This is a genomic window from Bacillus sp. FSL M8-0071, assembly GCF_037975455.1.
In the GTDB taxonomy this organism is placed as follows: domain Bacteria; phylum Bacillota; class Bacilli; order Bacillales; family Bacillaceae; genus Bacillus; species Bacillus subtilis.
The window spans coordinates 3922642-4118798 of record NZ_CP150256.1 but is presented as its reverse complement, the minus strand read 5'-3'; the positions used below and the strand labels follow the sequence as shown (position 1 = coordinate 4118798).

At 43.7% G+C, this 196157-nt stretch carries 191 protein-coding genes, 4 tRNA genes and 10 pseudogenes (1 of these 205 running past the window's edge); 140 read left to right on the top strand and 65 right to left on the bottom strand.

Going from position 1 to position 196157, the window contains the following annotated elements:
• Window positions 1-626: 626 nt before the first annotated feature.
• The 8 genes from rpmH to noc all read left to right on the top strand — a co-directional run bounded on the left by rpmH (window position 627) and on the right by noc (window position 8151).
• Window positions 627-761, top strand: a complete 135-nt coding sequence (gene rpmH, locus MKX71_RS21235) for a 50S ribosomal protein L34 (protein ID WP_003178075.1) — start codon at window positions 627-629, stop codon at window positions 759-761.
• 183 nt (window positions 762-944) lie between these two features.
• On the top strand, window positions 945-1295 hold the full coding sequence (gene rnpA / locus MKX71_RS21230) for a ribonuclease P protein component (protein WP_003242628.1): 351 nt from the start codon (window positions 945-947) through the stop codon (window positions 1293-1295).
• Window positions 1296-1439: 144 nt separating this feature from the next.
• Window positions 1440-2225 (top strand): YidC family membrane integrase SpoIIIJ, encoded by a 786-nt coding sequence (gene spoIIIJ / locus MKX71_RS21225; RefSeq protein WP_010886648.1) that lies wholly within the window; start codon window positions 1440-1442, stop codon window positions 2223-2225.
• The gene (jag, locus tag MKX71_RS21220; protein ID WP_003243764.1) at window positions 2222-2848 is read left to right on the top strand and encodes an RNA-binding cell elongation regulator Jag/EloR; all 627 of its coding nucleotides are present in this window, start codon (window positions 2222-2224) and stop codon (window positions 2846-2848) included. Before spoIIIJ ends, jag begins: the two co-directional genes overlap by 4 nt.
• A gap of 310 nt (window positions 2849-3158) precedes the next feature.
• Window positions 3159-4538 (top strand): tRNA uridine-5-carboxymethylaminomethyl(34) synthesis GTPase MnmE, encoded by a 1380-nt coding sequence (mnmE, locus tag MKX71_RS21215; protein ID WP_327847076.1) that lies wholly within the window; start codon window positions 3159-3161, stop codon window positions 4536-4538.
• Between the two features lie 20 nt (window positions 4539-4558).
• Window positions 4559-6445, top strand: coding sequence for a tRNA uridine-5-carboxymethylaminomethyl(34) synthesis enzyme MnmG (gene mnmG, locus MKX71_RS21210; RefSeq protein ID WP_003226825.1), 1887 nt, complete (start codon window positions 4559-4561; stop codon window positions 6443-6445).
• Between the two features lie 13 nt (window positions 6446-6458).
• Entirely contained in the window at window positions 6459-7178 is a 720-nt protein-coding gene (gene rsmG / locus MKX71_RS21205; protein ID WP_014481512.1) for a 16S rRNA (guanine(527)-N(7))-methyltransferase RsmG, read from the top strand.
• Window positions 7179-7299: 121 nt separating this feature from the next.
• Window positions 7300-8151, top strand: a complete 852-nt coding sequence (gene noc, locus MKX71_RS21200; protein ID WP_003226829.1) for a nucleoid occlusion protein — start codon at window positions 7300-7302, stop codon at window positions 8149-8151.
• Window positions 8152-8201: 50 nt separating this feature from the next.
• Here the strand turns inward: noc and MKX71_RS21195 are convergent, their stop codons facing one another.
• Entirely contained in the window at window positions 8202-8642 is a 441-nt protein-coding gene (locus tag MKX71_RS21195) for a PH domain-containing protein (protein ID WP_015250779.1), read from the bottom strand.
• Window positions 8643-8889: 247 nt separating this feature from the next.
• Here MKX71_RS21195 and soj point away from each other — a divergent pair, with 247 nt between their 5' ends.
• Together soj and spo0J are read left to right on the top strand one after the other, a co-directional pair.
• Complete coding sequence (gene soj, locus MKX71_RS21190) at window positions 8890-9651, top strand: sporulation initiation inhibitor protein Soj (RefSeq protein WP_003219244.1); 762 nt, start codon at window positions 8890-8892, stop codon at window positions 9649-9651.
• Window positions 9644-10492, top strand: a complete 849-nt coding sequence (gene spo0J / locus MKX71_RS21185; protein ID WP_003226832.1) for a stage 0 sporulation protein Spo0J — start codon at window positions 9644-9646, stop codon at window positions 10490-10492. The genes soj and spo0J overlap by 8 nt, the downstream gene beginning before the upstream one ends.
• Window positions 10493-10530: 38 nt before the next feature.
• Here spo0J and yyaC read toward each other — a convergent pair whose 3' ends face one another.
• Entirely contained in the window at window positions 10531-11148 is a 618-nt protein-coding gene (yyaC, locus tag MKX71_RS21180; RefSeq protein WP_003243890.1) for a spore protease YyaC, read from the bottom strand.
• A gap of 460 nt (window positions 11149-11608) precedes the next feature.
• Here yyaC and MKX71_RS21175 point away from each other — a divergent pair, with 460 nt between their 5' ends.
• The 11 genes from MKX71_RS21175 (at window position 11609) to MKX71_RS21125 (ending at window position 20270) form a co-directional block, all read left to right on the top strand.
• On the top strand, window positions 11609-12625 hold the full coding sequence (locus MKX71_RS21175) for a membrane protein (protein ID WP_010886647.1): 1017 nt from the start codon (window positions 11609-11611) through the stop codon (window positions 12623-12625).
• A 93-nt stretch (window positions 12626-12718) separates the two neighbouring features.
• On the top strand, window positions 12719-12925 hold the full coding sequence (locus MKX71_RS21170) for a DUF951 family protein (protein WP_003226838.1): 207 nt from the start codon (window positions 12719-12721) through the stop codon (window positions 12923-12925).
• A 50-nt stretch (window positions 12926-12975) separates the two neighbouring features.
• Entirely contained in the window at window positions 12976-14979 is a 2004-nt protein-coding gene (locus tag MKX71_RS21165; RefSeq protein WP_339231612.1) for a molybdopterin-dependent oxidoreductase, read from the top strand.
• Between the two features lie 126 nt (window positions 14980-15105).
• Window positions 15106-16206: a redox-regulated ATPase YchF gene (ychF, locus tag MKX71_RS21160; protein ID WP_003242727.1), complete on the top strand. Its 1101-nt coding sequence runs from the start codon at window positions 15106-15108 to the stop codon at window positions 16204-16206.
• Between the two features lie 110 nt (window positions 16207-16316).
• Window positions 16317-16604 (top strand): 30S ribosomal protein S6, encoded by a 288-nt coding sequence (gene rpsF, locus MKX71_RS21155; protein WP_003244064.1) that lies wholly within the window; start codon window positions 16317-16319, stop codon window positions 16602-16604.
• A 40-nt stretch (window positions 16605-16644) separates the two neighbouring features.
• Complete coding sequence (gene ssbA, locus MKX71_RS21150; protein ID WP_003219228.1) at window positions 16645-17163, top strand: single-stranded DNA-binding protein SsbA; 519 nt, start codon at window positions 16645-16647, stop codon at window positions 17161-17163.
• Window positions 17164-17206: 43 nt separating this feature from the next.
• Window positions 17207-17446, top strand: coding sequence for a 30S ribosomal protein S18 (rpsR, locus tag MKX71_RS21145; RefSeq protein ID WP_003219224.1), 240 nt, complete (start codon window positions 17207-17209; stop codon window positions 17444-17446).
• Between the two features lie 65 nt (window positions 17447-17511).
• Window positions 17512-18270, top strand: coding sequence for an exodeoxyribonuclease III (gene xth, locus MKX71_RS21140; RefSeq protein ID WP_015250782.1), 759 nt, complete (start codon window positions 17512-17514; stop codon window positions 18268-18270).
• Window positions 18271-18328: 58 nt separating this feature from the next.
• Window positions 18329-19264, top strand: coding sequence for a transcriptional regulator CcpB (ccpB, locus tag MKX71_RS21135; RefSeq protein ID WP_015250783.1), 936 nt, complete (start codon window positions 18329-18331; stop codon window positions 19262-19264).
• Window positions 19265-19319: 55 nt separating this feature from the next.
• Window positions 19320-19700: a VOC family protein gene (locus MKX71_RS21130; protein WP_339231611.1), complete on the top strand. Its 381-nt coding sequence runs from the start codon at window positions 19320-19322 to the stop codon at window positions 19698-19700.
• 15 nt (window positions 19701-19715) lie between these two features.
• Window positions 19716-20270 (top strand): sugar O-acetyltransferase, encoded by a 555-nt coding sequence (locus MKX71_RS21125; protein WP_116315634.1) that lies wholly within the window; start codon window positions 19716-19718, stop codon window positions 20268-20270.
• Between the two features lie 33 nt (window positions 20271-20303).
• Here the strand turns inward: MKX71_RS21125 and MKX71_RS21120 are convergent, their stop codons facing one another.
• The gene (locus tag MKX71_RS21120; protein WP_041337895.1) at window positions 20304-21659 is read right to left on the bottom strand and encodes an MFS transporter; all 1356 of its coding nucleotides are present in this window, start codon (window positions 21657-21659) and stop codon (window positions 20304-20306) included.
• A gap of 226 nt (window positions 21660-21885) precedes the next feature.
• On the opposite strand from MKX71_RS21120, the gene MKX71_RS21115 reads away from it, so the two are divergent.
• Window positions 21886-22785 (top strand): type II CAAX endopeptidase family protein, encoded by a 900-nt coding sequence (locus MKX71_RS21115; protein ID WP_262118700.1) that lies wholly within the window; start codon window positions 21886-21888, stop codon window positions 22783-22785.
• On the opposite strand, the gene MKX71_RS21110 is transcribed toward MKX71_RS21115, so the two are convergent.
• The 4 genes and pseudogenes from MKX71_RS21110 to MKX71_RS21095 form a co-directional block, all read right to left on the bottom strand.
• Window positions 22782-24851: a thioredoxin domain-containing protein gene (locus tag MKX71_RS21110; RefSeq protein ID WP_339231609.1), complete on the bottom strand. Its 2070-nt coding sequence runs from the start codon at window positions 24849-24851 to the stop codon at window positions 22782-22784. The two genes, MKX71_RS21115 and MKX71_RS21110, sit on opposite strands and share 4 nt — an antisense overlap.
• Window positions 24852-24922: 71 nt before the next feature.
• Window positions 24923-25840: an EamA family transporter gene (locus tag MKX71_RS21105; protein ID WP_029726092.1), complete on the bottom strand. Its 918-nt coding sequence runs from the start codon at window positions 25838-25840 to the stop codon at window positions 24923-24925.
• Window positions 25837-26253 carry a MerR family transcriptional regulator gene (locus MKX71_RS21100; RefSeq protein WP_010886646.1) on the bottom strand — a complete coding sequence of 139 codons (417 nt, stop codon included), beginning with the start codon at window positions 26251-26253 and terminating at the stop codon, window positions 25837-25839. The genes MKX71_RS21105 and MKX71_RS21100 overlap by 4 nt, the downstream gene beginning before the upstream one ends.
• Window positions 26254-26522: 269 nt before the next feature.
• Window positions 26523-27530, bottom strand: a pseudogene (locus MKX71_RS21095) (amidase domain-containing protein).
• A 122-nt stretch (window positions 27531-27652) separates the two neighbouring features.
• On the opposite strand from MKX71_RS21095, the gene MKX71_RS21090 reads away from it, so the two are divergent.
• Window positions 27653-28129, top strand: coding sequence for a DUF4944 domain-containing protein (locus MKX71_RS21090; RefSeq protein ID WP_050496387.1), 477 nt, complete (start codon window positions 27653-27655; stop codon window positions 28127-28129).
• A gap of 67 nt (window positions 28130-28196) precedes the next feature.
• On the opposite strand, the pseudogene MKX71_RS21085 reads toward MKX71_RS21090, so the two are convergent.
• Window positions 28197-28367 (bottom strand): annotated as a pseudogene (locus MKX71_RS21085) (DUF255 domain-containing protein); the annotation flags it as partial.
• A gap of 349 nt (window positions 28368-28716) precedes the next feature.
• Here MKX71_RS21085 and tet(L) point away from each other — a divergent pair.
• Window positions 28717-30093, top strand: a complete 1377-nt coding sequence (tet(L), locus tag MKX71_RS21080) for a tetracycline efflux MFS transporter Tet(L) (protein WP_339231608.1) — start codon at window positions 28717-28719, stop codon at window positions 30091-30093.
• Between the two features lie 102 nt (window positions 30094-30195).
• On the opposite strand, the pseudogene MKX71_RS21075 reads toward tet(L), so the two are convergent.
• The 3 genes and pseudogenes from MKX71_RS21075 to MKX71_RS21065 form a co-directional block, all read right to left on the bottom strand.
• Window positions 30196-30346 (bottom strand): annotated as a pseudogene (locus MKX71_RS21075) (DUF255 domain-containing protein).
• A 258-nt stretch (window positions 30347-30604) separates the two neighbouring features.
• Complete coding sequence (locus MKX71_RS21070; RefSeq protein WP_086344548.1) at window positions 30605-31171, bottom strand: dihydrofolate reductase family protein; 567 nt, start codon at window positions 31169-31171, stop codon at window positions 30605-30607.
• Between the two features lie 158 nt (window positions 31172-31329).
• Window positions 31330-31686: an MmcQ/YjbR family DNA-binding protein gene (locus MKX71_RS21065; protein WP_086344547.1), complete on the bottom strand. Its 357-nt coding sequence runs from the start codon at window positions 31684-31686 to the stop codon at window positions 31330-31332.
• A gap of 397 nt (window positions 31687-32083) precedes the next feature.
• Here MKX71_RS21065 and satA point away from each other — a divergent pair, with 397 nt between their 5' ends.
• Window positions 32084-32605 carry a streptothricin N-acetyltransferase SatA gene (satA, locus tag MKX71_RS21060; protein ID WP_339231607.1) on the top strand — a complete coding sequence of 174 codons (522 nt, stop codon included), beginning with the start codon at window positions 32084-32086 and terminating at the stop codon, window positions 32603-32605.
• Window positions 32606-32656: 51 nt separating this feature from the next.
• On the opposite strand, the gene MKX71_RS21055 is transcribed toward satA, so the two are convergent.
• Entirely contained in the window at window positions 32657-33274 is a 618-nt protein-coding gene (locus MKX71_RS21055) for a YitT family protein (protein ID WP_326131555.1), read from the bottom strand.
• Between the two features lies 1 nt (window position 33275).
• Entirely contained in the window at window positions 33276-33716 is a 441-nt protein-coding gene (locus tag MKX71_RS21050) for a GNAT family N-acetyltransferase (RefSeq protein ID WP_326131557.1), read from the bottom strand.
• Window positions 33717-33835: 119 nt separating this feature from the next.
• Between MKX71_RS21050 and MKX71_RS21045 the strand changes: the two genes are divergently transcribed.
• The 3 genes and pseudogenes from MKX71_RS21045 to MKX71_RS21035 form a co-directional block, all read left to right on the top strand.
• The gene (locus MKX71_RS21045; RefSeq protein ID WP_003226875.1) at window positions 33836-34288 is read left to right on the top strand and encodes a MarR family transcriptional regulator; all 453 of its coding nucleotides are present in this window, start codon (window positions 33836-33838) and stop codon (window positions 34286-34288) included.
• 169 nt (window positions 34289-34457) lie between these two features.
• A complete protein-coding gene (locus MKX71_RS21040) occupies window positions 34458-35120 on the top strand; it encodes an MBL fold metallo-hydrolase (protein WP_339188243.1) in 663 nt (220 codons plus the stop codon).
• 16 nt (window positions 35121-35136) lie between these two features.
• Window positions 35137-35277 (top strand): annotated as a pseudogene (locus MKX71_RS21035) (LysR family transcriptional regulator); the annotation flags it as partial.
• Between the two features lie 24 nt (window positions 35278-35301).
• Here the strand turns inward: MKX71_RS21035 and MKX71_RS21030 are convergent.
• From MKX71_RS21030 to MKX71_RS21020, 3 genes are all read right to left on the bottom strand, one after another.
• Complete coding sequence (locus tag MKX71_RS21030) at window positions 35302-35781, bottom strand: DUF2798 domain-containing protein (RefSeq protein WP_212128738.1); 480 nt, start codon at window positions 35779-35781, stop codon at window positions 35302-35304.
• An 82-nt stretch (window positions 35782-35863) separates the two neighbouring features.
• Window positions 35864-36307, bottom strand: coding sequence for a GNAT family N-acetyltransferase (locus MKX71_RS21025; protein ID WP_003226881.1), 444 nt, complete (start codon window positions 36305-36307; stop codon window positions 35864-35866).
• Window positions 36308-36320: 13 nt separating this feature from the next.
• Window positions 36321-37199, bottom strand: coding sequence for a LysR family transcriptional regulator (locus MKX71_RS21020; protein ID WP_038429957.1), 879 nt, complete (start codon window positions 37197-37199; stop codon window positions 36321-36323).
• 187 nt (window positions 37200-37386) lie between these two features.
• Between MKX71_RS21020 and MKX71_RS21015 the strand changes: the two genes are divergently transcribed.
• Window positions 37387-38601 carry an MFS transporter gene (locus MKX71_RS21015; protein WP_339231606.1) on the top strand — a complete coding sequence of 405 codons (1215 nt, stop codon included), beginning with the start codon at window positions 37387-37389 and terminating at the stop codon, window positions 38599-38601.
• 32 nt (window positions 38602-38633) lie between these two features.
• On the opposite strand, the gene MKX71_RS21010 is transcribed toward MKX71_RS21015, so the two are convergent.
• On the bottom strand, window positions 38634-39473 hold the full coding sequence (locus MKX71_RS21010) for a pentapeptide repeat-containing protein (RefSeq protein ID WP_015250796.1): 840 nt from the start codon (window positions 39471-39473) through the stop codon (window positions 38634-38636).
• 145 nt (window positions 39474-39618) lie between these two features.
• Between MKX71_RS21010 and MKX71_RS21005 the strand changes: the two genes are divergently transcribed.
• Both MKX71_RS21005 and MKX71_RS21000 read left to right on the top strand, forming a co-directional pair.
• Window positions 39619-40008 (top strand): nuclear transport factor 2 family protein, encoded by a 390-nt coding sequence (locus MKX71_RS21005; protein ID WP_131228302.1) that lies wholly within the window; start codon window positions 39619-39621, stop codon window positions 40006-40008.
• A gap of 67 nt (window positions 40009-40075) precedes the next feature.
• Window positions 40076-40864, top strand: coding sequence for a hypothetical protein (locus MKX71_RS21000; protein WP_339231605.1), 789 nt, complete (start codon window positions 40076-40078; stop codon window positions 40862-40864).
• 37 nt (window positions 40865-40901) lie between these two features.
• On the opposite strand, the gene MKX71_RS20995 is transcribed toward MKX71_RS21000, so the two are convergent.
• A complete protein-coding gene (locus MKX71_RS20995) occupies window positions 40902-41639 on the bottom strand; it encodes a MerR family transcriptional regulator (RefSeq protein ID WP_326209170.1) in 738 nt (245 codons plus the stop codon).
• Window positions 41640-41798: 159 nt separating this feature from the next.
• Window positions 41799-43109: an MFS transporter gene (locus MKX71_RS20990; protein ID WP_014478548.1), complete on the bottom strand. Its 1311-nt coding sequence runs from the start codon at window positions 43107-43109 to the stop codon at window positions 41799-41801.
• A gap of 100 nt (window positions 43110-43209) precedes the next feature.
• Between MKX71_RS20990 and MKX71_RS20985 the strand changes: the two genes are divergently transcribed.
• Together MKX71_RS20985 and MKX71_RS20980 are read left to right on the top strand one after the other, a co-directional pair.
• Complete coding sequence (locus MKX71_RS20985) at window positions 43210-43530, top strand: hypothetical protein (protein WP_339231603.1); 321 nt, start codon at window positions 43210-43212, stop codon at window positions 43528-43530.
• Between the two features lie 11 nt (window positions 43531-43541).
• Window positions 43542-43988 (top strand): DUF6376 family protein, encoded by a 447-nt coding sequence (locus tag MKX71_RS20980; protein WP_076457341.1) that lies wholly within the window; start codon window positions 43542-43544, stop codon window positions 43986-43988.
• Window positions 43989-44020: 32 nt separating this feature from the next.
• Here the strand turns inward: MKX71_RS20980 and MKX71_RS20975 are convergent, their stop codons facing one another.
• A complete protein-coding gene (locus MKX71_RS20975; RefSeq protein WP_003226902.1) occupies window positions 44021-44950 on the bottom strand; it encodes a manganese-dependent inorganic pyrophosphatase in 930 nt (309 codons plus the stop codon).
• A 205-nt stretch (window positions 44951-45155) separates the two neighbouring features.
• On the opposite strand from MKX71_RS20975, the gene hypR reads away from it, so the two are divergent.
• A complete protein-coding gene (hypR, locus tag MKX71_RS20970) occupies window positions 45156-45533 on the top strand; it encodes a transcriptional regulator HypR (protein WP_014478546.1) in 378 nt (125 codons plus the stop codon).
• A gap of 29 nt (window positions 45534-45562) precedes the next feature.
• Here hypR and cotF read toward each other — a convergent pair whose 3' ends face one another.
• Window positions 45563-46045 (bottom strand): spore coat protein CotF, encoded by a 483-nt coding sequence (gene cotF / locus MKX71_RS20965; RefSeq protein ID WP_003243364.1) that lies wholly within the window; start codon window positions 46043-46045, stop codon window positions 45563-45565.
• Between the two features lie 145 nt (window positions 46046-46190).
• Here cotF and MKX71_RS20960 point away from each other — a divergent pair, with 145 nt between their 5' ends.
• The 4 genes from MKX71_RS20960 to rplI all read left to right on the top strand — a co-directional run bounded on the left by MKX71_RS20960 (window position 46191) and on the right by rplI (window position 49956).
• Window positions 46191-46340: a hypothetical protein gene (locus MKX71_RS20960; RefSeq protein ID WP_003226909.1), complete on the top strand. Its 150-nt coding sequence runs from the start codon at window positions 46191-46193 to the stop codon at window positions 46338-46340.
• A gap of 224 nt (window positions 46341-46564) precedes the next feature.
• The gene (locus MKX71_RS20955) at window positions 46565-47494 is read left to right on the top strand and encodes a YybS family protein (RefSeq protein WP_003226911.1); all 930 of its coding nucleotides are present in this window, start codon (window positions 46565-46567) and stop codon (window positions 47492-47494) included.
• Between the two features lie 36 nt (window positions 47495-47530).
• Window positions 47531-49510 carry a cyclic-di-AMP phosphodiesterase GdpP gene (gdpP, locus tag MKX71_RS20950; protein ID WP_003242517.1) on the top strand — a complete coding sequence of 660 codons (1980 nt, stop codon included), beginning with the start codon at window positions 47531-47533 and terminating at the stop codon, window positions 49508-49510.
• Entirely contained in the window at window positions 49507-49956 is a 450-nt protein-coding gene (gene rplI, locus MKX71_RS20945; RefSeq protein WP_003226915.1) for a 50S ribosomal protein L9, read from the top strand. The genes gdpP and rplI overlap by 4 nt, the downstream gene beginning before the upstream one ends.
• 36 nt (window positions 49957-49992) lie before the next feature.
• On the opposite strand, the gene MKX71_RS20940 is transcribed toward rplI, so the two are convergent.
• The 3 genes from MKX71_RS20940 to MKX71_RS20930 all read right to left on the bottom strand — a co-directional run bounded on the left by MKX71_RS20940 (window position 49993) and on the right by MKX71_RS20930 (window position 53571).
• Complete coding sequence (locus MKX71_RS20940; protein ID WP_339231601.1) at window positions 49993-52044, bottom strand: glycosyltransferase family 39 protein; 2052 nt, start codon at window positions 52042-52044, stop codon at window positions 49993-49995.
• Window positions 52045-52149: 105 nt separating this feature from the next.
• Window positions 52150-53358, bottom strand: coding sequence for a CynX/NimT family MFS transporter (locus MKX71_RS20935; RefSeq protein WP_024572082.1), 1209 nt, complete (start codon window positions 53356-53358; stop codon window positions 52150-52152).
• Window positions 53359-53430: 72 nt separating this feature from the next.
• Window positions 53431-53571 (bottom strand): YycC family protein, encoded by a 141-nt coding sequence (locus tag MKX71_RS20930; protein ID WP_003242786.1) that lies wholly within the window; start codon window positions 53569-53571, stop codon window positions 53431-53433.
• Between the two features lie 120 nt (window positions 53572-53691).
• Between MKX71_RS20930 and MKX71_RS20925 the strand changes: the two genes are divergently transcribed.
• Window positions 53692-53895, top strand: coding sequence for a hypothetical protein (locus MKX71_RS20925; protein WP_015250806.1), 204 nt, complete (start codon window positions 53692-53694; stop codon window positions 53893-53895).
• Window positions 53896-53942: 47 nt separating this feature from the next.
• On the opposite strand, the gene MKX71_RS20920 is transcribed toward MKX71_RS20925, so the two are convergent.
• A complete protein-coding gene (locus MKX71_RS20920) occupies window positions 53943-54143 on the bottom strand; it encodes a DUF2188 domain-containing protein (RefSeq protein WP_003226922.1) in 201 nt (66 codons plus the stop codon).
• Between the two features lie 169 nt (window positions 54144-54312).
• Here MKX71_RS20920 and dnaB point away from each other — a divergent pair, with 169 nt between their 5' ends.
• The 14 genes and pseudogenes from dnaB to MKX71_RS20850 all read left to right on the top strand — a co-directional run bounded on the left by dnaB (window position 54313) and on the right by MKX71_RS20850 (window position 65733).
• The gene (dnaB, locus tag MKX71_RS20915; protein WP_003226923.1) at window positions 54313-55677 is read left to right on the top strand and encodes a replicative DNA helicase; all 1365 of its coding nucleotides are present in this window, start codon (window positions 54313-54315) and stop codon (window positions 55675-55677) included.
• 122 nt (window positions 55678-55799) lie between these two features.
• The gene (locus tag MKX71_RS20910; RefSeq protein WP_029726112.1) at window positions 55800-56219 is read left to right on the top strand and encodes a VOC family protein; all 420 of its coding nucleotides are present in this window, start codon (window positions 55800-55802) and stop codon (window positions 56217-56219) included.
• 205 nt (window positions 56220-56424) lie between these two features.
• Window positions 56425-57717, top strand: coding sequence for an adenylosuccinate synthase (gene purA, locus MKX71_RS20905; protein ID WP_003226929.1), 1293 nt, complete (start codon window positions 56425-56427; stop codon window positions 57715-57717).
• Window positions 57718-57940: 223 nt separating this feature from the next.
• Window positions 57941-58016 (top strand) — tRNA-Lys (locus MKX71_RS20900).
• A gap of 9 nt (window positions 58017-58025) precedes the next feature.
• Window positions 58026-58097 (top strand) — tRNA-Glu (locus MKX71_RS20895).
• Window positions 58098-58178: 81 nt separating this feature from the next.
• A tRNA-Asp gene (locus MKX71_RS20890) sits at window positions 58179-58255 on the top strand.
• A 35-nt stretch (window positions 58256-58290) separates the two neighbouring features.
• Window positions 58291-58363, top strand: a tRNA-Phe gene (locus MKX71_RS20885).
• A gap of 383 nt (window positions 58364-58746) precedes the next feature.
• Entirely contained in the window at window positions 58747-59454 is a 708-nt protein-coding gene (gene walR, locus MKX71_RS20880) for a cell wall metabolism DNA-binding response regulator WalR (RefSeq protein ID WP_003244363.1), read from the top strand.
• A gap of 7 nt (window positions 59455-59461) precedes the next feature.
• On the top strand, window positions 59462-61297 hold the full coding sequence (gene walK / locus MKX71_RS20875; protein WP_024572714.1) for a cell wall metabolism sensor histidine kinase WalK: 1836 nt from the start codon (window positions 59462-59464) through the stop codon (window positions 61295-61297).
• A complete protein-coding gene (walH, locus tag MKX71_RS20870; RefSeq protein ID WP_069323080.1) occupies window positions 61287-62654 on the top strand; it encodes a WalRK two-component regulatory system regulator WalH in 1368 nt (455 codons plus the stop codon). Before walK ends, walH begins: the two co-directional genes overlap by 11 nt.
• Window positions 62641-63483, top strand: a complete 843-nt coding sequence (walI, locus tag MKX71_RS20865; RefSeq protein WP_003244037.1) for a WalRK two-component regulatory system regulator WalI — start codon at window positions 62641-62643, stop codon at window positions 63481-63483. The genes walH and walI overlap by 14 nt, the downstream gene beginning before the upstream one ends.
• A 21-nt stretch (window positions 63484-63504) precedes the next feature.
• A complete protein-coding gene (locus MKX71_RS20860; RefSeq protein ID WP_003226939.1) occupies window positions 63505-64299 on the top strand; it encodes an MBL fold metallo-hydrolase in 795 nt (264 codons plus the stop codon).
• A gap of 81 nt (window positions 64300-64380) precedes the next feature.
• Window positions 64381-65583, top strand: coding sequence for a serine protease HtrC (htrC, locus tag MKX71_RS20855; RefSeq protein WP_015250812.1), 1203 nt, complete (start codon window positions 64381-64383; stop codon window positions 65581-65583).
• 20 nt (window positions 65584-65603) lie between these two features.
• Window positions 65604-65733 (top strand): annotated as a pseudogene (locus MKX71_RS20850) (hypothetical protein).
• Here the strand turns inward: MKX71_RS20850 and MKX71_RS20845 are convergent.
• Both MKX71_RS20845 and MKX71_RS20840 read right to left on the bottom strand, forming a co-directional pair.
• Window positions 65730-66230 (bottom strand): PepSY domain-containing protein, encoded by a 501-nt coding sequence (locus MKX71_RS20845; RefSeq protein WP_327847084.1) that lies wholly within the window; start codon window positions 66228-66230, stop codon window positions 65730-65732. The pseudogene MKX71_RS20850 and the gene MKX71_RS20845 sit on opposite strands and share 4 nt — an antisense overlap.
• A gap of 160 nt (window positions 66231-66390) precedes the next feature.
• Window positions 66391-67290 carry a PepSY domain-containing protein gene (locus MKX71_RS20840; protein ID WP_029318544.1) on the bottom strand — a complete coding sequence of 300 codons (900 nt, stop codon included), beginning with the start codon at window positions 67288-67290 and terminating at the stop codon, window positions 66391-66393.
• A gap of 211 nt (window positions 67291-67501) precedes the next feature.
• On the opposite strand from MKX71_RS20840, the gene MKX71_RS20835 reads away from it, so the two are divergent.
• Both MKX71_RS20835 and MKX71_RS20830 read left to right on the top strand, forming a co-directional pair.
• On the top strand, window positions 67502-68185 hold the full coding sequence (locus tag MKX71_RS20835) for a response regulator transcription factor (protein ID WP_038428106.1): 684 nt from the start codon (window positions 67502-67504) through the stop codon (window positions 68183-68185).
• Window positions 68182-69648, top strand: a complete 1467-nt coding sequence (locus tag MKX71_RS20830; RefSeq protein WP_029318545.1) for a HAMP domain-containing sensor histidine kinase — start codon at window positions 68182-68184, stop codon at window positions 69646-69648. The genes MKX71_RS20835 and MKX71_RS20830 overlap by 4 nt, the downstream gene beginning before the upstream one ends.
• On the opposite strand, the gene rocR is transcribed toward MKX71_RS20830, so the two are convergent.
• On the bottom strand, window positions 69630-71015 hold the full coding sequence (gene rocR, locus MKX71_RS20825) for an arginine utilization regulatory protein RocR (RefSeq protein ID WP_029318546.1): 1386 nt from the start codon (window positions 71013-71015) through the stop codon (window positions 69630-69632). The two genes, MKX71_RS20830 and rocR, sit on opposite strands and share 19 nt — an antisense overlap.
• Window positions 71016-71252: 237 nt before the next feature.
• Between rocR and rocD the strand changes: the two genes are divergently transcribed.
• The 3 genes from rocD (at window position 71253) to rocF (ending at window position 75048) form a co-directional block, all read left to right on the top strand.
• Window positions 71253-72458 (top strand): ornithine aminotransferase, encoded by a 1206-nt coding sequence (gene rocD, locus MKX71_RS20820; protein ID WP_024571526.1) that lies wholly within the window; start codon window positions 71253-71255, stop codon window positions 72456-72458.
• Between the two features lie 222 nt (window positions 72459-72680).
• Window positions 72681-74084: an amino acid permease gene (locus MKX71_RS20815; protein ID WP_014481465.1), complete on the top strand. Its 1404-nt coding sequence runs from the start codon at window positions 72681-72683 to the stop codon at window positions 74082-74084.
• Window positions 74085-74157: 73 nt separating this feature from the next.
• Window positions 74158-75048: an arginase gene (gene rocF, locus MKX71_RS20810; protein WP_003226959.1), complete on the top strand. Its 891-nt coding sequence runs from the start codon at window positions 74158-74160 to the stop codon at window positions 75046-75048.
• A gap of 237 nt (window positions 75049-75285) precedes the next feature.
• Here the strand turns inward: rocF and MKX71_RS20805 are convergent, their stop codons facing one another.
• Together MKX71_RS20805 and rapG are read right to left on the bottom strand one after the other, a co-directional pair.
• A complete protein-coding gene (locus tag MKX71_RS20805) occupies window positions 75286-75402 on the bottom strand; it encodes a Phr family secreted Rap phosphatase inhibitor (RefSeq protein ID WP_003226961.1) in 117 nt (38 codons plus the stop codon).
• Entirely contained in the window at window positions 75403-76500 is a 1098-nt protein-coding gene (gene rapG / locus MKX71_RS20800) for a response regulator aspartate phosphatase RapG (protein ID WP_319620341.1), read from the bottom strand.
• A gap of 110 nt (window positions 76501-76610) precedes the next feature.
• Here rapG and MKX71_RS20795 point away from each other — a divergent pair, with 110 nt between their 5' ends.
• From MKX71_RS20795 to fdhA, 6 genes are all read left to right on the top strand, one after another.
• Window positions 76611-77081, top strand: a complete 471-nt coding sequence (locus tag MKX71_RS20795) for a GNAT family N-acetyltransferase (RefSeq protein ID WP_339231599.1) — start codon at window positions 76611-76613, stop codon at window positions 77079-77081.
• 141 nt (window positions 77082-77222) lie between these two features.
• Window positions 77223-77960, top strand: coding sequence for a YiiX/YebB-like N1pC/P60 family cysteine hydrolase (locus MKX71_RS20790; protein WP_110109544.1), 738 nt, complete (start codon window positions 77223-77225; stop codon window positions 77958-77960).
• Window positions 77961-77970: 10 nt separating this feature from the next.
• Entirely contained in the window at window positions 77971-79128 is a 1158-nt protein-coding gene (locus MKX71_RS20785; RefSeq protein ID WP_192858138.1) for a hypothetical protein, read from the top strand.
• A gap of 15 nt (window positions 79129-79143) precedes the next feature.
• Window positions 79144-79392 carry a DUF2651 family protein gene (locus MKX71_RS20780; protein WP_017695774.1) on the top strand — a complete coding sequence of 83 codons (249 nt, stop codon included), beginning with the start codon at window positions 79144-79146 and terminating at the stop codon, window positions 79390-79392.
• Between the two features lie 104 nt (window positions 79393-79496).
• Window positions 79497-79667, top strand: coding sequence for a hypothetical protein (locus MKX71_RS20775; RefSeq protein WP_021481067.1), 171 nt, complete (start codon window positions 79497-79499; stop codon window positions 79665-79667).
• A gap of 62 nt (window positions 79668-79729) precedes the next feature.
• Window positions 79730-80956, top strand: coding sequence for a formaldehyde dehydrogenase, glutathione-independent (fdhA, locus tag MKX71_RS20770; RefSeq protein WP_003226972.1), 1227 nt, complete (start codon window positions 79730-79732; stop codon window positions 80954-80956).
• A 33-nt stretch (window positions 80957-80989) separates the two neighbouring features.
• Here the strand turns inward: fdhA and MKX71_RS20765 are convergent, their stop codons facing one another.
• Window positions 80990-81403, bottom strand: coding sequence for a hypothetical protein (locus MKX71_RS20765; RefSeq protein WP_317680503.1), 414 nt, complete (start codon window positions 81401-81403; stop codon window positions 80990-80992).
• A 184-nt stretch (window positions 81404-81587) separates the two neighbouring features.
• On the opposite strand from MKX71_RS20765, the gene MKX71_RS20760 reads away from it, so the two are divergent.
• The 4 genes from MKX71_RS20760 (at window position 81588) to MKX71_RS20745 (ending at window position 86357) form a co-directional block, all read left to right on the top strand.
• Entirely contained in the window at window positions 81588-81758 is a 171-nt protein-coding gene (locus tag MKX71_RS20760) for a CxxH/CxxC protein (RefSeq protein WP_003219122.1), read from the top strand.
• 80 nt (window positions 81759-81838) lie between these two features.
• Window positions 81839-82318 (top strand): 23S rRNA (pseudouridine(1915)-N(3))-methyltransferase RlmH, encoded by a 480-nt coding sequence (gene rlmH / locus MKX71_RS20755; protein WP_003226975.1) that lies wholly within the window; start codon window positions 81839-81841, stop codon window positions 82316-82318.
• 94 nt (window positions 82319-82412) lie between these two features.
• Entirely contained in the window at window positions 82413-84590 is a 2178-nt protein-coding gene (locus tag MKX71_RS20750) for an AIPR family protein (protein ID WP_339231597.1), read from the top strand.
• 894 nt (window positions 84591-85484) lie between these two features.
• On the top strand, window positions 85485-86357 hold the full coding sequence (locus tag MKX71_RS20745) for a DUF4238 domain-containing protein (RefSeq protein WP_339231596.1): 873 nt from the start codon (window positions 85485-85487) through the stop codon (window positions 86355-86357).
• Between the two features lie 1324 nt (window positions 86358-87681).
• Here MKX71_RS20745 and fbp read toward each other — a convergent pair.
• From fbp to MKX71_RS20730, 3 genes are all read right to left on the bottom strand, one after another.
• On the bottom strand, window positions 87682-89607 hold the full coding sequence (fbp, locus tag MKX71_RS20740; protein WP_339231594.1) for a fructose-1,6-bisphosphatase: 1926 nt from the start codon (window positions 89605-89607) through the stop codon (window positions 87682-87684).
• Window positions 89608-89813: 206 nt separating this feature from the next.
• A complete protein-coding gene (locus tag MKX71_RS20735; protein ID WP_041334195.1) occupies window positions 89814-89972 on the bottom strand; it encodes a hypothetical protein in 159 nt (52 codons plus the stop codon).
• 28 nt (window positions 89973-90000) lie between these two features.
• Window positions 90001-90711: a GntR family transcriptional regulator gene (locus MKX71_RS20730; protein ID WP_046161066.1), complete on the bottom strand. Its 711-nt coding sequence runs from the start codon at window positions 90709-90711 to the stop codon at window positions 90001-90003.
• A 157-nt stretch (window positions 90712-90868) separates the two neighbouring features.
• Here MKX71_RS20730 and MKX71_RS20725 point away from each other — a divergent pair.
• The 4 genes and pseudogenes from MKX71_RS20725 to MKX71_RS20710 form a co-directional block, all read left to right on the top strand.
• A pseudogene (locus MKX71_RS20725) lies at window positions 90869-90949 on the top strand (PTS beta-glucoside transporter subunit IIBCA); the annotation flags it as partial.
• Between the two features lie 97 nt (window positions 90950-91046).
• A pseudogene (locus MKX71_RS20720) lies at window positions 91047-91286 on the top strand (PTS glucose transporter subunit IIA); the annotation flags it as partial.
• Between the two features lie 13 nt (window positions 91287-91299).
• Window positions 91300-92739 (top strand): 6-phospho-beta-glucosidase BglA, encoded by a 1440-nt coding sequence (gene bglA, locus MKX71_RS20715; RefSeq protein ID WP_327847091.1) that lies wholly within the window; start codon window positions 91300-91302, stop codon window positions 92737-92739.
• Window positions 92740-93025: 286 nt separating this feature from the next.
• Window positions 93026-94378, top strand: a complete 1353-nt coding sequence (locus MKX71_RS20710) for a polysaccharide pyruvyl transferase family protein (protein WP_327847092.1) — start codon at window positions 93026-93028, stop codon at window positions 94376-94378.
• Window positions 94379-94487: 109 nt separating this feature from the next.
• On the opposite strand, the gene ahpF is transcribed toward MKX71_RS20710, so the two are convergent.
• From ahpF to gntR, 6 genes are all read right to left on the bottom strand, one after another.
• The gene (ahpF, locus tag MKX71_RS20705; protein ID WP_003226996.1) at window positions 94488-96017 is read right to left on the bottom strand and encodes an alkyl hydroperoxide reductase subunit F; all 1530 of its coding nucleotides are present in this window, start codon (window positions 96015-96017) and stop codon (window positions 94488-94490) included.
• A 13-nt stretch (window positions 96018-96030) separates the two neighbouring features.
• A complete protein-coding gene (ahpC, locus tag MKX71_RS20700; protein ID WP_003243686.1) occupies window positions 96031-96594 on the bottom strand; it encodes an alkyl hydroperoxide reductase subunit C in 564 nt (187 codons plus the stop codon).
• A gap of 465 nt (window positions 96595-97059) precedes the next feature.
• Window positions 97060-98466, bottom strand: a complete 1407-nt coding sequence (gene gnd / locus MKX71_RS20695) for a decarboxylating NADP(+)-dependent phosphogluconate dehydrogenase (RefSeq protein ID WP_101169704.1) — start codon at window positions 98464-98466, stop codon at window positions 97060-97062.
• A gap of 22 nt (window positions 98467-98488) precedes the next feature.
• Window positions 98489-99835, bottom strand: coding sequence for a gluconate permease GntP (gene gntP, locus MKX71_RS20690; protein WP_024571486.1), 1347 nt, complete (start codon window positions 99833-99835; stop codon window positions 98489-98491).
• A gap of 28 nt (window positions 99836-99863) precedes the next feature.
• On the bottom strand, window positions 99864-101405 hold the full coding sequence (gene gntK, locus MKX71_RS20685; RefSeq protein WP_015483939.1) for a gluconokinase: 1542 nt from the start codon (window positions 101403-101405) through the stop codon (window positions 99864-99866).
• Window positions 101398-102129 carry a gluconate operon transcriptional repressor GntR gene (gntR, locus tag MKX71_RS20680; protein WP_003243132.1) on the bottom strand — a complete coding sequence of 244 codons (732 nt, stop codon included), beginning with the start codon at window positions 102127-102129 and terminating at the stop codon, window positions 101398-101400. Before gntR ends, gntK begins: the two co-directional genes overlap by 8 nt.
• Window positions 102130-102324: 195 nt before the next feature.
• Here gntR and MKX71_RS20675 point away from each other — a divergent pair, with 195 nt between their 5' ends.
• Complete coding sequence (locus MKX71_RS20675) at window positions 102325-103473, top strand: glycerate kinase (RefSeq protein WP_076457355.1); 1149 nt, start codon at window positions 102325-102327, stop codon at window positions 103471-103473.
• Between the two features lie 92 nt (window positions 103474-103565).
• Entirely contained in the window at window positions 103566-104597 is a 1032-nt protein-coding gene (locus tag MKX71_RS20670; protein WP_192858132.1) for a polysaccharide pyruvyl transferase family protein, read from the top strand.
• A gap of 39 nt (window positions 104598-104636) precedes the next feature.
• Here MKX71_RS20670 and MKX71_RS20665 read toward each other — a convergent pair whose 3' ends face one another.
• Both MKX71_RS20665 and MKX71_RS20660 read right to left on the bottom strand, forming a co-directional pair.
• Window positions 104637-105329: an LrgB family protein gene (locus tag MKX71_RS20665; RefSeq protein ID WP_339231592.1), complete on the bottom strand. Its 693-nt coding sequence runs from the start codon at window positions 105327-105329 to the stop codon at window positions 104637-104639.
• Window positions 105299-105703 (bottom strand): CidA/LrgA family holin-like protein, encoded by a 405-nt coding sequence (locus MKX71_RS20660; protein WP_029726136.1) that lies wholly within the window; start codon window positions 105701-105703, stop codon window positions 105299-105301. The genes MKX71_RS20665 and MKX71_RS20660 overlap by 31 nt, the downstream gene beginning before the upstream one ends.
• Before the next feature lie 226 nt (window positions 105704-105929).
• Between MKX71_RS20660 and MKX71_RS20655 the strand changes: the two genes are divergently transcribed.
• Entirely contained in the window at window positions 105930-106361 is a 432-nt protein-coding gene (locus tag MKX71_RS20655) for a MarR family transcriptional regulator (RefSeq protein WP_003243994.1), read from the top strand.
• A gap of 56 nt (window positions 106362-106417) precedes the next feature.
• On the opposite strand, the gene MKX71_RS20650 is transcribed toward MKX71_RS20655, so the two are convergent.
• On the bottom strand, window positions 106418-107488 hold the full coding sequence (locus MKX71_RS20650; RefSeq protein WP_144484439.1) for an SDR family oxidoreductase: 1071 nt from the start codon (window positions 107486-107488) through the stop codon (window positions 106418-106420).
• A gap of 130 nt (window positions 107489-107618) precedes the next feature.
• Here MKX71_RS20650 and yxaF point away from each other — a divergent pair, with 130 nt between their 5' ends.
• From yxaF to MKX71_RS20635, 3 genes are all read left to right on the top strand, one after another.
• Window positions 107619-108194, top strand: coding sequence for a transcriptional regulator YxaF (yxaF, locus tag MKX71_RS20645; protein WP_339231591.1), 576 nt, complete (start codon window positions 107619-107621; stop codon window positions 108192-108194).
• A gap of 93 nt (window positions 108195-108287) precedes the next feature.
• Window positions 108288-109301: a quercetin 2,3-dioxygenase gene (qdoI, locus tag MKX71_RS20640; RefSeq protein WP_029318569.1), complete on the top strand. Its 1014-nt coding sequence runs from the start codon at window positions 108288-108290 to the stop codon at window positions 109299-109301.
• A 107-nt stretch (window positions 109302-109408) separates the two neighbouring features.
• The gene (locus tag MKX71_RS20635) at window positions 109409-110617 is read left to right on the top strand and encodes a DUF418 domain-containing protein (protein ID WP_339231589.1); all 1209 of its coding nucleotides are present in this window, start codon (window positions 109409-109411) and stop codon (window positions 110615-110617) included.
• Between the two features lie 29 nt (window positions 110618-110646).
• Here MKX71_RS20635 and MKX71_RS20630 read toward each other — a convergent pair whose 3' ends face one another.
• On the bottom strand, window positions 110647-111102 hold the full coding sequence (locus MKX71_RS20630; protein ID WP_015250840.1) for an RDD family protein: 456 nt from the start codon (window positions 111100-111102) through the stop codon (window positions 110647-110649).
• Between the two features lie 255 nt (window positions 111103-111357).
• On the opposite strand from MKX71_RS20630, the gene MKX71_RS20625 reads away from it, so the two are divergent.
• Complete coding sequence (locus MKX71_RS20625; RefSeq protein ID WP_024572867.1) at window positions 111358-111783, top strand: DUF5391 family protein; 426 nt, start codon at window positions 111358-111360, stop codon at window positions 111781-111783.
• A gap of 100 nt (window positions 111784-111883) precedes the next feature.
• Entirely contained in the window at window positions 111884-113116 is a 1233-nt protein-coding gene (locus MKX71_RS20620) for a PQQ-binding-like beta-propeller repeat protein (protein WP_029726140.1), read from the top strand.
• Between the two features lie 63 nt (window positions 113117-113179).
• On the opposite strand, the gene MKX71_RS20615 is transcribed toward MKX71_RS20620, so the two are convergent.
• The 5 genes from MKX71_RS20615 to MKX71_RS20595 are packed head-to-tail and all read right to left on the bottom strand — an operon-like array spanning window position 113180 to window position 118129.
• Window positions 113180-114379: an MFS transporter gene (locus MKX71_RS20615; protein ID WP_153255536.1), complete on the bottom strand. Its 1200-nt coding sequence runs from the start codon at window positions 114377-114379 to the stop codon at window positions 113180-113182.
• Window positions 114376-116619 (bottom strand): asparagine synthase (glutamine-hydrolyzing), encoded by a 2244-nt coding sequence (gene asnB, locus MKX71_RS20610; protein WP_339231587.1) that lies wholly within the window; start codon window positions 116617-116619, stop codon window positions 114376-114378. Before asnB ends, MKX71_RS20615 begins: the two co-directional genes overlap by 4 nt.
• Window positions 116620-116639: 20 nt before the next feature.
• Window positions 116640-117122 (bottom strand): hypothetical protein, encoded by a 483-nt coding sequence (locus MKX71_RS20605; protein ID WP_003243073.1) that lies wholly within the window; start codon window positions 117120-117122, stop codon window positions 116640-116642.
• Between the two features lie 3 nt (window positions 117123-117125).
• Window positions 117126-117395, bottom strand: coding sequence for a PqqD family protein (locus MKX71_RS20600; protein ID WP_003242779.1), 270 nt, complete (start codon window positions 117393-117395; stop codon window positions 117126-117128).
• Window positions 117395-118129, bottom strand: a complete 735-nt coding sequence (locus tag MKX71_RS20595; RefSeq protein WP_029318574.1) for a class I SAM-dependent methyltransferase — start codon at window positions 118127-118129, stop codon at window positions 117395-117397. The genes MKX71_RS20600 and MKX71_RS20595 overlap by 1 nt, the downstream gene beginning before the upstream one ends.
• A 508-nt stretch (window positions 118130-118637) precedes the next feature.
• Between MKX71_RS20595 and MKX71_RS20590 the strand changes: the two genes are divergently transcribed.
• Together MKX71_RS20590 and MKX71_RS20585 are read left to right on the top strand one after the other, a co-directional pair.
• Entirely contained in the window at window positions 118638-119630 is a 993-nt protein-coding gene (locus MKX71_RS20590; RefSeq protein WP_003243554.1) for a cupin domain-containing protein, read from the top strand.
• A 79-nt stretch (window positions 119631-119709) separates the two neighbouring features.
• The gene (locus tag MKX71_RS20585; protein ID WP_003244176.1) at window positions 119710-120189 is read left to right on the top strand and encodes a GNAT family N-acetyltransferase; all 480 of its coding nucleotides are present in this window, start codon (window positions 119710-119712) and stop codon (window positions 120187-120189) included.
• A 38-nt stretch (window positions 120190-120227) separates the two neighbouring features.
• On the opposite strand, the gene MKX71_RS20580 is transcribed toward MKX71_RS20585, so the two are convergent.
• A complete protein-coding gene (locus MKX71_RS20580; protein WP_029318575.1) occupies window positions 120228-121565 on the bottom strand; it encodes an aldehyde dehydrogenase family protein in 1338 nt (445 codons plus the stop codon).
• Window positions 121566-121707: 142 nt separating this feature from the next.
• Between MKX71_RS20580 and MKX71_RS20575 the strand changes: the two genes are divergently transcribed.
• Window positions 121708-122850, top strand: coding sequence for a TetR/AcrR family transcriptional regulator (locus MKX71_RS20575; RefSeq protein WP_220396572.1), 1143 nt, complete (start codon window positions 121708-121710; stop codon window positions 122848-122850).
• A 29-nt stretch (window positions 122851-122879) separates the two neighbouring features.
• Here MKX71_RS20575 and MKX71_RS20570 read toward each other — a convergent pair whose 3' ends face one another.
• Window positions 122880-123701 (bottom strand): SDR family oxidoreductase, encoded by an 822-nt coding sequence (locus tag MKX71_RS20570; RefSeq protein ID WP_015385126.1) that lies wholly within the window; start codon window positions 123699-123701, stop codon window positions 122880-122882.
• Window positions 123702-123817: 116 nt separating this feature from the next.
• On the opposite strand from MKX71_RS20570, the gene MKX71_RS20565 reads away from it, so the two are divergent.
• A complete protein-coding gene (locus tag MKX71_RS20565) occupies window positions 123818-124069 on the top strand; it encodes a hypothetical protein (RefSeq protein ID WP_014481429.1) in 252 nt (83 codons plus the stop codon).
• A 167-nt stretch (window positions 124070-124236) separates the two neighbouring features.
• On the top strand, window positions 124237-126117 hold the full coding sequence (htpG, locus tag MKX71_RS20560; RefSeq protein ID WP_003243561.1) for a molecular chaperone HtpG: 1881 nt from the start codon (window positions 124237-124239) through the stop codon (window positions 126115-126117).
• A 41-nt stretch (window positions 126118-126158) separates the two neighbouring features.
• Here htpG and MKX71_RS20555 read toward each other — a convergent pair whose 3' ends face one another.
• The 5 genes from MKX71_RS20555 to iolR all read right to left on the bottom strand — a co-directional run bounded on the left by MKX71_RS20555 (window position 126159) and on the right by iolR (window position 130750).
• Complete coding sequence (locus MKX71_RS20555; protein ID WP_033882801.1) at window positions 126159-127544, bottom strand: sugar porter family MFS transporter; 1386 nt, start codon at window positions 127542-127544, stop codon at window positions 126159-126161.
• Window positions 127545-127785: 241 nt separating this feature from the next.
• Entirely contained in the window at window positions 127786-128094 is a 309-nt protein-coding gene (locus tag MKX71_RS20550; RefSeq protein WP_003227046.1) for a YxcD family protein, read from the bottom strand.
• A gap of 3 nt (window positions 128095-128097) precedes the next feature.
• Window positions 128098-128748: a hypothetical protein gene (locus tag MKX71_RS20545; RefSeq protein ID WP_069323023.1), complete on the bottom strand. Its 651-nt coding sequence runs from the start codon at window positions 128746-128748 to the stop codon at window positions 128098-128100.
• A gap of 260 nt (window positions 128749-129008) precedes the next feature.
• Window positions 129009-129941: an aldo/keto reductase gene (locus MKX71_RS20540; protein WP_003243075.1), complete on the bottom strand. Its 933-nt coding sequence runs from the start codon at window positions 129939-129941 to the stop codon at window positions 129009-129011.
• A 53-nt stretch (window positions 129942-129994) separates the two neighbouring features.
• A complete protein-coding gene (iolR, locus tag MKX71_RS20535; protein ID WP_003227050.1) occupies window positions 129995-130750 on the bottom strand; it encodes a myo-inositol utilization transcriptional regulator IolR in 756 nt (251 codons plus the stop codon).
• A 415-nt stretch (window positions 130751-131165) separates the two neighbouring features.
• Between iolR and iolA the strand changes: the two genes are divergently transcribed.
• The 15 genes from iolA to MKX71_RS20460 all read left to right on the top strand — a co-directional run bounded on the left by iolA (window position 131166) and on the right by MKX71_RS20460 (window position 147360).
• Window positions 131166-132629, top strand: coding sequence for a methylmalonate-semialdehyde dehydrogenase (gene iolA, locus MKX71_RS20530; protein ID WP_339231585.1), 1464 nt, complete (start codon window positions 131166-131168; stop codon window positions 132627-132629).
• Window positions 132630-132703: 74 nt separating this feature from the next.
• Window positions 132704-133519, top strand: a complete 816-nt coding sequence (gene iolB, locus MKX71_RS20525; protein WP_327836212.1) for a 5-deoxy-glucuronate isomerase — start codon at window positions 132704-132706, stop codon at window positions 133517-133519.
• 23 nt (window positions 133520-133542) lie between these two features.
• Window positions 133543-134520: a 5-dehydro-2-deoxygluconokinase gene (gene iolC / locus MKX71_RS20520; RefSeq protein WP_049140860.1), complete on the top strand. Its 978-nt coding sequence runs from the start codon at window positions 133543-133545 to the stop codon at window positions 134518-134520.
• Window positions 134521-134552: 32 nt separating this feature from the next.
• Complete coding sequence (gene iolD / locus MKX71_RS20515; protein ID WP_339231584.1) at window positions 134553-136466, top strand: 3D-(3,5/4)-trihydroxycyclohexane-1,2-dione acylhydrolase (decyclizing); 1914 nt, start codon at window positions 134553-134555, stop codon at window positions 136464-136466.
• Between the two features lie 16 nt (window positions 136467-136482).
• The gene (gene iolE / locus MKX71_RS20510) at window positions 136483-137376 is read left to right on the top strand and encodes a myo-inosose-2 dehydratase (RefSeq protein WP_003227062.1); all 894 of its coding nucleotides are present in this window, start codon (window positions 136483-136485) and stop codon (window positions 137374-137376) included.
• Window positions 137377-137390: 14 nt separating this feature from the next.
• Window positions 137391-138707, top strand: a complete 1317-nt coding sequence (gene iolF, locus MKX71_RS20505) for a myo-inositol transporter IolF (RefSeq protein ID WP_032725035.1) — start codon at window positions 137391-137393, stop codon at window positions 138705-138707.
• Window positions 138708-138729: 22 nt separating this feature from the next.
• Complete coding sequence (gene iolG, locus MKX71_RS20500) at window positions 138730-139764, top strand: bifunctional inositol 2-dehydrogenase/D-chiro-inositol 1-dehydrogenase (RefSeq protein WP_014481414.1); 1035 nt, start codon at window positions 138730-138732, stop codon at window positions 139762-139764.
• 19 nt (window positions 139765-139783) lie between these two features.
• Window positions 139784-140653, top strand: a complete 870-nt coding sequence (locus MKX71_RS20495) for a sugar phosphate isomerase/epimerase (protein WP_015250852.1) — start codon at window positions 139784-139786, stop codon at window positions 140651-140653.
• 85 nt (window positions 140654-140738) lie between these two features.
• Window positions 140739-141575, top strand: coding sequence for a 2-keto-myo-inositol isomerase (iolI, locus tag MKX71_RS20490; RefSeq protein WP_339231583.1), 837 nt, complete (start codon window positions 140739-140741; stop codon window positions 141573-141575).
• A 20-nt stretch (window positions 141576-141595) separates the two neighbouring features.
• Window positions 141596-142468, top strand: a complete 873-nt coding sequence (iolJ, locus tag MKX71_RS20485; protein ID WP_339231581.1) for a 6-phospho-5-dehydro-2-deoxy-D-gluconate aldolase — start codon at window positions 141596-141598, stop codon at window positions 142466-142468.
• Window positions 142469-142575: 107 nt separating this feature from the next.
• On the top strand, window positions 142576-143265 hold the full coding sequence (yxdJ, locus tag MKX71_RS20480; protein WP_003243527.1) for a two-component system response regulator YxdJ: 690 nt from the start codon (window positions 142576-142578) through the stop codon (window positions 143263-143265).
• Window positions 143262-144239, top strand: a complete 978-nt coding sequence (gene yxdK / locus MKX71_RS20475; protein ID WP_003227076.1) for a two-component system sensor histidine kinase YxdK — start codon at window positions 143262-143264, stop codon at window positions 144237-144239. The genes yxdJ and yxdK overlap by 4 nt, the downstream gene beginning before the upstream one ends.
• Window positions 144240-144382: 143 nt before the next feature.
• Window positions 144383-145156 carry an ABC transporter ATP-binding protein YxdL gene (yxdL, locus tag MKX71_RS20470; RefSeq protein WP_032676945.1) on the top strand — a complete coding sequence of 258 codons (774 nt, stop codon included), beginning with the start codon at window positions 144383-144385 and terminating at the stop codon, window positions 145154-145156.
• On the top strand, window positions 145131-146999 hold the full coding sequence (gene yxdM / locus MKX71_RS20465) for an ABC transporter permease YxdM (RefSeq protein ID WP_017696088.1): 1869 nt from the start codon (window positions 145131-145133) through the stop codon (window positions 146997-146999). The genes yxdL and yxdM overlap by 26 nt, the downstream gene beginning before the upstream one ends.
• Before the next feature lie 13 nt (window positions 147000-147012).
• A complete protein-coding gene (locus MKX71_RS20460; protein WP_024572303.1) occupies window positions 147013-147360 on the top strand; it encodes a YxeA family protein in 348 nt (115 codons plus the stop codon).
• A 40-nt stretch (window positions 147361-147400) separates the two neighbouring features.
• On the opposite strand, the gene MKX71_RS20455 is transcribed toward MKX71_RS20460, so the two are convergent.
• Window positions 147401-148366 carry an iron-hydroxamate ABC transporter substrate-binding protein gene (locus MKX71_RS20455; RefSeq protein WP_032722763.1) on the bottom strand — a complete coding sequence of 322 codons (966 nt, stop codon included), beginning with the start codon at window positions 148364-148366 and terminating at the stop codon, window positions 147401-147403.
• Window positions 148367-148543: 177 nt separating this feature from the next.
• Between MKX71_RS20455 and MKX71_RS20450 the strand changes: the two genes are divergently transcribed.
• The gene (locus MKX71_RS20450) at window positions 148544-148942 is read left to right on the top strand and encodes a hypothetical protein (protein WP_003243293.1); all 399 of its coding nucleotides are present in this window, start codon (window positions 148544-148546) and stop codon (window positions 148940-148942) included.
• A gap of 42 nt (window positions 148943-148984) precedes the next feature.
• On the opposite strand, the gene MKX71_RS20445 is transcribed toward MKX71_RS20450, so the two are convergent.
• Window positions 148985-149338, bottom strand: a complete 354-nt coding sequence (locus MKX71_RS20445; protein WP_003236356.1) for a hypothetical protein — start codon at window positions 149336-149338, stop codon at window positions 148985-148987.
• Window positions 149339-149584: 246 nt separating this feature from the next.
• The gene (gene cotNE / locus MKX71_RS20440) at window positions 149585-149950 is read right to left on the bottom strand and encodes an inner spore coat protein CotNE (RefSeq protein WP_003227093.1); all 366 of its coding nucleotides are present in this window, start codon (window positions 149948-149950) and stop codon (window positions 149585-149587) included.
• Between the two features lie 90 nt (window positions 149951-150040).
• Between cotNE and MKX71_RS20435 the strand changes: the two genes are divergently transcribed.
• From MKX71_RS20435 to MKX71_RS20355, 17 genes are all read left to right on the top strand, one after another.
• Complete coding sequence (locus tag MKX71_RS20435; protein WP_015715009.1) at window positions 150041-150475, top strand: DUF3255 family protein; 435 nt, start codon at window positions 150041-150043, stop codon at window positions 150473-150475.
• The gene (locus tag MKX71_RS20430) at window positions 150456-151013 is read left to right on the top strand and encodes a hypothetical protein (RefSeq protein WP_339231579.1); all 558 of its coding nucleotides are present in this window, start codon (window positions 150456-150458) and stop codon (window positions 151011-151013) included. Before MKX71_RS20435 ends, MKX71_RS20430 begins: the two co-directional genes overlap by 20 nt.
• Window positions 151014-151052: 39 nt before the next feature.
• A complete protein-coding gene (gene yidA, locus MKX71_RS20425; RefSeq protein ID WP_128740860.1) occupies window positions 151053-151865 on the top strand; it encodes a sugar-phosphatase in 813 nt (270 codons plus the stop codon).
• 154 nt (window positions 151866-152019) lie between these two features.
• Entirely contained in the window at window positions 152020-153006 is a 987-nt protein-coding gene (gene yxeI / locus MKX71_RS20420; protein WP_339231578.1) for a penicillin V amidase, read from the top strand.
• A 431-nt stretch (window positions 153007-153437) separates the two neighbouring features.
• Window positions 153438-154763: an LLM class flavin-dependent oxidoreductase gene (locus MKX71_RS20415; RefSeq protein WP_339231576.1), complete on the top strand. Its 1326-nt coding sequence runs from the start codon at window positions 153438-153440 to the stop codon at window positions 154761-154763.
• 13 nt (window positions 154764-154776) lie between these two features.
• The gene (gene snaB / locus MKX71_RS20410; protein WP_339231575.1) at window positions 154777-155274 is read left to right on the top strand and encodes a sulfur-containing aminoacid acetyltransferase SnaB; all 498 of its coding nucleotides are present in this window, start codon (window positions 154777-154779) and stop codon (window positions 155272-155274) included.
• Between the two features lie 24 nt (window positions 155275-155298).
• Entirely contained in the window at window positions 155299-156093 is a 795-nt protein-coding gene (locus MKX71_RS20405) for an amino acid ABC transporter substrate-binding protein (protein WP_003227109.1), read from the top strand.
• A gap of 22 nt (window positions 156094-156115) precedes the next feature.
• Window positions 156116-156790: an amino acid ABC transporter permease gene (locus MKX71_RS20400; RefSeq protein WP_003227111.1), complete on the top strand. Its 675-nt coding sequence runs from the start codon at window positions 156116-156118 to the stop codon at window positions 156788-156790.
• Between the two features lie 12 nt (window positions 156791-156802).
• Window positions 156803-157552 carry an amino acid ABC transporter ATP-binding protein gene (locus MKX71_RS20395; protein WP_021481017.1) on the top strand — a complete coding sequence of 250 codons (750 nt, stop codon included), beginning with the start codon at window positions 156803-156805 and terminating at the stop codon, window positions 157550-157552.
• 16 nt (window positions 157553-157568) lie between these two features.
• Window positions 157569-158711, top strand: coding sequence for an N-acetyl-sulfur-metabolite deacetylase SndB (sndB, locus tag MKX71_RS20390; protein WP_339231574.1), 1143 nt, complete (start codon window positions 157569-157571; stop codon window positions 158709-158711).
• Entirely contained in the window at window positions 158708-160045 is a 1338-nt protein-coding gene (locus MKX71_RS20385; protein WP_339231572.1) for an MmgE/PrpD family protein, read from the top strand. Before sndB ends, MKX71_RS20385 begins: the two co-directional genes overlap by 4 nt.
• A gap of 69 nt (window positions 160046-160114) precedes the next feature.
• Window positions 160115-161227, top strand: a complete 1113-nt coding sequence (gene eutH, locus MKX71_RS20380) for an ethanolamine utilization protein EutH (protein ID WP_339231571.1) — start codon at window positions 160115-160117, stop codon at window positions 161225-161227.
• 72 nt (window positions 161228-161299) lie between these two features.
• Window positions 161300-162127 (top strand): DUF1206 domain-containing protein, encoded by an 828-nt coding sequence (locus tag MKX71_RS20375; protein ID WP_015385093.1) that lies wholly within the window; start codon window positions 161300-161302, stop codon window positions 162125-162127.
• A gap of 133 nt (window positions 162128-162260) precedes the next feature.
• The gene (gene deoR / locus MKX71_RS20370) at window positions 162261-163202 is read left to right on the top strand and encodes a sugar-binding transcriptional regulator (protein WP_213376910.1); all 942 of its coding nucleotides are present in this window, start codon (window positions 162261-162263) and stop codon (window positions 163200-163202) included.
• A gap of 105 nt (window positions 163203-163307) precedes the next feature.
• Window positions 163308-163979 carry a deoxyribose-phosphate aldolase gene (deoC, locus tag MKX71_RS20365; RefSeq protein ID WP_014481389.1) on the top strand — a complete coding sequence of 224 codons (672 nt, stop codon included), beginning with the start codon at window positions 163308-163310 and terminating at the stop codon, window positions 163977-163979.
• A gap of 80 nt (window positions 163980-164059) precedes the next feature.
• The gene (nupC, locus tag MKX71_RS20360; protein WP_003244143.1) at window positions 164060-165241 is read left to right on the top strand and encodes a nucleoside permease NupC; all 1182 of its coding nucleotides are present in this window, start codon (window positions 164060-164062) and stop codon (window positions 165239-165241) included.
• 29 nt (window positions 165242-165270) lie between these two features.
• Window positions 165271-166572, top strand: coding sequence for a pyrimidine-nucleoside phosphorylase (locus MKX71_RS20355; RefSeq protein WP_003227132.1), 1302 nt, complete (start codon window positions 165271-165273; stop codon window positions 166570-166572).
• A gap of 42 nt (window positions 166573-166614) precedes the next feature.
• Here MKX71_RS20355 and MKX71_RS20350 read toward each other — a convergent pair whose 3' ends face one another.
• The 6 genes from MKX71_RS20350 to hutP all read right to left on the bottom strand — a co-directional run bounded on the left by MKX71_RS20350 (window position 166615) and on the right by hutP (window position 174088).
• Window positions 166615-168042: an amino acid permease gene (locus MKX71_RS20350; RefSeq protein ID WP_015385089.1), complete on the bottom strand. Its 1428-nt coding sequence runs from the start codon at window positions 168040-168042 to the stop codon at window positions 166615-166617.
• Between the two features lie 75 nt (window positions 168043-168117).
• Entirely contained in the window at window positions 168118-169077 is a 960-nt protein-coding gene (gene hutG / locus MKX71_RS20345; protein ID WP_339231568.1) for a formimidoylglutamase, read from the bottom strand.
• Complete coding sequence (gene hutI, locus MKX71_RS20340; protein WP_339231567.1) at window positions 169070-170335, bottom strand: imidazolonepropionase; 1266 nt, start codon at window positions 170333-170335, stop codon at window positions 169070-169072. Before hutI ends, hutG begins: the two co-directional genes overlap by 8 nt.
• Before the next feature lie 12 nt (window positions 170336-170347).
• Entirely contained in the window at window positions 170348-172006 is a 1659-nt protein-coding gene (gene hutU, locus MKX71_RS20335) for a urocanate hydratase (RefSeq protein ID WP_032730294.1), read from the bottom strand.
• Window positions 172003-173529 carry a histidine ammonia-lyase gene (hutH, locus tag MKX71_RS20330; protein WP_339231565.1) on the bottom strand — a complete coding sequence of 509 codons (1527 nt, stop codon included), beginning with the start codon at window positions 173527-173529 and terminating at the stop codon, window positions 172003-172005. The genes hutU and hutH overlap by 4 nt, the downstream gene beginning before the upstream one ends.
• A 112-nt stretch (window positions 173530-173641) precedes the next feature.
• Complete coding sequence (gene hutP, locus MKX71_RS20325) at window positions 173642-174088, bottom strand: hut operon transcriptional regulator HutP (RefSeq protein WP_003243875.1); 447 nt, start codon at window positions 174086-174088, stop codon at window positions 173642-173644.
• 316 nt (window positions 174089-174404) lie between these two features.
• Between hutP and MKX71_RS20320 the strand changes: the two are divergent.
• From MKX71_RS20320 to MKX71_RS20215, 22 genes and pseudogenes are all read left to right on the top strand, one after another.
• A pseudogene (locus tag MKX71_RS20320) lies at window positions 174405-174569 on the top strand (hypothetical protein).
• A gap of 133 nt (window positions 174570-174702) precedes the next feature.
• Window positions 174703-176112, top strand: a complete 1410-nt coding sequence (gene abnB / locus MKX71_RS20315) for an arabinan endo-1,5-alpha-L-arabinosidase AbnB (RefSeq protein WP_069323011.1) — start codon at window positions 174703-174705, stop codon at window positions 176110-176112.
• A gap of 306 nt (window positions 176113-176418) precedes the next feature.
• On the top strand, window positions 176419-176784 hold the full coding sequence (locus tag MKX71_RS20310; RefSeq protein ID WP_014478447.1) for a DUF5082 family protein: 366 nt from the start codon (window positions 176419-176421) through the stop codon (window positions 176782-176784).
• 11 nt (window positions 176785-176795) lie between these two features.
• Window positions 176796-177065 (top strand): YwqI/YxiC family protein, encoded by a 270-nt coding sequence (locus MKX71_RS20305; RefSeq protein WP_339231564.1) that lies wholly within the window; start codon window positions 176796-176798, stop codon window positions 177063-177065.
• A gap of 19 nt (window positions 177066-177084) precedes the next feature.
• The gene (locus MKX71_RS20300; RefSeq protein ID WP_339231563.1) at window positions 177085-178701 is read left to right on the top strand and encodes a T7SS effector LXG polymorphic toxin; all 1617 of its coding nucleotides are present in this window, start codon (window positions 177085-177087) and stop codon (window positions 178699-178701) included.
• Between the two features lie 16 nt (window positions 178702-178717).
• Window positions 178718-179056, top strand: a complete 339-nt coding sequence (locus tag MKX71_RS20295; RefSeq protein WP_015250873.1) for a hypothetical protein — start codon at window positions 178718-178720, stop codon at window positions 179054-179056.
• A 421-nt stretch (window positions 179057-179477) separates the two neighbouring features.
• A complete protein-coding gene (bglP, locus tag MKX71_RS20290) occupies window positions 179478-181295 on the top strand; it encodes a PTS beta-glucoside transporter subunit IIABC (protein ID WP_339231562.1) in 1818 nt (605 codons plus the stop codon).
• A 22-nt stretch (window positions 181296-181317) separates the two neighbouring features.
• Complete coding sequence (gene bglH, locus MKX71_RS20285) at window positions 181318-182727, top strand: aryl-phospho-beta-d-glucosidase (protein ID WP_119900136.1); 1410 nt, start codon at window positions 181318-181320, stop codon at window positions 182725-182727.
• 102 nt (window positions 182728-182829) lie between these two features.
• Window positions 182830-183276: a universal stress protein gene (locus MKX71_RS20280; RefSeq protein WP_015714985.1), complete on the top strand. Its 447-nt coding sequence runs from the start codon at window positions 182830-182832 to the stop codon at window positions 183274-183276.
• A gap of 151 nt (window positions 183277-183427) precedes the next feature.
• Complete coding sequence (locus tag MKX71_RS20275) at window positions 183428-184363, top strand: DMT family transporter (protein WP_339232058.1); 936 nt, start codon at window positions 183428-183430, stop codon at window positions 184361-184363.
• A 164-nt stretch (window positions 184364-184527) separates the two neighbouring features.
• A complete protein-coding gene (wapA, locus tag MKX71_RS20270) occupies window positions 184528-191532 on the top strand; it encodes a tRNA nuclease WapA (protein WP_339231560.1) in 7005 nt (2334 codons plus the stop codon).
• 61 nt (window positions 191533-191593) lie between these two features.
• Window positions 191594-192022, top strand: a complete 429-nt coding sequence (gene wapI, locus MKX71_RS20265) for an immunity protein WapI (protein ID WP_339231559.1) — start codon at window positions 191594-191596, stop codon at window positions 192020-192022.
• A gap of 325 nt (window positions 192023-192347) precedes the next feature.
• Entirely contained in the window at window positions 192348-192818 is a 471-nt protein-coding gene (locus MKX71_RS20260) for a hypothetical protein (RefSeq protein ID WP_003243092.1), read from the top strand.
• Window positions 192812-193180: a hypothetical protein gene (locus MKX71_RS20255; RefSeq protein ID WP_009968394.1), complete on the top strand. Its 369-nt coding sequence runs from the start codon at window positions 192812-192814 to the stop codon at window positions 193178-193180. Before MKX71_RS20260 ends, MKX71_RS20255 begins: the two co-directional genes overlap by 7 nt.
• A 50-nt stretch (window positions 193181-193230) precedes the next feature.
• A complete protein-coding gene (locus MKX71_RS20250) occupies window positions 193231-193647 on the top strand; it encodes a hypothetical protein (RefSeq protein ID WP_339231558.1) in 417 nt (138 codons plus the stop codon).
• A gap of 119 nt (window positions 193648-193766) precedes the next feature.
• Window positions 193767-194093, top strand: a pseudogene (locus MKX71_RS20245) (DNA-binding protein); the annotation flags it as partial.
• Between the two features lie 72 nt (window positions 194094-194165).
• Window positions 194166-194618 carry a hypothetical protein gene (locus MKX71_RS20240; RefSeq protein ID WP_080478367.1) on the top strand — a complete coding sequence of 151 codons (453 nt, stop codon included), beginning with the start codon at window positions 194166-194168 and terminating at the stop codon, window positions 194616-194618.
• Between the two features lie 17 nt (window positions 194619-194635).
• A pseudogene (locus tag MKX71_RS20235) lies at window positions 194636-195124 on the top strand (DUF2716 domain-containing protein).
• A 26-nt stretch (window positions 195125-195150) separates the two neighbouring features.
• Window positions 195151-195447, top strand: a complete 297-nt coding sequence (locus MKX71_RS20230) for a YxiJ family protein (protein WP_339231556.1) — start codon at window positions 195151-195153, stop codon at window positions 195445-195447.
• Window positions 195448-195462: 15 nt separating this feature from the next.
• Window positions 195463-195918 carry a hypothetical protein gene (locus MKX71_RS20225; protein ID WP_130573033.1) on the top strand — a complete coding sequence of 152 codons (456 nt, stop codon included), beginning with the start codon at window positions 195463-195465 and terminating at the stop codon, window positions 195916-195918.
• Between the two features lie 17 nt (window positions 195919-195935).
• Window positions 195936-196067 (top strand): hypothetical protein, encoded by a 132-nt coding sequence (locus MKX71_RS20220; protein ID WP_015714975.1) that lies wholly within the window; start codon window positions 195936-195938, stop codon window positions 196065-196067.
• Between the two features lie 30 nt (window positions 196068-196097).
• Window positions 196098-196157: the beginning of a hypothetical protein gene (locus MKX71_RS20215; protein WP_044052424.1), read on the top strand. The gene runs 129 nt beyond the window's last position; 60 of the gene's 189 nt are visible here — the first part of the coding sequence; it begins with the start codon at window positions 196098-196100; the stop codon falls past the right edge of the window.

Below are 196157 nucleotides of genomic sequence, written 5' to 3'. Positions count from 1 at the left end.
CTTCCGGCACGTCCCTCCTTTTCTTAGAAAATGGCGTCTTTTTCTGTTATAGAACACAAAAAAAGAGCAAATGGCGCTTACCATTCGTACACATTAAATGTTGAAAACATATAATATAGTAGATAAATAGCTTTTCGACAAATTTCACAACTTGTGGACAACCTTCTACACAAGCTGTGTGAAATCAATCCACAACTTATCCACACTTTGTGGATAAAGAGGGGAGGTAGGATTAGTAATCAAGAGTTAAAACACAAATATAATACCAAAATAAACGAGAGCTTGCAATGGTTGTCACAATCTTATCCACAAAGCGGACAACCTGTTGAAAAAACCTTGTCCACAGGGGTTGGTAATGTGAAAATGTTGTCGATAACCTCTGTGGATACTAAAAAAAGCCGAAAAAGATATCCACACGCGTGATTTTAGGGGCAAATTGTTTAGATTTGTCTTTTTTCCGTAAAATTAAGGAATCTAAAAAATAAGGTTTCGAAAGTTGAAAAGGTATGGTATCCTATTATGGTTGCAAGAAATAAAAGCACTAGTGAAGTTGACAATGAATAGGTAACGCAAATATAATAAGTAAGACTGTCTTTAACAGCTATTCCTCGAGGGAGGTGTCATAAATGAAAAGAACATTCCAACCGAATAACCGTAAACGCAGCAAAGTTCATGGCTTCAGAAGCCGTATGAGTTCAAAAAACGGTCGTCTAGTTTTAGCACGCCGTCGCCGCAAAGGCAGAAAAGTATTATCAGCTTAGGCCACTGAATAATGTCAGTGGTCTTTTTTCACGTTATGGGAAAAGATAGATGTGATGCGTAATGAACCGGGGCATGCTTCCTGGTTCAGATGCATCTCATGTTCATAATAAACTGGTTCAGATGCATCTCATGTTCATAATAAATTTTAAAAGTTTCTGCCAGCCAGTATCGGAGTGAGTCATTTGAAGAAGCGAAATCGTTTAAAGAAAAATGAAGATTTTCAAAAAGTGTTTAAACATGGGACATCAGTTGCAAACCGCCAGTTTGTCTTATATACGCTTGATCAGCCTGAAAATGATGAACTGCGTGTCGGGCTTTCCGTCAGCAAAAAAATTGGCAATGCTGTGATGCGAAATCGGATCAAACGTTTGATTCGGCAGGCCTTTCTTGAAGAGAAAGAGAGACTGAAGGAAAAGGATTACATCATTATTGCCAGAAAACCGGCGAGCCAGCTGACATATGAGGAAACGAAAAAAAGTCTGCAGCATCTATTCAGAAAGTCTTCATTATATAAGAAATCTTCGTCAAAGTAGGCATCACCACTGCTTTCTTACAACTTTTAAAAGCGCTTCCTTTCTGGTTGATCAGAAAAAGACACCATTTAAAACTGAAAGATGCTAAAATACATACAAGTATGCTTTGCAATAAAAGAGTGTAAAGATTAATTATAGGAGGAAATGTTGTTGAAAAGGAGAATAGGGTTGCTATTAAGTATGGTTGGCGTATTCATGCTTTTGGCTGGATGCTCGAGTGTGAAAGAGCCGATCACTGCAGATAGTCCGCATTTCTGGGACAAGTACGTAGTATATCCATTGTCTGAGCTCATTACGTATGTAGCGAAATTGACGGGAGATAACTACGGGCTTTCAATTATTCTAGTTACCATTTTAATTCGTTTATTAATTTTACCGCTGATGATTAAGCAGCTGAGAAGTTCGAAAGCGATGCAGGCTTTACAGCCGGAAATGCAAAAGCTTAAAGAAAAATACAGCTCAAAGGATCAAAAAACGCAGCAAAAGCTTCAGCAGGAAACAATGGCTTTATTCCAAAAGCATGGTGTCAATCCATTGGCGGGATGTTTCCCGATTTTGATCCAGATGCCGATTTTAATTGGATTCTATCATGCGATCATGAGAACCCAGGCGATTTCAGAGCATAGCTTCTTATGGTTTGACTTAGGAGAAAAAGATCCTTACTATATTCTTCCTATCGTTGCCGGTGTCGCTACATTTGTTCAGCAAAAACTGATGATGGCGGGCAATGCGCAGCAAAATCCGCAAATGGCGATGATGCTTTGGATTATGCCAATTATGATTATCGTATTTGCGATCAACTTCCCGGCGGCTCTTTCTCTTTATTGGGTAGTCGGTAACTTGTTTATGATTGCGCAAACTTTCCTCATTAAAGGACCTGATATTAAAAAAAATCCTGAGCCGCAAAAAGCCGGAGGAAAGAAAAAGTGAGGAATGTGACTGCTGCAGGGCGAAATGTCGATGAAGCAGTACAGTCCGGATTGCAAGAGCTGGGATTAACGAAGGATAAGGTAGAAATTACTGTTATTGAAGAGGGAAACAAAGGGTTTCTCGGTATTTTCGGTAAAAAGCCTGCGATCGTAAAGCTGGTTGAAAAGATTGATCCGATTCAGCAAGCGAAGTTATATCTTCAAACGATTGCCGAAGCCATTGCCGGGAAGTCTGATGTGACTGTTCAAGAAAGCAAAAAGACAGTGAGATATCATATAACAGGTGAAAAGGCAGCATTGTTGATTGGGAAAAGAGGACAAACCTTAAACGCCCTTGAAACTTTGACACAGCTTGCCCTTAACCGTTATCCAGGCCAATATAAAAATGTGACGGTGGATGCAGAAAACTATCGTTTGAAAAGAAAAGAAACACTGAGCCAGCTGGCCATCAAGCTTGCTGACCAGGTTTTGAAAACGAAAAAATCCATCCAGCTTGAGCCCATGCCGTCCAGCGAAAGAAAAATTATTCACGATACTCTTTCTGGATATGCAAACCACCAGATCAAAACATATTCAATGGGTGAAGGCGAAAATCGTCATCTCGTTATTTCCCATAAAAGATAGCATAAAACCGAAGTCCGATAAAAATTGGATTTCGGTTTTTTTGTATCCGAAAAATCTACTTTTCCTAGTAATATCAAGGTTTTGCCGTTTAAGTTTTTTCTTTTTAGGTGTATCCTGTTGATAAAAAGGAAGTTCAGGAAATAAAATTAATTGTTATTCACATGTGGATAAGTTAAAGTAATAAGGGACGAATTTCTATTTCTGTGGATAACAAATCTTCCACTTCGAACCAAACTATGTTATCTTTTAGTTTTGGCATAATAAAAATTTTTTTATATAGATGAAGTATAAGTAAAGAGAGGTGAACAACATGGATACAATTGCGGCAATTTCCACACCGATGGGAGAAGGCGCGATTGCGATTGTACGGTTGAGCGGACCAGAAGCCATTCAAATCGCAGATAAAATTTATAAGGGACCGAAGGGGAAAACACTCAGCTCGGTCGAATCACATACGATTCATTATGGTCATATCGTAGACAGACCTTCGGATCGTGTCGTTGAGGAAGTAATGGTATCAGTGTTAAAAGCGCCGAGAACTTTTACACGGGAAGATGTTATCGAGATAAACTGTCACGGGGGAATTGTGACTGTGAACCAAGTGCTTCAGCTCGCATTGAGAGAGGGAGCGAGACTGGCAGAGCCTGGCGAATTTACGAAACGTGCGTTTTTAAACGGGCGTATCGATCTTTCACAGGCGGAAGCGGTTATGGACTTAATCAGAGCGAAAACGGACCGGGCAATGAACGTTGCTATGAATCAAATGGAAGGGCGTCTTTCTGCTTTGGTGCGCCGTTTGCGCAGTGAGATTTTAGAAACACTGGCCCATGTTGAGGTGAATATCGATTATCCGGAGTATGATGATGTAGAGGAAATGACGCATCAGATTTTAGTCGAAAAGGCAACCGCCGTGAAAAAGGAAATTGAGGCGTTGCTGAGGACTTCTGAGCAAGGAAAAATCTTGCGTGAAGGTCTTTCTACCGTCATTATCGGCCGGCCAAACGTAGGAAAATCATCTCTTCTGAACAGCCTCGTTCATGAGGCAAAAGCCATTGTAACCGATATTCCCGGAACGACACGGGATGTGATTGAGGAATACGTGAATGTAAGGGGCGTCCCGCTTCGTCTGGTTGATACAGCAGGTATTCGTGAAACAGAGGATATTGTTGAGCGAATCGGTGTTGAACGTTCTCGCCAGGTTCTAAAGGAAGCGGACCTGATTTTACTTGTGCTTAATTATAGTGAAGAGCTTTCTGAAGAAGACGTGAAGCTTTTTGAAGCCGTTGAGGGCATGGATGTTATCGTGATTTTGAATAAGACTGACCTTGAGGCGAAGATTGACACTGAACGTGTCCGTGAGCTTGCCAATGGACGTCCAGTTGTTACGACTTCTCTTTTAAAAGAGGAAGGCATCAATGATCTGGAAGAAGCGATTCAATCACTGTTCTACACGGGTGTCATTGAAAGTGGTGATCTGACTTATGTCAGCAACACACGTCACATCTCTATTTTACAGCAAGCAAAACGCGCCATTGAAGATGCGCTTAGCGGCATCGAACAGGATGTCCCGATCGACATGGTGCAAATTGACCTTACAAGATGCTGGGAGCTTTTAGGGGAAATCATTGGAGATTCTGTCCACGAAAGCTTAATTGATCAGCTCTTTTCTCAATTCTGTTTAGGAAAATAATAAAAGGAGGAACTAGAATCATGGGGTATGAAGCAGGCCAATACGATGTGATTGTGATTGGCGCCGGGCATGCCGGTGTTGAGGCTGCCCTCGCATCTGCACGCCAAGGCGCCAAAACGCTTGTCTTGACCATCAACCTAGATATGGTTGCATTTATGCCATGTAATCCGTCTGTCGGCGGCCCCGCAAAAGGGATTGTCGTCCGCGAAATTGACGCGCTCGGCGGAGAAATGGGAAGAAACATCGATAAAACGCATATTCAAATGAGAATGCTGAATACAGGAAAAGGTCCAGCGGTTCGTGCATTGCGTGCGCAAGCAGACAAATTCCAATATCAGCACGAAATGAAAAATACGCTTGAAAAAGAACCAAACTTAACATTGCTGCAAGGAATTGTGGAGCGGCTGATCGTTGAAGACGGCGAATGCCGAGGCGTTATTACACAAACCGGCGCACATTATCGTGCGAAAGCAGTTGTCATGACGACAGGGACATATTTAAGAGGACGTATTATTCTTGGCGATCTGTCTTACTCAAGCGGCCCAAATAACCAGCAGCCTTCTATTAAGCTTTCTGAGCATTTGGAGGAACTTGGTTTTGACCTTGTTCGTTTTAAAACAGGTACGCCGCCTCGCGTTAAAAGCGATACGATTGATTACAGCAAAACGGAAATTCAGCCTGGCGACGATGTGCCTCGCGCTTTCTCATATGAAACAGTGGAATATATCACAGATCAGCTCCCTTGCTGGCTGACATATACAAGCCCTGAGACACATGAGATTATTGACAGCAACCTGCACCGTTCACCGATGTATTCCGGTATGATCAAAGGTACAGGCCCAAGATACTGCCCATCCATTGAAGATAAAGTTGTCCGTTTTAATGATAAACCGCGTCACCAAATCTTCCTTGAGCCGGAAGGCAGAAATACACAAGAAGTCTATGTCCAAGGTTTATCTACAAGTCTTCCAGAAGACGTACAGCAAAGAATGCTTGCAACGATTCCTGGACTTGAAAACGTGCAAATGATGAGAGCCGGCTATGCGATCGAGTATGATGCAATCGTACCGACACAGCTCTGGCCGACACTTGAAACAAAAAAAATCACAAACCTTTACACTGCAGGCCAAATTAATGGAACATCCGGTTATGAAGAAGCTGCGGGACAAGGGATTATGGCGGGAATCAATGCAGGACGAAAAGCGCTTGGAAAAGAAGAAGTAATTCTAAGCCGTTCTGACGCCTATATTGGTGTTCTGATTGATGACCTTGTGACAAAAGGTACCAATGAGCCATATCGTCTTTTGACATCACGTGCTGAATACAGATTGCTGCTTCGCCATGACAATGCTGATTTGCGTCTGACAGAAATCGGACACCGCATTGGATTGATTTCTGATGAGCGCTATGCGGCTTTTGAGAAGAAAAAAGCGGCGATCGAGGCGGAGAAAAAACGTCTTCATTCTGTAATTATCAAGCCGTCTCCGGAAAATCAAGAATATATCCGTTCTCTTGGCGGAAGCGAATTGAAAGATGGAGTTCGCGGCACAGACTTGATGAAACGTCCTGAAATGAACTATGAAACAGTCACAAAACTGGCGCCGCCAGAAGTGCCGGTTCCTCAAGACGTGGCAGAACAAGTAGAAATCCAAGTGAAATATGAAGGATATATTGAAAAATCTCTTCAGCAAGTGGAAAAACTGAAGAAGATGGAAAATAAAAAAATTCCAGACCGAATTGATTATGACGCAATTAAGGGGATTGCGACCGAGGCGCGTCAAAAACTGAAAAATGTACGGCCTTTGTCTGTTGCCCAAGCTTCCCGCATTTCCGGTGTAAACCCGGCGGACATTTCAATTCTATTGGTGTATTTAGAGCAGGGACGCATTGCGAAGATAGCCGAATAGAAAGGATGACGGCATGAATATTGAAGAATTTACTTCTGGTTTGGCGGAAAAAGGGATCTCCCTTTCTCCCCGTCAGCTAGAGCAATTTGAGCTGTATTACGACATGCTGGTTGAATGGAACGAAAAAATCAATCTGACTTCAATAACAGAGAAAAAAGAAGTGTATTTAAAGCATTTTTATGATTCCATTACAGCTGCTTTTTATGTCGACTTCAATCAGGTGAACACGATTTGTGATGTCGGAGCGGGAGCGGGTTTTCCAAGTCTGCCGATAAAAATATGCTTTCCGCACCTCAATGTCACAATCGTAGATTCACTGAATAAACGGATCACGTTTTTAGAAAAGCTATCTGAGGCTTTGCAATTGGAGAATACAACATACTGCCATGACAGAGCTGAAACGTTCGGGCAACGGAAAGACGTGCGTGAAAGCTATGATATTGTGACAGCGCGAGCAGTTGCGAGATTATCTGTTTTGAGTGAGCTTTGCTTGCCTCTGGTGAAGAAAAACGGTTTATTTGTTGCTTTAAAAGCCGCATCAGCTGAAGAAGAACTGAATGCAGGCAAAAAAGCAATCACGACGCTTGGAGGAGAACTTGAGAATATCCATTCTTTTAAGCTGCCTATTGAAGAAAGCGATCGTAATATTATGGTGATACGCAAAATAAAAAATACACCTAAGAAGTATCCAAGAAAACCGGGAACTCCTAATAAATCGCCAATTGAAGGGTAATTTAGACAGCCTGATATGACAATACCATCATATTTTCATCAAAATTGATGGATGTACAGCAGGAAAAACCATGAGAAAATAGAATTATAAAAATGGCAGTTTTTAAAGGTGGTGTAGGTACATGAAGCATTCATTCTCTCGTTTCTTCGGGCTTGGTGAGAAGGAACAGGAGCCGGAGATTGCTGAACATGATACAAACAAAGAAGAGATTCTGGAAATACCGGTAAATGCTATCGTTCCCAACCGTTTTCAGCCACGCACCATTTTCTCAGATGAAAAAATCAAAGAGTTAGCAATGACCATTCATACACACGGCATTATTCAGCCGATTGTTGTTAGGCATACAGAAGAAGAAGGCCAATACGAACTCATTGCAGGTGAAAGACGCTGGAGAGCGGTGCAATCGCTTGAGTGGGAAAAGATTCCGGCAATTATTAAGGATTTTTCCGACACGGAAACCGCTTCTGTGGCGTTAATCGAAAACTTGCAGCGGGAAGAACTGTCTTCTATTGAGGAAGCGCATGCTTATGCTAGGCTGCTTGAGCTGCATGATTTAACACAGGAGGCACTCGCACAGCGCTTAGGAAAAGGGCAGTCTACAATCGCGAATAAGCTTCGGTTATTAAAGCTGCCTCAGCCGGTCCAAGAGGCGATTATGGAGAAGAAAATCACCGAGCGCCATGCCAGAGCGCTGATTCCGCTGAAACAGCCTGAGCTCCAAGTCACACTGCTCACAGAGATTATTGAGAAAAGTTTAAATGTAAAGCAGACGGAAGACCGCGTGGTGAAAATGCTGGAGCAAGGCCAGAGAAAACCAAAGCCGAGACGCAAAGCATTCAGCAGAGATACAAGAATTGCGATGAACACGATTCGCCAGTCACTATCAATGGTGGAAGACAGCGGTGTAAAATTGAATACAGAAGAAGAAGAATTTGAAGAATATATTCAATTAACGATTCGCATACCAAAATAGAAGCTCTCCTGAAAAGCAGGAGAGCTTTTTATATTTTCAATAAAAGGTAATCACTTACTTTTAGTGAAAATTATTATATTAGAATTCTTTTCTTTGAGTTTGTGGATAAACTCTTCAGATTTTTGCGGTGAAATTACTGCATGTCCCCATCCCCCCTGATAATATATTGTGATGGCATGGCGAGAGCCGATCAGACGAAAACCGGACCATAGTTTCTTTTTTTGAACGACTTTATCGATTTTTTCATAAGGAATTTGATGTTTGATCAATCCGGCTTTAATGATCAGATGGTGTTCCTTCAATACATATTTTAGGTCAATAAAGCTCCAAATGATGAGTCCATTTAAAAGAGTCAGCAGAATAAAAATGATCCAGCCGGAAACTCTCATATTTCCCAGCACAAAAGGAACAATGGCATCTGCTTGTATCAGTAATATGAGAAACACAATCATCAGCGTAACGGGTACATCTCTCTTCGTTTGATAAACCATTTTCTCACCATCCTGTTTCCACGTTCTGTACTGTGACTTCTTCTTTTTTTCTTTAAGAAATTCCTTTTTTAAGTCAAAAAAACATAGAAATTGCAGAATTTATAAGAGAAAGCATAAAGCGTGCTTGAATTTTCAATTATTTCCCTTCTGATTCGGAACAAAATGATGAAAAAAATGAAACGCTTTAATCTTTTTTTGATAGAATAGAAGCAAGATAGTACATGTTCATGTGAAAGTAGGTGACATCGTGGGAAAAATCATAGCAATTACGAACCAAAAAGGCGGGGTCGGCAAAACAACGACGTCTGTCAACCTTGGGGCATGTTTGGCTTACATAGGGAAAAGGGTTCTGCTGGTAGATATTGATCCGCAGGGAAATGCGACAAGCGGATTAGGGATTGAAAAAGCCGATGTAGAGCAGTGTGTGTACGATATTTTAGTAGATGATGCAGATGTAATAGATATTATTAAAGCAACGACAGTAGAGAACTTGGATGTGATTCCTGCGACGATTCAGCTTGCAGGGGCTGAAATCGAGCTGGTTCCTACAATATCAAGAGAAGTGAGATTGAAGAGAGCGCTTGAAGCAGTAAAGCAAAATTATGATTATATTATCATTGATTGTCCGCCGTCATTGGGCCTGCTGACGATTAACGCCCTTACTGCCTCGGATTCCGTTGTGATTCCTGTACAGTGCGAATATTATGCCTTGGAGGGTCTCAGCCAGTTATTAAATACAGTACGTCTTGTGCAAAAGCATTTGAATACTGATTTAATGATTGAAGGTGTATTGCTGACAATGCTTGATGCCCGGACAAACCTTGGCATTCAAGTGATTGAAGAGGTTAAAAAGTATTTTAGGGATAAAGTATATAAGACAGTTATTCCGCGTAATGTCCGTCTGAGTGAGGCACCGAGTCACGGAAAACCCATCATTTTATACGATCCGCGGTCAAGAGGTGCGGAAGTATATTTAGATTTAGCAAAGGAAGTGGCTGCGAATGGCTAAAGGCCTTGGAAAAGGGATTAATGCGTTATTTAATCAGGTAGATTTGTCTGAAGAGACAGTTGAAGAAATTAAAATTGCCGATTTACGCCCTAATCCTTATCAGCCAAGAAAACACTTTGATGACGAGGCATTAGCTGAACTAAAAGAATCTGTGCTGCAGCATGGCATTCTTCAGCCGCTTATCGTCAGAAAATCTTTAAAAGGCTATGATATTGTTGCGGGTGAACGGCGTTTTCGAGCGGCAAAGCTGGCAGGTTTAGATACAGTTCCGGCCATTGTCCGTGAATTATCAGAGGCGTTAATGAGGGAAATTGCTTTATTAGAAAACCTTCAGCGTGAAGATTTATCTCCGCTTGAAGAGGCTCAGGCATATGACTCCTTGTTGAAACACTTAGACCTCACGCAAGAGCAGCTTGCCAAACGTCTTGGGAAAAGCAGACCGCATATTGCGAATCATTTAAGACTGCTGACACTGCCAGAAAATATTCAGCAGCTTATTGCCGAAGGTACGCTTTCTATGGGACATGGACGCACGCTTCTTGGCTTGAAAAACAAAAATAAGCTTGAACCGCTGGTACAAAAAGTGATTGCGGAGCAGCTCAATGTTCGCCAGCTTGAGCAGCTGATTCAGCAGTTGAATCAGAATGTTCCACGTGAAACAAAGAAAAAAGAACCTGTGAAAGATGCGGTTCTAAAAGAACGGGAATCCTATCTCCAAAATTATTTTGGAACAACAGTTAATATTAAAAGACAGAAGAAAAAAGGCAAAATCGAAATTGAATTTTTCTCTAATGAAGACCTTGACCGGATTTTAGAGCTTTTGTCTGAACGAGAATCGTAAATGAAGAAACCATCTTTCAAGCGAAGATGGTTTTTGTTTTATATGCGCCCAGTGAGCCTTTGCAACGGGTTAAGGCGTTCTTGCCTCCACTCTGTCCGATCTGTTAAACTCAATCCTTCCGCGAGAACATTGGCCATATTCATGACCAAGTTGAGTCTTGTATTTTGCAATACAAAATATTCCATGAAACCGCTAACATTCACGATTCCGTTAATATGAAGATCTCCCACTTCAGGAAGGTCTTTTTGTACACCGGCTCCGGGCTTTAATGGCCCGTCCCCGATTTGAAATGAACCCACACTCTTAACGCGGCCTAAGCATGCATCGACTGCTATAACAAATGGGTTTTTATGTAATTTATGAATGTCATTGATTTTATCCTTCATGTTCACAGCATGGACGGGGTCAGATAAGGTTCCGTAGACATGGAATCTGGTGAGCTGCATCTGTTTGAGTTTCATTCCTACGAGCGGGCCTAATGAGTCACCGGTTGAACGGTCTGTTCCGATACAAACCACAACAATTGGTTTGCCGGCAGCTTTACGTAAGGATGAAGAAAGAATGGTTTGGATTTGTTTTGCCGCTGCAGCATCTGTATGTGAAACATATTGCTTTACTCGTTCCTGAGAGGAAAAAAGCCCGCCTTTTCGATTCATGGGTTTCACTTCCTTGTTATAGTAGGTAACAGAATTGCTATGGTGTGTGTAGTTATGTAAGGTTGTTTACAGTATATCCAGCAGTATGATTTTTTATGCTTTGTGTATGGCACCGGAGATTTTAATAAAGTAGAGGGCATGATATGAATGGTTAGTGGACGATTACAAGTATTGTCCCCCATTGCCTCGATCATGATCAAGCAATGGTCTGCTTATGAAACACTTGAATAGGTAGGAATGGTTAGAAAAAAGTGAAGAGTGAAGTTCACTTCTTCATTCCGCGGACAAACAAATAAATATCTCTTTTTAGACTGCCGTATTAGCAGTCTTTTTTTATGTGTATTTCGTATGATAATTTCAACTTGTGTTCAAATGTCTATGAAAATATGGCATGTTTGCTTTCCTTTATTTATATAGTAACAATAACGGGAACAAGCTGAACTTTGTCTATGAGGTGATAGTGTTGTGGAGAGCCGGAATGAAGTGGATGCTGCTCATATTAGGGAGCCTGATCGGGGCCGGATATGCGAGCGGTCAGGAGATATGGCAGTTTTTTGGGGCTGAAAGCGGACTTGCTATTGTGCTGTTTACAATTATGTTCATTTTCTCGTCTTATATTGTGATGAAAATCAGTTTTAAGGTTCAATCCACTCATTTTCTGCCGGTTCTGGAGCATTTAATGGGGCCATGGCTGGCGAAAATTTATGATGTCCTCATCATTTTTTATTTGTTTTCGACGACTATGGTGATGATTGCCGGAGGCGGTGTGACCCTGCAAATGTACAAGCTTCCTTTCTGGTGGGGAATCACGCTGATTTGCATCGTGACAGTGTGTTTGTTTTTGTGGGATGTGAAAGGAATATTATCTATAAATAGTATTTTGATTCCTGTGTTAGTAGCGGGGCTTTTATATGCGCTGATCTCCTTTCAGAGCACACATCACCATACGTGGACGATTGATTTGTCCCAGCAGTATAACTGGCCTGCGAGCATTACGTTTACCTCTTTAAACATCCTTTCAGTTGTTGCGATTTTATCCTCTGTTGGGAAAGAGATGAAAGGGCTCGGAGAAGCAAAAATCGCAAGTGTGGCAAGCGGTCTTATTTTTGGCGTGATCTCATTTGTTTATAATGAAACGTTGGTGGAGCTGGCGGGCTCCCTTTCTCAGTTTGAAATACCGCTGTTTGCCGTTCTGGAGGGTGCGCCTTATTTCCTTTTTTTATGTATGACGGCGGTGCTGTGCCTGGCGATTTACACGACGACGGTAGCTGGTTTGCTGGGGCTGTCCAGCCGGCTGATGGCGTTTATTCATATGCCGAGATGGATGATTGTGTTGATTTTGTTAGTGTTAATGGTACCTTTTACTTCTTTCGGATTTTCTGATTTGATCGCGTTCTTGTATCCGATATATGGGATGCTCAATTTGTATTTGTTAGTTTGTCTGCTCTTATATCCTATTTTGAGTAAATGGAAATAAGAGGATGTATTTCTTTTCGGGTATCTTGATTGCTCTTATGATCAGTTTTTTTGTACAATAGATACAGCAGTTTAGGAAAAGAGGTGAAGGGTCTTGGCGGATAAAGACTTTGGCCTGAATGATATCGTAGAAATGAAAAAACCGCATCCATGCGGAGCGAACAGCTGGAAAATTATACGCATGGGAATGGATATTCGAATTAAGTGTGAGGGATGCTCTCACAGTGTTATGATTCCGAGAAGAGAATTTGAAAGAAAACTAAAAAAAGTACTAGTCAAGCATGAGGAGCCTACTTCATAAATAGGCCGACACTCATGCTTTTTCATATAGAAGGTAAGGAGAAGACGGCGATGAGCAAAGTGCATCAGTCGGCATGTCCGCTGAATTGTTGGGACAGCTGCGGCTTTTTGGTGACTGTTGATGATGGAAAGGTAACAAAAGTGGACGGAGATCCAAACCATCCGATTACGGAAGGTAAAATCTGCGGCCGCGGCAGAATGCTTGAGACAAAAACAAATTCGCCTGATCGGCTTCGCTATCCAATGAAAAAACAAAATGGCGAGTTTGTGCGGATTTCTTGGGAGCAGGCACTTGATGAAATTGCCGATAAACTTCGGGAAATCAAGGAAACGTCGGAGACGACTGCTGTTTTGCACAGCCATGATTATGCGAATAACGGTCTGTTAAAAGCGCTTGATCAGCGTTTTTTTAATGGATATGGCGGCGTGACCGAAATCGTCGGAAGCATATGCTGGGGCTCCGGTATCGAGGCGCAAAGCTGGGATTTTGGCCGTTCGTACGGTCACGGACCGCTTGATATTTACAACAGCAAGCATGTTGTTGTGTGGGGAAGAAATGTATCCAGAACAAATATGCACTTATACCACCACTTGCAGCAGGTGAAAAAGAAGGGCGCCACAATTACGGTGATTGATCCGATCTTCAATCCGACTGCCAAGCTTGCCGATCGCTATATCTCTGTAAAGCCAGGAATGGACGGCTGGCTTGCGGCAGCCGTTTTGAAAGTTCTGATTGAGACGGGAAGAACGGATGAAACGTTTATTTCTGAGCACTCTGTCGGTTTTGATGATGTGAAAGAGCTTTTGAAGACCGTTTCTCTGGAAGAGTTTATTGTGAAAACAGAAACTTCTATGGAGGACCTGGAGTATCTGGCCGCTTTGTATGCTGATGGTCCGGTGTCTACTTTTATGGGGCTTGGCATGCAGCGTTATAAAAACGGCGGGGGAACGATTCGTTGGATTGATGCACTTGTGGCGGCAAGCGGAAATGTCGGAATTAAGGGCGGCGGCGCGAATTTCGGAAATGTCCAGATTGGTGAGAGCTTTGCAAAAACAAAGCTGACGCTGCCGGAATTAAAAACAACATCCCGTTCTTTTTCAATGATGACACAGGCTGAAGAAGTGTTGACCGCTGCTGATCCTGCGATTGAGATGATTATTGTGACGTGCGGAAATCCGCTGACTCAGGTGCCGAATACAAATAAGGTGAGACAAGCTTTTGAAAAGGTTCCCATGACGGTTGCGATTGATTCCATTATGACAGATACCGCAAAGCTGTGTGATTATGTTTTGCCGACTGCCACTGTTTTTGAAGAAGAAGATATCTACTATTCCAGTATGTATCATCATTATGTTCAGTACGGGAAGAAGCTTGTGGAGCCGCAGGGTGAAGCGAAATCGGACAGCTGGATCTGGTCAGAGCTTGCAAAACGCCTTGGATTTGGAGAGCTGTTTGAATACAGCACTCAAGAATTTTTAGAGATGGGGCTTTCTTCATTGGAAGCAGAGGGTGTGACACTCGAGCGTTTAAAAGAAAAAGGCCACCTCCCTCTTCCAGTAAAACAGGTGCCGTGGGATGATTATCAGTTTTTGACGCCGAGTGGAAAATTTGAATTTACTTCGTCGCTAGCTGAGCAAAAGGGATTTAGCGGCTCGCTTCAATTAAATGTGCCCGAAGAATCTGTTTTCCATAATGAGGAGTTAGCTGAAAAGTACCCTTATACGCTGTTATCCATTCATCCGCAGCGTTCCAACCATTCACAGCATGTGCCGTTTATTGAAAAGCTTCAGCACGTTCAGGTCGATATTTCTCCAGATATAGCTGCTGAGCAGAATCTTCAGGATGGAGACGAGGTTGTCATCTTTAATGACCGCGGACGCTTGAAGGGCAAGGTGAAAGTGATGAAGCAGGCTCATGCGAAGACGATTAATATAGATGAAGGCATGTGGGCGGCTTTTGGAGGGTCAGTCAATGCACTGACAAATGATACAAATTCTGATAATGGAATGGGAAGTACGCTTTTTGACTGTTTAGTAGGCTTGAAAAAAGCATAATCAAAGGGATTGGCAGGTTGAAAATGCTTTTTTGTCAGCTTGTCTTTTCCAGTGAACCTCCTTATAATTGCTCTAGGTTCAAAATACGCTCATACAATGACGGTTTTATATAGAGGAGATGAAAGAATGGCTTTAACAGCTGGAATTGTTGGTTTGCCGAACGTCGGAAAATCAACACTATTTAACGCAATTACACAGGCCGGTGCCGAATCAGCCAACTACCCGTTCTGTACAATTGATCCGAACGTGGGAATTGTAGAGGTGCCGGATGATCGTCTGCAAAAGCTGACTGAGCTGGTCAACCCGAAGAAGACTGTGCCGACTGCTTTTGAATTCACTGATATTGCAGGGATTGTAAAGGGCGCATCTAAAGGAGAAGGACTCGGCAACAAGTTCCTATCTCATATTCGCCAAGTTGACGCGATTTGCCACGTTGTCCGTGCTTTTTCCGATGACAACATTACACACGTTTCCGGAAAGGTTGATCCGATTGATGACATTGAAACGATCAACCTTGAGCTGATCCTCGCTGATATGGAAACGGTTGAAAAGCGGATTACACGCGTCAGCAAGCTTGCGAAGCAAAAAGATAAAGACGCTGTATTTGAGTTTGAGATTTTATCTAAACTGAAAGAAGCGTTTGAGAGTGAAAAGCCTGCTCGATCTGTAGAATTCACTGAGGAGCAGCAAAAGCTTGTGAAGCAGCTCCATTTACTGACTTCGAAGCCTATTTTGTACGTGGCCAACGTAAGTGAAGATGAAGTTGCTGATCCATCTGGCAATGAAAATGTAGCGAAGATTCGCGAGTACGCTGCCGGCGAAAACGCAGAAGTTATCGTTGTATGTGCAAAAATCGAATCTGAAATCGCTGAGCTTGAAGGCGAAGAAAAGCAAATGTTCTTGGAAGAGCTGGGCATTCAAGAATCAGGTCTTGATCAGCTGATCAAAGCGTCTTACTCTCTTCTCGGCCTCGCAACATATTTCACAGCCGGAGAACAGGAAGTCAGAGCTTGGACATTCAAAAAAGGCATGAAAGCACCTGAGTGTGCAGGAATTATTCATAGTGACTTTGAGCGGGGCTTCATTCGTGCTGAGACAGTTGCTTATGAGGATCTTCTTGCGGGCGGCGGTATGGCAGGAGCTAAAGAGGCAGGAAAAGTCCGCCTTGAAGGGAAAGAATATGTGGTCCAAGACGGAGATGTTATTCATTTCCGATTTAATGTATAGGATGCAGTTGTAAAGGGACAAGAGCTTTGGTATAATATAAAATTGTGAGTAATAGAATTATTGCTCCTTGCCCATTATGGGCCGCTTAGTCCAAAAGGAGGTGCAAACAGATGAGAAAGTACGAAGTTATGTACATTATCCGCCCAAACATTGACGAAGAGTCTAAAAAAGCAGTTATCGAGCGTTTCAACAACGTTCTGACTTCTAACGGTGCGGAGATCACTGGAACAAAGGATTGGGGTAAACGTCGTCTTGCTTACGAAATCAACGATTTCCGCGACGGTTTCTACCAAATCGTAAACGTTCAATCTGACGCTGCGGCAGTTCAAGAATTTGACCGTCTAGCTAAGATCAGTGACGATATCATTCGCCACATTGTTGTTAAAGAAGAAGAATAAGCAATTTTGAAATATATAATGGTAAAAGGTGGTCTTTCTTATGCTTAACCGAGTTGTATTAGTCGGAAGACTGACAAAAGACCCAGAGCTTCGTTATACGCCAAACGGTGCGGCTGTTGCTACGTTTACTCTTGCTGTGAATCGTACATTTACGAACCAGTCCGGAGAACGTGAGGCCGATTTCATTAATTGTGTCACTTGGAGAAGACAAGCCGAAAACGTTGCAAACTTCTTGAAAAAAGGAAGCCTTGCAGGCGTAGATGGCCGTTTACAAACAAGAAACTATGAAAACCAGCAAGGACAGCGTGTCTTCGTGACAGAGGTCCAAGCTGAAAGTGTTCAATTTCTTGAGCCGAAAAACGGCGGCGGTTCTGGTTCAGGTGGATACAACGAAGGAAACAGCGGCGGAGGCCAGTACTTTGGCGGAGGCCAAAATGATAATCCATTTGGGGGAAATCAAAACAACCAGAGACGCAATCAGGGGAACAGCTTTAATGATGACCCATTTGCCAACGACGGCAAACCGATTGACATCTCGGATGATGATCTTCCATTCTAATGTGATTATCACCTAAAATGAAAAAGAAAGGAGGGAAATGACAATGGCAGGAGGACGCAGAGGCGGTCGTGCGAAACGCCGTAAAGTGTGTTATTTCACTTCTAACGGTATCACGCACATCGACTACAAAGATGTAGATCTTCTTAAAAAGTTTGTTTCTGAGCGCGGTAAAATTTTACCACGTCGTGTAACTGGAACAAACGCTAAATACCAACGTAAATTGACTGCAGCGATCAAACGCGCACGTCAAATGGCTTTACTTCCATACGTAAGCGGTGAGTAAGCTGATGCGTAAAGAGCAAGGACCTTCGGGTTCTTGCTCTTTTTTATAGGGGGGGAGGATGAAACATGAAGTTGATTTCATGGAATGTAAACGGCCTGCGGGCTGTGATGAGAAAAATGGATTTCCTCTCTTATTTGAAAGAAGAGGATGCAGATATTATATGTCTTCAGGAAACGAAGATACAGGACGGCCAGGTTGATCTCCAGCCTGAAGGCTATCATGTGTACTGGAATTATGCAGTGAAAAAAGGATATTCCGGCACAGCTGTTTTTTCTAAGCAAGAACCGCTGCAGGTCATCTACGGTATCGGAGTAGAAGAGCATGACCAAGAAGGCAGAGTGATTACGCTGGAATTTGAAAACGTGTTTGTGATGACTGTTTACACGCCCAATTCCAGAAGGGGATTAGAGCGGATTGATTACCGCATGCAATGGGAAGAGGCTTTACTGTCTTATATTCTTGAATTGGATCAGAAAAAACCAGTGATTTTATGCGGTGATTTGAATGTAGCCCATCAGGAGATTGATTTGAAAAATCCAAAGGCGAACCGGAATAACGCTGGATTTTCAGATCAAGAAAGAGAGGCATTCACTCGTTTCTTAGAAGCTGGCTTTGTTGATTCTTTCCGTCATGTTTATCCTGATCTTGAAGGCGCTTATTCCTGGTGGTCGTATCGTGCCGGCGCCCGGGACAGAAATATTGGATGGCGGATTGATTATTTTGTTGTTTCTGAAAGCCTTAAGGAACAGATTGAAGATGCCAGCATATCAGCGGACGTCATGGGTTCCGACCATTGTCCTGTTGAACTTATCATCAATATATGATGAGATAGCAGTAAGGATTTTACACTTACTGCTTTTTTTATATGAAAAGGAGAAAGAGATGGCAAATATAAAAGAGATCGCAAGGCTGGCAAATGTATCTGTTTCGACTGTCTCGCGTGTATTGAATCATCATCCTTATGTATCTGAAGAAAAGAGAAAGCTTGTTCATCAAGTCATGAAGGAATTGGATTATACACCAAATCGAACCGCAATCGATCTCATTCGCGGGAAAACCCATACAGTCGGTGTGATTCTGCCTTATAGCGATCATCCCTGCTTTGATAAAATCGTTAACGGAATCACCAAGGCGGCTTTTCAGCATGAGTATGCAACGACCCTTCTCCCCACCAATTATAACCCCGATATTGAAATCAAATATTTAGAGCTGTTAAGAACGAAGAAAATAGACGGTCTCATCATTACTTCCCGCGCCAATCATTGGGACAGCATTTTAGCTTATCAGGAATATGGGCCGGTCATCGCTTGTGAGGATACCGGAGACATTGATGTCCCTTGTGCTTTTAATGACAGAAAAGCTGCTTATGCAGAGAGCTTTCGCTATTTAAAGAGCCGCGGGCATGAGAATATTGCTTTTACGTGTGTCAGAGAAGCTGATAGGAGCCCGAGCACGGCTGATAAAGCTGCGGCCTATAAAGCTGTCTGCGGAAGGTTGGAAGACCGCCATATGCTGTCCGGATGCAACGATATGAATGATGGTGAGCTGGCAGCTGAACATTTTTATATGAGCGGGCGGGTTCCGACTGCTATTTATGCAAATAGTGATGAAGTGGCAGCTGGAATTCATCTATTTGCCAAAAAGAATAATTGGGATGTTGAAATCATAGGCGAGGGGAATACTTCTATCAGCCGCGTTCTTGGTTTTCCGTCGCTTGATTTGAACCTTGAGCAGCTCGGCATCGCAGCATTTTCTTTATTTTTGCAAGATGAACCCGCTGATATCAAAATTCAGCATAAATTTAAGAAAAAAGCTTGAACTGAAATGCATTTCATACCTTATAACTTCATTGAAGGCGAAGGAGGAGGAAGAAATGCAGATTGAACATACAGCGGTCTGGGTCAATGATTTAGAGCGAATGGAGTCTTTTTATGAAACGTATTTTAATGGCGAAGCGAATGATTTGTATCATAATGAGAAAAAAGATTTTAAGTCTTATTTTATTACGTTTGATTCCGGAGCAAGGCTGGAGATTATGAAAAAAGGGAATGTGACCGATCCGCCCTCACAAACAATGACAGGCTGGGCACATATTGCCTTTTCCGTTGGGAGTCGGGAGAAAGTTGACGAACTGACTGATCGATTGAAGGCGGATGGTTTCGCAGTAGTAAACGGCCCGAGGACAACAGGAGACGGCTACTATGAAAGTGTGATTGAGGATGATGAAGGAAATTTGATCGAGATTACAATCTGACATGGAGTGACTTAAATGCTGAGGACAGAAAAAGAAAAAATGGCAGCCGGAGAATTATACAATTCGGAAGATCAACAACTATTACTAGAACGCAAGCATGCGAGACAGCTGATTAGACAATATAACGAAACACTGGAAGATGATGCAGTGCGGACGAAGCTTTTGAAGGAGCTGCTCGGTTCGGTTGGGGATCAAGTCACGATTTTGCCGACATTCCGCTGTGATTATGGCTATCACATTCATATCGGAGATCATACATTTGTTAATTTTGACTGTGTCATTTTAGATGTGTGTGAGGTGCGTATCGGCCGTCATTGTTTGATTGCGCCAGGTGTACATATCTACACGGCCGGTCATCCTCTTGATCCGATCGAAAGGAAATCCGGGAAGGAGTTCGGTAAGCCTGTGACAATTGGAGATCAAGTTTGGATTGGAGGCCGGGCGGTGATTAACCCGGGAGTGACAATCGGTGATAACGCAGTGATTGCTTCTGGATCTGTTGTCACTAAGGATGTACCCGCTAATACTGTTGTAGGCGGAAACCCCGCGAGGATTTTGAAGCAATTGTAATGAGATCAGTGCGGCAGATCCGCACTGACTTTTTTAAATCTGTTTCGCATTCGTATTAGGACCGAAGAAGATTAACAGCAAGGAGCATGCGAGCCAGCAGCCCCCAATAAATAAGAAGACGCTGATATAGCCGAGCTGAACGGCAATAAATCCGACAAGCAATGAGCCAAAAATGTTTGAAAAACGGCCAAGACCATAGGCTAAACCGCTGCCAGACGAGCGGTATTCAGTCGGATAAGGTTCAGATGTATAGGCGTATAAGTTCGAGGTAAAGACCCGTTCTGTGATATTCACGATAAAACCAAATACAATGATCATGATGGGAATAAAAGTCATACCATATAAGAGCCCGGCGATGGCCGTCAGAAACGCACTCGCAGCTAAAATCCATTTTCTTTGAAATCTTTCAGAAATCATGGAGCCGAGCAGTGCGCCAAGCGGAGCGCCGACGGAATGCAATACGTTATACCACAATGTATTTTCCATGGTGACACCATTGCTTTTTAACAGGCTTGGAACCCATGAGGCAAATCCGTAAAACCCAAACGTTTCAAAAATCCATACAGCAGATAATACGATGGTGATTTTGAGGTTTCTGCCTTTCAATAAGCCTGCGTAACCCGTATGCTGCTTAACAGTTTCGCTTACTTTAGGCTGGGATGCTGCCGGAAGCGGGCCTTTCTCCTTTTCAACCTGTGCCTCAATTCGGTTGAGGATCGCATCGGCTTTCGCATATTCCCCCCGATTTTCGTGCCAGCGAGGTGACTCTTCCAGACGGCGGATGAAGAAAAAATAAATAAGGCCGACGGCACCCCATACAAATACTAGCCTCCATCCCCATGAACCAAGAGGAATGACAAAGGCAGACACAATGTTGGTGATCGGAACCCCGATCAATCCAATCATGGCACAAAAAGAAATATATTTTCCACGTACACTTGAAGGGAAAAATTCCGCCAAATAGCTATTCGTAATGACCATGGCGGCTGCAACGCCAAATCCGGTGAGAAAACGGAATGTCATTAAAGATGGAATGTCCCATGCCGCAGCATTGCATAGCGATGCGATCGAGAAGACAAAGACAAATAGATTTAAGGCTTTTTTGCGGCCGATTCGATCGGACAGCCGTCCGCCCAGTGAAGCGCCTAAAAACATGCCTAAAAACGAGGCAGCCGTTACATTGGCAATGGTGGAAAGCGGGATGCCCCAATGCTCGATCAGTGCCGGCGCTACATTGCTGAGGGTAAATAAATCTGCGAGATCAAAGAAATAAACAATGCCGAGAGCGGTTAACACTTGGAAATGAACGCGTGAAATCGGAAGGCGGTCTAAACGATTCGCTGCGTTTGAGAAAGGATGTGTATTCTTTTGTTTGAAGATCGTATTCATAAAAAACCCCCTTTTGAGTAGTAAGAAAAGACTGAAAATTCCCCTCTTGGGACTATTATAAGTATCTTGGTTCATTGGCAACAGAGTTCAAATCACTAGATGTAAGAACTAAATTCACACTTTATATTTTAATTTTGCTTAAAAGATTTCCAAAACAGTAGATTCATAGACCAATTTATGCAAATATATAGTAATATTCTCATTGAAAGGAAGAGACATAGAAGGAATGAATTCATTTATCCGTCCTATAGAAGGAAACAATACGTTGTGGAGATATTTTTTCGCTTTTTTGGTGATGGTAGGGTTATATGTATTCGGGAATATAGCTTACCTTTTCGCTATACTGTTCACGGTTATTGTGAATCCTAATATCACGTTTGATTTGGATGAAGCTGTGCTGAGTGATCCCCTCGTAGATCTTTATTTGTCCCATGTGATTTATTTATTCGCCATTCCGGGAGTTTGGCTGGCTGTGTGCTTTATTTTGAAGCGGCCTTTCCGAACTGTGATTACACCAAATTCAAAGATGAATTGGCGGAGAATTTCCTTTGGTTTTATTGCTTATTTCTTGCTGATGATCGCCGTACAATTGATTGATTTTGCGATTCATCCTGATAGCTATTCAATGCAAGAGTTTAATGCCTCACGCTTTATCTGGCTGCTAGCGGCTGCCCTCATTTTGGTTCCGATTCAGACATCAGCTGAGGAACTGTTTTTCAGGGGATTTTTGCTTCAAGCTTTCGGGAGATTGACGAAAAATCCTCTATTTTTGACACTGATTGTCGGAGGATTGTTTGGCGTATTGCATTTTGCGAATCCAGAAATGAACAATGGCGCTGTCTGGGCAGGAATTGAGTATTTAACATTTGGTTTTGTGTGGACCTATTACACGATTAAAACTGGAAGCATCGAAATATCACTTGGCGCCCATGCCGCGAATAATATGTTTTTGTGTATGTTTATTACAGAAAAAAACAGTGTGTATGGAGGAATTCCTTCTCTCTTTACGGTTACGCGGGGGAACCCGATGTGGGAGGCTTTCTTTACGATAGCGGTCAATCTTGTGTTTGCGGGGATCGCTTTATGGTACCATAAGAAATCAAAAAGTAAGCAGCAAGGGTCTTAATCCCTGCTGCTTATTAACGTTTGGATGGCTTCTTCGATATTCGTTGTCGGCTGCTGGCAGGCGAAGTTTTCACAAATATACACGGTTGTTTTGCCGTCTATGATGCGGTAGTCTGCCGCGAATGGTGCAATGTCTTTGCATTGATCAGGATGCTCTGCTACCAGAATGGAGTCGTTAGGCTTAAAGGCTTTTTGGAGCTCTGTTATGATTTGTTTTCTGGCTGGATCGTCTGCGCTGCCAAAAATAACGATTTCTTTCTTAGGCATCAGATGTCTTAACACACTTTGCATAAAGAAAGCATGGCCGCTCGGATACGCGTCGATGTCCAGCTTGAACACGGAAAACATCGTTTCTGCTTTTTCAATTAGTGATAAGTCGCCTGTAACTTGCCCGAGACGCAGCAGCTGCACGGCTGCCACACTGTTTCCTGAAGGCACAGCGCCGTCGTACACTTCTTTTTCCCGGACGATTAAGGCCTCAGCATCGTGTCCGGTGAAGTAGAATCCGCCATGCTCCTCATCCCAAAATAAGCTGATCATATCGTCTGTCAGTTTCTTCGCTTTTTGTAAATAAGATAGATCAAACGAAGCTTCATAGAGATCCAGATAAGCCCATAGGAGAAAAGCGTAATCGTCGATAAAGCCTTTGTTTTTCACTTCGCCATCACGATATCGGACCATCACACGGCCGTCGATGATTAATTTGTTTTCAATAAATGTGATGGCGTCTTTCGCTAGGCTGAGATATTTCGGTTCCTGGTATACCTTTGCCGCTTTCGCAAGACCCGCGATCATCAGCGCGTTCCATGAGGTCAGCACTTTATCATCGACATGCGGATAGGTTCTTTCCTCGCGTGTCTTCAAGAGCTGCTGTCTTGCGTCTTCGAGTTTGAGACTGAGCTCTTTTTCGGTTAACCCGGCATCCTCTTTGATTTGTTCTCGCTTTGTGTGAATGAGGTTAGGAATATTTTTGCCTTCAAAGTTTCCTTCTTCAGTGATGTCATACACTTGGCAATACAGCATTCCGAGATCGTCCCCGAGCGTTTTCAGAATCTCTTCCTCTGACCACACGTAATACTTTCCTTCTTCTCCTTCTGTATCCGCGTCTAAAGCAGAGAAAAAGCTTCCGTCTTCATGAGTCATTTCCCTCTGAATGAACGTAATGATCTGCTCACAAATCTCTTTATAGCGGCTGTTTTGCGTGACCTGATAGGCTTCAGTATAAGCAGTCAGCAGCAGCGCATTGTCGTACAGCATTTTTTCAAAGTGGGGAACGAGCCACTCGTCATCGGTCGAATAGCGGGCGAACCCATAGCCGATATGATCGTAAATGCCGCCATTCGCCATGCTGTCCAGCGTTTTCGTCACGTTGTATAAAGCGTTATCCTGCCCCGTATTGTGATGATAACGAAGCAAATACATCAGCATATGGGGCATCGGAAATTTCGGTGCCTGCCCGAAACCGCCGTAGATCGTATCAAACCCGCTGGCAAGCTGCTGGAATGTCCGGGAAATCGCTGACTCGCTAAGGCCTTCGCCTGATTTGGCGGTTGTTTTGGTCTGCAAATGTTTAGCGGCGTTCTCCGCAATATCCTCGACATGCTCACGGTCGTTCGCAAACGTCTCAGACAGATGCTCAAGCACATCAACAAAACCGGGACGATTGAATTTGCTCGTCTTTGGAAAATATGTACCCGCGTAAAACGGCTTCTGATCAGGCGTGATAAACACATTCAGCGGCCAGCCGCCCTGCCCGGTCATCAGCTGGCAGATTCTCATATAAACAGAATCCACATCCGGCCGCTCTTCCCGGTCGACTTTAATCGCCACAAACCGTTCATTGAGAAGACGCGCGATTTCTTCGTCTTCAAAGCTTTCGTGAGCCATAACGTGGCACCAATGGCAAGTCGAATAACCGATGCTGACAAGAACCGGCTTGTTTTCGCGTTTTGCTTTTTCAAATGCTTCTTCTCCCCACGGGAACCAGTCCACAGGGTTGTGGGCGTGTTGGAGTAAGTATGGTGATTTCTCATTGATTAATCTATTGGGTTTACTTTTGTTTGGCATGGGATCACCTTCTTCCTATAATTAGTGTATATTTAACTTAACACATTTTCTCAAAAATACTCCCTATTTCTTTATATAGCTGACTGTTCTTTAGTATTGTACTTAGGAATACGTATTACCCCCGAAGCGGTTAAAACGCCTAATATAACTAACACAGCCCCAATAACTTGAAATACCTTTATCGGTGTTCCAATTGCAAATGAAATAATCATCGTTACAACGGGAACAAGGTTGAAAAATAAAGATGTTTTACTAGCCCCAATCTCTTTAATCCCCTGATTCCACCATAGGTAACCCAAAACACTTGTAAAGAAAGCCATAAAAGCAATTGCCCCCCAAACTCCAATCGGGATGTTCGATAAAGAAACAGGTTTGGATGTAAATAAGGAAACTACTATTAAACTAACAGCACCAATAACCATCGTATAAGTGGTTGTAGATAGCGGTGTACCATCCTTTACAAACCGACGTCCAAGTACGCCATAAAGTGCCCAACAAACGTTACCTGTAAAGATTATTAAGTCTCCTCCTGAAATTGATAAGGTTTTAATGGTTTCGATAGAACCTTGTGTAATGACTAACAATACACCGATGAATGCAAAGAATATGCCGAGTACTTGTTTTTTTGTCATGTTGTCCTTTAAGATAATTCGAGCGAGAATTGCTGTTAATAAAGGATTCAGCCCCATTATTAATGCTCCGTTAACGGGAGATGTATATTTTAAACCAACAAAAAACAAGGCATTAAATCCAAAGATTCCTATAATTCCAAGAACAATGTATGAAACGGCGTTTTTCCGTAATTGACTCTTCTTTATACCTTCAGTAAAAATCAAAATGATGAGCATCACTGCAGCCGCTAAACCGAAACGCCATGCCGCAGAAGACGATGGAGAAAAATATCCAACTGTATATTTTGCAAGATTAAAAGTAGCTCCCGTGAAAATAGAGAAGCCAAGTAACATTATGTATATATTTAAATGTTTCATTTGTTTTCCACTTCCTCTTTCAAAATTGAATAATATGTATCCAGTTTTCCTTTTGTAGTAGAAATCACTTCTTCCAGCTCCCTTTTTTTAATTTCCATTTTCTCTAAGTGCTTGGTTAAAATCTCAATACGTTTATTTATAGATGGGGAGAGTTGTGCCGATTTAACATCCGAATTGATTTTTTCCAAAATGCATCCGTCTTTGACAAACTCATTAATATCCTCCAAAGACATACCTGTTTCCTTTAAACTTTTCAGGAATAACATGAACTGAATATCAGTCTCCGTATAAAAACGCCTTCCACTGTTTTTTCGTTTTGGTGGTGGAAGTAACCCAATCTTTTCGTAATATCTTAATGTATACGAACTAATACTAGTCTTCTCAGCAGCTTTACTAATGGAATACAACAACATCATCCCTCTCATTTAATTAAAGTTAGTTTACAATTTAGAGTTAACTCTAAGTCAAGCAAATAAAAAAACCTGCTACCGCATGGTTACGGATTGCAGGTTTTAAAAATGAATGATATAAAAGGTAAAACTGTATTATTTGAACAATTGTATTACCATTTAAAATGCCTTATGTTATTCCACACGAGTTGATTATCCTAGGCTACCAACAACACGTTATTGCACATATAAAAAAAGAAGCCACTATTTAGGCAGCTTCTTTTTATTTTTCTTTAGAACTTAATAACTCTAAATCTATACTTACTTCCTTTGAACTCAAATGGTAGATGTGCATATAATTGTTCACTAGAGTGAGCTGAAAATCTTGTTTCTCCTTTTTTTACATCATAAACAACAACGGTATGGAACCAGTTTCCGGAGTTTTTATTATAGACTTGCACTACATCTCCAGTTGAAACTTTCTTTGATACTTGTGAGGCAGTTAAGTTAGAATAAACTTTATGTTTTTTAGTACCAGTCCAGTAGCCATAGAAATCTTTAACTCTGACCCAAGAAGTAGAGTAATTAATTTTGTATGTTCCCTGGACTCGATATTCCTTAATTGAAAACCAACCCGTTGTAGTCTAGGTATAATGACTGCCATAATAACCTTTCAAGCTAGTAGGCATTCCACCTGCGTGAACCACTTGAGATGCGTAGTTTGTACAGTCACCGCCACTACCACCTAGATATCCATATAAAGAGCTGGATGTGTTCTTCCAATTTTTTGTCATATATTTTTTTGCATTTGTTCTGTTATAACTTGAAAGAGCATTAAACTCTAATGAAGGTTGGGACTGTAAGTCTTTTACTTCATTATCAACTTCAGTATTTTCATCTTCATTTTTCACTCTAATTTCTTTGATTTTTTTATTTAACAAAGAATTACTTAACACAAAAGGTTTTTCTTCTTTATCTTTATTATCTTTTGTAGCTTGTTCGAATTGATATTCTTCATTCTCGGCTAGGTAGATGCTGGAATATGTTTGTATTAAATCTTTATTATATTTTTTGAAATCTAGTTTTGTTGCGGACTCTAAGAAATTAACAAATTGTTCTGATCCAATTTTGTAATTCTTTTTATTGTCCTTAAGATACTTTATGACTTCATTTTGTGCATCCTTTAATGTATAAGAATCCGTAGAAAAAGTTTCAGTTTCTTTAGCTAAAGTTACTTTTGGTATGACGAATAAAGATAGTATCAAAGATACTATAATGAAACAAAAAAATCTTTTTTTCACTTTCTACACCTCTGTTTTTCCATAAGCTAATTTGGTATAATCACTAGTGAAACCATTATTTAATATATCATTCTTTTGGTCTATATTTAATTTTTTTCTAGAAAAATATAGGAGTAGAGTATGTGAAAAAAAGAAAAATAATGAAAATAATCATTCCGATAGTGGTTTTGTTGGGGATATTTGTTGTTTTGTATTCGATATATGATCAACAGGATCTTTATAAAGGGACAAGTAAAGACAATGAATGGAAAGTTTCCATTGAAAAGTCAAGTAAAACATCAATTGGGCCAAATTATTTTCTAAACTTATACTGGCAGGGTAATGAAAATAAAGAAAATAAAATCACTATTAAACAAATTGAATTGATGGTCGATGGAAAAGTTTATGAAGAGAATGGTCCTTACTCTCTATCTGAATATAATGGTGAAAGTTTAAAAGACGGTGGGGAAAAACCTGACCACATTTCAACCTTTGAATATATGCCCGAGGAAGATATTAAGGGTCATAGGTTAGAAGTCAGAATAACATGGAATCAACCCAAAGAAAAGACGACAGTCTTTAAATTAGAAGAGAAAAAGTTTTTAAACTTGGGTTTCTAAAAAATTATAACTATTAAAAAGGCAGCCGAAACTGGTTGCCTTTTTGGTTATTCTAAGAGAAATGGCACCAATGACAAGTCGAATAACCGATGCTGACCAGAACCGGCTTGTTTTCGCGTTTCGCTTTCTCAAATGCTTCTTCTTCCCACGGGAACCAGTCCACAGGGTTGTGGGCGTGTTGGAGTAAATAAGGAGACTTTTCAGCGATTAATCTATTGGGTTTACTTTTGTTTGGCATGGGATCAGCTTCTTCCTAAGTTGGTTATATTCAGGTTACCACAGTTATCCTAAACAAATACAATAACTGACTGCTTATCGATAATTGTGATGTGAAAATATAAACTAATGTTTCATTTTGCCACTTGAGATAAATGCGAATAACGTTTTTCCTTGTTTCGCAATCTCTTCAAATTTTTATAAAAAAAAGTAAAAGTTTAAACCTTAGTCTATATATAATAAGATCATATCAATCAAATGTAGGGGGAGTTATTATGAAGTGCAATAAAATGAACAGGGTACAATTAAAAGAGGGAAGCGTATCAATGGCCCTATAAACTGCGTCTGCCCTCATTAATGGAGGGGAAATTGTGAATACGTCTTATTCACAGTCAACTTTACGGCACAATCAAGTTTTGATTTGGCTTTGTGTTCTATCATTTTTCAGCGTATTAAATGAAATGGTTCTGAACGTCTCATTACCTGATATTGCCAACGAGTTTAATAAACTGCCAGCAAGTGCAAACTGGGTGAATACTGCCTTTATGTTAACCTTCTCCATTGGAACAGCTCTATATGGAAAGTTATCGGATCAGCTGGGCATTAAAAAGCTGCTTCTATTTGGGATTATGGTAAATGGCTTTGGGTCGATCATTGGATTTGTTGGACACTCTTTCTTTTCTATACTCATTCTAGCCCGGTTTATTCAAGGGATTGGTGCAGCCGCATTCCCAGCTCTTGTGATGGTTGTCGTTGCGCGCTATATTCCAAAAGAGAACAGGGGGAAAGCATTTGGCCTGATCGGGTCCCAGGTAGCAATGGGAGAAGGTGTTGGGCCAGCTATTGGCGGAATGGTTGCTCATTATATCCATTGGTCGTATTTGCTGCTTATTCCAACTGCAACAATTATCACCGTTCCATTCCTTATAAAATTGTTGAAAAAGGAAGAGAGAATAAGAGGACACATTGATATGGCAGGGATTATATTGATGTCTGCAGGTATCGTATTTTTTATGCTGTTTACAACATCTTATAGATTTTCTTTTCTGATCATCAGTATTCTTGCTTTCTTCATATTTGTAAAACACATTAGGAAAGCTCAGGACCCTTTTGTTGACCCTGAATTAGGGAAAAACGTCTTTTTTGTGATTGGAACCCTTTGCGGAGGACTAATATTTGGTACAGCAGCAGGATTTGTCTCTATGGTTCCTTACATGATGAAAGATGTTCACCATTTAAGTACTACAGCAATTGGAAGCGGCATTATTTTCCCCGGAACAATGAGTGTCATCATCTTTGGTTACATTGGGGGATTGCTTGTTGATTGGAAAGGTTCCTTGTATGTACTAACTATTGGAAGTGCATTGCTTTCTTCGGGCTTTTTAATCGCTGCCTTTTTTATAGATGCAGCACCATGGATCATGACAATTATAGTAATTTTTGTTTTTGGAGGGCTATCTTTCACAAAAACAGTTATATCTACAGTTGTGTCTAGCGGTTTGAAAGAAAAGGAAGCGGGCGCTGGAATGAGTTTGCTTAATTTCACGAGCTTTTTATCAGAGGGAACGGGTATTGCGATTGTAGGCGGTTTATTATCTATCGGCTTCCTAGACCATAGGCTGCTGCCTATTGACGTTGATCACTCTACCTATTTGTATAGCAATATGCTCATACTTTTTGCAGGAACCATTGTTATTTGTTGGCTAGTAATCTTGAATGTATATAAACGTTCGCGGAGGCATCGCTAAATGAGTGAAAGGGTCAATCTTGTGAAAGTAATCCAAGGTTGATCCTTTTTTGTAAAATGAATAAACATGGCATCAATAGCATGTTCTTTAGATTAGCCATCGTTAGCTATACCCCATAGATACGAGAACAGGCTTGTTTTCGCGTTTCGCTTTTTCATATGATTCTTCTCCCCAAGGGAACCAGTCCACAGGGTTATGAGCATGTTGAAGTAAAATAAGTAGACTTCTCAGCGATTAATTCTATTGGATTTATTGTTAGTGGGCATAGGATCACCTCTTAGCCGATTTACTTAAAAGAGGGAGAATGAAATATACTATAATGTTTAATTATGTTAATGTGTCCTTTCCAGTCTTCTTTTCTTTTAATACAAGAGAATGGATATTTTTAGCTCTGTTAAAGTTGATAATTCAATAGTATTAAGGGGAACCCATTGGAGTCCCCTTTAGTTCAATAAGAAAAATAACTGTCGAGTGTTACCTTACAATGTATATTTTGGAGGGAAAGATTTTTTTAGCCATTCCAATGATAAACGATTTGCACAACGCCAGAGGAAAATGTTCTTGTATTCACCATTTTTAAATTTATCCTCTGTTTTACATCAATAAACAACGGTTTTCCTTCTCCCAAAACAACAGGGTGAATAGATAATCTAAATTCATCAACAAGCCCCAAATTTATAAAAGTTGTAATGAGACTCGCTCCACCATATAGCCAGATGTCTTTGCCAGACTTTTTCTTCAATTTATTTACTTCTTCAAGAATATTATCATTTATAAATATGGCTTGATTATCAATCTCATTTTGTGTTCTGGAAAAAACATATTTCTTTTTACTATGAACCAATTTCCAAATTTCCTTTTCTGTATCAGGGTCTTCATTTTTTGGAATATATTGTCCCCATAAATCGTAGCTTTTTCTGCCATATAAAATAGTATCAATTTGATTTAAGAAATCAGTAAACCCCATATCAGGGTCCATAATGCACCAATCAACTTCTCCATTTTTCCCTTCAATAAAACCATCTAAAGTAACTGCTAAATCTAAAATGATTCTTCTCTGTTTTAAGTTATTTGTCATAACTATTCATCCTTTTCCATAAGAAGTTGGTAGAAATTCTTCTCCCACTCACACACCAGATCGACTAAGTTGCGTTTATGGACAAAGTGAAGAACAATATCTAAAATGAAAGTGCCCACTACTCTCCGCAGCTCGATTAGCAGGAACACTCTTTATCTTCACTTGGTTAAATGAAAGCTCTGCTCGATTAAGTTATAGATTTCGCCTTCTGGATCTGTCCGTTCTAAAACAATTGAAATCCAATGTTCCTTATCCATATGATATCCGGGTAAGATATTTTCCCCGTTTCTTAAGCTATCACTTATGTCAGGGGGACATTTTAGATTTAGAATATCTATTTCGCCATGACCATCCAAGCCTAATTTTTCTGGGAGAACATTCATGATAAGACCGTACCATTTTTTGTTTGATGTATGTCTCAAAGAAGCATAGTTTGGGTATTTCTCCCACGGGTAATCAGGCGATGTACCGTATTTTTCTTTGACGTGTTTAAAGATATCTTCTCTTGTTAACATACTCAATCACTCCTTTATTCACTCTACTTTCTTCTTGAAAAAATCAAAGAGCGATCCTTGGTTGTCCTTTGGATACTTCAATAGAGATGTCACCAATGGCAGAAGCTGTGTCAAAGCTTCCTCTCTCCACGGATACTAGTCAACAGGGTTGTGGGCGAGTTGAAGGAAGTATGATATTTCTCATTGAGTTTATTGTTAGTGGGCATAGGTTCATCTTCTTTTCTCTTGTTTCTATTCCTTTTTACTGTACCACAAGCCTCTGTTGAAATACCTCATTAAGATAGTGAAATATATAAGGTAATGGATGCCTTACCTAGTGCTGTTCTCTTTTGGAAGCTGTTATTGAATAGTATCGAAACGAGTTTACTAAATATTATCTCGATTGGCGGGGATTGATATGATCATTAAAATGACTAAATTGAATATGAAAGATTTCAATAAACCAAATGAACCTCTCGTTGTTTTTGGGAGAATGATACCTGCTTTTGAAAACGGTGTTTGGACATATACTGAGGAACGATTTTCTAAACCTTATTTTAAACAATATGAAGATGATGAAATGGCTGTTAGTTATGTTGAAGAAGAGGGAAAAGCGGTTTTTTTATATTATGTTGAAAACAACTGCATAGGCCGGATTAAGATTCGTTCTAACTGGAATGGGTATGCACTAATAGAGGACATTGCCGTTGCAAAAGACTATAGACAAAAAGGCGTTGGAACAGCATTATTACATAAAGCGATTGAGTGGGCAAAGGAGAATCGCTTTTGTGGTCTTATGCTTGAAACACAAGATATTAATGTTTCAGCTTGTCGTTTTTATGCCAAACATCACTTTATAATAGGTGCAGTTGATACGATGCTTTATTCCAACCTTCCAACAGCAAATGAAATTGCGATTTTTTGGTACTATAAATTTTAATTTATCATAAAATTATTGAACGAAACGCAGCTTGTTTTGCGTTTCGTTTTTTCAAAGAAGAGGTTTTTTAACCCCTTCTTTTTTTGATAAGAATTGTTTTTCCACAATAGGCATAAAAACGTGAAGGAGCATTCCTCCTAAACAGACGGTTAATAGGGTTCCGATGCCGATAGGGCCTTTAAAGATGATGGCTAATAATAAGAAAAGAGCGTATACCAATGTTCTTGAAAACAAGATTGTTCTTTTGGAGAGATCTCGGATAATAAGTGTTAAATGATCGATGGGTGTTGATGCGAATTTCGTCTGAAGATAGATGGCTGTTCCAAGACCGATGAGCACCAAACCAATTCCGAAACAAATCAGTTTGCTTAACAACGCGTTTAGATAGAGGGTGTTTTTTACAACAAACAACCAAAGATCAATGCCTATTCCAGTAATGAATGCTGTAATCAAGCCCAGCAAAATAGGTTTTTTTCTCGTTAATATAGCGTTGCAGATTAAGAGGATCACAGAAATAAGGACCTCCCAGCTTCCTACGGTAAGTCCGACTTCTTTTGACAGACCCACCAAAAGGGCATCGAAGGGTGATGTGCCCAGTCCTGATTGTATGGTTAAGGAAATGCCCAAACTTAATATGAGTATGCCTAATCCGTAAAAAATATATTTCATGTTAAATCCGCGATATGTCTTTTGTCATCAGGACGTGAGGGATGCCGTCTTCCATAAATTCCTGTGAAGAAATCTGGTAGCCCAGTTTTTGATAAAAGCCTGCTGCTTGTGTTTGACCATGCAGCTTACATGCAGTCAGTCCTTTTTCTTTTATGATTTCTTCTAACCCGCTTACGATGACTTTTCCCAATCCATACTTACGGTAAGGTTTTAGGATGCAGATTCTTTCCAGCTTTGCTGTATGGTCAACGATGCGCACACGGCCCGTGCCGACAGGCTGATTCTCATGATATATCAAGACATGCTGGCATTGTTCCTGGAGCGTATCAAATTCATCGAACTCTTCGGATTCCGATACATGTTGCTCCTCAATGAAAACCGTCTTTCTAATATTCAAAGCTTCATGTAAATCAGCTTCAGTTGTTATTCTTTTTATATTCATTATGAATCAATCCTTTTCTGATATTAGTCTGGACTGTACAGCATGCATGTGGTCTTATAATAGTAAGGTTAAAACATTTTTGTTGTAATTGCAACAAAAATACGTGAGGGGTTTTAGGAATGAATGATATTTTGCGTGAGATCGGCATGATAGCAAGAGCGTTGGATTCCATAAGCAACATCGAATTTAAAGATTTGGACTTAACAAGAGGGCAGTATCTCTATCTCGTACGTATATACGAAAATCCGGGAATTATTCAAGAAAAATTGGCGGAAATGATAAAGGTGGACCGGACAACGGCCGCGCGGGCCATTAAGAAGCTGGAAATGCAGGGATTTATTCAAAAACTGCCAGATGAGCAAAATAAAAAAATAAAAAAACTGTTCCCGACTGAGAAAGGGAAAAAGGTATATCCATTGTTAAGAAGAGAAGGAGAACATTCCACGGAAGTGGCCTTGTCCGGTTTTACTTCAGAGGAAAAGGAAACCATTTCTGCACTCCTTCATAGAGTGAGGAAGAATATAGAACGTGATTGGGAATATGTGAAGAAGGGGAACAAAAGGGATTATTAATGGACAATGTTAACAAGTCGAGCTGATCTGGCGAAAATCGGCGTCTCCTCCTCAAGAATTCCAGTCCGCTGGAGTGTGGGACCATTTTCAAGATAATCTGCCTTGAAAATAGGCCGTTCACTTCTGTTTTCTTTTGAACTATCAAAAATCTCCAAAGGGAGTGGTTTGCGTGAACTTGAGACAATTATCAGAACATGTCTATCAATGTGAATTTGAGCTTGATGTGCCTCTTCGTATTCCGGTTCATACCTGGTTTATCAAAGATGGTGATGATGTTTATATTGTTGATACGGGAATAGAACGTTTTGCTGATGCTCAAATTAGGGCAGCGTTAGCGATCGGCAATCCAAAAGCCATTTTGCTTACCCATGGCCACAGTGATCATATCGGAGGTGCATCAAAATGGTTAGAGAGATTTGATATTCCGATTTATGCCCACCAGAAAGAACTTATATATATCAATGGAGAAGCGCCTTATCCGAACAAAAATGAAGTGGAGAACACAGGGGTAGCCCATATTGTCCAGCCGCTGACGGAGCAAACGCTTGCTCACCTGCCTCTGAAATACTATTTAACACCTGGCCATTCTCCGGGGCATGTCGTGTATGATCATAAAATCGATCGTACGCTATTAACGGGCGACCTTTTTATCACAAGTAAGGAGGATTTACACCCACCTATAAGAAGATTCAGTGTTGATATAAATGAGAACATCGATAGCGGCTCAATCATAGATCAAATCAAACCAACGCTCATTTGCTCTTCACATGGCGAAGAAATTCTTTATAACGAAGAATTGTATAAAAACTATGTGGTAAGGTATAGGGATTAATGGAAGTCAAAAACATAAGCTGAAAATTCTTCAGCATGGTGAAGCCCTCGATCCGATTTACTCACATCTGTTACTCAAAAAGAAAAAATGGCAGCTGCCTGCCGCGGAGGCTTTTGCGGAGCTTGTTTTACATTCGATTCATGAGCAAAAGGAGTGAGTGTCAGGCTCACTCCTTTTCTATTTAAATTGCGGCTGTGAGCTTTGGTTTTACAAATTTCATGAAAATCCCTCTGACTAATGGGCCCATAATCAGTAATTGCAATGGATAGGCCAGGATGAAATTTTTCAACACAATCATAAGATAAGCACTGAAGAGGCCGTCCCCGTTCAGCCCATTTGCTAGAACCGCTGTCACTAAACCGAACACAGACATACAAAGTACCATGCCAATCACCATACAAGTTGACATGGCAAGGATGACATAAATTTTTTTAGTCTTGTCGAACGGCATGCGGAATGCAATCTTCTTGGCGAGGGGGCCCACTAACAGTAAATCTAACAGGAGGGCGACCATAAAACCGATGACCATTTCAAAAACGGTCATCAGTGAAAAATCCTGAATGGCTCCGTTGATGATGGCATTGTAAATCGACATGACGCAGACCATTCCAAAACACATCATCACGCCAAATATAAGGCCTTCTTTTTTATTTGCTGGCATACAATCATTCCTTCTCTCCATAATCGATGATTAGTATACCAATGAACTGTTCATGCTCATAAGTGACAAAATTGTGAACAATCTATAGCGCAGAATCGTCTTGTTTTGTCATCAGCACATGCGGAATGCCGTCCAGCATAAATTCTTCTGATGCAGTCCGATAGCCGAGCTTTTCATAAAAGCCTGCCGCCTGTGTCTGGCCGTGCAGTTTGAAGGCAGAAATGCCTTGTTCTTTCACAATACGTTCTAATGCATCGACGATCACTTTTCCCAAACCGAATTTGCGGTAAGACTTCAGAATGCAGATTCGTTCCAGTTTCCCCGTGTGGCCAACGATACGGACACGTGCAGTGCCAACAGGTACATTCTGATGATAAGCCAGGATGTGCTGGCAATCACCGTGGAGTGTATCGAACTCATCGAATTCATCCGAAATGGGACAGCCTTGTTCCTCTACAAATACTGCCTTTCTGATTTCAAAAGCTGTATGTAAATCCTGTTCTGACGTGATTTTTTTGACATTCATGTTTGAATCCTCTCTACTCAGAAAAATGGCTGATCACATATTGTTTAAAGGTCTCAGCAACCGGTGATAAAAACCTGCCTTTTATCCAGGCAATTCCTATGACACGCTGACATTCCGGCCAGCTGACGCGGATTTTGGTGATTTTGCTTTGGTCTAAGCCTTTCAGGTCTGGGAGAATAGATATGCCCAGTCCGGCTGCCACAAAACCTGCGGCAGTAGCTGCTTCTTCTCCTTCAAACATAATGTTCGGCTGTATATCGGCCTTCTCAAACAGCTCATCGACCGTCATCCGAAGCGCATAGCCCTTTTTCAATAAAATAAAACGCTCCCCGGCAATCTCATTCAGGGTAATGCTTTCGCGACTGGCTAATGGGTGATCATTTGGCACAAATACAAAGAGTTCTTCACTCCACAGCTTGATCCATTGGATCGGATTTTCAGGCTTAATCGAAGCGAGGAGACAGAGGTCCAGATCCCCGGATTTTAATCGTTCAAGCAGCCAATAAGAGTGGTTTTGCTTCAGCTGGAAGGAAATGTTGGAGTATTCCTGCTGAAAGGAGCCGATGAGATCGGGCACGAGCGTGGTGCCTAATGTATGTAAAAAACCGAGAGAGACTACGCCTTGGTCTGGCTTTAATAAGGCTTGGATTTCTTCTTTTCCTTCGGTGTACTCCTTCATCATCGCCTGAACCCGCCGCAAAAAAATGTGTCCGTATTGATTTAAGCTGATGGATCGTCCTTGCCTGTCAAATAGCGGCACACCCAAATGATTTTCCAGCCTGGCGATAGAGCGTGAAAGCGCAGGCTGTGTGATGGAGAGGCTTTTTGCGGCTTTCGTGACGTGCTGCATTCGGGCCAGTGTTTGAAAATATTCAAGTTGTTCCCATTCCAATTATCATCCCTCCTTTATTACATATAAGCATGAAAATGATATTTTATATGCATTATACAACATATATCAACGGTGCTAAGATAGTAATATAAACAGACTCGAGGATGTTTGAATTCGGAAGAAATAAAGGATGATTGTTTATGAATGGCAGTGCTCCACTACATGGTGAGGGACCGATAAAGTCCCGATGACATACATTCGAAAAGGCACACCGGTTTTTCGAAAAATTACGTTTGCTTTCTTCGCTGCGGGTTTCAATACATTTGCGATTCTATATTGCGTACAGCCGCTCATGGAGGAATTCACGCGGGAATTTCATGTAACGCCTACTGCGGCGAGTCTTTCTTTATCTGTTACCACAATGCTGTTAGCTGTGAGCATGCTTGTCTTTGGTTCATTATCCGAGGTGTGGGGACGCAAGCCTATTATGGGTATTTCCATGCTGGCCGCATCGGTTCTCTGTCTGGCATCGGCCTTCAGTCCGAACTTTCATACACTGCTCGTATTGAGAACCGTTCAAGGCGTTGCGCTCGCAGGCCTTCCGTCGATTGCGATGGCTTATCTTGGGGAAGAAATTGAACCCGGAAGTCTTGGATCAGCGATGGGGCTATATATCAGTGGAAATGCAATCGGCGCCGTTTTCGGAAGGATCGTTTCCGGGCTCCTGAGCGAGTACTTGAATTGGCATATGGCGATGGGATCAATTGGTGTCATTAGTTTGATTGCTAGTGTTATATTTTTTATGAATTTGCCGCCATCCAGGCATTTTACGCCAAGAAAATTGAAGCTCGGGAAATTGGGAATGTCTCTGATCAGCCACTTGAAGGACCGAAAACTATTCAGCTTGTTTCTCATTGGTTTTTTGCTGCTCGGAAGCAATGTTGCCTTGTTTAATTACATTGTGTATGTGCTGTTGGGCCCGCCGTATTCGCTTAATAAAGCATTTGCCAGCTGGATATTTATTGTGATGATTGTAGGCATTTTCAGCTCGTCTTTTATTGGAAGAATGGTTGATCGATATGGCTATCCAAAAATACTGGTGATGAATATTTTCATCGTCATTGCAGGTGCTTTATTCACGATAAACAGTATGCTGGCAGTGAAAATTCTGGGGATTGCCCTCTTTACATTCGGTTTTTTCGGCGGACATTCAGTTGCCAGCAGCTGGGTGGGCAGGAGAGCCCTTCATAACAAAGCACAGGCTTCATCGCTGTATTTGTTCTTTTATTACGCCGGTTCAAGTGTTTGCGGAACAGTCGGAGGGCTATTCTGGTCTGCTTTTCACTGGCTGGGCGTCGTCGGTATGATCACCTTCATGCTGCTGGTTGCGTTATGGCTGTCGGGATACTTGGCAAGAAGTGTGAAAATGTCGGATAAAAGGAACGAAAAAGGATTGAATTGATCAGTAAAAAAGGACCGTTAGCGGGTCCTTTTTTATTTCCAATGGGCAGGGGTTCGTACAGACAGCGGCAGCTTTGTATTCGAATCGCCGTTGGCGGCGTTCACCTGTGCCTGTGTCAGAAAGATGCTCCCGGTCAGGTCGGCGCCGCTGAGATCAGCGTCTCTCATATCTGCACCGATAAAGTCTGTCATTCTCAAATCGGCATTTCTCAGATCGGCGGCTATGAGCAGCGCCCCTCTTAGATTTGCTCCTCGCAGATCAAGCCCTTTCAGTTTCGCGCCGATCAGGACACTTCCCCGGCTGACCTTTTTCGGGAGTTTTGGATGGCGGGCTTGGGCACGCACCAGCTCACTTGTTTTTAACAGCCATTCATTGACCTCAGCTCGATGCTCGTCCACCTGCAGTGTCAGCAAGCGTTCTTTGCTGAGTCTGGTGAGCCTTTCTATTTTTTCGAAACTGGTTCTCAGTTCAGGATGAATCGGCTTGGCTATATCTATAGAAAGAGCTTCATGTAAATACCAGAGCATTTCGTGCAGCTGCTGCATGATAGGAAAAACGTCAAACATCTGGTTGGCCGTTTCGGGGCTGTTTCGCCAATCCTTTCCCTCATAAGTGATTTGGGATACTTTTTGGCCGGCGCCAAAGCATTCATATGCAGAGCAGCCTCGAAATCCTTTTTCTCTGAGATCTTTATGTATAGAACATTGATAGTTTGATTGTAAGTTGCGGCAAGGCGTGCCCCCGTCTTTATCAAAAGCAAAATCTGCCGACTTCGCATAAGGCAAGGCGACACAGCACAGGCCAAAACAGTGCTGGCAATCCGCACTTAAATCATGATGTATATTGTCATGTAACGTTACTTCCGCAGACAATAATGTTCACCCCTTCACTTGGGTACTTTGTTAAATATATCTATTTGATTATATAGGAAAAAAGGATACTTTTCATTTTGTTTTCAAGGTTTCAGTGGTCTAGCGATGTATAATATATCCAATCATGATGATTGGGGGAATTCATTTGGAACAGCAATTGAAAGACATCATCTCTGCGTGTGATTTGGCAATCCAAAATGAAGATTTTGATACACTGATGAATTATTATTCGGAAGATGCCGTTTTAGTTGTGAAGCCGGGCATGATCGCGCGAGGCAAGGAAGAAGTCAAAAAAGCGTTTATCACGATTGCGAACTATTTCAATCATCATATTGTCCCGACACAAGGGAAAATGATCCTGTTGGAAGCAGGTGACACGGTACTCGTTCTTTCTCAGACACTGCTTGATTCGGATAAAAAGGACTCCGAGTATGCGATGGAAAGAAGGGCGACCTATGTATTTAAGAAGAATGCGCAAGGCGAGTGGCTTTGTGTAATCGATAATTCATATGGTACGGATTTAATTGGTGTGTAAGATATGTCTTTGATGTGCCATTCCTGCATATAATGATTCATTCAGCTGATTAGGGAAGGTGACACAATTGAATGTGTATGACATCAGAATGGCTCCTTATTGGTTTTATGAAAGCAGAGGACTTGTTCAACATCCATACGTATTTCGGCAGCCTGTCTCCTCACGTGCAATCATTGCATCTACCCGCGGCGATGTAACGGGAGACGGCGTTATTGACGAGATCTTTCTAACTGGAAATCAAATGCCCGGCAGCCCGTTATGGAGAAATATCACATTGGTGATCCGTGATGGCAGAACCCATCAGGAGCAGCAGATTCAGCTTCAAAACAATATGGGATACAATCCGTCACTTTTTCTGGGGGATATGACAGGCGACAAGATTGAGGATGTGGCAGTGGTAATAGATACAGGGGGAAGCGGCGGTGCTATTTATGCATACGTGTTTGCCTATCTAAACAGGCAGTTTCGGCGAATTTTCAATTCAGATGTATTGAATGATGAATTAAAGTACAGTGTGAGGTATCAAAATCAATATAAAGCGAGCGTCATCAGTCATCAGCAAAACGAAATATATATCCTCGACCTTACTTACAAAGGCAGGGAATATTTGAATGAGATTTATAACAGCCAAGGTGTGTTAAAAATGCCGATAGAAGGATGGGTGAATCCTTTATCGGGCTTGTATCCGGTTGATTTTGACAGAGACGGCGTATACGAATTATTGGCGTACCAGCGGATAGCGGGAAGGTATAACGCCGACTCATTGGGATATGTTCAAACCGTATTGAAATGGAACGGACGGCGTTTTGCCGTTGACCGGCAGAATGTTTCGATTGTTGGCGGTGCTGTCTCGTAATCCTGATGGCTGTCACCCTATAAAGGGTGACAAAACACTACAGGTGTTCTGCAACGACAACCAAATAATAAGATAAACCGGTTTGCTGCTCTTCTAACATTCCTCTATGGAAATCATCTTGCATAAAAAAACGTGTTTGTTTTACGTAATCTTCTTTACTTGTCGGATGCCCGTTCTGATTTAGGAACTTAAGATGATTCATGACATGCTCTTGCACGGAAGGGTCATGATACGTTACACCATTTCTTAAAAAATCAGCCATCCTATCAAGAAAATGTTTAGCCTCTATTGCCATTTTGTTCATTTCATCGACATTGATTGTATGTGTATCCAATTCAAAATCGTAACGCTCTTTTAAATACCCATTTTGTTCTGCTAAAGATTGTTTCCATTCTTCAGCGCTTTCAAATCCTTTAAACATTACCTTATGATCCATGTTTTCACCTTTTCTCGTGTATTCTAAAGATGTGTTGACTGTTTGAATGAGACGCTGATACTTTTCAATTTTCTTTTCAAACAGCTTTTTTTGTTTTTCTAATGTACTTGTTCTTTCAGCATCCTCATTTAATAATCTTTTGATTTCTGACAAAGGAATATCTAATTCTTTGTAAAAAAGGATTTCCTGCAGTCTTTTTAGTTCTTCAGCACCATAGTACCGATATCCGGCTTCGCTTATTTCCTTTGGGGCTAGCAAGCCGATTTTGTGGTAATGATAAAGCGTTTTGATTGTGACATTCGCAATATTGGATAGTTCTTTTACTGTTAATTTCACCATCGGACTCCTCCTTTCTTCTTTCACTATGAGGCCTTACCTTTGGTTGGAGTCAAGGATAAAATGGTGGTGTTTTCGTCCGAAGACAGCCTAGTGAATGTGGGAGAAAGAAAATAACACCTGGCGGATTCAAAGAAAAGAGTGCTTTTCAGCAAGCACTCTTCATTCCAGTTTAATTCGTTTTACATCCCCTAATACAAACACATAAAAAACCAATCCCAGCAACAGCACAAAACCAGCTACCAGAAAGCTGAGGGTAAAGGAGCCTGTCACATCAAACAAATACCCTGTCAGTGACGCAGCAATAATGCCTCCGAACAGGTTGTTTGCGAGATTCACCATGGAGCTCAGCATGGATACGGAACCGATCGGCGCGAGTTCTGCGGAGATGGACCAGCCGACCGGAGCGGTTGCTGAAATTCCGGCGAGTCCGATGGAAATGCAAATAATGGCTACGGTAATATTGTTCGTCAGAATGGAGCCTAAAAAGAAAAAGCCAAAGCTCATTCCGACTATGATTACGGTTCGGTACACCTTGGTGTTAGGATAGCCTTTCTTAATAAAATAATCGACGAGCCAGCCGCCGACGGCAATTCCGGAAATGGTTGAGATCAGCCACGGCACTGCCGTAAATAAACCGGACGACATGAGATCCATACCGTATGTATGTTTAAAGAAAGTCGGAAGCCAGGTGAGCAGCAGGTTGAATGTATACCCGTACCCTGTAAATCCGATCATTAAGCCCCATACTTTCCGATTGGTGAAAAGCTTTTTTAAAAGCGGGCCCGTTTTGTAAGGGATTTGCTCTGTTGTAATGGCATTGTGTTTTTGAATATAGTTTAGTTCACTTTTAGAAATGCGTTTGTGCCGTTCAGGCTGTTCATAATACTGCCAGAAAAAGATCGTAAACAGCACATTGATGCATCCAATCGTCAAAAAAGCGACACGCCAGTCAAATGTTGTGACAAGAAAAGCGACCAATGGCGCGCCGATTACATTTGAAAACTTGGCGGCCGAATCGAACAGTGAGTTTGCCAATCCCCGCTCACTTGGAGGAAACCAGAGAGCGGTTGCTTTAGAGGCAGCAGGGAACGCAGAGGCGCTCGTCAGCCCAATGAGAAACCGGAACAGATACAACAGCAATTTTCCTTGCAAAAAAGCAAGAAGGATCGTTAAAAAGCTCCATATTGTCATTCCAACCCTCGTGACCCATGCGACCCCAAAACGGTCCAGCAAACTTCCGACAGGCAGCTGCATCAGTGTATAGGAATAGGTGTAAATGGAAAACACGATGCCGAGTTCAGTTGCAGTAAGGTGAAACGAATCTTGTATCGCAGGGGCCGCTACCGAGATGGCCACTCGGTCAAAATAATTAAGAATAATAATGCCGCTAAGTAACGAAGATATGTACCATCTGGTATGCCCAGGCCGTTTCACGCGCTCTTGACTCATGATGAAAACCTCCTCTGTCATAGCATGATCTCCTGATAGAAAAACCATTCAAATTTTAAATACCACAGCGCGCTTTTATATAAACGGCAGGAATTTGACTGGAACAGATCGGTGCTTTAGAATGAAAGTAATAAAAATGAACACTCCAAAGGGGAGTAGCTTTCACAGTAAAGTCGTCATTACGGGACAAGTTGTCCTCGGCTTTGCTGGCAATCTCATTGTTAGCGAGACCTTTGCCAAATCTGATTTGGTGAAGGTCTTTTTGTTTCAGGAACTTCACCAAATTGGTGGAGTTTTTTCATTTTTATCAAAAAGGGAGAGGAGCATCAGAATGTCTAAGCTGAAAAAGTGGCTGAAGCGTGAATTGGTGAGGAAAGGGCTGCCGTTAGCGAAAGAGAAAGTGATTCCGATCTTAAAAGAAAAAATGAAAAAGAAACGATGAGGGGGCTGAAGATGAAGATCATTTTGACAATACTTGCCGGAGTGGGACTTTTGAGTGCAGGCGGATGTGGCATGCTTGATCAGGTGAACGACGGATTGAACTATACGAGTGAAGCAGCTGGTTATGTGGAGAAGGTGAAGACATTTGCAGAGGAAGCGCCTGAATTGGCTGAGAAAGCTGTAAATGACACCGAGGCGAAAGAAAAACTTGAAGCGCAGCTTGAGTCGATTCAGAAGGCTGCCGCTGATTTTAATGAATTAACGCCGCCTGATGCCGCAGCGGAGATTCATCAAACCATTCAGGAACATAACGAAACCTTGCAGAAAAGCGCTGAAGAGGTGTTGAAACAAGCAGAGGAAGGCAAGGTATCGCTTAAAGAATTGGAGCAGTCAGACCTGGTCCAAAACGCAAAGCAAATTACTGATGTGATGGGACAAATTGAGAAGCTGGGTGAATAAGAAAAAGCATCCCGACAAGGGATGCTTTTTGCTTATTCAGCCATTGCGTCTGTTAAGACAGGAACGACTTGTTTTTTACGGGAAACAACGCCTTTTAAGAGGGCTGTGTTGTTTTCTAATGTAACGTTGAACGCTTTTTCCACTTTCGCTGCTTCGTTACCGATTGCAAGAGCAAGTGAATCATTTTCTAAGATATCTGTGATAACGAGAAGGAACAGATCAAGATTCTTCTCAGCCACAACTTTTGAGATCACAGCTTCTAATTCAGCTTGGCGTTTTTTCACATCTTCAATGTCCACTGTGTTTACTTGTGCGATTTCGACTTTCTTGCTGCCAAGCGTAAATTCTTTCGCATCAAGAGAAATGAGCTCTTCCACTGTTTTTTTGCTTAGATCAGCGCCTGCTTTCAACATGTTCAAGCCGTATTCTTCAGCATCTACGCCAGCGATCTCCGCAAGCTCTTTTGCTGCTGCTACGTCTTGGTCCGTGCAAGTTGGAGATTTAAATAACAGGGAATCAGAAATGATCGCAGACAGCATAAGGCCGGCAATTTCTTTCTCGATTTTCACGTTATTCTCTTTGTACATTTTGTTTAAGATGGTAGCCGTACAGCCTACAGGCTCAGCACGATAGTAAAGCGGCTCAGCTGTTTCGAAGTTAGCGATGCGGTGATGGTCGATAACCTCTAAAACCTGAACCTCTTCAATGTCTTTGATGCTTTGCTGGCGTTCGTTATGGTCAACCAGGATAACGCCGTTTACTTCGTTTGCAGCTGTTTCAACAAGACGCGGGCTTTCTTGTTTGAAATAGTCAAGCGCGTATTGTGTTTCGCCGTTGACTTGTCCGAGACGGACAGGCTCAGCATTGAAGCCGAGTTTGTTTTTCAAATCAGCATAAGCAATCGCAGAACAAATCGTATCTGTGTCTGGGTTTTGGTGTCCGAAAATAAGTATCTTTTCCATGATAGCTCCTATCCTTTTTTTAAGTAGTGTAATCTTTATATAGTTTAACACGTCTTGCTGCAGGTGTAATCATGCAAACCCTTAAAAATTGATGTGAATAAGAAGCATTTTCTTTGAGCTAGGGAGAAAAGGTGTGTAAAATACTGGGTAGCTTAGTTGCAAAATGTAATGTAGTATCAAAAAAGGTACTATTGGAGGGTCAAGAATGAGTGGAAAAAAGAATATATACCCGAACAAAGAAGGCTGTCCAGTTGAATTTACTCTAGATGTCATTGGCGGAAAGTGGAAAGGAATTCTTTTTTATCACATGATAGATGGCAAGAAACGATTTAATGAGTTTCGGCGAATCTGCCCGAGTATTACTCAAAGAATGCTTACTCTTCAGCTGAGGGAGCTGGAAGCGGACGGCATCGTGCATCGTGAGGTTTATCAACAGGTGCCGCCCAAGGTTGAGTACTCTCTGACGGAATTCGGGCGAACGCTTGAACCGATTGTTTTGCAAATGAAAGAATGGGGAGAATCCAACAGAGACGTGCTGGAATCTTATCGTTCGAACGGTTTACTGAAGGATCAGCAAAAATAGCAGCAAAGGGAACTCCTTTGCTGCTTGTTTTATTTCATTGAAATGGCTCTGTTGGCGTTTCTGACATCGTTTTTCAACAGTTCAGAAAGGTTGTAAGACGGATAATATCCATGCTGATACATGTATCGATAAACTTGGGCGTGCAGCTGGATGGCAGCATTCAGCTGTTTGACCAGTACGTTTCTTAATTGAGGTGTTGCTGTTTCTGTAATTGCGATGGCATAGCTGCGGACAGATGTTTTGGCAAAACCGAGCAGATCACCGCTGTAAAATGGGTTATCTGCGCGTTCTTCTTCCTCATCCTCTCTGTGCGGAGCCTGTGGAAAGAACGGAAGAAGCTCTCTCAAATTTTGCTCAACGCCCTGAATAGACACGTTATAAAGCTGTCTGAGCTGAGGGTCTTTTACTTCTCTTATCATTTTCTTCAGTTTAATGAGTCCGTTTGATTGAAAAGCAACCAGCTCGTGCATTTCTAATGTTTCATGCCAAGCCAATGTTCTGCGTTCATCCATGTGAAAATTCTCCTTTATCGATCAGATTCCATATCAGCATATGCCCAACGCTCAATGTTGTTCATGATGTTTTGAAGTTTATAAAAAGGGAAATTCACCTTATATAGGATACGGGTTGAGAACATGCACAAAGAGGTGAAACACAATGTGGGACATGATAAAGAACTTTTTCTTGTTTAGCAGCGGCGTTCTGCAAGCAACAACCCTTTTACTGGTGATCTTAATTTTTATGTATGTCAGAAAAACGAAAAAGAAAAACAAGGAATCTTCTGGCTTTATGGATGATAAACATTAATTGTGATGGGCATTCTTTTCAAAGAATGTCTTTTCATTTTTTATGTTTCACATGAAACATTAGCGTCATTTTACTTGCGATTTGGACTTATGTTAAAATATAAAAGTAAAATTTAGAGATGATATAAAAACATTCGGTGCAACGTATGTTGCAGCGATGAAAAAGAGCAGTCGTTTATGCTGCTCTTTTCTATTCGTATGTTCAGGATGATACGAGGTGACTAAGTGAAACAAACGAGAGCTTTAATGGAAGGTGCTATTTTAATCAGTCTGTTTGCGATCATCACGCTTCTGGTCGTTTATGTTCCTGTGATTGGAACAATTCTGTTATTTGCACTGCCGCTGCCAATGATCTTGTATACGATCAGACATGGATTGAAGCTAGGGATATGGATGGGCGCTGTCAGTCTTCCGGTTGTTTTTATTGTCGGGTCCTTTAACGGGCTTATTGTAGCTTTTATGTCAGCTTGCGCCGGCATTGCCATGGGACATTTTTTCAAAAGGAAAGAGCCCGGGCACGCCATTATTTCGGGCGCTCTTATTTATATGCTTAGTATTGTCTTCTATTTTGTGATAAGCATTCAGTTTTTGGGTATCAATATCATTGATGAGGCGATGACACAATACCGGCAATCTCTTGATATGGTAGAAACTGTAGCGAAGCAGTCGGGCAATGCTGGACAGTTTGAGAAGCAATTAAAACTGATGGAAGAACAATTGGGTATCGTTCAATATCTTTTTCCAACAGCTATTGTGATGGTAGGAGTTATTTTTTCTTTCCTCAGTTACCTTATCGCTAAGCCGCTCTTAAGGCGATTCTCCCCCGATATTCCTAATCTAAAGCCTTTTAGAGAGTTGAAGTTTCCGCAAAGTGTTGTAGTACTGTATTTGATTATTGTCATGCTTTCATTTTTGCCTTTAGAAAAAGGCCAAATGCTGTACTCTATCGCTTTAAATGGGGAGTTTATACTCGGGTTTCTGATTTTCATCCAAGGTTTATCATTTATCTTTTTCTATTGCCATAAGAAACAATATCCAAAGGCTGCGGCTGTGATTGCTGTCATACTTGGATTTGTGCATCCGGTCTTCATGGCAGCCATTCGCATTTTAGGCGTTTTAGATATGGGCTTTCATATAAGGAATAAGGTGAAGTGAACATGAGTTTTACTCACATGGTGGGGAGTGATAGAAATGCCAAGCTTTTATGAAAAACCGCTGTTTCGGTATCCCATCTATGCATTGATTGCTCTGTCAATTATTACAATCCTCATCAGCTTTTATTTTAACTGGATATTAGGAACCGTCGAAGTGCTGCTGCTGGCAGTTATTTTGTTTTTTATTAAGCGTGCTGATTCTCTTATTCGACAAGAGATTGATGCTTATATTTCTACGTTGTCCTACAGGTTGAAAAAAGTCGGTGAAGAGGCATTGATGGAAATGCCGATTGGAATCATGCTTTTTAATGACCAATATTATATAGAATGGGCAAATCCGTTTCTTTCCTCTTGCTTTAATGAAAGCACTTTAGTGGGGAGATCACTTTACGATACTTGTGAATCGGTAGTGCCGCTTATCAAACAAGAGGTGGAATCGGAAACGGTTACATTGAATGACCGCAAGTTTAGGGTTGTCATCAAACGGGATGAGCGTCTGTTATATTTCTTTGATGTAACAGAACAAATTCAGATTGAAAAGCTATATGAAAACGAAAGAACCGTCCTGGCATATATTTTCCTTGATAACTATGATGATGTGACACAAGGATTGGATGACCAGACGAGAAGCACGATGAACAGCCAGGTGACATCTTTGCTGAACGCTTGGGCGCAGGAGTACGGGATCTTCTTGAAAAGGACGTCTTCAGAACGCTTTATCGCTGTACTTAATGAACACATCTTAACTGAACTCGAAAATTCGAAGTTTTCGATTCTTGATGAAGTGCGGGAAAAAACCTCGTTTGACGGTGTAGCGCTGACGTTAAGCGTCGGTGTCGGGGCTTCAGTCTCTTCCCTGAAAGAACTTGGCGATTTGGCGCAATCCAGCTTGGACTTAGCACTGGGACGCGGCGGAGACCAGGTAGCCATTAAGCTGCCAAACGGCAAGGTGAAGTTTTACGGCGGTAAAACAAACCCAATGGAGAAACGAACAAGGGTGCGGGCCCGCGTGATTTCTCACGCCTTAAAGGAAATCGTCACCGAAAGCAGCAATGTGATTATCATGGGGCATAAATTCCCCGACATGGATTCTATCGGCGCAGCGATCGGGATTTTAAAGGTGGCTCAGGCAAATAACAAAGATGGTTTTATCGTGATTGACCCAAATCAAATCGGATCAAGTGTGCAGCGTTTGATTGGGGAAATCAAAAAATATGAAGAACTGTGGTCAAGATTTATTACGCCTGAAGAAGCAATGGAAATTTCCAATGATGACACACTGCTTGTGATCGTTGATACACATAAGCCGTCACTCGTCATGGAGGAACGGCTGGTCAATAAAATTGAACATATCGTGGTCATCGACCATCACCGAAGAGGTGAGGAGTTTATCAGAGATCCGCTGCTCGTTTATATGGAACCATACGCTTCTTCCACAGCGGAATTGGTGACAGAGCTGCTTGAATATCAGCCGAAGCGCTTAAAAATCAATATGATTGAAGCAACAGCCCTATTAGCTGGTATAATAGTGGATACAAAGAGCTTTTCTCTCCGCACGGGCTCGCGGACTTTTGATGCGGCTTCTTATTTAAGGGCAAAAGGCGCCGACACGGTGCTGGTGCAGAAGTTCCTGAAAGAAACCGTTGATTCCTATATTAAACGGGCGAAGCTGATCCAGCATACGGTCCTCTATAAAGATAACATAGCGATTGCTTCTCTTCCTGAAAATGAAGAGGAATACTTCGATCAAGTGCTGATTGCGCAGGCTGCCGATTCGCTGCTGTCGATGAGTGAGGTTGAGGCTTCATTTGCGGTGGCGAGACGGGATGAACAAACGGTTTGTATCAGTGCGCGGTCGCTTGGCGAGGTAAATGTTCAGATCATCATGGAGGCCCTGGAAGGCGGAGGGCATTTAACAAATGCGGCGACTCAGTTGTCCGGCATTTCAGTTTCTGAAGCGCTGGAACGGCTGAAGCACGCCATAGATGAGTATTTTGAGGGAGGCGTACAGAGATGAAGGTTATTTTCTTACAAGATGTAAAAGGAAAAGGAAAAAAAGGCGAAGTCAAAAACGTAGCAGACGGTTATGCGCATAACTTTCTAATTAAAAAAGGCCTCGCGGTTGAAGCGAACGCGTCAAACATCAGCGCGCTAAACGGACAAAAGCAGAAAGAGAAAAAAGAAGCCATTGCTGAGCTTGAGCAGGCTAAGAGCTTGAAAGAGACATTAGAAAAACTGACTGTTGAGCTTAGCGCAAAATCAGGTGAAGGCGGCCGTTTATTTGGTTCAGTGACAAGCAAGCAAATTACTGAACAGCTCCAAAAAGACCATAACATTAAAGTAGATAAGCGGAAGCTTGAACTGCCGGACGGCATTCGTGCATTAGGATATACAAACGTGCCTGTGAAGCTGCATCCTGAAGTGCAGGCTGTGTTAAAGGTACATGTAAAAGAAGAAGCTTAATAGAAAAGAGGCTTGGATGAATCCAAGCCTCTTTTTTTATTCCACGAGATAAAGAGTTTGCTGGCTTTCTCCGCCAGGTCCTCTTAGCATTCCCTGCACGCTGTTTGTGCTGCTGGAGGAACCGCTGTACTCGTCAGATGTTATTTCTTTTCCGTTTTTCTTAATCCAGGAAACAAGTTCGCTGTTGCCTGAGTTGTTTTCTGACAGAAGGAAGTATTTCACTTTGCCTTCTTTGATCAGTTTTTTCAGTTCCGACACAGTCAGAATGGGATCCGTGCCGTTAAATCCGCCCATTGCCATAACAGATTCATTTTCGTAAATGATGTATGGCGCAGCTGTTACGGTTGTCAAAGTAGCAAATAAATATTCTTCGCCGGTATTGTGTTTTCTCAGATAGGACAGGAGCCCGCTGTCGACCTCTGAAGAGAACATGTTCCCGCCGTTTGCTGAGCCTTTGAGCTGCGGGCCGGATTCAGGAAGGACGCTGTTGCCACCGTATAGAAGCGGCGTTGCTGACCAGTAAACAGGTGTGAGAAGCAGAACGCACAAGCTGATGATGGTCAGCTGCTTACTGAACGGATGGCTGCGTTTAAGCATCAGAAGTGCAAGGGAGATGCCCAGTCCTAAGAGCCCCAGGGCATACATCCATACACTGCTGATTTGGCTTGTATAAGCGCTCAGAATATACACCTGGAACACGGCTGTGATCAGAACGGCTGCCGGCAGAAGATAGCTGGACCAGTCTTTATTATTTTTGTATAAGCGGTGCATCGTATACCATCCGATACCAGAAAGGGCGGCAATCGGCGGTGCCAGCATAATCAAATAATACTGGTGGAAGAATCCTGCGATGCTGAAGAAACCAGCCACGGGAACAAGCCAAGCCGCCCAGAATAGTGTTTCTTTCATTTCAGCAGCATGTCCGCGGCGATCACGGTACCAGCTGACGATTGCGCCCAGTAATCCGATCAATGAGAATGGAAGCATCCAGCTGATTTGGCCGGAAAGTGCTGATTGGAAAAGACGAAGCGGTCCAGGATCACCGGTGCCGAACATATTCATGCTTTTTCCGCCGCCAGGCCCTCCATTTCCAGGCCCGTTGCCGCCTGTGGGAGGTGTGCCTCCGCCTCCATTGAGAGCGCCGGTTTGTCCGTTAGGCGGCTGAGGCGCCTGTGAATGGTTTCCGAATGATTGATTTCCGTTCTGAGAAAAAGATGAACCGTTGCCATTTGGCGCTTGCATGTTGTCTTGATTCTGCATGTTCCCTCCGCCAGCAGCATTCATATCACCCTTTGCAAGGCCCGTAGTTTGCCCAAGCAGACGCTCTGTGCCGTTGTAGCCAAAGGCCAGTTCTAGCACTGAGTTAGTCTGGCTGCTTCCTACATAAGGCCGGCTTGAGGAAGAGGCTGAATCCACTGCAATCGCCCATGAGAGTGAAAGGCCTGTCAGAAGGACAAGAGACAGAAGCAGGGACCCGATTTTTTTCTTCAGAGAAACCCGAGATGCAATCAGGTAGAATAACACAAATGCAGGCAATACCATAAACGCTTGCATCATCTTCATATTAAAGGCGAGCCCAATCAGGGCAAATGCTGTCAGCAGCCAAACCAGCTTACCTTGTTTTACTGCCCTAAGCAGACAAGCTGAACCGAGCAATAAGGTAAAAACAAGCATGCTGTCGATATTGTTTGTCCGGCTGACAGCTACTGCGATAGGGATCAGTGCCATGACAAGTGCGGCAATGCGGGCCGCTCCAATTCCAAAAGTCGGCTTAATCATTCTGTAGAGAAGGAATACAGACCCAACTCCGGCAAGAGCCTGGGGAATGATGACACTCCACGTGTGAACACCGAAAATCAGTGCGAAAATCGTTTGAATCCATAACACGACAGGAGGCTTATCTACTGTCACAAATCCAGAAGGGTCAAATGACGCATAAAAGAAATTATGGAAGCTTTGCGTCATGCTTTTTACAGCCGCCAAATAGTACTGGTTCGCTGTATCATCCTGCCAAATGTGATACGTATTCAAAAAAGCTGCTCCCAGCAAAATAAAAATAAGGGCTGCGTCGAATCGTTTGGTTTTCATCGTTTTTCACCTCTTTATGGTGTCTCATTGTAAAAAACAAATATGAAAAACTTATGAATAAACCATAAATATTCAAAGAAAAAAGCGGAGATATTTTCCCCGCTTTTATGCTGAATTTCTTTGTTTTTCTGACTGAAAAATGTATCGATCTCGTCCGGCTCCCTGTCCAGCTGCTCCCATTACGATCAGGGCAGCAATGAGAAGCACAATCGGCATCGTCCAAGAATGCGTCTGGTCAAAGAGATAGCCGACAAAGATTGGCCCGACTGCTGCCAGCAGGTAGCCGAATGACTGAGACATGCCTGACAGCGCAGCGGCCTGTTGGGCATTTTCACTGCGGAGACCAATCAAAGTGAGCGCCAGACTAATGCTGGAGCCTTGCCCGATACCGATAATGATCATCCAGATGGCAAGCAATGTATGGCTTCCGCCCGCTAATAATCCGCAGAGGCCGATCAGATAAACTGAGGCCAGCGCCGCAACGATACCGCGCTGCTGTTTCACACGGTCAGCTAAAACTGGTGTCAGAAAAGTGGAAGGCAGACTCGCAAATTGCATGAGTGATACCATCCATCCGGCTGTTGCCGTATCAATCCCGTGTGAACGGAGAATTTCAGGAAACCAAGCGATGCTGCTGTAAAATAAAAACGATTGCAGGCCCATAAAGATGGTGACATACCATGCCATTTTGGAAGCCCAAATGGAACTGGATTGCAGCTTCATTGTCTGGTTTGCCGTATCTCGATGGCGCAGCTGAGGTATCCAGATCAGCAATGCAAGTAAAGCCAGCCCGCCCCATAAGAGAAAAGCCTGTTTCCATCCGCCATCCATCTGGGTCGCTAAAGGAACGCTGACACCCGATGCTAAAGCTGCGAATATATTCATTGATGTCGTATACAGGCTGATCATGATCCCTGGCTTTTCAGGGTATTTATGTTTGATTAAGCTTGGCAAAAGTACGTTACCAATCGCAATCCCGACGCCGATAAGTGCCGTTCCGAAAAACAAAGCGGCAGTATAGCCGGTAGAACGAGTCAAAACACCGATCAGCAGTATCACGAGACCTAGCCATAAAGTTCGCTCATTTCCGAGGCGCTGTCCAAGCTTAGGTGCAAGCGGAGAAAGAACTGCAAACGAAAGCAGCGGCAGTGCGGTCAAAAAACCGGCTGCCCCATTGGACATGTGCAGCTCTGCCCGGATAGAGCTGATGACCGGACCGACTGAAGTGATCGCGGGCCGTAAGTTAAAGGCGATAAAGATAATGCCGGTGATCAGCCAAAATGATTGGATTTTTTTATTATGTGGATGTGGCAAAGCAGTTACTCCTCTTTTCTAACATATACATGATATTATCCCGAAACAAGTAAGCAAGTATGTGAATGAAGGCTATGATTTGTCCTCTTTTTGCAGTTCAGCCATTTTGGCAAGCAGAATATGCTGAGGCATATGCATGATCTGTTCAAGCGGCAGATTCAAGGACTCTGCAAGCTTTTGTGCAGTTTCAGCAGAAATTTGCAAAGGTCTCACAAAAGATCCCTCCTCTCTTCTGTCCATTGTACAAGAATCAGATGTGAAATGTAAGAAGATGTCACAAAGGAATAGAGCAATCGGAAAATGACCGTTATAAAAGAGGTAAGGAGGGTTCTTATGCACGCACCGTTGTCTTTATTAAAACAAATGCTGAAGGAACACCAAATAGACACTGAAAAAGCTGTCACTTTCGAAGAATATATAGCAGTGAGGCTAAAGCTTCAGGAGCTGATGGGGAAATTTGCTTCGATCGGAGAGTGGGATCTGTATCAAAAAGCGGCAGATTTGATGATGCACATAGGCATCCAATGGATGAAATAAACCGATAACCGCTAAAAAACCCTCGCTGCAGCGAAGGCTTTCATTCATTAAAATGAGTGTTCTTCTTCCACATTTTTAAACTGGTCATAAATTACAAGCTTAGACGGACTGTTTTCCTTAGCCACCTGTTTGGCTTTTTCAATAGCGGCGTCTTTAGACGTATACAAAGCTGTCGGCGCTACATTCTCCACCTCAATAAACCAGCCGTCCGCATCAACATTAGGTGTAATCGCATATTTCTTTATCATCTTTCATTCCTCCCTCATGTTTTATTGCATTTTTCCCGCCTTGTTACTGTCCGAAACGATCCAATCTGCTAACTGAAAAAAACAGGAAACAGACAATTTTTCTATTTTTTTTCTGTAGAAATGGTAGAATGGAGGTTGGAGATTTTTTAATGAGAGGACGGTGCTTAGCATGACAGACCTTCTGAATGACCGGCTTCCTCCGCAAAATATAGAAGCCGAACAAGCCGTGTTAGGCGCTATTTTTTTACAGCCGTCTGCTTTAACACTGGCTTCAGAAGTATTGATTCCAGATGATTTCTATAGAATGTCCCACCAAAAAATCTATAATGCGATGCTGGTGCTCGGTGACCGAGGTGAACCGGTTGATCTGGTGACAGTAACATCAGAGCTTGCGAACACAGACCTGCTGGAAGAAGTAGGCGGCATTTCATATTTGACAGATATCGCAAACTCGGTGCCGACAGCGGCTAACATAGAATATTACGCGAAAATCGTTGAGGAAAAATCGATTCTTCGCCGATTAATCAGAACTGCGACAACGATTGCTCAAGACGGGTATACCCGTGAGGATGAGGTCGAGGATTTACTAAGTGAAGCGGAAAAAACGATTATGGAAGTGGCACAGCGCAAAAACACGAGTGCCTTCCAAAATATTAAGGACGTCCTTGTCCAGACCTATGATAATATCGAACAGCTTCACAATCGAAAAGGTGATATCACGGGGATTCCAACAGGGTTTACGGAGCTTGACCGGATGACTGCGGGTTTCCAGCGCAACGACTTGATCATTGTGGCTGCCCGTCCGTCAGTAGGGAAAACAGCCTTTGCCCTGAACATCGCACAAAACGTGGCGACGAAGACCGATGAGAGCGTAGCGATTTTCAGTCTTGAGATGGGTGCAGAGCAGCTCGTTATGCGTATGCTCTGTGCCGAGGGAAACATCAATGCCCAGAATCTCCGTACAGGTAACCTGACCGAAGAGGATTGGGGCAAGCTGACGATGGCAATGGGAAGCCTGTCGAACAGCGGGATTTACATCGATGATACACCGGGTATTCGGGTGAGTGAAATCCGTGCCAAGTGCCGCCGCTTGAAGCAGGAAAGCGGGCTGGGCATGATTTTGATCGATTACCTGCAATTGATTCAGGGAAGCGGTCGTTCAAAGGACAACCGTCAGCAGGAAGTATCTGAAATTTCCCGTGAACTGAAGTCGATTGCCAGGGAGCTGCAAGTCCCTGTTATCGCCCTTTCTCAGCTTTCCAGGGGTGTTGAGCAGCGTCAGGATAAACGTCCGATGATGTCTGATATCCGGGAATCAGGAAGTATCGAGCAGGACGCGGATATTGTCGCGTTCCTTTATCGTGATGACTACTATGACAAAGAAACCGAGAATAAAAATATTATCGAAATTATTATCGCCAAACAGCGTAACGGCCCGGTAGGAACCGTGTCTCTTGCGTTCGTAAAAGAATACAACAAATTCGTCAACCTGGAACGGCGTTTTGATGACGCAGGCGTTCCGCCCGGCGCATAAGCCCCAAGAGCTGCTCTTGGGGTTTTTTTTTCATTCGAAAGATGGAAGAAATACCGTTCGCTCAGCGGATGAAAATTTGAAAGCGTTTTAATAAAATGGTGCAAAAAGGAGATGGTAACAATATGGGAAAACGTTTTTCGTCTTTTCAAGCAGCACAAATCCGAATTGCGCGTCCTACGGGCCAGCTTGATGAGATTATTCGTTTTTACGAAGAGGGACTGTGTTTGAAACGAATAGGAGAATTTTCACAGCATAACGGGTATGACGGTGTCATGTTCGGCCTTCCTCATGCCGATTATCATTTGGAATTCACCCAGTATGAAGGTGGAAGCACTGCCCCCGTTCCCCATCCCGACAGCCTTCTTGTTTTTTATGTGCCGAATGCAGATGAACTGGCAGCGATCACTTCAAAGCTAAAGCACATGGGCTATCAAGAGGTCGAATCAGAGAACCCGTACTGGAGCAATGGGGGAGTGACGATAGAGGACCCGGACGGCTGGCGGGTCGTTTTTATGAATTCAAAAGGGATATCAGGCAAGTGATTCTTTCTTATGCTAAAGGGTGAAAGTTTCGCAAGCTTTTTATGACAAAACCGTGAGAAAACGCTTATAAAACGAATGAAAGCGAACGAATATAGATTTACAATAATTTAATGTTCGGATTTACAATTGACTTTCTGTTTCTTCACTGATAAACTTGATTTGTTTGAATAGAATCGTTTTGAAAGGTTAACGGAGGTGCACGGACATGTCTTCAGTAGTTGTAGTAGGTACGCAATGGGGCGATGAAGGAAAAGGTAAAATTACAGATTTCCTATCAGAAAATGCAGAAGTGATCGCCCGTTATCAAGGCGGAAATAACGCAGGGCATACAATCAAGTTTGACGGAATCACATATAAGCTTCATTTAATCCCGTCTGGAATTTTCTATAAGGATAAAACGTGTGTAATCGGAAACGGAATGGTTGTAGATCCGAAAGCATTAGTCACAGAGCTTGCGTATCTTCATGAGCGCAACGTGAGTACAGATAACCTGAGAATCAGCAACAGAGCTCACGTGATTCTGCCGTATCATTTGAAATTGGATGAAGTGGAAGAAGAGCGTAAAGGGGCTAACAAGATCGGCACAACGAAAAAAGGAATCGGCCCTGCTTACATGGATAAAGCAGCCCGCATCGGAATTCGCATCGCGGATCTGTTAGACCGTGACGCGTTTGCGGAAAAGCTTGAGCGCAATCTTGAAGAAAAAAACCGTCTTCTCGAGAAAATGTACGAGACAGAAGGGTTTAAACTTGAGGATATCTTAGACGAATATTATGAGTACGGCCAGCAGATTAAAAAATATGTTTGCGATACATCTGTTGTCTTAAACGATGCTCTTGATGAAGGGCGCCGTGTATTATTTGAAGGCGCACAAGGGGTTATGCTCGATATCGACCAAGGAACATACCCGTTTGTTACGTCATCTAACCCGGTTGCCGGCGGTGTCACGATCGGTTCTGGTGTCGGCCCAACCAAAATCAAGCACGTTGTCGGTGTATCAAAAGCATATACGACTCGTGTCGGCGACGGTCCTTTCCCGACTGAGCTGAAAGATGAAATCGGCGATCAAATCCGTGAAGTCGGACGCGAATATGGAACAACAACAGGCCGCCCGCGCCGTGTCGGCTGGTTTGACAGCGTTGTTGTCCGCCACGCCCGCCGTGTGAGCGGAATTACAGATCTTTCTCTGAACTCAATTGACGTCCTAACAGGAATTGAAACGTTGAAAATCTGTGTGGCATACCGCTACAAAGGCGAAATCATTGAAGAATTCCCAGCAAGTCTTAAGGCACTTGCTGAATGTGAGCCGGTATATGAAGAAATGCCAGGCTGGACTGAGGATATTACAGGTGCGAAGAGCTTGAGCGAGCTTCCGGAAAATGCGCGCCATTATCTTGAGCGTGTGTCTCAGCTGACAGGCATTCCGCTTTCTATTTTCTCTGTCGGTCCAGACCGCTCACAAACAAATGTCCTTCGCAGTGTGTACCGTGCGAACTAAATAGAATATGTCTGCAAGCCCCTATTTAAGGGGCTTGTTTTTGTTTGAAAGCCGCATATAAGTTGGTCTGAGAAAAAAATATGAAAAAAAACCAAAAAAGTTATTGCCACTTCTATTTGTTCGTGATATTATAAATCTCGTTGTTACGGAAACTGCTTCAATAGAGTACGAGATAAGAACTAGATCTAAGTCGTTTGCTCTATAGAAATTCCGACATCTTTAAGAGCCATTAGCTCAGTTGGTAGAGCATCTGACTTTTAATCAGAGGGTCGAAGGTTCGAGTCCTTCATGGCTCACCATTTCGTGAAGGCCCGTTGGTCAAGCGGTTAAGACACCGCCCTTTCACGGCGGTAACACGGGTTCGAATCCCGTACGGGTCATTGATTTACTTTAGCGTTATTGCTAAATTCCTTATTTGTCTGTGAGAGCTGACACGACAGCTCTCCGGGCAATTACTGTAAGGTCCGGTAGTTCAGTTGGTTAGAATGCCTGCCTGTCACGCAGGAGGTCGCGGGTTCGAGTCCCGTCCGGACCGCCATTTTACTTTACTTAGTAGAGAAAAATAAAACATTTGGCTCGGTAGCTCAGTTGGTAGAGCAACGGACTGAAAATCCGTGTGTCGGCGGTTCGATTCCGTCCCGAGCCACTTACCAAACGCATCTGCAATCGTAGGTGCGTTTTTTCTTTTAGGAAAAAGGCAAACATGAGGAGTGTTATAATAGAAGAAAAAGGGAGAACCGGCCCTGCGGCCGGTTCAAAGAAGAAGACGTCATTGATAAAGACGCACTCCGGTGAGGGGAGGTTTCAATAAAGTTATCTTTTTTAAAAAAAGTTGACCAGCATGACAATAGATAAACAACTGGCGATAAAGGTGAAACATGTGTTTTTTTTCTAAACCTTTATTTTTTTTATCTTTTGACCTTAAACCGTTATAATAGACAAGGACCCATTCTTTACATGGGCCATAAGTGATGAAACGAATGTTATATAGATGAAATGAAGTCATTCGGCAGGAGGAAAATCAAAATGATGGATAAAAAGATCCTTGTAGTAGATGATGAAAAACCGATTGCAGATATATTGGAATTTAACTTAAGAAAAGAAGGCTATGAAGTGCACTGTGCCCACGACGGAAACGAAGCCGTTGAAATGGTAGAAGAGCTTCAGCCTGATTTAATTCTTTTAGATATTATGCTCCCGAATAAAGACGGCGTTGAAGTATGCCGCGAAGTCAGAAAGAAATACGATATGCCAATCATTATGCTGACGGCTAAGGATTCAGAAATTGACAAGGTTATCGGGCTTGAAATCGGTGCCGATGACTATGTCACAAAACCATTCAGCACACGCGAGCTCTTGGCGCGTGTAAAAGCGAACCTGCGTCGCCAGCTGACGACAGCGCCTGCGGAGGAAGAGCCTTCCTCTAACGAGATTCATATCGGCTCTCTCGTCATCTTCCCTGACGCGTACGTTGTTTCAAAACGAGACGAAACAATCGAATTGACTCATCGTGAGTTCGAATTGCTTCATTATTTAGCAAAACATATCGGACAAGTGATGACCCGTGAACATTTGCTTCAAACCGTTTGGGGCTATGATTACTTCGGCGATGTCAGAACGGTTGACGTAACAGTCCGCCGGCTTCGTGAAAAAATCGAGGACAACCCGAGCCATCCAAATTGGATCGTCACACGCCGCGGTGTAGGTTATTACTTGAGAAACCCAGAACAGGACTAATGCCCATATGAATAAGGTTGGTTTTTTTCGGTCGATCCAATTTAAGATTACCTTGATTTATGTGCTTTTGATTATCATTGCCATGCAAATCATTGGTGTGTATTTTGTCAATCAGGTAGAGAAGTCGCTGATCAGCTCTTATGAACAATCGCTGAATCAGCGAATCGACAACCTTTCTTATTATATCGAACAAGAATATAAGAGCGATAACGACAGTACCGTCATAAAGGATGACGTCAGCCGTATTTTGAATGACTTCACGAAAAGTGATGAGGTTCGGGAAATTAGCTTTGTAGATAAAAGCTATGAAGTGGTCGGTTCTTCAAAGCCGTATGGTGAGGAAGTGGCAGGGAAACAAACGACCGATCTGATTTTCAAAAGAATTTTTTCTACCAAACAGTCGTATTTAAGAAAATATTATGACCCGAAAAGCAAAATCAGAGTTCTTATTTCCGCGAAGCCCGTCATGACTGAAAACCAAGAGGTTGTGGGCGCGATCTATGTTGTCGCGAGTATGGAAGATGTCTTTAATCAAATGAAGACGATCAACACGATACTGGCGTCCGGCACAGGTTTGGCACTTGTTTTGACGGCTCTTCTCGGTATTTTTCTGGCAAGAACCATTACCCACCCGCTTTCAGATATGCGAAAGCAGGCGATGGAGCTTGCGAAAGGGAATTTCTCGAGGAAGGTTAAAAAGTATGGTCATGATGAAATTGGGCAGCTGGCCACAACGTTTAACCACTTAACGAGAGAGCTTGAAGATGCCCAGGCGATGACTGAAGGAGAACGCAGAAAGCTAGCCTCTGTCATTGCTTATATGACAGACGGCGTTATCGCCACAAACCGAAACGGAGCGATTATTCTCTTAAACAGCCCGGCGCTGGAACTGTTGAACGTTTCACGTGAAACAGCCTTAGAAATGCCGATTACGAGTTTGCTGGGGCTTCAAGAGAATTATACTTTTGAAGATTTAGTGGAGCAGCAGGATTCTATGCTGCTTGAAATTGAGCGCGATGATGAATTAACGGTGCTTCGCGTGAATTTCTCTGTGATTCAAAGGGAACACGGCAAAATTGATGGTTTAATCGCTGTCATTTACGATGTAACCGAACAAGAGAAAATGGATCAGGAACGCAGAGAATTCGTTGCGAATGTATCACATGAGCTGCGGACGCCGCTTACGACAATGCGCAGCTATTTAGAAGCGTTAGCCGAAGGCGCGTGGGAAAATAAAGACATTGCTCCGCGCTTCTTAATGGTGACGCAAAATGAAACAGAGCGTATGATCCGGCTTGTCAATGATCTGCTTCAGCTGTCGAAATTTGACAGCAAGGATTATCAATTTAACCGGGAATGGATTCAGATTGTCCGGTTTATGTCGCTTATTATTGACCGTTTTGAAATGACAAAAGAGCAGCATGTGGAGTTTATCCGCAATCTGCCGGACAGAGATCTGTACGTCGAGATTGACCAGGATAAAATAACGCAGGTGCTCGATAATATTATTTCTAACGCTTTAAAATATTCACCGGAAGGCGGACATGTCACGTTCTCGATTGATGTCAATGAAGGGGAAGAACTTCTCTATATCAGCGTGAAGGATGAAGGGATTGGTATTCCGAAAAAAGATGTCGAAAAAGTCTTTGACCGCTTCTACAGGGTGGATAAAGCGAGAACGAGAAAGCTTGGCGGCACCGGTCTGGGATTGGCGATTGCCAAGGAAATGGTACAGGCGCACGGCGGAGATATTTGGGCGGACAGCATAGAAGGAAAAGGCACGACGATTACATTTACTCTTCCATATAAAGAGGAACAAGAGGATGATTGGGATGAAGCGTGAAAATATAAAAACGATATTACTTACGGTACTCGTCGTCATCAGTCTTGTTTTTACATGGGGGATATGGACGTTCCAGCCAAACTTTTCTGAAGGCTCATCCTCAACAGAGTCTACTGTGCGTGAGAAACACAAAATCGAAAAAACCACCCAAAAGCTGTCTGAAACAGTAAGGCCGAGGGACATGTTTATCCATGATGACGGCGCTCATTACAAAGTGGATGACAATGCCCTCTATGAAGAAATCTGGTCTGACTTGCCGCATTGGGATGTAAAAGGAATTAAAGATATTTCGGATCAGTATGACAAGTCTGGATTCAAGAGCTGGTTTTATGGAATAGGCGGTTCTGAAGCCAAGCTTGACTTGCAATTCAGCGATACGATTCCGATTGATATTTTCCAAACGCTGTTTAAATGGTCTAATCAGTCGTTTGAATACAGTTCGTTTGATCATATTCTGATCCCGTTCAATGAAACAAAAGCGAACAAGAAAATCTATTTGGTGTCTTACAGCAAACAGCTCATTCTTGAAGTGACGGTTGAGTCGGCAAACTACCGGAACATTATGAACGACTTGAAAAACAGGCAATCAAATATGCCGGCGTTCAGTTTGTTCTCCATTGGCTCAAAGAAAGAGTTCTTGCTGCCGAACAAACCGCTTACGATGGACAAAAAAGAATTTGTCACAGAATCGATTAAAACAAATACCTTTAAGCAGGCTTTGTTTAGTGATCCGAGCATTGTAAGAGAAGATTCGAATTACAACAACAGAAATGTGCTGACAGATGGGATCAGCCGTTTAGATGTGAATCTAAGCCAGCGACAGGTGCAATTCCAGCAGCGCAATTTGGTGCAGAGCACATCCTATCAAACAGGTGAGTTAATCAAAAAGAGCCAAAAATACCTTGAGGATACCGGAAGCTGGACGGATCACTATCAATTTTTCAGTATCAATGACAGCCAGCAGCTGAGTTTCTATATCTTTATGGATCAGATCCCGGTCATTAACAGCACCGCCAAACCTTTCGGAGCGACATCGGCGATTACGGTGCAATGGGCGAATGATGATATTCTCAGCTATAAGCGGCCGAATTACAGTCTCGGAACGAATCCGATTAAAACAAGTGAAACAGAGCTCATGAGCGGCAGCGAAGTGAAGATGCTGCTTTCGAAACAAACCGCTTATGATACGGACAAAATTGATCAGATCTTCCTTGCTTATCAATTGGTATCAACATCAACCAACGATGATCCTCTCGTTGAACTGGAACCGGTTTGGGCGATGAAAGTAAATGGAAAAATTGTGCCGATTACAAAGGACTTATTGAGGAAGGAGGGGGCTAACAGTGGAGTGGAATAAGACAAAATCAATCTTCATCGTTGCCTTCCTCATTTTAGATATTTTCTTAGGCTATCAGTTTTTTCAAAAATGGCAGGCTACCGGCAAAGAATATGAAGTCATTAAAAATGATGTCGAGCATGACATGAAGGCCGATCATATCACGTATGAAGGTTTGAATAAGGAAGCGACAGAAGGTTATCGGATCACGGCAAATCAAAAGTCTTTCTCCAAGGAGGAAATTGAGGCGCTGAAGGATCAAAAGCCTTTAATGGACATGCCTAGTGATGATCATAAAGTAACGAGCCTGAAAATGAAGTTTGCAAATCCAATCGCCCTATCAAAGAAGGATATCGAGGACGATGCTCAGGCACTTGTTTCTTCGAAAATTCAAGATGGCGAAAAATATAAGCTTTGGAAGGTTGATAAATCGAAGAAAGAAATTATTTTCTTCCAAACGTACGAAGGTCATTATATTTACCAAAAGACCGACAATCCCTCTAATATGATCGGGCAAGTGGTGCTGCACTTAAACGGTAAAAACGAGGTTGTGTCATACGACCAGACTACGCTTGAGACCTTCAAGCAAATCCAGAAAGAAAGCTTAATTACTGAAATGGATGCGGTTGAGCTATTGTACTATCAAAATCAATTAAAAGAATACAGCACTGTGAAGAGCTGTAAATTCGGCTATGTAGCACAATATCCGCTGACAAGTACGCAGGTGCTGGCGCCGGTATGGAGAATTACGGTCGAGTACGAGAAAAAAGTGAACGGTGAGAAAAAGACAGTACAAGAGTATTTTACTGTGAATGCTTTGGAGAGTACGATTTTAGATACAGATCAATGAAAATAATGGAGTGAGACAAACATGAGCTTGCAATTTAGCGTACTTGCGAGCGGGAGTACGGGAAATGCGTTTTACCTCGAAACAGAGGATCACGCATTTTTAGTGGACGCCGGTTTGAGCGGGAAAGCCATGGATGGGCTGATGGCGCAGATCGGGCGTAAGCTGGATGATGTAGACGGCATTTTTGTGACGCATGAGCATAGTGACCATATTAAGGGCCTTGGTGTCGTCGCCAGAAAGTACAAGCTTCCGATCTATGCGAACGAGAAGACTTGGAAAGCGATGGAGAATCAAATCGGCAAAATTGACACCGATCAAAAGTTTGTATTTCCGATGGAGACGGTAAAGTCGTTCGGCGGACTTGATGTTGAATCGTTTGGCGTCTCCCACGATGCGGCCGAACCGATGTTTTATGTGTTCCATTATAACGGCCGAAAGCTCGCGTTAATGACAGATACGGGATATGTCAGCGACCGAATGAAAGGCATTATCCGTTCAGCGAATGTGTTTGTGTTTGAAAGCAATCACGATGTCGGTATGCTGCAAATGGGAAGATACCCATGGAGCATTAAGCGGCGGATTTTAAGTGACGTCGGGCACGTTTCAAATGAAGATGCTGCCTTGGCGATGACGGATGTCATTGGCGATGAGACGTCTCGTATTTACCTGGCGCATTTGAGCCAGGACAACAACATGAAGGAGCTGGCAAGAATGTCCGTGCAGCAGACATTGGCTTCTAAAGGATTTGTGACGGGTGAGACATTTGACTTATACGACACTGATCCGAAGAAGGCCACTCCGCTTTGCGCTGTATAATTTTTCTATGTAAATCATGACTATTCTAGGAGCTTCTAACCCACAATATAACCATATTAACGTTCTTGGAAAGGATGGAATATGGTGGATTACGAACGTGAGGAAGAACATACTACTCCTGAACAGCCAAAGAGAAGCAAAAAAGGATATTTTCTTTCAAGCCTGATTGGTGTGATTGTCGGTGCCGTATTAATGGCGTTTATCATGCCGTACCTTTCAAATGAAGGGCTAGATACGGGCGCTTTAGATCAGCAGCAGAACAATAACGGCCGGGAATCAATCAGGACGGTGAATGTCAGTGTCAACAATACGGTCACCAAGATTGTCAGCAATGTGTCGCCCGCCGTTGTCGGTGTTGTGAACATCCAAAAATCAGATATACGGGGAGAGAGCGGCGAGGCTGGGAGCGGCTCTGGCGTCATCTATAAGAAAAATGACCATTCCGCTTATGTCGTGACCAACCATCATGTCATCGAAGGCGCTTCCCAAATTGAAATCAGCTTGAAAGACGGATCGCGTGTATCAGCTGATCTTGTCGGCAGCGACCAGCTGATGGATCTGGCCGTTTTACGGGTGAAAAGCGATAAAATTAAAGCAGTCGCTGATTTCGGAAATTCAGATAAAGTGAAGTCTGGGGAGCCGGTTATTGCGATCGGGAACCCGTTAGGCCTTGAGTTTGCAGGCTCTGTCACACAAGGCGTCATCTCAGGTACGGAGAGGGCGATCCCAGTGGATTCAAACGGTGATGGACAGCCTGACTGGAACGCAGAAGTCCTGCAAACAGATGCGGCCATTAACCCTGGGAACAGCGGCGGCGCTTTGTTAAATATGGATGGGAAGGTCATTGGCATCAATTCAATGAAAATTGCCGAGTCAGCGGTTGAAGGGATTGGCCTGTCCATTCCGTCTAAGCTCGTGATCCCTGTGATAGAGGATTTAGAGAGATACGGAAAGGTCAAACGCCCGTTCCTTGGCATTGAGATGAAATCCCTAAGCGACATTGCAAGCTATCATTGGGATGAAACATTAAAGCTTCCTAAGAACGTGACCAATGGAGCGGTTGTGATGGGTGTAGACGCCTTTTCACCTGCCGGAAAAGCGGGACTGAAGGAACTCGATGTCATCACGGAATTTGACGGATACAAAGTAAATGATATTGTTGACCTGCGAAAACGGCTTTATCAGAAAAAAGTCGGTGACCGGGTGAAGGTGAAGTTTTACCGCGGCGGAAAAGAAAAATCTGTTGACATCAAGCTGTCGTCCGCAGATCAATTAGGAAGTTAATCAAAACAGTCTGGCATCGTTTGCCAGGCTGTTTTGATATGCAAAAAAACTGAACGGGGGTCACGCCCGTTCAGTTGAAAAGGATATATCGAATATGAAGAAAAATACAACATGGATGTTACACGTGAAACAGCAGCAAATGGCTGTTAGCTGCAAATACTTCCGTTATCTGCATGGACTTTAATGGTTTGTACCGTGTGGTTGCTGGCTGTGATGGTGATGATGTACACATAGGTGCCATTTTCTTTCTTCAATGCAGAAGATGTGACGGTGCCTTTGCATTTTTTCAACGCAATGCTTTGTGCTTTTGCTTTTGTGATCACGGCTTGTTTATTTTCAACGTGATGCTTGACGATTTTTCCGCTGCTGCAGTTAATGTTAAAGGTGTGAATTTTGCCATCCTCACCAAGCACTTTAATGACATAGACATAAACGCCATCTGCTTTCTTCATTTGTGCTGATTGAACTGCGCCTTTGCAGTTCTTTAAAGCGACAGTTTTTGCTTTAGAGAGCGTAATAGAAGCCTGCTGCTGGGTTTGAACTTTAGCAGTGTCTTCTTTATGCAGAACAGCCGCGTGTGCGGATGATAAAGAACTGATTGAAATGACCGCGCCTAAAGCAGCTGCAGAACATATTTTCATATTCATTTGTAGGTCCTCCTTAGAAAAAGAACTGAACGCGGGTCACGCACGTTCAGTTTAAAAGAGTATTTAGAAAAAGGTAGACATGAACTTAGAACTTTGTGTTAAAACAAGACTGGTGTTATACGTTGAATTTCAGTTATTTTACTGCTGGCAAGCAGTTATTTTATTTGCAAATGCTTCCGTTTTCAGCGTTCACTTTCACTGTTTGTTCAGTGTGGTTTTGGGCAGTGATTTTAATCACGTAAACGAATGTTCCGTTTTCTTTCTTCAAATCAGTAGATTTCACTGTGCCTTTGCATTTATTTAGTGCAATTTGATGTGCTTTTGTTTTTGTAACGGCTGCGTTTTTCTTTTGCACTTCTTGTTTTACGATCTTACCGCTGTCACAGTTGACATGGATTGTATGAGTGCTTCCATCTTTGCCAAGCACTTTGACAACGTAGATGTATGCGCCGTTTTCTTTCTTCAATTCAGAAGATTGAACTGCGCCTTTGCATTTGTTGAGTGCGATTTGATGCGCTTTTGTTTTAGAAAGATGTGCTTGTTTCTTTTGCTCGTGTTTTGCGACTTTGCCGTTTTCTCCATTGATATGGAACGTGTGAAGGTTTCCGTCTTCACCCATTACTTTCACGACGTAAGCGTAAACACCGTTTTCTTGCTTCAGCTCAGAAGATTGAACCGCACCTTTGCAGTTTTTCAAAGCGATAGATTGGGCTTTTGTTTTGCTGATATAGCTTTGTTTCTTTTGAACATCATGTTTCACAACTTTGCCGCTGTTGCAGTTGACGTTCATCGTATGCTGTTTGCCGTCCTCACCGAGAACTTTCACAACATATACGTATGTGCCATTCACTTTCTTCATTTGGGCCGTTTGAACAGTACCTTTGCATTTGTTCAACGCAACCTGTTTTGCCTTTGCTATTGTGATGGAAGCCTGTTGCTTCGTCTCAACCTTCGTTGATGTATCATCCTTTTGAATGACAGCGGCGTGAGCAGAAGTGAAAGAACTGATTGAAATAATCGTTCCCAGTGCAGCTCCTGATAAAACTTTAGTGATATTCATGTGAGATTCCTCCTTTATTTCATTGTTGGCTGTACCAACTAAGGCAATTGTATAGGCCGAAGCTGAAAATCAAATGAGGGCTGGCTGAAAACTTGCTGAATTCAGCTGATTTTTAGGGAAGATTCAGTTTGTTTTCAGGTAAAAACGAATAATAGGAGGGGAAGGGAAAAAACTAATCAGAGGTTTATGCCAACTAAGGAGAGAGCACAGCATGAATAGGATGAAAGGTATCAAGATTTTGCTCGTGGACGATGAACCGGCGATATTAGATTTTTTGACAATGGGTCTTGAAAATGAAGGCTTTGAAGTGAAGACAGCAGCTGACGGAATGACAGCGATGAACACCGTAAAGACATTTCAGCCGCATGTGGCCATCTTGGATGTGATGATGCCCGGAATGGATGGACTGGAAGTATCAAAAATGATAAAAAAAACCGGCCATACCGCGGTTATTATGCTTACGGCCAAGGATGAGGTGGGGGTTCGGGTAAAAGCGCTGACAGAGGGCGCTGATGATTATATGATCAAACCCTTCAGCTTTGAAGAGCTGCTAGCGCGAATCTATGCGAGAATTCGGGATCACTTTCCCAACTTGTTTGAAGAATTCGCGCTCGGTCCGTTTCGAATTGATGATCGGCGCAGAGAAATCCGCTATCAGGAAGAGGTGCTCAAGCTTTCAGCAACAGAATACGAGCTTTTAAAGTTTTTGGTGCTGAATCACGGCCTTGTGCTCAGTAAAGCAAGGATTCTGGATAAAGTATGGGGGTATGATTTTTATGGAGAAGAGAATATTGTTGAAGTGTACATTCGTTCCTTGCGGGAAAAATTGAATGACAAAAAGCATGAAGTGATCCGAACGGTTCGGGGTGCGGGCTATCGGGTGGATATTGAATGAAAAAACGATTCAAAACACTGCGCTTTCAGCTTTTATTCCGTTCATTATGCATTCTCGTTCTTCTATTGGTGTTTGTCGGCGCTATGCAATATGTGTTTGGAAAACGCCTCTTATATGAAAACCGAGCTGTCAGCATTCAAAGTTATATCAACTCAACGGAGCCAACCATCTGGAATAATATTAAAACATACAAAAGCCATCCCGACAGCTCGGAAAAGTCAGATGGTGCTGTCCGTCCCGCCTTTATCTATCCGGGCGTGACCATTGTTTTTATCGATAAGAAAACAAAAGACAGTACGGTATTGTCGACCGATCCATATGCGGGAGCACCGCCAACAGTGAAAAAAAGTATATATGATGAGGCATTAAAAGATACGATGGCCTTGCATTACAAAATCACGAAAAATGAATCCGGCGAGGAAGTGCTGATTGTGTTTCAGGCTATTACTATTGATGGAAAAGAAGCAGGCGTGATCCAAATGAGTACTTTAACAGAACCACTGAAGGACGTACTGCTCCGGCAAATCAGCATTTATTCCACGCTCTCGCTGGTTGCGCTCCTGCTCGGGCTTTTCACGTTCTTGCCTGTGGTCAGACATACGCTTAAACCGTTATCACAAATGGTACATATGATGGGAGATATTAATGCAGGAAATTTGAATAAAAGGCTTCCTGTATATCAAAAACAAATCGAAATTGATACGCTTGCCATTTCGTTTAATCGCATGCTGGAGCGGATTGAAACGTCATTTAAAGCAGAAAAAGAGGCGAAGGAGCGCATCCGGCAATTTGTATCAGACGCTTCACATGAACTGAGGACACCTTTAACGTCGATACACGGCTTTATCGAAGTGCTGCTGCGTGGCGCCGCGCTTCAGCCTGAGCAGAGAGATAGGGCGCTGAATAGTATGTATGAAGAGTCGAAGAGAGCCACTCGGCTGATAGAGGATCTGTTGTTTTTAGCAAAAATTGATCGGGTGCCGAGCTTTGAAATGAAGAGAGGAAATCTCGATGCGCTCATAAGGGAGATGGAGCCGCAGCTCAGTCTGCTTGCGAAAGAAAGAAGGCTGCAGCTGTGGCTTGAGGATGATGCTGAAGCGGTGTTTGACAGAGATAAGATGAAACAGGTCATTTTGAATTTGGTTTATAACGCGGTGCAGTATACAAATGAGAAAACCGGTGCCATCACCATCTCTCTGCAAAGAGGCAGTGACGGCGTGAGGTTGATGATAGCGGACAACGGCACAGGCATCGCGCCGGAGCATTTGCCGCATTTATTTGACCGGTTTTACAGGGCAGACCCATCCCGCTCCCGAAAATATGGAGGTTCGGGATTAGGCCTTGCCATAACGAAATCGATTATCGACAGTCACAATGGGACGATTGAAGTGAAAAGTGAAATCGGCAGAGGCACTGTATTTATGATCAGGCTTCCTGCACCAGTTCATTCGTCAGATGAGTGAGAAAATTTCTTCAGCCGGTATTGAAGGCTTTGTCTGCTGATGCCAAGTTCCTGAGCGGCTTTCGAGATGTTATGGCCGTGTTTTCTTAACACGTTCTCTATCACATATTTTTCGAAGCTTTCCATTTTTTCTTTTAAGTCCGCGGCCGGCTGGTGTCTTGGTGTTTCAGGCTCTGGGATGTCAGCCGGCTTGATTTTCATGCGGTATTGATAGGGCAGATGGGAAGCCGTAATCGTTTGCTCGTCCGTCATGAAATTCATTGCGCCTTCGATCATATGCTCAAGCTCGCGAATATTTCCCGGCCAGTCATAAGAAAGGAAAAATTGCTTCACGTCATCGCTGATGTGTTCAACATTCATTTGGAATAGATGGTTGTTTTTCTGGATGAACTCCGATGCGAGAAGCAAAATGTCTTCTTTTCGTTCCCGAAGCGGCGGGATGATCAGTGTGACGACACTCAGCCTGTAATACAAGTCCTTCCGCATTCGTTCGCCTGCAATTGCATCAATTGGGTCTTCATTCATCGTGGCAATAATACGTACGTCAATCGGTGTATCCTTTGTCGAACCGATGCGCCTGATTTTCCGTTCTTGAAGGGCGCGCAGCAGCTTCGCCTGAAGGCTGAGATTCAGCGAGTTGATTTCATCTAACAGCAGCGTCCCGCCGTGGGCTTGTTCAAACAGGCCGGGCTGGTCGACAGCGCCGGTAAACGCGCCTTTTTTCGTTCCGAACAAGATGCTTTCCACAAGGCTGTCTGGCAGTGCCGCACAGTTTTGCGAAATAAACGGGCCGCCAGAACGATCGCTTCCATTATGGATACTTTGCGCGAACAGTTCTTTTCCCGTGCCGGTTTCGCCTGCTAGAAGGACAGATGATGACGTACGGGTTGCCCGCTTGGCGTTTTCGATGACGTCTTGAATGGCCGGACTGGTGCCGAGAATACTGTCAAACGTATAGGTTGTGCTGCCTTTTTTGTTCATATTCTCCCTGATCAGCCGTTCAAGCTTTGTCACATCCTTGGCAATTTCAACAGCGCCCCTGATTTTGCCGTCTTGGACGATGGGATATGTATGATTGATCGTCGTAATTTCCTGGCCTTTATTATTGAAATAGCTCTGTTTGACGTTTTTAATCGTCTTGCCTTCCTGAAGAGCCTGTACCAGTGTGCTGTCCTGCTGCTTTGAAAACATAAACACATCCATCAGGTTTTTATTCAAGACGTCATGCTTCTCCATATCTTCAATCTGCATCATTTTATTGTTATAAACGATTGTGTTTCCATGCTCGTCTACCACGTGCAGGCCAACATCGATTTCATCTAAAATGCTCTGAAAAACCAATGTGAGGAATTCGCTGTCTTTGACCACTGTATGAACCTCCCTCAGTTTTCTTAATATTGCTTCTATTTTATAAAAAAATGGAGAGGATATGCAAAAGAATTTTGCACTTGCTGGAATTTTTGCTCGAAATATCAGAATGTTTTTGCACCTTGTCCTCGAAAATTGTAGAAAACACACGAATTCTTGATTTGGCACAGAACTTGCATTTATATAAAGGGAAAGCAGGATAACATGTTGAAACAGAAAACAAGGGGGAATTCAAATATGCCAGCTTTATCTAAATCTAAAGAAATTATTGATCAGACGTCTCATTACGGAGCCAACAATTATCATCCGCTCCCGATTGTTATTTCTGAAGCGCTGGGTTCTTGGGTAAAGGACCCGGAAGGCAATGAATATATGGATATGCTGAGTGCTTATTCTGCGGTAAACCAGGGGCACAGACACCCGAAAATCATTCAGGCATTAAAGGATCAGGCTGATAAAATCACCCTCACGTCACGCGCGTTTCATAACGATCAGCTTGGGCCGTTTTACGAAAAAACAGCTAAACTGACAGGCAAAGAGATGATTCTGCCGATGAATACAGGAGCCGAAGCGGTTGAATCCGCGGTGAAAGCGGCGAGACGCTGGGCGTATGAAGTGAAGGGAGTAGCTGACAATCAAGCGGAAATTATCGCATGTGTCGGGAACTTCCACGGCCGCACGATGCTGGCGGTATCTCTTTCTTCTGAAGAGGAATATAAACGAGGATTCGGCCCGATGCTTCCGGGAATCAAACTCATTCCTTACGGCGATGTGGAAGCGCTTCGACAGGCCATTACGCCGAATACAGCGGCATTCTTGTTTGAACCGATTCAAGGCGAAGCGGGCATTGTGATTCCGCCTGAAGGATTTTTACAGGAAGCGGCGGCGATTTGTAAGGAAGAGAATGTCTTGTTTATTGCGGATGAAATTCAAACGGGTCTCGGACGTACAGGCAAGACGTTTGCCTGTGACTGGGACGGCATTGTCCCTGATATGTATATTTTGGGCAAAGCGCTTGGCGGCGGTGTGTTCCCGATCTCATGCATTGCGGCGGACCGCGAGATCCTAGGCGTGTTTAACCCTGGCTCACACGGCTCAACATTTGGCGGAAACCCGCTTGCATGTGCAGTGTCTATCGCTTCATTAGAAGTGCTGGAGGATGAAAAGCTGGCGGATCGTTCTCTTGAGCTTGGAGAATACTTTAAAAGCGAGCTTGAGAGCATTGACAACCCGGTTATTAAAGAAGTCCGCGGCAGAGGGCTGTTTATCGGTGTGGAATTGACTGAAGCGGCACGTCCGTATTGTGAGCGTTTGAAGGAAGAAGGGCTTTTATGCAAGGAAACGCATGATACAGTCATTCGTTTTGCACCGCCATTAATCATTTCCAAAGAGGATTTGGATTGGGCAATAGAGAAAATTAAGCACGTGCTGCAAAACGCATAAATCCGCACCATGGCGGGATATTCACTTCGTTTGTATAAATTTACAACAGAAAAATCAGCACTCCCTATTTGCTCAGCTACAGTATTTTAGTATAATGTATCTTTATGAGAAGAAGTGAATTTTATATTAAATAGATAGAGACTCTTTGGACAGCAAACTGGGATAGCACCATGCAGATGTTCCAGCTTAGATCCAATACAAGTTGCTGAAGGGGTGCAGAAAGTGAATACAAACCAAGATAACGGAAATCAGCTCCAGCGGACAATGAAATCACGCCATTTGTTCATGATTTCATTGGGCGGAGTGATCGGAACCGGTTTCTTCCTTGGAACCGGGTTTACCATTAACCAAGCGGGACCGCTCGGCGCGGTTCTGTCCTATTTAGTGGGCGGCTTTATCATGTTTTTGACCATGCTCTGCTTAGGAGAGCTGGCAGTCGCCTTTCCTGTGTCGGGGTCCTTCCAGACCTATGCGACGAAATTTATCAGCCCGGCTTTCGGGTTTGCGTTCGGCTGGCTGTACTGGCTCGGCTGGGCGGTTACATGCGCCATTGAATTTTTATCAGCGGGGCAGCTGATGCAACGCTGGTTTCCGCATATAGACGTGTGGATCTGGTGTCTGGTCTTTGCGGCACTGATGTTTATTTTAAATGCGATCACCACAAAAGCCTTTGCGGAATCTGAATTCTGGTTCTCAGGCATTAAAATTTTGATTATCCTTTTATTTATTATTCTCGGCGGAGCTGCCATGTTTGGCCTGATTGATCTGAAGGGCGGAGAGCAGGCGCCGTTTTTGACACATTTTTATGAAGACGGGTTATTTCCGAACGGCATAAAGGCAATGCTGATTACGATGATTACCGTGAACTTTGCGTTTCAGGGGACTGAGCTGATCGGGGTTGCAGCCGGAGAAAGTGAAGACCCTGAAAAAACGATTCCACGGTCAATCAAACAGACAGTATGGAGAACGCTTGTCTTCTTTGTGCTTTCAATCATTGTCATTGCCGGCATGATTCCGTGGAAACAGGCGGGTGTCGTGGAAAGTCCATTTGTTGCCGTATTTGAGCAAATCGGAATCCCATATGCAGCTGATATCATGAACTTTGTTATTTTAATCGCGCTGTTATCTGTTGCGAATTCAGGTTTATACGCATCGACACGTATTCTGTACGCGATGGCGAATGAAGGACAGGCCTTCAAAGCGCTCGGCAAAACAAATCAGCGCGGTGTGCCGATGTACTCGTTAATCGTAACGATGGCTGTGGCCTGCCTATCCCTTCTGACAAAGTTTGCGCAGGCTGAAACTGTATATATGGTACTGTTATCTTTGGCGGGCATGAGCGCGCAGGTCGGCTGGATTACGATCTCGCTTTCCCAAATCATGTTCAGACGCAAATATATCCGTGAGGGCGGGAAGATAGAAGATCTGAAATTTAAAACACCGCTGTACCCGGTGCTTCCGCTGATCGGCCTAACATTAAATACGGTCGTGCTCATCAGTCTTGCATTTGATCCGGAGCAGCGTATCGCGCTGTATTGCGGCGTACCATTTATGGTCATTTGCTACATCATTTATCATGTTGTCATTAAAAAACGCCAGCAGGCGAATCGTCAGCTAGAGCTTTAAAAACGTTGTCCGCAAGTCATCTTTGTTAGAACCCGCATAGGACATTATCTTAAATGTTGAGGTGGAATCACAGATGGATAAAACGATTTCGGTTATTGGAATGCCAATGGATTTAGGACAAGCACGACGCGGAGTGGATATGGGCCCGAGTGCCATCCGGTACGCTCATCTGATCGAGCGGCTGTCAGACATGGGGTATACGGTTGAAGATCTCGGTGACATTCCGATCAACCGCGAAAAAATCAAAAATGACGAGGAACTGAAAAACCTGAATTCCGTTTTGGCGGGAAATGAAAAACTCGCGCAAAAGGTCAACAAAGTCATTGAAGAGAAAAAATTCCCGCTTGTCCTGGGCGGTGACCACAGTATTGCGATCGGCACGCTTGCAGGCACAGCGAAGCATTACGATAATCTCGGCGTCATCTGGTATGACGCGCACGGAGATTTGAATACACTTGAAACTTCACCATCGGGCAATATTCACGGCATGCCGCTCGCGGTCAGCCTTGGCATTGGCCACGAGTCACTGGTTAACCTTGAAGGCTACGCGCCTAAAATCAAACCGGAAAACGTCGTCATCATTGGCGCCCGGTCACTTGATGAAGGGGAGCGCAAGTACATTAAGGAAAGCGGCATGAAGGTGTACACAATGCACGAAATCGACCGTCTTGGTATGACAAAGGTCATTGAAGAAACCCTTGATTATTTATCAGCATGTGATGGTGTCCATCTGAGCCTTGATTTGGACGGACTTGATCCGAACGACGCACCGGGTGTCGGAACCCCTGTCGTCGGCGGCATCAGCTACCGGGAGAGCCATCTGGCTATGGAAATGCTGTATGACGCAGGCATCATTACCTCAGCCGAATTCGTTGAGGTTAACCCGATCCTTGATCACAAAAACAAAACAGGCAAAACAGCAGTAGAGCTCGTAGAATCCCTGTTAGGGAAGAAGCTGCTGTAATAAGAAAACCCCCGCATCCCGCGGGGGTTTCAGCGTGTCGACAAACCCTCGCATTCGTTGTCAGGCCTGCGCTTCGGTGCTCACGAATTCCAAACATTCGCTGCGCTCCAATGCTCGTTCTTCCTAGACTTCAAGGGTTTTCAATCACGCTGAAAAGATGAAAGAATCCTAAAACTACAAACCGTTTTAGGATTCTTTCGTTAAATTGAACCCCCGCATCCCGCGGGGGTTTTTCATTTATCCAATCATTTTCTCAGCGACTTTCATTTCCTGTGAGTGGGTTTGATGGTCCGCAATAAACCAACCTGATAAAATTACCGCTGCGACGCCTGCGCCAATCAGAAATCTTTTCATTTATATAACCTCCGTTCGTTTAATCAGTTCTTCAATTTGTAATGCTTCATAAAAAAAGTGGGCAGCTTCTTTGTAAAGCTCAAGTTCCCTATACCGTTCGCCAGCCAAAATGGAAAGTTCTCTTACACTGTCATACTCTTTCTCGGACAACAAGTCATCCATATGTTGTTTGCATAAGTAAAACGTTTCCGCATGACCCCCTTCTGCATAAATGGCATATAAAATGTCTATTTTTGCCTCACATATTCTATTCGGCTCAGCAGTCAATTTTTCCTTCACTTCTTGGTAATAAGATAAGGCCTGTTCTTTCTTTTTGATCTTAAACAGCTCTCGTATCAGCAAGTAGGCAGAATGATAATAATAGGCGGAGCGGGCATACTCTTCGTTCCGTAGAGCCTCCTCTAATTTCGAAACCGCTTCTTCTGATTTGCCGCTTTGCGCATGAAGAAGGCCGAAGTTATGCAAAAGCTGGGCTTCAAAAAAATGATCCTCTAATTCACTCGTGATCCGAATTGCTTCGTCCAAATAAGCCTCAGCTTCTTCAAACTGGCTCATCTCTGTAAAATTGCCTGACATGGTAATCAGGGCTGAAGCCAGCTTCTTTTTATAATCGGTTTCTTCCCTGAACGTTTTGACCGCTTGCCGTGTATGATTGAGGGACACAATATTTTGTCCCAGCTTATAATAGAGCTTTCCGACCTTCAGGTGAAATTCAGCTTTCTCAATCGGATCGGGAATGTTGTCGAGATACTGCTCTGCATCTTTATACAGCCCAATGGCAATGTCATAATTATTTTTATAGGCCTCATACATGCCTTCAAACAGAAAAAAGTAATATTTCAGCATGTCAGACGTAGCATTCATATGAGAAGGCTCCTCATGCTGAAAGCCCTGTCCTCTCGCCTCGTGAAGCAAAACCTTGTGGCGCAGTTCCAATAAGGAGAAGTAGGCAAGCACCTCCTGATCCTCTTCCATGTCATCCAATAAAGGCTTCACTTCTTCAAATAAACGGGAGGATTCTTCAACTTCATGTTTCTTGATGGCAAGGTACCAATCGTTGAGCATGCTAGCGATTTCTGCGGGTGCGATCTTATTCATGTGAAACTCCTTTCTCTAGTGACTTATCAATCTCAGTTGCTTATTCTGATAGTAACACCTCTTTCTATTTTATGTAAAATCCTCTAGTCAATATATGAAGGAGAGATGATATGACAATCATGCTGACCCCTATGCAGACAGAAGAATTTCGGTCTTATCTCACGTACACAACAAAGCATTACGCGGAAGAAAAGGTAAAAGCGGGAACATGGCTGCCTGAAGATGCACAGCTTTTGTCTAAGCAGGCGTTTTCTGATCTGCTCCCGAAAGGGCTCGAAACACCCCATCACCATTTGTGGAGCCTCAAGCTGAATGAAAAGGATATCGTTGGCTGGCTCTGGATACATGCTGAACCGGAACATCCGCAACAGGAAGCGTTTATTTATGATTTTGGGTTATATAAACCGTATCGGGGAAAGGGCTACGCAAAGCAAGCATTGGCGGCATTAGATCAAACGGCACGCAGCATGGGAATCCGCAAGCTGTCTCTTCATGTCTTTGCCCATAATCAGACGGCGCGAAAGCTATATGAGCAAACCGGATTTCAAGAAACAGACGTAGTGATGAGCAAGAAGATTTAACGAAAAGGGCCTGATAAAGGCCTTTTTCTGTAAACGATTTCTAAAAATTCTGTAAATAACCTAGTTACTTTCCTTATTTTCCTAATATAATGTGGGTGAGGAAATTACCTTTCCTACACTCACAAGAAAAGAGGAGATGTAATGAAGTTGAAGAAACGAGTGTCGATGTTTTTGGTAGCGCTTACAATGTGCGGCGGCCTGTTTGTTACTCCCGCCAAAGCCGTAAAGACCACAAATTATGCTGAAGAAATCGCCGCACTGCAGCCAGGCACGACACCGGAAGAAATCATGAAATCTGCCAGCCAGATTGCCAAACAGCAGCACGTAAAGCAGGACGTTATCCTAAAACAGTTCTATAAGGAAATCACGGCTGATAAAGCAGAGGGGGACCGGCTCGCGAAGGAAAGCGGCATGTCTATCATGGGCGGGTCGTCCGGCACGAAAAAACTCCCGACAAGCGCGAAAGGCAATATCTATTACACGAACTCCTACACAGCCTACTACAATCACGGCCACGTCGGCATGTACTCCGCTGCTGACAAAATTGTTGAATCTGTCCCGAGCGACGGCGTCAGGCAGATCGCTTATAATGCCAGAGACGTGGAAGACAACTCCATTGTGCAAACCGTCAGCGTATCCTCATCTCAAAAAACAGCTGCTGCCGACTGGGCGGTATCAAAAGTCGGCGACCCATACTCATTTAACTTCGTCAATAACAGAAATACGGGCCATGACGGCGCCAAAAACTGTTCAAAGCTCCTATGGTCTGCCTTTTTGCTGAAAGCAGGCATTGATATAGACAGCAACGGAGGCTTAGGCGTGTATCCGCGCGACATCACAAGTTCTTCGTATACGACAACCATCATGACCATCAACTAAGGAGAAGGATATGAAAAAGTGGATGATTACCATCGCCATGCTGATTCTCGCAGGAATCGCACTATTTGTCTTCATTTCTCCTAGCCATAAAACTGTAAGTCACCAGGATCTTCGAGACTCCGGTTTCTTGGATGACAAAGAAGTCCTGTTATATTTTTCAACCTCTGCGGATCAAGATGCATTTGGCGGCGGGAAAAGCTATGCCTTGTTTATCAGCCAGGACGGGTCGCTGTCTTCCTTTCAGATGAAGGGCCTTGAGCTGGGCTCAGCAAAGGTTCACGGTGACAGCGTGATGCTGGAGGACAAAAACAAGATTTATACGATCAAAAACGGCCTGCGCTCCCATAAAAGAACCTATCAGCACACAGGCGACAGCGCAGGCTTTCTGCAAAACACGGACGGCTTTTACACCTTATACAACTCCGGCTACGACAAAAAGAAAGACGGATACCGCTCAGAGCTGTACCGGCAGATGGACGGTGAGTGGAAAAAAGACGTCATCCCCTACTACATCCGAGCCTCCGGTTTCCATGACGGCGCCATTTACGCACTTGTCCCGACAGCTGACGAAAAAGGCTATGGGCTCCTTCAGATTCAAGCAGATCAAAGGAAGCTCACTTATCACAAGATAACGGAATGGCAGTACCGGGAAGGAGCCTCAGTCGAATCCCAGCTTGCAGTGGACGACCAAGCTGTGTATGTCATGGTTCGCGGCCAAAAAGCCCACAATCTCTATCAAATGGTCAAGATAAACAAAAAAAGCGGCAAAGTAGAGCTGCACGACATCGCCGAATACAAAAACGACGAACAAACGATATACAGCTCCATGCCCTTCAGCTTTAAAAACAGCTTTTTCCCTTATGACGGGAACCTGTATTTCATTGACGGCTTCGGAAAGGTACACAAAATCGATGCCAAGACAGGAAAAACAAGCATCGCCTTCACCCTTTCTCAGGACAAAATGAAAGCCGATTTCAAAGAAATCACCCAAAAAGGCAGCAGCCTCTATTTCTTCACATACACGTATAACAAGCCTGCCTACATTGAACAGTACAGTCTGAAAACCGGAAAGAAAATGAAAGAAAAAGAGATTGGGAAGGTAAAGGATGTCGTGACGCCGAAGAGTCATTTGAAGCTGTATGATGTTGAGGTGATGAAGGGGTTTTAGGGCAAGGAGGTTAGTATGGGAGCCATCGCCGTTTTATTTATCGTTTTTGGTTTTCCGATCATTGCAGGTGTATTTGGTATAGCCGGTCATTTTTTATTTAAAAGATTTTGGGTGGCACCGCTCATCGTCCTTATCGCGAGCTTGATATTGTTATTTACGTTAGCTTCGGGCAATAGCTCATTCATGTTTTGGGTTGTTATGTATACGGCGATTGCGTTGGTAACCAGTATTGTCACATTATTTCTCAGGAAATTTTTTAATTGATCTCTAATTATGAAGAGACTGGTGTGAAGTCTCTTTTTTTGTTGAACCGAAGTTTACAGAGGATTTTGGGTATGGTTTAGAAACGAATCTAAAGGAGGAATTACATGCGCACCAAACGGGTTATTCTTCTGGCAGTTATGATCAGCCTGGTTTCGGCCATTACTGTATTCCTGTTAAATGGATGTAAAGTCGACTTTTTAGACATCCTCGGAACTATTATTGGCTGCTTTCTTGGCATATTTGTTGTTGTAAGAATACAGAAAAAACAGTCGTGAAAAAGGGAAAGGGCCAGACCGAACCGAAGTCATGTGCAAGGACGAAGAGTCCAAACACATGAATGGGAGGAATGGCGTTGACAGGAAACAAAGCGGTTGTGTACAAAGGCAAAGGGACTGTAGCGGTGGAGGATATCGGTTATCCGGAGTTAATCTTAAGGGACGGGCCCGGCGTTCCAAAGGCGAATGTGAATCGAAAATGTGAGCATGGGGTTATTCTCAAAGTCATTACAACCAACATTTGCGGAAGCGACCAGCATATGGTCAGAGGCCGCACAACGGCGCCTGAAGGCTTGGTGCTCGGGCATGAAATTACGGGAGAAGTCATTGAAACGGGGCGTGATGTTGAATTTATCAAAAAAGGAGATATCGTATCCGTTCCTTTCAATATTGCCTGCGGACGCTGTGTGATGTGCAAAACGCAGAAAACGCATGTGTGCCTGAATGTCAATCCGGACCGGCCGGGATCGGCTTACGGCTACGTCGATATGGGCGGCTGGGTCGGCGGCCAGTCTGAATACGTCATGGTGCCGTACGCTGACTTTCAGCTTTTGGTGTTCCCTGATAAAGAACAGGCGTTAGAAAAGATTCTCGATTTGACCATGCTGTCGGACATATTCCCGACCGGCTTCCACGGAGCTTACACAGCGGGCGTGCAAACAGGTTCAACCGTTTATATCGCGGGAGCGGGGCCTGTCGGCTTAGCAGCCGCTCACTCCGCTCAGCTCCTAGGCGCCTCCACCGTGATTGTCGGCGATCTGAACGAAGACAGACTGGCACAGGCGAGAAGCTTCGGCTGTGAAACGGTCAACGTACAAAAACACGACCGCCTCGGCGAGCAAATTGAACAAATACTAGGTGAACCAACCGTTGATGCCGCAGTGGACTGTGTCGGCTTTGAAGCATCCGGACACGGCAATCAAGGAGAAGCGCCAGCCGCTGTACTGAACTCGATCATGGATGTCACCCAGGTCGGAGGCAGCCTTGGCATTCCAGGCTTATACGTGACCGAAGATCCCGGTGCAAAGGATGCGGACGCCAAAACAGGGTCACTAAAAATCCGCTTCGGACTCGGCTGGGCCAAAGCCCATACCTTCGTCACCGGACAAACGCCCGCCATGACATACAACCGCAATTTGATGAAAGCGATCCTGAGCGGCAGAGCGCAGATCGCAAAAGCCGTCAATGCCACCGTCATTTCTCTGGACGACGCGCCAAAAGGCTACAGCGACTTCGACAAAGGCGCAGCCAAAAAATTCGTCATCGACCCGCATGGAACACTGAAGTAAAAGAAAAAGCCGGACGTTCTCAGAACGCCGGCTTTATTGCTGGTAATCCGTTTCTTCAAATCGGTTTCCCGTTTCATCCTGTACGATGAAATCCCCTGCGATTTTGTCCAGTCCAATCAAAATATAAGGGTTTTTCTCATTTGCCGTAGGAGCAGGTTTTCGTTTCACAGTTACAATCGTTTCTTTAGGTGAGAATTTGACGTCTGACACTTCAAGCTTCTTATCTTTCTCGCTGCTTCCGAGAGACACAATAACCATTTTTCTCTCTTCTAAAATGGTGAAGACTTGATATCCTTTCACGTCATCATGCATTTGGAGATAATTAGCGTATATTTCTAAGTCTGGACTGCCTTCACCGATTCGATCCTTCTCCAACACCCAATAAGACGGCTGACACCCAGCAAGCAGCAACATGATCACAAAAAGCCAAACCCATCTAAAGCGCAAATGCAAACCTCCCCACACATCGGTTACATCCAAACTAACACACGAGCGAAATAGAGTCATCAACAGCTTGTTTGTCGAATTGTGGATAAAACTCAGCCCGAAGCACTACTAACATGTGAATAAATAGGTTATATTGAGAAGAGAACATTTGTAAAAATGGAAGAAAACATCGGAGGATTTGAACATGAAACAAGCGTATTATTCCTGTGAAGAACACATCGAAACGGTGCTGGATATGTACATAGACGACCACGAGCTGCCGCCCGAAATCAGAAAAATCGAACATACTAACAGTTTATCCACAGCCTGTGAATTATGTGGAGACCCCGCAGTATATATAGTGGGGAACGAATGATCTTACACAAAATACAGAAAAGATATCCACAATTGTGGACAAAATATATGAATAACTTGTTTTTAAAGTGGGGATGACCTGTGAATATCAATATTGTGACAATCGGAAAACTAAAAGAAAAATACCTCAAGCAAGGCATTGAAGAATACACCAAACGACTTTCGGCCTACGCAAAAATCGACATCATCGAACTCCCGGACGAAAAAGCGCCGGAAAACCTAAGCGACCAGGACATGAAAATCATAAAAGACAAAGAAGGCGACCGCATCCTATCAAAAATCAGCCCCGACGCCCACGTCATCGCCCTCGCCATCGAAGGAAAAATGAAAACATCCGAAGAACTAGCCGATACAATAGATAAGCTGGCTACATATGGAAAAAGCAAAGTCACCTTCGTCATCGGCGGATCACTCGGACTGAGCGACGCGGTGATGAAGCGAGCGGATGAAAAGCTGTCGTTTTCAAAGATGACATTTCCTCATCAGTTGATGCGTCTCATACTAGTTGAGCAGATTTATCGGGCTTTTCGGATTAATCGTGGAGAACCGTACCATAAGTAAATGAGGTTTTTTTGTCATATTAATGTAGAAATACCCACAAATACAAATATTAAGTGAAATATACTTTTGTATTTTATCTTAGGAGGACTATAAATTGGGTTTACTTGAAATGAGTCAAATCAAGAGCAGGATTACTGATGAATATGATGGGCTACTTGATCTTTCGGACGCAATAGTAAGAGGAGAACCGACTGAATCAAATGAATTTCTAAGTAGGGCACTTGCTGCTTATAGTATAAATGTAATGTATACAGAAATTGATAACAGCATTGTGGCAAATTCTATTACAGACGGTTCAAAGGATAACGGTATTGATTTAATTTATTATAATAAAGAAAAGAACGAGCTTTGTTTAGTTCAGTCTAAATACAATCATAAGGGAAATTCTGAACCCACAATCGGTGAAATACATTCTTTTATTGGTGGCGTTAAGGATTTAATTAACACTAAGTTTGATAAATTCAACCAAAAAGTGAATGATCGAAGAGGTGAGATTGTATCAATCTTAGAAAAAAGTAAATTAAAGTTTAAGATAATTTTAGTGTATACAGCTACAAATTTATCTCAGGATGCAAGACGGGAGTTCAATGATCTACTAGAGGAACTGAATGATTTTAGAGATGTCGCCGAACTAGAAATTATAAATCAAAAAAGATTATATGCCTCCTTGCATAATAAAAAAAATTCAAGAAACATTGATATAGATATTGATCTTAAAGATTGGGGAAGATATGAAGGAGAGATGGAGGCTGTATATGGTCAAGTTTCTGCGTTACAGATAGCTGATTGGTGGGAGAATTATGGGAATTCTCTTTATGACTATAACTTAAGAAAAGTATTGGGCAATACACAAATTAATGATGAGATTAGAAACACTATTGAAACTGAGCCGGAATTATTTTGGTATTACAATAACGGTATTACTATTGTGTGTGAAGAACTAGACAAAAAGAGAAAAGGAAATACCAAAGAGTTAGGAACCTTTGAGTGTAAAGGCATTAGTGTTGTAAACGGAGCCCAAACTGTAGGAGTTATAGGAAAGTATGCACAAACGATACCTACTTCCGTTAGAGAAGACGGAAAGGGAAACTTAGATAATGTATACGTTCCTCTGAGAATTATCTCTATTACAAGTGTTGATGATGAAGAACAAGAGTACTTAAATGAAGCTTTTGCATCAGCAGTAACAACAAAAAATAATAGACAAAATGAAATAAAAGAACGTGATTTTATATCATTAGATGGTTATCAGAAAAAGATTGAGAGAGATTTAGCTTTGATTGGAATTAAGTATCATCTAATGCGGAGTGAAGAAGAGGAAACTACTGAAACTAGTTTTGGTGTGCGTGAAGCAACAAGAGCTGTATCTTTTGCAAAGGATATTGAAGCGACTATACTTGTCAAAAGAGAACTAGGATCTATATTTGCTGACATAGATTCACCAGCATATAAAAAATTATTCAACGATAGTGTTACTAGTTACTATATTTGGAACTGTGTAAGAATTGAGAGAATAATTGCCGATAAGTTAGAGTTAAAAAAAGCAGAAAGTCCAGTAGGAGAAAGACTTGCTATCTTACTTTATGGGAAAGAAATAGTAAGCAAGTTAGTTTTCGATTCTTTAGGTAAAGAGCTTATTCCTAAAGACAGTACAGATCTGTCTAGACTTTCTCAATCCGTAAATTTCGAAGAAATCATTGAGCAGATTCTAAGTAGAATGGTACTAAAAGTGAGAGATGTTGATAAAACACCTTCTAACATCTTCAAAAATAAGAGGTTGATGAGAGATATATATGAGGATGTAAAAATACATATACTTCAACAAGAGGTCAAAGAAGATAGTACTTCTCCTGAACTCGAACAATTTCAAGTAGAGAATGTTGAAGGCCTATCCCGGGTAGAAAGGTTACAACTATCAAGTTTCATGGACAAGATAAAAGATGATGATCAAGCAGTTGAACTCTTCAGGAGGTGGCTTGAAGAAATCTATGACAGTGAGCAGCATTATATAGGATATAAGACAAATATTCATTTCTATAGAAAAGACGAAAGTAGCTTTGCAACCGAAAAGTTCATTTTCAGACTTGCTTACTATACTAAATTGATTATATCGCTAGAGTTTAATGTATACGGATCGAAGTATAGAAGTACTCTTATGGATAACGAAAATTTTGTGAAGTGGGCACAAAACATGGTCGATGATAAGCAACGTATAATAATTGACAGCATGGAAAAAGTTGAACAATTTATGCAGATAAAAGATTACATTTAAAGGACACAATATGTGTCCTTTCTTATTATATTAAAGCTCTTCCGTTAGTGCCCTTCTTGATCTGCAATGATTTGTCATCCGTTAAATAATCATGCTCAATTTCGATGACTGCTAAAAATCCTTTTAAATCGGATAATTAGCTTTTCTCCATACATCGAAATAAGGGCTTAATTCACGATAGTTTCCAACTCTATCTGTTAGATGAGTATACATCTCTCTGGAAGGAAGTATTAGTACGCCGCCTATTAAACGTTGTTAATATACCTGTAGTAATCTTATTTAGTGCTCTATGTGAAGATGCTATATTACCCGTTTCCCATTCACCAGCAAAAATATCTTTATCGTTATTTAAAATCTTCACGGCATGAATTGGGCCTGGTCTAGTAATACTAACACTGACGTCGACACTAACTCTTCTTGCAAGTTACGTGCAGCTAAATATGTCATAAAAGTTTCCTTAATTGGTTTTACACCATTCATATTTTCACCGCGGAATAATCTGAATTCACCACTTCTTTTTGGGTTCTCCATTTAAAGATTATTGGTCTATTGAAAGGTGGTCATGTAATAAAGCTTGTACTGATGGATTTTCGATCAAGATAATATAATTTGTGGGAGGTGAACTGGGTGTCGCCTATTGAGCTATTCAAAACAGGTGTGGCTTTTGGAGTATCAATATGTTTATCCATAAAAGAAAAATTTAAAGATAAGGAGTGAAGTTGTGAGATATTTTTTGTTAAGAATTTAATGGGTGTAGTATTAAGTCTAGTATATCGGTGACATTTATATTTAAAAGGAAAACAAGCTGTTTGTTGCTATATTATTTCCATATATAGGTATTATGATGAGATTACACCAACTATTAATAAATATCCGGAATTGGAGAGAAAGTTAATGGAAAAGCGCAATCACCATTATGTATCACAATTTTATTTAAAAGGTTTTTTAGACGAAAGAGTTATTCCTCCTCGTGAACCAAGTCTATGGGTTTACGATAAGTATCTTAAAAAATTAAAACAGAAGAGTACAAAAAATGTGGCCAATATAAACGGATATTATGATTTGAAACTAATTACGGGAGATATAACCACAGAAGTTGAAGAATTTTTTGCAAAGAAAATTGAAACTCCTTCAGCGATAATTTTGAAAAAGATACTAAACCAGACTTTGTTAAGTGATGAAGAGAGAATTCAATTCTCTCACTTTATATACTTTTCTCTTTCCAGAGTACCTAATTTTCTTAATTACATGACATGGTTTCATAGAAACATCGAAAGATTAAAATCGCTCTTTGACGTAAGCGAGGAGACAAAAGAAATAGTTGAAGAAACAATTAGTGCTGAGGAATTAACAACGCTGGAACTTATGATTGAGTCTTCTAAAATATTTGTACCGGTTATTTACAATATGAACTGGCAGTTTCATATCGCACCTCAACATAAGTACTTTCTTACATCAGACAATCCAGTAATATTAAATGATCCAAGTCAGAAAAAAATATCTCCGTCTTTCAGTGGTTGGAATAACCCAAATATTCACTTAACGTTCCCTTTAAATTCTACAATGTGTTTAAGGGCAACATGGGGTAGGAAAAGAAAACCATATGTTAAGGCTAGTCCTGAATTTATAAGAGCTATTAATTTTCGAACATCTTTTTTTGCTACACGTTATATTTTTTCATCTAGACAAATAGAACCGCCCGTACTAAATGGAATTTTCAATTACAATCTATCAGATATTTATGAAAGCAAGCAAAATTGGGAGTAGATATTTTATAGAAACAGTTTTTAGACTTCTTAAAAGAGAGTGCTATTGAGGAAAATTGGTAAGTTTTATCACTGTTTGGAAATAGTAAAGATAATTTTGAGACAGCACTTAACACACTAGTGGAAGACTTAAATAGACAGCTTTATTCCTCGGGGTTATGGTTTGTACGAATCTATCCTGGAACAGGAGTAATACCTCATTTATTACGGAGAGCCTTATCATAAGTGAGTGAGTTTGAAGAAAATGACTCAATCAATTTGTCTTTGGAGCTATCCAAGTCAAATTACAGAACTTTTATGATAAATTAAGTTCGGATAAAGCAGAAGTTATGTTTTTGAACTATTGGTTAAATGAAGTATTTAATCCTAATCATCATAAGATGGCATATAGATCTAACTTTAATGTATTTGAGCTAGATAAAGAAACTGGTGAAGAAAAAAATTCATTGTCAGAATAGCTTATCATCATTTGAGTTTTATGGTAACAAAATAAGAGTGAACTATATAAGAAAGACGAATTTATTTTCAATGGTTACAGCAAAATTTAAATGGTGAAAGCAGAATTAATGTTGAAAGAGAACAAGATTTAGAAATTCTAATAGAATTAAAGCGCTTTTTATAAAGTGTAGTAACATTAAAGTGAATTAAATTAGAGGTGAAAAGGGAGAGAAAATAGAAACTCTCCTTTTAATAATTAATAAGCGAAGACATTTAAGGATAACATCTTTTATTTTACAATAGTTTTGTTATAACTCCTTGTTGCTAACCTTTACCGATTTTAGACGAGCACACTTTTGAGTTGACTTGCGCTTTTTTTCTATCTACATTCAACGTTTAAAATTTATGCTCAATCACTAAAATAATGAAGTTAAAGTCTGTATTAAATGTTTTTAGCATCTCTTTATCTGCTGTCTATCTTCTGTCTTGCGACTTTAATGCGTAATTGATGCTATGTGGTTTTAAAGATCTTCCGGTTGCTTTGAATGAACTAACTTAACTCCTTTTTATAAACGAATGAATAAATAAAAAAGACCAAGAAACTCTTGTTCTTGGTTTTTTCGTGAGAAATCAGTTATTTCTTCGATACTTCGTAACTAGATCATTCAATTGAATAACTCATTCTAAGAACCATAATAATGCTCCAGAATTAACGCATCACAAAGTGTACGTCATAACATTGGTTTTGCAACTATCTTCTGGTTAGTTTTTTATCTACTTGAGTTTTATTTTCCAGGTGCGATAGAATCCCCTCAAGGAAAACAGATATTTAATTTCATCTGTCTACCTTCTAGGGAGACAGATCTAACCCCTGAACCCCACATCCCTCACTTCATATACCGATACTCCCGCAAACACTCCAAAATCGCTACTTCCTGCAACAGTTCCTCACCCACATTCGTTTCCTTCACTTTCTTCCGCTCAAGCTCTTTGTCCACTAATCGCTTCACCGTTAAGACATCAGTTCCGGTGCTTAGGACTTCTGCCTTGGAGTTGAAGTGTTTATGGGCGACGAGCTGCATGCCGTAGGAGTTGTAGAGCAGCGTGTAGCCGGCGATGCCTGTTGTGGATTGGTAGGCTTTGGAGAAACCGCCGTCGATGACGATCATTTTTCCGTTTGCTTTGATTGGGTCTTCTCCTTCGATTTCTTTTACGGGTGTATGGCCGTTGATGATATGGCCATGATCTGGATTGAGGCCGAATTCTGCCAGGATGTTTCGGCAGGTTGCCTCGTCTTCTCGTAAATAATAATACGGGTTTTTCTTTTCTTTATGTGTTTCCTTTTCTTTAATGAAATAGCGCTCAAATGTCGTCATGGCCCGTTTTCCGAAGAGGGAGGAGTACTCGCCTGTCCATAAATACCAGGCCATATCTGTCGCCAGGTCATCGGTTTCTTCCGGGTGGGCAAACGCTTCCCGCAAGAATCGTTCAAATACATCGAGCAGCTCACGGCCCGCATACGGTTTATCCTCAATCATCATCGTTTCCATATTGCCGTTTTCATCGACAGGAATACAACCGTGAATCAACAGGTTGCCGTTATATTTTAAATAAAGGCTGCCTTTTTTCATCATAAAATTCATATGGCGGCCCAGCTTTTCGGAATGCTGGACAGAGAACAGCAGCTTGTCTATGACTTCTGCTTCTTCTTCTAATAGCTGGTCTGGCTGCTCCGGATTTATCGTCGCAAAGCAGGTGTTTTCCAGTTGATATGTTTTTCCGTTTAGCGTGATTTCGTTTTTGTCATAATCTATTTTCTCTAATAACAGCCGCTCTTCCATATTAAAGTTCGGCCGTCTCTTGATAATCGGGCTCTCGAGCTTGAATTGGATCATCGCAATCGCTTGATGGATTTTTGTGATTTGCTTAATCTCATCCTCTGGCCTGTTTTCGTCTGCTTTTGGGCGGAACGCTGGATTATCATCATAATATTTTTCGGCCAGGTTCAGCAGCGGTCTCAGGTTGATGCCGTACACGTCCTCAATAATATCCAGGTTGTCATAGCGGGCACAGATACGGATAATATTGGCCAGGCACACTTTGGAACCGGCATAGGCACCGATCCAAAGGACATCGTGATTTCCCCACTGAATATCGACAGAATGATAGTTGATCAGTTCTTCCATAATTCTATCCGGCTGCGGTCCGCGGTCGTAAATATCGCCGACCACATGCAGATGGTCGACCACCAATCGCTGAACGCTGTAAGCAAGGCCGGTGATCAGCTTATCGGCTTGGCCAAGCTCAATGATCTGATCAATGATTTCGGAGTAATATTGCTCCTTGTTGCCAGCTTGTTCTGTTTTGTATAGCAGCTCCTCCGTAATATAAGCAAATTGGGCAGGCAGTGCTTTGCGTAATTTGGAGCGGGTATACTTGGAGGAGCAATATGAAACGAGCTTAATCATTCGATGAATCGTTTCTTTATACCACTCGTTTAACGCTTCTTTCGCATCAAAGTCATGTTTGATTAACTTCAGTTTGTCTTCCGGATAGTAGACCAATGCTGCTAATTCATCGATTTCTCTATCGTAAATGACACCGCTGAAGATGTCGCGTATCTTCTCTTTGACTCGTCCTGAACCATTGCGCAGCACGTGCTGGAATGCCTGATACTCCCCGTGCAAATCACTGACAAAATGCTCAGTGCCCTTTGGCAGGTTCAATATCGCTTTCAAATTAATGATTTCTGTTACCACTTTTTCTTCACAATCGTATTTTTGCGCGAGTAGATCTAGGTACTTGCTTTCCAAAATCGTCCATCCCCTTTTTAGAATAAATCCCTATATATGATCATGTGCATGATAAGGTGAATTTAAAAGTATGACATTATTTTTAAACATTGGACCTTTATATGATAGTACCGCATAACTGCTTTTAGAGACAATTGAAACGGATGAATAAAGTGAAACACAAAAAAACCAGATGTCAAATCTGGTTTCCTGTTCAAAGTAAACTATTATTGTTTTTCTTTCACCATCTTTATAAAAAGGAAAAAGATAATGAATACGATAAAGTAGTTCATTGGATTCTTAACGATGCTCATCTCTAGTGAAATCTGTAAGAGTATCCAGAGCGCAAAGATGGCTAGTATTGCAGGAATGATGATTTTGTTCATGTCGACCACCTTCCATAGTGAAGCAGCTCTACAGCAAAAAACTATTAGCCTGTACGACAAACTGCGACTGCTTATAATTATACGAAATCTTCGAGTAATCAAACGGCTGCCCATTTGTCAGGTGAAAAATACTTTCTATATACAGCTTCGGCAGTCCAGCCTCTAATCCCAAGTATTCCGCTTCTTCCTCATTAAGCTGGCCCACGTGCAGAAACAAATCAGAAAAACCAATCTTCAACCCCAGTCCTTCCCGGATGTAATGGAAGATGGAGTGGGAGACGATTTCGTTGTTTAAATACGTCACGATCGATTTGTTGTAGTAAGACTCTTCGTAGCAAAGGGTCTGGCCGTTGATGTAGCGGACCCTTTTGACATAGTAGATGTCTTCGTTTATTTCGATGTTCAGATTTTCCGCCGCTTCCGGTGTTGGCTTTCTCACGTCCAGTTCGATGACTTTTGAGGTGACGTTGAAATCCTCGAGGTCTTTTTTAAATCCCTGATTCGACAGAAGGCTGATATAGCCTTTTCGTTTATGTTTTCTGACGAAAATGCCGCTTCCTCTGACTTGAAAGATCGCGCCTTTTTGCTCTAATAGCTCCAGGGACTTTGTGATGGTGCTTTTGCTTACTTCAAACTGGGCCATGAGGGTTTCCAGGACTGGCAGTTTGTCTCCCTGCTGAAGCTGGTGTTCTTCTATATATGTTTCAATTTCCGCTGCAATTTGCTGGTATTTTAACATACGCATTCCTCATTTATTCGTTTAGTTTCACTTGTCAAAATTATAGCATAAACCGCTTACAATGATAGTTAGTGCGTAAATAGTTTGTTTCGGCATTGATAAATTATACCGGTACAATTATAATGAAAGCGTAACCAAAACAAAGGGGTGGGTGAAAATGTCGGGGAAAGTGAGAGATTATACGAGACTAGCAAAAGACATTTTAGAGGCCGTAGGCGGGGAAGAGAATGTGATTGGGGCTTCTCGCTGCGCTACCAGACTTCGATTGGTGCTGAAGCGGTCTACCCCTAAAGCGAAGGATATCGTGAAATCGATGCTACCATCCCGGCGTCATTACGGTTGTCATGGTTGCGCCTACAAAGCATGCGATTGGCCTGCGTTCAGCGTCCGGCGTCGAATTGCTTGCGCACATCGGGCTGGATACGGTGACATTAGGCGGCACGTCTTTTTCCTTGAAGGTAAAAGAAGGCGATACCGTCAAAAAAGGCGAAGTGCTTGTTGAGTTTGATAAAGCTTTCATTGAAGAGATTGAGGAAAGTGCATTACATCAAAAAATATTTACAGTCGTAAGCTGAGGAGGAATTAAACATGGGAAACATGCCGAAGGATTTTTTATGGGGCGGTGCTTTAGCTGCCCACCAATTTGAAGGCGGATGGAATCAAGGCGGTAAAGGGCCGAGTGTCGTCGATGTGATGACAGCGGGTGCGCACGGCGTGCCGAGAAAAATCACTGACACGATTGAAGAAAACGAATTTTATCCAAACCATGAAGCCATTGATTTCTATCACAGATACAAGGAAGATATCGCTTTGTTTGCAGAAATGGGATTAAAATGCCTGCGGACGTCCATCGGCTGGAGCCGGATTTTTCCGAAAGGCGATGAGGCTGAACCGAACGAAGCTGGTTTGCAGTTTTATGATGATGTGTTTGATGAATTGCTGAAGCATGGGATCGAGCCGGTCATTACCCTGTCTCACTTTGAAATGCCGCTGCACCTGGCAAGAGAATATGGCGGCTTCAGAAACCGGAAAGTCGTGGACTTATTCGTCAACTTCGCAGAGGCTTGCTTTACCCGTTACAAAGATAAAGTGAAGTACTGGATGACATTTAACGAGATTAACAACCAAATGGATGTGAACAATCCGTTGTTCCTATGGACGAATTCAGGTGTTGTGGTTGGCGAAAACGAAAACGCCAAGGAGGTCATGTATCAAACGGCACACCACGAACTAGTGGCGAGCGCATTAGCAGTGGCAAAAGGAAAAGACATCAATCCAGAGTTCCAGATCGGGGCCATGGTATCACACGTGCCGATTTATCCTTTCTCCTCCAATCCTAAAGATGTGATGCTGGCTGAAGAAGAAATGAGGCAGCGCTATTTCTTCCCTGATGTGCAGGTGCGCGGTTATTATCCAAGCTACGCGTTGAAGGAATTTGAACGCGAAGGCTACAACATCACATTCGAAGACGGCGATGATGAGATTTTAAGAAACGGAACCGTCGATTACTTAGGCTTCAGCTATTACATGTCAACAACTGTGAAAAGCGATGTGAAAAATGATAACACTGGCGATATTGTAAATGGCGGCTTGCCGAATGGTGTCAAAAATCCGTACATCACTTCGAGTGACTGGGGATGGGCGATTGATCCAACCGGGCTGAGATATACGTTAAATCGTTTTTATGACCGATACCAAATCCCGTTATTCATCGTTGAAAATGGCTTTGGCGCAGTGGATACGCTGGAGGAGGACGGCAAGGTTCATGATCCGGAGCGCATTCAATATTTAAAATCGCATATTGAAGCATTAGAAAAAGCGGTCACGTACGATGGTGTTGATTTAATTGGCTACACGCCGTGGGGCATTATTGATATTGTCTCCTTCACAACTGGCGAAATGAAAAAACGCTACGGCATGATCTATGTTGATCGTGACAATGAAGGAAACGGATCCATGAAGCGGTATAAGAAAGATTCCTTTGAGTGGTACAAAAATGTCATTCAAACGAATGGCGAGGAACTATAAGAAGCTGGCCCGAATCGAGCACTTTTACCGAGTGCCTGGTTCGGGTTTTTGGCATGATCCGACACGATATCCAATAATGGGAATAGATTACTAGCGCTGATTGTATGTTATGATTTCACCTGTAAGATCCTTTTTTGTATAATTTAATATTAGAATGGAAGAAAGGGAGAGAGTTTGTGAGTAAAAAGGGATGAAAGCGGGTGTCCGGCTGAAGTTTTAAGATCATGATAGAGTTCCCTAAGCAAATCTCCTGAAAAAAATTTGGCGAGGAAGGGGCAACATCACATTGAAAAACATTTTAATAAGAGCTGGCATATCACCATTTGATACATTTAATGCAGCTGAAATGATTGTTCGCAACTCCATTGGCGGCAACGTAGGAAACCTAGTATATGCCTACAGTGTGTTTCGCACGCTGATGACAGAAGGAACGACGATTACTCCTGATTATTATCGGATTAATCCAGCGGATGCTGAACAAATTAATACAAATTATGATATGTATGTTATTCCGCTGGCAGATGCATTCCGCGAGGATTTCGTGCCTTCTTTACGGAAATATACCCAATTAATTAAGAAACTAACCATTCCGGTTGTTGTGATTGGTGTTGGTTTGCGGGCTCCGTTTGAACCAAAATTAAATGAAGGTTTTCCTTTTGATGAGGATGTAAAAGCGTTTGTAAGTGCTGTGCTGGAGAGATCAAATATGATCGGTGTCCGCGGTGAAATTACAGCGAAATACCTTTCCAGATTAGGCTTCCGTGAAGGCATTGACCATACGGTGATTGGGTGTCCTTCTATGTATGCGTTTGGCAGAGAACTGAAGATAAGAGAAACTAATATCACAACAGAATCTATGGTGACGGTTAACTCATCAAGGCTGTCTCCAAAGCATGTGCTGGACTTTATTACGAGAAGCATGAAAGAGTTCCCGAATCATTACTTTATCCCGCAATGGCGAAAAGAAATGATTCTGACGTATGCGGGTGCGCCTGCGCTAGCGAAGCCTGCTGATAATTATCCGGTCAGCATGGAAGACCCGGCTTATCAGAATGATAGAGTCCGATTCTTTTTAAATGTGCCGACTTGGCTGGATTTCCTGAGAAAAGCCGATTTGAGCTTTGGCGCAAGGCTGCATGGAAATATCGCAGCGACGATTGCCGGTACACCGAGCCTGTTGCTTCCGAAAGATGCCAGAATGCGTGAATTAGCTGAGTACCATCAATTAACGCATGTCATGGCAAATGAGATAACCGATCAGACAAAACTGTCAGAATTAATTGAAACACTTGATTTTCATCAGCCTGAGAAACGGCAAGCGCAAAACTTTGACCATTTCATCAGCTTCTTGAATCAAAATGAATTAGACCATATTTATAAAGAGAAAGCGATTCCTGATACCGTTCCTTTTGACGAAAAACTATCTAACACGAAGCTTCTTCCGCCTGTGACTACAGTTAGCGGCTGCAGTTCCACAGAAACAGCGAAACGCTGGGAAGCGCTGATGGCATTAGAAAATGCCAAAAAGGAAAAAACCATTAAAGATCTGAAAAAAAAGGTCAAAAAGTATCAGGGCACGTTAAATAGAAAATCAGTGCGTATCGCTTTAAAAACAGCAAATATGCTGAGTGTGAAGTGACCATTCACTAACATTACAACTATATTACAGTTGTATAAAACTTGCAATATTTTTGGAATAAAAAAGAAAGCCGCAATGCTGCCAATCTGGCAATTGCGGCTTTCTTATATTAGTTACGGATTAGGTAATCAAACGCGCCGAGGGCGGCAGTTGCACCTGATCCCATAGAAATAATAATTTGGTTGTACGCACTGTCTGTGCAGTCGCCGGCAGCAAATAAGCCTGGTACGCTTGTTGCGCCATGTTTGTCGACGATGATTTCGCCCATGCGGTTGCGTTCAACCGTTCCTTCTAACCATTCTGTGTTTGGCACGAGACCGATTTGGACGAATACACCTTGAAGTTCAACGTGTTTTTCTTCGCCTGTTTCGCGGTCTACATATGTGATGCCGTTAACACTCTGATCACCTGTGATTTCTTTTGTTTGTGCGTTTTTCACGACAGTAACGTTAGGCAGGCTGTAGAGACGTTTTTGCAGGACTTCGTCTGCTTTCAGTTCCGGCGCGAATTCTAGCACAGTAACGTGATTGACAATACCTGCAAGATCAATCGCTGCTTCGATACCAGAGTTTCCGCCGCCGATTACCGCAACGTCTTTGCCTTCAAACAATGGCCCATCACAGTGCGGGCAGTATGCGACACCTTTGTTTTTGAACTCTTGTTCACCGGGGACGTTGACATTGCGCCAGCGTGCACCTGTTGAAAGGATCACTGTTTTACTTTTCAGGACAGCGCCGTTTTCGAGTTCAAGTTCGAACAGATCTTTTTTCTCAAGGCGTTTCGCACGCTGAAGGTTCATGACATCAATATCATATTCCTTCACATGCTCTTCAAGACTTGCCGCAAGCTTCGGCCCTTCCGTCGCTTTGACGCTGATGAAGTTTTCGATGCTCATGGTGTCGAGAACCTGTCCGCCGAAGCGTTCAGCGACAACCCCAGTGCGGATGCCTTTACGTGCAGTGTAGATCGCTGCACTTGCACCAGCAGGTCCGCCTCCGACAACAAGAACGTCAAACGGCTCTTTGTCAGCAAACTCAGATGCATCTGCGCCGCTGCCCATTTTCGCAAGGATTTCTTCAAGCGTCATACGGCCGCTTCCGAAGGATTCGCCATTCAGGTAAACGGTCGGCACTGCCATGATGTTTTTGCTTTCAACTTCTGCTTTGTATGCTGCACCGTCAATCATCGTGTGCGTAATGTTCGGGTTCAGCACGCTCATCATGTTTAAAGCTTGTACAACATCAGGACAGTTGTGGCATGTCAGGCTGATATAAGATTCGAAGTGGTATTCACCGCTGATCTTCTTCACCTGATCAATGACTTTTTGGTCCACCTTAGGCGGTCTGCCGCTCACTTGGAGCAGCGCCAACACTAATGATGTGAATTCGTGGCCCAGAGGGATACCGGCGAAAGTCACGCCAGTGTCTTCTCCGACACGATTGACACTGAAGCTTGGCGTTCTGTTTAATTCAGCTTTTTCAACTGAAATTTTCGATGACATGGAAGCCAGCTCATCAACGAGAGCCAGCATGTCCTTAGAAGTGTCATCTTCGCCTGCGCTAACTTTGAGAACAATGTCATTCTCAATTAGCTGCATATATTGATTTAATTGTGCTTTGATGTTTGCATCAAGTACCAATTGAATGCACTCCTTAGATTTTACCTACTAGATCAAGGCTAGGTGTAAGAGTTTCGCCGCCTTCTTCCCATTTAGCCGGGCAAACTTCACCTGGGTTTTGACGAACGTATTGAGCTGCTTTTACTTTGTTTACAAGGTTGCTTGCGTCACGGCCGATACCGCCTGCATTGATTTCAACAGTTTGGATAACGCCGTCTGGATCGATGATGAATGTTCCGCGGTCAGCAAGGCCAGTTTCTTCGTCAAGAACATCGAAGTTGCGAGAGATCGTTTGAGATGGGTCGCCGATCATTGCGTAAGTGATTTTGCTGATTTTTTCAGAGCTGTCATGCCAGCCTTTGTGTACGAAGTGAGTATCTGTAGAAACAGAGTAGACTTCAACACCTAATTCTTTAAGAGCAGCATATTGTTCTTGAAGATCTTCAAGCTCAGTTGGGCATACGAAAGAGAAATCTGCTGGGTAGAAGCAGAATACGCTCCATTGGCCTTTCAAATCTTCGTTTGTTACATCGATGAATTCACCGTTTTTGAATGCTTTTGCTTCGAATGGAAGTACTTCTTTACCGATTAAAGACATAATGTATATTCCTCCTAAAAATGTATTAGAAAGCATAATCGCTTTCAATAATAATTCTAATTATATATGAATTATTAATTAATATATATTTTTTGTCAAGCCATAACCTACTTTTTTTCATCTTACTAAAGGTGTGACAGGTAGGATTTATGCATTTCTTTTATAACAAATGAGAGGCTGATTCTCAATTAGACAAGGTTTTCAGGGACTTTTGTAAATCAGAATGACAGGCCGTTTTGGCATTTGAACATTTTATGACACCATGGTCAAGGGCAAAGGACAATGGCCAAAAGCAGAATAGAACGGAACAGCAAGCTGCTGTCACATGATGATCTTGGGGATTGTTTCTAGCTATTATTGTATCACTGTTTATGATATTTAAAACATAACTTATGTCTTCTGTTGTTTGGGATAGAAGAAAAAAACACGGTTCAGTTGAAAACTGACCGTGTTTTTGATGACAGGTTATTCAGACCAATTCGTATGGAAAACGCCGTCCATATCAGTCCGTTCGTACGTGTGAGCGCCAAAGTAATCGCGCTGCGCCTGCAAGAGGTTCGCATTGGAACGCCCTGTGCGGTAGCCGTCGTAATAAGAGAGCGCGGTAGTTAAGCATGGGAAAGAGATTCCGGTGCTGATACCCTCGCAAACGACTTTTCGCAGGCCTGTTTGATAGGCATGGAGCTTATCTGTGAAATAAGGCGCGATCAGCAGGTTAGCCAGATTTGGCTGCTCACTGAATGCTTCGCTGATCACGTTTAGGAAATCAGCGCGGATGATGCAGCCGCCTCGGAAAATCAAGGCGATGTCTTTGAGCGGCAGATTCCAGCCGTAAAGCTCAGATGACATCTTATATTGGGCAAAGCCTTGTGCATAGGCGCATACTTTCCCCATGTAAAGAGCCTGTCTGACGTATTCAATCCAAGTGTCTTTATCCAAGTGTTTTTCTTCGGCTTCCGGGCCTGCTAATACATCTTGAGCTGCCATCCGTTCTTCTTTTAAAGATGACAAGTAGCGGGCGAACAAGGACTCTGTGATGATCGTGGACGGGATGCCGTTATCAATCGCCTGCATGCTCGTCCATTTTCCGGTGCCTTTTTGGCCGGTTTTATCAAGGATGACATCGATCAGAGGCTGTCCTGTTTTTTCGTCTTTTTTGCGTAAAATCTCAGCTGTAATCTCTATTAAATAGCTTTTCAGCTCACCTTGATTCCATGTTTCAAAAATAGATGCAATTTCATCTAGCGGCAGATGAAGCGTTTCTCTTAGAAACGTATACGCTTCTGCAATCAGCTGCATGTCGGCATATTCAATGCCATTGTGCACCATTTTTGTAAAGTGCCCTGCCCCTTTTGGTCCGATATAGACACAGCAAGGGTCATCTCCGACTTGAGCTGCGATTTTCGTCAGGATAGGAGCGGCTTTCTCATAGACGTCGCGATCTCCGCCCGGCATGATGGAAGGCCCTGTTAATGCGCCGACTTCACCGCCGGAAATGCCGACTCCCAGGTAGCCGATCCCTTTTTCCTTCAGCTCGTCATATCTTCTTTCTGTGTCTTCATAGTGGGAGTTTCCTCCGTCCATGATGACGTCGCCTTCTTCAAGCAAAGGCTTTAATGATTGGATGACGGAATCTACGGGTTTTCCCGCTGTGACCATCAAAAAGATTTTTCTTGGTTTTTCTAACGATTGAACAAAGTCCTCAAGCTCGTAATACGGGCTGAGAGATTGTCCATCCAGCTTTTGGACAAGCTGGTCCGTTAAATCTCTGGTGTAATTATAGACAGCGACGTTTTCACCTTTATTTGCCATGTTTAAGGCGATGTTGCTTCCCATTACGCCTAAGCCTATGACACCAATCGTATTGAACATGTGTTACAGCTCCTTCTTAATTTCATACAACTAAACTTAACAATAAAATGAATCCCAGTCCAGCAACGGAAATAATGGTTTCCAGCAATGTCCATGTGGCGAATGTTTCTTTCATGCTTAATCCGAAGTATTCCTTGAACATCCAGAAGCCGGCGTCATTGACGTGTGAAGCGATGACACTTCCAGCGCCTGTTGCGAGCACGACTAACGCCAGGTTAACATCAGAATGGCCCAATAACGGGATGACCAGACCTGTTGTGCTTAGTGCGGCAACAGTTGCTGATCCTAGAGAAATGCGCAGGATCGCCGCGATGAGCCATGCCAGAATGATTGGCGATAATGCCGTTTCTTTGAATAAGTCTGCTACGTAATCGCCGACACCGCCGTTGATCAGCACTTGTTTGAAGGCGCCGCCTCCTCCGATGATCAAAAGCATCATGCCGATTTGTGAAATGGCAGTTGAACAAGAATCCATCACGGTTTTGACTGGAATGTTGCGCTTGATGCCCATTGTATAGACTGCGACCAATAACGAAATAATCATAGCAGTCGATGCGTTTCCAATCAATCTGATAAAAGCTAAAACTCCGTTATCTGCAAACCCGATTGTTTCTTGAAGCAGGTCGATAATGGTCGCGACCGACATGATGATAATCGGGAGCATTGCAGTAAAGACACTGATTCCAAAGCCGGGTGTTTCTTCAAGGTTAAACGTTTTTTGTGTGCCGAGTGATGCAATATTGCCGTTTTTCGCAAATGATGCAGGAACGATTTTTTTCGCGAACTTTGTAAATAACGGCCCTGCGATGAGCACTGTCGGAACAGCAACAATAAAGCCATACAGCAGCACTTCTCCAATGTTTGCGCCATACTCACCGGCGATCGCCGTAGGTCCCGGGTGCGGCGGCAGGAAACCGTGTGTGACGGATAGTGCCGCGACCATCGGGATTCCGAGAAATAAAATAGAAATCTTCAATTCTCTTGAAATCGCAAAGACAATCGGAATTAATAGAACCAGTCCTACTTCAAAAAATAACGCAATCCCAATAATAAATGAGGCAATGACAACGGCCCATTGAATATTTTTCTCACCGAATTTGTTGACGAGCGTCATCGCAATGCGCTGTGCGCCTCCTGAATCCGCGATCAGCTTGCCCAGCATCGCACCGAGTCCGAAGATGAGCGCGATGTGGCCAAGAGTCCCCCCTATCCCTGCTTCGATGGAGCTGACAACCTTATCGAACGGCATCCCGAGTGCCAGTGCCACGCCGAACGATACGACCAGCAGGGAAATAAATGTGTTTAATTTTAAGCCCATAATCAGAAATAGTAATGCTAAGATCCCAAGTGCAACGATGATTAACGGCATGGTAATGCCCTCCCCTTCATGTCATGTACTATTTGTGTGTGATTAAGCCCCTCTGATAATCTGCAATTTGTGTATATTGATTTTCTAATAATCTTGATAGATTGATGAAAATCGGCATTAATGTTCTGTATTCCTTGGCTGAGTCTTCGATCGGCGTATGTCTGTATGTGCTGCCGATCATGTCGGACACGGCGTCGAATGAGTCAATTTTTCCTGTTGCATACAGGCCTAAAATACAGGCGCCGAGACATGAGCTTTCGTAGCTTTCCGGAACGACAACCTCTGATTCGAAGATATCCGACATCATTTGGCGCCAAACCTCTGACCTTGCAAATCCCCCTGTCGCTTGGATGCGGGTTACCGGGCCATCCATGCATTCAGTTAACGCCAAGAACACCGTGTACAGGTTGTAAATGACGCCTTCCAATGCCGCGCGTATCATATGCTCTTTCTTATGCGACATGGTCAGGCCAAAAAATGAGCCGCGTACATCCGGATTCCACAACGGAGCGCGTTCTCCGGCGAGATATGGGTGGAACAGCAGACCGTCAGAACCGGGTCTGACGCGTTGGGCAATTTTCGTCAGCACGTCATATGGATCAATGCCCAGCCGTGTCGCTGTTTCAATTTCGGAGGAGGCAAACTCGTCTCTGATCCAGCGAAGGACGATGCCTCCATTGTTCACAGGTCCCCCAATAACCCAATGCTTGTCCGTCAAGGCATAGCAAAAAATTCTCCCTTTTTCATCGGTTTGCGGCTTGTCAATAATCGTCCGGATGGCACCGCTTGTACCGATGGTGACGGCGATTTCGCCCTTTTTAATGGCGTTAACGCCGAGGTTGGACAGCACGCCGTCGCTGGCGCCGATGACAAAAGGCGTTTCCGGATCGATTCCCATTTGGATCGCTATTTCCGGGCTGCAGTGCTGAAAGATCTGGGTTGTCGGCACGAGTTTGGATAAGTGATCCGGCGTGATGCCTGCGATGCGCAGTGCCTCTTCGTCCCAATCCAAGCCTTTCAGGTTCATCATGCCTGTCGCTGATGCCAATGAGTAATCGATGACATACTCATTGAACAGCTGTTTAAAAATGTATTCTTTGATGCCGATATATTTTTTTGCCTTGGAAGCGATTTCTTTCCTTTCATTCGTGATCCAGGCAATTTTACTTAACGGTGCCATCGGATGAATCGGTGTTCCCGTCCGTTTGTACACCTCATGTCCGTTCAATTCCTCTTTGATCTTATGCGCCCAGCCTTCACTTCGGTTGTCGGCCCATGTGATGCATGGCGTCAGCGGCTTGTCATTTTCGTCGATTGCAATGACGCTGTGCATGGCGCTGCTGAACGAAATGAAAGAGATCTGTTTTTCGGGATGCTGTTTTGTAATTCTCGCTGTTGTATGGATGACTGCCTGAAATATCTCTTCCGGGTTTTGTTCAGCTGTTGAGATGTCCGGTGTATAGAGCGGGTAGCCGATGCTTTCTTTCTGTACCACATCTCCGTTTTCACTGAACAGCACAGCTTTTGTGCTTGTCGTGCCGATATCGATTCCTAACATATAACTAGTCATTGTTGTATTCAGCTCCTTTTGCCAGCATTTGTTGTGAGAGCCATAGGTCTTCTACCTTATCCTGCACATCATCAAAGTTTTGGTGAAGAGACTGAATCATCAGCGCCCTATCCTTTGTTTTGATGGCTTGAATATAAAGCTCGTGGTTATCTAAAATCCTTGTGAAGTCTTCATACTTTTCCTTTAACCGTACCCGCATCGATAAAAGAATAAAGCTTTCCATGACGGGTTTTAGATTGTTCCAGATCATCTGAATGTATGAATGATCAATCGCTCGGATAATCGTTTCATGGAACAGCACATCTTGAAATGAAAATTCGTCAGCATCCTCATATTTGATTGAGACTTTCATCATTTCAAGAATTTTGCTGAGATCCTTAACTAAAGGCTCAATGTCTATTTTGACAAGCCGTTCAAAGACAAATGTTTCTAATAGTAACCGCACATCATAAATTTCCGCGATTTTCTTCTCAGTTAAACCAATTACGACCGCTCCCATTCGTTCTAAGCGGATGATTTTTTCGGATGCGAGTATTTTTAGCGCTTCGCGAACCGGCGAACGGCTTACTGAAAACTCGGCGGCGATTGTATTTTCTGATAAAATGGTACCGCTTTCAATCAGGCCTGAAACGATCCGCATTCTCAGCTCGTATGCGACACGAACCCCGGTTGACGCTTTTGAGAGCCATTTTGCGGGATACAACAGGTCTTTGGAGTCTAGCATACACTCACCTTCCTCACTCAAGAAGTATACTTGTATACAAGTATGATAACGTGAATATTTCTTTTATGCAAACACTTTCATTTCTAATTTTTAATTAAATTTTTACCATATTGCATGGTATGTATTTCCAGATCAAGTATGGTACATTGGAGATCAATAGGTTAAGTGAATCATGTTTTGAAAGAGGCGATTTGGATGAAAATCATCATTGCACCTGATTCTTTTAAGGAAAGCTTATCAGCTCTGGAGGCAGCCGAAGCGATAGAAAGAGGTTTCAAATCGGTCTTTCCGGGTGCTGATTACAGAAAATTGCCGGTGGCGGATGGCGGCGAGGGAACCGTTCAATCTCTGGTCGATGCGACCAATGGAAGGATCATAGAGCAAGTTGTCACAGGGCCGCTGGGGGAACCGGTGAGAGCTTTCTTTGGCATGATGGGAGATGGGAGAACAGCTGTGATTGAAATGGCTGCTGCTTCAGGGCTGCATCTGGTGCCTGTAGATAAGCGAAATCCGCTCATTACTACAACAAGGGGAACGGGAGAATTAATCGGAGCAGCTCTTGATGCGGGAGCGGAGCGATTGATCATCGGAATCGGCGGAAGCGCCACGAACGACGGGGGAGCCGGGATGATTCAGGCATTGGGCGGAAGGCTTCTTGATAACTCAGGCAGCGAGATTGGTCCAGGGGGCGGCGCGTTATCTCAGCTTGCATCAATAGATGTGAGCGGGCTTGATTCCAGATTGCGGAATGTCAAACTGGAAGTTGCCTGTGACGTGGACAATCCGTTAACAGGACCAAAGGGTGCTACGGCTGTTTTCGGACCGCAAAAAGGCGCGACGGCCGACATGCTGGATGTACTAGAACAGAACGTAAGCCATTTCGCTGATATGGCAGAAAAAGAGCTCGGATCAACCTTCCGAGATACAGAGGGCGCCGGTGCAGCGGGCGGTCTTGGATGGAGCCTGCTGACTTATTTTCAGGCTGACCTGAAAAGAGGCATTGATATTGTCCTTGAAGCGGTTGATTTTGAAAGTATCGTTCAGGATGCAGATCTTGTGATTACCGGCGAGGGACGGATCGACAGCCAAACGGTTCATGGAAAAACCCCGATCGGCGTAGCCAAGGCGGCTAAATCATACGATGTGCCTGTCATCGGTATTGCGGGATCAGTATCACGTGACAGTGATGCCGTCTATCAACACGGAATCGATGCGCTTTTCAGCATCGTCCCCGGAGCCGTGCCGCTAGAAGATGCGTTTGAACATGCCGCGGAATATATGGAAAGAACGGCGCGGGACATTGCAGCGTCTATCAAATTGGCGAAAACGATGTTTCTGATATAGCCGATGCACATGCCAATGCATAGCCATCCTTCTTTTTGGGTAGAGACAGTTAACACACAATGAGGAATTCATCCCAGAAGGAGGACGCAGATATGACTGTACAAAAAATCAAAGGCAAAAAACTAGTAAAAGGCATTGCGCCAAATGTGGAGCCGGAAGCTCTGTTAAATGATAAACGAAAAGTATTTTTGTTTGGTTCCCCTAGTTACACAAACATTGGAGACCAAGCGATTGCGTATGCGGAAGAGAAATTTATCAAAAATCATTTTCCGTATTATGAATACATTGAGATTATGGATTATGCGACGGATGAGGGCATTGAACTGGTGAAGGAGATCATTCGTGAAGACGATATTGTCTGCTTTACAGGCGGAGGGAACTTAGGAAACCTTTATCTCGATATTGAGGAAGACAGAAGAAAGGTCTTTTCGGCGTTTAAAGACTACAAATCAATTTCTCTGCCACAATCCGTTTATTTTGAGGATACAGAGGAAGGACAGAAGGAAAAGAAAAAAACACAGGATGCGTACCATCAAAATACAAACTTAACGATTGCTGCGCGTGAGACGCAAACACTGGATGTTGTGAAAGAGACCTTCAACTCCAATGTGATCTTTACACCGGACATGGTGCTTTCCTTGGATATTGTGCCGCGAGAGCTCGAGCGGGACGGCGTTCTCTTTATTTTAAGAGCGGATAAGGAGAAAGTGACTGACGAAGATTTTATTTCACAGATGAAGAAATGGGCAGAAAAAACAACTTACACAGAGCGTACCGATACGGTGCTGGATACGGTAGACACCATCGATTACGCTGATCGTGAAAAGCATTTTATGGAGATGCTGGACCGCATCGGTTCCAGTAAATTGGTGATTACCGACCGCCTTCACGCGATGATTTTCTCGATTATCACCAAAACACCTTGCCTTGTCTTTGGAAACAGCTATGGCAAAGCCAAACATTCATACCGGGATTGGCTTGAAAGCTTAAACTTCATTGAATACACAGATCAACATCATATTGAGGAACTGGAGCGTATGATTGACCGCCTGCTTCAAGCAGAACCGAATGACGTTGATTTATCTAAGGACTTTCAGCCGCTGATTGATTTTTTTGCTTCTTAAACGAAAAAGACTGCCCTCCCCCGGGGCAGTCTTTCTTTGTTAAATATGAAACAGCCAGACGACGAGCGGGCCGAAGAATGAGCCGAGCACCGCACAAAGCGTCATGGATACGGAACTCATGGAGACGGCCAGTTCCCCATATTCCAATGCTTTGGAGGTGCCCAGTGCATGGGAGGCGCTGCCTAATGCAATGCCTTGTCCAAGGGAACTGCGTATGCGAAGCCATTTTAGGAAAAGAGGCCCGAGGATGACGCCTGAAAAGCCCGCAATCATGACAAATACGACTGTCATGGAAGGGACGCCGCCAAGACCGGTGGCGATCTGAATAGCGACAGGTGTTGTGATCGACTTTGGCAGAATGGATAATAAGAGATCATGATCAATCCCGAATGCTTCTGCGAAGATCAGCCCGCTGATCATTCCCATGCATAATCCGACCAGGACGCCGCCTAAAATGGGAACACAATGTTTGACAATGATATGCCATTGTTTATAAAGCGGATAGGCCAGTGCCACGACAGCCGGCCCAAGCAAAGAATTGATCCATTTCCCCCCGATCATATAGCCTTCATAGGAAACATGGAACATCATCAAAACCGCTACAATCAAAATGGTCGTTGTCAGAACGGGGATCAGAAATGGAAGCGGGAATCGCTTATAGAGTTTGACCATCCCTAAATAAGCGGCAACTGTTAAAAGAATTATAATGATCGCGATACATGCTTGCTGCATTTCTCTTTCTCCTCCCGTTTTTTTGCTTTTTTCTCTAATAGCTGGCTGGCGAATCCAGCCGCAATGATCGTGACGATGGTGCTCAGAACGACTGTAATCAGCAGCATCAGACCATTGAATGAAATGAGAGACGGGTAGTTTATCACTCCTGTCATTGCCGGGATGAACAACAATGGAAGGAAGGATAATAAAAACCCTGCTCCGTCTTCAATGAGGGAGACGGGAACAATACGGAGGCCCAAGCAGATCAGAAGCAATACCAATCCAACGATGCTTCCTGATACGGGTAAATGAAACAGATGCTGAATGGCTTCCCCGATCATAAAAAATACATATAATATCAACACTTGCAAGATAATTCGTATGACTTTCACATCAAGTGCTGCTCTCCAATCAGAACAGCTTCCTCCTTTCTGGTGCTTGCTTCTAGGATGGTTCTGAGGAATCGCTTTACTTTCTTTTTATATGATTGTACTATACAAGTATAATAATTGATTTAGTCATATAACGACTTGTATTTATTCAGTTAATGTACATTTGTATTATACAAGTATATATGATGTTGTCAATGCCGGAGATTGGAATAGGGAGCGAGAGCGATTGCAAAATCAAAATCCAGTTGAATTAATTGAATATGAGCTGACGACTTTTATCAGGAGAGCTGTTTATCTGGATCAATCAGAGAAAAGAACAGGGAATTTGGAGAGATCTTCGTACTTATTACTTAGACAATTGGATGAGTTTGGGCCTGCTCGTGTTAAGGAATTGGCAGAATCGTTTAAGCTTGATATTTCTACTCTTTCAAGACAAGCAGCTGCATTAGAGGCAAAGGAGCTCATCTATCGTTTCTCAGACCCATCTGATGGGAGAGTCAGCCTGTTTACTATTACAAAACTCGGCAAACAACTATTAAAAGCCGATCAGCAAAAGCGCCTTGAACGTTATGAACAGATGCTGAAAGAATGGTCAACACAGGAAAAAGAGATGTTCGGCGAGCTGCTGCAGCGTATGAACAAGGCTTTTATCGATTAACAGCTGAAAAACCCATGGTTCGCTGGAACAGCATGGGTTTTTCTTATGGTCAGAGATTATCTGCATCGTTTGGCGGCAGCCCAAGCCACTAGTCCGGCAACAACAGCCGCCGATACAATGGGGCGCTTCGTCGCTTTCGTGTAGTAGCTTCTTGACCTCATCCATCCTTTATTTGTTCCTCTGTCATGCATACCGTAGCCCGCATCATAAAGAGCGCTTTCTTCTCGCGGTTTGGACGGTTTTTCGGCATGCTGGCTGTGATACATGATTTTTTCCATCAGTCTGTCGGTCAGACGAGGGAAAAGCGCGCCCAGCATGGCGATGGCTTTGGCCTGTGAGCCGATGTACATGTCGCGCTTAGGGTGTTCGGCGGCAAACAGGATAGCTTCGGCGACCGCTTCCGGCGGATAGATCATGGAGCGGTAATGAGCCGGCTGTTTGTCGAGGTAGCTGTGCGCATGCTCGTTATAAGGTGTGTCAATTCTGCCCGGGTGGATGAGCGTTACCGAGACGGGCGCCTGTTCCTTTTCAAGCTCCATTCGGATGCTTTCCGTCCAGCCGTGAAGCGCAAATTTGGCAGACGCATATGTGGATTGAATGACTGTTCCCCTGTCTCCGAACAGGCTTCCTACATTAATGAGTGCGCCCGGCACACCTCTGCCGGTGTAGTGTTTGACAGCCGCTCTTGTTCCGTAAACAGGTCCCCAGAAATTTGTGTCGAACATGCGCTTCATGTCTTCGACGGTGACGTCCATGGCATGTCCGAAAGTCGAGACGGCCGCATTGTTGACCCATGTGTCAAAGCGGCCGAATGTGCTGATCGCGGTTTCTGCGATGCGGTTGACGTCCTCTTCTTTTCCGACATCCGCCTTTACCCATATGGCGTCGTGCCCTTTTTCCTTAAGTTCATCAGTGAACTCCTTCAGCGCGTCTTCATTTCGCGCTGCTGCCACGACCTTTGCGCCTTTTTCAGCTGCCATTCGTGCCGTGACAAGTCCGATTCCGCTTGAAGCGCCGGTAATGACGATCACCTGATCCTTAAGCTTTTTCAGTTTGAGCTTTGTTTTTATGGCGGGGTTTTGTCGTTCAAGCTGTTCTGTATTCGTGACTGAATGATCGATTGTCATTGAGAGATCCCTCCTAGACGCTGTTTTTGTACATTACCCCATCCGGAAGGGTCTTACCCCTTTTGACAATCACAGGGTTCTTTTTTATATTATATAAGTCGCTCTACCATACCTAGGAGGGAATGTTTTAATGACTAGCAGAGGAGATTCACGTGAAAAAATCCTTCACACGGCGTCACGTCTGTTCCAGCTGCAAGGATATCACGCGACAGGTTTGAACCAGATTGTAAAAGAAAGCGGTGCTCCTAAGGGATCGCTTTATCACTTTTTTCCGAATGGCAAAGAAGAATTAGCAATTGAAGCGGTTACATATACAGGTAAGATCGTTGAACATCTGATACAGCAAAGGATGGATGAATCCTCTGATCCTGTTGAAGCGATTCAGCTTTTTATCAAAAAAACAGCCAGCCAATTTGATAACACAGAAAGCATTAAAGGTATTCCAGTCGGTTTGCTGGCGAGTGAGACAGCGTTAATCAGTGAACCGCTGCGGACGGTTTGCATGAAGGTGTTTAAAAGCTGGGAAGCGGTTTTTGCCAGAAAATTAATGGAAAACGGATTTGCAGATGAAGAAGCAAATCAGCTTGGAACGCTGATTAATTCGATGATTGAGGGCGGCATCATGCTTTCGTTAACGAATAAAGACAAAACGCCTCTTCTTCTCATTGCCGAACAAATACCAGTGCTGGTGAGAAAAAAAGGGTAGCATTTTGTTATCCTTTCTCCTACAATTATATAGAACGGTCTAGACAAATAAATGATAATATATAGACTGGTCTAAATTGGAGGAAGCGATAATATGAAAACATTATGTACACATTCATTGCCTAAAGAAAAAATGCCTTATTTGCTCCGGAGCGGAGAAGGCGAGCGCTATCTGTTCGGCAGACAGGTTGCCACGGTGATGGCGAATGGGAGGAGCACAGGTGATTTGTTTGAGATCGTGCTTCTTTCCGGGGGAAAAGGAGATGCCTTTCCGCTTCACGTCCACAAGGACACACATGAAGGAATTCTCGTTTTGGACGGGAAACTGGAACTGACACTTGATGGTGAACGCTATTTATTAATATCAGGTGATTATGCGAACATTCCGGCGGGAACACCGCACAGCTACCGGATGCAGAGCCACAGAACAAGACTGGTATCTTACACGATGAAAGGAAACGTAGCGCACTTGTATTCCGTTATTGGGAATCCGTATGATCACGCTGAACATCCGCCGTACGCAAGCGAAGAAGTCTCAAACGAGCGATTTGCAGAAGCAGCCGCTGTAGCGGACATTGTATTTCTAGATGAAGGAAAGCCTGCATGTTCGGCCAAATTAGCGGAACTTACAGAGCTGCCAGATGGAGCGGTTCCATACGTTCTTGAATCTGGAGAAGGAGATCACCTGTTGACTGGAGATCAGCTTCACCGCATTGTGGCTGCACAAAAAAATACAGATGGCCAGTTTATCGTCGTATCCTCTGAAGGCCCTAAAGGTGACCGAATCGTTGATCACTACCATGAACATCATACAGAAACATTTTATTGCCTTGAAGGTCAGATGACGATGTGGGCAGATGGCCAGGAAATTCAGCTGAATCCGGGAGATTTCCTGCATGTCCCTGCAAATACCGTTCACTCCTATCGCCTTGATTCTTACTATACAAAGATGGTGGGCGTATTGGTTCCTGGTTTATTTGAACCGTTTTTCCGGACGTTAGGCGACCCGTATGAAGGCCACATCTTCCCATGTGAGCCTCAGGCTTTGCGCTTTGATCGCGTTTTGCAGAATATCGAAGCATTAGATTTAAAGGTGATGAAACCATAAAGATGACAAGATTGTAAGGTTTTCATGCCGGCCTGACACCTAAATCGATGTTTCCGCGCTTCATTTTTTCATACCCTTAAGGTACAGAAAAAAGGAGCGTGATGGCTATGTCTTCATTACAGCCGACTTTAACAAATGAGCGGATCGGTGTGCTTGATGTGCTGAGAGGAATGGCGATTTTCGGCATCTTATTTGTCAATCTGGCACATTTCAGTTATCCGGATATGTATTTGTCTATGCTTGGAAAAGAGAATTTTTTCATGGATAAGTGGTCTGAAGCTGATTTTGCCGTCGCAGACATACTGAAATTCTTCATTCAAACAAAATGTATTTTATTGTTTTCCTTTTTATTTGGATTTGGCATGGTTGTCATGATGGAGAGAGCAGAAAACAAAGGGAAACGGTTTGTTCCGTTATATGTGAGAAGGTTAATGGCGCTTCTCTTGTTTGGAACGATTCATGCCTTTTTGATATGGGACGGGGATATTTTAACAGAATATGCCCTGCTCGGTTTTGTCCTGCTCTTGTTTCGAAAAGCAAAGCCGAAAACACTGCTGATATGGGCGGTCTCTTTGTATCTTCTGTTTTCCATTCCGTTCATGTTGACAAGTTTTGATCAATCAAACGGACAGGAATGGGTACAAGCGGTAACACAGCAGGCAACACAAGCGATTCATGTTTATGGAAGCGGCAGCCTGAAGGACATTGCAGAACAGCGGATCCATGACCGTCTTGTTTATATGTCTTCGAATGGCATGCTTACGTATAATCCGCTCAACTTCTTCTTTGCATCCATTCCTTATTTCAGTATGTTTTTGCTGGGAGCTACGGCAGCGAAATCTCGGTACTTGCATGAACCAGAAAAGCATCGCAAAGGATTAAAACGATTGTGGATGGCTGGGCTTGTCATCGGCATCGGCGCCCAGGTGCTGTACAGTGTAACGGATAAAGAAATATGTTTGCTGATTGGCGCGCCTTTCCTCATGTTTTTCTATGTTACAACGGTTGTCTATCTTTATCATAAAACAAGAGTGAGAACAGTGCTGCAATCATTCTCCGCTGTTGGGAGGATGGCATTTACCAATTATCTGATGCAGTCTATTGTTTGTACTTGGATTTTTTATCATTACGGCTTGGGCCTGTATGGAAAAGTGTACCCTGCTGCCGGTGTGCTCATTACAATTGCTGTTTGTGCCGTTCAAATGGTCTTTAGCCACCTTTGGCTTCGTGTCTTTCGGATGGGGCCGTTTGAGTGGTTGTGGAGAAGCGCTACGTATCTGTCGTGGCAGCCTATTGTAAAGAAAACAAAAGTCTAGATGCCTATTGGCGTCTAGACTTTTTTCTATTATTTATACACGACACGTGTTTTGCAAATGATGTCATGCAGGCCTTTTTTCTCTCCAAAGGCGATCATGATAAACCCGATATAAAAGATGATTCCAGATAAGATATAGGCAAAGTAACGGCCAATTCCCTGTCCGACAGAAACCCGTTCACCTTGTTCATTGACCACTTTCAGGCCAAGAATTTTTTTGCCAAGTGTGCCTTGCATTTTAGAAGCTGTGAGCAGCCCGTAATATAACACGCTGATGACGATCATGATCAGCATAGTAGGCAAAAATGCAAGCGTCATGTATTTCACTAAATACTCTTCTTCCGTCATGTAAGGGTTTGTTGCCACAGCCCCAGCTACAAAAACAGAATTGATCACAAATAGAATAATATAACTAGGAACAGATACAATAATGCCATCAATAAAATAAGCTAAAAAACGAATCCAAAATCCTGCTGGTTTTTCCATGTATTTTTCTCTCTCCTCTGAATTAATCTGGAATAGTATACTTTGAAAAAGAAGTACATGCAATATGGTATGGTGATAAAATCCTGATATTACAGAAAAATGAGTCTTTTATCCTTTGTTTTTTACTATATAAATATACTAGAAAGAATCACATCATTTGTGTATGTTTTGGATTTTTTTTAAAAATATAATGAATATAACATTCAACTTACTTATAATAAAAAAGGTTAATATTTCTATTAAAGGAGGAGTTTGATGTCTAAAAAAAATAGCGTGGCGATCATGACAACCATTTCTGCGTTTCTTTTTTGCGCCGTGATTGTGGCGGCTTCACTTTCGCCGCTGGCCGGAACGGGAGCGGCGGCCAATCAGTTTAATTCAGTTGGCATGTGGTCAGCTGTCGGTATGATCCTTGTATTGTATTTCATTCCATTTCTCGTTTATATGCTCGGAGTCGATGCAATGAGGTATGTCATGGCGGTGCTTTGCGGCTTCGGGCTTTTGATTCATTTGTCTTCGGCCGGTTTTATCTTGATGTTTAGTTTCTTTAGTGACCATCTGCTTTCTGAGGTGATCTTTGTTTTCGGAATTAGTCTCGCTGCGGCTGCTGTCAACGTCATTTGGTTTGTGGCTGCATTTCGGCCGGGTGCTGAAAAAACGTCCGTGAATACTCTTACATAGTTTTCTAGTTTGTGATGTTTTTGTGAAATAGATTTATAAAATGGATGAATATGTTATGATGGTCACAAATTAGAAGTTACATATAATGGGGGTCTCAATGATGGTCAAGTCATTTCGTATGAAAGCTTTGATTGCGGGAGCTGCGGTGGCGGCTGCTGTTTCGGCCGGTGCTGTTTCTGATGTGCCCGCGGCCAAAGTGTTTCAGCCGACAGCTGCTTATGCGGCGGAAACGGTATTTTCTCAAAATAATGGAGCATCTGGCTTTTTGACAGGAAGATATGATGTACAAGCGATGGCGCCTGCCATGTTTAACTGGTCACGCGAAAGCCGGTTCGCCGGAAATACAGACGGGACGCTGAAATGGCAAAACGACATCAGAACGACTCCGCAAAATGGAGCGGGGGCTGTGATTGACGGAGACGGCACAGTATATCTTCATTCCAGAGACGGGGAAATGAAAGCCTTTAATCCAGACGGCTCAGTCAAATGGGTGACGGGCAATCTTGGAAAAACATATACGCAATCTCCTGTACTTGGGACCAACGGCGTTATCTATTTGGCATCCTATGACAAAAAGATTTATTTTATTGACAAAGAAACGGGAGAAATTTTAACAACGGTTCCGTTAAGCGGCGGGCCAAGCTCTGAAACGGTGATCGGTTCAGACGGGACGTTGTATTTCTCAACACTTGATAATTATGTTCACGCGATCAAACCGACGTCAAAATCAACTTGGACAGAGCGCTGGAAGTTGAAAACAAATGGTGTCGTCAGCTCTGTGCCGGTGCTTGCCAAAAACGGCACCGTGTATGTCGGCACATATAATTACGTGTTTTATGCGATCAACTCCGGAACCGGACAGGTGAAATGGTCCAGAACGACGTCAAATGCGTTTAAAGGATATCCGGTGATTGATAAGGACGGAAACATTTATGCCGGCAACCAAGATGGACAGCTGTATGCTTATACATCAACAGGCAGTTTGAAATGGACATTCCCGCTAAACGGGTTCTCCAGCTCATCTCCTGCGATTGATCATAATGGCAATATCTACATCGGCTCAGGAAGCGGCGAGCTGTTTTCCATCAGCAAAAACGGGGATATGAACTGGTCATTCTATACAGACGGCCCTGTCAGAACGGCGCCGCTGATTGACGCGAAGGGAACGGTGTATTTCGGGTCAGATGATATGAAGGTTTATGCGGCAGACGCAAACGGCAATGAATTATGGAACTATCAAACCGACAGCAACGTCGTGTCTTCTCCTCAGCTCGCTGAGGACGGAACGCTTTATATTGGAAGTTATACGAAGCTGATGGCTTTTGGGAAATAACTGAATAGAATAGCAGAAGACCTTCTTTTAATAAGAAGGTCTTCTTACTGTGATACAAAACATTTACACTTGCTGGGATTTTTCAATCTGAACTTTCATATCATTGTCTTTAATCTTAGGCACTATCGTATAAAGGATAATAGGGATTAATAGAAATACAGCTACAACAACAAACATGGCAGAGAGCCCAAAGGCTGCGGAAATGATGCCGAAAATGACACCGGAAAGAATTTCTCCAATTGCTCCTACCCCTGAGTTTAACGAGAAAAGTGTGTTCTTGTATGAATCGGGGAAAAACTTATTTAAGTAACTTGTTACGATCGGATGATGAATATCTTCAATTGCAAGCAAAAACGCTGTACATGGAATGCCCAGCGGCCTGAATGCTCTAGACAATAGAAAAGTCATGACCATGCCCATGGAATCCAATGAGGTTAAAGCGAGATATGGATTTTTTTCGATCTTCTTTTCGAACCTGATGGTTAATGTCAAAAGAACGAGAGCGGTAAACCCTCCTAGGGCAAAAATATATCCCAGTGACTTTTCTGAAAAGCCTAAATCACTCAAAAAAGGCTGCCAGTAACGGGAAATTGTGTCATAGGCTGTGGCTGTAAAGAAACCGGCTATGACGATTAAAAGAACCCTTTTTTTGTTAAGGATAATTTTTAAACTTTCTTTGATAATCTTTATCGAATCATGTTGGTTCTGATCCCCATGATTTGTTTCGGAAACAGAAGGGACTTTAATAAATACAGACATCCAAATAAATAGTAATAAGTAGATCACCATAACGAGCAGGAAAGGAAAATAGATATTTAATGAATACAAATACCCGCTGGCAATACTTCCAATAATTAAAAAAGTGATTAGCAATTGTGTGTTTTTCATCATTTCTTTGCCGAATCGATCTTCCCCTGCGACACGGCTCATCCAAGTTTCAAAAGAACCGGAAATTAAGGAATCTGATAAAGCCCATATGATCATAGCCAGTATGCAAATAGCAGCTGAATCGATAAAAGGGAAGAAGGCCCATGTAAGGATGGAGAAAAAGAATGAACTGGCAATTGAAATTTTAATTCCATAACGATCAGCAAAAACGCCGGAAGGAACTTCAAATATAAGCTTAGCAATTTCAAGTACCGCTCCCATTAATCCAATCTGAAGGAAATCATAATCTTTAGATATCAGATAAAGAATCCAAATAGGCGAAAAAATCCCCATTGCTAATCCCCTAAGTGCGGAAAACGAATAAAAGATGCTCATCTATATGCTCCTTCTGGCAGATTTTTTTGTTTGATCAAAATGATATTGTGTTCGATGGCTTCTTGAATATATTTGGCCACTTCTTCAAGGCTGACACCATGTCTGTCTAAAATCGTATGAAGTGTGTCTTTTCCATTAATATCGCAGAGAATATGCAGCCAAGCTCCGACGTCTTCCACCGAAACAATAAACTGAATAAATCCTTCTTCCGCAATGTAGATGCAATGCTCACTATCGCTTTCCGGCCTTAACAGAGTGACGCCAGGGTTTAGCGCCAAAATATCTTGTCCTTCACACTTATTGGCTGAGATATTTAAACGGCTGGCAATATCACCTTCCTGTGAGTGCCAGTCTTTTATTGTTATCGATTCTAAATGGCTGGTTATGTCTAATTGAACAGAATGGGTTTCTTTAGTCATTTTTGATAAAAGTCCCATGTTCACCAGTCTTAATAAAAATTCAAAATTTGTAAACTCAGGATCATCCTCCAAATATGTCATGATGGCATGAATGTGTTCAACCTGTATTATGCTGGAGGCATCGCTGTGAGAGAAGGCCTCCTCTATAAGCTGATAATTGTTTTTCTTCAGAAGATGAAACATCATTTTATGTGTATATCTCACGTCCTTACCATAGAAAAAAGGAACCTTTGGCCGGTGGGTATAGCTTGTATGCAGCTCATTTGTTAATGATTTTCGCAATATCGACTTATCCCATAACAAGTCTTTACGGAGTCCATCAGGTATTCCGCAAACCCATTCAACAAGCCGATGGTCCAAGAACGGTACACGGTTTTCGATATGATTAGCCGCGGCGATCCGATCTTCATGCCAGCAATTATACATTTGCAGGTCACGGTATTTTGTCAGGACATACGATTGCCAAGGATCTGCTTGGCTGGAATCATTGCTCTTTAAATAAGAAAGGTTTATAGGAGAAAGTCCAAAATGCTCCTCCCACACTCTAAAGATATTTCCCTGCAGCCGATGCAGCCGGTTCATCTCCATCGTATTGACCGATTCAATAAATCCTTCCCAACTTGGGTTCTCGGCTGGTGAAAGTGTCGTGCTGTAACCGCCGTTAAATTCGTCGCTGCCCTGGCCGGTCAGCATGACTTTCAGGTTTGGCCTTATCGCTTTGGCATACTTATGTAAATGAAACTTATATAATTGTTCCGGTCCGCAAAACGGTGTTTCACAGATCCATAACAAATGTTTATATGACTCTGGTTGTAATAACTCATCGTTCCCTAATTGATAGAGAACCTGATGATTTGGAAGGTGTAAATCTTTAGCCAGCCAATGGGCATATTTTGCATCTTCATTTGTAAATGTACTTTGGCTTAATACTGTAAACGTATGGAGATCCTGTTTTTCTGCAGCAAAATGTGCGACTGCAGCTGAATCAATGCCACCGCTAAGAAACAACCCGACTTCAACGTCGCTTTGTAAACATCTATGGACTGAATCTGCCAGCAGTTCTCTATATCCTTCAATCAGGTCATCGGGATGGAGATTCTCATGATAGCCTTGCCTGAGCAAAATATCCTGTAAAGACCAATAGCTTGCTGTTTTTCGTTCATTTGTTGTCAAATTAATTTCGAGATAATGGCCAGCATCGAGATTTTGGATGTTTACAAAAAAGGAAGTGGTTTCTTTATGATTACTGGCTGCTTCCCCGCTTAGCCAAATGTCTGAGAGTGCTTCTTTCCAATTAAATTGGCGGGGACAGTGAGGATGAGAAAATAGGGATTTTATTTCAGAGGCAAATATAAGCTCGTGTTTTAGCTCTGTGTAAAAAAGCGGTTTAATCCCAAAGCGGTCACGAACTAAAAATACTTTGTTTTTATTTTTGTCCCAAATGGCTATTGAAAACATTCCGATGATGTCGTCTACAAATCCAATCCCTTTTTCTTCATATAAATGAACAATTACTTCACAATCAGATGTCGTTTTAAACATATGATTGTGTAAAGAAGCCTTCAGTTCTTTATAGTTATAAATTTCTCCATTTACCATAACGACGATTGATCCATCCTCATTTAAAAAGGGCTGCTGTCCATTTACAAGGTCAAGAATGGACAATCGCCGAAATGCAAAGCCGACTTTGGAATCAATATGATATTGTTCATCATCTGGTCCCCTATAGCTGATGGCATCTGCCATGCCTTTCAATATATGAAAGGTACATTCCTGAGAACGGGGAGCAGCCAGATTTATAATACCCGCGAGCCCGCACATATGTCTCCCTCCCAATAGCGTTATTGATGTTTATAGATATAAGCTGTCTCTACATCTGTTTCTTTTACAATATCGATTTTAATTCCGAGACGTTTTGCGTTTTCGATTGCGAGAATGGAAGCGTACGCAGAAAATTCTTCGGGATCAATTTCAAAATAAAAAAAGGCCTCACTAGGTTCTTTTTCATACCAAGTGTGGGTATTTACGACATATTTATCTTCTGTTTCAAACAATTCAATTTTGTCATAAAGTAAACGTCTTCCTTTTATAAAGAGTTCCACAAATGATCCAACTGGTTGTTGGCTGTTAATGTGTCTCCACTCATCATAATATCCTCTTTCCTCATATTGCTCGTGAATCCAGCTTACAATATCTTGATGAGTCAATCCTTGTTTTTTGGCAAAGGCAAGCAGAGTGATGATGTAATTTACGATTGATTTAGAACGGTGTGTACTCAGCTCATGTACATCGTCTGGTAAAGCAAGCACTTTTTGTTTTTCCAATTCTCATGCCCCCTGCTTAACTTTGATTGCTTCATGATCAATAAGCAACTCAAACAGCTCCATACAATCTTCTAAGCAGGTTTGATAATCAACATCATATTCATTGACGATTTTTGAGCAAATATCATGTATGCTGACCTTGCCGTCGATATGGTTATAAATATCTGATGCCATTTCATTTAAAGTGATGCCCGGCTCTATAATAATGCTTTTCAAATATTTTCTTGATGGCATTTCTGGATTTTTGGATAAAACAGTTGATTCATTGATCATTACAATGCACCTTCCTTTTCTTTTTCTATCGTTAACATCCATGTGACAGACTCAATTTCATGATCAGCACTTTGATCATTTTGTTCCCACAGGGGAGCATCCTCCAGCTCATCTAAGCTTTCTATAAAATCCTCCGGTAAAAAGTGAAAGGTTTCTAATGAATAATTGGGAATGCCGGCATCCTGAACAAACTGGTGAATGTCTTCAAAGGAATAACTTTCTTCAAATGCCTCTCTTACAAACCTGAAGTATTCCGGTTCTTTGATTTGTTTTCGCATAATCTCTAAATGGCTTCCTTGGGGATTAAATGTATCCAAAATGACAATTTTTCCGCCCGGAGCCAGAACTCTATAGCACTCTTTAAGTCCTTTAACAACGTCTTCCCAATGATGCAGGCAAGAGTAGGAGACGATGAAGTCAGCATATTGGTCAGCGTAAGATAAATGGTGGACATCTTCCAAATCAAATGAAATCAGGCTGCTTACTCCGCTTTTTTTAGCTTCTTCTTGAGCGATTTCATGCATGGCCGGGTTAATATCGACAGCATGCACGTGCGCATTTGTTCTTTTAGCCAACTGAATGCTTAAATAACCTGGACCTGTGCCCATATCGATAATGACTTTGTTTTTGGGGGAATACATCCGGGACAGTCTGGCGCCAAGCAAGGGGTAAAGATAGGATTGGTAAAGATCAACAAATTCTTTGTACGTTCTGCATTCTTCAGCCGTAATCATCTTCAGCATCCTCCTTATCAAGTTGGCGTGATAGCCTCAAACGTTAATCGTTTTGGATAAGATTAATGACCGCCAGCTGCTACAGCGCGGCGCAATTCAAAAAGGCGAGGTTTCTTATAAGCTTTTTTCATTGAGCATCCCTCCTAAAATAGAGTACTAGATGTCAAATGTTATATGAGATTAATGGCCGCCAGCTGCTACAGCACGGCGCAGTTCAAAAAGGCGAGGTTTCTTATAAGCTTTTTTCATTGAGCATCCCTCCTAAAATAGAGTACTAGATGTCAAATGCTATATGAGATTAATGGCCGCCAGCTGCTACAGCACGGCGCAGTTCAAAAAGACGAGGTTTCTTATAAGCCTTTTTCATCCTTTTCCCTCCTTCCTTGTAAAAAAATAGGCTATCACGCACAACTAAATATTATAATCCTCTGATAATTCTGTCAATATTTACTTTTAGAAAAAAATGTTATATCTTTGTGGTGAAGTTACTTTTTTTGGGAGGGATAATATGAGTGCTGTAACCGAATCGGTTTTGGAGTCTATCATCAGTCCTGTAACGATGAGTGAGTTTTTAGAAGAATATTGGCCTGTAAAACCTTTGGTAGCCAGAGGAGAAGTGGAGAGATTTACAAGCATACCGGGGTTTGAAAAGGTTAGAACGCTAGAAAACGTATTGGCTATCTACAATAATCCAGTCATGGTCGTTGGTGATGCTGTGATTGAAGAATCTGAAGGGATCACAGACAGATTTCTTGTGTCACCTGCAGAGGCTTTAGAGTGGTATGAAAAAGGGGCTGCATTAGAGTTTGATTTCACCGACCTATTTATTCCCCAAGTCAGAAGGTGGATAGAAAAACTCAAAGCGGAATTAAGACTGCCTGCGGGTACTTCTTCCAAAGCCATTGTTTACGCGGCGAAAAATGGCGGGGGATTCAAAGCCCATTTTGACGCCTACACCAACTTGATTTTTCAAATTCAAGGTGAGAAAACATGGAAGCTTGCCAAGAATGAAAATGTGAGCAATCCAATGCAGCACTATGATTTATCAGAGGCTCCTTACTATCCTGATGATTTACAGTCATATTGGAAAGGAGATCCGCCAAAAGAGGATCTGCCAGATGCAGAAATCGTTAATTTAACACCGGGAACCATGCTGTATTTGCCAAGAGGTTTATGGCACTCCACCAAATCTGATCAAGCAACGTTAGCTTTAAATATTACATTTGGCCAGCCTGCATGGCTTGACTTGATGCTAGCAGCTCTTCGAAAAAAATTAATCAGTGATAACAGATTTAGAGAACTCGCTGTAAATCATCAATCCCTACATGAATCGTCCAAATCAGAGTTAAATGGATATTTGGAAAGTCTGATTCAAACGTTATCAGAGAACGCAGAGACATTGACCCCAGAGCAAATCTTCCAATCTCAGGATTCAGATTTTGATCCTTATCAATCCACGCAATTGGTATTCAGACAGCTTTTGACAAGTTATAAGTTCTAGTAAATACTAGATAAGGGGATTAATGACATAAAATAGGTTGTTAATTCTCTTATTTTTGTTCAGCTAAAAGGAGGAAAATATGAATATTATTCCGACATGCCAGATACCTAAAGATCTTGTTTCCGCGTTTTTTCAAAAACACTGGGGCAGTCCGCAAATGGTTATTTCTAGCGGTATTTATAACTGCGATGAATTAGATGGTTATGGAATGCTCAACGATGATAACCAGATTGTTGGCCTTATTACATACATATTTGAAGAAGATGCCTGTGAAATCATTTCGCTGGATAGTGTCATTGAGAATAAAGGGATCGGAACAGCTCTGCTAGAGAAAGCCGAGGAAGCATGCAGAGAGAGAAATATCAAACAAATAAAACTGATCACAACCAATGATAATATTCATGCATTAGCGTTTTATCAGAAGAGAGGGTACCGGTTGGATCGACTATTTGTGAATGCAGTCGAGACGGCCAGAAAGATGAAGCCCGAAATTCCTTTACTGGCAGATAATAAAATACCTATCCGTGATGAATTGCTTTTGGTCAAGGAGTTACAATAAAAGGCGCTCCTCTAAGGAAGCGCCTTTTGATCATGCGATTATTCAGCGGCCTGAATAAATACACCCTTCTCATGAGAAAACTCTTTGAATCCGTATACCCCATGATAGGAGCCGATTCCGCTTGTGTTGACGCCGCCGAATGGCAGGTTGACGTCACTGAAATGGACGACGACATCATTGATGGCGGCATTTCCTGATGTCGTGTGCTGAAGGACGTTGTCAATCAGATCTTGGTTTTTGCTGAACACATAAAGTGCAAGCGGTTTATCGCGGTCATTTACGTAATCGATGACCTCGTCGATGTCTTCATAGTTCATCATTGGCAGGATCGGTGCGAAGATTTCCTCCTGCATGATTTTCATGTCAGGCGTGACGTTTTTCAAAACGGTTGGCGAGATCGTGCGGTCGCTGGCATCGAATACGCCACCGAACACCACTTCCGCCCCTCTTTCGATGGCATCGTCGAACAGATCTTTGACGCGGTTGAAGTTGCGGTCATTGACGATCTGCGTAAATTTGCTGCGGTCTGGGGTATGATCATCCTCCATAAATCCAGCGTTGACGACTGTTTGTAAAATCCCCGCGAACCTGTCCTGAACGTCTTTTTTAATGAACAGGTAATCAGGTGCGATGCAGGTTTGGCCGGCGTTTACGAATTTCCCGACGGCGATCTTTTTCGCTGCGTCCATCAGATCGTATTCACTGTCAATGATCGTCGGGCTCTTGCCGCCAAGCTCAAGTGTGACAGATGCCAAGTGTTTGGCAGCCGCTGTCATGACAATTTTCCCGACATTTGTGCTTCCAGTGAAGAAAATATGGTCGAACGGCTGATCAAGTAGTTCGGTTGCCACCTCAACCTCTCCTTCAAAAATCGCGACTTCTTTTTCATCAAAAGCGTCTCTTATTACTTTAGCAGCAATGTTGCTCGTGTTCATCGTGAAATCGGACAGCTTCACAATCGCGCTGTTTCCGGCTGCGAGAGAAGCGGCAAGCGGCGCCATCGTCAGCATAAACGGATAGTTCCACGGGCCGAGGATGAGTGTGACGCCTTTAGGCTCGTACATAAGAATTCCGTTTGCGTCAGGGCTTAACGATGAACCGACTTCTTTAGGCGCCATCCATTGTTCCAGGTTATTCATATTATCTCTAATCGCTTTTTTTGTTCCTTCGATTTCCGCTTTTTTGACTTCGTGATATGGTTTGCGGACGTCTTTGCGGATCGCTTCGATGATTTCTTCTTCATGGGCGATGACGGAATCTAAAAAGCGTTGAAGCTTTTCTCTCCGCTGTTCCGCTGTTGAAGCGCGCAAGGCTTTTTGCTGTTTTTTCTGAAGCTGAAAGACACGCTGGATGTCGTCCTTTACTTGTTGTTCCATTGTAAAATCCCCCTCATTTGCTTTCTTCTTTTCTCGGACCTATTATAAGGTGGTACCTTTTCTGTAAGAAAGACAACGGTGAACCATCTATACGTTACCGTACATATATCGAACATTTGTCTAATGATTGGGGGTGTCTTTTGTGCCGGAATCTGCCGAAGCTCAAGTGAAAGAGGCGCTGCTGGCTTTATTGAAAGAAAGAGATATTCAACACATCACAATGAAAGAAATCGCTGAGAAGGCCAAAGTGAGCCGCGGATCGCTCTACCTTTATTATGAGGATAAGTTTTCAATCATTGAGGATGTGATCGAAGACATGAAGGAAGGACTGGGCAAAGCGCTTTTTGACGCCTTCAGTCATATGGATACCCTTCATTTGAACAAAAAACGGCAAACGGTGCATCCGACGCTGTCCTTTGTTCATGAGCATCGATCCTTTTTTTCTGTGATGGTGAACAGAGGGCATTTCCATCGTTTTTTTAGGGATGTGTTTCAGCAGGATGTTCTGCTGACTCCGGTCCATGTGAATTTGACGCCGATCGAACGGGAAATTTACGGACATTACCGGGCCTTGTACACGTACGCGATTATCCTGTATTGGCTGAATGAGGATGCGGCCGCGACTCCGGAAGCTATCAGCCAAAAGGTATGGGAGCTTGTTTCTCAAAAGAGATTTTATTGGCTGTTTGGACAAGCTGTGCCAGGAGAGCGAGAGAAGGACAAGCAAATCGACAGGCGTGTGGTTCGAACGAGAGAGGCGCTCCAGCAGGCATTTCTGGACGTGCTGGCGGAGAAAAAAGACTACGCAGCCATCACAATTTCGGATATTACCCGGAAAAGCAATATCCGCCGTGCAACCTTTTATGATCACTATGCCAATAAGGAGGAATTGCTCCAAACCATGATACAGCGATCATGTGCGGAGATCATTGATCACCTGACGATTGCCTCCAGCCCGAATGAATTTTCCTTAAAGGAAGCGGAGAAGGCGCTCGCCAGTCTGCTTTCTGCTTTGTCAAAGATGCCCATTGTCCATTTTCTCAATCGGGAATGGGGTGTTCCTCATGTGATACCTGATATGTTCAAAGCGCTGGAATCGTTTTATCTGCATCAGCAAACTGATATTCACGCAGAGAAAAAGCTTTATGCCCATTATGTATCCGCAATGATTATCGGGTTGCTTTTGTATCGGCTGGATGAAGGAAAGGCGCATCCGCCTGAAGTGCTGGCCAGGGAATTTTTGCAGTTTTTGGATGTGAAAAAGTATAAGGTTGTATTGCTTTGAAAGACAAAAAGAGAGGGACATCCCCTCTCTTATTTCGTTTCTTTCTTCCATTTCTCATCAATCAGCATTTTCCCTGGCCATGTGTATGCCATGATGCCGCCGTCTGCGGTGATGTCCTCTCCTGTGACGTATGAGCTGTCGTCTGACGCGAGGAACAGGGCCACTGTCGCCATTTCCTTCGGCTGGCCGAGACGGCCGAGCGGCGTGACCCATTTGTTGGCTTCGCGGAATTTTTCACCCATTTCTTGTTCTTTGGTGCCTGCTAATTTGTCAATCAGCGGGGTTTCGATCGTACCCGGTGAAATGGAATTGACGCGGATGCCGTTTCGTGCGTAGTCGATCGCCATCGCTTTTGTCAGGTTGGTGATGCCGCCTTTTGCTGCGTTGTAGCCGGAGCGGTCAAGGTCCGCGGCACGGCCTGACATGGAGGAGGTGTTGATGATGGAGCCTCCATTTTCGAGCATGAGCGGAATCAGATATTTGCTGCAAAGGAATGTGCCGCGCAGGTCGACGGCGATAATGCGGTCAAACAGGTCAACCGGATATTCGTGCACCTTTCCGCCTTCCTGATCAACGCCGGCATTATTAAACAGAATATCAATCGTTCCGCATGCATCCTTGATTTGATCAGCAAATGCTTTCACACTGTTTTCATCTGACACATCGAGGTGAAAGGATTCGGCCTGTCCTCCGTTTTTTCTGATTGCGTCAACTGTTTCTTCCATTTGATCTTTATTGATATCTCCGATGATCACACGCGCGCCTTCATTGGCAAAAACCTCCGCCGTCGCTTGACCAATGCCTGTCGCGGCGCCTGTGATAACTGCTGTTTTGTTTTCAAGTCTTCCCATGATACGAGACCTCCTTTTTCTATTTGTCTTCCCGCTATGTGCAGTGATAAACATGCGAGAAAAGAAAGGCCAGCATATGTTAAGATGAATTAGAAATTGTTGGGAGGTTTGTATGTTTGAAGGTACAGCATAAGAAGGAGCTCAAGTTTTATTGCTTCATTACCATTCCATCTGCATTTGTTGTGCTGACTGTCATCTCTTTTTTATTGCAAGAGATTACGTTTCCGGTGACTGCAAGCGCATTTCTGAATGCTTCATGGCATAATCTTTTGTTTTTGATACCGTTCGGTTTGTTTTTCTACCCGGTGCATATATGGATGAAGCGGGAGTTTGGCCGCTGGAATGACACAGAAAAAAAGAGAGGATGATGAAGCCTCTCTTTTTTATGAGAATGAGTGAGAAAAAGAGTGAAAACAAATCCAACTAATGTTAAATTTACATATATATGCATCTATCAATCTGATTGACAATTGTCATCTTATGTGATAAATAGATGCTGAAAAGGGTTTACATAATGGTAAAGGAGCGATCAAGAGTGGCAAAAAAAGAGTTTAAAGCAGAGTCTAAACGCTTGCTGGATATGATGATTAACTCCATTTATACCCAAAAAGAAATTTTCCTGCGCGAGTTAATCTCCAATTCGAGTGATGCGATTGACAAAATCTATTACAAAGCGCTTACGGACGATGCGCTTACGTTTGATAAAGATAGTTACTACATAAAGGTCGCAGCTGACAAAGATGCGAGAACATTAACCATCTCTGATACGGGGATCGGAATGACAAAGGATGAGCTTGAACAGCATCTTGGAACAATTGCAAAAAGCGGTTCCCTCGCGTTTAAAAAGGAAAACGAGCTGAAAGACGGACATGACATTATCGGGCAGTTCGGTGTCGGTTTTTACGCGGCATTTATGGTTGCCGATGTCGTGACAGTCATCAGTAAAGCGCTTGGCAGCGAAGAGGCTTATAAATGGGAGTCTGCGGGTGCAGACGGCTATACGATTGAGCCGTGTGAAAAGGATTCTGTCGGTACAGACATTATCCTGAAAATCAAAGAGAACACAGAAGATGACAGCTATGACGAGTTTTTAGAGGAATATCGTTTAAAAGCGATCATCAAGAAGTACTCCGACTTCATTCGCTACCCGATCAAAATGGATACCACCATTAATAAGCCGAAGGAAGGAAGCGAAAATGAATTTGAAGAGGTGCAGGAAGAGCAGACGGTCAACAGCATGGTGCCGATCTGGAGAAAAAACAAAAGCGAGCTGACAGATGAGGATTATGAAAAATTCTATGCTGAAAAGCATTACGGGTTTGATAAACCGCTCACACACGTTCATATCAGTGTGGATGGAGCCGTTCGCTACAACGCGATTCTATTCGTCCCTGAAAACATGCCGTTTGACTACTATTCCAAGGAATATGAGAAAGGCTTGGAGCTGTATTCCAATGGCGTGCTGATCATGAATAAGTGCGCAGACCTGCTACCGGACCACTTCAGCTTTGTGAAGGGCATGGTCGATTCTGAGGATCTGTCGCTGAATATTTCCAGAGAAATGCTGCAGCATGACCGCCAGCTGAAGCTGATCGCGAAAAACATCAGCAAGAAAATCAAAAGCGAGCTGCAAAGCCTGTTGAAAAAAGACCGCGAGAAATACGAGACGTTCTACAAGTCGTTCGGCAGACAGCTGAAATTCGGCGTGTACAATGATTTTGGCGCGAATAAGGATCAATTGAAGGATCTCCTCTTATTCTACTCTTCAAAAGAGAAAAAACTGGTCAGCTTAGACGAGTATGTTTCCAGAATGCCAGAGGAGCAGAAATTCATTTATTACGCGACCGGTGATTCTTACGACCGCATTGAGAAACTGCCGCAAACGGAAATGGTGGCGGACAAAGGCTATGAAATCCTCTACTTTACTGAGGACATCGATGAGTTTGCAATTAAAATGCTGGCTTCTTATCAGGAAAAAGAATTCAAGTCCGTATCAAGCGGAGACCTTGGCATAGACACGGATGAGGATCAAAAGCAGTCCGAGGAAGAGGAAAGCAAGTATAAGGATCTGTTTGAGGAAATGAAAAACATTCTGTCAGACAAAGTGAAAAACGTCAGAATCTCAAAACGGCTTAAATCACATCCAGTCTGCCTTGCTGCTGACGGCGAAGTGACAATTGAGATGGAAAAAATCTTAAATGCGATGCCTGACAGCCAAAATGTGAAGGCGGAAAAAGTGCTGGAAATCAACCCAAATCACGAGGTATTCCAAACACTGCAGGACGCGTTTGAACAAGATAAAGAGAAGCTGAGCCTGTACACAAACCTTCTGTACAATCAGGCGCTCCTCATCGAAGGCCTGCCGATTCAGGACCCTGTGGAATTTACGAACAATATTTGCAAGGTCATGGTGTAAACAGAAAAAGGAATCGTCTCATAAGGAGACGATTCCTTTTTTTATAATGTACGCTCATTCAGCACTTGGTTTTGGGTGCTTTTCTTCTTTTTAAACCGTTTTTTCAGGCTTGCTTCAATTTCCTCCAAGCTTTTCCCTTTGGTTTCCGGTACCATGTAGAACGCGAAGAAAAATGAGAGAAGACAAATGACTGAGAAAACCATAAAGACCCATGCGATGCCCATCGCGCTTAGCATCAGCGGGAAGACAAGCGACACGATCAGGTTAGCTGCCGATAACACCAAAGTCGTGAACCCTGTCGCGGCTCCGCGTGCTTTGGACGGGAAGAGCTCAGGCATGAGCACCCACACTACCGGACCCCATGTCGCCTGGTAAAAGACGATATAGACACCTAGAAAGACTACTGTCATCCACGCTGTAGATGCGGAAAGCCCCAGTGTCAGGAGCACGCCTGATAAAGCAGCAAGGCTCAGTGTGATGCCGACACTTCCCCAGATCAGAAGTTTTTTGCGGCCGACACGGTCAATTAAGATCATGGCAGTGATACACATGATGACGTTGAGGATGCCGATCCCCATTGTGCCGAGCGCCGAAGCTGATGTGCCAAGACCGGCCTTCGTAAAAATGGTTGGCGCGTAGTAGATGACCGTGTTAATGCCGACCGCCTGCTGGAAAATGGCAAGGCCGACGCCAATCAGAAGCATGGGGCGAATCCATTTGGCTTTCAACACGCTGAGTGTCGTTTCTTTTTTCTCCGCTTCCCCTTGCTTCATCTCTGCCAATTCCATTTCGATGTCTTGGGGATCATGAGTGATGTTCATGATGCGTCTCGCTTCTTCTTCGCGGCCGCGCTTCACGAGCCATCTTGGCGATTCCGGCATGAACGCGATGCCGATTAATAGAAGCACGGCAGGCACTGCAGCCAGACCGACCATCCAGCGCCACGCTTCAAACGGTGTGAACAGGTAGTTAACGATATAGGCGAGCAAAATCCCGGTGACAATCATTAAGTTGTTCATTGTGCCGAGTGTCCCGCGAATTTTCGTCGGTGCCATTTCGGAAAGATACACGGGCACAAGTGCCGTTGAACCGCCGACGGCCAACCCGAGTATCACCCTAGATGCAATCAGCATGCCGATTGTTTGAGAAAATGCGCAAGCGAGCGCGCCGATAATAAAAATGATGGAAAGGACAAATACAACCTTTCTCCTGCCCCAGCGGTCTGAGCATGTGCCGCTCAAGGCAGAACCGAAAATCGCGCCAAGGAGCAGCATGCTGACAACCAATCCTTCTGTCAATGTCGTTAAAGGAATATCGTTATTGATAAACAGGAGTGCTCCGGAGATAACACCTGTATCGTAACCATATAGCAGTCCCCCTAAAGCGCCGAAAAAGTAGATCATATATTTCCTTGTGTCTTTCTTCACAAATGTCTCCTCCTCAGTTGTTGAGCCAATGAGTATCTAAAATGTATAACAAAGTTAATAGATTAGTACCCATTTCCTATCTCATTTGAAACATTTGTTTTGAACAAACGGAAACGTTAAAGCCAAAAGAGATGATCACAGATCCGCTGAGTTTAGGAAAAACGAAATAACTTCGAGATATGCTCAGAGAAACCATTAAAAAACCTTACCCGCGCGGAGTAAGGTTTTGATTAAGACATTTTTATTCTTCTGCTTCGTTGACGAAAACCAAGGCGGAGAAGCCTTTTTTCTTATCAAATTGCAATTCAACGACGGTAACGTCCGGATTGAAGTTGTGGTATTCCTCTAAGAACTGAATAATGCCTTCTGAAATGTCATCTGACATAAGCTGCTTGTGGTGCAGGCCAAATGTAGCTTCAGCGAAGAACCCTGTACGCTTGTTATAAGATAGCTCCTTTACTTCAACGTCTTCAGGGTAGATATCTTCTTCATTGGAAATATACACGCAAATTCCGTCTACAATTTCTTGCTCATTTAATATTAATCTCATTGCCTAAAATCTCCTTCTGTACGTCTTTGGTGCTTTAAATGCGCGAATCAGTGCGATGACAATGATTAAAATAATGATTAAAGCGATGATATCCACGATCCAGGCAATGGGTGAAGCGCCATAAGAAACATAGCCGGGGCCTCCGGCTGGATGATAGGTGTAACCCCACGGGTGCATCATGCTGATCATGAACATACCCATTGTAAATCCGCTATAATATCCAAACCATCCTGATGGCGCGAAACCTGCGTGATAGTAATGATTGACTGAAACATATCGTCCGCCAACATAGGCTTTAGACGTTTTTCCGCTGTATGTCTTTCCGGTTACTTTTGATGTAGCGCCGGAAAAGGTGCCTGACGATTTTTTAGAGCTTGATGAGCTTGCCTTTTCCGAAGGCTTCTTTTTAAGCGAAATCGATGATGATGAATCGTCAGGCGTCTTGGATTTTTTGCTAGAAGAGCTTGATCCTGAGCTGTAGCTTGATTTCGGGCTTGATTTATAGCTTCCGCTGTATGACGAGCTTGAACTTCGGCTGCTGTAACTAGATGATGAGCGGCCGCTGAAGCTCTTTGCATGAGAAATCGTTGATGGCAGCAGTACACCTAAAGCAACGGTTACTGCAACTAAGGCTTTTACATATTTAAGTTTCATTCTGTTTCCTCCATAGACCGCCGAAACGGCCCGCTATTCTGAGTTGCGAATCAAAAAAATTGGATCAGCTTTTTTGATTGATATGAGTCTATATTTCTAGGTGAGATTAACATTGCATGCTTTTGCTTTTTCATCACTTTCTTTCTGAGATTCAACTACCTTTATTTTATCGGATGTATGGCTCTTTTTGTAAGATTTTGCTTCTAGGAATTTATCGCACAAAAAAACAGCCTTCTCCATTGGAGAAGGCTGCTTTCTTCTTATGCGAACAGCTTATCAATAAATGAAATATCCTCTTGAGAAAGCGTCACGTCGGCTGTTTTGATGTTATCAATCAGCTGATCGGCACGTTTTGCTCCCGGAATTAAAATATCAATTTCCGGTCTTGCTAAATACCAGGCCAATACGATGTGAGGGATATCCACGTTGTGTTTTTCAGCAATCGGCGCAAGCTTGTTGACCTTTCTGATATTTTCTTTGAAACGCTCGCCCTTGAAGTGTTCCTGTTCGTTTCGCAGGTCGCCTTCTGGGAACGTTGTATCTTCTGTATACTTTCCTGCCAATAAACCTGATACGAGCGGGAAGTAAGGGATAAATGAAATATTATGCTCCTTCGTATACGGGAAGAATGTTTTTTCCGCTTCACGGTTTAACAGGTTGTATTCGCCTTGCAATACATCTACCAAACCGTCTTTGTTTGCTTCTTTCAATTGCTCTAAAGAGAAGTTGGATACACCGATGGAGCGGATTTTTCCGGCTTTCTTCATCTCATTCAGCGCGTTAACGGCTTCATCCTTAGGCGTATGTTCGTCAGGGAAGTGAATGTAGAACAAATCGATATAATCGGTATTCAAGCGCTTCAGGCTTTCATCAACTGATTTTTTAAGAAAATCTGGTGAATTATCAAAGACAAAGTCATTGCCTTGTTTTCTGTGAGCGGCTTTTGTCGCGATGACAACATCTTCACGGTTGAATTCACGCAGCACTTCACCAATTAATTCTTCGGAACGGCCGATCCCGTAAATGTAAGCGGTGTCTAACATTGTCACGCCATTACGGATCGCCTCGCGCACCAATTCTTTTCCGGTTTCTTCATTTAGGTTCGGGTAGAGGTTATGTCCTCCGACAGCATTTGTTCCTAATCCGATAGGGAATACCTGCAAGTCTGATTTTCCGAGCTTCGCTTTTTTCATGATCTGCCTCCTAGAATAAAATGGATGATAGACTCTCAACACTATTGTAAACGTTAGGCCAGGTGAATGCCGATTTGATGCTCATTGCAGTACTGCGTGTACTCGTCGTCTAATGGCTGAGAGGTCACAATGCAATGCAGCCTGTCAAACGGCGCATATGTCAGAAGCGTTGATTTTCCGAATTTGGAATGGTCAGCCAATAGATACACTTCTTTTGCTTTTTCCGAAATCCTCTTTTTAATTTCATACTCCAGCAGATCCGAGTTGGTCAATCCGTGTGTCAGCGTCGTTCCGGTAGCGGACATAAAGGCTTTGTTGATATTGTACTTATCAAGCATAGCCGGGTCGTCCATGCCGACAAAGGAGCGGGTTTTTCTCTTATAGTTGTTTCCGATAATGATTAAGTTGATATTCTTCAAAGCTGACGCCGCATTGATAATGTCTAAACTGTTGGTTAAGATGGTGACATTTTTGGCTGGATCAAGCGTATCAAGAATAGACTTTGTCGTCGTTCCTGAATCAATGAAGACCAAATCGTGATCTTCAATAAATCGGGAAGCATAATGGGCGATTTTTGTTTTTTCATCCTGGTGCTGAATGGTGCGATTTTCAAAAGGAACTAATGCGGTTTTTTCAATAGATGTTACGCCGCCGTATACTTTTTCAATCGCACCCTTTTCTGTAAGCTTGTTGATATCACGTCTGACTGTGTTTTTGGAGACATTGAACACCTGGCACAGCTCATCTAAGGAAACAGTGCCATGCGATAAAATGTACTCCTCCATTTCCTGAATCCGCATCAGTTTCATATTAAAAACTCCTTCTAGAATCTTTACGTAACATAAATATATAATAAAAACCAAAAGTTAATCAATAGTTGCTTAAAAAATGATAACATCGGTGTATATCTTTTGCAAGATTCGGCGGGCTTCTCTTACCTCTCTTACTTGATTAAAAGATTAATATAATAAAAATAATGAAAAAATGTAGTGTTTATGATTGACTTATGGGTATTATGCGATTAGAATATAACCAAGAAATGACCAAAAAGTAACCTGTTGTGCATGAAATGGTTGCTTGTATGTAAATATGCATCCGCCTTTATTTTTTTGGTTTTTTTGAAAGCGTTTAATTCTTGGCTTGCTGAAAAGTGGATATTGATATGAATCTATCCGGAACCATCCATACAAGTGTATGTGTTTACTAATGAAGGAGGCAATAAGAATGGCAGAAATCAGAAAATTAAAAAACTACATCAACGGTGAATGGGTTGAAAGCAAAACAGATCAATATGAAGATGTCGTCAATCCGGCGACGAAAGAAGTACTATGCCAAGTGCCGATTTCTACACAAGAGGATATTGATTACGCAGCGCAAACGGCTGCTGAAGCATTTAAAACATGGTCAAAGGTGGCGGTTCCGCGCCGTGCCAGAATTCTATTTAACTTCCAGCAGCTGCTGTCTCAGCATAAAGAAGAACTGGCTCATCTAATTACCATTGAAAACGGAAAAAACACAAAAGAAGCTTTAGGTGAAGTGGGACGCGGGATTGAAAACGTAGAGTTCGCCGCTGGAGCACCTTCCCTAATGATGGGTGACTCGCTTGCTTCCATCGCAACGGACGTTGAAGCGGCCAACTACCGCTACCCAATCGGAGTTGTCGGCGGAATCGCGCCATTTAACTTCCCGATGATGGTCCCTTGCTGGATGTTCCCAATGGCGATCGCACTCGGCAACACATTTATTTTAAAACCATCAGAGCGGACACCGCTGTTAACAGAGAAATTGGTTGAGCTTTTTGAAAAAGCGGGCCTTCCGAAAGGGGTATTCAACGTCGTATACGGTGCGCATGACGTTGTGAACGGCATCCTCGAGCATCCCGAAATTAAAGCGATTTCATTTGTAGGCTCCAAGCCAGTCGGCGAATACGTCTACAAAAAAGGAAGCGAAAACTTAAAACGCGTTCAATCTCTGACTGGCGCGAAAAACCATACGATTGTCTTGAACGATGCGAATCTTGAAGACACGGTCACAAACATCGTCGGAGCTGCCTTCGGTTCTGCCGGTGAACGCTGCATGGCTTGTGCGGTTGTGACAGTTGAAGAAGGAATCGCCGATGAATTTATGGCGAAGCTGCAGGAAAAAGTGGCGGACATTAAAATCGGTAACGGCCTTGATGACGGCGTGTTCTTAGGACCGGTGATTCGCGAAGACAACAAGAAGCGCACGCTCAACTATATCGAAAAAGGTCTTGAAGAAGGTGCCAGACTCGTATGTGACGGACGTGAAAATGTGTCTGACGACGGCTACTTTGTCGGCCCGACGATCTTTGACAATGTCACAACAGAGATGACGATCTGGAAAGATGAAATTTTCGCTCCGGTCTTATCTGTCATTCGTGTGAAAAACCTGAAAGAAGCGATTGAAATCGCCAATAAGTCTGAGTTTGCGAACGGCGCCTGCTTGTTCACATCCAACTCAAACGCAATCCGCTACTTCCGTGAAAACATTGATGCGGGAATGCTAGGAATCAACCTTGGGGTGCCGGCTCCAATGGCGTTCTTCCCATTCTCAGGCTGGAAATCTTCATTCTTTGGAACGCTGCATGCGAACGGAAAAGACAGCGTCGACTTCTATACACGTAAAAAAGTGGTAACGGCAAGATATCCGGCACCTGATTTCAACTAAACGACGAACAGCCGAACGGCGTCCATGTGCGCTGTTCGGACTCATTCTGCCAATAGAAAGAGGAGGGCTTCACTATGAGTTATTTGTTGCGTAAGCCGCAGTCGCATGAAGTGTCTAATGGGGTCAAACTCGTGCACGAAGTAACGACATCCAACTCTGATCTCACTTATGTAGAGTTTAAAGTGTTAGATCTTGCATCAGGTTCAAGCTATACAGAAGAATTGAAAAAACAAGAAATCTGTATTGTGGCGGTAACGGGAAAAATTACAGTGACAGATCATGAGTCGACTTTTGAGAATATCGGCACGCGTGAAAGCGTATTTGAACGAAAACCGACAGACAGCGTCTATATGTCAAATGACCGTGCATTTGAGATCACAGCGGTCAGCGACGCAAGAGTGGCGCTTTGCTATTCTCCATCGGAAAAGCAGCTTCCGACAAAGCTGATCAAAGCGGAAGACAACGGAATTGAACATCGCGGGCAATTTTCAAACAAACGTACTGTTCATAACATTCTTCCGGATTCAGACCCTTCAGCTAACAGTCTATTAGTAGTTGAAGTCTATACAGACAGCGGCAACTGGTCCAGCTACCCGCCTCACAAACATGACCAAGACAACTTGCCGGAAGAATCTTTCTTAGAAGAAACGTACTACCATGAGTTAGACCCGGGACAGGGCTTTGTATTTCAGCGCGTATACACAGATGACCGTTCTATTGACGAGACAATGACTGCGGAAAATGAAAACGTTGTCATCGTTCCTGCGGGATACCACCCGGTAGGCGTTCCGGACGGATACACATCCTACTATTTAAATGTCATGGCAGGACCGACGCGAAAATGGAAGTTTCATAACGACCCGGCGCATGAGTGGATTTTAGAACGCTAACAAGTGAGGAGTGGCTGTTTACGATGAAGTATACATTCAATGAAGAGAAGGCTTTTGACATTATTGCCATCGGCCGGGCATGTATTGACCTGAACGCACTCGAATACAACCGCCCAATGGAAGAGACGATGACATTTTCCAAATACGTCGGCGGTTCACCTGCGAATATCGCGATCGGCAGCGCGAAGCTTGGCTTAAAAGCGGGCTTCATCGGCAAAATTCCGGATGACCAGCATGGAAGATTCATAGAGTCCTATATGAGAAAGACCGGCGTTGATACAACACAGATGGTTGTTGATCAAGATGGACACAAAGCAGGCCTTGCATTTACAGAAATCCTCAGCCCTGAAGAATGCAGCATTTTAATGTATCGCGATGATGTGGCGGATCTTTATCTTGAGCCTTCAGAGGTAAGCGAGGACTATATCGCAAATGCGAAAATGCTGCTTGTTTCCGGGACAGCGCTCGCCAAAAGCCCGTCACGGGAAGCGGTATTAAAAGCTGTTCAATACGCGAAGAAGCATCAGGTTAAAGTGGTGTTCGAACTGGATTACCGCCCGTATACGTGGCAGTCATCAGATGAAACAGCCGTTTATTATTCTTTGGTTGCCGAGCAGTCTGATATCGTCATCGGCACACGCGATGAATTTGATGTGATGGAAAACCGCACAGGCGGAAGCAATGAAGAATCCGTCAATCATTTATTTGGCCATTCAGCCGACCTCGTTGTCATCAAACACGGCGTCGAAGGCTCTTACGCATACAGCAAATCCGGCGAGGTATTCCGCGCCCAAGCGTACAAGACAAAAGTGCTGAAAACTTTTGGAGCTGGTGACTCCTATGCGTCAGCTTTTATCTATGGCCTTGTCAGCGGAAAAGACATTGAAACGGCATTGAAATACGGCAGTGCTTCAGCTTCCATTGTGGTGAGCAAGCACAGTTCGTCAGAAGCGATGCCGACTGCGGAAGAAATCGTACAGCTTATTGAAGCACAGTCATAATTGAAAAAGATCGAGTAAAGGTGGGATCGTTTGTGGGCAAGAAAATTCGCTTAACAACAGCGCAGGCGCTGATTAAATTCTTAAACCAGCAGTACATCCATGTTGATGGAAAGGAAGAGCCTTTTGTCGAAGGGATTTTCACAATTTTCGGCCATGGAAACGTATTAGGGATCGGGCAAGCGCTTGAGCAGGATGCAGGCCATTTGAAAGTCTATCAAGGGAAAAATGAACAAGGAATGGCGCATGCGGCCATGGCGTACAGCAAGCAAATGCTGAGAAGAAAAATATATGCGGTGTCTACATCCGTCGGACCGGGAGCGGCTAACTTGGTGGCGGCAGCCGGCACTGCATTGGCAAACAATATCCCAGTTCTCTTGATTCCGGCAGACACATTTGCGACAAGACAGCCAGACCCTGTACTGCAGCAAATGGAGCAAGAATACAGCGCGGCGATTACGACAAACGATGCATTGAAACCTGTATCGAGATACTGGGACCGCATTACGCGCCCTGAGCAGCTGATGAGCAGTTTGCTGCGCGCGTTTGAAGTCATGACTGATCCGGCAAAAGCAGGTCCGGCAACGATTTGTATTTCTCAGGATGTTGAAGGGGAAGCATACGATTTTGATGAAAGTTTCTTCGTCAAACGGGTTCACTATATTGATCGCATGCAGCCGAGCGAGCGCGAGCTTCAAGGAGCGGCGGAGCTGATTAAATCCAGCAAAAAACCTGTGATTCTCGTCGGCGGAGGCGCAAAATATTCCGGTGCGCGCGATGAATTGGTTGCCATTTCTGAAGCCTATAACATTCCGTTAGTTGAAACGCAGGCAGGAAAGTCAACCGTTGAGGCAGATTTTGCGAACAACCTTGGCGGAATGGGCATCACAGGTACACTTGCGGCAAACAAAGCGGCCCGCCAAGCTGATTTGATTATCGGCATTGGCACAAGGTATACAGATTTTGCGACATCCTCTAAGACCGCTTTTGATTTTGATAAAGCGAAGTTTTTGAACATTAACGTCAGCCGAATGCAGGCGTATAAACTTGATGCATTCCAAGTGGTGGCGGATGCGAAAGTGACGCTTGGCAAACTGCACGGCTTGCTTGAAGGCTATGAGAGCGAGTTCGGCACAACGATCCGGGAGCTGAAGGACGAATGGCTGGCTGAACGCGAGCGTCTCAGCAAAGTGACGTTTAAGCGGGAAGCATTTGATCCGGAAATCAAACATCACTTTTCTCAAGAGGTCCTGAATGAATATGCTGACGCGTTGAATACGGAGCTTCCGCAAACAACAGCATTGCTGACAATCAACGAGACGATTCCTGAAGACAGCGTCATCATCTGTTCAGCAGGCTCACTCCCAGGAGATTTGCAGCGTTTGTGGCATTCTAATGTTCCGAATACGTATCACCTGGAGTATGGGTATTCTTGCATGGGCTATGAAGTGTCCGGGACACTCGGTCTTAAACTGGCCCACCCTGACAAAGAAGTGTATTCAATCGTCGGAGACGGCAGCTTCCTGATGCTTCATTCTGAATTGATCACGGCGATTCAGTACAACAAGAAAATCAATGTGCTGCTCTTTGACAACTCAGGATTCGGATGCATCAACAACCTGCAAATGGATCATGGCAGCGGCAGCTACTATTGCGAGTTCCGCACAGATGACAACCAAATCCTGAATGTCGATTACGCGAAAGTCGCTGAGGGATACGGCGCGAAAACCTACCGCGCAAACACAGTAGAAGAATTAAAAGCGGCGTTAGAGGATGCGAAGAAACAGGATGTATCAACATTAATTGAAATGAAGGTGCTGCCAAAAACAATGACGGACGGCTATGACAGCTGGTGGCATGTCGGAGTGGCAGAGGTATCTGAACAAGAAAGCGTTCAGAAAGCATACGAAGCAAAAGAGAAAAAGCTGGAATCTGCGAAGCAGTATTAGAGGGGAGGCATCATAGATGGGCAAAAATGAAATCCTGTGGGGAATCGCTCCCATTGGGTGGCGGAATGATGACATGCCTGAAATTGGAGCGGGAAATACACTCCAGCATTTGTTAAGTGATATCGTTGTCGCACGTTTTCAAGGCACAGAGGTCGGGGGCTTTTTCCCCGAACCTGCCATCCTGAACAAAGAGCTGAAGCTTCGGAACTTACGCATTGCAGGAAAATGGTTCAGCAGTTTTATTTTGCGTGACGGACTTGGTGAAGCGGCAAAGACATTTACCCTGCATTGTGAGTATTTGCAGCAAGTAAACGCGGATGTCGCAGTTGTCTCTGAACAAACGTACAGCGTGCAAAGCTTGGAGAAAAACGTGTTCACAGAGAAGCCGCACTTTACGGATGATGAATGGGAGCGGCTTTGCGAAGGGCTGAATCACCTTGGCGAAATTGCCGCTCAGCATGGCTTGAAGCTTGTCTATCATCATCATCTCGGCACTGGTGTCCAAACAGCGGAAGAAGTGGACCGCCTGATGGCAGGAACTGACCCTGCGCATGTACACCTCCTCTATGATACAGGCCATGCGTATATTTCTGACGGCGATTACATGGGGATGCTTGAGAAGCATATCGGCCGCATTAAGCATGTGCACTTTAAGGATGCCCGCCTGAATGTCATGGAACAATGCAGGCTCGAAGGACAATCGTTCCGGCAATCATTTTTAAAAGGCATGTTTACGGTTCCCGGTGACGGCTGCATTGACTTTAGAGAAGTATATCAGCTGCTGTTGAAGCACAGTTATTCCGGATGGATTGTCATTGAAGCTGAACAGGACCCCGATGTTGCAAACCCGCTGGAGTATGCATTGATTGCGAGAAACTATATTGATCAGCAGTTGTTGGATCTGGCTTAATGGGGAATGAACATATGGGCAATACCAATGGAGATTCAGCCTTCAATAAACGGACAATCGCGGCAGCATTGGCCAACTATATTGATGCCGGTTCAATTGTGGCAGGCTCCGCCGGTTTATCATTATGGGTCAGTTACCTTAAGCTATCCGATACACAAATCGGGCTGCTCGGCGCGCTGAGCGCAAATGCGATTTCTGCCGCTGTCGGCGCGCTGCTTGGCGGGTTTCTGGCTGATAAAGTCGGACGGAAGGCTGTTTATACCAATAGTATGCTGGTTTATGCACTAGGGATTTGTTTGGTTTTGTTCGGGGTTAATTTCCCCATGTTGTTAAGCGGTTACATCATTATCGGTTTATCAGTAGGAGCTGACATAACCGCGTCATGGACCATTATTGCGGAAAATGCGCCAAAGAAGAATCGGGCCAGGCATTGCGGCGTAGCACAAGTCGCTTGGGCCGCGGGCGCTGTCGTTGTACTGCTCCTCTCCGTACTGGCCGGTGACTTGGGACTCTTGGGGAATAAAATCGTATTTGCCCATCTGCTTGTGATTGCGCTGATTACGTACATCCTGAGAATCAGGCTTCCGGAATCAGACGCCTGGCAGACAAAAAATCAGCCGGAGGATGCTCAGGCAGAGAAGCCGGCTGTACTGAATAAGACATCGTATTTTGATTTGCTCAAGCCTATGTATCTCAAAAGCATATTGTTTTTGATGGGTGTGTACTTGGTTTGGAACTTAGCCGCCGGGGTCATGGGCTTCTTTATGCCATACATTTATCAGCAGGTCGGCGGTGTATCTGCCAACATGGCCAACCTTTTGCAAATGGGGCTGTTTATCTTCACAGGATTGGGGGTCGCCTTGATCTTCATGCCCTTTGCCGACAAATATAGAAAAACCGTATTTGGAATCGCCGCTTTCATGGCGGTGATCGGGTGGACACTGTTTCTGCTGCCAGTTGAAGGCCTGCCGATTCTGCTCCTGTTTATTGTCGTGATCGGCATCAATAACGGAGCAGGGCAGCAAGCGAACTATCAGTTATGGGCTAGTGAAATCTTTCCTACGCAATATCGTGCTTCCGCACAAGGACTGATGTTTTTCCTTGTCCGTATTTCAATAGGGATTTGGAGTCTGTTTGTCCCAATGATTATCACCAATTTCGGCATTGGAACGATGGCTGCAATTCTTCTCGGATGTGTGACGGCCAGTATGATCATCGGGCTGCTCTTTGCGCCGAATACGTCTGGCAAGTCGCTTGAACAAATTCAAGAGGAACTCTACGGGTCTCCTCAGAGCCAAGTAAAGCAAGGAACAGAAAGCAAAATCATGTAACCAACAGAAGGAGTGGCTGTCAATGAGTTTACGTATTGGCGTAATTGGAACTGGAGCAATCGGAAAAGAACATATTAACCGCATCACGAACAAGCTGTCAGGCGCGGAAATCGTAGCCGTAACGGATGTTAATCAAGAAGCTGCACAAAAGGTCGTTGAGCAATACCAATTAAACGCGACGGTTTATCCGAATGATGACAGCTTGCTTGCAGACGAAAATGTAGACGCTGTTTTAGTGACAAGCTGGGGGCCTGCGCATGAGTCAAGCGTGCTGAAAGCCATTAAAGCCCAGAAATATGTGTTCTGTGAAAAACCGCTCGCGACAACGGCTGAAGGATGCATGCGCATTGTCGAAGAAGAAATCAAAGTGGGCAAACGCCTTGTTCAAGTCGGCTTCATGCGCCGTTATGACAGCGGTTACGTACAGCTGAAGGAAGCACTCGACAATCATGTCATCGGCGAGCCGCTTATGATTCACTGCGCGCACCGCAACCCGACTGTAGGAGATAACTACACAACCGATATGGCCGTAGTCGACACGCTCGTTCATGAAATTGATGTGCTGCACTGGCTCGTCAACGATGACTACGAGTCCGTTCAAGTCATCTACCCGAAAAAATCGAAAAACGCGCTGCCGCATTTAAAAGATCCGCAAATCGTCGTGATTGAAACAAAAGGCGGTATCGTCATCAATGCTGAAATCTATGTGAACTGTAAATACGGCTATGACATTCAATGTGAAATCGTCGGAGAAGACGGCATCATCAAGCTTCCTGAACCATCAAGCATCAGCTTGAGAAAAGAAGGCAAATTCAGCACAGATATTTTGATGGATTGGCAGAGACGCTTTGTCGCTGCGTACGATGTGGAAATCCAAGACTTTATTGATTCGATTCAAAAGAAAGGCGAGGTCAGCGGACCGACGGCATGGGACGGCTATATTGCTGCTGTCACGACTGATGCGTGTGTAAAAGCCCAGGAATCTGGACAAAAAGAAAAGGTTGAATTGAAGGAAAAACCGGAATTCTATCAATCTTTTACAACAGTTCAAAACTAAAAAACAGAGGAGTGAAAATATGAAGTTAGCATTGGATCCATCCATGTATCGTGATGATTTAACTTTAGAGGAAACGGTCTATAAAACGGCGGAGCTTGGCTATGAATATATCGAATTGTCTCCGCGCGAGGATTTTTGCCCGTTTTATAAATATCCGAAAGTCGATTCAGCAAAGATCAAACAATTAAAGCGCCTTTTAAGAGATACAGGTGTTAAGCTTTCATCGCTTCTTCCTCTTTACCACTGGGCGGGTCCTGATGAAGACCGCCGGCAGGCAGCGGTGCGCAATTGGAAACGGGCAATCGAAATTGCGGTTGAACTTGAAGTGGATTTGATGAACAGCGAATTCAGCGGTTCAAAATATGATCCTTTAACAAGTGAAGAAAAATTTATCAAATCCATGGATGAGCTTCTGCCAGTCTTTGAAAAAGAAGGTATTAAACTTAATCTTCAAGCCCACCCATACGATTTTATCGAAACGCACAAAGGTGCGATGGATATGATCCGTGCGCTTGACAAGGATTGGATCAATCTTGTCTACTCGACTGCGCATACGTTCTTCTATGATGACGGCAAAGGCGACATCGAGACCATGTTTGACGAAGCCGGCGACCGCCTCACACATGTTTTATTTGCAGATACCTATAATCATAAAGCGGCTCATGGCCTTCGCTACATCGTCAATCCGCCTGACGCGAAAGTAACGGTTCACCAGCATTTGGACATTGGCCAAGGCGAGGTTGATTTTGATACGATTTTCAGAAAACTGAGAGAGATGAAGTTCGACGGAATTGCGACGAATGCCGTATTTGCTTGGGTCGATGAAAGAGCGGATGAATCAAGCCGATTTATGCTTAAGAAAATGAAAGAAGAATTAGGTCTGGCATAAGCTGAGCATGGAGTTCGGCGGGATATGGCGACAGCCTTCCTGCCGAACTCCCTTCATATCTAAAACGCAGATGGGGGAGTCTGGCATGAAACTTTGTTTTAATGAAGCGACAACATTGGAAAACTCAAACCTTAAACAGGATTTAGAACTATGCGAAAAGCACGGCTATGATTATATTGAAATCCGCACAATGGATAAGCTGCCGGAGTACTTAAAAGATCATTCATTGGATGACCTTGCGGAATATTTTCAAACCCATCACATCAAACCGCTTGCTTTAAACGCGCTTGTTTTCTTCAACAACCGTGATGAAAAGGGCCACAACGAGATCATCACTGAATTTAAAGGCATGATGGAAACATGCAAAACCCTCGGTGTGAAATATGTGGTGGCCGTTCCGCTTGTGACAGAGCAGAAGATTGTAAAAGAAGAGATCAAAAAGAGCAGTGTAGACGTGCTGACTGAGCTGTCAGATATCGCGGATCCGTACGGCGTAAAAATCGCGCTTGAGTTTGTCGGCCATCCGCAATGTACGGTCAATACGTTTGAACAGGCGTATGAGATTGTAAACACAGTTAACCGTGACAATGTCGGGCTTGTCCTTGACAGTTTTCACTTCCATGCAATGGGTTCAAATATTGAGAGCTTAAAGCAGGCGGACGGAAAGAAAATCTTCATCTATCATATTGATGATACAGAAGATTTCCCAATCGGCTTTTTAACAGATGAGGATCGTGTATGGCCGGGACAAGGGGCAATTGACTTAGATGCCCACTTATCAGCACTGAAGGAAATTGGCTTCTCTGATGTTGTATCGGTTGAGCTCTTCCGGCCTGAATACTATAAGCTGACTGCTGAGGAAGCCATTCAAACAGCGAAAAAAACAACAGTGGACGTCGTATCAAAATACTTCAACATGTAATGGATAAAGGAGGGGTGGACATGGCTTTTGTATCGATGAAAGAGCTTCTTGAAGATGCAAAGCGGGAGCAGTATGCGATCGGCCAGTTTAATATCAATGGTTTGCAGTGGACGAAGGCGATTTTGCAGGCGGCGCAAAAGGAGCAATCACCGGTCATCGCCGCGGCTTCCGATCGCCTGGTCGACTATTTAGGCGGATTTAAAACGATTGCCGCCATGGTCGGCGCGTTAATAGAGGACATGGCGATTACCGTTCCCGTGGTGCTTCATCTCGATCACGGCAGCAGTGCGGAACGCTGCAGACAGGCCATTGATGCCGGATTCAGCTCAGTGATGTTTGACGGCTCCCATCAGCCGATTGACGAGAATATCGCGATGACAAAAGAAGTCACCGATTATGCCGCAAAACACGGCGTGTCAGTAGAAGCCGAAGTCGGCACGGTCGGCGGAATGGAAGACGGCCTGGTCGGCGGGGTCCGCTATGCCGATATCACGGAATGTGAGCGGATCGTTAAAGAAACCAATATCGACGCGCTGGCCGCCGCCCTCGGCTCTGTACACGGCAAATATCAGGGTGAGCCGAATCTCGGATTTAAGGAAATGGAGGCTATCTCTCGCATGACTGATATTCCCCTCGTTCTTCATGGGGCATCCGGGATTCCGCAGGATCAGATCAAAAAAGCCATCACACTCGGCCACGCGAAGATCAATATCAATACGGAATGTATGGTAGCGTGGACAGACGAAACACGCCGCATGTTTCAGGAAAACAGCGATCTGTACGAACCGCGCGGCTATTTGACACCCGGCATTGAAGCCGTGGAAGAGACAGTGCGAAGCAAAATGAGAGAGTTCGGATCAGCCGGTAAAGCAGCTAAGCAGCAGGTCGGCTAAAGAGACCAGAAACCGCCGAGATGGCGGTTTTTTTGTGCGGTGTTGCGTCCATACGCCCAAAACGATTATGATGATGGCAGCAGTGTAAGAAACGGGAGTGGTTCAGTTTGAATAAAATTATGATTGTGGAAGACAGTGAAGACATTCGCGGACTATTGCAGAATTACCTTGAAAAATACGGATATCAAACAGTGGTCGCCGCGGATTTTACAGCTGTTCTTGATGTCTTTTTGCGGGAAAAGCCCGATGTGGTGCTGCTTGATATCAATTTGCCGGCATATGACGGATATTATTGGTGCCGGCAGATCCGCCAGCACTCCACAAGCCCGATCATCTTTATTTCTGCCAGAAGCGGGGAAATGGATCAGGTGATGGCGATTGAAAATGGGGGAGACGATTATATCGAAAAACCGTTTTCTTATGATATTGTGCTGGCGAAAATCAAAAGCCAGATCCGGAGGGCGTACGGGGAGTACGCCGCAAAGCAGGGAGAGAAAGTGGTTGAATATGCCGGCGTTCAGCTCTTTGTGGAACGGTTTGAACTGCGTTTTCAGGATGAAAAAAGCGAGCTTTCTAAAAAAGAAAGCAAGCTTTTGGAAGTGCTGCTTGAGCGGGGAGAAAAGGTGACGAGCCGGGACCGTCTCATGGAAAAGACGTGGGACACCGACATATTCATCGATGATAATACACTTAACGTGTATATCACGCGGCTCAGAAAAAAACTGCGGGAGCTGAATGCGCCTGTTTCTATTGAAGCGGTGCGGGGCGAAGGCTACCAGCTGAGGGCGCAGTCATGAAGCTGTTTCTCCGGTCTCATGCAGTGCTGATTCTGCTTTTTTTCCTTCAAGGGCTGTTTGTCTTCTTTTATTACTGGTTTGCGGGTCTGCATTCTTTTTCTCACTTGTTTTACATATTGGGCGTGCAGCTTCTTATTTTGGCGGGTTATCTTGCCTATCGCTGGTACAAAGACCGCGGCGTGTATCATTGGCTCAGCTCGGGGCAGGAAGGGACGGATATCCCGTATCTCGGTTCTTCAGTGTTCTGTTCAGAGCTGTATGAAAAGCAGATGGAGCTGATCCGGCTGCAGCACCAGAAGCTCCATGAGACCGAAGCCAAGCTTGACGCGCGGGTGACGTATATGAATCAATGGGTGCACCAAGTGAAGACGCCGCTGTCGGTCATTAATTTAATCATTCAAGAAGAGGATGAGCCCGTTTTTGAACAAATCAAAAAAGAAGTCCGGCAGATTGAATTCGGGCTGGAGACGCTTCTTTATTCTTCAAGGCTCGACCTGTTTGAACGGGATTTTAAAATCGAAGCGGTTTCCCTGTCCGAGCTTCTCCAATCAGTCATTCAAAGCTATAAACGATTTTTTATTCAATATCGCGTTTATCCGAAAATGAACGTTTGCGATGATCATCAGATTTACACCGATGCCAAATGGCTCAAATTTGCGATTGGCCAAGTGGTCACAAATGCGGTCAAGTATTCAGCGGGCAAGAGTGACAGACTTGAGCTGAATGTCTTTCGCGATGAAGACAGGACGGTGCTTGAAGTCAAAGATTACGGTGTCGGGATTCCCTCACAAGACATCAAGCGGGTGTTTGACCCTTATTACACGGGTGAAAACGGGCGGCGTTTCCAAGAATCTACGGGAATCGGCCTCCATCTCGTCAAAGAAATTACAGATAAGCTCAATCATACGGTGGACATCAGCTCGTCTCCCGGTGAAGGGACATCAGTTCGATTTTCATTTCTTACAAAAATGTAAGGCTGCGTTAAGAAAACAACATAGCCCGCTTTGTTTCCCCTTGATAACATGGATTTATGTCAAGGGGATTTTTATGTTGAACGTCCCGGCACTACATGAAAGCAGCCCAGATCAACAAGAATAAAACCATAAGGAGGATTTTCATGGCGAATATGCTTGAAGTCAAACATATAAATAAAACCTATAAAGGACAAGTGTCCTATCAGGCCTTAAAGCAAATTTCATTTTCAATAGAAGAAGGCGAGTTCACGGCGGTGATGGGGCCGTCCGGGTCCGGAAAAACAACGCTTTTGAATATCATTTCAACGATTGACCGTCCAGATTCAGGCGATATCCTGATTAACGGAGAAAACCCGCATCGCCTGAAGCGGACAAAGCTCGCTCATTTCCGCCGCAAGCAGCTCGGATTTGTGTTTCAGGATTTCAACCTTCTGGACACGCTGACGATCGGTGAAAATATCATGCTGCCGTTAACGCTTGAAAAAGAAGCGCCGTCTGTAATAGAAGAAAAACTGCACGGCATCGCGGCAAAGCTCGGTATCGAAAACCTGCTTAACAAGCGGACGTTTGAAGTATCCGGAGGCCAGCGCCAGCGGGCCGCCATCGCAAGAGCGGTCATTCATAAGCCGTCACTCATTCTGGCCGATGAACCAACTGGAAACCTTGATTCCAAAGCGACAAAAGACGTCATGGAAACGTTGCAGAGCCTGAATCGGGATGATCATGTCACGGCTTTGATGGTGACCCACGATCCGGTTTCGGCAAGCTACTGCCGCCGCGTCATCTTTATAAAAGACGGCGAATTGTTTAATGAGATTTACCGCGGGGAAAACCGCCAAGTCTTTTATGAACAAATTCTTGATGTGCTGTCTATGCTGGGGGGAAACGCAAATGACCTTTCTTCAGTTCGCTTATAAAAACGTCACGAGAAACAAAAGGGCCTATCTTGCATTCTTTTTAAGCAGCGCCTTTTCCGTTTTGATTTTCTTTACCTTTGCGATGTTCCTGTTTCATCCGGCATTAAAGGAAGGCTACCTGAATAACATCGCCAAAAAAGGCTTAACCGCCGCGGAATGGATGATCTTTGTTTTTTCTTTCTTATTTGTTCTGTATTCGGTTAATGCATTTTTGAAATCGAGAAATAAAGAATTCGGCATTCTGCTCATGCAGGGCATCACGCCGGGGCAGCTGAGAAAGCTCATTACTGCGGAAAATATGATCATCGGCGTCATGTCAATTGCAGCCGGTATTATCGGAGGATTCATTTTTTCAAAGACGTTCTTTACGGTCGGTGCTTATATTTTAGAAATGGACGCGCTGCCTTTGTATATGCCTTGGAAAGCGCTCGGTATTACGGCCTGCGGATTTCTGCTCTTATTTTTCTTTTTATCGCAGTTTACGATCCTTTTTGTCAGATCAAATACGGTTATCAAATTAATAAAGGGCACTGGCAAGGTTAAACCGGAGCCTAAGCCGTCCGTGCTTCTGTCCTTATTCGGCATCGCCTGTCTGTGCGGCGGGTACGGCATGGTTCTTAAAGGCAATGTCCACGGGGCCGAACCGTTTATCATTTTACTGCTCACCGTCATCGGAACATATTTCTTTTTCAGCCAAAGCAGCATATGGATTCTGCGCGCGCTGAAGAAGTGGAAAACCTTTTATCTGCGCGGGAAAAACATCATTTGGGTTTCTGACCTTGTCTATCGTCTAAAAGACAACGCCCGCCTGTTCTTTATTGTCAGCATTATTTCCGCGGTTGCGTTTACTGCGACAGGCGTGCTCGCAATGTACAAATCGACCGTCGGAGCGGAAGAGTCCGCTTATGAAATGGAGTATTTATCTTACAGCAACAATCCAAAAGAACAGACTCATTTGAAAGATATTGACCATGAACTGAAAACACACGGCTTTACGTATAAGAAAGACAAAATAGATGTTTCCTATGTTCGCTATCAGGAAGGAGAAACTGTTCCCCCTGTTTACATGATCAGTGAATCGGATGCGGCAAAATACTTCCATGTCAAAGTGAACGGCCTGAAAGAAGACGAGGCTGTCTATTTCCCGGGAACGTATGACCGCAATTTCAAAAACGAAGCGCCGGATCAGCTGAAGCTGCTGAACCAAAAAGGGGAGCTGTCTGATCAAAAACTGTCGGTAAAAGAAGTCAAAAAACCGCTGATCTCATTGAATGCCATCATCGCGGTGAATGATCAAACCTTTGATCAGCTGAAATCACTCGGTGATAAAGCGTCATTATACGGTTACAGCTATGATCATTGGAAAGACAGTCTTGAGATCAGCCAATCCTTGCAAAATGAGATTTACGGCAATTATATCGACGTGCATTCTGACTTTGCTTCAAAAGCCGGGACTTACTATGATACGGTGCAGCTGCCGAGCCTGAGTTTATTTATCGGCCTGTTTATCGCAATTGTATTCTTTGTCGCGGCAGCAAGTTTCTTATATTTCAGGCTGTTCACTGATTTAGATGAAGACCGGGAGCGCTACCGTTCACTGGCCAAAATCGGCCTGAGCGAGCGTGAAATGGCACAAAGCGTGACAATACAATTGGCCATTCTTTTCTTCTTTCCATTTGTCATTGCCGTCATGCATACACTGTTTGCCTTGAGAACATTGGCTGTGGAAGGATATTCCGATGTAGCGGGACCGCTCAGTCTTACCATCGGAGGGTTTTTCATTTTTCAGCTTCTATTCTTCCTCGCGGTGCGGTCAAGCTATTTGAAAAAAATGAACAAGTAAGGGGAGTGCAAAGATGAAAAAAGCAATGGCAATCCTGGCCGTCTTGGCGGCTGCTGCCGTAATATGCGGGCTTCTCTTTTTTCATAACGATGTTACAGACAGATTTAATCCGTTTATTCACCAGCAAGATGTCTATGTGCAGATTGATCGAGATGGCAAACATCTTAGCCCAGGCGGTACTGAGTATACATTAGACGGATACAATGCATCCGGAAAAAAAGAAGAAGTGACCTTTTTCGCCGGCAAAGAGCTTCGGAAGAACGCGTATTTGAAGGTGAAGGCGAAAGGAAAGTATGTCGAGACTTGGGAAGAAGTCAAGTTTGAAGATATGCCGGACTTTGTACAGTCAAAATTAAAGTGAATCATAAAAAACGGCACAGCGTCATGACTGTGCCGTTTTTTTATTTTTTATTTTCTTCGGCCCGTTTGATCAGCATGTCGGTGATGATATCCACCTGTTTGCTGACAGAAATCGGGTCGTACGGGTAGAACGAGTCAAAGTCATTGATAAACACGCGATTATGTTTAACAGCGTCAAGATTTTTCCAAATGGAGGAATTCTCCAGCTTGTCGAGTGTTTTGCTTTCGCCTTTCGGGTTGTAATCCGTAATGAACATATAATCTGCGGCATACTCAGGAATAACCTCTTGAGAGAGCTGTTTCATCTCTCCTTTTTTGATGACATCTTGCTCAATTTTTTCAGGCGCTTTTAACCCAAGTGCATTGTATACAGCTTGGCCGCCGCGTCCGCCATTGTCATTGAACACCCAGAATTCGCCCTTGTCTGTGTTTTCATAAATGCCGAAGGTTGCATCTTTGTCGATGACGCCGGCAATTTTCTTCTTAGCTGCTTCCGCTTTTTTGTTAAAGTCAGCCATAAAGGATTTTGCTTGGTCTTTCGCTCCGGCGATATCTCCGAACATGCTGACTGTGTCTTCTACGTTTTTCGCTGTGTTATAAGGTATGACAACAGTCGGAGCGATTTTCTTTAATTTATCAACATTCTCTTCATTCATGACAACAATTAAGTCAGGCTGAAGCTCCATCACTTTTTCAACGCTTATTGGATCACCAACATCCTTCACATTTTTCAGCTTTGATTTTAAAAACGGATTATCAAATGACCATGAGCCTGAGCCGACCACATTGGCCCCGACAGACAGCAATTCACCGGCATAAAAATCAGTGACGATGCGTTTCGGATGTGCAGGAATGTTGACGTTCCCTTTTGGTGATTTGTATGTTCTCATTTCTGTTTTTTCGGAAGCAGAATCGCTTGAGCTCCCTTTAGAAGCCGTGCCGCTGCAAGCGCTGACAAACATGAGAAGCAGCACAAGCAAGCCCACGAGCAATATGTTCTTTTTCATCAAGAACCCTCCCACTATGTATCTCAATAGATTAGTAATGATTATCATTATCAATTAATAATATAGCAAGAAACCTGTTCTCCGTCTATCACTATTTTTAAGGGAGAAAGTTTTTCCCGTTTATGGGTGACGCGGTATGCCTAATCGATTATTATAGGTAAATAGGAGGAGAAAAATATGGGAATTACAAAAAGAGGTGCCGCTTGGGAATGGCTGCATAGCTGGTGGATGCTGTTTATTTTCATGCCTTTTGCCATTACCAGTTTTTTTGCCTTTTTATTTATTGGCATCAAGGTTAGAAATAGAAAGTGGATCATGTACGGCATCATTTATTTTTTCATTTTTGCATTTGGTTTTGTTTTGCCCGATCTGCCCGGTGTTTTTATTGTGGTCCCGTTATGGGCGGTAACCATTATTCATGGATTTAAAGTGCGCCCGCTGTATTTGATTCAGCTGGATGTCTACAAAGATCATGTGGAGGCGCGGGCTTTTGCCGAGGCAAGAAGTGAAGCCGAGAGCAGATTTCATGCACCGAAACAGTCTATTCAGGATATACATATTCGCAAAGAACAGTAAGAAAAAAGCTCAACACTCGCATTGTGTTGAGCTTTTTATATGTTACTGCTGGTAGGATTGCTGCTGAAATGGCGTGTTTTGGCCGAATGGAAGTGTAGACACATTCGTATTCATGACGCTGGATTGTCCAGTAAGTTCCTGTTGCATTTGGTTGCACATGTTGACAACCTGCTGGCACTTTTGAATCGCCATGTCATGCCCGTGCAGTGCTTGCTGAATGGTATGTGCAGCTTGTTGTTCGTGGTTTAGAATCTGCTGCAGCATTTGGATGTTTTGCTGTTCCTGATGAAGCATTTGGCGATATTGCTGGCTGCTTTGCTGTGTCTGCTGAATGAGCTGCTGAGCAGTTTGGCGGCATTGGTTCAGCTGCTGCAAGCCGTGTTGTGTATTATGCATGAATGATCCCTCCATGTATCGATTGACGTGAGTCGGTATTATCATGCAACTTGAATGAAAAGAAATTCCGTCAAAGAGGAACTACAATTATTTTCCTCAGCCCCTCTATCTTTGAATGAAAACGGTAAAGATTGTATACTGGGTACAAACCCTTTTTATGTAAATGTTCCGTTTTAACATATAAGAATTGCGGAAAACGAAACCCTGAAATGGGAGAATCGTATTCCGCTTTTTTTCTTTGTTTGCTCAGAAACCGCCTTCCCCTGCAGTAAATGGGATATTCAGCCTGTTTTCTACTGTGCGGAGGCGCTGATTGAGCCGATTTAGGCGGCGTGTATGGCGTTCAACAGCCTGGCTTAACTGATTGACCTGTTCGGCAATCCGTGCAATTTCCCGATTTTGACGGCGGTCTTCGTTTGTCAGACGGGTTAATTCTCTTGACTGCTGTTCATTTTGCCGTTCAAGTGCTGCGATTCTTCTTTCCAATGCCGGTTGTCTGTCCATTTGGTATGGATCGTATACATCCTGCTGCGGATAAGGATTGTACTCATAGTGGCTATAGTAAGGTTCCTGCTGAGGCAGCTGAGGGCTGTAATATTGATAAGGGTTCATTATGATCAATCTCCTTGTGGGTGAATTCCTTATAACTTATGTAGTCCTTGGCACAGTGGCACGGCATTCGCCCAAAAAAAGGAGGAAAGGATGGTGATCCCCTTGAGAAACAAATATGGCATTTTGTTTTTAATTGCTGTATGCATCATGGTATCGGGCTGCCAGCAGCAAAAAGAAGAGACGCCGTTTTATTACGGAACGTGGGATGAGGGGCTTGCCCCCGGGCCAACGGACGGCGTGAAATCAGCAACAGTCACATTTACCGAAGACGAGGTTGTGGAAACGGAAGTGATGGAAGGAAGAGGAGAGGTACAGCTGCCTTTTATGGCATACAAGGTGATTTCCCAAAGCACTGACGGGTCTATCGAGATTCAGTACCTCGGCCCCTATTATCCGCTCAAAAGCACGCTGAAAAGAGGAGAAAACGGGACATTGATATGGGAGCAAAATGGCCAGACAAAAACGATGACAAGAATCGAATCAAAGACCGGCAGGGAGGAGAAAGATGAGAAATCAAAAAGCTGAAAGACTGGTGGCAGCGGGGCTTGTTTTACATATCATTCAATGGATATTTATATTATGGGCTTTTCTCAAAGTCAAACAGTTATTTAGTGACTATACGATCTATAACCCTAATGTCATCAGCGGCTCCATGCAGTCCTTATCGTTTATACAAATGATGCGCGCTATGATGTACTCAGGGGCAATCGTGAATTATGTTTTGTTTTTTGCCCTTGTATTGCTGATTTATGGCATAGTGCTTCATGCCATCCTGATCGTTCTGGAAATGGCGGCTTACGTCATGATCAGACGGAATCCATCATCTTCATGGGGGTTCTTTTTCATCGCGGCGGGTGTGAAGCTTGCCAACTTGAATATAACCGGCATTCCTTTTCTAGCTGCCGGCTTTCTGCTGATGAAACAGAAAAAAGCAGAAAACGGCGTCAAGGCAGAAAGAAAGCGGAAACCGCGCTTGCGTATCCGAAGACAAGGGCGGCGTCTAAACAGAATCCGGAGAAAACCATCTCTTCCGGTTGAATATCAAAAAGAAAAAACGATATGATGGAACTATAGCCTGAAAACGACATGAAGGAGATGCAGGATGTACAAACTAATTGCAATTGATATGGATGGAACACTTTTAAATGATCATCATGAAGTAACAGAGGAGGTCCGCGACGCCCTTCACGCGGCAAAAGCGGAAGGTGTCAAAATTGTGCTTTGCACCGGCCGGCCTATCGGGGGTGTGCAGAGATATTTAGATGAACTGAATTTAATTGAAGAAGGCGACTATGTTATTGCGTATAATGGAGCACTTGTTCAAAATACGCATACAAATGAAGTGGTCTCAGAGCTGTCTCTCGGTTATGATGATTTGACTTCATTATATGACCTGAGCTTAGAGCTGAAGACGCCGATGCATTTCTTTGACTCATCTAATTTGTATACGCCTAACCGGGATATTAGCGAATTTACCGTATACGAATCCTATGTGACACAGGTGCCGCTTCATTTCCGCAAGATTGACGAGGTGCCAAAAGATATCCTCATCCCGAAAGTGATGTTTATTGATAAACCGGAGAACTTAAGCCGCGTCATTACATCGATTCCAAAAGACGTGAGAGAAAAATATACAATGGTCAGAAGTGCGCCTTTCTTTTATGAAATTCTGCACCCGGAAGCCAGCAAAGGAAATGCTGTACGCCAGCTGGCTCAGCTGCTTGGAATTGAACAGGCGGAAGTCATGTGCATAGGCGACAATGGGAACGACCTGACAATGATCGAATGGGCGGGCTGCGGGGTTGCCATGGCAAACGCCATCCCAGAAGTATTGGAAGCCGCAAACTTTCAAACACGCTCTAATAATGAACATGGTGTTGCGCATGCGATTCACGAGCTTGTTTTGGCTAAATAATAAAAAATCCAGCCTTCTAAAGGCTGGATTTTTTCGTTTTATTTGATGTAATGTCAATTCTTTGACGAACCGATTTGACTTTCGTTATGCTGATAAAACCAATTCGTTCACAATATGTATGATATTAATCTGAATTGAAAAGGGGACTGATCAAATGTGCACAAGTCTTACATTGGAAACTGCTGACCGTAAACATGTATTAGCGAGAACAATGGATTTTGCATTTCAGCTGGGGACAGAGGTGATTCTCTATCCGCGCCGTTACAGTTGGAATAGTGAGGCTGACGGAAAGGTCCATCAGACACAGTACGCATTTATCGGTATGGGAAGAAAACTTGGTAATATTTTATTTGCAGACGGCGTTAATGAAAACGGTTTATCGTGTGCTGCACTTTATTTTCCGGGCTATGCGGAGTACGAAAAAACGATACGGGAAGATACCGTTCACATTGCCCCGCATGAGTTTGTGACATGGGTGCTGTCAGTCTGTAAGTCTTTGGAAGACGTAAAAGAAAAGATTCGATCTTTAACGATTGTAGAGAAAAAATTAGATCTATTGGATACAGTTTTACCGCTTCACTGGATATTGTCAGACCGGACGGGCCGAAGCCTGACGATAGAACCGAGAGCAGACGGCCTCAAAGTCTATGATAATCAACCTGGTGTCATGACGAACAGCCCCGACTTTATATGGCATGTAACCAATCTGCAGCAATATACAGGAATCAGACCGAAGCAATTAGAGAGCAAAGAATTGGGCGGATTAGCCCTTTCTGCTTTTGGCCAAGGCTTAGGAACTGTTGGTCTGCCGGGGGATTATACACCGCCTTCCCGGTTTGTCAGAGCTGTTTATTTGAAAGAACATCTAGAGCCGGCGGCCGATGAAACGAAAGGTGTAACAGCCGCTTTTCACATTTTGGCAAATATGACGATACCAAAGGGCGCAGTGATAACGGAAGAAGACGAAATTCATTATACGCAATATACTTCCGTGATGTGCAACGAAACTGGAAACTACTATTTCCACCACTATGACAATCGGCAAATCCAAAAAGTGAGTTTATTTCATGAAGACCTAGACCGCCTTGAGCCTAAAGTGTTTTCTGCTAAAGCAGAAGAGAGTATTCTAGAACTTAATTAAGATTCAATTAGCTGATTTCGGTATGAATCCGGTATCAGCTTATTTTTTTATGTGAAGTCTCAGCTTCTGAATGAGTGGGAAGATGGACCGTTCTACGACGGCGACACGCGCGTTTATTAGCAAAGAGCAAAAGCAGCGGCAAAATGCGTATGGTCGGAAGTACAGATAAGGTACAAGCTACATTTATATAAAACTTTGGATCAAAACGAGTCTCAGCATCAGACTGGTTTTGCCAGTATACAGGTTGCACAAATGCCGCCCCATAATTCTGCGAAATTCTTTTCAGCTTAAAAAGAAAAATTTGATCTTAACTCATTGACAAACGTCCAAGACAAAGGTACATTTTGATTTATTCATATTAAACGACTAGGAATATAGGAGTTTATTTTTCGGATTATTCAGCCTAAAAACATGATAAAAGGAGTATCGTCATGACAAGCAAAAAGAAACAAATCAAATTAGGGGTATTTTTAGCAGGTACAGGCCATCATGTTGCGTCTTGGCGGCACCCGGACGCGCCTTCAGATGCGAGCATGAATTTGGATTATTTTAAAGAGCTTGCGAAAACAGCGGAGCGGGGCAAGCTGGATATGCTGTTTTTAGCGGACAGCCTTTCAATTGACAGCAAATCACATCCAAATGTATTAACAAGGTTTGAGCCATTCACCCTGCTCTCTGCTTTGGCGCAGGTCACATCAAAAATCGGACTGACAGCAACAGCCTCCACTACATACAGCGAGCCATTCCATATTGCCAGACAGTTTGCGTCATTGGATCATCTCTCCAATGGCCGTGCCGGATGGAACGTCGTCACTTCATCTATTGAATCAACAGCGCTGAATTTCAGCGGTGAAAAGCACCTCGAACACCATTTGCGCTATCAGCGGGCAGAGGAATTTGTCGAGGTTGTAAAGGGGCTTTGGGATTCATGGGAAGAGGACGCCTTTATCCGTAATAAAGAAACGGGTGAATTCTTTGACAAAGAAAAAATGCACGAGCTGAACCACAAAGGAGAATATTTCTCGGTTCGTGGACCTCTGAACGTTTCAAGAACGCCGCAGGGCCAGCCGGTCATTATCCAGGCAGGATCATCAGGAGACGGAAAAGCGCTGGCTGCCAAAACAGCCGAAGTGATCTTCACAGCACAAAACCACCTGGAATCAGCTCAAGAATTTTATCAATCCATTAAAGAACAGGCTGCGGAATTCGGACGTGATCCAGAAAAAATTGCAATCATGCCGGGTATTTTCCCAATCATTGCCGATACAGAAGAAGCAGCGCGAGCCAAATACAAGGAGCTTCAAGATCTGATTATCCCATCTGTCGGTCTGCAAATTCTCCAAAATTACTTAGGCGGAATTGATTTGTCGGCATATCCGCTTGATGGGCCGCTGCCGAAGCTTGACGCAGAAGCTTCTAATGCGGTGAAGAGCCGCTTCAAGCTTGTTCAGGAAATGGCTGAACGGGACAATATGACGATACGAGAGCTTTACAAATACGTTGCAGGCTCCAGAGGCCACCATATCTTTGTCGGCACGCCGGAGCAGCTCGCCGACAAGATGCAGGAATGGGTGGATACGAAAGCGTGTGACGGGTTTAACATCATGCCTCCGCTTCTTCCAGAAGGAATTGAAGTGTTTGTTGATCAAGTGGTTCCGATTTTACAGGAGCGCGGCGTGTTCAGAAAAGAATATGAAGGCACAACATTACGAGAGCACTTCGGTTTGGAAAAGCCGGTAAACCGCTATGCAAAGTAAGGAGGAACGCTAGATGAAGCCACAATACCGCCTTGCAGTTGAACGTGATGCCGAACAGCTTCTCGAGCTGACATTGCGGGCTTATGAACCGATTCGAAAGCTCGGCATTCGTTTTGCTGCCGCTCATGCGGATTTGGATTTGGTGCTGAAAAATATTCGGCAAAATGCTTGCTACGTCATGGAAGAAGACGGGCGGATCATCGCGACCATCACCTTGAGAATGCCTTGGGGAAAACAGCCGGGACCGTATGGTGTTCCGCATATCTGGTGGTTCGCTGTGGACCCCGGTATCGGTAAAAAAGGGATCGGAACAAAGCTGCTTCAATGGCTGGAGGAAACAATCCTTCGCGATACGTTAAAGGTTCCGTTTGTCTCACTCGGAACAGCGGATAAGCATCCGTGGCTGATTGAGATGTACGAACGAAAAGGGTATGTCCGCTCAGGTGAACAAGACCTTGGAAAAGGGCATATTACAGTCTATATGAAAAAACAATTGCGACATGATCTATAAAAAAAGAAAAGGCGGGAAAATCAAATGAAAATGAAAAAATGGACTGTGCTGGTCGTTGCTGCATTATTAGCGGTGCTCTCAGCTTGCGGCAATGGAAACAGCAGCAGTAAAGAGGATGACAATGTGCTTCATGTCGGTGCGACAGGACAAAGTTACCCATTTGCTTATAAAGAAAACGGAAAGCTGACAGGCTTTGACGTGGAAGTGATGGAAGCAGTCGCTAAGAAAATTGACATGAAACTGGACTGGAAGCTGCTTGAATTCAGCGGGCTGATGGGAGAGCTTCAAACAGGCAAGCTTGACACCATTTCTAACCAGGTAGCTGTGACAGACGAACGTAAGGAAACGTATAACTTTACGAAACCATACGCTTATGCGGGAACACAGATTGTCGTCAAAAAAGACAATACAGACATCAAATCAGTAGACGATTTAAAAGGCAAGACAGTCGCAGCCGTTCTCGGTTCAAACCACGCGAAAAACCTTGAAAGCAAAGATCCTGATAAAAAAATCAATATCAAAACGTATGAAACACAAGAGGGTACGCTGAAGGATGTTGCGTACGGCCGTGTAGACGCTTATGTCAACAGCCGAACTGTATTGATCGCGCAAATCAAGAAGACCGGTTTGCCATTAAAGCTTGCAGGAGATCCGATTGTTTACGAACAGGTTGCATTCCCATTTGCCAAGGACGATGCGCACGACAAGCTCCGCAAAAAAGTCAATAAGGCGCTAGATGAATTGCGTAAAGACGGAACACTGAAAAAACTCTCTGAAAAATACTTTAATGAAGATATCACAGTAGAACAGAAGCATTAAGAAACGGCGGTGAATCACCAGAATGAACACGATTGATTGGGAATTCATGATATCAGCGTTCCCGACTTTAATTCAGGCCCTTCCGATCACGTTGTTTATGGCCATAGCGGCTATGATTTTTGCCATTATCGGAGGACTTATTCTCGCACTCATTACAAAGAACAAAATTCCAGTGCTTCATCAGCTGTCAAAGCTGTATATATCCTTTTTCCGAGGCGTGCCGACACTGGTGCAGCTGTTCTTAATCTATTACGGGCTGCCGCAGCTATTTCCAGAGATGAGCAAAATGACAGCTCTCACAGCTGCCATCATCGGGTTAAGCTTAAAAAATGCAGCATATTTGGCAGAAATCTTCCGGGCTGCCCTCAATTCTGTTGATGACGGGCAGCTGGAGGCGTGCCTGTCTGTCGGTATGACAAAATTTCAGGCATACAGACGGATTATTTTGCCGCAAGCGATCCGAAATGCGATCCCGGCAACGGGCAATACATTTATCGGGCTCCTGAAAGAAACGTCACTGGCCTTTACATTAGGGGTCATGGAGATGTTCGCCCAAGGGAAGATGTACGCTTCAGGAAACCTCAAATATTTTGAGACGTACTTGGCGGTTGCGATCGTCTATTGGGTTCTTACCATGATCTACAGCATGTTGCAGGACTTGTTTGAACGTGCCATGAGCAAGCCATACCGGACTTAGAGGTGAAATCAGTTGATAACAGTAAAAAATATTCGCAAAGCGTTTAAAGATCTCGTCGTGCTCGACGGAATCGATCTAGAAGTGAAACGCGGAGAAGTGGTGGCAATCATCGGTCCGTCCGGTTCCGGAAAGTCAACGCTTCTCCGGTGCTTAAATTTATTAGAGCGTCCGGATCAAGGCCTTATTGAAATCGGAGAAGCCAAACTGAACGCGGAAAAGTTTACACGCAAGGAAGCATATCGGCTTCGCCAGCAAACGGCCATGGTCTTTCAAAACTACAATCTGTTTAAAAATAAAACGGCTCTGCAAAACATTACAGAAGCTTTAATCGTGGCTCAACATAAACCACGCGACGAAGCGAAACGTATTGGAATGGAGATTCTGAAACAAGTCGGTCTGGAGCATAAGGCTGACAGCTATCCGATCACAATGTCTGGCGGCCAGCAGCAGCGAATCGGCATTGCGCGGGCGCTTGCGGTCAATCCGCATGCGATTTTGCTGGATGAACCAACGTCAGCGCTTGACCCTGAGCTCGTCACAGAGGTGCTTCAGGTCATCAAGTCCATTGCGGAAAAACAAACAACGATGATCATTGTTACACACGAAATGGCGTTTGCAAAAGAGGTTGCTGATCAAGTGATTTTTATGGCAGACGGCCATATTATCGAGCAGGGAACGCCAGAGGAATTGTTTGACCATCCGAAAAACGAACGGACGAAACGATTTATCAAGCAGGTGGGAGAGCCTGCAGAGCTTATATAAGAAGGAGAGAAGAACAATGGCCGACAAAACGTTTCATACCCGTTTAATCAATATGCGGCGTGATCTTCATGAACATCCTGAACTGTCATTTCAAGAGATTGAAACAACGAAAAAAATCCGCCGCTGGCTTGAGGAGGAGCAAATCGAAATACTTGATGTTCCTCAATTGGAGACTGGTGTGATTGCAGAAATCAAAGGACGGGGAGACGGCCCCGTGATAGCAATACGAGCGGACATTGACGCGCTCCCGATCCAAGAACAGACGAATCTCCCATTTGCATCTAAGGTTGATGGCACAATGCATGCGTGCGGACACGATTTTCATACTGCTTCTATTATTGGCACAGCGATTTTGCTGAATCAAAGAAAGGCCGAGCTGAAAGGTACAGTCCGCTTTATCTTTCAGCCGGCCGAAGAAATTGCAGCAGGAGCAAGAAAGGTCATAGAAGCTGGCGTACTTGATGACGTTTCCGCAATTTTCGGCATGCACAATAAGCCGGATCTGCCTGTCGGAACCATTGGTGTAAAGGAAGGTCCGCTTATGGCAAGTGTTGACCGGTTTGAGATCGTCATCAAAGGGAAAGGCGGACACGCCGGCATCCCGAATAACAGTATTGATCCAATCGCTGCAGCCGGACAAATCATCAGCGGGCTGCAATCTGTGGTCAGCCGCAATATCAGCTCACTGCAAAACGCAGTCGTCAGTATCACAAGAGTACAGGCGGGCACCTCGTGGAACGTAATTCCAGACCAAGCTGAAATGGAGGGGACGGTTCGAACCTTTCAAAAAGAAGCGAGGCAGGCTGTTCCGGAGCATATGAGACGAGTGGCTGAAGGAATTGCAGCGGGCTATGGGGCACAAGCAGAATTCAAGTGGTTTCCTTATTTGCCTTCCGTTCAGAATGACGGCACATTTTTGAATGCGGCATCCGAAGCTGCGGCACGGCTTGGCTATCAAACCGTTCACGCTGAGCAGTCTCCGGGCGGAGAAGACTTCGCTCTGTATCAAGAGAAGATTCCGGGATTTTTTGTCTGGATGGGAACGAACGGGACGGAGGAGTGGCATCATCCGGCCTTTACACTGGATGAAGAAGCCCTTACGGTTGCCTCTCAATACTTTGCGGAACTGGCGGTTATTGTATTGGAGACCATCAAATGAGCAAACAAGGGCTGACAGCAGGTCTTGCAGCGGCTGTGAGAACGTCACAACCTGAGTATTCAGTTGACGCGATTCGCGAAGCAAAAAAAGGATTACTTGATTTTATTGCCGCTTCATTCGCAGGAAGAGAAGATAAAGGCATTCAAAAGCTCCTCCGTCTGATAGAGGATGAAGGAGGCCGGCCCCTTGTTCCTATTATCGGACAGGGCAAAAAGGCCGCGCCATTACAATCCGCGATGCTGAATGGATTTATCGCCCATGCATTGGATTTTGATGATGTCCACTCCGATGTAAGAGGACACCCCAGTGCCGTCATCGTACCGGCCCTTATTGCATCTGCCGCTCGCGGACATGACGATCGGCTTCTTGGCGCTTATATTGTTGGTGTTGAAGTGATGGCACGGCTGGGAGAATCAATTGGCAGCCGCCACTATGAAAAGGGCTGGCATAATACAGGAACGCTTGGTGCCATCGCTGCTGCCTGCGCCGTAGGTTATGCTGAGGAGCTGACTCAGGAAGAGCTGGAAAAAGCAATTGGTTTTGCGGCTACGCAATCTGCTGGGATGAGGGTGCAATTTGGAACAGAAATGAAACCGCTGCACGCCGGTTTGGCGGCTCAGGCTGGCTTGCTGGCCGTTAAGCTGGCCCAATCAGAATTTGGCGGGTCCCGCACGGTATTTGATGGAGAAACTGGTTTCTTCAGTCTGTACGGTGACGTTGAGAAAGCACAACACACTTTGCTAAACGATTGGGGGGCACCGTGGAGAATTGTGCAGCCGGGTCTATGGTTTAAAATCTATCCATTTTGTTCCGCGGCACACCATGCTGCAGATGCGGTACGACAGCTTATCTCCGAAGAAACCATTTCTGCTGCCAATACCGAACGTATTGAAGTGATATTTCCGCCAGGCGGAGATGCTGCATTGACGGAAAGATCTCCAAAAGCTGGAGAGGAAGGCCGTTTCAGCGTTGAATATGTGATTGCTCTTGCTTTGCATGGACACGGCCTGACCGTTGAACATTTCAGCAGCCAGCCGATCCCAAACGGGGTTCAAACGACAATGGGGCGAATTCAGCGCGTATATGACAATGCTATTCAGCCGGCTCCTCATGCCGTTCCAAAAGGCCGTTTCACGATTGTCCGGGCCTATTTATCAGACGGCCGGATTTGCGAAGCGCGTGTGGACTGCCCAAAAGGGGCACCAGGAAATGAGCTGTCTGAAGAAGACATAATAGAAAAATTGACATTAACGGTCCCGCAAGAAAAAGCGCGACGCATTATAACAGCCGTTGAAAAAGCCGATATAAAAGAATTTTTAGCTCATATTGAATAAGATCAACTCTATTCGGTGATTTCAGATGATATGATAAAACCAATCATACGTTTGAAAAAGGAGAAAACCATGACGGTGAATGACGCGGTTGTATTCATTTTGGCTGCCTTTTTACTATGGGGAGCGGCGGATTATTGTTTGGGAAACAGATGGGGGCTAGGCGAGCGGTTTGCGGACGGCTTTAAGGCTATGGGGCCGCTGGCGCTGTCCATGATCGGAATTGTATCGCTGGCGCCCGTGCTGGCAGCAATCTTGATTCCCATTGTTGCTCCGTTTTACACAGCGATTGGCGCGGACCCTTCTTCCTTTGCGAACACCATTTTGGCGATTGATATGGGAGGATATGCGCTGGCTGGAGAAATGGCGAAAGATCCGCAGGCCGGGCTGTTTTCATGGGTGTTTTTAGGAACAATGATGGGACCTGCAATCGTCTTCACGATTCCCGTCGCTCTTGGCATCATCGAAAAAGAGGATCATCTGTATTTTGCGAAAGGCATATTAATCGGGCTGTGCACAGTGCCGATCGGTTGCTTAATCGGCGGATTATGCGCAAGCTTTGACATCGGCATGATAGGTAAAAATCTTCTGATCCCGAGTCTGTTATCTGCTGTGATCGCTTTTGGGTTATGGCGATACACCGACAGTATGATTCAGTTGTTTCATCTCTTCGGGAAAGCGGTCAGTGTGGTTGCGATTATCGGGCTTGCAGCTGTCTCCGCTGAAACGATGACCGGTATTGTGCTGATTCCGGGAATGGAGAATGTCGAGACAGGGATACAAACAACAGGGACCATCGCCATTGCCTTGGCAGGGGCGTTTCCAATGACGGCTTTTATTACAAAAACCTTTAAAAAACCGCTTCAGGCCCTGGGGAAACACCTTCATTTAGATGAGACAGCAACAGCAGGCTTAGTGACCTCTTTGGCGCATCATATCCCGATGCTGGCTTCATTAAAGGATATGACGCCGAGAGGAAAGGTCATCAATGTCGCGTTTGCGGTCAGCGGCGCCTTTGTACTCGGCAGCCATCTCGGTTTTGTAGCTGGAATGAAAAAAGAAATGGCGGCGGCCATGATCATTGGGAAATTAGCAGGCGGAGTCACAGCTGCCGCAGCGGCTGCTTGGATGACACCTGCACAATCAGCTAAACAGCAAAAACGAACCTCTGCCAGCCATAGCTGAGGCAGAAGCTGTTTCAACTTTGTCCAATCGGGAATGTTACAGTAAAGATTTCTGTGAAAGAGGGTTGGACACATGGCGGTGAAAGACCGGTACATGTCAAAAATAAAACAGGAAACCAAGCCTTGGATCAAACGATTCGGGAGGCTTGGTTATTTTGCATTCGGCGGCGTTTTTATTCTGCTTGGGGTTTTGGCTTTTATGACGGCTGCCGGGGCAGGCCGCGCCAAAGATTCGAGCGGAGCTCTCCAAACGCTATCACGCATGCCGTATGGGTCACTATTGCTTTTTTTAATAGGCATCGGCCTTATCGGCTATGTAATCTGGATGGTGTTAAGCGCGATCAAGGACACGGAGGGACACGGAAACAGCAGGCGAGGCCTGTCACGGAGAATAGGAAACTTTTTCAGTGCCGCCGTTTACACATCCATCGCTTGGAATGCCTTGCGATTTGTGTTTGGCCAAGGGGACGGCGGCACTTCAGAACAGACGTGGTCCGCTTATGTATTGGCGCAGCCATTCGGCCAATGGCTCACAGGGCTTACGGGTGCGGGTTTTATCGTATTTGCGATTGTTCAATTTATGAAAGGCGTTCGGGCTGCTTTTATGAAAGAATTTGATACGTCAAAAATGAACAAACAAATGATATGCATCACGAAAAACACCGGACGCGCAGGCAATATCGCCCGGGCCATTATTTTTTCTGCTATCGGCTATTTTCTGATCAAGACAGCCATGACCGCTGATCCCGACGACACAAGAGGCTTTGACGGCGCGCTCGCCGAACTCGCGCAACAGCCGCATGGCAAATTGATTCTGTCTATATTGGCATTAGGCCTGATCCTATATGGAATGTACGCCATTATGAAAGGCATTTATCAGCATATGACCTGGGAGAAGTAAGCTCTGGGCAGGTCCGCGCCCAGAGCGTTTTTCAGTTTCTTAGAAATCAGGTGGATGAAAGCCGGCGCCAGCCTGTATAATAAAAGCAAATCAAAAGCAGTTTTATCAGGACTGATCCACAGGGAGGTGCAGAATGGATCGGGAAAAACAGCAATTAAGCATAGAAGCGGCAAGGCTTTACTATCAGTCTGACTACAGTCAGCAGCAAATTGCTGAGCAGCTCAACATTTCAAGGCCAACCGTTTCCCGGCTGCTGCAATATGCAAAGGAAAAAGGGTATGTCCAGATTCACGTCATGGACCCTTTTGAGGATTTGGATGCGCTCGGTTCCATACTTGAAGAGAAATACGGGCTCCTTGAGGCGCATGTTGTGTTTTCCCCGACACCCGATTATGCAGGAATTACACATGACCTAAGCCGCTATGGTGCAGAATATATGCATGAAACGGTAAAAGACGGCGACATTGTCGGCGTCAGCTGGGGAACCACCATGTATCAAATCGCGCAAAACATGCAGCCGAAGCAGGTAAAAGGCGTCGAGGTCGTCCAGCTGAAAGGCGGCATCAGCCATTCCCGGGTAAACACGTATTCGGCTGAAACGATTCAGCTGTTTGCAGAGGCTTTTCAAACGATGCCGCGCTATCTCCCGCTTCCCGTCGTGTTTGATAATGCGGATGTGAAGCGAATGGTGGAGAAAGACCGTCATATTGAGCGGATTATTGAGATGGGCAAGCAGGCGAATATCGCTCTCTTTACGGTCGGGACTGTCCGTGATGAAGCGCTGTTGTTTCGGCTCGGATATTTTAACGAAGAAGAGAAAGCCCTACTGAAAAAACAGGCCGTCGGGGATATTTGTTCACGCTTTTTTGATGCGAAAGGGAATATTTGCAGCAGCGCCATCAATGACCGGACCATCGGTGTTGAGCTTCAAGACCTTAGACTGAAGGAACGCTCCATTTTAGTTGCCGGCGGAAGCAGAAAAGTATCTTCCATTCACGGAGCATTAACCGGAAAATATGCCAACGTTTTAATCATTGACCAGCATACCGCGAGGGCGCTTGTTAATGATTTGTGACACGTTCAAACCTTTCATTGAACAAAATTTCAATTACCAATTTACATATGTTCAAAAGTCGGTTATGCTAAAAAATATCTTAACAAAAAAGGAAGTGTGCGAAGGATGTCATTAGCCAACATAATTGATCATACAGCTTTGAAACCGCATACACAAAAAGCGGACATTCTAAAACTAATTGAAGAAGCGAAAACATACAAATTTGCTTCAGTATGTGTCAATCCGACATGGGTGGAGCTTGCTGCAAAAGAGCTTAAGGGAACTGGAGTCGACGTTTGTACGGTCATCGGCTTCCCGCTCGGTGCCAATACAACTGAAACAAAAGCGTTCGAAACAAAAGACGCCATTTCAAAAGGCGCCACTGAAGTGGATATGGTCATTAATATTGCCGCTTTAAAAGACAAGGAAGACGATGTGGTGGAAGCTGATATCCGCGGTGTAGTGGAAGCTGCAGCCGGAAAAGCGCTTGTCAAAGTCATTATCGAAACGTGCCTTCTGACTGATGAAGAAAAAGAACGTGCATGCCGTTTAGCGGTGTCTGCGGGAGCGGATTTCGTAAAAACATCAACAGGCTTTTCTACAGGCGGCGCAACGAAGGAAGATATCGCCTTAATGCGCAAAACAGTAGGACCTGATATCGGCGTGAAAGCATCTGGCGGAATCAGAACGAAAGAAGATGTAGACACAATGGTTGAGGCTGGAGCAAGCCGAATTGGCGCCAGCGCAGGCGTTTCTATCGTAAAAGGAGAAAATGCATCAGGCGGAGACAACTATTAAGAGCTGACGGAAGGCAGACTGCTTTCCGTTTTCTGAGGAAACAGTGATTGTAAGCGAATACAAATAAAGGAGAAACACATATGAAGTATTTGATTGGGATTATCGGTTTAATCGTGTTTTTAGGCCTCGCGTGGATCGCGAGCAGCGGCAAAAAAAGAATTAAGATCCGCCCAATTGTTGTTATGCTCATTTTGCAATTTATTCTTGGCTACATTCTCCTCAATACCGGGATAGGGAATTTCCTCGTGGGAGGATTTGCAAAAGGATTCGGTTATCTGCTTGAATACGCGGCTGAGGGAATTAACTTTGTGTTTGGCGGCTTGGTGAATGCGGACCAAACGACATTCTTTATGAATGTTCTCTTGCCGATCGTGTTTATTTCTGCTCTGATCGGGATTCTGCAAAAGTGGAAAGTCCTCCCGTTTATTATTAGATATATCGGCCTTGCCCTCAGCAAGGTAAACGGTATGGGAAGATTGGAATCGTATAACGCAGTGGCTTCTGCGATTTTAGGGCAGTCAGAAGTATTTATCTCCTTGAAGAAAGAACTCGGTCTTTTAAATCAGCAGCGCTTGTACACGCTTTGCGCATCTGCGATGTCAACTGTATCAATGTCGATTGTCGGCGCGTATATGACAATGCTGAAACCGGAATATGTTGTAACAGCGCTGGTCTTGAACTTATTTGGCGGTTTCATAATTGCTTCTATTATTAATCCGTACGAGGTTGCAAAAGAAGAGGATATGCTTCGTGTTGAGGAAGAAGAAAAACAATCTTTCTTCGAAGTGCTCGGAGAATACATCCTTGACGGTTTCAAAGTAGCGGTTGTCGTCGCTGCGATGCTGATTGGATTTGTCGCGATTATTGCATTGATCAATGGCATTTTTAATGCAGTATTCGGTATTTCGTTCCAAGGCATTCTTGGATATGTGTTTGCTCCATTCGCTTTTCTTGTCGGTATCCCATGGAATGAAGCTGTTAATGCGGGAAGCATTATGGCAACAAAAATGGTATCGAATGAATTTGTCGCCATGACGTCGCTTACGCAAAACGGTTTCCATTTCAGCGGCCGTACAACAGCGATCGTATCGGTATTCCTTGTGTCATTTGCGAACTTCTCCTCAATCGGAATCATTGCCGGTGCCGTAAAAGGACTGAATGAAAAGCAAGGAAATGTCGTCGCTCGTTTCGGCTTGAAATTATTATACGGTGCTACGCTTGTCAGCTTTTTATCAGCAGCAATTGTGGGCTTGATTTACTGAACTTAATCGAAAAGGATCGGTGACCAAACATGAGAATGGTAGATATCATCATCAAAAAACAAAACGGAAAAGAACTCACCACTGAAGAAATTCAATTTTTCGTGAACGGCTATACAGACGGAAGCATTCCTGATTATCAGGCAAGCGCGCTTGCTATGGCGATTTTCTTCCAGGATATGAGTGACCGTGAACGCGCGGACTTGACGATGGCTATGGTGAACTCCGGTGAAACGATTGATCTTTCTGCCATTGAAGGAATTAAAGTGGATAAACACTCCACTGGCGGCGTCGGCGACACGACAACACTCGTTCTCGCTCCGCTTGTTGCGGCTCTTGATGTGCCGGTTGCTAAGATGTCCGGCCGCGGCCTCGGCCATACGGGCGGCACGATTGATAAGTTAGAGGCAATCGACGGCTTCCACGTGGAACTGACGAAGGATGAATTTATTAAACTTGTGAACCGCGACAAGGTTGCGGTCATCGGCCAAAGCGGCAATTTAACGCCGGCTGATAAAAAACTGTACGCGCTTCGTGATGTAACGGGAACGGTCAATTCCATTCCGCTCATTGCAAGCTCGATTATGAGCAAAAAAATCGCTGCCGGGGCGGACGCCATCGTGCTTGACGTAAAAACGGGAGCGGGCGCCTTCATGAAAACAGAAGAAGACGCAGCTGAACTTGCCAAAGCGATGGTACGCATCGGAAATAACGTCGGCCGTCAAACAATGGCTGTCATTTCAGACATGTCCCAGCCGCTCGGCTTTGCGATCGGAAATGCGCTTGAAGTCAAAGAAGCGATCGACACACTCAAAGGCGAGGGACCTGAGGATCTTCATGAGCTTGTCTTAACGCTCGGCAGCCAGATGGTTGTGCTTGCGAAAAAAGCCGATACATTGGACGAAGCAAGAGCGAAGCTGGAAGAAGTCATGAAAAACGGCAAAGCGCTTGAGAAATTCAAGGATTTCCTGAAAAACCAAGGCGGCGACAGCTCAATTGTTGACGATCCGTCTAAGCTTCCGCAAGCCGCATATCAAATTGATGTGCCTGCCAAAGAAGCGGGTGTCGTCTCTGAAATCGTCGCGGACGAAATCGGCGTCGCGGCGATGCTGTTAGGTGCCGGTCGCGCCACAAAAGAAGATGAGATCGATTTAGCCGTCGGCATCATGCTCCGCAAAAAGGTCGGGGACAAAGTAGAAAAAGGCGAACCGCTCGTGACGCTTTACGCCAACCGCGAAAACGTTGATGAAGTCATCGCAAAAGTCTATGACAACATCCGCATCGCCGCGGAAGCGAAGGCGCCGAAGCTGATTCATACGTTGATTACTGAATAAAAATAAAGCACATCCCATCCTGAGTGGGGTGTGCTTTTTTGATTACAGGATGTGATCAGCCTGATATTCCTCTTGGCTGATTTTTTTCGCTTTTGTAACATTTCTTTTGAAATGGTAGATCAGATAGCAAAGGATGATACAAGGAACTCCGCAGAAAAGTGCGATTCTTTGATTGGGATCAAAAGCAAGACCGATACAAGAAGCAGAACATAATAAGAGAGCGGCTATAGGCATAAGAGGATAAAGCGGCGTGCGAAATGTCAGATCTTTTACATCCCCCCCTTTTTTCAAAAATCTCTTTCGAAACAAGAGTTGGGACAAGGCAATGCTCATCCAGACCACGACTCCTGCAAATCCAGCAATTGCTACCATCACCACATAGACAGTTCCAGGGGCCACGATACTGGAAACGAGAGATAAACAAGATACAGCCATACTGATCATTAAGGCATTTAAAGGAATGCCTTTAGATGTCACTTTCTTAAAACGGGAGCTGATCATGTTTTCATTTGCTAAAGACCACATCATACGGGTCGAAGCATATAAGCCTGAGTTGGCGACAGACAGCAAGGCTGTTAATATCACGAAATTCATAATATCAGCAGCGTAAGGGATTCCGATCTCCGCAAATACGGCTACAAACGGGCTTTCAATCACGCCTGCGTCCTTCCAAGAAATCAACCCGGATAATATGAAGACAGCGCCAATGAAAAAAATCACGGTTCTCCATGCGACATTACGGATGGATCGCGGAATATCCTTTTGAGGATTTGCTGATTCTCCTGCTGTAACGCCGATTAACTCTGTACCAGAAAAGGCAAAACTCACAGATATCATCGCGATAAAAACGGCGAGAAAGCCATTCGGAAACAGCCCGCCATGGTCCGTGAAGTTTGACAACATAGGAGCATCCGCCGTTCCGTTTAAAGAGATCAGGCCAAACATGGCGGCTCCTCCTAAAATGATAAATAAAATAATGGTGACAATCTTTACGCTGGAAAACCAAAATTCAGTTTCCGCAAATAACTTAACTGAAAATGCGTTGCATATAAAAAGAAGGGCTGCAAAAATCGCACTCCACATCCATACACTGCTGTCAGGGAACCAGCGCTGCATGAGAATACCGGATGCGGTAAACTCAGAGCCTACCGTCACCACCCAATTGATCCAGTACATGATGCCGACCATAAAACCGGTAGATGGACCGATAAATGTTGTAGCATATTTTTGAAAAGAGCCGGTCACCGGCATGGCAACCGACAATTCGCCGAGACATTGCATGACGAGGTACATCATCAACCCGCCGATTACATAAGCGAGTATCGTACCGCCGGGTCCGGCTTGATGTAGCGTATAGCCCGTACTGAGGAAAAGTCCTGTGCCTATGACGCCTCCCAATGAGATCATAAATAGGTGCCTGCTTTTCATTGTGCGTTTTAGCTGTTGGCTGCTGTTCTCCTGAAGATTCACTGTCTCGCCCTCCTTTTAGCTGCCATTCCTTAGGCAGATGAGTTTCTTATACCCAAAATACAACCTGCCAGAAGATCACTTGAATGGGGAGAGTTTCATTCCTTTTAATGCGTGTAACAGAACATGAGCTGCAGCTCTGCTTGTCATATCTCGAAAATCGAGGGTAGGATCGACTTCAACAATTTCAATCCCGGCAATATTGGGCTGTTGTGCGATGTACTTGACTGCTTCAAGCAATTCGTCTGTATAGAGGCCGCCCGGGCCAATCGCTGGACAGCCGGGTGCATGGGACTGGTCTAAGACATCCATGTCAACAGATATAAAAATGAAATCTGTTCTATTTTGAACGGCTGGCAAAACCTCTTTTACCGTGGAGATGAGCCCTTTTTCCCGGATCATGTCCATCGTGTGAATGTTCACGTTATGTTTTTTTGCATATGCTTCATAGGCCTGGCTGTTGCTGAATTCTCTGATACCCAGCTGGATCAAATGTTGGCCTTCAATGATCTCTTCATCCAAAAGGCGGCGGAAGGGGGTGCCGTTTGTCGGCCCCCCGTCCTCCGTATTGCGAACATCGTGATGGGCATCAAATTGAATCACCGCTGTCGTTCCTTTTGTTTGTGCTATCGCTTTTATTGTGGAGTAGCTGATAGAGTTATCTCCCCCAAGTATGAGCGGCACCCAATCCGGATGATCCGAAAGCAGAGCGTGCATGGTTTGGAAAATGTGATGATGTGACTTTACGATATCAGTGACATGAATATCGATATCCCCCAGGTCATATAGAAGCTCTGATACGACGTGCTCTCCAAGCTCAGCAGAATAGGCTGATGAATGTTTCAGAGCCTGGCGTATTGTTCCGGGTGCAAAGGAAGCGCCTGAATGACTGATGGAGGATTTTGATAGGGGGACACCTATCAACGCCGGTCCCTTAATGTCCTGGCCGTCCCATGTTGCGATCAGGTCGCTCATTTTTGTGACATCCCGGTCTTTAAACGAAGATCCGGCCTCTCTGAGAAAAGGGTACTTATCCAAGAATGGCTCCCTCCCTGTTGACAACAATTGTTCCATTTTTCATGACTTGATGTACATGATTGACCCCGTAGTGATACGGAATATACATATAGTTCGGGGCTTGCCAAATGACAAGATCAGCTGAGCGGCCAGCTTTGAGCTGACCGGCTTCTTCTCCTTTTCCTATGGCATATGCGGCATTGACTGTGACCGCGTGCCATATTTCTTCTACAGTCATCTTCAGATGAAGCGCGGCAATCGACATGATCAGCTGGATATTTTCAGTCGGCGAGCTGCCAGGGTTAAAATCCGTTGCCAAGCTGACACATACCCCTTCATCAATCATAGCTCTTGCCCTGGCGTATGTGCTTTTGCCAAGATAAAATGTCGTGCCCGGCAAGAGGACGGCGATCGTTCCTGCCTCAGCCAATTTCTTTATGCCTTCGTCCGATGCACCTACCAAATGGTCGGCTGAGACGGCCTTTAGCTCACCTGCTAATTCAGCACCTCCAAGCGGATCGATTTCATCTGCGTGTATTTTTAATCCGAAGCCCGCCTCAGCTACTTTTTGTAAATAACGGCGGGATTGGCTGACTGTAAAAACGCCTGTTTCTGTAAAAATATCAGCAAAGCTGGCGAGCTCCTGCTCTTTGATTTCCGGCAAAAGGGAAAGCATTTGATCCAGAAATTCATCTGGATCGTTTTGATATTCGGGAGGAATCGCATGGGCTCCCATAAATGTGGAAACAAGGTCAACAGGCTGGCTTTCATGCAGTTTTTTTGCGACACGCAACTGTTTGAGCTCTGTCTCTTTTTCCAAGCCGTAGCCGCTTTTCACTTCTGCTGTGGTTGTGCCGTAGGACAGCATTTTTTGCAGATGAAAATGGGCTTTTTGCAGCAGCTCTTCTTCTGAAGCCGCCCTGGTATCCTTGACTGTAGACAGAATCCCGCCGCCCTGCGCCAGAATATCCAAATATGAAATGCCCTGAAGCTTAAGGTTCATCTCCTTTTCACGAGATCCGCCAAATACAAGATGGGTGTGCGGATCAACGAGGCCAGGCGTTACAAGGCGTCCCGAACAGTCAATGATTTCGTCTGCCTCGTAACCGGCTTCAGCCCCTTTTTGTCCGGCGAACACAATTTTCTGTTCATGGATGCCGACAACAGCGTCTTCGATCACATGAAGATCCTGCATGCTTTTGCCTGCCCGCGGACCGCTGCTTTCCATCGTCAAAAGCTGACCGATGTTGATGAGAATCGTATCAATTTGCTTTGGCATGTCATCACTCCTTTATTTTTGCATCGGCACGATAATGTCCTGTTCCTTCGCTACTTCAACGGCACGTTCATAACCCGCATCCGCATGACGGATAATGCCCATTCCTGGGTCGCTCGTTAAGACCCGCGCGAGCCGCTCGTCAGCCAGCTCACTTCCATCGGCCACTGCAACCATGCCGGCATGAAGGGAATAGCCCATTCCGACGCCGCCGCCATGGTGGAAGGAAACCCAGCTTGCACCCGCCGCCGTGTTGACAAGCGCATTTAGCACAGCCCAGTCACCAACAGCGTCACTTCCGTCCTTCATCGCTTCTGTCTCCCGGTTTGGAGAGGCGACAGACCCGCAGTCCAAATGATCTCTCCCAATAACGACAGGCGCTTTTAGCTCCCCGCTTCTAACCAGCTCGTTAATGGCGAGGCCCATCTTTTTTCGTTCTCCATATCCAAGCCAGCAAATACGGGACGGCAAGCCTTGGAAGGTGACTTTTTCCTGTGCCATATCAATCCAGCGGTGAAGGGCTTTATTTGTCGGGAACAGCTCTTTTAATAACGCATCCGTACGGTAAATATCTGCCGGATCTCCGGAAAGCGCCGCCCAGCGGAACGGCCCTTTTCCTTCACAGAATAAGGGGCGGATGTAGGCAGGGACAAACCCCGGAAAATCGAAGGCATTCTCCAGCCCTTCATCCTTTGCGACTTGCCGGATATTGTTGCCGTAGTCAAATACAATAGAGCCCTTTTGCTGAAAGGCCAGCATGGCTTCGACATGTTTTTTCATGCTTTGCTTCGCAAGGCGCACGTAAAGCTCTGGAGTGTCTTGACGCAAACGGTCAGCTTCATCAAGGGAATAGCCCTCGGGAACATAACCGATTAAAGGGTCATGGGCAGATGTCTGATCTGTCACAATATCAATTTTGACGCCTCGGTTCAAAAGTGTGTGATGCACCTCAGCTGCGTTTCCGAGAAGTGCAATGGACAAAGGTTTTCCTGCCAGCTTTGCCTCTTCAGCCCAAGCTAAGGCTTCCTCAATCGATGCTGTTTTTCGATCGCAGTATTTTGTTTCGATCCGCTTGTCGATGCGTTTCTCGTCAACCTCGACGGCAATCACGACGCCTTCATTCATCGTGACTGACAGCGGCTGGGCGCCTCCCATTCCGCCGAGACCCGCTGTCAGCGTCAACGTTCCTTTTAAGCTGCCCCCGAAGTGCTGTCGCGCCAGCTCAGCGAAGGTTTCATAGGTTCCTTGCAATATGCCTTGTGAGCCAATGTAAATCCAGCTGCCAGCCGTCATCTGTCCGTACATCATTAACCCTTTTTTCTCAAGTTCGTGGAAATGCTCCCAGTCTGCCCACTTCGGAACAAGAACAGAATTTGCTAGGAGCACGCGAGGGGCCTGCGGGTGTGTACGGAACATGCCAACGGGCTTTCCGGATTGCACGAGCAATGTTTCATCATTTTTTAATGTTTTCAAGGAATGCTCAATGGCGTGAAAAGCGTCCCAATCCCGTGCGGCTTTGCCAATCCCGCCATATACGATGAGGTCCTCCGGCTTCTCGGCGACTTCTGGATCAAGGTTGTTTCGAAGCATCCGAAGCACTGCCTCTTGCTCCCATCCTAAGCATTCAAGCTCTGTTCCTCTGTTGGCACGGATTGATTTTTTTACATCAGTCATATGTTCATCCCCCTTAGTTCTTTATTCTGATGATCAGGTATTAAAGATTCTTTCTTCAGCCAGTCAGTCAAGCGTTCAATGTCATAGGAAAAAACACGATCCTGCTGAATGGACGGCACGACTTTTCTCATTTCTTGAAAAAGCTGTTTCGTATAGGACGCTGCATGTTCTATGCCTCTGTATTCAACAGCCTGCAATGCGCAAATGGCTTCGATCGCAATGACTCTCCTTGTATTTGCGATCACCTGATAAGCATGCCGGGCGGCGATGGTTCCCATGCTGACATGGTCCTCTTGGTTGGCGGATGACGGAATGGAATCCACACTTGCAGGATGGGCCAGTGTTTTATTTTCAGAAACGAGTGAGGCCGCGGCGTACTGCATGATCATTGCACCGGATTGCAGACCGGGATGAGGGCTCAGGAACGGCGGCAGGTCATTCAGCTGCGGATTCACAAGTCGTTCGATCCTACGCTCTGCGATATTCGCAAGCTCTGATATTGCGATTTTCAGAAAATCCATGGCAAAGGCGATTGGCTGTCCGTGAAAGTTTCCGCCGGAAATCACTTTGTCACCGTCATTGAAAATGAGTGGATTGTCTGTAGCTGCGTTCATTTCAATCTCTAATTTTTCTTTGACATATCCTAGTGTCTGCCAAGTCGCACCGTGTACTTGCGGAATACAGCGCAATGAATAGGCATCCTGTACCCGCAGTTCTCCCTGGGAGGTTGTCAGGCCGCTGTCAGATAGATAAAAGCGAATTCGTTCTGCGACATCGATCTGCTCCTGATAGCCGCGGGCTAAGTGAATATCCTCGTCAAATGCATCGATAATTCCCTGCAACCCCTCAATCGTTAAGCTGGCAATTCGTTCTGTTTGATAGGCTAGTTTCTCAGCTTCGATGTAGGCGACCACTCCCATTGCAGTCATGGCCTGAGTCCCGTTAATCAAGGCAAGCCCTTCCTTGGATGTCAGCGTTACCGGTTGAATATCTGCTTTTTTCAAGCCTGTCATTGCCGGCATTCTTTCCCCCTCAAAAAAGACTTCTCCTTGTCCGATCAGCGCAAGCGCCAGGTGGGAAAGCGGCGCCAGATCTCCGCTTGCGCCAAGTGATCCCTGCTGGGGGATGACAGGATGGACGCGGTTATTTAAAAAAGCAAGCAACTGTTCGATCAGCTCAGCGCGGACACCGGAAAAGCCTTTTAACAGCGCATTGGCGCGCAAAAGCAGCATTGCCCTGGACACACACTCAGGAAAAGGGTCGCCGACTCCGCAGGCATGAGAAAGGATTAAATTCAGCTGCAGCGCCGCCGAGTCTTCTTTCTGAATCAGGACATCGCTGAATTTGCCAAATCCGGTATTGATGCCGTAGATTGTCTTTTCGTCGCGTACAATCCGTTCCACTGCTGCTCTGCTTTTTTTCACGCGCTCCATACTTTCCTCGGAAGCCGCTGCCTCCTCAAAATCAAACAGCACACGAGCGACGTCGGCTGTTGTCAATGAAGAACCGTCTAAAGTCACCATAAGCCCAACTCCTTTTTCTTTACTTTGGTAAAGCGCCCATACAAAAAGGAGCTATGCTGTGAACATCTGTTTTCACGCATAGCCCCCTATCGTCTAAGATCTATGGGCTGTTTCATATGTGATTAATTCCAACACCGAATGTCTCGTGCTCAAGACCTTTAATCGGCGCCCCGATTGTTCCGTAAAGCGAGACAGCAATCCAATCGCCTTCCGCTTCACTTTCATAAGGATTTCCCCTCAAAACGGCAAACCTCAAGCCCACCGTCCGAAGCAGCGATCCTAGCAGCATTTCACCTCTGGTCACGCCATGCAAAGCCTCCATCGTCGCATGATAAAGCGCATGTGACTCCCGATAACCCTCAGATTGAATGACACCGCTCTTTTTGGAAGCGGTTTCAATTGCGGCTACTACTTTATGCGCGTCCATTGATCCTACCTTGCCAAGACAGACCTTCCATCCGTCTCGCTCCAGCTCCTCAACCTGCGTACTCTCTTCAGCCTCATTCAGCAGCAGGAGAACAGACAGCCGTCCGATCCGACGCTCTTTATGCAGTGTCATATGAATCACTCAATTCCTAAAAATTCTGATAACTATTAACTGAGTATTATATTAATTGGTTCAGCAGCAGAAGTCAAAAGGTTTTTTACAGTCTTTAACAAGTTAGATTGGTATTGTAATAGCGAGACGCAGAAAGCAGGACGGGCTTTTTCAGCGATTGCACACGATATCCAGACAGGAGGCAAACGCCGCTGTCTTACTCTCAATATGTGTTTACTAAGTCGTATTTTTCGCAAGGCATTTTATAAAGAGCCAGCCGAATGACTCTGGTGTTGACGGGCAATCAGGCATCATCTTAAAAAACGCCGACAACGAAATGGCTGTATCACAGTCGATGCAAAACCTGACAAAGCAGTTATTACATGTACGCGAATGAAAAACAGACGTGATGCAAGAAGGAGAAACAGCAAAAGAGTTGAACTATGAAGGAGAGGATATGCAAGCAGCAAGTTCTACGCAAAACAGACAGACATCAGTCTGACTATGTAAGAGAAGTGAGAAATCACCTATCTGTTTGAATATGAAAACATTCGGCTGTTTTAATAGGCCGGGGTATCTTCATAGAGAAATGTAAGCGTTTAAAATTTAATAAAAAAGAGAGGCGAATTGTTTAGATGTTCAACCGATTGTTCCGTGTATGTTTTCTTGCAGCTCTTATCATGGCCTTCACCCTCCCAAACTCCGCCAATGCACAAAAACCTATATTTAAAGAAGTCAGCGTCCATGACCCTTCCATCATTGAAACAAGCGGCACCTTTTATGTTTTTGGATCTCATCTCGCTTCAGCAAAAACAAATGACCTCATGCAATGGCAGCAGCTGACCACCAGCGTAAGCAATGACAACCCACTTATCCCGAATGTCTATAAAGAATTAAAAGATACCTTCGAATGGGCGCAATCCGATACCCTTTGGGCGGCTGACGTCACGCAGCTGGCGGACGGCAAATACTACATGTACTACAACGCCTGCCGCGGCGACTCGCCTAGGTCCGCCATGGGTGTTGCCGTCGCTGACAACATCGAAGGGCCATACAAAAACAAAGGCATCTTTTTGAAATCAGGAATGGAAGGCACAAGCAGCGATGGAACACCGTATGACGCAACCAAACATCCGAATGTCGTCGACCCGCATACCTTCTTTGATAAAGACGGAAAGCTGTGGATGGTGTACGGATCATACTCAGGCGGCATTTTCATACTTGAAATGAATCCGAAAACGGGCTTCCCGCTTCCTGGGCAGGGATACGGGAAAAAACTGCTCGGCGGCAACCACAGCAGAATCGAAGGCCCGTATGTTCTCTACAATCCAGACACCCAATACTACTACTTATACCTATCATATGGCGGTCTTGATGCAACAGGCGGCTATAACATCCGTGTGGCCCGCTCCAAGAAACCAGACGGCCCTTACTATGATGCAGAAGGCAATCCAATGCTCGACGTCCGCGGCAAAGAAGGCACATTCTTCGACGACCGTTCCATCGAACCATACGGCGTCAAACTCATGGGCAGCTACACTTTTGAAACAGAAAATGAAAAAGGCACCGGGTACGTCTCACCAGGCCACAACTCCGCATACTATGATGAAAAAACCGGGCGTTCCTATTTAATCTTCCACACCCGCTTCCCGGGCAGGGGTGAAGAACACGAAGTCAGAGTCCACCAATTGTTCATGAACAAAGACAGCTGGCCGGTAGCAACGCCATATCGTTATGCGGGCGAAACACTGAAAGAAGTAAAACAAAAAGATATCACAGGAACATACAAACTCATCCAGCACGGAAAAGACATCTCAGCCGACATCAAAAAAACCATCAACATCCAGCTCAACAAAAACCACACCATTTCCGGGGAAATGACCGGAACATGGAAGAAAACCGGAAAAAATACAGCCGACATCACGTTAGCGGGCAAGACGTATAACGGGGTATTTTTACGCCAGTGGGATTCGGTGAGAGAGAAGAATGTCATGACGTTTAGTGTGTTAAATGGCAGCGGTGAGGCTGTATGGGGATCTAAATAAGATGGAGAAGGCGCCTTCGTAGGAAGGTGTTTTTTTATGAGCTTTATTGACTATAAGAAACAGTTAAGTGGAAGAAAAAATAGAAATGGAAAAGAGATTAAAGACTTAAATAAAAAGTCCCTCAAATGATTGTTTCCTCCTCTCATAAGGTGATGAGATCTAATTTTTAGCAATTTAGAACCAGTGAAACACCTCTCAAGACAAACCTTTTTACCTATTTATCCAATATGACCCATCATGTAATATGAAAATAGTCTGTATTGTAAAGAATTGACACAGTTTGATAGAAACATGAGGTGTTGCGGCATGCATAGTGAAATGTTGTTACATTCGGTAAAAGCCGACTTACATGAAAAGCAGGAACAGATCCATCAATTAAAACGAGTGCTGCACGAAATTAGGCAAATCAAACACGATTTCTCTGAGGCCCAGCATCTCATTCACCGGCCTCATCTTAACCGGGAGGCATGGAGAGGAACACATGCTCAGCGGTTTGAAGATATTCGTGAAGGAATGAACAAAGCATATCAGCAAATCAAAAGCGATCAAGTCAGCGGAATCATCGAAAGCATAGAAGGAAAAATCCACTCATTAGAGGGCGATGTCTATTCCATAAGACGCCAAATTACGAGGATAGAGCATGAAATAGAGAAGGAAAAACATAAAAAGTGAGGTGAGCACAATTGGCACAGGAAATTAAAATGGTGTATGGCAAAGTGAAGCAAGGGCTTTCTCAGCTCAAGAATTCAGCTGAACTCAAGTCCTCCTTACCCGGCCATCTCTCAGGCAGAAACCATTTGAATGTTGTGAAGTCCATCGAGCAATTAAATAAGGACATCAAAGAGCTCACTGAAGCATATGCGTCTGTTCTGGCCAAGCATATCGCACAAACGGAAAGCGCGGTAAACGCCATGAAGGAAACGGACGAAAACATATCATCTTCCATGAAATAAAGCGCGGGAGGACAAGGGATTGAAAACATTAGATGTCCACGCTCTTCACGAGGGCATTCAGCATACGATTGAGAAACTGGACAAGCAAAAACAACAGCTGGAGAAGCTGGAAAAAAGCGTTGAGCATCTGGCAGGCATGAAGGATGCGCTAAAGGGAAAAGGCGGAGATGCCATCCGGACCTTTTACGAGGAGTGCCACAAGCCTTTTCTCCTTTTCTTTGGCATGTTTATCGACGAATACAAAAAAGTGCTGAAACAAACACAGCATGCGATTTCCTCTGTAGAATCTGACTCTCACGGCATGATTGCAGAGGCTTTTCTCTCACACGATGCGAGACATGGGGTCAAGCATGCACGAGAAGTGACAGAGCAGCTCACTGATGCAGTCAATCGCCAGACGTCGGCCATAGATCATATCGTCAGCCTGCCGACAGTCAATGATTCCTTTTTTCGGATGGAAACAGAACAGGCTGAGCGGCTGATTACAGACACCCTGCATAAGCTCTTTCAATTTGACGGCCAGCAAACCCAAGCACTAGAAACCGCAAAATCAGATTTTCAAACGATGAAAAAATATATAGACCAGCTCGAAACCATGTACACCGATCCGAAAATTGAAATCACAGGCTACAAAAGCGGCTCCATCCTGAAATCACAGGAAGAAGAAAACATCAACCAAACCTTCGGCGCGATTAACCCGCAAATGAAGCAGGCGGATGATTCACCGATGGAGATGATGCTGAAGAAACTAGCCGAGAATGAAAAGTCTAAAGTGGATTCAGTTGTCAAAACGGGTCATTCTAAAAAGGTAAGTAAAAATATCATCGTTATCAATGGTAAAGTGTATAATACGAGTGAACATAGAGAACATATAAAAACTGATTTCTCAAATGCAGAGGTTAAGCAAGTCGTTTATAATGATACACTTTACAATGTATACATATCTGGTAATGACATGAAGCTTGAACCTGTCGTCTCGCTTTCGGACATTAAAGTGGATGAGAATGGATATGTGAAAATTTTAGAGACAGCTGTAGAACTTACCGGCGTGTATGATCTTTTTAAGGCAGCCACGGGCAGAGATCCAGTATCAGGCGAAAAAGTCACAGGGAAAGACCGTGTTGTTGCCTCCATAAACTCAGTACCATTTGCCAAAATAGCTAAGTTAGAAAAGTTAATAGATATTAATAAACTTATTAATGATGGGAAAAAGGCTAAGAAGGCTTCGGAAGTTAAAAACGTTGCTAAGGATACGGGTAATGGTGTACCTTCTTATGGAAAGAAGTCAGTACCTAAAGGACCTTACAGAGAAGTACATGGATTCCCAGTTAAAGTAAAGCCAGGTGCTCAAGAGAAACATATTCCTAATACGCCAAATTACAAACAAGAAATAGCAAATGGTAAAAACAAGAGTATTTTCTATGGTGATAATAAAACAGCACAGGAATTGCTTGATAAGTTTGCAGGAAAAGGTCAACTACTACCAAACGGTAAAAAAGAAAGAGTAGACTTTGGTAAACCAATTGGAAAATACTATGATCGTGATACTGGTGAATACATTGAAACTACTAGAGGAATGATTCATTACGGAAAAGACGGAGCGCATATAGTGCCTTCAGAACCATTAAAGAAGTAATAAGAGGAGGATATACATGGAATATGATCCTTTAATAAAAGCGTTAAAAGAGTATAAAGATAGTGACTTGATAATAGAGTGGGATAGTGGATTAAAGATTATTGGTGAACCAGACACACTCTTTGAAACAGACAATGGGTTGGATGACGATGATGTGAATTTTATCGAATATTATGCAGTTACATTTCAAGTAAATGATATTTTAGCTCATCCTACTAGTGAAGAAAGTAGTTTATATAATTGGTTAATACAAAAGAAAGGTTCATTAGTTGAAATTTCACTTTATGATGATCCGCCAAGTGCAGTTTTTTTAACTGACGGAGAAAGTATATGGAAAAGGGATAGTCAAAAATAAAACATATACCTTGATGGGCTAATGCCTTTCAAGGTTTTTTACTTTTATATTAAGTCAGCTGATATATTTGATAGTATTTTCGGAAAAATAAAACAAAATATACAAAATGGCTTACCGTTATAAAAAATAGTCCTTATTGAGCAATCACCTTAGTCAACACCAAAAAATGAAAGCGTTGACATCCCGCGAATCTAGTGCTAAAGTATATCCTACAAACAAATAAAACGACCCGTCAGGATTGTTACTGCGAAAGCAGGCAAAACCTAAATGGTGCAGGTGCAGGAGGAGACTCTCGCAATCTGTGTCATTTAGGTTTTTTTTATTCTCTTTTAGGAGGTGATGCGGCATTTGATAGAAAAAAAGCTGGTGAAAGGCGGCCACCTTTCTTCCAGCAGTCCCCCCATAAAAAGGAGGTATACACATGGATTATGATAAATTATCGAAGGACATATTACAACTCGTAGGCGGTGAAGACAACGTTCAGCGCGTGATTCACTGCATGACGAGGCTGCGTTTTAATCTTCATGACAATGCTAAGGCGGATCGCAGTCAGCTGGAGCAGCTGCCTGGAGTGATGGGCACCAATATCAGCGGCGAGCAGTTTCAAATCATTATCGGAAACGATGTGCCGAAGGTGTATCAGGCGATTGTGCGGCAGAGCAATCTCAGTGATGAAAAGAGCGCTGGTTCATCCTCTCAGAAAAAGAATGTGCTGAGTGCGGTCTTTGATGTGATTTCTGGTGTGTTTACCCCGATTCTGCCTGCGATTGCGGGAGCGGGGATGATCAAAGGGCTTGTTGCGCTGGCAGTTACGTTTGGCTGGATGGCGGAGAAGAGCCAGGTTCATGTCATTTTGACGGCTGTCGGTGACGGTGCGTTCTACTTCCTGCCGCTCCTGCTAGCGATGAGTGCGGCGAGAAAATTCGGAAGCAATCCGTACGTAGCGGCAGCCATTGCGGCGGCGATTCTGCATCCGGATTTGACAGCCCTGCTCGGTGCGGGGAAACCGGTTTCCTTTATCGGGCTTCCTGTAACCGCTGCCACTTATTCGTCAACGGTCATCCCGATTTTGCTGGCGATTTGGATTGCTTCGTACGTAGAAAAATGGATTGACCGTTTTACACACGCATCTCTCAAATTGATTGTGGTTCCGACGTTGACATTATTGATTGTCGTGCCGCTGACATTGATTACAGTCGGTCCGCTTGGCGCTATTTTAGGAGAATACTTGTCTTCTGGGGTCAATTATTTGTTTGATCATGCAGGGCTTGTGGCGATGATTTTGCTGGCGGGTACATTCTCTTTAATCATTATGACGGGCATGCACTATGCCTTTGTGCCGATCATGATCAACAACATCGCTCAAAACGGCCACGATTATTTACTGCCGGCTATGTTTTTGGCGAATATGGGGCAGGCGGGAGCATCATTTGCCGTCTTCCTTCGCTCCAGAAACAAAAAATTTAAATCACTCGCGCTTACCACAAGCATCACGGCGCTGATGGGGATCACAGAACCTGCGATGTATGGCGTGAATATGCGATTGAAAAAGCCGTTTGCGGCCGCTTTGATTGGCGGTGCAGCCGGTGGCGCGTTTTACGGCATGACGGGTGTTGCTTCCTATATCGTCGGAGGTAATGCAGGTCTCCCGAGCATCCCTGTCTTTATCGGCCCAACGTTTATTTACGCGATGATCGGCCTTGTGATTGCGTTTGCGGCGGGAACAGCAGCTGCGTATTTGCTTGGATTCGAGGATGTGCCTTCTGACGGCAGCCAGCAGCCGGGCAGCAGAGAGATCATTCACAGCCCGATTAAGGGAGAAGTGAAAGCATTAAGCGAAGTCAAAGACGGAGTGTTTTCTGCCGGGATCATGGGAAAAGGATTTGCCATTGAGCCTGAAGAAGGAGAAGTTGTTTCGCCTGTTCGTGGAAGCGTTACCACCGTTTTTAAAACAAAACACGCAATTGGCATTACGAGTGATCAGGGAGCTGAAATACTCATACACATTGGATTGGACACAGTGAAGCTGGAGGGGCAATGGTTCACGGCTCACGTCAAAGAAGGCGACAAGGTCGCACCGGGAGATCCGCTCGTGTCCTTTGATATGGAGCAAATCAAAGCCGCGGGATATGACGTCATTACCCCGGTGATCGTGACCAACACAGACCAATATTCATTTTCGCCGGTAAAAGAGATCGGTAAAGTGCAGACAAAAGAAGCGCTGCTTGCTTTATCTTGAAAAAACTAATGGGGTGATCAATATGAGTTCAAACGCAAAACGATTTCCAGAAGGATTTTTATGGGGCGGCGCAGTTGCTGCCAACCAAGTGGAGGGTGCTTATAACGAGGGTGGTAAGGGGCTTTCGACAGCTGACGTATCGCCGAACGGGATCATGTCTCCATTTGATGAATCAATGACTTCCTTGAATCTGTATCACAACGGGATTGACTTTTATCATCGTTATAAAGAGGATATCGCCTTATTTGCAGAAATGGGATTTAAGGCGTTCCGCACATCGATTGCGTGGACGAGAATTTTTCCGAATGGCGATGAAGAGGAGCCCAATGAAGAAGGCCTCAGTTTTTATGATGATCTGTTTGATGAGCTGTTAAAGCATCATATTGAGCCTGTCGTAACCATCTCTCATTATGAAATGCCGCTCGGTTTAGTGAAAAATTATGGCGGCTGGAAGAATCGTAAAGTCATAGAGTTTTATGAACGCTATGCCAAAACGGTTTTCAAACGCTATCAACACAAAGTGAAGTATTGGATGACGTTTAATGAAATTAACGTGGTGCTCCATGCGCCGTTTACCGGAGGCGGTCTTGTCTTTGAAGAAGGAGAAAACAAATTAAACGCGATGTACCAGGCGGCACACCACCAATTTGTGGCCAGTGCTCTTGCTGTCAAAGCGGGCCACGACATCATTCCTGATTCGAAAATCGGCTGTATGATAGCGGCAACGACAACCTATCCGATGACTTCTAAGCCGGAGGATGTCTTCGCGGCAATGGAGAATGAGCGCAAAACACTTTTCTTCTCAGATGTTCAGGCAAGAGGCGCATACCCGGGATATATGAAACGCTATCTGGCAGAAAACAATATTGAAATTGAAATGGCTGAAGGCGATGAAGAGCTCTTGAAAGAACATACGGTGGATTATATTGGATTTAGCTACTACATGTCGATGGCGGCGAGCACAGATCCGGAAGAGCTTGCAAAATCAGGGGGCAACCTGCTGGGCGGAGTCAAAAACCCTTACCTCAAATCATCAGAATGGGGCTGGCAGATTGATCCGAAAGGCTTGCGCATCACGCTCAACACCTTATACGACCGTTACCAGAAGCCGCTGTTCATCGTTGAAAACGGCCTTGGCGCTGTAGACAAGGTTGAGGATGACGGCTCAATTCAGGACGATTACAGAATCAACTATCTGCGTGATCATTTAATTGAAGCGCGCGAAGCCATTGCGGACGGCGTTGAATTAATCGGATACACATCATGGGGGCCAATTGACCTTGTCAGCGCATCTACTGCGGAAATGAAAAAGCGCTACGGCTTCATTTATGTAGACCGGGACAATGAAGGAAATGGAACATTTAACCGCATCAAGAAAAAAAGCTTCAACTGGTATCAGCAGGTTATCGCCACAAACGGAGAGAGTCTCTGACAATTTTTTGAAAACTCATGCGCTTCAATTGACAATAACGAAATGCAGGCGGACAATAAAAGAGAAAGATGAACCACCCACAGTCCGAAAGGCGGGAAGAGCATGTTTAACAAAATGTTAGTAGCGATTGACGGATCAGACATGAGTGCAAAAGCGCTTGATGCCGCAGTGCATTTGGCAAAAGAGCAACAAGCGGAACTAAGCATTCTTCATGTGGGGAGAGAAGCCGTCGTCACGACTTCTTCTCTGACGGGAATTGTCTATGTGCCTGAACACTTTATTGATGAAATCAGGAACGAGGTTAAAAAAGAGGGCCTGAAAATCCTTGAGAATGCAAAAGAAAAAGCAGCCGAAAAAGGCGTTCAAGCTGAAACCATTTACGCTAATGGCGAGCCGGCGTATGAGATACTAAATCACGCAAAAGAGAAAGGCGTCAGCCTGATTGTAGTTGGCAGCCGGGGGATCAGCGGCCTGAAAGAAATGATGCTTGGAAGCGTCAGCCATAAAGTGTCTCAATTATCAACATGCCCGGTTTTGATTGTTCGATAGATTTGTAAAAAAAGCGCCCAAGGGCGCTTTTTTTTATTTAGAATAGAAGTGTTATAATATCTACATGTAAAAAAGAGGAATTCTATGTGTAGATTTCTGAATTCATAAAAAACAGTTTATGCTATGCAGTACTGGAGGTAGAATACGTTTGATGCAACAGGATCTTTCCATATCGTCAAAACAAAAATCAACAGCCGTAATCAAAATGGTCATCTCTATGGTGATTTTCGGCTCCATCGGCTTTTTCTCAGAGCATACCAATCTGCCGTCATTTGAATTGGTCTTTGTCCGCTGCCTTTGCGCGACGCTGTTTTTAGGCCTTTGCTGGCTGGCGTCCGGCCAGTATAAAACTGAAAAATGGAGCAAGAGAGACGTGCTGCAAACATTGGTGTGCGGTTTCTTTCTTGTATTCAACTGGGTGTTCTTATTTAAGTCTTTTGAAGAAACGTCCGTTACAATTGCCATCTCCGTTTATCATCTAGCGCCGGTGCTTGTTCTTCTTCTGGGTAGCTTCCTCTACAGAGAGAAATTAAATGTGATCTCCGTCAGCTCCATTATCATCTGCTTTCTGGGAACTGCGCTGATTTCCGGGATTAACGGCAGCACTTCATTGACACAGCTGATGGGATCAGGGATCATATGGGCCGTTCTCGCCGCGCTGTTTTATGCGTTCACTACTTTATTGGGAAAAGGCATTCAAAACCTCAGTCCTTATACGACCACCTTCCTGCAAACGGGTTTAGGGGTTATCATCCTGATTCCATTTATTCACTTTGGCGCTTTTGCTGACCTATCTCAGGGAAACTGGATTATGGTGGTATCTACCGGCATCATCCATACGGGTATTGTATATTTGTTGTTTTTTGACAGTTTACGATTTTTATCAACGAAATTTATTTCAATCATTGTATTTCTCGACCCCGCTGTCGCGATCGTGCTCGATACCGTCTTCACAGGCTTCCGCCCTGACCTCTATCAAACGCTTGGCATCGTGCTGATCTTTGCGGGCATGGCCTTGACGCTTGTCAGGAGGCAGGGGAAGGCGAATGTGGCAGCTGAGGGTACGGATATTGAACAAATGCAATAATGGAAAAAGTAAAAAGGCCTATGCGGCCTTTTTTTATTTTAGGTCAATAGACTCTCGTTAATCCTTAAAATAAGATAAATTTTCTAGAAAAATATTGTAATAATATTTCAGTCTAGTTAAGATTATTGAGTGAATATTACTTTTATTACAAAAGGAGAGAGAAAATGAAAAAAAGAAAGAGGCGAAACTTTAAAAGGTTCATAGCAGCATTTTTAGTGTTGGCTTTAATCATTTCATTAGTGCCAGCAGATGTACTGGCAAAAACCACAGAAGAAGAGAATGGAAATCGTATTGCTGCCGATGATCCAGAAGAAACTCTTCAGAAAGAACAAACTGAGGAAGCTGTACCTTTTGATCCAAAAGATATAAACAAAGAGGGTGAGATCACCTCTGAAAGAACAGAAAATACAAAACTCTATTATGAAGGTGACGGTGTCTATAAACAGGAAGTATATCTTGATCCTATTCATACAAAGGAAACACCTGATGCCGACTGGGAAGACATTTCTCCTGAGTTAAAAGAGTCGACAAGCAAACAAGTCGAGACAGAGAACGCCATTTTGAATTCAGATTTTCAAAAGCAAATGAAGAACGGGCTTTACGCGACTTTTGAGCATAATGACCATAAGGTTACATATTCACTTGTAGAAGCGAAAGGCCCGAATAAAACTTCACTTACTCCGAAAGATACCTCAGCAGATTATAAGACTGACAGTAATGAGATTGTGTATCCGGATGTGTTTCCGAATATTGATCTCCAGACTTTCACATTCAATGAAAACATAAAAGAAGATTTAGTCCTTCATCAGTATAATGGATACAACACATTTACATTTCAGTTAAAAACCGATTTGCAGGCTAAAGAACAAGAGGATGGATCCATTGATTTTTCTGATGAAAAAGGCAAAGTTGTTTTTTCTGTGCCTAAGCCTTTTATGACGGATTCAAAACTAGATGAGCTTTCCGGCGAGGTTGAACGGTCAGACAAAGTCAGCTATAAGCTGGAAAAGAATGAAGAAGGGTATTTGCTTCATCTTACGGCAGACGAGAACTGGCTGAAAGACCCAGAACGCGTATATCCAGTATCTATCGACCCGTCAACTTCTTTATCTGTTTCATCGGATACGTTTGTCATGAGTGCCTACCCGACGACGAACTATTCGGCCTCCTCACAAAAATGGGATGCTAATTTAAAGGCCTATGTACTGAAAACGGGCTATTATGACAAAACAACAGGCACAAACTATGCGTTCATGAAATTTAACAACCTAAAGCCAATTCAAAATATGACTGTCACTAAAGCTACATTAAAAACATACGTAGCCCATTCCTATTATGGAACAAAGGCAACCGGTCTTTGGCTGGATACGGTCAACAGCAATTATGATAATGCAAAAGTGACATGGAACACCAAACCGGCATCTAAAAATATCGGAAAAGCCGACGTCCATAAAGGACAGTGGGCGAGTTATGATGTGACCGCTGCTGTAAAGTCATGGAACTCCGGCGGGGCCAACTATGGATTTAAGCTTCATACAAACGGAAACGGCAAGGAATATTGGAAAAAACTAATTTCTTCAGCGAACTCCGCCAATAAACCATATATTGAAGTGACGTATACCATTCCAAAGGGAAACACACCTACAATCAAAGCCTATCACAACGGCGATTCCACTGGTTATTTCGATATCAGCTGGAAAAAGGTTGAAGGCGCAAAAGGATATAAGGTATGGATTTACAATGGTAAGGAATATCAAGCGATTTCTGCAGGCAACGTCACGTCGTGGAGCACAAAAGGTAAAAAAATCTGGCCTACGAGCGCAGAAATTGCCTCCAAGAGATATAAACTGCATCTGGACGGCAAGGATGGAGCTGAATTGGCATTAGATCCATCCCCGGTCTATAAGAATTCCGGCGGAAGCTATGCTACAAGCAAAAACTATTGGATTGGCGTCAGTGCGATATTTGACCAAGGTGAAGGAGCGATGTCCGCACCGGCAAAGCCCGTTATCCCTAATGTAGGAAAAGCACAAGCACCGTCTGCAAAGGGCTACAATAATGGGAATGCCACAGGATACTTCGACCTTTCTTGGAAAGCTGTATCTGGTGCAACCGGCTATAAGGTTCAGGTGTTCAATGGGAAAGGCTTTGAGACACTTGATCTCGGAAATCAGACGTCTTGGACCACAAAAGGGAAAAAGATCTGGCCGACAAGTGCAGAAATCAAGGCGGGAAAATATGCTCTTCACCTAAAGGACGGAAGCGGAGCAGAGCTGCCGATCAATCCCGGACCAACCTATAAAAACGCCGGGGGAGATGGAGCCAAAAAAAATTACTCGTTTAAAATTATCGCATACAACAAAGATGGCGAAGCCATTGCATCCCCGGCTGCTAACCCGGCACTTCCTGATATCGCTAGGCCAAAGAATTTAACTGGCTATTTGTATACAAATACAAAATCGAGTCAAACGGGTTATGTGAATTTGATATGGGAAAAGGTTCAAAATGCGAAAGGCTATAAAGTTAACATTTACAACGGTAAGGAATATCAGTCCTTTGATGTGGGTGACGCGGATCATTGGACAACCCAAAATAAAAACATTTGGCCGACTTCTGAGGAAATCAAAGCCGGAAGCTATAAGCTTCATACAGATGGAAAAGGCGGGGAATTAGCCCTCGATCCATCACCTGTCTATAACAATGCAAATGGGAATTACAAAGGGAAGAAGAATTATTCTTTCACGCTTGTCGCCTATGATGCGAATGGTGAAACGATTCCAACGGCGCCCTTTAACCCAACGTTCCATGAAGGCGCAGAATTCCTTGGGACAGAAGAATACTGGTCTATCATTGATATCCCAAGCGGCCAGTTAAATGGTGCGACAGGCAATGTCATTGTGAATGAAGAAGATTTGTCAATTGACGGACGCGGTCCGGGACTTGGCTTATCGAGAACCTACAACAGTCTTGACAGCTCTGATCACTTATTTGGACAAGGCTGGTATGCTGATGCAGAAACATCTGTCATCTCAACGGATGGCGGGGCAATGTATATCGATGAAGACGCTACGACACATCGATTCACGAAAAAAGCCGATGGCACGTATCAGCCGCCGACCGGTGTATATCTTGAATTAACAGAAACAGCTGATCAGTTCATATTAAAAACAAAGGATCAAACCAATGCTTATTTCAATAAAAAAGGCGGTAAGCTTCAAAAGGTAGTGGATGGCCACAACAATGCAACCGTCTACACTTACAACGACAAAAATCAACTGGCAGCCATTACAGATGCTTCAGGCCGCAAGCTCACATTCACATATGATGAAAATGGCCATGTGACGTCCATCACCGGACCTAAGAATAAGAAAGTCACCTACTCATATGAGAATGATTTGTTGAAGAAGGTTACGGATACAGACGGGACTGTCACAAGCTATGACTATGATGGCGAAGGGCGCCTTGTCAAACAGTATTCAGCCAACAGTACCGAAGCAAAGCCTGTCTTTACCGAATATCAGTATAGCGGACACCGTCTCGAAAAAGCGATCAACGCTAAAAAAGAAACATATGTCTACAGCTATGATGCTGATAAAAAGACACTTCTCATGACACAGCCAAATGGCCGGAAGGTACAGTATGGCTATAATGAAGCGGGAAATCCGATTCAGGTCATTGATGATGCTGAAGGGCTAAAAATTACAACGAATACAAAATATGAAGGCAACAATGTCGTAGAAGATGTCGATCCAAACGACGTGGGCACCGGAAAAGCAACGGAAAGCTATCAATATGACAAAGATGGCAACGTTACGTCGGTTAAAGACGCATATGGAACTGAGACATACGAATATAACAAAAACAACGATGTCACAAAAATGAAGGATACCGAGGGCAATGTCACGGATATTGCTTATGACGGACTGGATGCTGTATCCGAAACCGATCAGAGCGGAAAATCATCGTCAGCAGCCGTTTATGATAAATACGGAAATCAGATTCAATCCAGCAAAGATTTATCAGCTTCAACTAATATTTTGAAAGATGGAAGCTTTGAAGCGCAAAAATCCGGCTGGAATCTGACTGCCTCTAAAGACAGCGGCAAAATTTCAGTCATCGCCGATAAAAGCGGAGTTCTTTCCGGATCAAAGGCATTGGAAGTCTTGAGCCAATCAACGTCTGCAGGAACCGATCACGGGTATTCCTCAGCGACTCAAACAGTTGAACTGGAGCCGAATACAACCTATACATTAAGCGGGAAAATCAAAACGGATCTAGCGAAATCAAGAGCCTACTTTAACATTGATCTGCGAGACAAAGATCAAAAACGAATTCAATGGATTCACAATGAATACAGTGCATTAGCCGGAAAAAATGACTGGACAAAACGGCAAATCACTTTTACGACTCCAGCGAATGCAGGAAAAGCCGTTGTGTATATGGAAGTCGATCATAAAGATAAAGATGGCAAAGGAAAAGCATGGTTTGATGAAGTCCAGCTGGAAAAAGGCGAAGTATCATCAAGCTATAACCCAGTTCAAAACAGCAGCTTCACATCAGCAACGGAAAACTGGAATGTAAGCGGGGCATCCGTTGATTCTGAAGAAGGCTTTAATGATGATGTATCATTAAAAGCTGCCCGGACCAGTGCGTCCCAAGCCGGATCAGTAACAAAACAAACCGTTGTCTTAGGGCAAAGCGCAAATGACAAATCGGTTTATCTCACACTGACAGGAATGTCGAAAGCAAGCAGCGTCAAATTTACAGATGAAAAAGACTATTCTCTGCAGGCGAATGTCACTTACGCTGACGGCAGCACAGGCGTCTACAATGCGAAATTCCCTTCTGGAACACAGGAATGGAACCGGGCAGCTGTCGTCATCCCTAAAACAAAGCCGATCAATAAAGTAGATATTAGTATTCTGTTCCAAAAGAGTGCGACAGGCACAGTCTGGTTTGATGATATCCGTTTGATTGAAGGAAGCCTTCTGACTAAAAGCACGTATGACAGTAATGGCAACTATGTGACCAAGGAAGAGGACGAACTAGGTTACGCCACTTCAACTGATTACGATGAAACTGGTAAGAAAACGTCTGAAACAGATGCAAAAGGTGAAAAAACAACCTATACGTATGATCAGGCAGACCAATTGACAAACATGACGCTCTCTAACGGCACGTCTATCCTTCACAGCTATGATAAGGAAGGCAATGAGGTAAGCAAAACCATCCGGGCGGGAGCAGATCAAACCTATAAATACGAATATGATGTGATGGGCAAGCTTGTCAAAACAACTGATCCTCTGGGCAATGTGTTAGCAAGCGAATATGATGCCAACAGCAACCTGACCAAAACCATTTCACCAAATGGCAACGAAGTGTCTCTTTCTTATGATGGAACAGACCGGGTGAAATCAAAGTCGTATAACGGTACAGAAAAGTACAATTTCACGTATGACAAAAATGGAAATGAAACGTCGGTCGTCAATAAAGAGCAGAACACCACAAAAAAACGGACATTTGACAACAAAAACCGTTTAACCGAATTGACTGACCGCGGCGGCAGCCAAACTTGGACATATCCTAGTGATTCCGATAAGCTGAAAACCTTCTCGTGGAGCCATGGAGATCAAAAAGGAACGAATCAATTTACGTATAACAAACTTGATCAAATGATTGAGATGAAAGACAGTACATCTTCCTATTCATTTGATTATGATGAAAATGGAAACGTCCAAACCTTTATTACGGGCAACGGCGGCGGAACAAGTTTTTCATATGACGAAAGAAACCTTGTAAGCTCGCTGCATATCGGCGACAAAAATGGCGGAAGCATTCTGACAGAAAGCTATGAATACGACGCCAACGGCAACCGCACAACGATAAACAGCTCAGCAAGCGGCAAGGTGCAATATGAGTATGGGAAGCTGAATCAGCTTGTCAAAGAAACCCATGAAGACGGTACTGTTATTGAATACACATATGATGGATTCGGAAACCGGAAAACCGTTACAACTATAAAAGACGGCTCAAGCAAAACGGTGAACGCTTCCTTCAACATCATGAACCAGCTGACAAAAGTCAATGATGAAAGCATCTCTTACGATAAAAACGGCAACCGCACATCCGACGGCAAATTCACATATACGTGGGATGCAGAAGATAACCTGACCGCCGTTACCAAAAAAGGCGAAGACAAGCCATTCGCAACATATAAGTATGACGAAAAAGGAAACAGAATCCAAAAAAACGTCAACGGAAAAGTCACGAACTACTTCTACGACGGAGACAGCTTGAACGTCTTGTATGAAACAGACGCGGACAACAACGTCACAAAATCATACACGTACGGAGACAGCGGCCAGCTGTTATCCTACACAGAAAATGGTAAGAAATATTTCTATCACTACAACGCTCACGGCGACATCATCGCGATCTCAGACAGCACCGGAAAAACGGTTGCAAAATATCAATACGATGCATGGGGAAATCCAACAAAAACCGAAGCAAGCGACGAAGTAAAAGACAACCGCTACCGCTACGCAGGCTACCAATACGACGAAGAAACCGGCCTGTACTATCTCATGGCCCGCTACTACGAGCCAAGAAACGGCGTGTTCCTATCGCTCGACCCAGACCCAGGCAGCGACGGAGACTCATTGGATCAGAATGGGTATGCTTATGGAAATAATAACCCTGTGATGAATGTTGACCCGGACGGGCATTGGGTATGGCTTGTGGTAAATGCCGGATTTGCAGCCTATGATGGATATAAGGCATATAAATCAGGTAAAGGATGGAAAGGTGCTGCTTGGGCAGCTGCTTCTAATTTTGGTCCTGGGAAGATATTTAAGGGTGCTAGTCGCGCCTATAAGTTTACGAAGAAGGCAGTTAAAATCACAGGTCATACAAGACATGGACTTAATCAATCTATAGGAAGAAATGGAGGCCGTGGAGTCAATTTAAGGGCCAAACTGAATGCTGTGCGAAGCCCTAAAAAAGTAATAAAACAACCTAATGGGGCAACGAAATATGTTGGAAAAAAAGCTACAGTTGTTTTAAATAAAAGGGGTAAAGTAATCACAGCTTATGGAAGTTCAAGAGCTAAGGGTTCTAAACACGTATTCCATACACACGGAAAAGGAAATAAATCTAAGAGAAGGCGTTAATAAGGTTAAGCGAGGGGGGGATGACAACTACCCTCACTTAAACTTTAAATGAGGAGGAAATATGGCCAAAATAAAAGATGATTGTATAGAACTTGAATTAACACCGAGAAGGTATCAAGAGTTGGACGATGATCCATTTATTTTATCTGTATTTGAATTGTTGGAAAATAAGAAAGCCGTCGTTCGCGATTTTTCTGCTGTTTTATTAGAAAGTGAATATAAGGTGTTGATATCTGGGATCGAAACTATGATAAAAGGAAATCAAGACAGTATCAGTTTAGAGACTATTGAACCATTCTTATTTCTTAGTATTGATAAAGAAAACGGAAATTACAGAATTAAGATTAAAATTATATTTGATGATTATAAAGAAAGTAAGTCGAACTCCAACTTGTTCGAAATTAATTGTAATGAAGAAAAGCTAGAGTCTTTTGTGACCGCTTTAAAATTAAATCTTGAAAATACAAAAAATCCTTCTAAACTTCCTTAATTATAAATAATTTCTGCATTGGATAAAAATGGGGCATTTATTGATGGAACATTAAATAAGAGATGTTACCATCCTCTCTTATTTGTATGACAAAAGAATCTAAAAATATAGAATTGATTGGGATGAAGAGGATTTGCCAAAAAGGTTCCCAGCGTTTTGTGAAAAGCCCACTGGGTGAGTTTTAAGCAGTTGAAGATAAAGCTTGTATCGATAAGCGATACAAGCTTTTTTAGAACAAATCTAAACATGAACGACAACGAAAACAAGAGAATGATGAATCAATTTAAAAGAACTTGAGAAATTGACAGCGGAGGGAATGCGGCTCATGCAAAAAAGATTGATCGAAAAACTCGCCGAGAATAAAAGACGTTTATTGATGAGCGAAATCAAAGAAAAACTAGTCCCTTGTGCAGAAAGAGGCTTCACTTATCGTTTTGCTGATCTGGCGCAAAGCAGGCAATTGCTTGAGCTGGTTTTATCAAATTCAATACCAGCCAACACCCGTGAGGTTGATGCCCTCGAAAAAACGGAAGCGAAACAGCTGATCTGGAAAATATCTCAGTCATATGTTGCTTACGATGACCGGGACGTTCTGCTGTTTCATCAATACAGCAGCGAAATTGGTGCGTTAGTTTGTTCTTTTGGAAAATGTCTCGAGCACCTTGACTGCTTATTGGAGTGTATTGAGTTCGATGAAGGGATTCTCAATCATAGTTTTATTTTGGTTGAGCCTAAGTGCCAGTTTGGTTTATGTATATTGCACACGGAATACGGATGTGAGCTTGTTTATTGGTAGATTGGAAACCTTTTGGAACATATCTTTTACGGAAAAAGCTTCAATATCTAAATATCAGTACGGTGCTTTGCATACTAATAAAAAATCATTTAGTACTTGAATACGTGGTGATCAAATTGAGCGAGACAAATCTAATAGAATGCATAAATAAAATCAAAAGTGTCTTAAATGGACAAACAACAAGAGAAGAAGTGTCGGATTGGGCTGGAACTTATGTTTATGCGGATGACCCCGAAGTAGAAGACGATAGAGTCTGGGATATGTTAATCCTTCTAAGTGGGATTGATTTGAAAGATTCATCAGAAACTTATTTGCATTCAACAGATGATTTAAATGATTGGATCAAACAATATACGGAGTAATTTGTTTTCTGCTTGGTGGCAAGGCGTTATTGTTTAAAAAGAGGCAGGGGATGACAATGTATCAAACGATTAATGAATGGATTGATTATATAGATGAGGGGTGCAGTGTCCTTTATTTAGATTTTAATGTGTTTAAAAAAGAGCTCTCACTTAATATAAAGGTTTTTGAAAGTGAAGCTGAATATACCCATAAAATATTATTTCAAAATGTGGCATCCGCTTATTATAGTGCAGATGTTGGCGACATGAGATTGGAAAAAATAGATCCGGAAGAATACAATTGGCAAGTATTTGAGATGAGTTATCATCCAGAAGGAATCGGGAATCTATCAAATTCTATAATTCCGGAGTATCAATCAAATGCTAACTTTCTTATTGACATGAACAGAATGCTGATTGCTATAGAAGCTGAAACAGTTTGCTTTGATGATCAATCGTTTTATGCATACCAATTAAACACTAAATGATTTAAGGCTGAATTGGAAAGTAGATTTATCCCAAAACGATTAATGAAACTAGGCTGTCCGTTACTAATAGCTAATAAATGCTTAATTATCACTTCATTTCTAACCTGGGAGCATAACAAATGAAAAAATTAAAAATGAATAAAATTATCAACATGGACACCCAAGATTGTTTTTTCCATGCTGATCCACTGGGGCGTGTCTACATTGGAAAAGGTGTGAAAGGTGATGTGACCATCTCAATCTATGATCCTTCCGGTGATATTCGGGTTTTTAAAGTGAAAGAGCAGATTTCATACAGTGATATCCTGCTCTTTCAACAATGTGCAGATGGCTATGTCTTCGTTTATTACGAATCGTACGAGCCGAAGGTAAAGGTTTTTTCAGAAGAGGGAAGGGTGAAAAGTGCTTTTCACTTGCCTTCAGGGGTTTCCTGCTGTCTTTTGGATGAGAAACAAAACCTTTGGGTCGGTTTAAATGATGAAGGCATTTATGATGATGAAAATCCCAACGGCCATAGTGTGTGGTGTTTTACGTTAGATGGTCAGCAGAAGGAAATACACATTGATAGAAAGCTCGAAGAAATGGATGCGCCGGCTGTAGATGATTGTTATGGACTTGCAGAAAAAAACGGCTTGATTTATATGCTGTATTACGGAGATGCAGTCATTGCCGCGTTTGACGACACGGTCGTGAGACGGGTATGGATTCTGTCGGATAAAGAGCCGAACTCAGAAGCATTTTATCAGCTTGCGATATCTGAAGAAGGTTTTTTGGTTGGGACGTTCAATTGTTACAGTGAAGAGCTTGAGTCGTCTCTTTATTTGATTTCTGCCGATGTGAGTCAAGAGATGGAAGAGATAACATGCTGTGACTCGAACGGTGAAGCCCTAGACGTTCAACAGCTGAAACTGACAAGTAACGCTGTTTACGCAGTGGCCTCTTCTGGTGTTTATAAGCAGGATATCCAATAAGGTGTAGGGATGAGATTATGATGAATTGGCGCGCTTTAAGTCAGACAAAACAAGACCGCATCTGGTCAGAAGTGAACAAGATCATAAAATGAAAACCCGGAAGCAGATGTCATCACATCATCCCGCCTGATCCATATCAAGTGTTTGATATTTCAAGCGGGATGAGCGGTAAAGCCAGTAATGATGATGTAGTCAGAGTGCTGAATGATTTAGAGACTTCGATTTTGAAAGCATTTCAATCATGTACTGGAAAGAGCGATGTGATGTACGCATTAGATTGGCAGCATGACGGATATATCTTTAGCCCTCATCAGACAATGCCTCAGGATGAATTTGGCGAATGGCCTGTTCCCGTATTTCCAAATGCAGACTATTATTTCTTTTTTCATCAGGACTTCTCTTGGGGACTTTTGGGAGACCCGTGGAAATTGACAATCACTGTGTTTGGTGAAGAGCTGTTGGAGGCGATAGATAATGATCCGCCTATCCTGTTTCAAGATAAATGAGTTTGTTGCGGAGGGAGAGGATCAACGTGCTTCAAAAACTGAGAAAAAGACAGCGAGAGCTTGAAGAAACACCGTATCCTAGTGAATTGTACGGCTTTGAAACGGAAATCTATGAGTTTTTTATGCTAGTTGATGGCGGTTTGGATTATGTACTGGCGAATAAAAGGATGTCCGGGCATCAGCGGCGTTCGTTGGAGAAAAGCTTTTTTGAGCTGTATCCTGACATACTTCCGAATATGATCAAAAACGATAAGGATCTGTATCATCACATTCTCTTGTATGAACAAGTCAGACAAGAGATTTGCGTTGCACTATCCAACTGATAAGGGGAAGATTTTATGGAAATAACCTCTATAAGCAGTATTGGCAATTTGGACATGATCGAGTTTAAGCCTGACCAAACCGTTATGTCATGCGAACTTGAAGATGCAGAGTCGTTTTATCGTTTTTGGGCAGGGCTTGCCTACGATCGAATCATGATACAGGTAATAGCGACTGGTTCATTTATAGAAGACCTGTCCGAGTATTTTGAAGGTCATGCTTACAAGGTGACGAAGCTGGCCAAAAGGGAATTCCATTTCCAATCCATATTACAGGAAGCAGACCGGGATATTGCAGATTTTCTCTTTCTGCTAGCTTCCATCAATGATGATGTTTTTCTGATCACTGATCCTCAACCGGATAAAAGCTATTTTTCAGAAGGGAAGCTCCAATGCCTAACGGACTCAGGCGAACGGATCATATGGTTTGAATACGATGCTGTGGACATTTATATGGTTGGCGGTGAATCATAAAAATAGAGGGAATTCATTTGAATATCACACAATACGAGAAATTGAAAAAGCATCTTTCTGATGAGGATACAGGTCCATTTACATTAAACGAGTTTTCTTTCTATATGAAAGAAGATGATCGTTATATTCAAATTCCTGTGTTTGAATGAAAACGATCAGCTCAAACCTGTGACATTCATTTGCGGTTTGAAGACATTAGTGCATCAAAGCTGGATGACCTTGAATCCATCGATGCGGTT

Coding starts and splice junctions, on each gene's coding strand:
- rpmH (WP_003178075.1), top strand. CDS start 627: ATGAAAAGAACATTCCAACCGAATAACCGTAAACGCAGCAAAGTTCAT.
- spoIIIJ (WP_010886648.1), top strand. CDS start 1,440: ATGTTGTTGAAAAGGAGAATAGGGTTGCTATTAAGTATGGTTGGCGTA.
- mnmE (WP_327847076.1), top strand. CDS start 3,159: ATGGATACAATTGCGGCAATTTCCACACCGATGGGAGAAGGCGCGATT.
- mnmG (WP_003226825.1), top strand. CDS start 4,559: ATGGGGTATGAAGCAGGCCAATACGATGTGATTGTGATTGGCGCCGGG.
- rsmG (WP_014481512.1), top strand. CDS start 6,459: ATGAATATTGAAGAATTTACTTCTGGTTTGGCGGAAAAAGGGATCTCC.
- noc (WP_003226829.1), top strand. CDS start 7,300: ATGAAGCATTCATTCTCTCGTTTCTTCGGGCTTGGTGAGAAGGAACAG.
- MKX71_RS21195 (WP_015250779.1), bottom strand. CDS start 8,642: ATGGTTTATCAAACGAAGAGAGATGTACCCGTTACGCTGATGATTGTG.
- spo0J (WP_003226832.1), top strand. CDS start 9,644: ATGGCTAAAGGCCTTGGAAAAGGGATTAATGCGTTATTTAATCAGGTA.
- yyaC (WP_003243890.1), bottom strand. CDS start 11,148: ATGAATCGAAAAGGCGGGCTTTTTTCCTCTCAGGAACGAGTAAAGCAA.
- MKX71_RS21165 (WP_339231612.1), top strand. CDS start 12,976: ATGAGCAAAGTGCATCAGTCGGCATGTCCGCTGAATTGTTGGGACAGC.
- ychF (WP_003242727.1), top strand. CDS start 15,106: ATGGCTTTAACAGCTGGAATTGTTGGTTTGCCGAACGTCGGAAAATCA.
- rpsF (WP_003244064.1), top strand. CDS start 16,317: ATGAGAAAGTACGAAGTTATGTACATTATCCGCCCAAACATTGACGAA.
- ssbA (WP_003219228.1), top strand. CDS start 16,645: ATGCTTAACCGAGTTGTATTAGTCGGAAGACTGACAAAAGACCCAGAG.
- rpsR (WP_003219224.1), top strand. CDS start 17,207: ATGGCAGGAGGACGCAGAGGCGGTCGTGCGAAACGCCGTAAAGTGTGT.
- xth (WP_015250782.1), top strand. CDS start 17,512: ATGAAGTTGATTTCATGGAATGTAAACGGCCTGCGGGCTGTGATGAGA.
- ccpB (WP_015250783.1), top strand. CDS start 18,329: ATGGCAAATATAAAAGAGATCGCAAGGCTGGCAAATGTATCTGTTTCG.
- MKX71_RS21130 (WP_339231611.1), top strand. CDS start 19,320: ATGCAGATTGAACATACAGCGGTCTGGGTCAATGATTTAGAGCGAATG.
- MKX71_RS21125 (WP_116315634.1), top strand. CDS start 19,716: ATGCTGAGGACAGAAAAAGAAAAAATGGCAGCCGGAGAATTATACAAT.
- MKX71_RS21120 (WP_041337895.1), bottom strand. CDS start 21,659: ATGAATACGATCTTCAAACAAAAGAATACACATCCTTTCTCAAACGCA.
- MKX71_RS21115 (WP_262118700.1), top strand. CDS start 21,886: ATGAATTCATTTATCCGTCCTATAGAAGGAAACAATACGTTGTGGAGA.
- MKX71_RS21110 (WP_339231609.1), bottom strand. CDS start 24,851: ATGCCAAACAAAAGTAAACCCAATAGATTAATCAATGAGAAATCACCA.
- MKX71_RS21105 (WP_029726092.1), bottom strand. CDS start 25,840: ATGAAACATTTAAATATATACATAATGTTACTTGGCTTCTCTATTTTC.
- MKX71_RS21100 (WP_010886646.1), bottom strand. CDS start 26,253: ATGTTGTTGTATTCCATTAGTAAAGCTGCTGAGAAGACTAGTATTAGT.
- MKX71_RS21070 (WP_086344548.1), bottom strand. CDS start 31,171: ATGACAAATAACTTAAAACAGAGAAGAATCATTTTAGATTTAGCAGTT.
- MKX71_RS21065 (WP_086344547.1), bottom strand. CDS start 31,686: ATGTTAACAAGAGAAGATATCTTTAAACACGTCAAAGAAAAATACGGT.
- satA (WP_339231607.1), top strand. CDS start 32,084: ATGATCATTAAAATGACTAAATTGAATATGAAAGATTTCAATAAACCA.
- MKX71_RS21055 (WP_326131555.1), bottom strand. CDS start 33,274: ATGAAATATATTTTTTACGGATTAGGCATACTCATATTAAGTTTGGGC.
- MKX71_RS21050 (WP_326131557.1), bottom strand. CDS start 33,716: ATGAATATAAAAAGAATAACAACTGAAGCTGATTTACATGAAGCTTTG.
- MKX71_RS21045 (WP_003226875.1), top strand. CDS start 33,836: ATGAATGATATTTTGCGTGAGATCGGCATGATAGCAAGAGCGTTGGAT.
- MKX71_RS21030 (WP_212128738.1), bottom strand. CDS start 35,781: ATGCCAGCAAATAAAAAAGAAGGCCTTATATTTGGCGTGATGATGTGT.
- MKX71_RS21025 (WP_003226881.1), bottom strand. CDS start 36,307: ATGAATGTCAAAAAAATCACGTCAGAACAGGATTTACATACAGCTTTT.
- MKX71_RS21015 (WP_339231606.1), top strand. CDS start 37,387: ATGACATACATTCGAAAAGGCACACCGGTTTTTCGAAAAATTACGTTT.
- MKX71_RS20995 (WP_326209170.1), bottom strand. CDS start 41,639: ATGGTGAAATTAACAGTAAAAGAACTATCCAATATTGCGAATGTCACA.
- MKX71_RS20990 (WP_014478548.1), bottom strand. CDS start 43,109: ATGACAGAGGAGGTTTTCATCATGAGTCAAGAGCGCGTGAAACGGCCT.
- MKX71_RS20985 (WP_339231603.1), top strand. CDS start 43,210: ATGAAAGTAATAAAAATGAACACTCCAAAGGGGAGTAGCTTTCACAGT.
- MKX71_RS20980 (WP_076457341.1), top strand. CDS start 43,542: ATGAAGATCATTTTGACAATACTTGCCGGAGTGGGACTTTTGAGTGCA.
- MKX71_RS20975 (WP_003226902.1), bottom strand. CDS start 44,950: ATGGAAAAGATACTTATTTTCGGACACCAAAACCCAGACACAGATACG.
- hypR (WP_014478546.1), top strand. CDS start 45,156: ATGAGTGGAAAAAAGAATATATACCCGAACAAAGAAGGCTGTCCAGTT.
- cotF (WP_003243364.1), bottom strand. CDS start 46,045: ATGGATGAACGCAGAACATTGGCTTGGCATGAAACATTAGAAATGCAC.
- MKX71_RS20960 (WP_003226909.1), top strand. CDS start 46,191: ATGTGGGACATGATAAAGAACTTTTTCTTGTTTAGCAGCGGCGTTCTG.
- gdpP (WP_003242517.1), top strand. CDS start 47,531: ATGCCAAGCTTTTATGAAAAACCGCTGTTTCGGTATCCCATCTATGCA.
- rplI (WP_003226915.1), top strand. CDS start 49,507: ATGAAGGTTATTTTCTTACAAGATGTAAAAGGAAAAGGAAAAAAAGGC.
- MKX71_RS20940 (WP_339231601.1), bottom strand. CDS start 52,044: ATGAAAACCAAACGATTCGACGCAGCCCTTATTTTTATTTTGCTGGGA.
- MKX71_RS20925 (WP_015250806.1), top strand. CDS start 53,692: ATGCACGCACCGTTGTCTTTATTAAAACAAATGCTGAAGGAACACCAA.
- MKX71_RS20920 (WP_003226922.1), bottom strand. CDS start 54,143: ATGATAAAGAAATATGCGATTACACCTAATGTTGATGCGGACGGCTGG.
- dnaB (WP_003226923.1), top strand. CDS start 54,313: ATGACAGACCTTCTGAATGACCGGCTTCCTCCGCAAAATATAGAAGCC.
- MKX71_RS20910 (WP_029726112.1), top strand. CDS start 55,800: ATGGGAAAACGTTTTTCGTCTTTTCAAGCAGCACAAATCCGAATTGCG.
- purA (WP_003226929.1), top strand. CDS start 56,425: ATGTCTTCAGTAGTTGTAGTAGGTACGCAATGGGGCGATGAAGGAAAA.
- walR (WP_003244363.1), top strand. CDS start 58,747: ATGGATAAAAAGATCCTTGTAGTAGATGATGAAAAACCGATTGCAGAT.
- walK (WP_024572714.1), top strand. CDS start 59,462: ATGAATAAGGTTGGTTTTTTTCGGTCGATCCAATTTAAGATTACCTTG.
- walH (WP_069323080.1), top strand. CDS start 61,287: ATGAAGCGTGAAAATATAAAAACGATATTACTTACGGTACTCGTCGTC.
- MKX71_RS20860 (WP_003226939.1), top strand. CDS start 63,505: ATGAGCTTGCAATTTAGCGTACTTGCGAGCGGGAGTACGGGAAATGCG.
- htrC (WP_015250812.1), top strand. CDS start 64,381: ATGGTGGATTACGAACGTGAGGAAGAACATACTACTCCTGAACAGCCA.
- MKX71_RS20845 (WP_327847084.1), bottom strand. CDS start 66,230: ATGAATATGAAAATATGTTCTGCAGCTGCTTTAGGCGCGGTCATTTCA.
- MKX71_RS20840 (WP_029318544.1), bottom strand. CDS start 67,290: ATGAATATCACTAAAGTTTTATCAGGAGCTGCACTGGGAACGATTATT.
- MKX71_RS20835 (WP_038428106.1), top strand. CDS start 67,502: ATGAATAGGATGAAAGGTATCAAGATTTTGCTCGTGGACGATGAACCG.
- MKX71_RS20830 (WP_029318545.1), top strand. CDS start 68,182: ATGAAAAAACGATTCAAAACACTGCGCTTTCAGCTTTTATTCCGTTCA.
- rocD (WP_024571526.1), top strand. CDS start 71,253: ATGCCAGCTTTATCTAAATCTAAAGAAATTATTGATCAGACGTCTCAT.
- rocF (WP_003226959.1), top strand. CDS start 74,158: ATGGATAAAACGATTTCGGTTATTGGAATGCCAATGGATTTAGGACAA.
- MKX71_RS20805 (WP_003226961.1), bottom strand. CDS start 75,402: ATGAAAAGATTTCTGATTGGCGCAGGCGTCGCAGCGGTAATTTTATCA.
- rapG (WP_319620341.1), bottom strand. CDS start 76,500: ATGAATAAGATCGCACCCGCAGAAATCGCTAGCATGCTCAACGATTGG.
- MKX71_RS20795 (WP_339231599.1), top strand. CDS start 76,611: ATGACAATCATGCTGACCCCTATGCAGACAGAAGAATTTCGGTCTTAT.
- MKX71_RS20790 (WP_110109544.1), top strand. CDS start 77,223: ATGAAGTTGAAGAAACGAGTGTCGATGTTTTTGGTAGCGCTTACAATG.
- MKX71_RS20785 (WP_192858138.1), top strand. CDS start 77,971: ATGAAAAAGTGGATGATTACCATCGCCATGCTGATTCTCGCAGGAATC.
- MKX71_RS20780 (WP_017695774.1), top strand. CDS start 79,144: ATGGGAGCCATCGCCGTTTTATTTATCGTTTTTGGTTTTCCGATCATT.
- MKX71_RS20775 (WP_021481067.1), top strand. CDS start 79,497: ATGCGCACCAAACGGGTTATTCTTCTGGCAGTTATGATCAGCCTGGTT.
- fdhA (WP_003226972.1), top strand. CDS start 79,730: ATGGGAGGAATGGCGTTGACAGGAAACAAAGCGGTTGTGTACAAAGGC.
- MKX71_RS20760 (WP_003219122.1), top strand. CDS start 81,588: ATGAAACAAGCGTATTATTCCTGTGAAGAACACATCGAAACGGTGCTG.
- MKX71_RS20745 (WP_339231596.1), top strand. CDS start 85,485: ATGGAAAAGCGCAATCACCATTATGTATCACAATTTTATTTAAAAGGT.
- MKX71_RS20735 (WP_041334195.1), bottom strand. CDS start 89,972: ATGAACAAAATCATCATTCCTGCAATACTAGCCATCTTTGCGCTCTGG.
- MKX71_RS20730 (WP_046161066.1), bottom strand. CDS start 90,711: ATGTTAAAATACCAGCAAATTGCAGCGGAAATTGAAACATATATAGAA.
- bglA (WP_327847091.1), top strand. CDS start 91,300: ATGGGAAACATGCCGAAGGATTTTTTATGGGGCGGTGCTTTAGCTGCC.
- ahpC (WP_003243686.1), bottom strand. CDS start 96,594: ATGTCTTTAATCGGTAAAGAAGTACTTCCATTCGAAGCAAAAGCATTC.
- gnd (WP_101169704.1), bottom strand. CDS start 98,466: ATGTTCAATACGATTGGTGTCATAGGCTTAGGCGTAATGGGAAGCAAC.
- gntP (WP_024571486.1), bottom strand. CDS start 99,835: ATGCCGTTAATCATCGTTGCACTTGGGATCTTAGCATTACTATTTCTG.
- gntK (WP_015483939.1), bottom strand. CDS start 101,405: ATGACTAGTTATATGTTAGGAATCGATATCGGCACGACAAGCACAAAA.
- gntR (WP_003243132.1), bottom strand. CDS start 102,129: ATGCTAGACTCCAAAGACCTGTTGTATCCCGCAAAATGGCTCTCAAAA.
- MKX71_RS20675 (WP_076457355.1), top strand. CDS start 102,325: ATGAAAATCATCATTGCACCTGATTCTTTTAAGGAAAGCTTATCAGCT.
- MKX71_RS20670 (WP_192858132.1), top strand. CDS start 103,566: ATGACTGTACAAAAAATCAAAGGCAAAAAACTAGTAAAAGGCATTGCG.
- MKX71_RS20665 (WP_339231592.1), bottom strand. CDS start 105,329: ATGCAGCAAGCATGTATCGCGATCATTATAATTCTTTTAACAGTTGCC.
- MKX71_RS20650 (WP_144484439.1), bottom strand. CDS start 107,488: ATGACAATCGATCATTCAGTCACGAATACAGAACAGCTTGAACGACAA.
- yxaF (WP_339231591.1), top strand. CDS start 107,619: ATGACTAGCAGAGGAGATTCACGTGAAAAAATCCTTCACACGGCGTCA.
- qdoI (WP_029318569.1), top strand. CDS start 108,288: ATGAAAACATTATGTACACATTCATTGCCTAAAGAAAAAATGCCTTAT.
- MKX71_RS20635 (WP_339231589.1), top strand. CDS start 109,409: ATGTCTTCATTACAGCCGACTTTAACAAATGAGCGGATCGGTGTGCTT.
- MKX71_RS20630 (WP_015250840.1), bottom strand. CDS start 111,102: ATGGAAAAACCAGCAGGATTTTGGATTCGTTTTTTAGCTTATTTTATT.
- MKX71_RS20625 (WP_024572867.1), top strand. CDS start 111,358: ATGTCTAAAAAAAATAGCGTGGCGATCATGACAACCATTTCTGCGTTT.
- MKX71_RS20620 (WP_029726140.1), top strand. CDS start 111,884: ATGGTCAAGTCATTTCGTATGAAAGCTTTGATTGCGGGAGCTGCGGTG.
- MKX71_RS20615 (WP_153255536.1), bottom strand. CDS start 114,379: ATGAGCATCTTTTATTCGTTTTCCGCACTTAGGGGATTAGCAATGGGG.
- asnB (WP_339231587.1), bottom strand. CDS start 116,619: ATGTGCGGGCTCGCGGGTATTATAAATCTGGCTGCTCCCCGTTCTCAG.
- MKX71_RS20600 (WP_003242779.1), bottom strand. CDS start 117,395: ATGATCAATGAATCAACTGTTTTATCCAAAAATCCAGAAATGCCATCA.
- MKX71_RS20595 (WP_029318574.1), bottom strand. CDS start 118,129: ATGATTACGGCTGAAGAATGCAGAACGTACAAAGAATTTGTTGATCTT.
- MKX71_RS20590 (WP_003243554.1), top strand. CDS start 118,638: ATGAGTGCTGTAACCGAATCGGTTTTGGAGTCTATCATCAGTCCTGTA.
- MKX71_RS20585 (WP_003244176.1), top strand. CDS start 119,710: ATGAATATTATTCCGACATGCCAGATACCTAAAGATCTTGTTTCCGCG.
- MKX71_RS20580 (WP_029318575.1), bottom strand. CDS start 121,565: ATGGAACAACAAGTAAAGGACGACATCCAGCGTGTCTTTCAGCTTCAG.
- MKX71_RS20570 (WP_015385126.1), bottom strand. CDS start 123,701: ATGGGAAGACTTGAAAACAAAACAGCAGTTATCACAGGCGCCGCGACA.
- MKX71_RS20550 (WP_003227046.1), bottom strand. CDS start 128,094: ATGAGATTAATATTAAATGAGCAAGAAATTGTAGACGGAATTTGCGTG.
- MKX71_RS20545 (WP_069323023.1), bottom strand. CDS start 128,748: ATGAAACTTAAATATGTAAAAGCCTTAGTTGCAGTAACCGTTGCTTTA.
- MKX71_RS20540 (WP_003243075.1), bottom strand. CDS start 129,941: ATGAAAAAAGCGAAGCTCGGAAAATCAGACTTGCAGGTATTCCCTATC.
- iolR (WP_003227050.1), bottom strand. CDS start 130,750: ATGAAACTGATGCGGATTCAGGAAATGGAGGAGTACATTTTATCGCAT.
- iolA (WP_339231585.1), top strand. CDS start 131,166: ATGGCAGAAATCAGAAAATTAAAAAACTACATCAACGGTGAATGGGTT.
- iolB (WP_327836212.1), top strand. CDS start 132,704: ATGAGTTATTTGTTGCGTAAGCCGCAGTCGCATGAAGTGTCTAATGGG.
- iolC (WP_049140860.1), top strand. CDS start 133,543: ATGAAGTATACATTCAATGAAGAGAAGGCTTTTGACATTATTGCCATC.
- iolE (WP_003227062.1), top strand. CDS start 136,483: ATGGGCAAAAATGAAATCCTGTGGGGAATCGCTCCCATTGGGTGGCGG.
- iolF (WP_032725035.1), top strand. CDS start 137,391: ATGGGCAATACCAATGGAGATTCAGCCTTCAATAAACGGACAATCGCG.
- iolG (WP_014481414.1), top strand. CDS start 138,730: ATGAGTTTACGTATTGGCGTAATTGGAACTGGAGCAATCGGAAAAGAA.
- MKX71_RS20495 (WP_015250852.1), top strand. CDS start 139,784: ATGAAGTTAGCATTGGATCCATCCATGTATCGTGATGATTTAACTTTA.
- iolI (WP_339231583.1), top strand. CDS start 140,739: ATGAAACTTTGTTTTAATGAAGCGACAACATTGGAAAACTCAAACCTT.
- iolJ (WP_339231581.1), top strand. CDS start 141,596: ATGGCTTTTGTATCGATGAAAGAGCTTCTTGAAGATGCAAAGCGGGAG.
- yxdK (WP_003227076.1), top strand. CDS start 143,262: ATGAAGCTGTTTCTCCGGTCTCATGCAGTGCTGATTCTGCTTTTTTTC.
- yxdL (WP_032676945.1), top strand. CDS start 144,383: ATGGCGAATATGCTTGAAGTCAAACATATAAATAAAACCTATAAAGGA.
- yxdM (WP_017696088.1), top strand. CDS start 145,131: ATGACCTTTCTTCAGTTCGCTTATAAAAACGTCACGAGAAACAAAAGG.
- MKX71_RS20460 (WP_024572303.1), top strand. CDS start 147,013: ATGAAAAAAGCAATGGCAATCCTGGCCGTCTTGGCGGCTGCTGCCGTA.
- MKX71_RS20455 (WP_032722763.1), bottom strand. CDS start 148,366: ATGAAAAAGAACATATTGCTCGTGGGCTTGCTTGTGCTGCTTCTCATG.
- MKX71_RS20450 (WP_003243293.1), top strand. CDS start 148,544: ATGGGAATTACAAAAAGAGGTGCCGCTTGGGAATGGCTGCATAGCTGG.
- MKX71_RS20445 (WP_003236356.1), bottom strand. CDS start 149,338: ATGCATAATACACAACACGGCTTGCAGCAGCTGAACCAATGCCGCCAA.
- cotNE (WP_003227093.1), bottom strand. CDS start 149,950: ATGAACCCTTATCAATATTACAGCCCTCAGCTGCCTCAGCAGGAACCT.
- MKX71_RS20435 (WP_015715009.1), top strand. CDS start 150,041: ATGGTGATCCCCTTGAGAAACAAATATGGCATTTTGTTTTTAATTGCT.
- MKX71_RS20430 (WP_339231579.1), top strand. CDS start 150,456: ATGAGAAATCAAAAAGCTGAAAGACTGGTGGCAGCGGGGCTTGTTTTA.
- yidA (WP_128740860.1), top strand. CDS start 151,053: ATGTACAAACTAATTGCAATTGATATGGATGGAACACTTTTAAATGAT.
- yxeI (WP_339231578.1), top strand. CDS start 152,020: ATGTGCACAAGTCTTACATTGGAAACTGCTGACCGTAAACATGTATTA.
- MKX71_RS20415 (WP_339231576.1), top strand. CDS start 153,438: ATGACAAGCAAAAAGAAACAAATCAAATTAGGGGTATTTTTAGCAGGT.
- snaB (WP_339231575.1), top strand. CDS start 154,777: ATGAAGCCACAATACCGCCTTGCAGTTGAACGTGATGCCGAACAGCTT.
- MKX71_RS20405 (WP_003227109.1), top strand. CDS start 155,299: ATGAAAATGAAAAAATGGACTGTGCTGGTCGTTGCTGCATTATTAGCG.
- MKX71_RS20400 (WP_003227111.1), top strand. CDS start 156,116: ATGAACACGATTGATTGGGAATTCATGATATCAGCGTTCCCGACTTTA.
- sndB (WP_339231574.1), top strand. CDS start 157,569: ATGGCCGACAAAACGTTTCATACCCGTTTAATCAATATGCGGCGTGAT.
- MKX71_RS20385 (WP_339231572.1), top strand. CDS start 158,708: ATGAGCAAACAAGGGCTGACAGCAGGTCTTGCAGCGGCTGTGAGAACG.
- eutH (WP_339231571.1), top strand. CDS start 160,115: ATGACGGTGAATGACGCGGTTGTATTCATTTTGGCTGCCTTTTTACTA.
- MKX71_RS20375 (WP_015385093.1), top strand. CDS start 161,300: ATGGCGGTGAAAGACCGGTACATGTCAAAAATAAAACAGGAAACCAAG.
- deoR (WP_213376910.1), top strand. CDS start 162,261: ATGGATCGGGAAAAACAGCAATTAAGCATAGAAGCGGCAAGGCTTTAC.
- deoC (WP_014481389.1), top strand. CDS start 163,308: ATGTCATTAGCCAACATAATTGATCATACAGCTTTGAAACCGCATACA.
- nupC (WP_003244143.1), top strand. CDS start 164,060: ATGAAGTATTTGATTGGGATTATCGGTTTAATCGTGTTTTTAGGCCTC.
- MKX71_RS20355 (WP_003227132.1), top strand. CDS start 165,271: ATGAGAATGGTAGATATCATCATCAAAAAACAAAACGGAAAAGAACTC.
- hutI (WP_339231567.1), bottom strand. CDS start 170,335: ATGCCAAAGCAAATTGATACGATTCTCATCAACATCGGTCAGCTTTTG.
- hutU (WP_032730294.1), bottom strand. CDS start 172,006: ATGACTGATGTAAAAAAATCAATCCGTGCCAACAGAGGAACAGAGCTT.
- hutH (WP_339231565.1), bottom strand. CDS start 173,529: ATGGTGACTTTAGACGGTTCTTCATTGACAACAGCCGACGTCGCTCGT.
- hutP (WP_003243875.1), bottom strand. CDS start 174,088: ATGACACTGCATAAAGAGCGTCGGATCGGACGGCTGTCTGTTCTCCTG.
- abnB (WP_069323011.1), top strand. CDS start 174,703: ATGTTCAACCGATTGTTCCGTGTATGTTTTCTTGCAGCTCTTATCATG.
- MKX71_RS20310 (WP_014478447.1), top strand. CDS start 176,419: ATGCATAGTGAAATGTTGTTACATTCGGTAAAAGCCGACTTACATGAA.
- MKX71_RS20295 (WP_015250873.1), top strand. CDS start 178,718: ATGGAATATGATCCTTTAATAAAAGCGTTAAAAGAGTATAAAGATAGT.
- bglP (WP_339231562.1), top strand. CDS start 179,478: ATGGATTATGATAAATTATCGAAGGACATATTACAACTCGTAGGCGGT.
- bglH (WP_119900136.1), top strand. CDS start 181,318: ATGAGTTCAAACGCAAAACGATTTCCAGAAGGATTTTTATGGGGCGGC.
- MKX71_RS20280 (WP_015714985.1), top strand. CDS start 182,830: ATGTTTAACAAAATGTTAGTAGCGATTGACGGATCAGACATGAGTGCA.
- MKX71_RS20275 (WP_339232058.1), top strand. CDS start 183,428: ATGCAACAGGATCTTTCCATATCGTCAAAACAAAAATCAACAGCCGTA.
- wapA (WP_339231560.1), top strand. CDS start 184,528: ATGAAAAAAAGAAAGAGGCGAAACTTTAAAAGGTTCATAGCAGCATTT.
- wapI (WP_339231559.1), top strand. CDS start 191,594: ATGGCCAAAATAAAAGATGATTGTATAGAACTTGAATTAACACCGAGA.
- MKX71_RS20260 (WP_003243092.1), top strand. CDS start 192,348: ATGCAAAAAAGATTGATCGAAAAACTCGCCGAGAATAAAAGACGTTTA.
- MKX71_RS20250 (WP_339231558.1), top strand. CDS start 193,231: ATGACAATGTATCAAACGATTAATGAATGGATTGATTATATAGATGAG.
- MKX71_RS20225 (WP_130573033.1), top strand. CDS start 195,463: ATGGAAATAACCTCTATAAGCAGTATTGGCAATTTGGACATGATCGAG.